Below are 230,686 nucleotides of genomic sequence, written 5' to 3'. Positions count from 1 at the left end.
GTGCGGAGCGTCCGTGCCGGCCGCCGTGTCGTTCGTCCATCTCGGAGAACATGCTCACCATGTCCCTCACCGCACGCACCTCGGCCATGCCGACCATGTGGCCGGTGCGGGCGGCATCAGCCCTGTCGGCCATTTCTTGCACGTAGTTGAGGGGCAGGGCAGCGGCGGCCACCGAGTAGGCGGAGGACGTGAGGAAGGTACGCCGGTCCAATTCAGCCCTCCACATCGGCAACAGGGCATCGATCGGGTCCGCCCCGAGGGACAAGCCCATGGTGTCGTCCTCTGCCACGTTCGGGCTCGGCAGGCCGAGGTCGGCAAGTGTGAGCAGACGGCCGGTGTGCCGAGACAAGGCGACAGCAAGGAAACGGGCGGTCGTCTCCTGCGGTACGACGCCGTTGAGCCAGTGTCGGATCATGCCCTTGTTCGTGCCTAACTCGACACCGCACTCGGCAGCGACCTGCCGAACGGCCTTGGCGAGTGCTTCGTAGGTGAGACCCGACTCAGTGATGAGATCCCGGAGCCGCTGGTTCGGTGTGCTCATGGTCATTCCCGCCCGTGATACCCGTGATACCGCTTGACCTCCTCCTCACCGTACCGCCAGACCCCTACCGCGGGTTGACTGTTCATCACGCCAAGCGACCGTCCCGAAAGGGAGTTCCAGGGTCGCGTCGTCTGGCTGTGTGTAGCCGACGCTCAGTCCCGAGCATGCGGAAATCCAGTGACCAGGAGGTCATCACCATGGAGCAGAACACCACCCCCGAGTACAGCGAGCCCGTCGTCCTGGACGCCGGTCAGGTCGCCGCCGTGACCCTCGGCACGAACAACTTCGACACGGCCGACGACACCCAGTACAAGAACGCCTGATCGCGTTCCGCCGGACGTGACAGCGTCCCAGGGCTGACTGGGCGTCGGGCCGCGAAGGGCCGTGCTGCGTGCACGGCCCCGAGCGGCCCGGCGCCCGTTCTTGTAACGGCGATCGACACACCCACAAGGAGAAGGGGACAGGGCGGATGCGGTGGAGTGCAGGATGGTTCGGCCAGAGTAAAAGAGGCCAAGCGCCGCGCGACGGGGAGCCGGTGCCGGTGCTGGAGTCGGCGTGGACCGTCGGCTGGCCGAGTGGCGGCGTGCGCGCGGTGGGCGACGGCCGGGCAGAGTTGGCGGTCATCGGGGAGTGCGGGGCGGACGACGACCAGCTTCGGCGGGCCCTGGCCACCGTACGTTCTCGGGACTGGAGGACGCTGACCACGTGGCCCGGGTCCTATCTGGTCGTCGCACGGTGCCGCGAAACCCTGGTGGTGATCGGTGACCTCTCCGAACAGCACCCGGTGTACTGGCGGCCCGACCGCTCCGGCGTATGGTGGTCGACCTCCGCGACCGCACTCGCGGCACTGGACGGCGCACCAGTCGACACCGTTTCCCTCGCCGCCCGGATGGCGTTCGGGCAGCCCGATGTCCTCGGGACGAGAAGCCTGTTCCAGACGGTAAACCGCGTGCCCACCGGTTACCTGCTGCTGATCACCCCAGCGCGCACCTCGACGGTGCGCTACGAGCCCGCCGAAGCTGAACCGGTGGACCTGTGTCATGCAGCGCCGACCGTACGGGCGGCACTGACGGCCGCGGTGACTACACGTCTCGGAGACCTCCCGGTGAGCGGGGACCTCGCGGGCCTGGACTCCACGACCTTGGTCTGCCTCGCCGCGCAACGCACACCAGTGACCGCGGTGACCTTCGCAGACGAGCGGCTGCGCGACGACGACGTGGCGTACGCGACCCGGACAGCAGCCACGGTTCCCGGAGTCTCGTACCGCGCGGTGCCCGGCAGCCCGGACACCGTGTACTACAACGGACTTGACGATCTCGGATCGCTGCCGGTCACCGACGCCCCGAGTGCCTTCGTCGTGACGGCCTCCATCAAACGGGCCGTACTGGACGCGGTGACCGAGCAGCAGACTGCCGGGGTCCACTTCACCGGTGCCGGCGGGGACGCCGTTCTCTCCGCGCCCTCCTCCTACCTGTCGGATCTGCTGCGCTCGGGCCAGCGGTTCCGGGCCTGGCAGCACGCGCAGGCTCATGCCCGGCTCCGGCACACCACCGCCTTCACGGTGATTCGCCGGGCCCGGCCCGCCTCCCGCTCCACCTTGACCGAGGCGTGGTCGCCACTCGCGGCCGAACTCCGTCGCCCGCCGCCCCCCTGGACTCCCCAGGCTCAGCAGCCGGTCGCCTGGACACCCTTGTTGGCCACAGCCGCCTGGATGGCGCCCGACATGCGCCACCAACTCGCCGCCGTTCTCGACACCGCGGCGGCCGACCACCTGGACGCACCGTCCAACCTCGCCGCCTGGTCGGACCGCCAGGACCTGGCCCGGGTCGGTGTGGACACTGCCGGGTGGCGCGAGATCGCCCGTGCCGGCCACGGGGTGGAACTGGCCGCCCCGTTCCTCGACAACGAGGTCATCCGGGCCTGTCTCGCCGTCCCCGCCGAGCAGCGCGCCGTCCCCGGCCGGTACAAGCCCCTGCTCGCAGAGGCGTTCGCCCGGACTGACGTCGTTCCTGACTTCGTCATGAAACGGGTCACCAAGGGCGGCTTCAACGCACTGTCCTACGCGGGGCTCCGCGAGAACGCCGCCGTCCTGCGCGACCTCATCGGCCCCGCCTCCCGGCTGGCCGCCGCCGGGCTGATCACCGACGCACCCGTGTCCGACATGCTCGCGCGGGCGGCGGCCGGACAGCCCACCGCCCAGGGTGCCCTGCACCTGGCCGTCAGCGCGGAAGTGTGGCTGCGACAAGTGGACACCACGATGGCGAGCTGGTGGGAGGTGAACACCCGTGCTGTTGCTGCATGAATTCACTCATCCCGTGCTCACCGACGAAGGCGGCGCGATCCTGGACGAGCGCACGGGCCGCTGGAGCTGCCTCACGCCGACCGCCGCGTCCGCTGTACTGCTCCTCCTCTCCAGCACCACCGAGAGCCAGGCCGCCGAGCAGTACGCCGAGCGGTACGGGATCTCCCGCGACCAAGCCGCCAACGACATCCGCACGGTCTCGACCGCGCTCACCGAGCAAGGTGTCACCGCCCGGTCAGCAGTGCGCCACCCGTGGTGGAGGCGTGGCCGATGACGACCAACGAAGCCTGGTCCACCGTCCGCACCGGGACCTTCGGCGAGCGCGTCGTCGCCCTCGCCGGTCTCCTCCTTGCCCTGCTGCTCCTTCGGCTGCCTTTCCGGTACACCGTGCGGGCGGTCCGCTGGGCCCGCATCGTGGGGCGCCGCCCTGTGAGCCGGGCACAGGGCGAGGTGCTGGTCTTGGCCGTACGGCACGCCGGCCGCTGGTGGCCGGGTCGTGTCGCCTGCATGGAGACCTCCCTCGGCGCGGTCCTCGCCGCCGCGCTGCTCGGGCAGCGGCTCGCCTGGTGCCTGGGCGTGCGCTTCGCTCCGCCGCCGGTCGAGTACCACGCCTGGGCGGCCCTTCCCGATGTCGGCCCGATCGGGGAGTACACCGCCGCCGGCTGGCACCACCACACCGCCCTGACCATCTGAACCGCGTCTTCACCCTGGCGTGTCCTTCACCCGCCTGGAGCAGTTGACGCATACGCGTACCCCACCCCTCGAAGGAATGACACCGTGACCACCGTCGCCGAAGCAGCCGAGACCGTACCTGAGCGCCACTACACCCACCACGAGGAACGAGGCGTCACACCCCACCGCTCCAATCCCCTCGTGATCCATCGCGAGCTGAACACGCTCGACGTGCACGAGGGCATGAATGTGGTGGAGTTCGGTACCGGCTCCGGCTACTCGGGCGCGCTGCTCTCGCACCTTGTCGGCACTTCGGGGCAAGTCACCAGCCTCGACATCGACGCCTACCTGGCGCGCTGGGCCGCAGTCATCCACCAGGAGCGCGGCGTCCGCAACGTCGAATGCCACGACTCGGACGGTACCGCCGGCTTCGCCTCCCGTGTCCCATACGACCGGATGGTGGCCTGGTGCACGCCTGCGCTCCTGCCCAAGGCATGGGTGGATCAGATGGTGGACGGCGGGATCATCGTGGCCCCACTCCCGATCGCGGCCGTGCCCAACATGACCGTCGTGGCGAAGATCGTGGTGCGCGAAGGCCGGCCCGAGGTCGAGTCGGTGGCGAACGGCGGCTACATCGAGGCCACGACTTCGCCTAAGGGCGATCTCGACCTGCCAGGCCGGTGGGTGGACTGGGAGAACCGCGTCCCGTCCCCGTCGTGGATCTCCCTGGCCTGGCGCGACGAGGACGATCAGATGCGTACCGGCGCCCGCACCGCCCTGGACCGGCTCCTGAAGGACGCGTACACCGATCCGTACGGCCGGGAGATCGACTGGCCGTCCTGGCGGACCTTCGCTGCCTCGCTCGCAGACCACCGCCTCACGATGGCCGGGCTCACCCCGGACCTGTGGGCCATCGGGCACACCACGACGACCTCCGCGGCCGTCATCCAGCAGGACGGCACGATCCTGGCGGACCGCTCTGACAGCCCCTCTCTGGAGATTCTGCGCGGCTGGCTCGCTGCGTGGGAGGAGGCGGGCCGCCCCGCGCCCGAGACCTACACGCCCCGTCTGGTCCAACAGGGTCTCGCCGACGGCCAAGACGGCTGGGCGCTCCGGCTCATCCGATAGACCGAACCACCCCCTGCCACCCCGCGAAGCCCGACTCGGCCGCACGGACTGTCGCTATGTGCGAAACCTCCGGCCCGTCAGACCAGTTCCTGAAGCATGCAAGGGAGTTGGCGGGGCGGTCGACCGCGCGCTGCGTGTACTTCCTGTGCGAGTACCTCGCCGGGGATACAACGAACAGCGATGCCGTGGAGAACGCGGACGTGCCGTGAGTAGCCGAGAGCGCAGTGGCCTGCTTCATATCCGCCGACAAAGCGCGCCTTGGCCGGGGATGGCAACCCGTCCGCCTGTGTGGCGGTCGGCATTGGTCTCCCGGCCAGGGCGCTACCCGCCCGTGGGATTCGTGACGTCCCGAGCGGGGTCGCGCCCCTGCACCTGCGCAAGGCCGCAGTCTGGGAAGGGAGTTAGGCGATCGCGTCTACTTCAGGGCGGGCAAGCCACTCGTCGGTCATGTCCGGTTGAACCTGCGGTCGAACTTGTCGCGGTACCGGGGCCTGGAGCGGCCCCGAAATCTTAAAGCCACACACGGGCCCCCGGATCTCCCGATCGAACGAAGGACCGGAATCAACCCGCCTAACAAGGTGGAAGCGCTCATTCGCCGGTTCTCGCGCCCCGCCGCCCGCTAGCGTCGGGCGCATGATCGTATGGCTGAACGGCACCCACGGCGCGGGCAAGACGACAACCAGCCCGCTCGTGCAGCAACTGATCCTGGAATCAAGGGTGTTCGACGCCGAGAAGGTCGGCGAAACCCTCATGGACATCAAGCCCAGGCTGCCCTGGACGGGCAACTTCCAGCACTGGCCACCGTGGCGGCCCCTCGTGGTCGAGACCGCCCGTCACGTACTCGACTACACCGGCGGCACGCTGGTGATGCCCATGACCGTCCTGGTCGAGCGGTACTGGCGCGAGATCAGTACGGGCCTCGCCCAACACAACATCCCCGTAAGGCACTTCGTCCTCCACGCCGACCAGGACACGCTGCGGGCCCGCATCGACGGCGACACCGATCTCGGCCCGTCCACGTTCCGCCACGCATATCTTGAGCCATACGCCGAGGCGGCCCGCACCTGGCTGCACGCCGAGGCCGAGGTCATCGACACCACACACCTGACGCCGGCCGAGGCGGCTGAGCGGATCGCGAAGGCGGTCGGAAGCTGACGGCCGCGCTTCTCTGTCTGGCCGAACTCCGCGGGGGGCAGCCGACACCTGCTTTGTAAGAGCAGCGCTCGTAGAGTCCATCCCCGCGTGCGCGGGGAGCAGGAGTCACCCGTCGTCCGGCACCACCCGACGACGGGACCATCCCCGCGTGCGCGGGGAGCAGGCTTCCTGACCTGGGAGTTTACGAGGGACCCTCGCCCGTTTCGACAACTTTCACCAGATCGGACATACAGCGCAAAATTGCACCATCTTCCGCCTCGCGACGCTCCCCTACCCGCACTCCAAACTCAATCATCAGTATCAGGCACGCGCAGCATCCCGGACTCCGACTGCCCGCACCGCCGGGGAAGCTCACCAACCAACGCCCGCCCCTCCCCTTCAAGACCACACCACCCACTGACGCGAGGCCAACCACCGCCGACCCGCCTCCCCGCGGATCGCGAAGGCGGTCGAGAGCTGATCGCCCTGCTGCGCCTGGTCGAACTCCGCGTGCGCGGGGACCAGATCGGCCGTGTCGGCACCACCTTGCGAACCCGCCCGCGCAGCGCTGCTCCACTGCTTCGGATTGGCCGCCCTGAGCCCAGCAAAGAGCCCCGCCGCTCGGGGAGGGCGAGGCTCTACTGCGGCTCGGCGCATAGGACAGGCCGCATCAAATGGCGCCGAACACGCCTGCCTTGACGCCTGCCACGAAGGAGGCGAACGAACCAGCGGGGACGTTCAGGACGGGGCCGCTCACGTTCTTTGAGTCACGGACGGGGACGATGCCGCGCGAGGGAACAAGGTTGGCGGCGACCTCGACGCAGGCGCCGCCATTGTTGCTGTAGGAAGACGTGAACCAACGGGGGGTTTCGGTCGTCACGGGGTGCCCTTTCGTAACTGCTGGATCATGGCCACTGATGCGTCCTGCGAGAGCGCAGCGGCCTGTAGTTGATGGTAGGCCGTCAGCAAGGGCAGGACGAACTTGTTGTCACGTTCCAGATGGCCACGATGAGCAGACTCTGCGTACGACATGAGCGAGCGATCGGCCATGGTCAGGATGTAGAGAGGCAGGTCGAACGTACGGCGTGTGCCCATGGCGTACGGAGCAACCTGAAGCAGCGTGTTCGGCAGGGCGGCGAACTCCACCAGATGCGCCAACTGCTCTTCCATCAAGACGGGTTCGCCGATGGGCCGTCGGATGCAGCTCTCATCCAGCACCACCGAGACCAGCGGCAGCGAAGGGCGGACAAGGGCCGCTTGCCGCTCCGCGACGAGCGCAACACGCTCTTGGGCCTGTTCGGCGCTGATCGCTCCCCGGGCAACAGCACTGTCTGCCAGTGCAGACGCGTAACCAGACGTCTGGAGAAGCCCGGGAATGACCCCAGTCTCGAACAGCCTTATTTCGGCTGCCCGCCCCTCATACCCGATGTAGTCGGGGAATCCCTCCAACAGACTGCCTTGCCGGATCTCGCGCCATTGGCGTTCGAACGTGTCCAGTTGCCCGCCGGTACCAAATACGGCGTCAGCACTTCGCGCGAGACGCAAGGTTGGAACCTTACGACCAGTTTCAACTGACGAAATATGCGTACTGGAATACTCCAACCGCACGCCCAACTCTTCCTGCGTCCAGTTGCGTTCCTCTCGCGACCTGCGCAGACGCGCACCGAACGCCGCTTGCGGTGAACTTTCGGGATCCAACTCCTTGACGTTCACGGCTGCACACCGACCTTTCGTCCCCAACTTCCACATTGACCGAGTTCTCAGCCTAGGCCACGCTGATGCCCCTTGGTAGCGAAACAGCTACGGAGAGGAGCAGTACATGTCTCCACCTCGGCTTGAATCCGTGCCGGTCGACGGCTGCCGCGTCTGCCTGGTTCATGCACAGGGACGTGAACACGCACGTAGGCAGGGCTGGGAAGAGATGGTGCGGGAGTGCGGCCTCACCATCGCCCAGCACCCGCACCGCCGGTCAACGGACAGGACGGCGAGGTCATGACCGACAACCCGTTGAAGTTCCCGCCGTGCACCTGCGGAGACCCGAACTGTCCCGACGCCGAGCCGAAGCCACAGCCACAGCCGGCGGACGACAGGTCGCACAGTCCAACCATGGAGCGCGTGCGGGCGGCCATACAGGCCGCGAGGCGTCAGAAACGTGTGGGAGGTAGTCAGTGATAGACACCAGACTCTGCGTGCGTGATCCCGAGTGTGCCGACACCGCCGAGTGTCTGCGCGAACCGGCGTGCGCGGCCCGGAAGCAGGCGCCGGCCAACCTGCCGATACCCAAAGAGTGGGTGTCCTATCTCGCGGCCCCGGACACCAAATGGTGCTGGGTGTGCGGTGTCCCTGCCGTGCTGTTCCTGTTCGACGACAACACACAGTGGTTCACCTGCATCACCCACCACGGCACGATTGCGGTCCGTCTGCTGCGCGGTGACCTTCTCGGTGCACCGACGTAGCTATTCAGCCCCGACCCTGCTGGGCATCCTGGCGGCTCCCTCCCCAGCTTGTCGCCCGGAATGTTCAGCAGGGTCGGTACGACCCCCGCGCGCCGACCCCGTACCGGGCGCGCGGTTCGGGGACGGCGGGAGCGTGCGGCTCCCAACGTCCCGCCCGTACACCTGTCAAACACCGGACAGGAGTGCGGACGGGGTGGCGCTGCTGGTGAGCGGCGGCGCCACCCCTCAGGCTTCCCGGCGGTGGTCTCGCGCCGGGAAAGGGGGACGGCAGATGCTCAGGCTGCCGTCCCCTACCCGTTCCACCACCACACCATCAAACGGAACGTGAGGATCAAAATGTCTGTACTGATTGAAGTGCCTACTCGTGAGCCCGCCGCCGGGATAGCGAGCCTGGAACTGGAGATCACCGGAAAGTGCCAACTGTCGTGCACACACTGCCTGTCGGAGTCCAGCCCGCAGGCGACGCACGGCGAAATGGCCCCCGCCGACTGGCGCACGGTCATCACCGACGCTGCCGCACTCGGCATCCGTACCGTCCAGCTCATCGGTGGCGAGCCCACCGTTCACCCGCACTGGCGAGAGTTCGCCGAACTGGCCCTGTCCCTCGGGCTGCACGTCGAGGTGTACAGCAACCTGTACAAGGTGCACGACGACTGGTGGGACCTGTTCACCCGGGACGGCGTGACCCTCGGAACGAGCTACTACAGCGACGACCCCGCCGAGCACGACAGGATCACTCAGCGGAAGGGGAGTTACACGCGGACGCGCTGCAACATCCGCGAAGCGGTCAACCGCGGAATCACCGTCCGCGCCGGAATCGTGGACATCCTGCCGGGGCAGCGCGTCGCCGAAGCACGCGCCGAGCTGGAATCCATGGGCGTACGGCACATCAACACCGACCGATGCGCGCCGTAGGCAGGGCAGCGCTGCCCGGCACGAAATCCACGCTGGACGAGATGTGCGGTCGGTGCACACGGGGACGGGCGGCCGTACTCCCGAACGGGGACCTCGCCGGCTGCGTGCTCTCGCGCGACTTCCCGGCGGGCAACGTACGGGAAACCCGGCTCGCCGATCTCCTCGGCGGCGCGGCCTGGTCCTCGCTCTCGGCCAGCATCCCGGAGCCGCGCAACGCGTGCACCCCTAACGATTCGAGCGATTGCGACCCCGCGAGCAAGACGGCCTGTGACCCCGCGTACTAGGAATGGCAGGCTCCCGGCATGGACTGGACTACTGCTGCAAACCGGCTCGCAGGCCGGGTAACCGACCCTGATTCACGATGGCGCGCCCCCGTGGCGAGCGTGGCACGGCATCAACTCGTCCCGCGCTGGTGGGACGTGGATGACGCGGGCGCATGGGTACTCCGTGACGGCGCAAGCAACCCCGAAGCGTGGGCGGAAGCCGCTTACGCGGACCGGTCGTTGGTCACCCGTGTGGGCGGTCTCCACGCCGACCAGGCGGGCCCGGACGACCGGCCTGAAGGGCTGCCCACGTCTTCCGCGACGCTGCCAAGTCTGGTGGTCCGGATGCTGCGACACGCACGGCTCGGACCGGGGCTGTCGGTCCTGGGCTTGGGCACCGGAGCCGGCGGGCTCACCGCGTACGCGTGCTACCGCGTTGGCGACGTGCGCGTGACAAGCCTGGACGTGGACCCGTACTTGGTCAGTGCCGCCGGGGAACGTCTCGCCGGTATGAACTACCGCCCCAAGATGGTCACGGCGGACGCGACAGAACACGTCCCCGGCACTTACGACCGGATCGTCACCACGGTCGGAATGCCACCGGGCCCGGGTCTGCGGCCTGTGCTCGGCGCACTCCGCGAGGGCGGAAGGCTCGCCACAACGCTCGGCCGTACCTCTCTAATCGTCACCGGATGGAAGAGCCCGGCGGGAGACCTGATCGGACAAATTGAACGCGACACCGCCGGGTTCATGCTCACCCGGTCCGGAGACGACTACCCGCCCGTCCTTACCAAGCTGTTCACCGTGGCGCGTAACGCGGAAGGAGATGAGATCAGTACGGGCCGGTATCCCGTAGTTGACGTGGCGAACGCATGGGAACTGCGCTCCATGTTGGAAGTCACGACACCAGGCGTGGACCTCGCCTACGAACAGCGCGGCCGGACAAGGGCCGCCTACATGGTCCACCCGGACGGATCATGGGCACGCGCGTCCGCCGAGTGGACCGATCGGCCGACCGTCCACCAGCACGGCCCTCAACGGCTGTGGGACGCGTTGGAACGCATTCGGAACCGACTCAACGCGGAAGGCTCGCTGCCACTGCTCGGCGCCCACGTGCGCATCGCATCGGACGGAGTCGTTCACCTGTCCCGTGGACAATGGCGCGCGTCCATGGGCGCGCCGTAACCGGCACGGCGGACGGGATAACCGTCTGGCCTCGCCCCGTCCGTCTGTTACTCCCGTGACAGACGGACGGGGCTTTTCGCGAAGAAATGCACGCCGAGGACCACCCATGTTGCAGTGCACTGCTGTTCGGCGCCTGCCCGCCCTCGAAACGCTGGCGCAAATACTCCGCTCCGACGACCCGCCCGACCACCCCGTGCCGAGATCCCAGGACCATCCCCGCGTGCGCGGGGAGCAGGTACTGCGTGATGTGCTGGTCAAGGCCCAGCCGGGGCCATCCCCGCGTGCGCGGGGAGCAGGTGCAGTCCACATTGCAGGGCCTGACTTCGAAGGGGCCATCCCCGCGTGCGCGGGGAGCAGACTCTCTGACCTGGGAGTCTACGAGGGATACCCACCGGTTTCGATAACTTTCACCGAATCGGACATGCAACCCAAAACGGAACCATCCCCTGCCTCGCCATCCTCCACGGTCAGTATCAGGTATGCACAGCCCCCAGAGTCCGGTGGCCCACTCCCGCCGAGGGGGATCGCCCGCCTTGCCAGCCGACAGCCACCCGCCTTCAAGAGCGCACCACCAGCCGACGCGGTGCCAACCGCCACAGGTCCGCCGCCCAGTGGGTCGCGAAGGCCGTCAGGAGCTGTGGTTCGTGCCGTGGTGAACTCAGCCGGTTGCGGCCAGTTCCATCGGCCGGTGGGCAGGCTCGTGTTCGGGCGGGCAGTCGCGGCAGCGGCCTGGTTCCGGGGCTCGGAAGGCGCGTTCGCAGCCGCCTTCGCACGTCTGCCACGGGAAGAGTTCCGGCGCGGGGGCCGGGACCGGGACGAAGGCGGGCGGCAGGGCTACGGGAGGTTCGGCCAAGCGGTAGCCGAGGATGCGCGCCGGTCGGGACCGGAAACGGTCCGGGAGGCGGGCGGTCAGGGACTCGGTGATCTGCTCCGGGCTCATGCCCTGGGTCAGCCAGGAGGTGACCCCCGGGGCCAGTTGGTCGACCTCGCGCCGGGACAGCACCAGCCGGGGGTCGGCGATCCGCAGCGATGCGAGGATCACGACGGCCTGCGGGTCAGGGAGTTGGTGATCGGCGGGTTGGTGGTCGGGAGCCTGCTGTTCGGGGGCCTCGTGAGCCTCAGGCACTGCGGCCGGTTCGTCCGGCTCCGGCTCCGGAGGTCGCGCGCGAGCAACCTCCTGCGCCGGAGCGGGCGTTGACTGCGGTCGTGACGGTCGCGGCCGTCCCGGCGTGCGTAACTCGCCTTGTCCCGGCACGTCGTAGGCGAACGTACGCGTGTGCACCCGGCCGCCCGGTCCTCGTTCGCGGCGGCGCTCCAGGTATCCGGCGGACTCCAGCTCGCGCAGTGCGCGGGAGATCAGGATCTCGCCCTCGGTGAAGTGCTCGCACAGCGCGGCGATCGACACCGGAGCGCCGTCCGGCAGCGAGAGGATGTACGTCGCGACGCCGACCGTGACCGCGCTTCCGCGCCGTTGCGCCAGCGCGTTGGCGAGCACGGTGAAGTGCGCGGTGAGACGGGTGCGGACGTGGAGCACACCAGCGGTCGGAGTACCGGCGGGCGGGCATGCGGGCGCGATAGAATTCGGCTCAGCCATGGGGAAGGTTTGGTCTTCCTGATTGGTCAGGCCTTCGGTCGGGATGCCAGTCCCGGCCGGGGGCCGTCTGTTTGTGTGGAGTTGTTTCGACGCGAACGTAACCGCCCACAACCGCCCGCCGCAACCGCTTCACCCGTGCGGGTGATGCCTGGTCCGGGGAGGGGCGGGAGGGCAGGATCAGTTCTCTCCCCGTGTGTCTTCAGGGAGTTCGTGGGCCACCGGATCCCGGCCGGCCAGGTACCGGTGAAGCCGTAAGGACGCACACCTGTTCCCGTGCGACACCGACACCCGGCCCGGCAACAGCCCAGCCCTCAGGCCGCGTCGTGATCCTCGCGTACGACCACCGCGCCCGCCGCCGGGGCCGACGCCATCCGCGCCGTACGGCAGGTGCCTGACGCCAGGAGGGCTTCCGCCACGCGGTCAGCCGTCTCCGGGTCCTTCGTCAGGAACGCCGTCGTCGGGCCCGAGCCCGAGACCAGCGCCGCCAGCGCGCCCGCCTCGACGCCCGCGTCGAGGGTGGCCGCCAGCGTCGGGCGCAGCGAAAGGGCCGCCGGCTGGAGGTCGTTGGTCAACGCGCCCGCCAGCGCGACCGCGTCGCCCGCGCTGAGCGCGTGCAGCAGCGCGGGGTCCGCGACCGGTGCGGGGATGAACGATCCTTCGGTCAGGCGGTCGAACTCGCGGAACACCGCCGGGGTGGAGAGACCGCCGTCGGCGACCGCGAACACCCAGTGGAACGCGCCGTCCACGTCCAGCGGCGTCAGTTGCTCGCCGCGGCCGATACCGAGCGCCGCGCCGCCCAGCAGGCTGAACGGCACGTCGCTGCCCAACTCCGCGCAGATGGTGAGGAGTTCTTCCTGCGAAGAGTTCAACTCCCAGAGCGTGTCGCAGGCCAGCAGAGCACCCGCGCCGTCCGCGCTGCCGCCCGCCATACCGCCCGCGACCGGGATGTCCTTGTCGATGTGGATGTGGACGTGCGGGTCGATGCCGTGGCGCTCCGCCAGGGCGAGGGCCGCGCGGGCCGCGAGGTTGGTGTGGTCGAGCGGGACCTGCTCCGCGTCCCGGCCCGCGCAGGTGACGCGCAGGGCGTCGGCGGGGGTCACGGTGATCTCGTCGTAGAGGCCGACGGCCAGGAAGACGTTGGCCAGGTCGTGGAAGCCGTCGGGACGGGCCGCGCCCACCGACAGCTGCACATTGACCTTGGCCGGTACGCGCACCCGCACCACGGCCTGAGCCCCGTTCCGAACCTCGGCCTCCACCGCTGCCCGTACCGTCTCGCTCACGCGCCCGCTCCCTTCGACTCCGCGATCCGCGCGAACTCTTCGACTGTCAGTGATTCGCCCCGCGCCTGCGGCGAGACCCCGGCCGCGACGAGCGCCGCCTCGGCGGCGGGCGCGGAGCCCGCCCAGCCCGCGAGGGCCGCGCGCAGGGTCTTGCGGCGCTGCGCGAAGGCCGCGTCCACGACCGCGAAGACCTCAAGCCGGGTGGCCGTCGTCTTCAGCGGCTCGCTGCGGCGCGTCAGGGAGACGAGGCCCGAGTCGACGTTGGGCGCGGGCCAGAAGACCGTACGGCCGATCGAACCGGCACGCTTGACGTCCGCGTACCAGTTGGCCTTCACGGACGGCACTCCGTACACCTTGTTGCCGGGAGTCGCCGCCAGCCGGTCCGCGACCTCGGCCTGCACCATGATCAGCGTGCGCTCGATGGTCGGGAAGTGTTCGAGCATGTGCAGCAGGACGGGCACGGCCACGTTGTACGGGAGGTTCGCGACCAGCGCGGTGGGCGCCGGACCCGGCAGCTCCTCGACGCGCATGGCGTCCGAGTGCACCAGCGAGAAGCGACCGGCGCGCGAGGGCATGCGCGCCTCGATCGTCGCGGGCAGCGCGGCGGCCAGGGTGTCGTCGATCTCGACGGCCGTCACATGCGCGGCCACCTCCAGCAGCGCCAGCGTCAGTGAACCGAGCCCGGGGCCGATCTCCACGACGACGTCGTCCGGGCGCACCTGCGCGGTGCGGACGATCCTGCGGACGGTGTTGGCGTCGATCACGAAGTTCTGCCCGCGCTGTTTGGTCGGGCGTACGCCCAGCGCTGCGGCCAGTTCGCGGATGTCGGCGGGGCCCAGCAGGGCGTCGGGCTCAGTGGTGCTCACCCGGTAAGCCTACGGCCGCAGTGCGGCCACGGACTCGCCCCCCGTCGCACGTAGAGCATCTTCGCGCGGAAGGTCTGCTCGGACGGTGAGGCGTCCTGCGGGCGGCCGGTGCCGCCGAGTGCGTGCCAGGTCCGGGTGTCGAACTGGTACAGACCGCCGAAATTCCCCGACGCGTCGACGGCTCCGGCCCTGCCGCCGGACTCGCAGGCGGCCAGCGCGCTCCAGTTCAGCCCGTCGGCACCGGCGACGGAGGTCGGCCGCGCTTTCGTACCGACCCTGATCCGCTCGGTGACCGGCAGGCGCACCGTCTCCTGGCGGAGTCTGCGCGGCTTCTGCTTGACGCCGTTGACGGTGCGCAGCGCGTACGTGACACGTCTGGTGCCGTGCGCGCCCTGCTGGGCGACGATCTCGGTGCCCTTGAATAGGGAGGCGTCGGACGTCTTGACCGTGTCGTACGGGATGACCTCCTCGCGCACCTCCTGGCTGCCGGTGATGCGCATGACGGTGACGGTCTGGCCGTCGCGCGGGAAGCTGCCCGCCGGTACGGAAGTGGTGTCCTGCCCGCGCAGCTCGATCCCGGCCTCGGTGAGCGCCTGGCCGACGGTCGCGGCGTTCGTACGGATGGTGTGTTCGCGTCCGTCGGCCATGAACGTCACGGACCGTTCCGTACGTACGTGCAGGGCGAGGCCGGTACGGCCGATCGCGGAGGAGCGCGAGACGGACAGGAACGCGCCCTCCGCGCGCACTCCGAGCTGCCGGAGTGCGCCGTCGACGGTGTCGGCCGTCGTCCACAGCCGGCGCTGCTGACCGTCGAGGGTGAGGAGGACGGGCCGGCCGTGGCGGACGATGACCTCGTCGCCGCTGGCGAGTCCGGCGCCGGGCGCGGGGGCGACGATGTCGTGCGCGCCGACCGCGAGCCCTTGCTCCTCCAGCAGGTCGTCCACGCCGTCGGCGAAGGTGTGCATGGTGCGCGGGACGCCGTCGACGCTCAGCTTGATGGCCTTGTCGCTGGCGACGAACGCGGAGGTGCCACCGGCGAGGAACGCGACGACGAGCGCCTGCGGGAGGAGCTTGCGCAGCACGTCCGGGGACGGGGCCGGTCTGGAGGATCTGCGACGGCGGGGAATGCGCCGGGGGCTCGCACGGCGCTCACCCTGGCCGCCGCGCGCGCTGCGGGCGCCATGCTGGCGGGGCAGAAGCGGCGGTTGGGGCTGGGGGGACTGTTGAGACGGTTGAGAGAAGGGCGGGGCGTACGGGGTAATGAGGGTGGCGGGGTCGTACGAGGGCTCCGAGGACGCGTAGGCGGGCCGGGGGAAGGGCTCGGGCGGTCCGTATGCGCCGTGGGGCGACGAGGGCGGGTCGTAGGGAGGACCGTACTGTCCGTACGGCGAGGGCGGCTCGTACGGCTGGGGCGGCTGCTGCTCGTAGGGCTCGTACGGCTGCGGCGGCCCGAACGACTGTGACGACTGCGGCTCGTACGACTCCGGCGACTGCGGCTCGTAGGGCTCGTACGGCTGCGGCGGCCCGAACGGCTCGTACGGCTGCGCCGCGTACGCCGGTGGTACGTACGGGGGCGGTACGTGCGCGGGCGCGACGTACGCCTCGTGCGGCGCGTACGTCTCCGTGGCCGCGTACGCCTCTCGGGCCGCGTACATCTCCTGCGGCGCGAAGGCCTCCTGCGCCGCGTAAGGCCCATGGCCCCCGTACGGCTGATCCGGCTGATCCGGCTGGTGCGGCTGATCCGGCTGGTGCGGCTGGTGCGGCTGGTGCGGCTGGTACGGCTCGTGCGCTTCGTACTGCTCCTGCGGCTCGTACAGCGGGGGTCTGTACGGCGGAGGCTCGTACACAGGAGGCTCGTACGGCGGGGGCGCGTACGCCTCCCGGGCGGCGTACGGATCGTACGCGGAAGACGCGTACGGGGGTGGTACAGGCGGTGGTACGTACGGCGCCGGTGGCGGTTCGTACGGTGACGGTTCGTACGGCGGAGGCTCGGCGGTCCTGGCGCTGTGGCGCCCGCCACGTGCCGCTCGGTGACTGCCCTGCGAATGGCTCACGACGCTCCACAAGATCCGGTCCGGCTCGCTGCGACGGCGCCGCGAAAGCGCTGCGAGCCGGGACAGTAGCGGAGCTTGTGTAACTCTCCAAAGCCGACCGACCACGCAGTGTCGCGACGCTACCCTGCGCCACCGCAGCGAAAACGCCGTTTCCGCGATCTCTCAGTAACCGAACGCCTGTGCCGTATTGCTCGAAATCGCCTCGGCCATGGCGTCCTCCCCGATCCCCCGCACGTCCGCCATGGCACGCAGCGTGACCGGAATCAGATAGGGCGCATTGGGCCGTCCGCGGTAAGGCGCCGGAGTGAGAAAGGGCGCGTCCGTTTCCACGAGAACGAGCCCCAATGGCGCTACTGTGAGCGCGTCACGCAACGGCTGAGCGTTTTTGAATGTGACATTGCCTGCAAAAGACATGAAATAGCCCGCCGCAGCACACATCTCAGCCATTTCCGCGTCACCGGAATAACAGTGGAACACCGTCTGTTCAGGTGCGCCTTCCTCGGCGAGGATACGCAGCACATCCGCGTGCGCTTCGCGATCGTGGATGACGAGCGTCTTATTGTGCCTTTTGGCGATCTCGATATGCGCGCGGAACGAACGCTCCTGCGCCGCCATCCCCTCGGGACCTGTCCTGAAGTAGTCGAGCCCGGTCTCGCCCACGGCCCGTACCTGCGGGAGGGCGGCCAGCCGGTCGATCTCGGCCAGCGCGTCGTCCAGCGCCTTGTCGCCGCCCGCCTCGCGCGCGTCCTGCCGCGACCAGCCGTCCGGATCACCGAGGACGATGCGCGGGGCCTCGTTGGGGTGCAGGGCGACCGCCGCGTGCACGTTCTCGTACGCGGCGGCGGTGTCGGCCGCCCAGCGGGATCCCGCGAGGTCACATCCCACCTGCACCACAGTCGTCACACCGACGGAGGCGGCCTTGGCGAGACCGTCCTCGACCGCGTCGGACTGCATGTCGAGGTGGGTGTGCGAATCGGCGACCGGCACCCGCAGGGGCTCGGGCAGCGGCGGGGCGGCTTGTTTCGTACTCGAACTCTTCGTACTCGAACTCATGGGCGCGATCCTACGAGGGCGCGGTGTACGCGGGCTCATACCCGCGTGGACCGTACCTTTGAGGACCGCGCCCATGAGTCGGGACCGTTACCGGCGCCGATTACGCCGGCCACCGGCGGTGGCCGCGCCGGCCCGCGGCAGCGATCGCGCCGGCCTACCGGCGGTGGTGGAAGGGGTGCAGGAGATCGGCGAGGTGCCAGTGGTGGACCGGCTCGCCGGGCGCCCCCGCGGCCGGCGTATCCGCCACGGTCCCGTCAGGCAGCGTCCCCGTGTCACCCTCGGCGCCCTTCGTGCCCCCGGCGCCCTTGGTATTGGCCGGGTGGTTCTGCTCCAGCATCAGCGCCCGGACCGACGACACCTGCCCGGACTGCATGATGCGCACCACATGCCCGCCGCAGTTGGCGCAGGACGGGCTGGAGAGCGGGGAAGGGACCCGCGCCCCCTCAGACTTGTACACAACGAAATTATGGCCTGTGCCGTCGACGTGGTGCTCTATGTCGTAGGCCTGCTCCCAGCCGTGCCCGCAGCGCATACACGCAAAGGCATATGCCTCGTGGGCGACGGCGGTGCCCGTTATCTCACTCATGCCAACTCCTCTCCACCGCTCCAGTGGACGCCTTTTCCGGCGGGAGTGCATCAGCTCCTGTCGATTAATGGTTCGCTCTTGGCCTTCTCATATCCAAAGGCCGTGGCAGCCGGTTCAACGCCGGTCTGTCCTTTGCATTTTACTCGGACGCTTTACCGTTCGGGGGCTGTGCGCGCGCCGCGTTTTTTGCCGCTACGACCGCATCGAACACCGCGCGTTTGGGCAGACCCGATTCCGTGGCCACGGCCGCGATCGCCTCCTTCCTGCGCTCCCCCGCCTCCTCCCGCACCTGCACCCTGCGCACCAGCTCCGCCGGGTCGAGGTCCTCGCCGCTCTTCTCGGGCGCGCCCTCGACGACGATCGTGATCTCGCCGCGTACGCCCTCGGCCGCCCAGACGGCCAGTTCGCCGAGGCCGCCGCGCTTGATCTCCTCGTACGTCTTGGTCAGCTCGCGGCAGACGGCGGCCCTGCGGTCCGCGCCGAAGACCTCGGCCATCGCGGCGAGCGTGTCGTCCAGGCGGTGCGGTGCCTCGAAGAAGACGAGCGTGCGCCGCTCCCCCTCCGACTCCCGCAGCCGGGTCAGCCGCTCGCCCGCCTTGCGCGGCAGGAAGCCCTCGAAGCAGAAGCGGTCGACAGGCAGCCCGGACAGCGCCAGCGCGGTCAGCACGGCGGAAGGGCCCGGCACGGCCGTGACCTTGATCTCCCGCTCGACCGCCGCCGCGACCAGCCGGTAGCCGGGGTCGGAGACGGACGGCATCCCGGCGTCCGTGACCAGCAGCACGCGCGCGCCCCCGAGCAGCGCTTCGACCAGCTCGGGCGTTCTCGCGGTCTCGTTGCCCTCGAAGTACGACACGACACGGCCACGCGTCTGCACACCCAGCGCCTGGGTGAGCCTGCGCAGCCGCCGGGTGTCCTCCGCGGCCACCACGTCGGCGTTCTCCAGCTCGGCGGCGAGCCGCGGTGGCGCGTCCGTGAGGTCGCCGATGGGGGTTCCGGCGAGGACGAGCGTTCCTGCGGGTGTTCCGTGGTCTACCGGCGTTCCGTTCACATCCGCCATCCTCGCAGGGCCGCACGCACCTCCCACACAGCGGCGTTCCTTACGATGGCGCGGTGACGAGTACTGCGCCCAAGGCCCTCCAGGGGCACGACGCCGGCGAAACGCCGCCCACGTGGCCCGAGCGGCTGCGCCGATTCGGCCACGCGCCCCGGCAGGTGATCGGGCTGCGCGAACGGCTGGTGCCTCCGTACACCCGGCCCTCCGAGCGGGTGTGGGCGCTGCTCGGCGTGCCGCCCGTGCTGCGCGACGGGCTGGCCCGCCGGGCGGCCTGGGCCGGGCCGCTGCTCGTCACGCTGTTCGCGGGCGTGCTGCGGTTCTGGCACCTGGGCAGCCCGAAGGCGGTGATATTCGACGAGACGTACTACGCCAAGGACGCCTGGGCGCTGATCCACCAGGGCTACGAGGGTGACTGGCCGAAGGACGTCGACGCGCGGATCCTGCTCGACCCGTCGTCCGTGCCCGTGCCGCACGATCCCGGCTATGTGGTGCATCCGCCCGTCGGCAAGTGGGTCATCGGGCTCGGCGAGTGGATGTTCGGGTTCGACCCCTTCGGCTGGCGTTTCATGGTGGCGGTGCTCGGCACGCTGTCGGTGCTGATCCTGTGCCGGGTCGGCCGGCGGCTGTTCCGCTCCACGTTCCTCGGCTGCCTGGCGGGCACGCTGCTGGCCGTCGACGGCCTGCACTTCGTGATGAGCCGCACCGCGCTCCTCGACACGGTGCTGATGTTCTTCGTCCTGGCGGCCTTCGCCTGCCTGCTGGCGGACCGCGACTGGGCACGCCGCAAAATGGCCGCCGCGCTGCCGGAGGACGAGGACGGCGTCCTGCGCCCGGACGTGAGCATCGCGGAGACCCTGCGCCTGGGGTGGCGGCCGTGGCGGATCGGCGCCGGACTGATGCTCGGCCTGGCCTTCGGCACGAAGTGGAACGGGCTCTACATCCTGGCCGCGTTCGCGATCATGGCCGTGCTGTGGGACGTCGGCATGCGCCGCACGGCGGGCGCGGTACGCCCGTACGCCGCGATGTTCCGGCGCGACATCGTGCCGGCCTTCGTCTCGACGGTGCCGGTCGCGATCGGCACGTACCTGGTGTCGTGGAGCGGCTGGTTCTTCACCTCGGGCGGCTACTTCAGGACGTGGGCGTCGGAGGGGCCGGGCAAGGGCGGCGACTGGACGTGGATCCCGTCCGGGCTGCGCAGCCTGTGGCACTACGAGTACGAGGTCTACCAGTTCCACCTCAACCTGACCTCGGGCCACACCTACCAGTCGAACCCGTGGAGCTGGATCGTCCTCGGCCGCCCGGTCTCCTACTTCTACAAGGACCCGGCGTCCGGCACGGACGGCTGCCACGCGGCGGCGGGCGCCAAGTGCGCCCGCGAGGTCCTGGCGCTCGGCACCCCGCTGCTGTGGTGGGCGGCCTGCTTCGCGCTGCTGTACGTCCTGTGGCGCTGGTTCTTCCGCCGCGACTGGCGCGCGGGCGCGATCGCGTGCGGTGTGGCGGCGGGCTGGGCGCCGTGGTTCCTCTACCAGGAGCGGACGATCTTCCTCTTCTACGCGGTCGTCTTCGTCCCGTTCCTGTGCCTGGCGGTGACGATGATGATCGGCGCGATCATCGGCCCGGCCGGCTCCGACGAACGCCGCCGCATGGTGGGCGCGGTCGCGGCGGGTGTGCTGACGCTGCTGATCATCTGGAACTTCATCTATTTCTGGCCGCTGTACACGGGGACGCCGATCCCGATGGACTCGTGGCAGAACAGGATGTGGCTGGATACGTGGGTGTAGCGGGGTGACGGGTTGAGCCGGGACGGCGGGCGACCCCTGGACGGCGCGCGGCGCGCCCGGGATGTGACGGTCGTCGCAGTCCGGTAACGGTCGCCCGCGGTATTGGACCCCTCGCGTAGAGTGCGGCCAATACTTCCTTTGAACACGTTCAAAGGAGGCTCCTGGGGAGGGGTACTGCACTGATGCGCAGTGGAGTGAAGGTCGGCTTGGTCGGCGGAGTGTTCGCTGTGGTGGCCTGTGGGGTGGGGTACGGCGGCTACAACGTCTACAACGGGCTCACCAGCGGGAGTTCGGTCGGCTACGCCGGGCCGGAGGAGAGTGTGCCCGAGATCAAGACCGGGCCGCTCAGCGCCGAGGAGATCAGCACGGCGGCGAAGAGCTTCCTCGCGGCATGGGCGGCGGGCGATCACGCGTCCGAGGCGGCGCAGTTGACCAACAACGCGGTCGACGCCGAGCCGGTCATCCGCGGTTACCACGACACGGCCCACATCACCGACGCGGTGATCACGCCGGGCACCCCGGTCGGCGCGACGGTTCCGTACACCGTCAAGGCGACCGTGACCTTCGACGACAGGACCAAGTCCTTCACGTACGATTCCAAGTTGACCGTGGTGCGCGGGCTCACCACCGGACGGCCGCTGGTGGACTGGGCGCCGTCCGTGATTCATCCGAAGCTGACCGCCGGCACCGAGCTGGTCACGGCGGAATCAAAGGCCCCCGCCATCAAGGCCGTTGACCGTAATGGGCAAGAGCTGACCGGCGAGAAGTATCCGTCGCTCGCACCCGTTCTGGACGAACTGCGCAAGCGGTACGGGGCAGCGGCGGGCGGTACGTCCGGTGTCGAGCTGATGATCCAGGGCGGCTCGGAAAACAACGCGGACGGCACGTCCGGCAGTTCGGGCGCGGCGGACGGATCGGGCGCCGCCGCGACGACGTTGCTCACCCTCGCCGAGGGCAAGGCCGGCGAGCTGCGCACCACGCTCGACGCGAACGTACAGGCCGCCGCCGAGAAGGCCGTGCAGAAGTTCAGCGAGGCGTCCGTCGCCGCCGTCAAGCCCAGCTCCGGCGACATCCTCGCGATCGCCAACCACCGTACGGACGGCTGGAACGCGGCGGTGCTCGGCAAGCAGGCGCCGGGCTCCACGATGAAGATCGTGACGGCCGCGATGCTGATGGAGAAGGGCCTCGCGGCACCGAACCGCACTGCGGAGTGTCCGGCCAATGTCATGTACCAGGGCCGTACGTTTGTGAACCTGGACGGCTTCTCGCTCAACAACCAACCCTTCTCGCAGAGTTTCGCCCGCTCCTGCAACACCGCCTTCATCAAGCTGATCGACGACACGCACGACGACACCGCGCTGCCCAAGGAGGCCAAGGAGGTCTTCGGGATCGGCCTCGACTGGCAGATCGGCATCCCGTCGTCGGACGGCAGTGTGCCCGAGGCCAGTGGCGGCGAGGCCGCGGCCCAGTACATCGGGCAGGGCACGGTGCAGATGAGCGTCCTCAACATGGCGTCGATCACGGCGACGGCCAGGAACGGCACGTTCCGGCAGCCGGTACTCGTCCCGCGCTCGCTGGACGACCGTACGGTGGCCACCGCACAGCGGTCGCTGCCGGATTCCGTACGGCGCGGGGTCAGCGACATGATGCGGATCACGGCGACGAGCGGTACGGCCGCGCAGGCGATGGCCGGGCTCGGCGGCGACAAGGGCGCGAAGACGGGGTCGGCGGAGGTCGACAACCAGTCGGTGTCCAACAGCTGGTTCGCCGGTTTCGACAACGACCTCGCGGCGGCGGCCGTGGTCCAGGCGGGCGGCCACGGCGGCGACGCGGCGGGGCCTGTGGTCGCGGCGGTACTGGCCGCGGGGTGACGGCGGGGGCGCGACGGCGGCGGGACCGGCGGGGTGACGGCGGGCGGGACGGGGTGACGGCCGGGGCGCGACGGCGGCGGGGGGCGTGAGGGGCCGCGCTGGGGCGGACGGGGTGACGGCCCGGGGCAGGATGACAGCCCCCCTCGGCAGCGCGAGCACGGCATACCGCGCCCCACCCGCCGGCGGCCGTCCGCGTCCGTTTCGTAAGCGTCAGCTCGCGACCGTCACATGGGGGCGTCGCGCAGCCTGCGTTTCCGCTGGATCCGCTGGATTCGCTCATTGTGCGGCTTCCCGGTCCTGTCGGTTCCGCAGTCAGGACACTTCAGTCGCACCACCTCGACCAGGGCTCCGTTGAAGCCGTAGATGAATTTGTCCGCGACGCGGCCTCCGCAGCGCGGAGTGCCGCACACGCTGGTGGCGTGTTGAGCGCTGAGCGCGGTCCCCACTCCCGTCCGGCCGTCGCAGAATCGGCATGGGAAAGAGCTCACCCCGGTCTCGTTCTCGATGTAGGACACTGCCTCCGGCGAATTGCAGTGAAAGCAAATCCAGGCCATCTCAACCCGTTCCCTTGCCGACGTATATCGACGGAGTGTGGGTGATTCGCCACCAGGGATTGCGCGTTACGGCCCACCCCTCACTCGTAAGGGGTACAGGCGCTCCGTCGTCTCCCACTTCATGCCGGGCGGATGAATTCTTACCGGTCACACCGGCCTGACGAGCCGGACCTCGTCCACGCCGAGCAGCCCCAGCAGCGGCACCTCAGGCCAGGGGCCGGTCAGGTCCACGTCCTCGGGCAGCGGGCGCGCGAGGGCGCCACGTACGTCGGCGCCGATCGTACGCATCACGCTCTCGCCCTCCATCCGGGAGATGGAACGCCCGTGCAGCGGTTTGAAGGTGGGCCGTGCGGTCTCCGTGGCACGCCGGGAGGCCGGAATGCGGTCGGTGACGTCCGGTCCGGCGATGCCGACGGTGTCCGGTTCGAGCCGGAAGACGTCCTGTCCCACGTGGTCCCGGAGCAGAGCGGTGAGGCGCGGGGAGAACACGGTGGTGCGGGACTGTGTGGTCCTGCCGACAGCGGTGTTCGCGCCAGACCTCTCCCGCGCCTCGGCGATCGGCCCGGGGCACCACGTAGCGTGCCGGGTATGCCTACTTCAGACGCCCTGGACGCCGCAGGCGCCACCGGCCGCGCAGAGACGGCCACCCCCGAACACGCTCCCGGAAACACCCTCGCAGGCGCCACCGAAGACGCCACCGAGCGCACCGCATGACCCCGCTCATCGCCCTCGCCGTCCTCGCCGCCGCCCTCACCCACGCCGCGTGGAACGCGATCGCGCACACCATCAAGGACCAGCTCGTCGCCTTCACGCTGATCGCAGGCGGCTCGGTGGTGATCAGCGCGGTCCTCGCCTGCTTCGCCGCGCTGCCGGACCGCGCGGCCTGGCCGTATCTGCTCGTGTCCGGGGTGCTGCACATCGGCTACCAGGCCCTGCTGATGCGGTCGTTCGGCCTGGGCGACTTCGGCCAGATGTATCCGATCGCGCGCGGCACGGCGCCACTGGTGGTGACCGTACTGGCCGCCGTCTTCGTCGGTGAGTCGCTGGACGGCTGGCAGGTGGCGGGAGTCGCCGTCGCCTCGGCGGGACTGGTCGGTGTCGCGCTCTGGGGCATCAGGGGCGGGCGGTCCAGGCCGCAGTGGCCCGCGCTGGTGGCGGCGCTCGCGACGGGCCTCGCGATCGCCGCGTACACGGTGGTCGACGGGGTCGGCGTGCGGAACTCGGGCTCGCCGATCGGCTACATCGCGTGGCTGATGATCGTGCAGGGCGTGCTGATCCCCGCGTACGCCTTTTACGCGCGCGGCGGCCAACTCCTCGCCCAGCTGCGGCCGCACGCACCGCTCGGCCTGCTGGGCGCGGTGCTCTCGATGTTCGCGTACGGCCTGGTCCTCTGGGCCCAGACCCGCGCGGAACTCGCACCGGTGGCCGCGCTCCGCGAGTCGTCGATCATCGTCGGCGCGGCGATAGCGACGCTCGTGTTCAAGGAACGCTTCGGAGCGCCGAGGATCGCGGCGGCGGGCTTGATGGTGGTCGGCATCAGCCTGATGCTGCACACGAGTTGAAGCGGCGCGGCGCGCGGAGCCGAGACGGCTCGGCCGGTCCACAGGTTGGTGCCGACGCGTCGGGGAGACGCCCGCCCGTGCCCTGCGCGTACCCCAACTCCCAAGCTCTGCGCGCACACCACCTCTCCCGAGGCAGTGGCAGTCGCCCTGCTGATGGCCGCCGTTTCACACACTATGTCGCTATTCGATAACGAGATCCACATCACCCACCAGCGCCCGTATTCTGTGCGTCTGCCGGGCGACCAATGGGGGGTGCCCGGCCTGAACATGGGGACGTACATGCGCTCTTCCCGCAAGCCTGCCGCTGCTGCCGTCATAGCGGCACTCGCTGGCTCGATCCTGCTGCCCGCCCAGGCGCAGGCCGCCGCCGGCTCGGTCCACCTGCACAAGATCTATTACAACTCGCCGGGCTCAGACAACCGTTCCAACACGAGCCTCAACGCGGAGTACGTGCAGATAAGGAACACCACGTCGAAGGCCGTCAGCCTCAAGGGCTGGACTCTCGTCGACGCCTCGAAGCACAAGTACGTCTTCGGCACCTACAGCCTCGGCAAGGGCGCGACGGTGACCATACGGACGGGCAAGGGCACCAACACCCAGGCCAACCGCTACCAGGGCCGCGCCGCCTACGTATGGAACAACGACAAGGACACCGCGACGCTGAAGAACTCGGCGGGCGCCAAGGTCGACACGTGCTCGTACAACTCGAAGAAGGTCGCCTACAAGATGTGCTGACCCGCAGGCCTGGCGGATGCCCGCCCTCGCGCAGGGCGGGCATCCGCGCGCCGGTGACCGGACGCCTGGTCGAACTCGGCGTTTTCACGGAAGCCGAGACCGGCAGCTTCGCCAGGAGGCACTGACCTGCGAACCTCCACCAGCAGTCCTGCCCCAGACTCACCCGGAAACGCACGCCGGACATGAAGGGCGGGAGCTCGTCTGGACTACGTCGGCGTACCCACGAGGTCGCCGCGCAGCAGGCGGAGGGCTATGGCCCCGTGGTGAGTGACGCAGGTGAACCACTGCGTCCTGTCGTCGCAGAGGAACAGCACCGCGGGAACACCGCACACCCAGCACATCTCGGCGTCGGGCGCCGCGAGGTAGGACTCCCACACCCTGGGCTCCGGCAACTCCGGTGGCTCTGACCGTGTTCGAGCCGCGCATGCCGGGCTTCGCAGGCACTCGGCGGCGTCGGCGCACTCAGGAAGGCGTACGCAGGACCTGGTGTCTATCACGCCGTAGCTCCCCTCGGTTCGGCCGTCATGCCCGCCCCCTGCGCTTCATCTGGTTCTCGTCGCGCATTCTTCCCCGCACGCGCCGCATGGTCGGACTGCACGACCGGTCGTAGTCCGTCTCGGCCTCCGCTCGGTCTTCCGTGCGGCTGTCCGCGAGCTGTTTGTCGTCAGCGCCGGGGGCGGTGTCGGTGTCGGTGTCGGTGTCGGGACAGCCTGGGTTGCCGCAGACGCACGGCGGGAACGTCAGCGCCGACCGGAGCGGGGGCTCTCCGTTGTCGGGGTAATCGACGTCGCTCACCGCGCCACTCCCTGCTGGTGACCTACGAGAACGGGCTCCAGCGGGGGCGGGGACGGGGTGGGAATGGGCGTGGATGGCTCGGGTTCGGTGATCTTCCGGGGCACGTTTCGATCCTCTCCGTAGTTATTCGACTACCAAGGGGCATCAGCGTGGCCTACAGTCAGAGATCCTTCAACGTGGCAGCCAAGAAGGAAGGGACGGTCATCGCGCCATGAACATCAAGGAGTTACGCCCCGAGAGCAGCCCGGAGGCAGCCTTCGGCGCGCGTCTACGCAGATCACGAGAGGAGCGCGGCTGGACGCAGGAGGAGCTGGCCAGTCAAACGGGATATTCAAGCCAGCATATTTCGGCGGTTGAAACTGGTCGCAAGCCTCCAACCCGTCGGTTTTCGCGTGGCCTGGATGCCGTTTTCGGGCTTGAAGGCACAAGCGACGGGTTCGAGAGCGCAGAGCGCGAACTCAAGAACGGCAGCTTGTTGGAGGGGTTCCCGGAATACGTAGGGCACGAGGGCAGAGCGGCCGAGATCCGGCTGTTCGAGGTGGGCGTGATCCCTGGTCCGCTTCAGACGCGCGAGTACGCGGCAGCCGTCGAGGCGAGTCACGTCAAGCGAGGCACGATCACGCCCGAACAGGCGGCGGAGCGTGTCGAGTTCCTGATAGAGCGGCAAGCCGCGCTGGTACGCCCCCTCCCGCCCTTGGTGATCGCGGTGCTGGACGAAAGCTGCATCCGCCGATCGGTCGGCGGACCTCGCGTCATGGACGAACAGTTGGGGCGCTTGATCGATTTCGCCGAGCAGCCGAACACGTCGCTGCAAATCGCCCCGTTCGCCATGGGGGAACGGCGGCCCTTCAACCGTTTGGTGAATCTGTTGACGCTGACAGATCGGTCCGTGGTCGCATACGTCGAGTCCCAGACCCAGGGATACCTGGACCGCGAGACCCCTTCCGTACTGCCGCTGGTAAGGGCCTACCATCAGCTACAGACAGAAGCGCCCTCTCAAGCGGAGTCTGTGGCCATGATCAATCAGGTACGAAAGGGCACCTCGTGACGTCCGAATCACCCTCCCGCCGTTGGGTCAAGTCCAGTTACAGCGGCAGCGGCGGTTCCTGCGTCGAGTGGGCCCCCGCACACGTGTCCACCACCGGCATCGTCCCCGTCCGTGACTCAAAGAACGTGAGCGGCCCGATCCTGAACGTCCCCGCCAGCTCGTTCGCCTCCTTCGTCGCAGGCGTCAAGGCAGGCGCGTTCACCACCGTCTGATGTGACGCCCCACGCACCGAGTCCCAAGCAGAACCCCGTCATCGCTCCCCCGAGCGGCGGGGTTCTGTCGCGTCAGGCCCCGCGCCGGGCGGAGCTCGTTCTGGGCCTGGGGGCGAGGGTCCGGGCGCCCGTGTACCGGACGCCGGAAAGCCGTAGGCCGGTGGCGAGTTCGACGGCGGGGCGGCGCATATACCTACAGAGGACTGAAAAGAGAAAGAACAACCCACCCAACCCAACCCACCATCGTTGACCTCAGGTTCTCCGTCACTCGCACGGGTGATCTCGCCCAACTCGGCTGGCGCGGAGGGCCATCGGCGAGGCAAGCTCAGCCCAAACAACCGCAAACAGAAATGGCCCCCGGCCGGGAGTGCAATCCCGATCGGAGGCCTGACCACCAAGGAAGAAGCGCTTCCCGATGGCTGATCAGAACTTTAGCGCGCCCTCGCGCGCCCGTCGCGTGGTTCCACGATCCCCCCGTGGAGTCACCAAGATGAACGAAACGCACCGCCAGCGGTTCACGATCATCGGCAACCACCTCGCCCAGCACCGCGAGCTCTCCCTGACCGCGATCGGACTGGCCACACACATCCAGTCCCTGCCCGACGGCGCGTCCGTCGACATCATCACCCTGGCCAGGAAATTCACCGAGGGACGCGACCGAATCTCCTCCGCCCTGCGGGAGTTGGAAGCCCACGGCTACCTCGAACGAACCCTCGACCACACACCCGACGGCCGGATCATCACCCGCACCATCTCGTACAACCACCCAGAAGCCACCCGCGCCCGCCTCGCCCGAGAAGCCGCCGCGCACAGCCCCAGCCAGGCACGGGCGAAGCCCACGTCGGCACCCACGCCCACTCGCCGCTCGCCCGCTCGCGCCGCGTCCACGCGCCCTTCGTCCGCACCCGCCGCGTCTGTGCCATCCTCGCCCGCGCACCCCTCCCCCGCGCCCGCCGCGTCCACGAACCCGGCGTCCACGCACCCCACGCCCGACGCGCCTATCCGGTGCCAGCAGCGCTCGCGCACCGTACGCGTCAGCCGGACGACACTGCCGACGCCCCGGCCCGCCAAGCGACCGGCCCTCTCCCACCCGCCGCGACCGAACGACCACGGCCCCACCGCAACGGCCCGTCCGACAGACCCGGTATCGGCACCGCCGCCCTGGACCGAGGCAGCGACGCCGGAACCGGCCCCCAGCTCCCCGACAGCTCCGACGCCAACACCGCCGCGTACACCGTCACCGACTCCGCAGCCGACGCCAGCACCGTCACCCACGCCGCCGCCGGCGACGCCCGCGCAGGCTCGCCCCACACCGCCCCCGCTGCCCGCACCACAGGCCCACCACCCCGAACGCCACACCACCGCCATCACCCTCCTGGCAGGCCTCCACCGCGACGCACCCCAACTCCTGCTCCCCGAACGCGACGTACACCGCCTCGCCCCAGCCGTAGCCGCCTGGCTCGAACGCGGCGCCACCCCCGACGCCGTACACCACACCCTCACCAACGGCCTCCCCACCGAACCACGCCACCCCGCCGCACTCCTCGCCCACCGCCTCACCGACCAACTCCCACCACCCCTCCCCACAGCCCGCATCACCGCCCGCCCCGACCCCCTCCAGAACTGCGAAAACTGCGACCGCGCCTACCGCGCCCCCACACCAGGAAAATGCCGCGACTGCCTCACCCAGGCACCACCACCCCCGGCATAGCAGGACAGCGAGAGTCCCCCGCAGCCTGTCGCACGGAGTCGCCGGGAGTGGAACCGGCTCCCGATGCCCGAGGGACTGGAGAGGGACTGGAGAAGGTTCCGGAGCTACGCTCGTACCGTGACCGCAGCCTGGGACCCCACGACAGCCGGTGTCCTGCGGCTGCCCTCGGGTCGGCTCGTACGCGGCCGGGGGCTGCGCCGCCCGCTCCCTGCGGGCCCGACCCCGACCTTCGCGCTGTACCTGCTCGGTCACCAACCGCCGCCCGTGGCATGGGAATCGCGCTGGCTGCGCTGGCCCGACTTCCGGCTGCCGTCCGACCGCACCGCAACCGCCGCCGCACTGCGCGAGGCATGGACCCGCGCCGAGAGCGAGCGCGTGGAAGTCGCCTGCGCCGGCGGCCACGGCCGAACGGGCACGGCCCTGGCCTGCCTGGCGGTACTCGACGGCGTTCCGAACAGAGAAGCCGTCGCCTACGTCCGCGAGCACTACGCCCCACGCGCCGTCGAGACCCCCTGGCAACGCCGTTACGTGTCTCAATTCCCTTAAGAAGCCCACCAGTCGGGTACGCCGAGTACCGGCCGGTCACATCTGCTCAGGCGTGGGCTCTGCGTGATGCCCAGGCGCAGGCCGACGCCTATTCGGGGCGGTGGCGGTCCGGGGTGAGCAGGTAGGCCATCGCCATCTCGCTGAGTTCGTCCCCGTACGCGCTCCTGGCGTCGCCGGTGCAGCCGTCGGGGCGTACGGAGTTGTGGAAGCAGGCGCCGAGGATGGCGCGGGCCGCGGTGTCCAGCGCCGCCTTCGGGTCGGAGCGCCGGATCTGGTCGGCGTACGGGGCTGCCGCGTCGAGCAGGAGGCGGTGGATCGCGGTGATGGTGCGGCCGCCGCGGTCCAGCGCGCTGCTTCCCCGCGTGCGCAGCAGCTCCGGGAAGAGGTTGCTGCTGTCGGCGAAGGACTGGAGCAGGGCGTGCGCGTAGGCGCCCAGGACGCCGGGCAGCGACGGCTCGGCCAGGTGCAGCCGCTCGGCCACGTACTCCTCGCGCTGTTCCAGCATCCGTTCCGTGAGGGCGGTGATCAGCTGTTCCTTGCCGTCGAAGCGCCGGTAGATCGAACCGACCGAGACCCCGGCGCGCTCCGAGACGCCGGTGATCGTCATCTCCTCCAGGCCGTCCGAGATGGCCAGCTCCTCGGCCGCCTGCAGTACGCGGGCGAGTGTGGCGGCGCTGCGAGCCTGCCGAGGTTCCCGGTAGTGCGCTCGGCGGTTCGGCTCATCAGTCATATTGCGCATGATATCGACCGGGTCTCCGGCGGACGTGCTTGACAAGTGGCGCCCCCTCGTCCCTAAGATTGCGAATGCGAGTTCACATTCACATATTACCGTGCCGAGGAGTCGCTGATGCCGCCACAGCCGGACAGCGCCGGGGAAACCCGCGCCCTGATCACCGCCATACGCGAGAACCGGAGAACGCTGGCCGAGGGCGGCCTCGCCGCAGACCGTGACAACGCGGATCCCACGGCCAACCTGACCCTGCTGGCCGAGCTGGGTACGGCGCGGCTGGCCGTTCCCACCGAGTACGGGGGCCTGTGGGACGGCACGGAACGCGGCGGATGGGGCACGGTCGTCCGGGCACTGCGGGAGATCAGCGCGGGCGACGGCCCCACGGGACAGAACTGGCTGACCACTGTCCTGGTGGCCCGCGAACTCTTCGAGCCCGGCGACGGCCTCGCAGAGTCGACCCGTGCCGAACTGGCACGCCGGATACTCGACGACGGCCTCAGGCTCGTCTCCTCCGTCGCGGAGACGGGTGTGACGGACGCGACGGGCAAGACGGTCAGGACGACCGCGCGGCCCGCCGAGGGCGGGGTGGTGCTCAGCGGCACGAAGTCTTTCAACTCCAACAGCGGCGGCCTGGGCATGGCGCTGGTCCGCTGCTTGCTGGAAGGCGAGCAGCCCGCTCCCCACCAGGTCCTGGTGGACCTGAACCACGCCCAGGTCGTGCTGCACGACGACTGGGACAACATGGGCCAGCGCGGCACCCGCAGCCAGACGGTCACGTACCAGGACGTCTTCGTGCCGGACGGCTGGCATCAGCCGACAGGCGGGCAGTTCTCCCCGGTCTTCCTGGGCGCGGCGATGCTGCTGCACGCCGGCTTGATGCAGGGCATCGGCGAAGGCGCTCTGGACGCGCTCGTCCAGCACACACGCACCATGAAGCGCGGCTCGCTGCCCCAGTTCGCCACCCCGGCCGAGGACCCGCTGATCCTGCGGCGCATCGGCGCACTCTCCAGCAGGCTGGCCGCCTCGCGCGCCCTGCTGCACAGCGCGGCGGATCAGCTGGAGGGGACGCGGCAGGAGGAGGTCCGACGGGATGCGGCGCGGACGAAAGAGGCTCGGGACGGTGAGGACATGGACGCCGTCACCGTCGACTGCTTCCGGGCCAAGGTCGCCGCCGTCGAAGCCTCCCTTGAGGCCGCCGCCGAAATCCACGAGATCACCGGCGCGCGCAGCACTTCCAACGCGTATGGCTACGACCGTTATTGGCGCAACGCCCGGACGTTCGCCTCACACGACCCCATCGACGCCAAGAACGTCTACATCGGCGGCTACGAGCTGGGCAACCGTCTCCCACCGCTGTCCAGCATCATCCGCTTCTGAGCGCCGGGCACGGCCTGGCGCGCGTGGCCGGTCCCCATCCGCACGGCCGTGCCCATTTCTTCCGCCGCCACCTCGAAAGCGACCGACATGCATCCAACGGACGCGCACCACAGCGACGTACGCCCCGCTGACGTACGTTCCACCGACGTACGCCCCGCTGACGTACGCCCCGCTGACGTACGCCCCGCTGACGTACGTTCCACCGACGCGCACGACACCCGGGCAGATCCGACCGACGTACGTCCCACCGCCGCGCATCACACCGACGCGCCCCCGCCGGACGCACACCGGTCAAACAGCGCGCCCCTCCGCAGCACCGGTCCGAGTCTCATCTCCGGAGCGCTCTTCCGGCAGGCCATGGCCTCTGTGGCCACGCCCGTCTCCGTCGTCACCACCACCGAGGGGAACACGCCGTACGGGACGACGGTGAGCGCCTTCGCCTCTCTGTCCATGGACCCGCCGATGGCGCTGATCGCCCTCGACCGGAGTTCCAGCCTGCTGAAGGTCCTGCGCCGGACACACCGCTTCGGCCTCAACGTTCTCAGCGCCGGACAGGACAGTCTCGCGGGCGCCTTCGCCCGTAAGGGGGCCGACAAGTTCGCCGGTATCAACTGGCAACAGGAGGCCGGTCTTCCGCGGCTGGCCGGGGTGAGCGTATGGCTCGCCTGCACCGTGGACCACTTCCTGCCCGGCGGGGACCACCTCATCGCGGCGGGCCGTGTCAACCACGCACACGTCAACGCGGAGGCCGCACCACTCACCTACCACCGCAACCAATTCGGCACGCACATAACGCAGTAGAGCGTGCCGCGAATGTCCCGTCCGTGGACGGGCTGTCCCATCAGTGTGTGGGGCGATCCCTCCACGGACAGGCGAAACACAGAGAGAGCCACTATGTCGGAACAGTCCGTACCACCTGATACGGGACGCAAGTTGACCCTTGCCGTCCTCGGTCTGGCGGCCCTGATCACCACGATGCTGTGCGCGTTCGCGCTTCCCTCGATACACGGCGGACCGCACCGCGTTCCCATCGGCGTCACCGGGTCCCAGCAGAGGGCCGAGACGCTTCAGAAGAACGTCGACGGGGACGCGTGGGACGTCCGCCTCTACGAAACGCCCGCCACGGTCAAGGCCGCTATCACCGACCGCGAGATCGCGGGCGGCCTCGCGGTCACGGCTCACAGCGTCGACGTCTACCTCGCCACCGCAGGCGGTCCCTCCGCCGCCGGGGCCCTCACCGCGCTGGCCGACAACATCGCCGGACAGCACAACACCCACGCGGTCGTTCATGACGTGGTGCCCTTCACCAAGGACGACCCCCGTGGCGGAGGGCTCACCGCCGCGCTCCTGCCCATGATCTTCGGCGGTATCTTCCCGGCCCTGATTCTCGGCAACCTCTTTCGCGGACACCGCGGACTGCGGACGCGCCTGGCGGGAGTGCTCCTGTTCTCCGTCGTGGGCGGCGCGGCCGTCGCCGCGTTCCTCCAGTTCGTCACGCACTCGACGGACGGCGAATACTGGCGCGTAGCCCTCGGACTCGCCCTCGGTCTGGCGGCCCTTTCCACAACGGTCCTCGGCCTGAAATCCGTCCTGGGCATGGGCGGACTCGCCCTCGGCGGCGGACTGTTGATGCTTCTGGGCAACCCACTCGCCTGCCTGGCCACCGGCCCCCACTGGCTCCCCGCCGGCTGGGCCACCCTCGGCCAACTCCTCCCCCCGGGCGCCACGGGCAGCCTCCTGCGCGCCAACGCCTTCTTCGACGGCACGGGATCCGCATACCCCGCCCTGATCCTCGCGGCCTGGGTAGCCCTCGGTCTTGCCCTCACCCTCTTGGCCGACCGCCGCGGCAACCGCGCGACTGCTCCCCAACCCGAAGGGACGCCCGTTATGGAGCGGATCACAGCCTGACCGTGCGGCTGAGCGGGTCACGGAGCCGAGCGCTCTGCGGAAGTACCGCAGGAGGGCGCTTCGTTGGGCCAACAACGTCTGCGGTCTTCGACATTCATCCAACGCGCAGGTCAAGCAGCCAACGCTACGGGCGGCTTCAGCCGCGCAGTTCGCCTTCCAGCAGCCCCATCGTGAACATGTCGTACCACTGGCCGTCGCGCCGGAAAACCTGGCGGAGCCGGCCTTCGTCCACGAAGCCGACCTTCTGGTAGATGTGGTGGGCGGCATGGTTCTCGGTGACGACGGTCAGAGAGATCTTGTGCAGGCGCATCTTCTCGAAGCCGTAACGGCAGATCGTCCGCATCGCGTCGGTGCCGTAGCCGCGACCCCAGTAGTCCTTCTCGCCTATATAGATGTCGAGTTCGGCGCGCCCGATCTCCGGCTCGGTATCACGCAGGCGAACCAGCCCGATCAACTTCGCGTCGGACAGCACCTCGACCCCGTAGAGCACGTCACCGTACGCGTTGCGCGGCCGCTCCTCCATCCACTTCTTCACCCGGGCCAGCGGCTGGGCGTATCCGTCGTTCATCCAGCGCATGACGTCAGGATCGTGGTTCCACCGCCACATCGCCTCGGCATCCGCCGGCTCCATCGGCCGCAACCTCACCAGGTCCCCGCGCACCATGCCGGCCAGCCCTTCGTATGCTTCGCGATCCCTCTTCGGTATCCGTCTCACCGAAGCCACGAGTTCTAGCACGGGCGGAACTTCACGCTCAACCGATAATCAAGGCCCGGGTGCGTTGGTCCGCGACCAGACCTCTTGCAGAGTGCGGTAGTCGATCACGTGGATGTCTTCGTGTCGGAGGATTTCACGGGCCTCCTCCGACATCAGGAAGTCGTAATCGCTCCGGCGCACCCGCCAGCCGCCGGGATCGATCACCCGCGACTCCTTGTCACCCAGGCTTGGATGCACGGCCCACTCGCTGAGCCCGGCGGGCAGGTCGCGCAGCAACTGGGCGTACTGAGCCGCCTTGCCGTCCACAGCGAGCGCGAAGCTGTCGAGGAAGTCGTGATCGACCACCGGCAGCCCCCGCCGCCGCGCCGCGCGCCGCCCGGGCTCAAGCCAGACCCGTACGGCAAGCCCGCACTCCGCGGCGAGGGCAACGGTCAACTCCAGGATGTCGTCGCGCCCGCCGTCGGCCAGGCAGTGCCAGTCGAGATGGGTCGGCGTGAGCCCGGCATCCGCCACGGCTCCGATCTGCGCGCGGAACTCGCGCTCCACGTCGTCAAGGCGCGCACGGCCGAGGAGTTCGACCCGCCGCTCGGGCGCGAACAGTCCGCCCGCCTCATCAAGCAGCGACACCACCCGCCCCTTCGCGGCCACCGGCCCCCACCGGTGTCGGGGCAGGTCACAGACCAGCGTGAGATGAATCCCGAACGCAATCCCCGGCCGCCGACGAAGCAACTCCATGGCACCGGCCGCAGCCGGAGCGGGCACCATCAGGCTGCACGAGGCGGCGATGCCTTCCTCGATGGAGCGGACGACGGCGGTGTTGATCGCGGGATACATCCCGAAGTCGTCATTGTTGACGATGAGCACCCGCGCCCCGGCCGGATACCCCACCAACTCGCTTGCCAGGCAAGGGAACACGGTGCCATTGGGCTCTGAAGCATCCATGCCCTGGAGCATGAACGCGGTTCTGCCGTTCCCTCAAGTCATTTTGACTCTGAGCCACAACGCTGAGCGGGCCACGCCATTTGCCACTTCTTCCGCAGCACGGCGATTGCCGCAGTTGTAGTCATTCACATGCGGCGCCTGAACAAGCCGACGCTCAAAAGCGTTACCCGCTAGGGGAGTTGGGCGCGCGAGACGAGCAATGGATTACGGATACCCGAAGGAGGATGGTGGCTGAACTGTCGACTGGCGCTTCGGGTATTTCTTCCTTCTCGCCTGAGTTCATGGCTGGTACCGCACTGCGGCCGGTCCGAGGACGCGGCAGCAGTGCGGATTCCCCGTTCGTAGGAACGCAACCATGGGGCAGCGAGAACGAGATGCGCCGGAGGCTGTCCTCCCCGTAGCGTTGGATCCCCTGACGCTGGACGAGGGCATCGAGTACGCCGAAGCTCTCGACCGCGTATGCCACCGCCGCCCTCGGCCGACAGGCGGCGGGCCGTGGCCGCTCCGATGCCTCGGCCCGCGCCGGTGGTGGGTGCGCCGTAGGCCTCGAAACGCCTCCGCAGCACGTCCGGTCGGCGGCTACGTCGCCGAACGCACCGCCCGCACCAGAGCCTGTGCGCGCGGGTCCGCCGTAACTCCCTTGCGCATACCGTTGGTCACGTAGCCGAACGCGATCCCCGACTCCGGGTCGGCGAAGCCCAGGGAGCCGCCGCGGCCCGGGTGGCCGAAGGAGCCGGGGGCCAGCAGTGGCGCTGCCGGGCCGTGCAGCATGTAGCCGAGTCCGAAGCGGGTCGAGACGACCAACACCCTGTCCGGGCCCGCCGATTCCTCTGTGCGGGCCAGGGTCAGCGTGGCCGGCGCGAAGAGGCGGTGGCCGTCGACCGGGCCGATCATCGCCGCGTAGCAGCGGGCCAGGGCGCGCGCCGTCGAGATGCCGGCCGCCGCGGGCAATTCGGCCGCGCGGTACGCCGGGTCGTTCTCGTCGGGCAGTGGTTCGATCACGGCGAACGCGCGCCGGGTCAGTGACGTCGGGTCCTGGTACGCCGCCGCGACCGACCGCTTGGGCCGCACCCGCAACTCGCCGCTGCCCGAACCGGCGCCCGCGCCTCCCGTCGGAGACGGCTCCTCGACCGCGCCGATCCTCCCCACCCGGTGCGCCTCTTCGACCGGCAGCCCGACCCAGAAGTCCAGACCGAGCGGCCTGGCGATCTCGTCGGCGATCCACCGGCCGACGCTGCGTCCCGTCACGCGTCTGACCAGTTCGGCGATCAACCAGCTGTAGGTGTGCGGGTGGTAGCCGTGGTCGGTGCCGGGCTCCCAGAAGGGGCGCTGCGCGGCCAGCGCCCGCGCGCCCGACTCGCCGTCGATGGCCTGCGCCGGGGTCAGCGGCTGGTCGATCACCGGCACGCCCGCGCGGTGCGAGAGCAGATGCCGTACGAGGACACGCTCCTTGCCCGCGGCCTTGAACTCCGGCCAGTACGTGCCGACCGGGGCGTCCAGGTCGATGTGCCCGCGCTGGTGCAGCAGCAGGGGTACGGCCGCGGCGACGCCCTTCGTCGCGGACCGTACGACCTGGGCGGTGTCCAGCGCCCACGGCTCGGTGCCGTCGACGTCACGCGTGCCCGCCCACAGGTCCACGACCTTGTGGCCGTCGCGGTAGACGGTGACCGCGGCGCCGCGTTCACCGAGCCGTTCGAAATTCCGTACGAAGGCATCCCTGACCGGCTCGAAGCCCGCCGCCACCGTGCCCTGGACGTCCACGCCCGCACTCCCGCTCGTTCATCCCGCTTGTCGCACCCTTTCCGAGCCACCGGCCCGGGACGTCGCCCGTACCACCGGCCCGGACACCGCCCGCGCGGCCGCGCCCCGGCCGGGTGCGGCCCCTCTATGGTGCAACGCGCCTACGGTGCGACGTGCCGCGCGGCCACCGTTCGCGGGTCGAAGCCGAACGGCAACTCCAGCCGGTGCGCGCCCATCAACTCCTCGTCACCGAGCAGCCGCGCGGTGGGACCGTCCGCCGCGATGACGCCCTCGCTGAGGATCACCGCGCGCGGGCAGAGTTCGAGCGCGTACGGCAGGTCGTGCGTGACCATCAGCACGGTGATGTCCAATGCCCGCAGGATGTCGGCGAGTTCGCGCCGGGACGCCGGATCCAGGTTGGACGAGGGCTCGTCCAGAACAAGGATCTCCGGCTCCATCGCGAGTACCGTCGCGACGGCCACGCGGCGGCGCTGCCCGAAGGAGAGATGGTGCGGCGGCCGGTCGGCGTACTCCGCCATCCCGACCTGGCCGAGCGCGGCGGTGACCCGCGCCTCCAACTCCGCCCCGCGCAGGCCGGACGCGGCGGGACCGAACGCGACGTCCTCGCGCACCGTCGGCATGAAGAGCTGGTCGTCCGGGTCCTGGAAGACGATGCCGACACGGCGGCGGATCTCGGCGAGATTCCGTTTCTCGACGGGCAGCCCGGCGACCGCGACCGTACCGGCGCCCGCGGTCAGGATGCCGTTCAGATGCAGGACGAGGGTGGTCTTCCCGGCGCCATTGGGACCGAGCAGCGCGACCCGCTCGCCGCGTCCGACCGTGAGATCGACGCCGAAGAGCGCCTGGTGGCCGTCCGGGTAGGCGTACGCGAGCCCCCGCACGTCGAGGGATGCCGGAGCGAGCGGCGCGGGATCGGTCGTCGGATGCGCATTGCCGGTCGTCGGATGCGTATTGCCGGTCGTCGGTGGGACGGGATCGGTCTTCGACGTCACGGAATCAGTCATGGAGTCCAGCCAAGTCGTTCATAGGGTTCAGCAGGGGTCCAGCCAGGTCGTTCGCAGGATCCGGCACGGGATCCAGCCAGGTCACAGCGCCCAGCCAAGCAGACACACCACGAGCGCCGAGACGGGCAGCGCGGCAGCGTACGTCCACTGCGCGCGCGTCGCGGTCACCTCGTCGATGACCGGCATGGTGCCCGCGTACCCCCGGCTCACCATCGCCAGGTGGACGCGCTCCCCGCGTTCGTAGGAGCGGATGAACAGCGCCCCGGCGGACTTGCCGAGGACACCCCACTGCCGTACGCCCCTCGCCTCGAAGCCGCGCGAGCGGCGGGCGATGGACATCCGGCGCATCTCGTCCGTGATGACATCGCCGTAGCGGATCATGAAGGACGCGATCTGCACCAGCATGGGCGGCAGCTTGAGCCGTTGGAGGCCGAGCAGCAGAGAGCGCAGCTCGGTGGTCGAGGCGAGGATCACGGAGGCGGCGACGCCGAGGGTGCCCTTGGCGAGGACGTTCCACGCGTCCCAGAGGCCCGGCACGCTGAGCGACACCCCGAGGACCTGGACCTGGTCGCCCGGGACGACGAACGGCATGAGGAACGCGAAGGCCACGAACGGGATTTCGATCAGCAGCCTGCGCAGCAGGAACCCGGCAGGTACGCGGGCCACCACCGCGACCGCCGCGAGCAGCACCGCGTACAGCGCGAAGGCCCAGACCGCCTCGCGCGGTGTGGAGACCACGACCACGACGAAGCAGAAAACGGCCGCCAGCTTGCAGTGCGGGGGCAGTTCATGGACGGGCGAGTGGCCGTGCCGGTAGAGCTTGTGGGCGTGACCGGCGCCCATATCAGGCGTTCCCGCCGGCCGCTACGGAACCGGCGCGCTGCGCGGGCGTACGGCGACGGCGCACCGCCCAGAAGATCCCGCTGCCCACAACTACCGTGCCACCGACGCCGATCACGCCCGCGAGCCCGCCGGAGATCCGGGCGTCGGAGATGTCCTTGACGCCGTAACCGGCAAGCGGGGAATCGGCGTTGGCGTGTTGCTGCGCCTTCTGGTCGATGCCCTGGTCCGCGGCGACCTTCTCCAGTCCGTCGGGGCTGGAGGAGGCGTAGAAGGAGACGAAACCGGCCAGGACGAGCGCCGTGACCAGGCCGCCCGCCCAGATCTTCCGGGTGGAACGGGGCGGGCGCGCGGCGACCGGCACCCCGGCCCCGGCAACCCCGGCGGCGGGCGTGGCATCGACCAGTTCGCCGCCCACGCGCAGCTTCAGCGGCGCGGCCAGCCCGCGCGCCCCGTACACCAGGTCGGGCCGTACGGCGATCACGGCGCCCACGGTCAGCGCGGTGATCGCGGCCTCGCCGATGCCGATGAGCACATGCACGCCGACCATCGCGGTCAGCACCTTGCCGATCGGGATCTCCGTGGTGCCGCCCAGCTCGTAGATGAGGGTGAAGGCGAGCGCGGCGGCCGGTACGGAGACCAGCGCGGCCACGAAGGACGACACGGTCACCGAACGGCGGCGGCGCGGCAGGATCTTCACCAGACTCCGGAAAATCACGTACGCGACGACGGTCGTCACCACGCCCATGTCGGTGATGTTCACGCCGAGCGCGGTGAGGCCGCCGTCCGCGAAGAGGATGCCCTGCATCAGCAGGACGACGGAGATACAGAGGACGCCGGTGTACGGGCCGACGAGTACGGCGGCCAGCGCACCGCCCAGCAGATGGCCGCTCGTCCCGGCGGCGACAGGGAAGTTGAGCATCTGGACGGCGAAGATGAAGGCGGCGACGAGGCCGGCGAGCGGTGCGGTGCGCTCGTCCAGTTCACGGCGCGCGCCGCGCAGACTGACCGCCACGGCTCCCGCGGCGACAACTCCTGTGGCGACTGAGACGGGTACGTCGATGAAGCCGTCGGGGACATGCATGCGGGGTCTCCGCTTCTTGCTCGGGCCGTGCCGGGGGTCTTTGAACCGTTTGATAATAGTGCTCTCTTGCGAATGATTCGCAAGAGCGTACAGCGCGCAACCTGAATGCTCCGGTGCGCCCCTTTCGTGCCCCCGTGCCATCGCACCGCCCCGCACGCGCCAACCCGCGCGCCATCACACCGCCGCGCACGCGCGCGGCACCCCCGAGTCGGCCCGCGACGCCCCGGAAAACGAACATGCCCGATTTGAGATATTTTGTATCATTGGGAGTCGGCGAACCGCAGAGGAGCCACCGCGATGTCCCCCGTCGTCGAGCAACCCGCCAAGGCCAGACTCATCACGGACGCGCCGCACCACAGAGCCGTGGCCGTCCTTCTCCGCTACGACGTCGGCGATCCGCTGGCCCTGCGCATCGTGTTCCCCGCCGAGGTGTCCTACGACCACAAGGAGGTCGTGTGGGCCTTCGCCCGCGATCTCCTCGACGCGGGCCTGCGGACGCCGTCCGGGAGCGGCGCGGTGCGCGTGTGGCCCTGCGGGAGAGCGCAGACCGTGCTGGAGTTCCACTCACCCGACGGAGTGGCGGTGGTGCAGTTCGACACCGCGCCGCTCCGGCGCTTTCTCGCGCGTACGTACGCGCTGGTCCCGGCCGGCGCCGAACCGCAGGACATCGAGGCCGAGCGGCAGGGCATCGTGATGGAGCGCGGGCTCGGGGACGTGCTCAACAAGACCTGACCCGGCAAGGACATACGTCATACACGTACGGCCCGGCCGCGGCACCCCGTCAACCAGGGTGCGCGACCGGGCCGTACCCGTACATCAGGCGCCGGACCGGGCCTCACACGTACGCCAGGCTCCGGACGTACGCCGGACCAAGCCGTACACGTACGTCAAGCGCCGGACCGGCCCGGTCTCAGACCCCGACCAGATCCCGTTCCGGGTCCTCCGGCGACTCGGCCGCCAGGCTCTTGCGCAGTTGCTCGCCCTCCACGTCCACGTTCGGCAGCAGGCGGTCCAGCCAGCGCGGCAGCGACCACGCCCGCTTGCCCAGCAGCGCGAGCACCGCCGGCACGATGGCCATGCGCACCACGAACGCGTCGAAGAAGACGGCGATGGCGAGCCCGAAGCCGATCATCTTGATCATCGCCTCCGTCGAGCCGATGAAGCCCGAGAAGACCGCGATCATGATCACCGCCGCGGCCGTCACCACCCGGGCGCCGTGCCGGAAGCCGGTGACGATCGCCTCGCCCGGCTTCTCGCCGTGCACGTAGGCCTCGCGCATCCGCGTGACCAGGAAGACCTCGTAGTCCATCGCGAGACCGAAGACCACGCCCACCATGAAGATCGGCATCATCGACATCACGGGACCGGTCTGCTCCACCCCGAGCAGCCCGCCGAGCCAGCCCCACTGGAAGACCGCGACGACCGCGCCGAGCGCCGCCACCACCGAGAGCAGGAAGCCGAGCGCGGCCTTGAGCGGTACGAGGACGGACCGGAAGACCACCATCAGCAGCAGGAACGCCAGGCCGACGACGAGCGCCAGGTAGGGCAGCAGCGCGTCGTTCATCTTCTTCGAGAAGTCGGCGTTCATCGCGGTGGCGCCGGTGACCAGGACCTCTGCCCCGTCCCGCGCCTTGATGTCACTGCCTTCCGCCCGGATGGACTCGACCAGCTTCTCGGTCTCGACCGAGGACGGGCGGTGCTTGGGGATCACCGTGATCGTCGCGGTGTCGCCCGCCTTGTTGACGACCGGGTCCGTGACGGCCGCGACGCCCGGCATGTCCCGCACGGTGTCACGCACCTGGGTGGACACGGCCTTGGCGTTGTTGTTCGCCTTGCCGTCCGTGACGACCATCAGCGGACCGTTGAAGCCCGGGCCGAAGCCGTCGGACAGCAGGTCGTAAGCCTGGCGCTGTGTGGTGCTCGTCGGCTGCGAGCCGTCGTCGGGCAGGCCCAGCTCCAGCGAGGCGGCGGGGACGGCGATGATGCCGAGGCCCACGACGCCCGCGACCAGTACGGCGACCGGCCTGCGCAGGACGAACCGCGCCCAGCGCACGCCCATGTTGGGCTTCGTCTCGGCAAGCTCACCGGCGGACAGGTTCTCGCGCGACTTCTCCAGCGCCACCCGCGCCTTCTTGCCGTGGACGCGCTTGCCCACGAAGCCCAGCATCGCCGGGATGAGGGTGAGCGCGATCAGTACGGCGATCACGACGGTCCCGGCGGCGGCGAGGCCCATCTTGGTGAGCATCGGGATGTTGACGACCGAGAGTCCGGCGAGCGCGATGACGACGGTGAGCCCGGCGAAGACGACGGCGGATCCCGCCGTGCCGACGGCCCGGCCCGCCGCTTCCTCCCGTTCCCTGCCCTCGGCCAGCTCGGCCCGGTAGCGGGAGACGATGAACAGCGCGTAGTCGATCCCGACCGCCAGGCCGATCATCATCGCGAGGATGGACGTGGTGGAGCCCAGGTCCAGGAAGGTCGCGAGCGCCGTGATCGTGGAGACTCCGACCCCCACCCCGATGAGCGCGGTGAGCAGCGGCAGTCCGGCGGCGATCAGCGAGCCGAAGGTGATGAGGAGCACGACGGCCGCGAGCACGACGCCGATGATCTCGGTGGGCCCGGTCTCCGGCGCCACCTGGAGGGCGTCGCCGCCGATCTCCACCGTCAGCCCGGCGTCCCGCGCCGCGTTCCCGCTGTCCTTGAGCGCTTCACGGGTCTCTTCGGTCAGCTCCATCGAGTTGACCTTGTACGTGACGGACGCGTACGCCGTCGTGCCGTCCTTGGAGACGGCCCGGGAGGTGTACGGGTCGGTCACCGAGGCGACCTGGTCGGAGCCGTCGCCGGACGACAGCGTCTCGACGACCTTGTGCACCTCGGCCTTCTGGCTCGCGCCGTTCATGGTCGTGTGCGCGGGCGCCTTGAAGACGATCCTGGCGGTGGCCCCGTCGCTGCTCGCGCCCGGGAACCGCTGGTCGAGGAGGTCGAAGGCCTTCTGGGCCTCCGTCCCCGGTATGGAGAAGGAGCTGGAGGTGGCGGTGGGCGCGGTGGCGGCGCCGAAGCCGGCGAGTGCCAGCAGCGCCACCCACACCAGGGCGACATAGCGGCGGCGCCGGAAGGCGAACCGTCCGAGCTTGTAGAGGAACGTGGCCACGAGGGCGTACTCCCGGGTCGGTGGGATGGACAGGAGGCGTGGAAAGCCGGCCCGACGACGAGAGCGGCGCGCGTCAGGTGTTGTGAGGTATCGGTCTGCGGGTGGTCATGACACGGGTTGTGGGCGTGCCGAAGGTGGTCGTGACACGGGGTGCGGGCGTGCCACAGGCGGTCGTGACACGGGTTGCGGCGTGCCACAGGCGGTTGTGCTGCGAAACGCTCGTACTGCGAGGTGCCCGTGCCGCGCGGTTCCGCTGTGACGCGGTCCCGCCGTTACGGGTACGGGTCAGACGCCCAGGGTGGGGAGGACCACGGCGTCGAGATAATCGGTGAGGAAACCCCGGTCGACCGACCGGCCCTCGATCAGCTGCCGGGCGACGACAGCGCCGACCAGCATGTGCGGGACGTAGGACAGCGCGGGGTTGTCCGCGTCGACCTCGCCCCTCGCCACGGCACGCTCCAGCAGCATTTCGAGTCCGGTGATCTCCGGTTCGACCAGCAGCTCGCGCAGTGCCTGGTTGAGTTCAGGATTGTCGTGTACGGCATGGAACAGGCCCCGCATCAGCGCGGAGTCCTTCTCCATCTGGCAGTCGTCCGTGCGGGCGATCATCGCGTGGAAGTCGCCGCGCAGTGAGCCGGTGTCGATCTCCAGGAACTGCACCGGTTTGTCGTGCCGCAGCGCACGGGCGACCAGCTCCGGCTTGCTCCCCCACTGGCGGTAGAGGGTGGCCTTGCTGGAATGGGTGCGGGTGGCGACGGCGTCCATGGTCAGCGCGTCGTAGCCCACTTCACGCAGCAGGTCGAGGACGGCCGCGTACAGCTCGGCTTCGCGCTCCGGCGTGAGCCTGGTGCGTGCCATGTCGACCTCCTCGATCCCACCGCTCGTTCCCACCGTGCGAACGAAACGGTTTCGTACAGTACGAAGATAACTCCACCGCCTAAAGAAACGACACCGTTTCGCTTGTGCACTCGGCCACATCTGTTCGCTTCGGATAAAAATCCGGCCGAACATGACCCGCCGGACAAAAGTCCGGCCCAGAAGTTGCCGGGCCCCCGCCACGCGGAAAGCATTGGGGGGTGAGTGACGACGTCGCGTATCTCCGCTTCCCGCACCTCCACGACGACTTGTTGTGCTTCGCCGCCGAGGACGACCTCTGGGTGGCTCCGCTCGTGCCGGCCGGGCAGCGGCCGGAGCGTGCCTGGCGGGTGACCGTCGACCGCACCAGGATCGGCCATCCGCGCTTCTCGCCCGACGGCCGGCACATCGCCTACACGACCTGGCGCAGCCTCGACCCGGAGATCCACCTCGCGCCGGTGGACGGCGGCCCGGCCAGGCGGCTCAGCTACTGGGGCTCCACCGACACGCGCGTCTGCGGCTGGACCCCGCCCGACGAGGACGGCGCGTCGCAGATCCTCGCCGTCTCCTCGCACGGCCAGCCCTTCTCGTACTTCTCCTGGGCCTACAGCGTCCCCACCGACGGCTCGCCCGGCGGCGCGCTGCCCTGGGGACCGGTGGCCGACCTCGCCGTCGCGGAGCTCGCGGGGGAGCACCGCACGCTCCTGCTCACCGGAAAGCCGCCGCACGAACCCGCCGCCTGGAAGCGCTACCGGGGCGGCGCCATGGGACGGCTGTGGCTGCACGGCGAACGGCTGCTGCCCGATCTCGGCGGCCATCTGGACTGCCCGATGTTCGTGGACGGCCGGATCGCCTTCCTCTCCGACCACGAGGGCGTCGGCAACCTCTACTCCTGCCTGCCCGACGGCTCCAATCTGCGCCGGCACACCGACCACGACGCCTTCTACGCGCGGCACGCCTCCTCCGACGGCCGCCGGGTGGTCTACCAGTGCGCGGGCGACCTCTGGCTGATCGACGCGCTGGCCCCGGATTCCGTGCCGCGCAAGCTGGACGTACGGCTCGGCGGGCAGCGCGCGGGGCGGCGCGGCTATCAGGTGCCCGCCTCCAGCCACGTCGCCTCGATCTCCGTGGACACGACGGGCCGCGCGAGCGCCGTCTCCGTACGCGGCAGCCTCTACTGGCTCACGCACCGCGACGGCCCCGCCCGCACCATCGCGGGCACGCCCGGCGTACGCGTCCGCCACCCCGAGATGCTGGGCAGTGGCGGTCAGGTCGCGTACGTGACGGACGCGGACGGCGAGGACGCGGTCGAGATCGCGTACCTGCCGCGCGCGAGCGGCGACCGGCCGCCGCGCAGGCTGGCCTCAGGGCAGCTGGGCCGCGTCCACGAGATGGTGTCGGCGCCGGACGGCGAACGGCTCGCGATCGCCTCGAACGACGGCCGGCTGCTGCTCCTCGACACGAGTGAGGAGTCCGCGGGCGAGGTGACGGAGGGCTCCGGCGAGGTGACGGAGCTGATCCGGTCCATCAACGGCCCGGTGGCCGACCTCGCGTTCTCGCCCGACGGCGACTGGCTGACCTGGTCCCATCCCGGCATCGGCCGCACGCTGCGCCAGATCAAACTGGCCCGGATCGCGGGCAGTCCGGACCGAACGATCGTCGACGTCACCAACGGCCGCTTCGAGGACGAGAATCCGGTCTTCACCAGCGACGGCCGCTACCTCGCGTTCCTGTCGTGGCGCGGCTTCGACCCGGTGTACGACGTCCACACCGGTGACCTCTCTTTCCCGCTGGGCTGCCGCCCGTACCTCGTACCGCTGTCCTCCGCGACGCCGTCGCCGTTCGCGTTCACGCCGGACGGCCGGCCGGCGGCGGGCGGCCTCGACCCGGCCGTCACCGAGACGGGTGAGGGAACGGTGATGGTCGAGGTCGAGGGGCTTGCGGACCGGGTCACGCCGTTCCCCGTCACCGCGTCGAAGTACTCGGCGCTGCGCGCGGTCAGCGGCGGCGGGCTCGTCTGGCTGCGCTGGCCGATCTCGGGCGCGCTCGGCGAGACCTTCGCCAACCCCTCCGACATGTCGGGCCGCCCCACCCTCGAACACTTCGACATCACCAAGGCGCGCAAGACCCAACTCGTGGCTCACCTGGACTGGTTCGCGCTGAGCGGCGACGGCACGCGGCTGGTCGTCGTGGACGACGGCGAACTGCGCGCGGTGCCCGCCACCGAGATCGGCGACAGCGACTCCACCGTCTATCTGGACCTGCGCAGGATCCTGCACGAGGTCGACCCGGAGGCGGAGTGGCGCCAGGCGTACGACGAGGCGGGCCGCATCATCCGCGCGTACTTCTGGGAGCCGGAGATGTGCGGCGTCGACTGGGACGCGGTGCTCGCACAGTACCGGCCGCTGGTCGAACGGGTCGCGTCCCCCGACGAGTTCGCGGACCTGCTGCGCGAAGTCCTCGGCGAGCTGGGCACCTCGCACGCGTACGTCACTCCCGCCCGCCGCAACGAGGGACCACCGCACTACCAGCGGGCGATGGGCCTGCTCGGCGCCAACCTCGTCTGCCGGGACGGCGCTTGGCTGATCAAACGGATCCTGCCGGGTGACTCCTCGGACTCCAAGGCCCGTTCACCGCTGGCCGGTACGGGCATCCGCGAGGGCGCGGTCCTCACCCACATCGACGGACGGCCCGTCGACCCGGTGGCGGGACCGTATCCGCTGCTGTCCGCCGCCGGGGGCACCACGGTCGAGCTGACCTTCCAGCCCGCGGAGAGCCAGGGCCCGCGCCGGGTCGCGATCGTCCCGCTCATCGACGAACGGCCGCTGCGCTACCAGGACTGGGTGGCCAAACGCCGTGAGGTCGTACGGGAGATCAGCGGCGGCAAGTGCGGCTACCTGCACATCCCCGACATGGGCGGCTCCGGCTGGGCGCAGTTCAACCGGGACCTGCGCCTTGAGGTCTCGCGCCCGGCGCTGATCGTGGACGTACGGGGCAACGCGGGAGGCCACATCAGCGAGTTGGTCGTGGAGAAGCTCACCCGCCGGATCCTCGGCTGGGACCTGACCCGCAACGCCCAGCCGGTCTCGTACGCCTCGAACGCGCCGCGCGGCCCGGTCGTCGCGCTCGCCGACGAGGCGACCTCGTCCGACGGGGACATGATCACGGCGGCCTTCCGGCTGCTGAACCTGGGCCCGGTGGTCGGTCAGCGGACGTGGGGCGGTGTGGTCGGCATGACGGGCAGGCACCGGCTCGGCGACGGCACGGTGATCACGGTCCCGATGAACGCCGCGTGGTTCGACGCGTACGGCTGGTCCGTCGAGAACCACGGCGTGGAACCGGACATCGAGGCGCTGCGCACGCCGCTCGACTGGGCGGAGGGCCGGCACGCGCAGCTGGACGACGCGGTGTGGGTGGCGCTTGACCTGCTGGCCGCGCACCCGGCGGCGACCCCGCCGGGGTACGGCGCGGTGCCGGACCTGCGGCGGCCGGAGCTGCCGCCGAGGAGGAGCGGGCTGCGGAAGGCGGAGTAGGCGGGGCGTTTCAGGTGCGGCAGGCGGGGCGGGCGGCTTTCCGGGCCGTCCTCCGGGCGGCCTTCCGGGAGCGGCATGCGGAGGAGGCGCGGTGGTCCGGAAGCGGCATGCGAAGGAGGCGCGCCCGGTGGTCCGGGTGCGCCTCCCGCACGTGCGCGTCAGGGCTTCTGGCGAGGTCAGACGTCGTTGCTTTTGTCGTCCGTCTCGTCCCGCACGCGGTCAGCGGCGCCGCCCCGCCCCTGGCCCTTGTCCCGGCCCTGCTGACCGCCGCGGTCCGAGGAGTCGTCGGAGGAACGGTCGGATGTGTCGCCCGTGTTGCTCATGCGCTTGCGCGCCTCGTTCTTGAGCTGCTCGGACTTGTCCTTGAACTGGTCTGCGAGGCCCATGGAAATTCACTCCTGATGGGGTGGCGTGGGGTGGGTGGGGCTCGACCAGACTTACACGTTCGGACATCCCGCGCATTTTGATCAGTGACGCTGCGTACGCGCCCGCTCGTCGGCCTGACCGCCCGCACCGACAAGTCCCGTGCGGATCCCGGCGAGTCGTGGTTCGAACCGGCGCATCTCGCGCTGCCCGACCGAGGCGAGGAGACCCGGCAGGTGTCCCCGTACGGACTGCATCCCGCGCAGCCACCACTGCGCGTACACATGCGGGGAACGCCGCTCGATCCCCGCGACGAGCCGGTCGACGGCCGGGCCGAGCGGATACGTACGGTTCGAGGGCCAGGGCAGCCGCTCCCGCAATTCCCGCATGACGTCGTCCTCGTTGGCGCCGCGCACCATGTCCGTGTCGGTCCAGGAGAGGTAACCGACGCCGACCTTCACGCCCTTGTGACCGACCTCCGCGCGCAGGCTGTGCGCGAACGCCTCGACGCCGGACTTGGACGCGCAGTACGCGGTCATCATCGGCGCGGGGGCGAGGGCGGCCAGCGACGCGATCTGGAGGAAGTAACCACCGCGGCTCTCCATCAGGACCGGCAGGAAGGCGCGCGCCGTCACCGCGCCGCCGATCAGATTGACCTCGATGACCCGCCGCCACGCCTCCGGGTCGGAGTCCAGGAAGGGACCGCCGGACGCCACACCCGCGTTGGCGACGACGATGTCCACCTTGCCGAAGCGCTGCTTGACCTCCTGGGCGACCCGGGACATCGCGTCGTGGTCGGTGACATCGGCGTACCAGTGGTCGCAGTCGCCGTGCAGCCGGGCCGCGACCCGCTTCAACTCCTCTTCCTCCAGGCCGACAAGCGCGATCGTGGCGCCACGCGCGGAGAGCTTGCGCGCCAGCAGCTCACCCACACCGCGCGCGGCTCCCGTGACGACGGCGACCCGCCCCTCGAGGACATTGCGCCTCACGGCGTCCGGGCTGCCCATACGGCTCATACGGCGTCCTCCTGGGTGCTCTTGGTGCTCTTGGTGCTCACATACGTGGCGACCAGCTCGCGAATCGCCCCGGTGACGGCTTCCGGCGCCTCCACCGGCGTCATGTGTCCCACCCCGGTGAGTTCGGTGATCCCGAGGCAGTCGGGCAGCGCGGCGGCCAGGGCCCGTGCGTGGACGGGCGGGGTCAGCCGGTCCGCCGTACCCGCGATCACGGCGGTGGGGACGCGCAACTCCCCTCTGCCCACGTCGAGATCGATCCCGTCGAGGACTTCCGCCCAGGCCACCCGGGACACTCTAGGACAGTCATGAATGATCCGGACGCACTTCATCACACGTTCGGGTGCCGCGCCGGGGCCAGTCGTCCCGTAACCCAGCATGCGCGTCGAGAGCGGAGTGACCGGACCGAGGGGCGCACGGGCCAGCAGTATCCGGCGCGTGAGCCGGGTCCGTATTCGTCCGGCGCGCAGCGGGACCACCAACGCCTCGGCGACCAGCTGCGAACTGCCGGTGCTGCACAGCAGCGTGGCGGCCGCGTGCTCCCGGAAACGCGGCCTGCGCGCGGCCGCCATGACGGCCATGCCACCCATGGAGTGCCCGACGACCACGGCCTGCCGACCGGGCTCCAGCGTCGCAGCGAGGACGGCTTCCAGGTCGTCGGCGAGGATGTCGGAGGAACAGCCGGTGCGGCCGGTGTGATCGGCGAGCGGTGTACGGCCGTGTCCGCGCTGGTCGTAGACGATCACGCGGTGACCGGCGGCGAGTTCGGCGATCTGCGCGTCCCAGAAGGCGATCGAGCAGGTCCAGCCGTGCGCGAGGACCACGGCGGGCGCATCGGCGGGTCCGTACAACTCGACGTGTATACGCGCGCCGTCGGCGGAGACCGCGGTGAGTTCGCGGGGCACGGGCGGCACCGGGAATGCAGGAACCGGGCTCATCGGACCGTCTCCTTCTCGCTGCCGGCGCGGCTCGTGTGTCCGCCGGCCGCGCGGATCACGTCGTACTCCGACAGATCGACCTGCCGGGTGGCCCTGCGGAACTCGGTGGTCGTGCCGGGCCAGATGGTGGAGTTGCGGCCGTTCTCGTCCTGGTACCAGCTGGTGCAGCCGCCGGTGCTCCAGACGGTCCGCTTCATGCGCTCCTGCACCCGGTGGTTCCAGGCACGTACGGCGGAGGCCCTGGCACCCAGCGCCACTCCCCCGGTCCGGCCGCCGAGGCCGTCCAACTTCCGGAGATAGTCGGCCAGATAGTTCAGCTGGGACTCGATCATGAGGATCATCGAGGAGTTCCCGAGACCGGTGTTGGGTCCGATGATCGTCATCCAGTTCGGGAAGCCGGCCGCGGTCGCGCCGCGCAGCGACTCCATCCCGTCCTTCCACGCGTCGGCGAGTGTGTTTCCGTCCGCGCCCACCACACGCTCGGTGATCGGCATGTCCGTGACGTGGAACCCGGTCCCGAAGACGATCGCGTCGGCCTCCGTCTCCGTACCGTCGGCCGCGACCAGCGTCGACCCGCGCACCTCGGCGAGGCCGGAGGCGATGACCTCGACATTGGGCCGCGCGAGCGCGGGATAGTAGTCGCTGGAGAGCAGGATGCGTTTGCAGCCGATGCGGTACGACGGAGTCAACTTGGCCCGCAGCGCTGGGTCTTTGACGGACCTGGCCATATTGGCCTTGGCCAGCGACTCCACGAGTCCGAGCAGGTCGGGCCGCTTGGTGAAGGCCTGCACCTGCGCCTCCCTGACCCCCCAGAGGAACCGCCGCCGCACGGCCGCGGTGAACGGCAGCGCGCGGTGCAGCCGCCGTTCGGTTCTCGTGATGGCCCGGTCGGTGCGCGGCATCACCCACGGCGGAGTCCGCTGGAAGAGCGCGAGCTTCGCCACGTCGGGCTGGATCGCGGGCACGATCTGTATCGCGGACGCGCCCGTACCGATCACGGCGACTCGCTTGCCGCGCAGGTCGAAGTCGTGGTCCCAGCGCGCGGAGTGGAAGACCTTCCCCGGGAACTCCGCCAGGCCGGGGATGTCCGGTGTCCGCGGGTCCGACAGCGGCCCGCCCGCGCAGACCACCACATCCGCGGTGAGCGTCCCCCGCGAGGTCTCGACCACCCAGTGGAGCGCTTCGCCGTCCCATGTCATCAGCGTCACCTCGTGGTTGAGCCGCAGATGCGGCCGCAGCCCGAAGGTGTCGGCGACGTGCTCCAGATACGCCTTGATGTACGACTGCCCCGAAAAGGTGCGCGGCCACTCGGGGTTGGGCGCGAAGGAGAAGGAGTAGAGGTGCGAGGGGATGTCGCAGGCGCACCCCGGATAGGTGTTGTCCCGCCAGGCACCGCCGATGGAGTCGCCCCGTTCGAGTACGACGAAGTCCGTCACGCCTTCTCGGCGCAGCCGTACGGCCGCCCCGAGTCCGCTGAATCCGGACCCGATCACCGCCACCCGTACATGCTCTCGCTCGTACCGGCTCATGCCACCGCCTCCTGCCGCACCGTCAACCGTGCCAGTAACTACTGGCACGGTGAGGAGAGTAGGGCAGCGGCGTACCGACGGGTAGGGGGCGAGCCGGACAAGTTACCGGCGGTACGACATAGGCTGACCGGCGTGGATGACGTGGACGCCGTGGACCCCGTACGCGAGTACCGCGTGGAGGAACTGGCCGAGGCCGCCGGTATCACCGCGCGCACCGTGCGCTTCTACCGCGAACGCGGCCTGATCCCGCCACCGCGCCGCGAGGGCCGTATCGCCTGGTACGACGAGCACCACCTCGCCCGGCTCCGTACGATCGCCGGCCTGTTGGAACGCGGCCACACCCTCACCGGCATCGCGGACCTCGCCGCCGCCTTCGACAGCGGCCATGACGTGCGCGAGGCCCTGGGCCTGGTGGAACCGACCGAGGAGACACCGGTCCGGCTCTCCCCGGAGGAACTGGCGGACTACTTCGAGGGCGAAGTCACCGCGGAGAACCTGGCGACGGCCCTCGACCTCGGCTACCTGGCGGTCGAGGGCGACGAGATAGTGCACATCAGCCGCCGCCTGCTGGACGCCTCCTCAGCGGTGGTCCGCGAGGGCGTCCCGCTGGCGACGGTCCTGGCAGCGAGCCGCCTCGTACGCGAACACGCGGACGCGCTGGCCGCGTTGTTCACGTCGACCTTCCAGGACCACACCGGAGAAACGGACATGGCGAAGCTCCGCCCCCTCGCGAAGAGCGTGGTGGAGGCGGAGCTGTCGATGGCCCTGGACCGCCACCTGCCCGCACGGCGAGACGCCTGACCCGGCGAACGGCCTGCGCGCCGCCTAGAGCTCGAAGACCGCAGTCACCGGTGCGTGGTCGCTCCAGCGTTCCGCGTGGCTGGCCGCGCGTTCCACCCAGGCCTTGACCGCGCGCTCCGCGAGGCCGGACGTGGCCACCTGGTAGTCGATGCGCCAGCCGGAGTCGTTGTCGAAGGCGCGGCCGCGGTACGACCACCACGAGTACGGCCCCTCCTGCCCGGGGTGCAGCGCGCGTACGACGTCGACATAACCGGACTCGCCGAAGACGCCACTGAGCCAGGCGCGCTCCTCCGGCAGGAACCCGGACGCCTTCTGGTTGCCGCGCCAGTTCTTGAGGTCGGCCTGCTGGTGCGCGATGTTCCAGTCACCGCAGACCAGCACCTCACGCCCGTCGGCGGCGGCGCGTACCTTCAGCTGCTCCAGGTACGTCAGGAACTCGCCCATGAACCGCACCTTCTCGTCCTGCCGCTCCGTACCCACCTCACCGGACGGCAGGTAGAGGCTGGCGACCGTGACCCCGGGCAGGTCCATCTCGACGTACCGCCCGGACGCGTCGAACTCCGCGCTCCCGAAACCGATTCGCACGCGCTCGGGCTCCCGCCGCGAGAGCAGAGCCACCCCGGCGCGCCCCTTCGCGGCAGCGGGCGCCCACACCACGTGCCACCCCTCGGGCTCCCGCACCCCGGCCGGCAGCTGCTCGGGCTCGGCCCGTACCTCCTGAAGGCAGACGACATCGGCGGCGGTCTCCGCCAGCCACTCCACGAACCCCTTCTTGGCGGCGGCGCGGAGCCCATTCACATTTACGGACGTCACAGTAAGCACCCAGGCACACTACCGGCCGCGCGAGAACGACCCGATCCCGGCGAAGCGTGCGCCACCGGACCAGCTACGAACTTGCTCGTGACGAACATGTTCGTTACCGTGATCGCATGACAGGCCACACCGATACGCCACGCAGCCGCCGCGAGCGGCCCGCCAAGCCGGCTCTGACGCGGGCCGGGATCGTTGCCGCCGCCGTGGAGATCATGCGGGTCGAGGGGATGCGGCGGGTGACCATGCGGCGGCTCGCGCAGGAACTGGACACCGGGCCCGCCTCGCTCTACGTGTACGTCCGCGACACCGCCGAGCTGCACGCCGCGGTGCTGGACGAGCTTCTGGGCGCGGTCGATCTGGAGCCCGTGCGGGCCAAGGGCGACTGGGCCGGGCGGCTGGAGGCGGTGCTCACCTCCTATACAGCCGTGCTCTTCGAACACCCCGGCCTGGCCCAGTCGGCGCTGGTGGCCCGGCCGAGCGGCGCGCATTACCTGACGCTGATCGAGGCGCTGCTCGCGTTGCTGGACGAGGGGGGTGTTCCCGCGGGGCAGGCGTCCTGGGGCGTGGACCTGCTGTTGCAGTACGCCACCGCCACCGCGGCCGAGCACGCCGGCCGGGACGTCGCCACCGACAGCCGGGACGAGTGGGACGCCCTGACCCGCGCCCTGCGGGGTGTGTCCAGCCATACGCACCCACACATCGCCGCGCTCGGCACCGACCTGATCTCCGGCGCGCCGGAAGCCCGGTTGTCGTGGGGCTTCCGCCTGCTGATCAACGGCATCTTCCACACCGCCCGGCCGTCTCCCGAAGCCGCCCCGTCGCCGGAGCCCGCCGTATCCCCGGAAGCCGCCGTGTCCCCGGACGCGCCCGTATCCGCGGACACCGACGCATCCCCGGACACGCCCGTATCCGCGGTCACCGACGCATCCCCGGACACCTCCAGCTGAGCGTTGCCACGCCCGTATCCCCCAGGAGTCACACCTTGAACACCCAGCACACCCACCACCCCATCGCCATCATCGGCGCCGGTCTCGGCGGCCTCACCCTCGCCCGCGTCCTGCACGTCCACGGCATCGAGGCCGCCGTCTACGACCTGGACGCCTCGCCGACCGCCCGCGCGCAGGGCGGCATGCTCGACATCCACGAGGACTCCGGGCAGGCCGCCCTGCACGCCGCCCGTCTCCACGACGAGTTCCGCACGCTCATCCACCCCGGCGGCGAGGCCCTGCGCGTCCTCGACCGGCACGGCGTGGTCCGCATGGCGAAGGACGACGAGGGCGACGGCACCCGCCCCGAGGTCGAGCGCGGCCAGTTGCGCGGTCTTCTGCTCGGCGGGCTGCCCGAGGGCACCGTCCGCTGGGGCGCGAAGGTCACCGGCGCGCGCCCGCTCGCGGAGGGCCGCCACGAGGTCACCCTCGCGGACGGCTCCACCTTCACCACCGGCCTGCTGATCGGCGCGGACGGCGCCTGGTCCCGGATCCGCCCGCTGGTCTCCGACGCCACCCCCGCCTACGCCGGCCTGTCGTTCGTCGAGGGTGATCTGCTGGACGCCGATGTCCGCCACCCCGGCAGCGCCGCAGTCGTCGGCGGCGGCATGCTCTTCGCGCTCGGCGAGGGCAAGGGCTTCCTCGCTCACCGCGAGCCCGACGACAGCCTGCACATCTACACCGCACTCCGGGTCCCCGAGGACTGGCTCGCGGGTATCGACTTCACCGACGCCGAAGCGTCCAAGGCGGGCGTGCTCGCGCACTTCGGTGACTGGGACGAGAGCCTGCGGGCGCTGGTCGCCGACGCCGACAGCCCGCTGATCCCGCGGGCGATCCACATGCTGCCGGTCGGACACCGCTGGGATCGCGTCCCCGGCGTGACCCTGCTCGGCGACGCCGCCCATCTGATGTCGCCGTTCGCAGGCGAGGGCGCCAACCTCGCCATGCTCGACGGAGCCGAGCTGGGCCTCGCGCTCGCCGCCCACTCCGGCGACACCGAGGCCGCGCTCACCGCGTACGAGCAGGCACTGTTCCCGCGCAGCGAGGCCTCGGCCGCCGAATCCTCCCGCAACCTCGACCTCTGCTTCCGGGAGGACGCGCCTCAGGGCCTGCTCGACCAGTTCGCCGCCTACCAGCAGGCCGGCTGACGCGGTACATACGGCCGCTCGGCCCCACAGGGGTGGGCGCGTTGAGGTGATCCGGACGCAGCAGAGGCCCGGTCCGGCGCGTCTGCGCCGGACCGGGCCTCTGGGGCAAATCAGCGGTTGCCGACGCCGTTTCCGGAGAGGACCGGGATGTTGTCCAGGATGTGCGACAGCGGCTCGTCGCCCTTGGCCTGCGTCGAGTTCTCGACACACTGCTGGTTCTGCGGGTTCGACAGGACGTTGAGGTCCTGAACCGTGATCGGCACGAGGCCGATGAGCGAACCGACGTTGGCCTTGAGGGGCAGGCCGACGCAGGGCTTGTTCAGCGAGCCCTGGACCAGGCCCAGCTGGGGGCTCAGGTCCCCGCTCGTCGACGCGTTACCGAAGGCCTGCTCGGCGCCGTTGCCGCTGAACGACGTCGTACCCGACTGGTCGCCGACCGCCATCGCGGGCGCCGCGACGGCGGCCGACATGCCGACGACGGAGGCGGCTACAGCAGCGGTTGCCCACAGCTTCTTCATTTTGATGCCTTTCCAGAAAGGTCAGAACTCCACCGGTGGAGTACCAACTTATAAACTTGAACTGCGACAAATAGTTGCGGCCATTCCCTCGAACGGCCTAGAGGCACTATCCGGCCGGCTCACTGCGCGAAAAGGGCCGGACCGCCGCGGAATTCCCCGATTCCGGCGGCGGTCCGGCCCTTCGCACGATTACCCGGCCGGCGGATCAGCCGTTGGCCGCGCCGTTCCCGGACAGGATCGGGATGTTGTCCAGGATGTGCGACAGGGCCTCGTCGCCCTTGGCCTGCGTCGAGTTCTCGACACACTGCTGGTTCTGCGGCGACGACAGGACGTTGAGGTCCTGAACCGAGATCGGCACGAGCCCGATCAGCGAACCCAGGTTCGCCTTGGCCGGCAGACCGATGCAGGGCTTGTTCAGCGAGCCCTGGATGAGCGCGATCTGCGGGCTCATGTTGCCGTACGTCGCCGAGTTGCCGTACGCCTGGCTCGCGAAGTTACCGCTGGCGGACGTGGTGCCGCCTTCATTGCCGACAGCCAGCGCCTGCGGCGCGGCCGCAGCCGACATGCCGACGACGGAGGCGGCTACGGCGGTGCCTGCCAGAACCTTCTTGATCACGATAAGTCCCCTTACTGAAGGATGCCCCAAGTCCCCGGGGCGCACTGAGCAACTTCCTCCTGCTCGTTTAGTTCTTTCACTTCACTCCAATGGCCTATTACCGCAGTTCAGCAAGCCGATCGAGTGAAGTAGCGGAACTAAATAACGCCCTCACGGTTGGTACAGGTCGCACGACTTGCATTCTGAGAAAAGGAAAACGCACCGTGATGATCAAGAAGATTCTGGCCGGCGCTGCCGTCGCCGCCTCTGTCGTCGGAGCGTCCGCCATGGCGGCGCCGCAGGCGCTCGCTGTCGGCAATGACTCCGGCACCACCTCCGCGAGCGGCAACGGGGCCCAGTCGGCTTACGGCAACGCGTCGACCGGCGGCAACCTGAGCCCGAACGCGCAGCTCATCCAGGGCTCGCTGAACGACCTCTGCGTCGGCCTGCCCGCCAAGGTCAACGCCGGCTCGCTCATCGGCGTCGTGCCGGTCACCGTTCAGGACGTCAACGTCCTGGCGAACCCGCAGAACCAGCAGTGCGCCGACAACTCGACCCAGGCCAAGGGCGACGAGCCGCTGTCGCACATCCTGAACGCGATCCCCGTCCTCTCGGGCAACGGTGTGGGCAACGGCTGATAAGCGCGCGCAATAAGCACCACGCACCATGCGCGACGGGCCGGCAGGGGCAATGACGACCCTGCCGGCCCCGTGCGTTTCCGTTTACGTGTAAACCATTCGGTCCCATGGATTTCCATGGCATTCGGGTGAACGCGCGCGAGCCCGCAATCGCCAGCAGTTTCCTCGCATCTGCGGAGTCGTTGGAGTTCCAGCAGCGGACGTACGGGCTGAGAATGCGACGCTCACGGACCACGACAGTCGTGTGGACGTTATCGCCGCTGCGGAAAGGGTTCCAGATGAAGCACCAGAAGGCCGCAGTCGTCGTCACCGGACTGATCATGGCCATGGGCGCAGCTGCCCCGGCCGTCGCCGACGCCGGCGCCTCGGGCACGGCCGTCAACTCCCCCGGTGTCCTGTCGGGCAACGTCATCCAGATCCCGGTGCACGTCCCGGTCAACCTGTGCGGCAACAGCATCGACGTCATCGGCCTGCTGAACCCGGCCTTCGGCAACGTCTGCGTGAACAGCTGACACCGCACTGACGCCCCGCCCCCGGGGTGTTGTCGAGCCGGTCCCAGGGAGCGTCCGCCATGCGCTTCGGGACCGGCATCAGTTGCCACCGATATCACCACCACAGCTGCCAGGGCCTCAATTCAACGGCTCCGGCACGAGGAGAACCCAAGATGCGAGACCTCATCAGCAAAGGACTGCTCACGGCCGCCGCGGCGACCAGCGTCCTGTCCATGAGCGGTTATGCCCATGCGTCCGACGCCTCAGGAGCGGCCGTCGGATCACCGGGAGTGTTGTCGGGCAACAACATTCAGGTCCCCGTGGACGTACCGGTCAATGTCTGCGGCAACAGCGTGGATGTCGTGGGCCTGGTCAATCCCACATTCGGCAACACCTGCGTCAACGCGTCCGGCACGCACCACCAGGCGCCGCACGCCACGCAGTCGACGCACTCGACGCAGTCCACGCGCCCGGTGCAGACGCCCCAGCACGGTCCCGCGGTGCACACCGCGCCGGCGCCGCGTCCGGCCGCCGAGAACTCCCCGGCGTACGGAGACGCGCCGTCCCACCACGCCCCGTCCCACCAGGCGCCCTCGCACCACGCGCCGTCCCACGAACTGACCCCGGGCAGCCACAGCGGCGGTGCCGTCGCTGAAGGATCCGCCGTGGGATCGCCCGGCGTCGGGTCGGGCAACCTCATCGACGTCCCGCTCGACATCCCGCTGAACGTCTGCGGCGACAGCATCGACGTCGTCGGCCTGCTCAACCCGGCCTTCGGCAACAAGTGCGAGGTGGACGCTCCTGTGGTGACGCCGCCGGTGGCGCCTCCCGCGCACCACCTGCCGCCGGCCCCGCACCACCCCGCCGAGCACCAGGCGGTCCCGCCGCCCCCGCACCTCGTCCCGAACGCCCCGGAGCCGGCGCCGCCCGTCGTCCACCCCCACGTCGACAGCCCGGCGGAACCGGCCCAGCTCGCGGCGACCGGCGCCGACGACGGCCTCCTCGTCGGCGGTGCGATGAGCGCCGCGCTGCTGATCGGCGGCGGAATCCTGTACCGGCGGTCCACCGCCTCGGCGCGCGTCTGAGCTGGGCGCGAGCCACCTGGCTGAGCGGTAGCCACACCCGCCGGCCGTATCCCGACGGCCGGGAGAATCGCGGTTCTTTCCGGCGGATTCTCCCGGCTGACGCATGACGAACCAGAAGTCGTACGGCCCGGCGGCGCAGATCTCCACCGGCGCCGCTTTGCCGGCTCCCCGTTCCGGACGCCCTGACGGAAAATCAGGCGATCGGAAACGTCCTGTCAGCCCGCTCGACCGGACGGCCTGCCCCGATCGCGCTCAGCTCGTCCGTCGCGACGAGCACCGCCGGGATGGCGAAACCGTCGGCGACAGGCGGCAGCAGCCGCTGAACCTCCGCCAGATCCGCGCTCCGGTACGGCCGTAGACGCGCAGGGCACACAGAACGGAAGCACCCGACCGGGTTCCTCGCCGCCTCCGGCAACGGGGGCGTGCGTGCCTTTCGACGCTCGACGCGTAGTGCCTCTCTTTTCGATGGCCCAGGCGAGGGATGGATTTCACGGACAGCCCAATGGGACGTCAGACCAGGTTCCCGATCAGCGTATGAGAAATACTTTTCAGTCAGCTGACCCGGCCCCGGACCGTGAAAAGGGGATCCATTCCCGAAGGAGCAGACATGTCCACTCGGTATAGAAAAATGGCGGCCGCCTGTGCGGGTGTCGTCACAGCAGGTCTCCTTGCCACGGGCGCGGTGCTGCCTTCTCCGGACCCGCCGCCTCCCCCGGACCCGCTGCTTTCCCCGAGTCCGGGACCTCCTCCCGGCCCGGCGTCTTCCCCGGTCCCTGCGGCCGGTGTCTCCGAGAAGCCGGGACCTCCGAAGGCGCCTGAAGTCACCGAGCCCGCGTTCGGCGCGTACCTCGATTACGGCCCCGAGGGCGTCCAGCGCATGACCGGAATGCGGAAATGGCTGGGCGGCGCGGACATTCGGGTGGGGCACACCTATCTCCCCGGTGACGTGTGGTCCAACATCGAAGGCGCGCCCGGCTTCCTGGCGGACTGGGCCGAGTGGCGCAAGGCGCGGGCCGACAGACTCTTCGTCCTCAACGTGCCCATGCTGGAGGACAACGAGGCCCATCTCTCCGACGCCGCCGTCCGCCGCCGGCTGGCCGGCGGCGCGAGGGGCGCGTACGACAGCCACTTCGAGGCCCTGGGGCGGCGGCTCGTCGGTCTGGGCGCGGCCGACACGGTCATCGTGCTCGGCTGGGAAATGAACGGGACCACGTACACGCACCGCTGCGGGCCCGCTCCGGCCGCGTGGAAGACGTACTGGAACCGCATCGTCACCACCATGCGTGCGGTGCCGGGGCAGAGGTTCCGTTTCGACTTCGCGCCCAATCGCGGACGGGACGCCATCCCCTGGACCGAGTGCTATCCCGGTGACGACGTCGTGGACATCATCGGCATGGACTCGTACGACCAGCCGCCGGGAGACAGTTTCGACGAGCAGGTGAACGAGCCCTACGGGCTGCGACAGCAGGTGGATTTCGCGGCTGCGCACGGAAAGGTCATCTCCTATCCGGAGTGGGGCCTCTTCCGCAACGGGGACAATCCCGGATACATGCGCGGCATGCTCCAGTGGATGGACCAGCACAAGCCTCTCTACAACACTCTGACGGATTACTGTCCGCACGGCGTATGGCAGTGCGAACAGAATCCCGAATCGTCGCTGGTATTCCGCTCCATGATGTACGGACGCGGTACGGGCATCGAGCCCGGCACACCGCCGGCCAACCCGCCCGCGCCCCAACCGCCTTCGCCCGGACACCCGCGGGGATGTGACCTGCTGGACCTCGGTTCGTGGATCAACTCCTGGCTGGGCGGCAAGGTGTGCGTGCGGACCGACTGGTCGGGGCGGCTGCGCTGATACCGGTCGTCCCGCGGTGGTCGTGTGAGTGCGGCGACGGAGTCATCCCTTGCCGCCACCTCGCACCTCCCGGCCCTCCCGGCCTTGACGGCCGCCCTGGCGCATCCGTCTGACCAGGGCGGCGGCCCGGTCCCGGCTCGCGGCGCGTGCGAGGTGCAGTCGCAGGAGCGGCGCCAGATGGGCGCGGGCCAGCAGCAGCCGCTGGTTGCGCACTGCCCCGGGGCGCCAGTGGTGTTTGTACGGTTCGTTGCCGCGCAGCATGCTCAGTGTGGTCCTGCCACTGCCGCTGATCTGTTGTGCGCCGTGCCGCAGCAGCATCGTCGCCACGTCGACCTTGCGGGCCCGCAGTGCCGGGTCGGCCCCGTACAGATAGCCGCCTTCCAACTGCCCCGACATCAGGCTGAGATCGGCGGCCACCACCGCTCCGGCGAGCCGGAATTCGGTCAGTCGCGCGTCGCCGTTCTCCACCATCGCCCGGACGGCGCGGCTCAGATGCTCCGCGAACCGGGGGCTCAGGTGCTCGGGTGTGACGCCTCTGCCCTGCCACTGCCGCCGGTGCAGCTCCAGCAGACGGGCGATCGCCGCCGGGATCTCCCGCGCGGGCACCGGACGTTCCTCGATGCCGAGGGCGTCGAGCTTGCGCAGCTTCGCTCGGACGCGCTGGGCGCGGGCGGTGGTGAGCCTGGCGAGCAGTTCGTCCATGGAGACGGCGGGCAGCTCCAGGCAGGTGGAGTCGGCCAGTTGGCCGCGCGGCCCGTTCCAGCAGGCGTAGACCTGCTCGGCGGCGGCTCCGGGGCGTACCTCGCGCAGGTCGATCACAGCGGTACGCGCGGTGTCGGCGAGGGCCTTGGCGAGCGCGGCGGCGGCTTCAGGGCAGTTGTCGTCGAGCAACACGTCGGTGAAGTCGGAGATCGTGCCGCCGAGTTGAACCAGCATCGGGTACGGGCGGCGCACCAGCATCAGCGGCGCGGCGGCGACCAGTGCACCGTCCCGGCGTACGAGGACGACGCGGAGCCGCCCGTCCACGCCGTACGTCTGCCACCAGGAGCGCAGCCACGCGTGGCTCTGGAAGGGCGTGGCGGTACGGCAGCGGCGGTGGAGCGCGGTCCACGCGGTGGCGAGCGCGCCGAAGTGGTCGGCGTCCCGGCACACGTCGGTGGTGAACTCGGCGTCCAGGTCGGGGCCGAGGCCCGGCATGACTCCGGGTGTGAGGTACGTGCGCAGTTCGGTGGTCATCGCACCGCTTCCGGCTGACGCTGGGCCTGGGGCTGCGTGTGGGACTTCGACCTTGACCTGGACCGCCGCTGCGGCTGAGGCTGCGGCTTGGGCTGGGGTTGGGGTGCGGCCTGTGCCTGAGCCTGGACCTGGTCGGGCGCCGACGGATTGGGCACGGACGCGTGCACGTCATCGCCGTACCGCCGCTTGGGCCGGACCAGCAGGCCGAGTCCGCCGAGCAGCCCGCCCGCGCAGCCGCCGACCAGCGCGGCCAGAGGCGTTGAGGGCGAGACGGGGCTTGTCGGCCGCACCGCGCGGGAGAGCTGGAGCACCTGGACGTTCGTACTGCCTTGCAGGTGCGCCGCGTTGGAGACCAGGGCCCGGCTCACGCCGTCCGCCATGTCGACGGCGGCCGAGGCGCGGTGCGCGGTGGCAGTCACGGAGATCATCGGCGCGTCCGGCGAAGTCGCCGTCCGGACATGGTCTTTGAGGGTGTTCGCCGACACGCCCGCCCACACCTGCGCGTCGCCGAGGATCGCGACCTGCGAGGCGACCCGCCCGTACGCCGTCGCGAACCCCAGCGCGTCGGCGGCGGTCGATCTCTCCGTCGGTACGACGATGACGTAGCTGGTGGCGGCGTACTGAGGCGTGCGCACCTGCCCGTACGTTCCGCCGGCTGCGGCTCCGACGAGCGCCGCCGCCGGGACGACCAGCCACAGGGGCAGCTTCTTCAGTGACCGCCTCGGCGCGGACATTTTCGGCTTTCCGGATCCCTGAGGTTCTTGCGGTGCCTGAGATCCTTGAGACTTCGTTTCCTGGGTCATGACCAACTCGCTTCTCGGGTGGGCGCCGGGCCGCGTACGGCGTTCTCGTAGACGGCCATCAGCTGTCCGGCGCTGTGGGAGATGTCGTAGTGGAGTGCGGCGGCGGGCACGGGCTGCCGGTGCGGGCCCACCCCGTCCGGCCGTTCCGCCGACCGGTCCGTGAACCGCTGCATGAAAAGCCGCAGTTCGGCGATCAGTTCGGGCACGGACCCGCTGATCCGGCGCGCGCCGGGCGCCGCCTCCGGAGGCAGGTCGTGCAGCGCGGGGCAGGCCACGTGGAGCACCGGCAGTCCGGCCGCGAGCGCCTCGATGATCGCGAGCCCGAACGCCTCGTCGTGGGAGGTCGACACGAAGACGTCCATGGCTGCGAGCAGCGACGGCAGGTCGGATCCGGCGGGTGCGCCGGGGCGCGGGGGTGGTGGCGGGTCCTCGCAGGCGCCGTGGAACAGGATCCGGTCGGCCGCTCCGCGGCTGCGCGCCAGCCGCGCCAGAGCGTCGCGCTCCGCCCCGTCGCCCACCAGGAGGAGCCGGGCGCCCGGCAGGTCGGCGACGGCCCGTACGAGGGTGTCGAAGCGTTTGCCGAGGGTGAGGCGGCCGACTCCACCGACCACGAACGCGTCCTGCGGCAGGCCCAGTTGGTCGCGGGCCGCGCGCCGGGCCCGTTCGTCGTACGCAAAGCGGGTCACCTCGATGCCGTTGGGCACCACATGGATGCGGTCCCTGCGCACCCCCCAGCGTTCCAGCCGCCGCGCCACGGTGGCGGAGACCGCGACCGTCGCCGTTCCCATCCGTTCCCCGGCGAGATAGGCGGCGCGGGCGCCGGTGGACAGCGGTCTGCCCTCGATCTGCACGGCTCCCAGGGAGTGTTCCGTGGCGACGATGGGCCGTACGCCCGCCAGGCGGGCCGCGAACCGCCCGTACAGGCAGGCCCGGAACAGGTGTGTGTGCACCAGGTCGTACTTGCCGTGCCTGATGAGTCCGGTCAGCCGGGGCAGCGCGCCGAGGTCACGGTTTCCCGCCATTCCGAGGTCCCTGACGGACACACCGTCGGCGACGATGCCTTCGGCGACGACGCCCGGGTTGGTGAGGGTGACGACTTCACTGTGGGTCGGCAACTGCCGCAGCATCAGACGTAGTTGCTGTTCGGCGCCGCCGATACCGAGGCCGGTGATGACATGCAGTACCTTCATGGGCCCGTCCTTCCCGCGAGAGTGCCGGCGACCGCGGGGTACGGGGCGTACGGGACCGGCACGCGGCGCCAGGGGTACAGCAGCAGCTTGAGGTGGAGCCGCGCGGCGGTGTCGCGTTCGCCGGCGTGGACGCGCGGCAACGCGAACAGGCCGGTGAGCGGTCCCGGGCTGACGCCGACGCCGTACGCGTAACCCGCGTCGCGTACCGCCTCGACGGCGCGCACGTCGACCGCTCCGTACGGGTAGCAGAAGCCGTTCACCTCTGCGCCCGGAATCCCGTGCAGCAGGTCGCGCAGCAGGTCACGGCTGTGTACGGTCTCGGCGGCGAGCCGGACGTCGTCCACCTCGGTGAGGTCGGTGTGGCGCAGCCCGTGGGAGCCGATCTCCATGCCGGCGGCCGCCGCCTGCCGGACGCCGTCCTCGGTGAGGAGCGGCTTGCGCGGTCCGGGGGTGTCCCATGCGTTCGTACCGCCGAGGCGGCCAGGCAGCACGTAGACGGTGGCGGTGCACCCGTACGCGCGCAGCAGCGGGAGCGCCGCGGTGAGGAAGTCGGCGTACCCGTCGTCGAAGGTCAGGCCGACGAGTCCGGCGTCGCGCCCTTCGGCGCGTGCGCGCAGCAGCCGGTCCATGGAGACGCCGGTCAGGCCGCGCCCGCGCAGCCGGCGCAGGTGCTGTTCGAGCCGCCTGGGCGAGACGGTCACCTGGTAGGGGTCGTCGGCGGGGTCGGCGACCGAGTGGTACATGAGGGAGCGGAGCGGGCTGGGCACCGGGTCAGCGGGCATGCGCGGGCTTTCGTGTGAGGGGACGGAGGACGGTGTCGGTCTCGGGCGCGCCGAGGGCATGGGCGAGGACGAGGAACACGGCGGCGACCGCGGGACAGGCGGCGGCGACGGCCAGGAGCGGCGAGGGGATCAGGGCTCCGCAGAGCCGGCCCGCGCAGGTCGCACCCGCGGCGGCCACGGCGAGTCTGGCGAGGCCCGCCGTTGTACGGCCGACCCGTACGGGCACGCTGTGTCGGCCCACGGCGCCCAGCAGCAGGGCGGCGGTCAGGGTGATGCCGAGCGCGTTGGCGGCGGCGATGCCCTGAACTCCCCAGCCGCGTACCAGGAGTGCGCCTCCGGCGGTGTTGACGGCGAGGCCCGCGAGCATGGCGAGTGCGGGGAACCAGAGCGGGCGCGCGGCGGAGAAGTAGCAGCGCACCAGCGCGCCGACGAGGGTCTGGCCGAGCAGGCCGAGCGCGTACACCCGCATCACCGAGGCGGTGGCCGCTGTGTCGGCCGGGGTGAAGGCGCCGCGCTGGAACAGGACATGGACGATCTGCGGGGCGCAGGCGACCACGGTGGCGGCGCCTAAGAGGACGATGATGGCGGCGAGCGCGAGATCGCGTTCGACCCGCCGGCGTGCCACCTCGGTCTCGCCCGCCGCCATCGCGCGGGCGACCACCGGGAAGGTGACGGTGCACAGCATCAGGGAGAGCACCATCGGCATCTGCGCCACCTTCTGGGCGTAGTTGAGGTGCGAGATGGCGCCGGCCGGGAGCGGCGCGGCGAGGAACCGTTCGATGAGGACCTGCGACTGCCGGCTGAGGGCGAAGACGATGACGGGCGCGAGCAGCGCGAGGGCGACGGGCGGCGGGCGGGTGGCGCCCTTCGCCCTGCCCGTCTCTCCGTCCCCTGCCGCTCCCCGCGCCGGGTCTCCGGTCTCGCGTGCGACCGCAGGCTCGCGTGCGGCGGCGGGCCCGCGCTCCTTCAGCCTCCGTGCCAGAGCCGGCAGTTGGGCCAGCACCATCAGTACGCCGCCGACCGCGACCCCGGCGGCGGCGGCCCGTACGCCCCACCGTTCGCCGAAGGACAGCATCGTCGCGATGATGCCGATGTTGTACGCGCCGTAGATCGCGGCGGGGGCCACGAAGCTGCCGTGCGCCCGCAGCGCCGCGCTGATGTATCCGGCAAGGCCGAAACTGAAGGCGCAGGTGGCGGTCAAGCGCGTACAGCTCACGGCCAGTTGCCTGGCGGGCAGACCGGGTGCGAGCACGGTCACCACCCAGGGCGCGGTGGCCGCCAGCAGAGCCGCGCCCGCGCTCAGCGCGAGGAACAGCGCGGGCAGCGTCGTGCGCATCAACGCCCGCACCGGGTCCGGCAGTTCCGGTGACTCTGCGGCCGCCCTGCGGGCCAGCGCCAGGCTGAACGCCGGTACGAGGACCAGCGCCATGGCGTCCTCGATGAGCAGCGTGGACGAGACCTCCGGCACGGTCCACGCGACGAGGAACGCGTCGGTGTCGGGCCCCGCTCCGTACAGGTGCGCGATGATCTGGTCGCGGACCAGCCCCAGCAGCGCGCTCGCGGCGGTGAGGGCGGCGGTGAGGAAGGCCGCGCGGGCGAGGAACCGCCCGGAGGAGGACGGCGGACGGGAGCGCCCGCTCCCGACCGGCCGTACCTCCGAAGAGGCGACGGGCGGGGGCACGGCCGGAAGGGACTGCCTCGTATCGCTCACGTGGTGGCGGCCCCCTCGGTCGCGCGCCGGTCCAGCGCCCACCAGGCGGCGAGCCCGAGCACCACGGCGGTCAGTACGGTCGAGGGGCCGCCGATGTCCGCGTATCCGAAGTCCGTCAACTGCCAGACCAGCAGGCCCGCGACGACGAACGCGCAGTCGGATCCGGTACGGGTACGGCGCGCGCGCGGAAGTCCGCGCAGCGCGCACACGAGCAGCGCGGCCCAGCTGCCCGCCAGCGCGAGCACCCCGAACAGCCCCTGCTCACTGAGGATCAGCAGATACATGTTGTGCGGGGACAGCAGCGGCTGACGCTGGAAGCCCGCGCCCGCGCCGTCCGTGTCGCTGGCGGCGGACAGCGCCAGCGAGGAGTGGCTGTCGCGGAACGCGGGGAAGCCCTTGAGCCCGACGCCGTCGATCGGTTCCGTACGCCACATGTCGGCCGCCGCCGCCCACATCGTGTACCGGTCGGTGACCGACTGGTCGGGCGCGGCGGTGACCTGCGTGATGCTGTCGAGGCGTTCGGTGATCAGCTGGGAGCCGGCGCCGAGACCGCCGACGAGCACGACCCCGAGCGCTCCCGCGACAAGGGCGGCCCGGCCCGCCCTGCGCAGCCCCGACACGGCGAGCTGGACGGCGACCGCCAGGGCGGTGGCGATCCAGGTCCCGCGGCTGAAGGACAGTGCCAGCGGTACGGACAGCAGCCCGGCGCAGACCAGCGCCGCGGCGCGCTGTGCGCGGGAGATCTCCCGGTCCTCACCGAGCGCGAATCCGACGGCGCTGACCAGGCCGTACGCGACGACCGTGGCCATGGCCATCACGTCGGTCGGCCCGAAGGTACCGACCGCGCGGATGTCCTCGCCCATGTACGAGGCGCCGGTGCCGGTCAGGAACTGCGCGACGCCGATCCCGCCCTGCACCAGCGCGAGCGCCACCAGGGAGCCTGCGACAAGCCGGAAGTCCGCACGGTCGCGGATCAGCAGCAGCAGGGCGGCCGGTACGAGTACGAAGATCTGGAGATAGCGTGCCACGCCCGGCAGCGCGGCCGCCGGATCGTGGGCGGTGATCGCGGCGACGCTCACACCGAGAACGGGAAGTCCGAGGATCACCGCGGCCGTTCGGGTCAGCGGGCGGGCCCGGTCGCGTACCGCGCGGATCAGGCAGTGCAGCACGAGCAGCGCGGAGGCCGCGTCGGCCGCGTTCCCCGTTCCCGCCGTACCGTCACCGGCCGAATGTGCGGGCAGCGCGAGCAGCGCGACGACGGCGACGGCGGGCAACAGCGGCAGGAAGCGCCGGAGTTCGACCCCCCATCGGCCAGTGGGCTGCGACGGTCCCGCGGCCGGAAGCAGGACGCCGGCGGTCATCAGCTGCCCGCCGGACGGATCAGGGAGACGGCGGTACGCAGCAGAATGCACACGTCCTGCCAGAGCGACCAGTGGTCGATGTAGTGGTTGTCGAAGCGGGAGCGGTCCTCGATGGAGGTGTCCCCGCGCAGCCCGTGGACCTGCGCGAGACCGGTGATGCCGACGGGCATCCGGTGTCTGGCCGCGTAACCGGGCAGTGTCTTGCTGAAGTTGGCGACGAAGTGCGGGCGTTCCGGGCGCGGTCCGACGAGGCTCATGTCGCCGCGCAGTACGTTCCACAGCTGGGGCAGCTCGTCCATCGACGTACGGCGCAGGATGCTGCCGACCGTGCTCATCCGGTGGTCGTTGGCGATGCTCCAGCGGGTCGCGGCCTCCTGCTCGTCGGCGGGCCGCAGGGTGCGGAACTTCAGCAGGGTGAAGGCGCGGCCGTTCTGGCCGACTCGCTCCTGCCGGAAGAGCACACCGGGCCCGTCGCAGACCCGGACCGCGAGCGCGCAGGCCAGCAGCACGGGCGAGACGGCGAGCAGGACGGGCGCGGTGACGAGGACGTCGAGCAGCCGTTTGGCGAACGTGCCGCGCCGCCGCGCCGGGGGCGGATACGCGCGGCGGCACGTATAGCCCCAGACGTGCTCCGCCATGGAACCGGATCCGCGGGCCGCGGGGAGGCCGGCCGCCGTCACCGTGTGCCAGGAGCCGCCGCCGATGAACCAGGTGGCGCAGCCGTACGCGTGGAACAGCGCGACGAGCGCCGTGTGGTCCGCACCGTCGCCGGAGTCGATGAACACCGCGTCCCGCACACCGTTCCGGACGACCGCGCGCCGGACGTCCTCGGCGGCGGCGAGGACGGGCAGCGCGCTGCGGTCGGTGCCGTCGGGCCCCTCGGGCTGCGCGGGGACCGCGATGCCGACGGGCTTCAGGCCGTATTCGGGGTGCTGCGCGAGCAGGGTGCTCAGCCGCCGCGCGGCCGCGCCCGTGCCGACGACGAGCGCGGGGCGCGGGTGGTTTCGGGTGACCATTCTCCGCCGTACATACACGATCCGGCGGCAACAGCCCGCGACTGCCAGCTGGACGGCGGCGCCGAGTGCCAGTGCACCCATACCAAGCGCGTGTTGGGGATAGAGCGCGGCGAGGACGGCGGCGGCCGCACACCAGGCCACAGCGATCCGGGCGGCGAGCGCGGGCAGTTGGGAGAGCACGGAGGCGGCGACGCCCGTCCGGTACAGACCGGCGTGCGCGTTCAGCACCGTGACGGAGACGACGAGCTGGACGACGAGGACGGCGCCGCGCTGTTCCTCGGTGAGCAGCGCGGTCGACAGCAGGGCTGCCGCGCAGTCCGCCACGACCAGCGGCAGCCCCACGAGCGGCGGAGCGCCCGGGGGACGGCGCGGCGGTGGCGCGGCCGGGCCCGCGAGGTCGCGGGGAGGGGCGAGCGAGACACGTCCCGGGCCCGGCCCGCCGGTGTGCGGGGGCCCGGACGGCGAGGGAACGCTGGTGCTTTCCGTGGTCACTGGGAAATCGGCTCCCTGCGTTCAGGTCGCGGAGCCGCGGCGACATCGCGGTACACGTCCGCGACGGCGTCCGCGGTCTGCCGCACGTCATGACGGCTCAGTACGTGCTGACGGCCCCGGCTGCCGAGCGCTTCGCGCAGCGGCGCGTCGGGGAGCAGCGCGCTCACGGCGGCCGCGAGGGACCGCGGGTCCCGCGGTGGCACCAGGCAGTGGGGCGCGCAGCCGGGCGGCAGGCTCTCGCGCGCACCGTCCACATCGCTGAGGACGACGGCGCGGCCACTGGCCATCGCCTCGAGCGGCGCCACCGCCATGCCCTCCCAGCGGGAGGGCAGGACGACGAGGTCGGCCGCCCGGTACCAGGGCGCGGTGTCCGCCACGGATCCGGCGAAGAGCACCGACGGCGGGGCGGCGCCGCGCAGCATGCCCGCGTCCGGGCCCGTACCGACCAGGACGAGACGTGCCTGAGGCAACTGTCGGGTAATCGGTTCCCAGGCGCGCAGCAGAATGTCCTGCCCCTTCTGCCGGCAGAGCCGGCCGACGCAGACCACGAGGGGCGCGGCCGGGGACAGACCGGCGAGCAGTGGCAGTGAGGCGCGCGCGGCCCCGGCGTCGGCGGGCGCGAAGCGTTCGGCGTCGACGCCGTTGCGGACGACGGACCAGGGGGCCCGGATCCCGGCGCGCTCGCCGGTACGGCGTTCGGCCTCACTGACGCAGACGACGCGGTCGGTCCAGCGGGCCGCCCACCGCTCCCACCGCAGGGCAAGCGCCGCCGTCGTTCCCCCGACCGCCTCGAAGGACCAGGCGTGCGGCTGGAAGACGGTCGGGACCGCGCCCCGTACGGCCAGCCGGCCCGCGAGTCCGGCCTTGGCGCTGTGGGCGTGCAGCAGGTCGGGCCGTACGTCCTCGACCAGCCGGGAGACCTGGCGGATCTCGTCGGGCAGGTTCGGTCCCGGGGCGCGGGTCGCCCGCCATGACCTGACCTCCGCGCCGCGGCCGGCCGCCGCTCGCGCGAGTGGTCCGTCCTCGGGGCAGGCGACGACCACGCGGATTCCGGCATCCACCTGTGCCCCGGCCAGATCGGTGACCACCGCGGCCACTCCGCCGTCGACCGGCTGTACGAGGTGGAGCGCCGTGAAGCCGGTCCCGGGCCTGTGCCGTCGTGGCTGCACGCGCAACTCTTTCCACTCGTCGATACCAGGAAAGCGATCTCTCGGGCGGACTTGAGGCCCATGGAGTTCAGAGCCGCGCGAGTGTCTGTACGAAAAGCGCACCGGTCCAGCTGGAGTAACGTCCTATTCGGCATCCAGCCGAACAGCGGCTCGATCGCCAGGAGGCTTCTCTCCGTCAATCCGGCCGAACGAAGGCGCCGTACGGCCCCCGATTCTTCATATCAGAGGCTTGTAGTCCGATGGCATTCCTCATACAGACCCTCCGCCTCACCGACTAAAACAGAAGGGACCTTTACAGACACCGGACTGAAAATCACGCCAGACGCGCAGAAACGAGCTGAGCGTACAAAATGATTCATGTGATCTGGCCGTGGCCTGGACGAACCGTCACCGGTAACCCGAACTGGCGTCACTCATTCGGGGGCGCAACCGATCAACCGCCTGCGCCGTTGTTCGGGGTACGTCGGGCATGTGCGTCCGATGTCTCGTTTTCATTCAGCGCCAAGGAGTCATCCCCCATGTCACGTATCGCCAAGGCTGTCCTTCTGTCCACCGCGGCCGCCGCCGCTGTCGCCGGCGCCTCCGGCGTTGCCATGGCCGACGCGGGCGCCCAGGGTGCGGCCGTCGGTTCCCCGGGCGTCGTCTCGGGCAACGTCATCCAGGTCCCGGTGCACGTGCCCGTGAACCTCTGCGGCAACACGATCAACGTCATCGGTCTGCTCAACCCGAGCTTCGGCAACACCTGCGTCAACGCCTGACCACGCTTCACCGCCTTCCCCCGAGCCACGGAAGGGCCGCTCTCCCCCCTGGGGCAGGGCGGCCCTTCCGCGTCAACGCCCGCGACAGGAGACCGGAGAAGGCATCCCTTCATTCGGGTGACCCGCTCAGAATTCCTTCTCGACGGAGTTTCCGGCCCGCCCGGGAATCGTTACAGAGGAAGAGGCCACGCAAAGGAAACCTCCCAAAGGGTCTGTGCGAAGCGAGAGTTGCCTCGCAACAGACACGTCGAAAGAAGGATTCACGGAATGAAGCCCCTGAAGATCGCCGCCGTTGTCGCAGGTTCCATGATGGCTCTGGGTGCGGCTGCCGCCACCCCGGCCTTCGCCGCGGAACCGGTCCTGTCCCCCATGAGTCTCAACGGCGCCCTCGACACCGTGGCCAGCCAGGGCCTGCGCGACGGCAAGCCCGTCGACACCAACCTGCTGGACGGCAAGAACAAGGGATCCCTCACCAACGCGCTCAAGGACGTCACCGGCGGACTCAGCAAGTCGCAGAACGGCAAGAGCAGCAACGCTCCCCTGCTCGGCGGCCTCGGGCTCGGCAAGTAATTCCACGCACGTCCTCTTCGCATGACCGCGGGGTTCGGCGCGTGGCCTGAACCTCCGCCACGGATCGGACCCGATACCGCCGAATGAGGGAATTCTCTTCTTCACTGGGAGTTTCCCGAATATCCGGCGACCGCCGATCCATACACTCACGACAAACCCACTGAGAAAGGCTATTCATATGAAGACTTCCAAGAAGGTCGCCCTCGTCATCGCCGCCGCCGGTATCGCCGCGGGTGCCGCCTCCGGCAGCGCCTTCGCCGACGCGGGCGCCGAGGGTGCCGCTGTGGGCTCGCCGGGCGTCATCTCCGGCAACGCCATCCAGGTGCCGGTCCACATCCCGGTCAACCTCTGCGGCAACACGATCGACATCGTCGGTCTGCTCAACCCGGCATTCGGCAACACCTGCGCCAACGGCTGACGGCGCTGACTGACGTTCTTCACTGACGTCGCTTGATCACGACAGAGCGGCTGCGCGGAGTTGGGGCTTCGCGCAGCCGCTCTGTCGTATGTGGTGGCGGGGTTCAGGACTCTGGCCGGACAGGGCCTGGCGGCTCAGCCGGTCAGGCTGCGTACCGGGAGCAGCGCGTGCGCCGCCGTGGCGAGCGTCGCCTCGTCGCCCACGAAGGCCCGCAGCCGGTCCTCGCTGACCGGCAGGCCGGGCGTTCCGTCGGCCCACGGCTTGGTCGCGACCAGCAGGTAGACCTGACCGGTCTCTCGCGCGTCCTGCTCCCACTCCGGCGGGACCGGGCACTGCGCGTTCAGGTACGGCATCGTCAGGACCGCCCTGCCGGCCTCCACCAGCATCGTGATCCCCACGCCCGGCGTGTTCGCGACGTCGACGACATCGCCGCCCGGCGAAAGACCGATCTCGCTGAGGACCGTACGCATGGCCTCTTCTCCGGCCTCCGGTCCGTTACGGCCGTCGCCGAGGGAATAGGCCAGCAGGAAAGGCGCGCCACGCTCGCCGTTGGAAGCGCCGGTGGTCCAGGGAATCACCGACAGTGTGCCCAGCAGAGGGGTGTACAGCGCGGTGTTGGTAGAAGTCATGCTTCGGCACAGTAGTGGCCCGCCGGGAATATCCGTGAGTCCGTGTCACCCGTGTGGGCGAGTACCGGTATTGCTCCGCGCTCTTCGATCCATGGGAAGCTCCATCGCGCTCATCTCCCCGGAAGGAATCACATGACGACGTTTGTCCCGCGGACCACGGCACCGGACGCAGATCCACCGCGGCCGAATCTCGCGGACCCGTCGTTCTGGCAACTGCCGCATTCCGAAAGGCTCGACGCATTCGCCGTACTCCGACAGCTCGACGCACCCGCGTACTTCACGGAACGGGAACGAAGCCGATGGAGACCGGAGAAGGGATTCCACGCGCTGGTCCGACACGCCGACGTGGTGGAGGCGAGCCGCAATACCCGCGTGTTCGCAAGTGCCCCCGGCGCGACGACGCCCGAGCCCGCGCGCTGGGTGCGCGCCCTCTTCGGGGACTCCCTGGTCAATCTGGACGGCCCCGACCACGCGCGGCTGCGCCGGATCGTCTCGCGCTCCTTCACCCCGCGCATCCTCGGCCGCGCGGAGGCCGACATCCACGCGGTCGCGGCCCGGGTCGTGGACGACGTACTCGCGCGGCGTCCTGACGATCTCGTGGCCTCCGTCGCCTCGCGCATGCCGTTCGAGGTCATCTGCAACCTGATGGGCATCCCGGAGAGGGAGCGGCCGGCCATTCTCGCCCAAGTCGACCGCGCGTCCGGCGAGATCGGCGTGCCGCGTTCGGCCCGCGGCCGGCTGCGCGTACCCGGCAAGGGGCTGCGCGCCCTGGCCGGCATGCAGGGCATGGTCGCGGACCTCGGCCGGGCCCGCCGCAGACACCCCGCCGATGACCTGATCTCGGCGCTGGTCGGCGCGGACATCGAGGGGCGCGGGCTGTCCGGTCGCCAACTGGGCTCCTTCTTCTCCCTGTTGATGGTGGCGGGGGTGGAGACGACCCGGAACGCGATCGCTCACGGACTCCACCTGCTGACCGCTCACCCCGAGCAACGCGCGCTGCTGGAAGCCGACTTCGACCATTACGCGGAAGGCGCGGTGGAGGAGATCGTGCGGTACTCGACCCCGATCATCCAGTTCCGCCGCACGCTCACCCAGGACCACCGGATGAACGGCCACCACTTCCGCGAGGGCGGCAAAGTCGTGCTCTTCTACTCCTCCGCCAACCGCGACGAGTCGGTCTTCCCCGATCCCGACCGCTTCGACATCACCCGCTCTCCCAACCCCCATGTCGGCTACGGCGGTGGCGGCGCACATCACTGCCTGGGTACGCACCTGGCCAAGCTGGAGATGAAGGCGCTGCTGCGTGAGCTGCTGACCCGCGTGCCCGGTCTGCGCGCGGGGGCGCCCCTTCTCGTCCCTTCGAGCTTCGACAACCGGGTACGTTCCCTGCCGTGCGCATACAACGGAACGTGACAGCCCCGGTCATCCTGGCCAACCCGCCCGGTTCTTTCGCCTGGGGCGTGCTCGCCAGGCGGCACCCGGCGCTCATCGAACAGGTGCGGGAGGCCTTCCCGTACGGACCCGAGCAGCACCGCGCCCTCGACGCGCTGCTCAGGGAGAGCACCGAGGGCGTGATCGAACCGCTCGCGCCCGACGACAGGCACGAGCGGGAGCTGTGGGACGTGTGGGGGCGGGAGTACGCCGGACGCGGCTGGTTCGAGGTGCCGTTCCTGTGGGCGGAGAGCTACTTCTACCGCCGGCTGCTTTCGGCCGTCGGATACTTCGAGCCCGGGCCGTGGCAGGGCGTCGATCCCTTCGCACCGTTCAAGCGGGCCGAACTGGACGGCGCTGAGGTCGGGGCGGAGCTGGCCGCCCTCGACGCGCTCGCCGGGCTGTCCGAGGAGGAACGGGCGGCGGCGCTGCTGCGCGGGTCGCTCTGGGGGAACCGCGCGGACCTCGGATTCCGTATCGCGTCGGACACGTCCGGAGCATCGGACACGTCCGGAGCCTCGGACGGTACCGGAGACCCCGACGCGCGGCTGGTGGCGGACGACAGCGGGCCGCTGTGGTCGCTGCTGCCTCCGGACCCGGACACGCCCGGCGTCGTCCACCTGATCGCGGACAACGCGGGCCGTGAGCTGATCCCCGACCTCGTCCTCCTCGACCACCTGCTCACCAGCGGACGCGCCGAGCGGGCCGTCCTGCACGTCAAGCCGTATCCGTACTACGTCTCCGACGCCATGACGGCGGACGTCGTGGACTGCGTACGCCGGATCAGGCGGGCCCCGGGGCGGGCCGCGGAGGCCGGGGAGCGGCTCTGGGCGGCGATGGGCACCGGCAGGCTCGCCGTGCGGGCGCACCCCTTCTTCTGCGCGCCGTTCCCGTACAGCGAGATGCCCGGCGACCTGTGGCGGGAGCTGTCCGGCGCCACGGTCACGCTGGTGAAGGGCGACCTCAACTACCGCCGCCTGGTGGGCGATCAGCTGTGGCCGCCGACGACCCCGTTCGCCGGCCTCACCGCGTACTTCCCGAGCCCCGTGACGGCCCTGCGCACCCTGAAGTCGGACGTGATCACCGGTCTCGGCCCGACGGTCCTTTCGGCGCTCGAAGGCAGCGGACAGGCCTGGCGTACGAGCGGCACGCACGCGCTGATCCAGACGAGGACATGACGTCCCGGGCGCCCCGCCGACCGCGTGACGGGCGCGCCCGTTCGGGCGGGACCCCGGGCCGGAACCAGCACGGCGCGCAGGGTTCGCGGGCGTCAGGACCGTAACGTTCCGACCCGCGGCCCGCGCGCGGCGGGACAGAGAAGCGAGAACCATGGAACACGAAGCCGGAACGGCAAGCGGGACCGAGAGGGGAAGCGCACATGGCTGAGAATCGTCTGCTCACCGGACCTCGCATCGGCTTCGGAGCGATGCAGTTGCCCGGCCCCGGGGTCTGGGGGCCGCCGAAGGACAGGACCGCCGCCCTCGCCGTCCTGCGCCGGGCGGTCGACATCGGCGTCACCCACATCGACACCGCGGACTTCTACGGTCCGCACGTGGCGAACGACCTGATCCGCGAGGCGCTGCACCCGTACCCGGCGGGGCTGACCATCGCCACCAAGGTCGGCGCGCAACGCGACGACCAGCGCCGCTGGCTCCCCGCCGCGAGCCCCGCGGAGCTGCGCGCGCAGGTCGAGTCGAATCTGACCCGGCTGGGTGTGGACCGCCTCGACCTGGTCTATCTGCGGACGGGCGGGGAGGGGGCCGTGATGCCGCCCTCCGATACTCCGTTCCTCGATTCCTTCCGCGCGCTCGCCGACCTGCGCGCGGAAGGACTCATCGCTGAACTCGGTCTCAGCGGCGTCGGAAAGGACCAGCTGGCGCAGGCGAACGAGGTGGCGCCCGTGGTCGCCGTACAGAACCTCTTCCACCTGCTGGACCGCACGGACGCCGATGTGCTGGCCGTCTGCGAGGAGCGGGGGATCGCGTTCGTCCCGTACTTCCCGCTCGCGGCCGGTCTGCTGAAGCCGGTGCCCGACACGACCCGGCTCCCGGCGGACGCGGCGCCCACCGCCGAACAGCAACGGGTTCTTGACGAGGTGGCGGACCGGCACGGCGCGAGCCGCAGCCAGACCGCCCTGGCCTGGCTCCTGGCTCGCTCCCCGGTGATCATCGCGATCCCCGGCACGACCTCGGTCGCGCACCTGGAGGAGAACGTCGCCGCGACGCGCGTCGAACTGACCGGGGAGGACGTGGCGCGGCTGACCGCGCTGGCCTGAGCGGCCGGGGCCGTCTGAGCGGCCTCAGCGGCCGGGCGGCGGTTCACCGTTGGGTCCGCCGGCTCACCAACTGCCCCTGGTCTGGATCCGCGACGCCGAGAACTCCGCCGGAAGCGCGACCGGGATCCTCGTCCACGGGGAGTAGCGCCAGGCCACCTCCTCCGCGGGGATGCTGAGCTTCATGTCCGGCAGCAGATGCAGCGCGGTGTTCACCGCGGTACGGGTGATCAGCCGCGCCGGTACCTGCGCCGGGCATACGTGCGGCCCGGCCGAGAAGGCCAGATGCGCGCGGTTGCCCCACTCCTCGTCGCCCTCCTCGCGCCGGATCGCCGGGTCGTCGTTGGCGGCGGCGTGTCCGAGGATCAGGCAGTCGCCGCGCTGGATGAGCCGGCCGTCCAGCTCGGTGTCGTGCAGCGCGTACCGGGCCGGCATGTTGTTCATCGGCGGGTCGCGCCACAGCGCCTCGTCGAGCGCGTCGTCCACGCCGAGCCGGCCGCCGTGCAGCCTGGCGGCGAACCGGCGGTCGGTGAGCATCAGCCTGAGGGTGTGCGAGATCCAGGCGGTGACCGTCTCGTTCCCCGCCGAGATCATCACCACGATGGACTGAAGGCGCTCCGCCTCGTTGCGCAGATTCGGGTGGTTGATGAACACCGTCGTCATGTCGTCGGTCGGAGCTTTCCGCCGCTCACGGACGGTTTCGAGCAGGATCTGCTCGAAGTGGCGGCCGCCGATCTGCGAGTCGGGGGCGCTGCCGAACAGCGCGATGAGCGCGTCGAGCAGTTCCTGGCTCTCGATGCTGTCGAGCCCGAAGAGGGACGCGAGGGAGAGCATCGGCACGATGGTGGCGTACTCCGTCACCAGGTCCGCGCTGCCGCGCTCGGAGAACTCGGCGATCAGTCCCGTACAGAGATGCTCGACGTGCCTGCGTACTCTGCGCTGGTCGATCCGCGCGATGCCGTCGTCCAACGGCTTGCGCAGCCGCCGGTGTTCGGCGCCGTCGGTGCCGATGACGCTGGGCTGCCAGCCCATCATCGGCAGCAGACCGGAGTCGGGCGTCACGACACCGTCGTACAGATGACGCCACACGCGGCTGTCCCGGGAGTAGATCTGCTCCTGGCGGGTGATGGTCAGCAGCTCGCGGTAGCCCATGACGAGCCAGGCGGGCACGCCCGGCTCCAGCTCGACCTTGGCGACATTGCCCCAGTCCTCGCGCAACGCGCGGTAGGCGGCCTGCGGATCGACCGAGCCGACGATGCCGGGGAGTGAGACGAGCCCGGTGCCGTCGCCCTCCGGGGACGGCGGAGGACCGGGCGCGTGCGGGGCGTGGGCCGGGCACGCCGGCGGCGGGGACACCGTACTCATGAGGCGGTCTCCGGGGTGCGCGTCGCGCGGCTGCCCGACGAGGCGGTCTCCGGGGTGCGCGTCGCGCGGCTGCCCGACGAGGCGGTCTCCGGAGTGCGCCTCGCGCAGATGCCCGACACGTGCTCGACCAGGCTGATCAGCGAGTCCACCGACGAGGTGGTGTCGCGCGCGTCGCACGTCACCAGCGGGGTCTCGTTCAACAGGTCGAGCGCGTGCCGCAGTTCCTCCGTGCTGTGCTGCTCGCTGTCCGGGAACCGGTTGATGGCGACCGCGAACGGCAGTCCGCGCAGTTCCAGTTGCTCCAGGACGTCGAAACTGTCCTCCAGCCTGCGGGTGTCCACGAGAACGAGTACCCCGAGCGCTCCCTCGGCCAGCCCCTCCCACAGATCCCAGAACCGCCGTTGCCCCGGCGTGCCGAACAGGTACAGGACCAGGCGGGAGTTGAGAGTGACCCGGCCGAAGTCCATGGCGACGGTGGTGGTCGTCTTCGTCTCCATCCCGGCCAGGTCGTCCACGCCGACACTGGCCTTGGTCATCACCTCCTCCGTGCGCAGCGGTTCGATCTCGCTGACGGAACCGACCAGCGTCGTCTTGCCGACACCGAACGCGCCCACGATGAGGATCTTGACGGCCTGCTGGACCGTATCGGGCAAATAGCGGTCAGCGGAGCCGACGGAGACCATCCAGTACCTCCTGAAGCAGTTGTGAGTCGGGCAGAACGGCCTGCGGAACGCCGGAGCGCGCCGCCAGATATCCGCTGTCGACCAGATCGGATGCCAGCACCTTCGCCAGGCTCACCGGCAGTTGGAGATGGGCGGCCGCCTCCACCAGGGACAGCAGCCGCTCGCACATCCGCACGAGAGCAAGCTCCTCCCTGGTCGCGGAGATCGGCAGGGAGCCCGGGGGGACGGCGGCCACGAGGAGCGTCTCGACGCCGATGGTGTTACGGCTGGGCCGGGAGCGCCCCTTGGTGATCACATACGGACGTACCGCGCCGTCCGCATACTCATCCCCCGGCCCGTCTCCCGGCCCACTCATACGGTTCCCTGCCGCGGCGGACTACTGAGGTTCCTCGCGCCGATCCTCATGACCTGCGCCTGCATCTGCCGGGCGACCAGTTTGGGATCGACGACGGGACCCGTCACCACGGCGAGATGGGCGCCGCCCGCGCTGCGCATGAACAGGAAGCCGCCGTTGAACTCGACCATCTGCTGGTGCACGGCGCCGCCGTCCTCGCCGAACTCCCGGCCGAGGCTGCGGCCGAGCGACTGAAGGCCCGAGCAGTTCGCCGACAGCCGGTCGGCGGAGTCCCGGTCCATGCCCTCGGAGCTGGCGAGCAGCAGCCCGTCCGCACTGAAGACGATCACCTGCCGCACCCCCGGTACGGCGGCGACCTCGGCGATCATCCAGCCGCGCTGCTCCGGCTTCTCCACGTAACTCATGCTCACGTCTGTCCCTCTAACGGATCGGTGGTGATGGAGGAAGGTCTGCTGTGGGTCTCGTACGAGACGGAGCCGACGGGCGGCAAGGACCGGCCGCCTTCGAAGAACTGCTCCATCCAGATGCCGGCCTCCTCGGGGGAGCCCGGGGGCATGACGGCTGTCGGCGCGGCCTCGACCGCGGGGGCGAACGCGCCCCGCCGCGAACGGCGCTGGGGCAGCCGGCCGCTGATACCGGACGGACGGCTGTCCGCGGCGGGAGCGGGGGCGGGGGCCGGGTCGGCTGCGGGGACTGATTCCAGGGGCACTGGGGCGGAGATCACCGGTTCAGAGGTCGTCTGCGCGGGGATCGCCCAGTCGGAGACGGCCGGTTCGGGGGCGGGGGGCTGGGGAACGGCGGGCCGGAGGGGCGACGGCCTGCGGGCCGGCAGCCTCCCGGCGGCGGGCGGGGCGGACACGGGAACGAGCGCGGCGGGAGCGGGGGCGGGCGTGAGTGCGGCGGGCACGGGGGCGGCCGCGAGCGCTGCGGGAGCGGGGGCGGTAGGCGGTGCTGCGGGTGGCAGGGCTGCTGACTCCGCCGGGGCCGTTGTCTGCGCCGGGGCGGCCGGCGCGGCTGCCGGTTCCGGGGCGGTCGCGGACGTCGCGCCGGGCGCCGTCCGCGGGGGGCCGGCGGCTGCCGGCCCGGCCGCCGCCGGAACCGGCTCGGCGGCCTGGGCCACCGAGTCCGCCTGCGCCACCGGGACTGCCTGCGCCGGCTGCGCTGTCCGGTCCGCCTCGGCCGTCTGGTGGGCCGGGGGCACGGGCTGGGCCGTGGGCACGACACGACCGCCCGATGTACCGGCGGGGGCGAGGGTTTCCAGTACGTCCAGCGGCACCAGGACGACGGCGCGCACGCCACCGTACGGTGAGGGCCCCAGGTCGACGCTGAACCCGTGCCGGTCGGCGAACCGGCCCACGACCGCGAAACCGGTCTGCGGGATCTCGCCGATCTCGCCGATACCGAGGAGCCGTTGGCCGGAAACGATCTCGCGCGCCTCGGACAGCCGGTACTCGTCAAGACCGAGGCCGCCGTCGTCCACCTCGATGACCGCGCCGCGCTGCACCGTACGGACGGTCACCGGCACGCCCGTCTTGGGCGGCGAGTACTCCGTCGCGTTGGCGAGCAGCTCCGCCATGAGGTGGATCAGCGGCTCGACGAGGGACGGAGTGATGCCCACGTCCGGATCGCCGCTGACCTCGACGCGGTTGAACGCGACGATCCGCCCCGAGGCGGCGCGCACGACATCGACCAGCGCCAGCGGCTTCTGCCACTGCTGGCCGGGCCATTCACCGCACAGGACCTTGAGGCTCTGCGCGTGCCTGGCCTGCTGGGTCGCCGCGTGGTCCACCTTCATGGTGGACTCCAGCAGATCGGCGTCGCTGGGGTAGCGGTCGGCGAGGCCCGTCACCGTCGCCTGGATCCGGTGTGCCGAGGTCTGGACCCGGCTCGCCAGCTCCACCACGGCGAGCCGCTGCGACTCCTCGCGGTGGCCGACCGTATCGGTGACCTCGGTCAGCAGCCGGTCGAGCCATTCGGCGAGGCCGTCGCCCAGCTGGTCGCCGCTGTGCAGCGACGGCGGGACCTCCCGCCTGGTGAGTGCGGCGGGCAGCCGCTCCTTGACGACGAACTCGACCTCCTCGCGGACGAGTTCGGCCTGGCCGTTGACGTACGTATGCCAGTGCGCGTCACGGCGCGCGGCCCGGACCTCCCGCTCGCGGACCTCGCCGCGCTGCCGCTCGACCTCGGACGCGGCGTCGCGGTGCTGCCTGCGCAGCGTCTCCATGGCGGCCAGCACCAGCAGCGCGCCGACGCCGAACACCACGGCCGCACTGCCGCTGACACGCGCCACCGGCATCAGCGCGGCGGCGAAGCTGAACAGGGTGAGTATCAGCGCCGTCGGCCAAAGACGCTGCCCCTTGCGGGACATGGAGGTGGGCACGGAGGAACGAGCCATGTGGAACCTTCAAGTTGGCTGAAAGTCGTTGTCTGATGGAGGACCCCGGCCAGGAGTCACGGGGAGCGCTGGAAGCGTCAGGAAACCGGTATGCGGACATGGCGCGCGCGTATCGATCGGGGGGTCTCACCCGTATCGCCGCAGTCGAGCACCGTGCCCATGGGAAGAACTACCTCTACACCAGACATTGTTGGCAGAGCGTATATCCGACGAGGGTAACCAGAGGTCGCATATAGGCCACGTTCAGTCACATGAGAGGGTACGCGGCTCTGCGACCGGCGTGGGCACTTTTGGCATCGAAAGTGAACGTGACCACGCGCGGCCCCGTTCAACTCCGGGCAACCGTCCGGTGCCTCGCTGTACCACCGGGGGGTTCTTGCGAATCTGACATGCCCCGGACATGCTTTCCCCGAGCGATCCTCAACTCGCTTGCGCGTCCGCGTATCTACCCGCATAGATCCGGACGCATTCCTGAACTCCCCCCATCCGCTGCCCCGCCGGAAGGCGGACGCAGCACGCATCCAGGAGACCTCCTTGAGCATGCCTCGCAAGCGCCACAGCGCTCTCGCTCTCGCACTCAGCGCCGTCACCGTCGCCGCGCTCATGGGCATCGCCTCCCCGGCGGCCGTCGCCTCGCAGCCCGCGCCCGCCCCCCAGGCCGCGCCCACCACGGCCCCGGCGTCCGCCGTCAGCCGTATCGAGGAAGAGACCGCCCGCGCCGTCGCCGTCTCGCTCGCCGACCGGAGATGGAGAGCGCAGGTACGCACGGCGGCGCTCGCCTCCGACCAGGTCGACCTGCCCGCCCTGACGAACAGCGCCACGAACCCGGCCGGCAAGGCGCTCCGCTCGGAGGTCGCCACGGCCGACCGGCGCATCACCGCCGCCAAGGGCCTCGACGCCGCCACCGGCTCGCTGCTGCGCCTGCGGCTCGCCGCCCCGTCCATGCGGCCGGAACTGACCGGGGGAACGACCCCGCTGGTCGCCGCCGCGACGACCGACGACGACACCAAGACCGTCACCGCGTACGACAGCCAGGGCCGCACCCACACCCTGGACGCGCGCCAGGCCCCGTCCCGGCCGGTCTACGTCATCGACATCGACGCGGCCCGCTCCATGACGGCCGGTCTGGACATCATCAACAAGGAGTTCGCGAAGCGCGGCCTCCACCCCGTAGCGCCCGCCCGCGACAAGGCGGCCGAAGCCGGCATCTGGACCACCCGCATCGACTCCGTCCACGTCACGGACGTCCAGGAGCCGTGGCCCCTGGGTGACGCCGAGATCTTCTCGATCGTCAGCGGCTTCGGCCCCGACGGCAAGGTCCGCGTCGACACCGTCGACATGCCGTACCTGGACAACGGTGGCACGGACTATTACCCGAACCAGGTCCTCGTCAACTGGTCCTCGTACAAGTACAACCTCGCCGACGTCGTGATGATGGAGGACGACGGCGACACCAACTACCAGGCCCTGGCCAAGGCCATAGCCGACATCCTGCTCACCGTCACGGACCAGGGCGTCTACATCCCGCTGGTGGACGCGATCCTGGACGCACTCCCGGCCTCCTGGTACACGAACGACGCCGACTACGTCGACTCCTGGTACGCCCTCGGCAAGGACTCCACGGGCCGCGTGAACGGCGCGCGCGGCAATGGCTGGATGACGGTCTCCCCGTACTTCGTCGACCAGCTCTGACCCGGCCCTGCCCCACCACGTGAACAACGAGCTCCCGGCCGGTCTCCAGGACCGGCCGGGACCTCGCCCGTCGCTCCGTCCGAGGCAGAATGAAGCGGTGAGCGAACTGCGGGCGCGCGCCCTGACGTGGGCGGACGTCGATCCGGATCAGCATCCGTTCGAGCTGTACGGGAACACGGCGAACGAACTGGCCACTCTCGTCGCACCTTTGCTGCCCACCTCCGAAGTGGCGGCCCATCTCGCGCTGCTGCTCGGGGCCCTGCTCAGGACGCCTGACCGGCGTCATCGCCACGTTCACGCGCGCTGAAGCGCAGACACCAGGACGAGGCAGGGGGACGTGCACGCAGGTTCTCAACCCGAATAGTCCGCATCACAATCCGGATGCGGCCAACAGGACGCGTCCCCCCTTGCGCGTACATCCCTTAAAAATTCCCCTCCCCTTCAGCCGTGGCCGGCCCGCCACTGAGCCACAGGAGCTGTATATCTCCGTCGCCTTCATCGGACGTGACGCTCCGACCGGGCGGGAGCAGGTCCTCGCAGCTCAATCGGGTTTCGGGGTGCATGCGGCGGACGCTGGCGCTGCGACTAAGCGGTATCACCGAAAGAGGTCCATCAGCTCGGACGGCTCGGCCATGACGCGGTCGAGGGCCTGGATGGCTAGAACACGCAGGCCAACGAGATCAGGAAGAGGCTCTTCCGGTCCGTAGACGGCATCGGCAGGCTCACCCCCAGGACACTGCGCGGCGACTAGAGCGGCCGCCGCTATGGCCTCCTCGGACTCGAGTGCTCCGAGGTAGCCCGTGGTGTCGATCGCACGTGTGAGAGCGGCGCGAACGATGCCCTCGCGTTCGCCCGCGGCCTCCTCATCAAGGGCGTCGCAGAAGTCCGCCGCAGTGTCGTTACCAAGGGACCGACATCCCAACTTCCCATGAGCTCTCCCAACGATGGTGTCGACCGGGGCATCCTCACAGAGGCCACTGACAACAGCCGTGCAGTCGGGAAGTTGTCTACAAGCTCCTCTGACGAACTGACGTCTGGAAGCCCATGACCACGGACTGAGCCTCGGCACGTATTGCGGGAGAGCGGCAAGGTCGCTGTCAGTGGTGCCGTGGATGATCGGGCGCATGACCCATGGTTCCCTCTCCGCCCTCCGTTCTCTCGCCCATCAGCATCTGTCGCCCGACGTTGCCGAGACGTGGCTCGGCCTGCTTCGCCCTGGTGTGCGCCTTGAGGTCGCGGCCGGTCCGGACGACGTGACCGGCCGGCTCGGCGGCCTCCCGGCTTTGCCTGCCACCGCCGAGTGGCCGGTGTGGGAGGGGAACGGCCCGCTCTCGTTCGTCGCCTCGATCGACTGCGCGGGCCTGCCGACCGCCTCACTGGACATCGACCTGCCCAAAGCAGGAACGCTGCTGTTCTTCTACTTCGACGGCCAGTTGGACGACGGCGAAGCTCTCGTACTGGCCGAGGATCGGACGAGCTGGGCGGGCGCCCGCGTGCTCTACGTACCCGCTGACGAGACGGCCGAGGAACGCGAACTGCCCGCCGGTCTCCGGCCGTACCCGGTGGTACCGCTGACCGCGCGGACGGAGATGACTGCCGCCGAGCCCTGGCATCCGCAGATTCGGGAGACCTTCGCTCCGGGTGCCCCGCTCGGGCAGCGGTACGGCCACCCTGTCTGCTCAGAGGATTTCCTCGACGCACTGTGGCAGTTCGACGACGAGGTGGGACACCAGATAGGCGGCCACGCCCACTCCGTGCAGGACCCTGTGGAGATCGAGGTCGCGGAGGCAGTCCTGGACGGAAAAATGCCCTGGTCAGACCCGCGCCTGTCCGATGAGGCGGGCCGCTGGCTGCTCCTGGCGCAGTTCGCCAGCGAGGACGCCGCGGACATGATGTGGGGCGATGTCGGAGCGCTGTACTGGCTGATCCGTCCGCAGGATCTGGCCGAACGGCGCTTCGAACGGGCGATGTTCACCTGGCAGTGCGGCTGATGGCCGCCGCGCCTCCCGCCTGGGGTGTCCAGTACACGCTGTGCCTGCCGAGCGAAGGTGCCGCGCGTGCTGCCGCTTCCGAACTGGCCGGGATGGGGCACCGTCTGACGGCAGTGCGGATTCACGACCACTTCCGGTTCGTTCCGTCGAGCTTCTGGTACGGCAGACCGCCGACGGATGCCGAGTTGGAGGGGTGGTGGCAGGTCTTCTCGCTGGCCGTCCACAGCGGGTGCGTCCGAACGGCTCTTGAGCCCTTCTTACGGGGAGAGCGGATACGAATGGCACGTATCGCCCGTTCACACGGTGGTTTTCAGCAGGGGTACAGCGAGGGGCATACGGTGACCCTTGAAAAGGTCTTCACGAGGAACGGTCTGGTTCATGACCAGGCCGGCGCCGAGGTCACCCTGCCGGATCCCCTGCCCACCGACCCTGTCCTGCCTCCGGCCGCCCCGCCGTGGACCCGCGCCGAAATCGGTGAGCCGGAGGCCGTGGTCACGGCGGTGGTGGCGGCGGCCGAGCGGATGTACGGCGGCACAGAAGACGTCCCGGCTGCCGTGGAGTGGCTGCTCGAGGAGGACTCCGCCTTCGGTGAACCGTACGAGACGACAGGTGAGTTCCTGAGCGATCTGGCGGATTCAGTGGCCCATCAAGGCACCTGCACGGACGATACGGCCGCCGCTATCCCGTTCATGGCCGAACTCATCTGTGACGAGGGCATCCCGACCGGCACTCGCGTGATCCTGCTCGGAGAGCTGCTGAGCCTCGCCGTCGCCAGCCCCTCGTCAGCCGTCCATCTTGCCGACCGGATCGCGGCCCTCGGCGGTGAATGGGCGGAACCATCCGCCAACGGCCTGACCCGCCGGGCCATCGCCCGCGAGCTTCCACGCCTCCTGTCCCGCTGGGACGAGGAGAGCGATGCCGCGCGATTCGTCCTCGCCGCCCTCACCGCCGCCTGCGGAAGCGGCACGGCTCAGTCACGGCCGGAACTGAACACACTCCCCGCGCCGACGGCCACCGGACGGGCGGACGCAATAGCCCTGGTGAGAGCGCTCCTGAACGAGGCACCCACCAAGACCGCGCTGAACCGCCTGTCCTCTTCCCATCCCGGCATCACAGAGCACCTCGACAGCCCCCACATGAGCGCTCGCGACCTGGCCCGAGCTGTCCTCCCGGACCTGGTCATGCGAGACATCGGCCCAGCAATCACGCCCGGAGGTTCGGATCATGCCGGGCTCGCGCGCCCCGGCGCCGCGCCTCGCGGCGTTGCCGTCGGTCGGTTTCCCACTTGAACAACCCGCGGAAACGCCAAGATCCCGCCCGGTCGAGAAGACCGGACGGGATCTTGGGAACGGTTCCTGAGCGGACTCAAGAACAGTCATTGCGGTGGGGTGTTCACGAGTGGGTCTGATCAGGCACAACTCGCCAATTTGAAGAGCTTTTCCCGTGAGACGGGTGATCGTTCCCCGTCAGGTTGCGGTCAGCCACCGTGGGGCCCCAGTCGTCGAGGTCACGGAGATGTGCGCGGAGCCGCGCAAGAAGGCCGGGAACCGACGTGCCCGCCATTGCCCACGCCCGCTTGGCCTCGCCCGGCACCGACCTCCGGTGACCAGATTGATCGCGTTGCCTGGTCGGACGTACGGTGGCGAGCCGTTCAAAGCGATGGCTTCTCAGGCATGTCGAGCCCAGAAGGCGACGAACGCGATGTAGGCGATGGCGGCGGTGGCCACGAACCAGAAGTACGGATCGCCGCTTCGTCCGGATGCCAGGTCACCGATGAAGGCGTAGAGATTCCCCACGGTAAGCACCACGCCCGTGCCGGCCCAGGCGCGCCCTGAGATCCGGGCGAAGCGCTCGTCGGGAGCCTTCTCGGTGAGGCCCTGATAGGTCTCGCTCCGGCGTCCCAGCAGCACTAAGGCGAGACTGCAGACCGCCAGGATCCCGAACGTCACCAGGCCGATAGCGAGGCGGCCGCCGAACGCCGCGGCCACGAGGCAGGCGCCTCCGACGGCGAGGAAGAAGCCGGGGACGGACCGCCTGGCTGTGTTACTGGTCATCTGCTGGGCTCTCTTCGGCATGAAACATCTCCTCAACGCTGACTTCAAAGAACTTGGCCATGGACATGGCGAGCGGCAGGGAGGGCGTGTACCGCTCGGTCTCGATGGCGTTGATCGTCTGCCGTGAGACCCCCAGGGCTGTGCCTAGCTGGCCCTGGGAGAGCCCTCGTGACGACCGCAGTTTCCTGACGCTGTTTCGCACATGTAAAGCTTACTTGTCACCCTTCAGTGGTTGTCAAGCTCGCTTTACAGACAGGGCAGGGCTCGCACGGCGTCTCGGGCACAGTGTTCACCGTGCTGGCGGCCGGCCCGGCATGGAAGGGCGAGTACATCCCCAACGGCCCCCTGGGGGCCACACCCCGCCCGCGAGTACGGCTTCGGCTCCGAGGCGGTGCCAGGTCTCGCCTACAAAGCCACGCCGAAGAACAGAAGGAGTTCAGGATCCACAGGCGGATGCTGGTTGCGGGGCCCCTCATCAGTCGGGGGATCGGAGTCACCGTGTCGGCAAGGCTGGCATGCCGGGGGCGGAGGCCAGGACGACAGGACTGCGCGTGCAAGGGCGGTTCGCCCTCAACTGCCAGACAGGGTTGCCCATTTGGCTGTCTGGCACGGCTGGCGTTCCCTACGATGTCTGGCGTTGCACCGACATGCTGGCGGTTCAGGGAGGGCTGATGGTGTCCGGTGAGGCGGCTGCGGTCGAGGGGCTGCGCACGGCTGTGGACTTCTATGCCGACAAGGCCGCACGTCTGCGGCAGCAGCGGGTGGATCTTGAGAAGGAACTGGCCCAGGTGGATGCCGACTTAGCCAGCGCCTCTGCCTCTCATGACCATCTGGCAGCCGCCTTGGAGGAGATCACCGCGGGAGCGGAATCCGGCCCTGATGCCCCTGGCGACCGGTCCGATGGCGAGGGCGCCGAAGCACAGGGACCTGCCTCAGATGAGAACGGTGCGGCTAGGCCTGCAGATCCCCCACAGCAGGCCGCCACAGCACCGCGGAACCTGCAACTGGGTCAGCAGGTGCTGCAGGTGCTGGCCACTGCGGGGCGGCCGTTGCGGGTGAAGGAGATCACGGAAGCCATCGGAAGACCCGTTTCCGGAAAGCAGGGGGCGGCCGCGATCGAGACGACCCGAAAGACCTGCAAGCGGCATGTCACACAGGGCCGGGCCGTCGAACCCGAGCCCGGGGTCCTCGCGATCGCTTCCGCCGACAGCGGGCACGTGAAGGGGGCCGCCTAGCGACTGCCCTCTCATGAGCGTCCCCTCCTCCCATTGCGGGGAGAAGGGGACGGGCTCCGTTGAGCTTGGACCCTCTTCGGAACCTTTGACGTGGACCCCTGATAGTGGCTCACGCTGTTCCCGAGGCTAGAGCAACTGTGCTCGCCTCGGGGGCGCGTGGCCTATTTTGTCGTCCCCTGCGCCGGTGAGGCCCGGGGATGGAAGGGCCTTTTCCCATGCGTATGCGGCATTCCTCCACTGGAGGGGTACAGCGGCACGGCAAGGAAGTTCTCCAGACGGGCGACGGTGGCGACGTCCGGCCAGCAGCGGCCGGCCAGCAGGTCGGCGATGGCCTGCCGGTTGACCCCCGAGCCGGCAGCGGCCTGCCGCAGGCTCCGCCGCTGCGTCTTCAGCACAGCTTCGAGGGCGCGGGCGATGCCCTGAACGACGTCGGCGGCGGCATCGTCAATCCCCGCATGGGGCCAGGATTCCGGGTCGTCGGCAAGCTCGCGCGGCGGCCGTTTTCGGGCCAAACCTCCCACCACGTCGATGCACTCCTTTCCGTGAAGATCGGCTTCGACCCCTTCACCGGCTGCTTGTCAGCCAGTTTTGTTGGTCTGTGACGTTGAGTCCGGAGGTCTCCCGCCGCATCCGTGAGTACTGCCCGCGCCTCTCGCAAGCACGGTGGGCACGGGTTGCCGACCAGGTGCGAGCAACCGTGGCGGCTGCCGCCCCGGCCACTTGCTACGAGGCGGGGCATCTGCTGCATGTGGTCGGGCGGCTGGCCGTCTGGGCTGACAGTGGCGGGCTGCCGCGGGATCCGGGGGTGTGGCTGCGCACGGAGACGATTGACGCGTTCGTGCTGTCGGGGTGTGCGGGCATGGACGGCTCTACGGTGCAGACCTATCGGTCCTGGCTGCGCCGGGTGCGTGAGGCCCTGGTGTGGGTTGAGCGCGGGGAGGCCCCGCCCGCACGGCTGCCCTCGCCCCGGGAGCCGCAACCGCCTTATAAACGCGGCGAGTTGTCGAGGCTGCGGGCCTGGACGGGGCATCTGCCGGGTCGGGCCCGGCTGGACGGGCTCGCGTTGATGGCGTTGGGAGCCGGATGCGGCCTGGCCCCCGGTGAGGTCGTGCCCGTCCGGGGGGATCACGTCAGGGTCACCTCCAGCGGTGTCGCGGTTCTGGACGAGAACATGCTGGGGCGTCTGGTGGCCTGTCGCACAAGGTGGGGCAGTGTGCTGGCCGAGTTGGCCGTGGAGGCGGATACGGGTTTCTTGTTCCGGCCGGGCCGGAAGGTGGCCGCGGCCAAGAACCTCGTCTCGTCCTGGCCCCGGCGCCACCGGCCGTCGGCTGGTCTGCCGCCGCTGTCGGCCCGGCGCCTGCGCTCGACGTGGATCGTCGGCCTGCTGGCTGAGGGCATCAGCCCGGCCGTGGTCGCCCAGGCCGCGGGCATGACGTCGCCGGCCGGGCTGGCTCCCTACCACCGTTGGGTCCCGCCCCTGCCCAGGGAGGAGGTCATCCGGCTGCTGCACGGGCGCCGCCGGTGATGCCGCGGCCGGCCCGGGACGAGGAGGCCGCGCGGGCCCTGCGACCCCGCGTCCGTCCCGGGAAGCTGACAACGATCAAGGACTCCAAGGTCGGCCAACTGCTGGCGTTGCTGGACCGCTCCGGAGTCCCGGAGCAGCTGGAGGAGCTCCTTGCCGGGCGGCCGGGACCGCCGGGAGTGCGGCCGCGCACAGTCCTGGCCGGGCTGTTGCTGGCCTCCTACTTCAGTGGCCGGGCCACCATCGCCGAAGCCTGGCGGATCCTGCACCTCCGTCTGGAGGCCCGGGCCCGCACCTGGCTGGGCATCCCGCAGGACCCGCCCGCCACCGCCCGGGAGTCCATCGCGGCCAGCCGCCGCCTCTACCGGGGCTTCAACCGCATCACCACCGTGCTGGACCCGGCCCGCTGCGACCGACGCTCCCGCCTTGCCCAGTCTGTCGCCGACGCCTACGCGGATGCCTGGGACGTCCCGTCCGGACGGCGGGCCGCCGAGCGGCTCCAGCACCTGGCCAACCAGCTGGTCCTCGCCCCGGTTCGCCTTGCTCAGGCCCGCGGGTACTTGCGCGGCTGGCGCGGTGACGTGGGCGTGGATGCGACCCCGATCCCGGTCCTGGCCCGCCCCGACAGCGAACGCACCCAGACCGCCTCGGTGGAGATCACTGCGGGCTGGCACTACAGCGCAGGCTCCGACGAGCCCATCTTCGGCTACAGCTCCAGCTTTGTCGTTGCAGCCCATCGTCGGCGTCCCGGCGAGAGTGCGGGCAGACCGCTGGCCTACCCGCAGATGTGCGTCGGCCTGGTGCTGGACACCCCCTCGGTCCACACCGGCCCTAACGCCGTCACCGCCCTGACGCAGCTGACCGGACTCGGCCTGCCGCCCGGGACCTGCGCGGCCGACCGCGCTTACACCGGATGCGCACCGGAGAGCTTCCAGATCCCCGTACGCCGCCTCGGCTACCGCCTCGCCCTGGACTACAAGGTCGAAAACCGCGGACAACAAGGCAGCTGGCAAGGCGCCTTGCTCATCGACGGCTCCATGGCCTGCCCCCACATGCCTGTCGCACTGGCCCGCGCCACTCAGGGCGCGGCGATGCCACGGTACGTCTGCCGTCCGAGGACCTGCGGGAGGCGGTCGCGGAGCGGGTGCCGTACTTCCTCAAGACCAAGCAAGGACCAGACGCCCGTGGCACCGTCCGGCTCCACTGCCCGGCAGCCGGGCCGTCGCCGTCGGTGAACTGCGCTCGCCGTGACCGGCTCTTCCCGAACAAGCCGCGCCGTTTGGGACCACCGCCGACCGTCATCAACCTCGCCGACAGTCGCGCAAGAGCGGCCCACCCTGCCGCACGGCCCACCGTCCAACTCCCCGAGGGCGAATGGTCCGCCCCTCCGTCCGCCACGGAGCTGCCGGCTGTCTGCGGGAAGTCCGACATCACCGTCCCCGCCGATGCCCGCGGCGACCGGCTGGTGGCGAAGTTCCGGCAGGACGACCACTACCTGACCAGCGCCTGGACCGCGTCCTACAAACCCATCCGCAGCCACAACGAAGGGATCCATGGCCGCCTCAAGGGCGAAAAGACCGACATCGGGAACTCGAAACACCGCCCCGCTCCGGGTCAGGTCGCCCAGACCCTCCTGGTCGCCTTCATGGTCACCGCCGCGAACCTCGACATCCTCGAAACCTGGCTCTACCAGCGCACCGGCACCCACCTCACGGCCAGCGACTACACAGCGGCCCCACCACCGGCCGGACCGGACGCCGATCCACCCGCAGTGACAGGACGTCCACCCCCGCCCAGCCGATGACCGGCCCGCGAAACAACCGCACACGCTCATGACGGCTGGCCCCGGAGCCCCGGGGCCAGCCGTCATGCTCACACAACCGCACGACAGCGAGTCAGCACGCTCACACTCGTGTTCTCCCGCCATCCACCACCCCGAACAACCTCGAACAGGCACCGGAAACGACAAAGATCCCGCTGATCATGATGATCAGCGGGATCTCGTCAACCGAACCTGAGCGGACTCAAGAACAGTCATTGCGGTGGACCTGAGGGGATTTGAACCCCTGACCCCCTCGATGCGAACGAGGTGCGCTACCAGTCTGCGCCACAGGCCCTTGCAACGAGTGAAACTTTAGCACCCCTGGTGGGGTGCTCGGAAATCCGTTGGCCGCAGTGCCGGGGGTGGGGGCCGGGGCTGGGGCCGGTTACTCGTTGGCCGCCCGGGGGCGGCCCTCGTCGTCGTACTGGTCGAAGAGGGGGGTTCTGCCGTGGTCGCGGGTGCGGCGCTGCGGTGGGGTGCGGGGGTGGGCCGGGGACGGCGCCGGGGGCGGGGTGGGTTCGGCGGTGGAGGAGCGGGCCGCGCTCCAGGTCTCCGGGTCGCTGACGTCGACCCCGCTGGTGGCGCGCGGGGCGACCGGGGCGGTGACGTACGTCGGGAGCGGTACCGGGACCGGCTCCCAGCTGTCGCCGCGCGCCGGGCCGTGCTCGCGCTGCTGGTCCACCCACTCCGCGTGGTCCGTCTGCTCGACCAGCGCGCGGCGGCCCGCCTCCTGGGGAGAGAGCGTGGCGGAAGGTGCCGGCTCGGGGCCGGGTTCGGATGCGTCGTCCGGGTCGCCGGAGGCGGACGCGGACTGCTGGTGGCGGCGGGGGCGGGTCTCGCGGAGGCGCTGGGCCGCCGCCTCCGCTCTGCGCCGGTCCATGGTGAAGGCGAAGCGGTGCCGCTCCTTGGCGCGCAGATGCACGATGTACGCGCTGAGGAGGAGCGCCGGGGCCGCCGGGGCCCAGAGGAAGCCGAGGCCGCCGACCGCCGCGACGACCGCGCCCAGGGTGAAGGCGAGGAAGAGGACCACGGTGGTACGCCGGCGGCGCGCGAGGACCTGCGAGCGCTGTGCGCGCCGGGCGCGTTCCGCCGCGCCGACCGGGTCGGTACCGCCGCCGTGCCCCGTGCCGCCGCTGGGTCCCGTACCGGATCCGCCGCCCGGGCCGCTTCCCGTGCCCGCGGGGCGCGCGCGCCGCTCGGGTTCCGGGCGGGCGGGAGCGGAACGGGGCGGGCGCGACGGCGCGTGCCTGGCCGGTGCGGGGATCTCCGCGCGGAGATCCGCGCTGATCTCCATCCGCGCCTCGGTCAGCGCCGGCGACGCGGCGAAGCCCCGGACGTCCACGGAGCTCATCGACTCCGTGTGCACGTCCGTTCCCGCGTCGGATCCCGCCTCCTGCGAGGCACGTTCCTGTAGCTCCTTGGCGTAACGGCGCTCCATGGCCGCCCTTCCGGACAGCAGCCGGATGGCGGTGCTGAAGCGTTCCGTCGGGCGTGCCTCGTTGAGCTCGTCCTGCCTGCGGAGCCACATGGGTACCAAGTAGGCGGCCCAGGCCCCGACAATGACTGCGTAGATGAGGCCGCTGCTGCTCACGGTTCACACCGTAGAGGGGTTGGCACGGGCGCATCCGCCAATTGGGCCGGTGTGTCGCACGATCCGGCTGATATCACGGACTTTTTTTGTGATTGGTCGGATCAGATGACGGTCACATGGCGATCAAATTAGAACACCTATTTCATTTCCTTGGTGTTCCCGGTCTCGCCTGGTGCCAGCGGCGTACCAGCCCCTCGGGTACTTCCTCCGCGGTGAGCGCGTAGATGAGGTGGTCCCGCCACGCGCCGTCGATGTGCAGATAGCGCGGCCTGAGCCCCTCCTCGCGGAATCCGAGCTTGTCCACGACCCGGCGGCTCGGCCCGTTCTCGGGGCGGATGCAGATCTCCACGCGGTGCAGCCCGACCCGGCGGAAACAGTGATCGACGGCGAGGGCCACCGCCGTCGGCATCACACCGCGCCCCGCGACCTCGCGGTCGACCCAGTAGCCGACGTGTCCCGCGCACATCGAGCCCCAGGTGATCCCCGCGACAGTCAACTGCCCGACCAGCCGCCCCTGGTACTCAATGACGAAGGGCAGCATCCGGCCCGCGTTGGCCTCCGAGCGCAGATGACGGACCATCTGCCGGTACGTCGGGCGCCGGGCGGGCGGTACCCCGGGTGCGGGCGGCGGAATGGTCGCCTCCCACGGACGCAGCCAGTCACGGTTGCGGCGGTTCACCTCACGCCACGCGCGCTGGTCGCGCGGCCTTATCGGACGGAGGACGACATCACCGTCCACCAGCGCCACGGGCCAGGCGTTGTTCGTCCGGAGTACGGCGGTCATCCGGCGCTACGGGGGTGGTCGCCGCCGTGGATCTGGTCCAGGGCGTGGACGAGCAGCCGGCCGAGCACGGCGAGACCGTCCCGTACGCCCCCGGAGGAGCCCGGCAGATTCACGATCAGGGTCCGGTCCGCCACTCCGGCGAGGCCCCGGGAGAGCGCGGCGGTGGGCACCTTCGCGGCGCCCTCCGCGCGGATCGCCTCCGGGATGCCGGGGATCTCGTAGTCCAGGACGCGCCGGGTCACCTCGGGGGTGAGATCAGTGGGCGAGATGCCCGTGCCGCCGGTCGTCAGGATGACGTCGTACGCGGCGGCCACGCCCGCGCGCAGCGCCCGTTCGACCGGGTCGCCGTCCTGGACGACCTCGGGTCCGTCCGCCGCGAGGCCGAGCGCGGTGAGCCCGTCCAGCAGGATCGGACCGCTCGTGTCGGAGTAGACACCTGCGGCGGCCCGGTTGGACGCGGTGACGACCAGGGCGCGGTAACGGCCCGCGCTCCGGTCCGCGTCCGCCGGTACGGCGCTCATACGGCGCCCCCGGCCGCGGAATCCCCGACCGCCGGGCCCTCACCCGCGGAGTCCCCGCCCGCACGCGTCCACGTACCCGACGCGCCGCCGGTCTTCTCCTCGACCCGTACGTCCGTGATGACCGCGCCCTTGTCGACCGCCTTCACCATGTCCACGACCGTGAGCGCCGCCACCGAGACCGCGGTCAGGGCTTCCATCTCGACGCCCGTGCGGTCGGTCGTCCTCACCGTCGCCAGGATCTCCACGGCGTCGTCCGCGACCGCGAGGTCGAGCGTGACGCCCGAGACAGCCAGCGGATGGCAGAGCGGAATGAGGTCCGGGGTCCGCTTCGCGCCCATGATGCCCGCGATCCGCGCGGTGGCGAGGGCGTCCCCCTTCGGCACTCCCCCGCCCCTGAGCAGTGCGACCACCCGCGACGAGACGAGCACCCGGCCGCTCGCGCGCGCGGTACGCGCGGTGACGTCCTTCGCCGAGACGTCGACCATGCGGGCCGCGCCCGACTCGTCGATGTGCGTCAAGCCGGCTGGCTGGGGATGGGACTCGGGGTGCGAGTCAGGGTGTCCGGGGGTTTCCCCCCGGGAAAACACAGTCATTGCTGTGGAGCTCCCGGTCCGGGCCCGACCGGGCCTGTGTGGGCAGATACGGTACCGCCACCCTCCGGTGATCAGCCGATCAGGATCACGTCGAGTTCCGCGCCGGGCTCGACCGCGGTGTCCTCCTCGGGGACGACGATCAGCGAGTCGGCATGGGCGAGCGCGGCGACGAGGTGGGATCCGGCGCCGCCTACCGGGGTGACCGTGCCCGCGTCGGCGTCGTAGGAACCACGCAGGAACTGGCGCCTGCCCGCCGGGGACGACAGCGGCTCACCGGTCACCAACACCGCCCGGACCGTTGGGCGGTGGACCTCCTCCAGGCCCATCAGCGCGCGGATCGCGGGCCGTACGAACAACTCGAACGAGACGTACGACGACACCGGATTGCCGGGGAGCGCGAGCAGAGGGGTGTGTTCCGGGCCGATCGAGCCGAAGCCCTGCGGCTTGCCGGGCTGCATCGCGAGCTTGCGGAAGTCGACGCCGCCGCCTTCCTCGTCCGCGTCCCCGACGGAGGACAGCGCCTCCTTGACGACGTCGTACGCCCCGACGCTGACACCGCCCGTGGTGACGACGAGATCGGCGCGGATCAACTGGTCCTCGATGGTGGCCCGCAGCTCCTGCGCGTCGTCGGTCACGGCCCCGACCCGGTACGCGATCGCACCCGCGTCCCGCGCGGCGGCGGTGAGCGCGAAGCTGTTGGAGTCGTAGATCTGACCCTCGCCCAGCTCCTCGCCGGGCTGGACCAGTTCACTCCCGGTGGACAGGACGACCACGCGCGGCCGCGGCCGCACCCGGACCCTGCCCCGGCCGATGGCGGCCAGCAGACCGATCTGCGGCGGGCCCAGCACCGTACCGGCCTCCAGGACGAGGTCGCCCGCCTGTACGTCGCTGCCGCGGGCGCGGACATGGGCGCGGTCCCCGGCCGGGCGGTAGACCCGCACCTCGCCGCTCGAACCGTCGGGGCCCTCGCCCGCCGGGCGCATCGTCGTGGCCACGCCCGATCCCGTACCGCCGTCGGTCCACTCGACGGGGATCACAGCCTGCGCGCCGGGCGGCAGCGCGGCGCCGGTCATGATGCGGGCGGTGCACCCGGGACCGACCTCGGGCAGCGGGCCCGCACCCGCCGCCACGTCGCCGACGACGCTCAGCACGGCCGGGAACTCGTCGGTGGCGCCCGCGACATCGGCCGTACGGACCGCGTAACCGTCCATGGAACTGTTGTCGAACGGCGGCAGGGAGACCGGGGCCGTGACGTCCTCGACGAGGACGCAGCCCTGGGCGTCCGGCAGTTGCAGTGCGATGGGTTCCAGCGGGTGGACCGCGGCGAGGATGTCCGCGAGATGGTCCTCCACCGACCACGCCCGCTCCCCGGCGGAATCCCGGGCGGAATCCAGGCCGGTGTCCCGCGCGAGGTTCCCGCCGGCGGACGGCCCGGACTCCCGCCCCGGCTCCCGACCGGAGTCCGGCGCCGGTTCTGCCGTGCTGCTCAAGTCGCTACATCTCCTCGTTGACGTAACCGCGAAGCCAGGTCCGGAAGTCCGGGCCCAGGTCTTCACGTTCGCACGCGAGTCTGACAATGGCACGCAGGAAGTCGCCGCGGTCGCCGGTGTCATAGCGGCGGCCCTTGAAGACGACGCCGTGAACGGGCCCTCCGGCCTTCTCGTCGGCCGACAACTGCTGGAGCGCGTCGGTGAGCTGGATCTCACCGCCCCGGCCCGGCTCGGTCGTGCGCAGTATGTCGAAGACGGCCGGGTCGAGAACGTAACGTCCGATGATCGCGTAATTGCTGGGGGCGTCGGCGGCATCGGGCTTCTCCACCAGGTCGTGCACCTTGACCACGTCGGGGTCGCCCGTGGGCTCGACGGCGGCGCAGCCGTAGAGGTGGATCTGCGCGGGATCGACCTCCATCAGGGCGATGACGCTGCCGCCCTCGCGCTCCTGGATCTCGACCATCCGTGCCAGCAGAGGGTCGCGCGGATCGATCAGGTCGTCACCGAGCAGGACGGCGAACGGCTGGTCACCGACGTGCGGCGCCGCACAGAGGACGGCGTGACCGAGGCCCCTGGGGTCCCCCTGGCGCACGTAGTGCATGGTGGCGAGGTCGCTGGACTCCTGGACCTTCGCGAGGCGCTCGGTGTCGCCCTTGCGGGTCAGCGCCTCCTCCAGCTCGTAGTTGCGGTCGAAGTGGTCCTCGAGAGGCCGCTTGTTGCGTCCGGTGATCATGAGCACGTCGGACAGCCCGGCGGCCACCGCCTCCTCGACCACGTACTGGATCGCCGGCTTGTCGACGACCGGCAGCATCTCCTTGGGAGTGGCCTTGGTGGCGGGCAGGAAGCGGGTGCCGAGGCCTGCGGCAGGAATGACAGCCTTGGTGATCCTGGGGGACGACTGAGTCATGCGGCGTACCCTATCCGGCCCGTATGGGCGGAAGGTGATCATCCGGTTAACTTTGGCGCCGTATGCGTACATACGAGAGGTTTGGGATGCCAGATGTGTACCAATGCGCCCGAAAAGGCCGCCCTCAGAAGTGAACTCCTCGCCGCGAGAGGTCTGCTGTCCAGTGAAAACGTGCGAAAGGCCGAGGTGGTTCTCGCCCGGCGGGCGCTGGAGCTACCGGAGCTGAGTGGTGCCCGTACCGTCGCCGCGTACGTCTCCGTGGGGCGCGAACCCGGTACACGCGCGCTGCTCGACGCGCTGCGCGCCGGGGGCGTACGCGTCCTGCTGCCGGTGCTGATGACGGACAACGACCTCGACTGGGCCGGGTACGAAGGCGCGGAGCGGCTGGTACGCGCGGGACGCGGCCTGCTGGAGCCGGAAGGCGAGCGCCTCGGTACGGAGGCCGTCCTGAACGCGGACGCCGTACTGCTGCCCGGACTCGCCGTGGACGGCCGCGGGGTGCGGCTGGGACGGGGCGGCGGCTCGTACGACCGGGTCCTGGCACGGCTGGCGCGGGCGGGCGCCGCGCCGGCGCTGACGGTCCTGCTGTACGACCACGAGGTGGTCGCGCGGGTCCCGGAGGAACCGCACGACCACCCCGTACAGGCCGTGGTGACACCCTCTGGCGTCCGGCGCTTCGGCACGCGGCCGGGGAGCCCGGGGCCCGGCCGCGAGGCGCCTCCGGGACCGTGAGGCGCTTCCGGCGCCGAAGCGCCGTGCGCCCTACGGCGTCAGCCTCAGCATGTCCTTCGTACCGCGCTCCACCGCGCTGACATCGAACGGCCACTTGAGCAGATCGCCCTTGGCCCACTTGTCGGTCTGGTCGGTGTAGTGCGCGCTGTACGCGTGCCCGGAGGCGCCCGTCAGGTTGATCCAGCGCGACTTGTCCCAGTCACCGACGTTGACGACCATGCGCATCGACGGGACCCAGATGACGTCGTAGCCGCCCGCCGCGTTCCAGCCGGTCGCGTCGACGGCCGCCTCGCCGCCGCCCAGGTTCCACGGGCCGCGGTTGAGGATCGGCTTGAGGATGTCGGGGCCGCTGGTGCCGAGGGTCTGGTTCTTCAGCTCGAGCTGGTGCATCCGGCCCCAGCTCCAGCTGGAGACGTCCTTGCCCAGCTCGGCCGTCAGCTCCCAGCGCGCGTCCTTCAGGGCGCGGGCGAGCAGGTCGTCGCGGGTCTTGCCGGCGGCGTCCCCGCGGGCGGCCGGCATGGTCCACCAGGGGCTGTCCTCGTCCTTGATGATGCCGCGGACCACCTCGTACCAGCGGTCACCGCCGTCCGGCTGCGCCGCGTCGGGGGAACGCCGGCCGCACTCACGCACCAGCTGAGTGGCGTCCGGCGGCCCGGTGTTGTCGGCCGGAAGCACGGCGAGGCATTCGCCCTTGACGCGCAATTCCTTCGGCAGCTTGTTGCCGAAGGCGAGCTTGAGGACGTTGCGCCAGACCGCGTTGAAGTAACCGGCGGCAGCCGAGTCCGGTTCCTGCGTGTAGTCCCAGCCCTCAAGGAGCTTCTGGGCCTCACGTACGGACGGGTCCGAGACGTCGATCTTCAGCAGATACGGCATCAGCACCTTGGCGATCTCGCTGCTGTTGTCCATCTGCATGGTCTGCATGTCGTCGGTCGAGATCAGGCCCTTGTCCTTGGTCTTCGACTCGATGAGGTCGCTGATCCGCTGGCTGCGGGTGCCGTAGCCCCAGTCCTTGGTGAGGAGGTAGGGGTACGTCTTCTCGTTCACGACCGCCTGGTTGGCGGTGACGATGTAGCCACGCTTCGGATCGAGTTCGTACGGCATCTGCTCGGCGGGGATGTACCCCGTCCACTTGTACTTCGGGTCCCAGCCGGGGGCCGGCATCGAGCCGTCGCCCTCGGCGCGGACCGGGATCCGGCCCGGAGCCTGGTAGCCGATGTGGTTCTCGTTGTCAGCGTAGATCAGGTTCTGCGACGGGACCTCGAAGTCACGCGCCGCCGCGCGGAACTGCGTGAAGTTCTCCGCCTTGTTGAGGCTGAAGACCGCGTCCATGGTCTTGCCCGGCTGGAGAGCCGTCCACTGCAGCGAGACGGCGTAACCGTCACGGCGGTCGGGTGCGGCGTTGCCGACGGGGGCCTTCTTGCCGACCTGGGCCAGCTCGGTGTCACGGTCGGAGACGACGGGCCCGTGGTCAGTGGAACGTATGACGATCTTCTTGCTGGCGCCCCCGGCGACCTTGATGGTCTCCTCGCGGGTCTTGAAACGCTTCTGGCCGTTCCCGTACACGTACGAGTCGCCGTCGACCTTCTCCAGGTAGAGGTCGGTCACGTCGGCGCCGAGGTTGGTGAAGCCCCAGGCGATGTTCTGGTTGTGTCCGATGACCACACCGGGCATGCCCGAGAAGGTGTAGCCGGCCACGTCGTACTGGCAGTCCTTCGAGACGCTGCGGCAGTGCAGGCCCATCTGGTACCAGAGCGAGGGCAGCTGGGGTGCGAGGTGCGGGTCGTTGGCGAGCAGCGGCTTGCCGGTGGTGGTGAGCTTGCCGGAGACGACCCAGGAGTTGGAGCCGATACCGCTGCCGGCGGGGCCGAGCAGCTGCGGGATCTCGTCGAGGGTGCCGGAGAGGGAGTTGAGCTGGGACTCCAGGCCGTTGGTGGCGCCGGAGGGGGTACCCACGCCCATTCCTGTGCCCGTTCCTGTGCCCGTTCCTGTGCCCGTTCCCGTTCCCGCTTCGCCGCCGAGGCCGGTGCCTTCGCCCGCTCCGGCGCCTTCGCCGGCGCCCGTACCCGTGCCCGTGCCCGACTCGTCGCTGGGCTCGGCTTCGGGGTCGTACTTCTCCGTCACCGGGTTGATCGCGCCCTCGTCGACAATCGGCTTGTTCCGGTCGTACGGATAGGCCGGATACAGCTCGTCGATCTGCTTGTCGCTCAGCCGGCTGGTCATCAGCGAACGGTCGATCTCGTCCTGCATGTTGCCGCGCAGGTCCCACGCCATCGCCTTGAGCCAGGCGATCGAGTCGACCGGCGTCCACTGCTCGGGCTTGTAGTCGTTCGTGAAGCTCAGTGCCGCGTACTCGACCGAGATGTCCTTGCCGTCGCGGCCCTTGAGATAGGCGTTGACGCCGTCGGAGTACGCCTGGAGGTTCTTCTTGGTCTCCGCGGAGAGCTTCGTGTCGTACTCCTGCTGCGCCACGCGGTGCCAGCCGAGGGTGCGCAGGAAGGAGTCGGTCTTGACCTGCCCCTTGCCGAACATCTCGGAGAGGCGGCCCGACGTCATGTGGCGCCGTACGTCCATCTCGTAGAAACGGTCCTGCGCCTGGACGAAGCCCTGGGCGCGGAACAGGTCCTGGTCGCTGTTCGCATAGATCTGCGGCACGCCGTAGCTGTCGCGTCTGACGTCGACGGGGCCCGCCAGGCCCTTGAGCTGGAGCGTCCCGGTCGTCTGCGGGAAGGAGGCACGGACCGTACTGACACTCCAGTACGCGCCGTAGCCGACACCCCCGACCAGCGCCAGCACCAGAACGATCACGATCAGACGGGCGCGTCGCCCCTTCTTCTTGACGGAAGGGGTGGGTGTATTGGCCGGCATCGCTGTCCTTCGAGGGGCAGGTGGTCCTGGAAATGCTGGAGCAACCATAGGCGCAGCGCTTCCCCCGTACGGACGCGGTGTCATGTTGTGCGGCCCTGTACGCGACAACAGAGACGATCATCACATCTCATGCATATATCGATCACCCAGATCGCACTGGCGATCGAACGCGTCAAGGAAACGTTAAAGATTAGGTAAGGTAACGAAGTACCGGCCGCTGGAGGAACGATCCGGCGTGCGCGAGGGAGAGGATCGGCCGCTGACTGTCCACCAGCTCAATGAACTCCTGCTCATCAGCTCGCTCGTGCTGCTCATCGCCGTCGCGGCGGTACGGATCTCCTCCCGGAGCGGGCTCCCAAGCCTGTTGCTCTACCTCGGGATCGGGGTCGCGATAGGCCAGGACGGCATCTTCAACGTCAAGTTCGACAACGTCGAGCTGACCCAGGTCATCGGCTATGCCGCGCTTGTGGTGATCCTCGCCGAGGGCGGCCTCGGCGCGAAGTGGAAGGAGGCCAGACCGGCACTGCCCTCCGCGATCGCGCTCTCGACCGTCGGGGTCGGCGTGAGCGTGGGGGTCACGGCGGCCGCCGCGCACTATCTGGTCGACCTCGACTGGCGCCAGGCGCTGATCGTCGGCGCCGTCGTCTCGTCGACGGACGCGGCCGCGGTCTTCTCCGTGCTGCGCAAGGTCCCGCTGCCGTCCCGGGTGACCGGTGCGCTGGAGGCGGAGTCCGGGTTCAACGACGCCCCTGTGGTGATCATGGTCGTCGCGCTCTCCGTCCCGGGACCGGTGGAGCACTGGTACGTCCTGGTCGGCGAGATCGCGCTGGAACTGGCGATCGGCGCCTGCGTCGGCCTGATCGTGGGGTGGCTCGGCGCCTTCGGCCTGCGGCGTGTGGCGCTGCCCGCCTCCGGCCTGTACCCGATCGCCGTGATGGCCATCGCGGTGGCGGCGTACGCGATCGGCTCCACGGCGCACGGCAGCGGCTTCCTGGCCGTCTACCTCGCCGCGATGATCCTCGGGAACTCGAAACTGCCCCACGCCCCCGCCAACCGCGGCTTCGCCGAAGGGCTCGGGTGGATCGCGCAGATCGGCATGTTCGTCCTGCTCGGACTGCTGGTGACGCCACACGAACTCGGCGACGACTTCTGGCCGGCGGTGATCGTGGGCCTCGTCCTGACGGTGCTGGCGAGACCGCTCGCGGTGGCGGTCAGCCTCCTGCCGTTCCGCATCCCCTGGCAGGAACAGGCGCTGATGTCCTGGGCCGGGCTGCGCGGCGCGGTGCCCGTCATCCTGGCGACCATTCCAATGGTGTCGGACGTCGAGGGCAGCCGCCGGATCTTCAACATCGTCTTCGTCCTGGTCGTCGTCTACACGCTGGTGCAGGGGCCGACGCTGCCCTGGCTGGCGAAGGCACTGCGACTCGGCGCCTCCTCGGACACTGCGGATCTGGGTATCGAGTCCGCGCCGCTCGAACGACTGCGCGGTCATCTGCTGTCCGTCGCGATCCCCGCGAAATCGCGGATGCACGGGGTCGAGGTCGGGGAGCTGCGACTGCCACCGGGGTCGGCGGTGACGCTGGTGGTGCGGGACGACAAGAGCTTCGTGCCGCTGCCCTCGACCGTGCTGCGGCGGGGCGACGAACTGCTGGTGGTGGCGACGGACCCGGTACGGGACGCCGCCGAACGACGGCTGCGCGCGGTCGGCCAGGGCGGAAAGCTGGCGGACTGGCTGGATCCGGGCGGCGCGGGCGGTACGAACGCGGGGACCCGCGTCTCATAACCGCGGCCGTGCGGGGCGTGGCACCTTGACTTGCTCAGGTGCCACGCCCCGCACGGCTGTACGATGAAGGCGCGCCCGGGTCACTGAGGCGCGTCTGAAGTTGCTGCGGATCGCTTGCTCCCGGATCGTTTTCCTGATGGCCGAAAGCATTCGACCGCGTTGCTTGACCACGTCGCTCGACCACACCGTCCGACCGACATCGTTCGATCAATATCGTTTGACCAACTCTGCCTGACGCAGAGCTGGCGCGACCGTATGGCGGCCGCGGTGTCCCTCGCAGTGGACCCCGGTAACTACCGCAGTTCCGCGCACGAGGACAGCTCTCGGCAGCCCCGGCACCTCAGGGGCGCGCTACCAGGCGGCAGAAAGGCAAGGACCGTGTCCCACCACACGGTCGACACCGCCGTAGCCACCGACGCGTCCGGGACCGCCCGCGCGGGGTACGGCCGGCTGCTGCGCACACCCCGGGCCTGGACGTTCCTGCTGCCCGGCTTCGCCGCACGGCAGCCCTTCGCGATGCTGACGATCAGCATCGTCCTGCTCGTCCAGCACACCTCAGGCTCGTACGGCACCGCCGGGGCCGTCGCCGCCGTCACCGGCGTCTCGATGGCGCTCTTCGCCCCTCAGGGCGGCAAACTCGCCGACCGGCTCGGGCAGCGCGCGGTCCTGGTTCCCGGCGTGCTGGCGCACAGCGTGTCCGTGGCGGCGCTGCTCGCGCTCGCGCTGAGCGACGCCCCGCTGTGGGCGCTGTTCGCGGCCGCCGTGCCGACGGGCGCCTCCGTCCCGCAGGTCGGCCCGATGGTGCGGGCACGCTGGGCCGCGATGCTCGGCGACGAGCGCCGGGGCCCCGGCGGTACGTCGCCTCTGCTGCAGACGGCTGCCGCGTTCGAGTCCGTGACCGACGAGTTCACCTTCGTCATCGGCCCCGTGCTCGCGACCGCGCTGTGCACGGGCCTGCACCCAGCGGCCGGACTGATCGCCGAGGGCACGCTGACGCTGGCCGGCGGCCTGTTCTTCGCCGCCCAGCGCGCGACACAGCCGCGGCCGCACCCCAGGCACGCGGCGGGCTCCCCGGTCTCCGCCGCCCCTCGCGTCTCCGCGCTGTCCGTGCCCGGCGTACGGGTGCTCGCCGTGGCCTTCCTGGGGATCGGCTCCGTCTTCGGCGGTATGCAGGTCTCGCTGACCGCGTTCTCCGAAGAGATCGGCAACCCCGGCGCGAACGGTCTGCTGTACGGGATCTTCGCGGCGGGCAACATGCTCGCGGGGATCGTCTTCGGCGCCGTCGCCTGGAAGATCGGCCCGCGTCGCAGGCTGCTGGCCGGATACGCGGGACTGACACTGGCCGCCTCCTCTCTGTGGGCCGTGCACTCGGTGCCGCTGCTCGCGGGACTCGGGCTGCTGGTCGGGCTGTGCATCGCACCCGCGCTGATCACCGCCTACACCCTGGTCGAAACGCTGGTGCCCGCCTCCGCGCGCACCGAGGCCTTCACCTGGCTGACCGGCGCGGTCGCCCTCGGGCAGGCGGCGGCGGTCACCGCCGCCGGACAGCTGGCGGACGCACACGGTTCGAGCGCCGGATTCCTGGTGCCCCTGGCGGGCACGGCGCTGGCGCTGGCGACCCTCCTGACACTGCGGTCACGGCTGGCTCCGGGGGACCCGGGACGCATAGCCGCGCGTGGGATGAGTCACCGCACGCCGGTGACAGTGGACTGACGGCGCGGAATAGGTCACTATGGAGCGTCGTTAGCACTCATTGAGTGAGAGTGCCAGGAGGAGCAAGTGCCGACCTACCAGTACCAGTGCACCCAATGTGGCGAGGGCCTCGAGGCGGTGCAGAAGTTCACCGATGACGCCCTTACCGTGTGCCCCAATTGCGAGGGACGCCTGAAGAAGGTGTTTTCCGCGGTCGGCATTGTCTTCAAGGGCTCCGGCTTCTACCGCAATGACAGCCGCGGCTCCTCGTCGAGCAGCACGCCTGCCACGGCGGGAACGTCCGGCTCGGGCACCGCGAAGGCGTCTTCGTCGTCCGAGTCCAAGACCCCGGCGCAGGCCTCGTCATCCGCTTCCTCCTCCGGTTCGTCGGGCTCCGGTTCGGCATCCGGTTCGGGGTCGGGGTCGGGTTCTTCGAGCGGTTCCAGCGGCTCTTCGGCCGCCTGACATCCCTTTCCTCTCCGGGACCCCGCCGTTTCGCACGGCCGGGGTCCTTGGCGTAGGCGGGCGCGGTCCTGACTCGCTCGTCTAATGTGATCGTCATGGCGAACGCAGAGATCGGTGTGATCGGTGGCTCGGGCTTCTACTCCTTTCTGGAGGATGTGACGGAGGTCCGGGTCGAGACTCCGTACGGGCCGCCGAGTGACTCTCTTTTCCTCGGCGAGATCGCGGGCCGGAAGGTCGCGTTCCTGCCCCGGCACGGGCGCTCGCACAATCTTCCGCCGCACCGCATCAACTACCGCGCCAATCTGTGGGCACTGCGTTCCGTCGGGGTGCGCCAGGTGCTCGGCCCGTGCGCGGTGGGCGGGCTGCGCACGGAATACGGACCCGGCACGCTGCTCGTGCCCGATCAGCTGGTGGACCGCACGAAGACGCGGGTGCAGACCTATTACGACGGGGTGCCGCTGGCGGACGGCAGCGCGTCCAACGTCGTGCACATCTCGCTCGCCGATCCTTACTGCCCCGAGGGGCGCAAGTCCGCGCTCGCGGCGGCACGCGGGCGCGACTGGGAACCGGTGGACGGCGGAACGCTCGTGGTGATCGAGGGACCGCGCTTCTCGACCCGGGCCGAGTCGCAGTGGCACGCGGCCGCCGGCTGGTCCGTGGTCGGGATGACCGGGCACCCCGAAGCCGTACTCGCTCGTGAACTGGGTCTCTGCTACACCTCCATGACGCTCGTGACGGACCTGGACGCGGGAGCCGAGACGGGTGAGGGTGTCTCCCACGAAGAGGTGCTCAGGGTCTTCGCCGACAATGTCGGCCGCCTGCGCACCGTGCTGTTCGACGCGGTGGGCGGACTTCAGGCGAGCGAGACACGGGACTGTCTCTGCGCGCATGCGCTGGACGGGATCGACACTGGGCTGAAGCTGCCCTGACCGCCGGCGAACCATGCGTGACCGACACCCATCGGCCGGTGAACCACTCGCGCGGGTGAGGGAGTTGTCCACAACCGCGCACTGATCCACAGGCCCCGGCGAGATCGTGGCGGAGCGTGGATCGTGAGGAGCGAACCGCAGAACTCCTCACGACAGGCCGGTGATCGCCATGTCCCATTCCTTCACCCCCGACCCGTCTTCCTTCACCCACACTCCGCCCCGCCCGCTTTCCCCGCCCGCGCGGCTCAGCCCCTTCCCCGCGCCCTCTCCCGGCTCATCGGCGCCGGAGCCGTGCGGTGTCCCGCCGTTCGGTCCGCTGCGGGTACGCGGCTCGGGCGACCGCCTGCGCAGGGCGCTCGTCCGGCGGCGGCGGGCGGTGGCCGCCTGCCTGGCCGTGTCCGCCGCCACCCTGGCCGTCACCGGCGCGGGCGGCGCGTCGGCGGACACCGACCCCCGGGCGGTGGCCCCCGCCACAGCGGTGGCGGGCGCGCCACCGCCCGCGCGTAAACGTACCGAGACGGTGTCGGCGCCCGTGCGTATCGCCGACGCGGCCACCGTCCGCCTGCTGCGGCGGGGAGACCGGGTAGATGTCATCGCCTCACCCGCGACGGAGCGCGAAGGAGACGCGCGGGTGGTCGCGGCCGGCGTGCGGGTGGCATCGATTCCCCAGGAGGACACGACCACTCCGGGCGGCGGAGCACTCGTCGTGCTGTCTGTGCCGCGCCCTGTCGCGGCGGTGCTCGCCGGTGCGGGAGCGACCTCGCAACTGGCCGTGAGCCTGTGGTGATTCGCAGGAGAAAGCCCTTAAATCACCTGTGCGTGTGCGTGAATTGGACAGCGAGGGTACGCGCTGGCTTAGGTTGCGAAGCAGTTTGCCACCCCTACCGCACATGCGAAGAAAGGCTCACCTGTGAGCGAGGAAAAGGAAAGCGTGCTGGCGGGCTTCAAAGCCTTCCTGATGCGCGGCAATGTGATCGACTTGGCGGTCGCGGTCGTCATCGGCGCCGCGTTCACCAATATCGTGAACGCGATCGTCAAGGGCATCATCAACCCGGTGGTCGGCGCGTTCGGCACTCAGGACCTGGACAAGTACAGCTCCTGCCTCCAGGCCCCCTGCACGCCGAACGCGGCGGGCGAGGTCGAGGGCATCCCGATCATGTGGGGCACCGTGCTCAGCGCGACCCTGACTTTCCTGATCACGGCGGCCGTCGTCTATTTCCTGATGGTGCTGCCCATGTCCAAGTACCTCGCCAGGCGGGCCAGGCTCCAGGCCACCAAGGACGACATGCAGGAAGTCATAGAGGTCAGCGAGCTGGAGGTGCTGAAGGAGATCAGGGACGCGCTCGTGGCACAGCGCGGCGCGGGGCACAACGCCCCGTAGGACCTGTCACCGGCGCTTCCGCAAAGGCTCCCCCGGGGTCGCCTCGGATACCTCAGATGTGGTGGGGCGGCTTCTCGTCGAGGAAGCGCGCCAAGTCGGCGGCACTGTCGGCGCTCCCGCCCGGGCGTTCGCCCCAGCCGCGGTCCGTGTCGTCCGAGGACGGCTGGTCCAGCGGATCGTCGAAGATCAGCGCCGGATTCGGACGGGGCGGCTGGGCGGTCCGGGGCGGTTCGGGGGTGGGGCCAGTGCTCATGCGTCCAGGGTACGGCGGTGCGCCCGGCGCCACGGGAGAGACGCTGGGCGCGGCGGAAGAGGCGCGCCGGACGCCGTGGAAGAGACGCCGGGCAGCGTGGACGATGCCCTGGGCCGCCCAGCGCCTCGGGAGAGATGCCCGGGCGCCGCGGAAGAGGCGCCGGGCGCCGTGGTCCGGCCCGGGGCTCGGCCACGAGGTCTTGGACCCCGCGAGGAGGGCGCCGAGCGAGAAAGGCCCGGGCGCGTGTCCTCCTCACGCCGTCGCCGCTCCTTCTGCTGTGGTGGGCGCATGACGTCGACCGACGGGGCAGGGCCCGTGCGCCGGATGACCGCCCGCAGCCGTGACGAGGCACACCGCACCGCGACGCCGCTGGAGCTCTTCTTCGACCTGTGCTTCGTCGTCGCGGTCGCCCAGGCCGGGCTCCAGCTGACGCACGCACTCGCCGCGGGGCGTCCCGCCAGTGCTGTCATCGGCTATCTCTTCGTCTTCTGGGGAGTGTGGTGGGCCTGGGTGAATTTCACCTGGTTCGCGTCGGCCTACGACTGTGACGATGTGCCGTACCGGATCGCGACCCTCGTGCAGATCTGCGGTGTGCTGATCTACGCGGCCGGTGTGGGGCGCGCGTTCGTCGGCAACGACTGGGCGGTCGCGGTCATCGGCTATCTGGTGATGCGGGTGGCACTGACCACGCAGTGGCTGCGGGCCGCCGTGTCCGAAGCCGCCGGGCCGGCCCGGCGGACCGCTCTGCGCTATGTCTGGGGGCTCGTGATCTGCCAGTGCGCCTGGGTGGCGCTGCTGGCCGCGCCGGGCTCCATGAAGCGGTGGCTTTTCCTGGTCGTCGGGGCGGCCGAGATATTGGTCCCGGTGATCGCCGAGCGGAATCACGAGACGCCGTGGCATCCGCATCACATCGAGGAGCGCTATGGCTTGTTCACACTGATCGTGCTGGGAGAGACGATGTCGGCCGCGACCGTCGCCGTGCACTCCGCGATCGGTGAGCACCACGCCCTCGGGCAGCTGCTGCCCCTCGCGGGTGGCGGGATTCTCCTGGTCTTCGCGGCCTGGTGGATCTATTTCGCGGTCCCGGCGCACCAGCGGCTGATCAGCAACCGGCAGGGCATGCCCTGGGGTTACGGCCATTACGTCATCTTCGCCTCGGCCGCCGCGATCGGCGCGGGGATAGAGGTCGCGGTGGAGCACGCGGTGGGTGAGTCGCACATCTCGACGGTCGCCGCTTCCGCCGCTGTCACCGTCCCGGCCGCGCTCTTCCTGTTCACCGTCTGGCTGTTGCACGCACGGCACTTCAAAACCAGTACGGTGCAGCAGCTCGTCCTGCCGGTCTCCGCGGTGGCGATCGTCGCCTGTACGTTCGTGGGGTCCCGGGCCGTACTCGTCGCCGGGCTTGTCGCCGCGATGACGGTGGCCGCAGGGGTCGTACTCGCCGAGCGCCCACCGGCCGGAAGCCGGGGCAGAGGGGGAAGACATGGCGTTCAATGACGCACTGACCGATGTGACCGGCCTGCGCGTGGGGCATGCGCGGGTGCCCGGTGACCGAGCCCTCACCGGCACCACCGTCGTCCTGGCCCCGGAGGGCGGAGTGGTCGCGGCGGTGGACGTGCGGGGCGGTGGCCCGGCCACCAGGGAGACCGACGCCCTCGATCCGCGCAACATAGTCCAGCGGATCGACGCCGTCGTGCTGACGGGGGGCAGCGCCTTCGGGCTCGACGCGGCGTCCGGTGTCATGGCGTGGCTGGAGGAGCGGGAGCGGGGAGTACGGGTCGGGCCCGATCCCTTCCAGGTCGTGCCGGTCGTCCCGGCCGCCGGCATCTTCGACCTGGGCCGGGGCGGCGACTGGCGCAGCCGGCCCGACGCGGCGACGGGCCGCGCGGCGGTAGAGGCGGCAGCAGCCACGGCGCCCGGGGAGCCGGTCGCCGAGGGCGGTGTCGGTGCGGGCACGGGCGCTGTCGTCGGCGTGCTCAAGGGCGGGGTGGGCACGGCGAGCACGGTCCTGGAGTCCGGTGTCACCGTCGGCGCCCTGGTCGTGGCCAACGCGGCGGGTTCCGCGGTCGATCCGCTGACCGGTGTGTTGTACGGGCGGTACTTCGAAGGGCGGGCCGCCTACCCGGATCCCGAGATCCACGAGGCGGCGCTCCGGCGTCTCGCGGAACTGCGCGAGCTCAACGGGCCGCCGCCGCTGAACACCACCCTCGCCGTCGTCGCCACCGACGCCGAACTCACCCGCGCCCAGGCGCAGAAGCTCGCGGGTACGGCGCACGACGGTATAGCGCGTGCCGTCCGTCCCGTACATCTGCTCAATGACGGTGACACCGTTTTCGCCCTGTCCACCGGTCGGCGCGCCATGGAGGAAGACGTTCCGCTCGCGTTCAATGACGTGTTGGCGGCCGGTGCGGACGTCGTGACCAGGGCAATTGTCCGGGCCATATGCAGCGCGGAAAGCGTCGAGGGGCCGGGCGGAATCTTTCCCGCCTACCGCGAGTTGTACCGTCGCGACTGACGGTGCGAGCGCCCGAGTTGGCAGGGGGGCACAAGAAATTCACGTACGCCCTCTTCCTTTTTCTGAACTCCGGACGCAATGTCACCCCTAGGGGCTACGTTATGCAATCACCAAGTGACATGTGGCGACGGCCTGGAGACCCATCTTGAACGATCCGTACGAGACAACAGAGGCGCACATCACGCGGCTCCTGGGTCGGGCGCTCAACTCCTTCGATCTGCCCGACCTGTTGGTCGAGCGGCTCGATGCCGCGCTGGCGCACGCCAGCTCGCTCTCGTCCGCGCATCACAGCGCGGGACTGCACCGTGAGACGTTTCGCCATACGTACCTCCTCACGGACGGCAGCACGCTCACCCTCTGGGAGCTGGTGCACAACACCGGCCGCGACGGTGCGCAGCTGCACGAGCTGTACGCGGAGGAGGCCGAGGTGCGGCTCGCGGCGTCCCGGCTGTATCGCCCGGGCAGTCCGCAGGCGCCGCGTCTGGCTCCTGGGCCGGACACGCCCCGGTTATCGCCGGGGATCTTCCCGGGCTCTTCTCCCGACCCGGGCGCGGGCCCGGCCGGCGGGCCGTGCTTCGACGAGCTGACGGCCGATCTCACGGCTGAGCTGATGGCCGACCTCGAATCGGGCGGCGCGGCCGACACCGAGACCGACTTCGCCCTCCTCGGCAGCCTCCTGGCCGCTCCACCGGCCCCGCTGCCCAGGACCCGGATGTACGTCCCGGACAACTCCGCCGATCACGCGCGCCGCGTCCTGCGCCGCGCGGAGAACGCCGACCGGCCCGGCGAGCGGACGGCGCGACTGCTGCGTACCGCTTTCGCCCACCACATCACCCAGGTCTTCGGCCGCCAGTGCCAGGTCGAGGGCAAGGACGCCGGCTTCATGCTCTACGAGCACGCGTTCCTGCTCATCGACGGCACGGAGACGAGCGTCTGGGAGGTCGAGCACACCGCCACCCCGGACGGCCGCCACATGTGCGAGGTGTACGAGTCCGAGCGCGCCGCACGCGCCGCCATGGAGCTACGAGCACAAGTGCGCTGACCTGCCGAAACGACGGAGACGACAAAGACGACGGGCGGAGACGACGAGCGGGAGCGGCGCACCCGGCAGGGGAGGGCCACCCGAAGCCGGCGGGCGGGTGCCGGGGCACAGGGGAGCCCCGGCACCTGGGGGGGGTTGGTGCCGGGGCTCGTCTGAAGGGGCCGACGAATCGGCCGCTGCGCACAAGCACTCTGTGCGGGTACTGCTGACACTACGTCTATGGGGCGCCCGCGTCACGCCGCCGCGTCGAAACCAGTGTCGCGAGCCATTTTCTTCAGCTCCGTGAGCGCGTGCTTCTCTATCTGCCGGATCCGCTCACGGGTCAGACCGTGCTCCTTACCAACCTCGGTCAGCGTACGTTCGCGGCCGTCCTCGATGCCGTACCGCATCTTGATGATGGAGGCGGTGCGCTGGTCGAGCTTGCTGATCAGCTCCTCCAGCTCCTCGCTGCGCAGCAGCGTCATCACGGACTGTTCGGGCGAGACGGCGGAGGTGTCCTCGAGGAGGTCACCGAACTGCGTGTCTCCCTCGTCGTCCACGGACATGTTCAGGCTGACCGGGTCACGGGCCCAGTCGAGGACGTCGGTGACACGCGCCGCGGTCGAGCCCAGCTCCTTCGCGACCTCGGCGTGCTCGGGATCGCGGCCGTTCTCGCGGTTGAATTCGCGCTGCACACGGCGAATCCTGCCCAGCTCCTCCACCAGGTGGACGGGCAGCCGGATGGTACGGGACTGGTCGGCTATGGAACGGGTGATGGCCTGGCGGATCCACCACGTCGCGTACGTCGAGAACTTGAAGCCCTTGGCGTAGTCGAACTTCTCCACCGCGCGCACCAAGCCCGCGTTGCCTTCCTGGATGAGGTCGAGCAGCGGCAGTCCGCTGCGCGGATAGCGGCGCGCCACGGCTACCACAAGGCGGAGATTCGAGCGGATGAAGACGTCCTTGGCGCGCTCACCCGCGGCGTACAGCGCCTCCAGCTCCTCCGGCGAGGCGCCGCCGGCTTCGCTGGTCACCCCTCCGTCGAGGATCTGCCTGGCGTACACACCTGCTTCGATGGTCTGGGACAGCTCGACTTCCTTGGCGGCGTCGAGCAGCGGCGTACGCGCGATCTCGTCGAGGTACATGCCGACCAGGTCGCGGTCGGCGATCTCCCCGCCTACGGCGCGAACACTGCTTGCCGCTTTCGTCCCGCCAGTGGCGGTACGACGCGCGACGGCACGGGTTGCCATGCGAGCTCCCTTACTGGAATGAGTAGGTCGCGACACCCTCCCGGGTGCCCTGCATCCGTTGGTAAGAACGACTGGAATCCGGACAGAATTCCCCTGCCGTGCATTGATTTCCCGAGCATGGAGTACCCTGTCCGGCCACTTCGGGAGGACCCATGGCGTACAGAGAGACAGAAGCGCAGGTCAGGGCGGGAACGGAAGCCGATCTCAGCGCGCTCACCGACATCTACAACCACTACGTCCAGCAGACGGTCAGCACGTTCGACACCACCCCGTTCACCCCCATGGCCCGACGGCCCTGGTTCCTCTCCCACCCTGAAGACGGCCCGTACCGGCTCTTGGTTGCCCAGGACGTCCCGTCTGCCCGGATTCTGGGCTACGCGACGAGCAGCCCGTTCCGGACGAGGGCCGCGTACTCCACGTCCGTGGAGGTGAGCGTCTACTGCGCACCGGACGCGGTCGGGCGCGGCGTTGGGACCCTCCTCTACGCGGCGCTTTTCAAGATCCTGGAGGACGAGGACATCCACCGGGCGTACGCCGGGGTCACCCAGCCGAACGAAGCCTCGACGCGACTGCACGAACGCTTCGGGTTCCGGTACGTGGGGACGTACGGCGAGGTCGGGCGGAAGTTCGGGCGGTACTGGGACGTCGCCTGGTACGAGAAGCGGCTCGGCACGGTCCCGGAAGCCTGATGCCAACGGTCCCGGAAGCCTGAGCCAACGGTCCCGGAAGCCTGAGCCAACGGTCCCGGAAGCCTGATGCCGGCGGCCCTGGAAACCTGATGCCAGGTGGCCGGTCGTGGCCGGAAATCGCCGCTACCGGGACCCGGAGCAGCTACCCGGGCACCGCCGGCACGGCTGCCGGGACCGCCGACACCCCGCCGGGTGAGGAAGGGCCGACACCCCGCCGGGCGAGGAAGGACGGAATCCGCTCGCGTCCGGGACGTCACAGTCATCCGGGGCCGTGGGGGCGGGTCGGAGGCCCCAACCTCCGAGTGGGAGCCCCTACTCCCAATCCCGCCCCCGCACCGATCGGCGCCGCTCGGCACCGATCAGCCGTACACGTCAGCTTTACCTGATCAGCCCCGCCAAATCAGCCGAACTGCACCGACCGTTTCGCCAGGCCCATCCAGAAGCCGTCGATGACGCTCCGCCCGCTGTCCAGCTCGCCTTCCGAGGCACCGAGCGTCACGAACAGCGGCGCGAAGTGTTCGGTGCGCGGATGCGCGAGGCGGCCGGCGGGGGATTTGTTCTCGAAGTCGAGCAGGGCGTCGACGTCCTGCGCCAGCAGCGCCCGTGTCCCCCACTCGTCGAACTCCGCCGACCACCCGGGCACCCCGCCCGGCGACTGCCGCAGCGCGGCCAGATTGTGCGTGAAGAATCCGCTGCCCATGATCAGTACGCCCTCATCCCGCAGCGGCGCCAGCCTGCGCCCGGTCTCCAGCAGCTCGCGCGGGTCGAGCGTCGGCATGGAGATCTGGAGAACGGGAATGTCGGCCGCCGGAAACATCTCCACCAGCGGTACGTACGCCCCGTGATCGAGCCCCCGGTCGGGGACGTCATGGACCGGCGTACCGGCCCTGCGCAGCAACTTCCGCACGGAATGAGCCAGTTCGGGCGCGCCGGGAGCGGCGTACCGTACGGCGTAATAGCGCTCGGGAAAACCCCAGAAGTCGTGGACCAGCGGCACGGTCTCGGTCGCCGCCAGGGCCAGAGGAGCCTCTTCCCAGTGGGCGGAGACGACCAGGATCGCGCTCGGTCGGGGCAGCGCCGCCGACCAGGCGGCCAGTTCACGGGTCCAGACCGGGTCGTCGGCGAGGGGCGGGGCTCCGTGGGACAGGTAGAGGGCCGGCATGCGCTCCACGGCGGCATCCATGGCGACTTCCTGCCTGCTTGAAAGATAAATCGTCTTCGCAGCGGGTAGCTTAGCGAGAGCTAGTTCAACTTTCAAGAATACGGAGTGAAGATGATGGACGGCGGTACAGCCGATGGGGCCGACGGCGGCGGTGCGGGCGAAGAATCCCGGACCGCGGGCGAAGAACCCCAGGCCGCAGGCAGGGAACCCGGGACCGCGGGCGAGGAGCCGCAGTGGCTCAATGACTGCGAGCAGAGTGCCTGGCAGGCGTATGTGCAGGCCACGACGCTGCTGGAGGACCACCTCGACCGCCAGCTCCAGCGTGATGCCGGAATGCCGCACATCTACTACGCGCTGATGGTGCACCTTTCCCGCGCGCCCCGCCGCCGCATGCGCATGACCCAGTTGGCCAAGGACGCCAAGATCACCCGCTCGCGGCTCTCCCACGCCGTGGCCAGGCTGGAGAGACACGGATGGGTCGACCGCGAGGAGTGTCCGTCCGACAAGCGCGGTCAGAACGCGTACCTGACGGACGAGGGCAACGACGTACTGACCCGGTCCGCGCCCGGCCATGTCGCCGCCGTACGCCGGGCGATCTTCGACCGGCTCTCCCCCGAGCAGGTGGCACAGCTCGGCGAGATCATGCGGGTGATCGCGGAAGGGCTTCAGCCGGAGGGCACGGACGCGGATCTGCCCTGGCGCCGCTGAGGAGCGGCGGCACCGGAGCAGATCGTTCGCTTACGTACGTACGCGTCTTTCCGCGTCCGGCCGCGACCGGGCTGGTCGCGGCCGTTCACGGCCGTCAGCACACGAGCGGTCAGCACACCGGCCGGCAGTAAAGCGGCCGTCGGCGCACCATCCGCCGGCGCACCGGCCGTCAGTGCATCGCGACCGGGATCACGATCTCGTTCTCGGGGTCCTCGGACCCGTCCGCGCCCGGGCCGCCCGCGGCGACCTTCGAGGAGCCGGGACGGCCGGCGTTGATGAACGTCACCGCGATCACGGCAGCGACCAGCAGGATGCCGACCGCCCACCAGATGGCGTGCGTGTAGCCGCTCACCAGCGCCTGCGCCTGGAACAGGTTCTTGTCGCCGCCCGCCGCGTGACCCGCGACGTACGCGGTGGTCGCGGAGGCCGCGATCGTGTTCAGCAGCGCCGTACCGATCGCGCCGCCCACCTGCTGCGAGGTGTTGACCATCGCCGAGGCGACGCCCGCGTCCCGCGGCTGGATGCCGTGCGTGGCAAGGGACATGGCGGGCATGAACGCCGTACCCATCCCGAGGCCGAGCAGCACCATGCCGGGCAGGATGACGCCGGCGTAGGACGAACCGACCTCCAGCCGCGTCAGCAGCAGCATGCCGACGGCGGCCACGGCGAAGCCCGGTCCCATCAGCAGGCGGGCCGGCACCCGGGTCATCAGCCTGGCGCCGATCTGGGTGGAGCCGGTGATCATGGCCACGACCATCGGGAGGAACGCGAAGCCGGTCTTGACCGCGGAGTACTGCTGCACGACCTGGAGGTAGTAGGTCAGGAACAGGAAGAGACCGAACATCCCGATGATGGCGAGACCCAGCGAGAGGTAGATGCCACCGCGGTTGCGGTCCATCAGTACGCGCAGGGGCAGCAGCGGGTTCTTGACCTTCGACTCGACGAAGGCGAACGCGGCCAGCAGCGCCGCGGAGGCGACGAACAGGCCGATCGTCGTCGGGTCGGACCAGCCGCTGGACTCGACGCGGGTGAAGCCGTAGACCAGCGAGACCAGGCCCAGCGTGGAGAGCACGACACCCGGGATGTCCAGCGAGGAGCGGTTGCGGCCGCCCGCGGGCTCCCGGATGACGAAGTACGCGCCGAGCGCGGCGATGACCGCGAAGGGGATGTTGACGAAGAACGTCCAGCGCCAGTTCAGGTACTCGGTGAGGAACCCGCCGAGGAGCAGGCCCACCGCGCCACCGCCACCGGCGATCGCGCCGAAGATACCGAAGGCCTTCGCGCGCTCCTTGGCGTCGGTGAAGGTCACGGCGAGCAGCGAGAGGGCGGCGGGGGCGAGCATCGCGCCGAAGACACCCTGGAACGCGCGGGAGCCGAGCAGCATGGCCTCGCTGTTGGCCGCGCCACCGATCGCCGAGGCGAGGGCGAAACCGATCAGGCCGATGACGAAGGTGCGCTTACGGCCCCACAGGTCGGCGATACGGCCGCCGAAGAGGAGCAGACCGCCGAAGGCGAGCGCGTAGGCCGTGATGACCCACTGCTTGTTCGCGTCGGATATGTCGAGGTCGACCTGCGCGTGCGGCAGTGCGATGTTCACGATGGTCGCGTCGAGTACGACCATCAGCTGGGCGAGGGCGATGAACACCAGCGCTTTCCAGCGTTTGGGATCGGGGAGCCCGAGACCGGCTCGGACTTCGGCAGTTTTTGACATGGCGGTATCCACCTAAAGGTACGGAAAGGCGAAAAGTACGTAAGCGCGGGCGACGCTGCCGGCCTTACAGAGGGCATTCGGGTCACCGGATCGCTCGGCGCCCGGTTGGAGCAGAGAAGTACGTGGGGCCCAGCGGAAGTACGCGGGGTTCAGGGGCTTACGGAAGTGCGGGGGTCGCTGGGTACGGGGTCGCTGGGTACGGGTTCGCGGGATACGAGTTCGCGGTACGGGGACGGGGTGGGCTCAGGGCGCTCACGAAGTGGCGCGGCGCAGATCCTCCAGAGTCGCGGCGGAGCCGGGGAGAACGGACCGGGCAGGCAGTTCGAGGCCGTCGAGGAACAGCTGAAGGTGTCGATGGACGAACTGGTCCATGTTCAGACAACCGGTGCCGGGCAGCGGCCGGGTGAGCTGGGACAGCGCGACCATCAGGTCGCCCACGGCGACGTCGGTACGCAGCCGTCCCGCCTGCCGCGCCCGCTCCATCAGCCCTTCGATGTCGCCTTCGAGGCGTGCGCGCGCGGCCCGGAGGTCGGCACGGTCGAACGAGAACGAGCCGGAGAGCATGGGACAGAGGGCACCGATCCGTTCGTCGGCGGCAGCGTGCACGAAGGCGCGCAGCGCGGCGAACGGATCTCCTTCCTGAGCGGCGGCGGCCTCCGCACGGTCCGCGGTGCTGCTCAGGACGGAAAGGACGACGTCGAGAACAAGGGCGTTCCGGTCGGCGAAGTGCCGGTACAGCGTGGCGTTGCCGATCCCGGCGCGCCGGGCGATCTCGTCGAGCGGGGCCTCGGGCCCTTCTTCCACGAAGATCTCACGTGCCGCGGCCACGATCCGCTCGCGGTTACGCAGAGCGTCCGCGCGCGGCCGCGGGGAGCGGCGCGCTTCGGGTTCGGCGGCGGTGGTCACGTTGGACCTTCCCTCGATGAGTGAGTGGGGCGAGCGGATTCCGCCGCCCGGCAAACGGTTTACAAGCCGGTCATAACCGGTTCACTTGCCGGACATAAGCGGGGACCGCGTCCCCGTTTTCCGGAGACACAGATTCAAACGGGGAAAGCATCCCCGGTTATTTCACGCGCGCGAGTGACCTGCGTCACAGAGTTGACGACGTCACGCCACAGCGCACAGTGATGCCGGCCCGCGCCCGCCGGAAAGTGACGCCGACGCGCGACCGTCAGAACGTGACGCCGGCCCGCGCCCGTCACCAAGAACCCGCGGCCACGGCTGCCACCGCGCCGAAACGACCCACGATCGGGCGCACCCAGCGAGCGCCGACACGCCGAACGACGGAGGGTGAGCAAACAGGCGCAGTCCGCACTGGCGGCTGCCGCGCACCCGGAAGGCGACCGCATGCAGCAGCGTCGGATACGCAGATCCGGCAGTGACGGAACACCCCAAAAGCCTCGCACACCGCGCAAGCCCCGTAAACCACGTAAGCACCGGCGGCACCGCAGGGGCGGTGCGCTCGCCGGTCTGGCGGCGCTCACCCTCGCCACCCTCACCACTGCGAGCGCCACTCTCCAGGCCCCTTCCCGCGCCTCCGCGGGCCCGGTGTCCGTCACCGGCGATTCGGCCATAGGACCTTGCCGCATAGCCACCGCCACGGCCGTACAGATGTCGGAAGGCGTGCCCACCTCGCCCGGCTACTCCCCCTCCACCGGCACGGTCCACGCCCTCAACCTCATGATCGACTTCCCGGACGCGCCGGGCTCCGGGAAAGCCGTCGCGCGGCTCGCGGAGTTCTTCCCGAAGACCTCGGAGTGGTTCAGGACCAGCTCGTACGGGCGGCTCGACTACCGCCCCGAGGCCCCGCTGAAGAACTGGCTGCGGATGCCCCAGCGGTTCTCCGACTACGGAATAGAGCGCGGCTCGCCGTACGAGCCCGGTTATCGCGAACTCGTCGACGACATCGTGGCCGCGGCGGACCGGAAGGTCGACTTCAGCGCGTACGACCTGATCAACATCCTGGTGACACCCAATGCCGGGCCCTCCGCGCTGGACACCGTCCTGTCCGTCACGTTCTCCGGCAATCACGACGCGCCGCACGCGGACGGCGTCCCGCTCGCCAACACGTCGTTCGTCTACAGCCGCCAGGACGACGGCTCAGGCTCGTACCCGCAGACCGGTTACCGGGTGCTGCCCCACGAGAACGGCCATGTGTTCGGCCTCCCCGATCTCTACACGCTGGGCGGCGGTGGCGCGGTCGGGCACTGGGACATCATGTCCGAGGACTGGGGCGCCAACAACGATCTGCTGGGCTGGCACAAGTGGAAGCTCGGCTGGCTGGACGACGATCAGATCAGCTGCGCGTCCAGGGCGGGGACGACCGAACACGTCCTGGGACCGCTGGCCACGACCGGCGGACCCAAGATGACCTTCGTACCGCTCTCGGCTCAGTCCGGGTACGCGGTGGAGGTGCGGACCCGGGCGGGCAACGACGAGGCGGTCTGCCGGCCCGGTGTCCTGATCTACCGGGTGGACTCGTCCGTCGACACCGGGCGCGGCCCGGTCACGGTCTCGGACAGCGCCGAGAACAGCGGCGGCTGCACGAGACGGCCCAATGTGCACGCGGAACTGTCGGACGCGCCGTACCGCCCCGGTCAGTCCTTCGAGGACCGCGAGAACGGGATCACGATCTCGGTGGTCGGCGAGGAGCCCGACGGGAACTACCGGGTGCGGGTGACACGTTCGTGAAAAGCCGCGGGGCTTCGGCTCCGGATTCGGCTGCGGTCTCGGCTCCGGTCTTGGCTGCGGTCTCGGCTCCGGATTCGGCTCCGGTCTTGGCTGCGGCTGTCAGTCCGCCTGCGCACCGGCCGTGATGTTGAGCGCTGTGCCCGTCATGGACCTCGCGTGCTCGGAGGCCGCGAAGACCGCCACCCGGCCCACGTCCTCCAGCGAGGCCGCCCGCTTCAGCATCGTCCGGCCCTCGGTGGCCTTGACGATCCTGTCCCGCCACTCGGCGTCGACGCCATCCGGAATCGTGTCCGGCACCCCCGCGGTCTGGAGGGTCAGCGCGCGGATGCCGTACGGCCCCAGCTCGCCCGCCAGTTGCCTGCGCAGGGTGTCGAGCGCCTGGAAGGCGACCTGAAGACCGCCGAGGTGGTAGCCGGGCATGGGGTCCCCGTACCCGCCGAAGAAGAGGAGCACGCCGGAGCGCCGCGCGATCATGTGGCGCGCGGCGGCGCGCGTGGTGAGGAAATTCGTGCGCAGGGCGTTCACGACCGGCTGCTCGAAGTCCGCGAGCGCCATCTCGGCGAGTGCGGTCCCCTGCACGTCGCCGTGCGTGATCAGGTTGAACGACACGTCGATGGAACCGGTCCGCGAGGCCACGTCGTCGGCGTGCGCGTCCACGGCCCGTTCGTCCAGCGCGTCGACCACGGCGGTCTCGGCGCGCCCGCCCGCGGATTCGATGTCGGAGGCGACCTTCTCCAGCTTCGCGGGCGTACGTCCGGCGAGGAAGACGTGCGCCCCTTCCGCGGCGAAGGCGCGCGCGACGGCGCCACCGATCGCGCCGCCCCCTCCGTAGATCACCGCGGTCTTGTTCGTGAGCAGCATCCGACTGTCCTTCCGGCCTTACGGTGCGGGTCCCGTGACCGGTCCCGCCGTTCGTCCCTTGTCCTGGCTCATGGCTGGGTGTGTCCCGTAGCCGGACACAACCAGGTGAAGCCCGGATCCGGAAGTACGACTCCGGCGGGGCGGAAAACTGAGCGGCGGAAGTGCTCCGAGTGGGACAGCCCTCGCCCTGAACTCAGCTGCCCAGGGACGCGACCCACTTGTCGACGGTGACGACCTCCGCCTGCCGCGGGAACACCTTCTCGGTGAGTACGCGGTGCACCTCGGGATCGGCGTCGAGGCAGCCGTCCTCCAGCACGGTGAGCCCGAAGTCCAGATCGGCGGCCTGGCGCAGGGTGGACAGGACGACGCCGCTGGTCGCGATTCCGGTGAGGACGAGCGAGTCGATGTCACCGGCGCGGAGCACCATGTCGAGGTCGCTGCCCGCGAAGGCGCTGACCCGCTTCTTCGTCACCACGACATCGCCGGGGCGCGGTGCGACATCGGGGTGGATCTCGGCGTGGGGATCGCCGTCCGCGAACCCGCCGGCGGCCGCGCCACCGGACTGCCCGGCGCTCGACTGCTCCGCTCCCGACCGGACGGCGCTCGCGATCGCGCCGAAGGTCTTGTTACGGGCGCTGATCTCGGGGTGCCCGGCCCGGAAGCCGACCACGACGTACAGCACGGGAAGCCCGGCGGCGCGCGCGCCGTCGATCGCCCGGCCGACGCGTGACAGGTAGCCGGTGTCCTCCCCGGTGAAGCGGCCGACGATGCCTTGCTGGACATCCATGACGAGGAGGGCGCTCTTGCTCATGGGTACGGTCCTTTTCTTTCGTTCACGGGTCTTGGTTCTGAGGTCTTGGTTCTGGGGTCTTGTGACGAGCAGACCCCTGCGACGACCGCCGCGCCCCACGCGCGGTGGCCCGTGCGGCTGTCGCGCTTTTCTACGCCGCCGGCCCGGCTCTGTGGTGGCGGCCACGCAGGACCGACGCGACCGCGGCGACCAGGGACATCGCCGTCGCGACGCCGAAGACGATGACGAGACCGTGGTGGAACGGCCCCGAGACCAGTTCGGAGAAGAACCGCGTCCCCGTCAGCGTCTTCGCCTGGTCCGCGGAGACCATGTGCAGCACGCCGCTCGGCTCCAGCAGGTTGCTGATCGGGTTGTCGCCGAGGAAGGTGGCGAACAGCGTGCTCACCGGCGGCAGCCCCGCCACCTGCTCCGCCGTCCCGGCAGGCACCCCCTGGCCCTGCAACCCGCTGCTCAGCGCGTGCGGGAGCGAACCGGCGAGCCCGGAGATCATCAGCGAGAAGAACACACCGATCGACAGGGCCGTGCCCGAGTTCTGGAACGTCGAGCGCATGCCGGACGCCACACCGCGCTGCTCGGGCGGCACACTGCCCATGATCGCCGAGGTGTTGGGCGCGGAGAACATGCCCTGCCCGATGCCGCTGACCAGCAGCAACCCCGCGAACAGGGGGTACGAGAAGTTCACCGGCAGCGCGAGCAGCCCGACGAACGAGAGGGCGACGAGGACGAGCCCGCCCGTCGCGAACAGCCGCGCCCCGAACCGGTCGGAGAGGTGACCGGACAGCGGCCCCGCGATGAGGAAGCCGACGGTGAGCGGCAGCATGAAGATGCCGGCCCACAGCGGCGTGCGCTCGAAGTCGTACCCGTGCAGGGGCAGCCAGATGCCCTGGAGCCAGATGATCAGCATGAACTGGAGCCCGCCGCGCGCGATCGCGGTGAGCAGCGCGGCCAGATTGCCCGCGGCGAACGCCCTGATACGGAACAGGCCGAGGCGGAACATGGGTTCGGCGATCCTGGTCTCCGCGATACAGAACACGACGAGCAGCAGCACACCGCCGCCGAGCCCGCCGAGCACCCAGGGGTTGGACCAGCCGGTCGGGCTGTCTCCGTAGGGCTGGATTCCGTACGTGATGGCGGCGAGGATCGCGCCGGTGCCGAGGGTGAAGGTGATGTTGCCGACCCAGTCGATACGGCCGGGGCGCCGCGAGCCGGTCTCGCGCAGGCTGCGGTACGACCACACCGTGCCGATCACACCGATCGGAACGCTGACCCAGAACACCGCGCGCCAGTCGACGGCGGCCAGCAGCCCGCCCGCGAGCAGTCCGAGGAACTGCCCTGCCAGCGCGGTAATTTGATTGACGCCGAGGGCCATCCCGCGCTGCCTGGCGGGGAACGCGTCGGTGAGAATGGCGGCCGAGTTCGCGGTCAGCATCGCGCCGCCGAAGGCTTGTACGATGCGCCAGCCGATGAGCCAGAGCGCGCCGGACCCGCCCTTGAACGGGTCGAGCGACAGGGCGAGCGACGCGAAGGCGAAGATCGCGAAGCCCATGTTGTACATACGGACGCGGCCGAACATGTCGCCGAGCCGGCCGAGCGCGACCACGAGCACGGCGGAGACCAGCAGATAGCCCAGGATCATCCAGAGCAGATAGCCGATGTTGCCCGGGGCGAGCGGGTCGAGGCCGATACCGCGGAAGATCGCGGGCAGCGAGATGATCACGATCGAGCCGTCGACGGACGCGATCAGCACGCCGAGTGTGGTGTTGGAGAGGGCGACCCACTTGTAACGGTCGTCGCCGGCGGGCCTTTCGGCGCCCTTTCCGCTGCTCCCGGCATCCGTCTTGCTGCGGTTCACAGCCGCTCCGCCAGTCGGTCGAGCAGGGGCAGTACAGCGATCAACTCACCCCGTTCGGCGGGGCTGAACTCCTCGTCCAGGACGGTCGTGAGCCGCTTGATGGACTCCGACCGCCGGTCGACCAGCACCTTGCGGCCGGCGTCGGTGACGGTCATCACCGCCCGGCGCCCGTCCTGGCTGTCCTGCTCCCTGCGAACCAGGCCGCGCTCTTCGAGAGCCGCCAGGGTGGTCGCCATGGCCTGCGGCCGTACGCGCTCCAAGTCAGCGAGCACGCCAGGCGATTCGGCACCGTCGCGACTGAGACGCGCGAGGACGGACACCTCCGAGAGGGTCACGTCACCGACGGCGTGGGTCTGCCGCAGCCGTCGGGCGATACGAGCAACTGCCAGCCGGATGGCGGCTCCTGCGTGCGCGGCGTCGTCGGACGCCGCCGCTATGTCATCCATGACTAGTAACAGTAGGCTTATTAAGTTGAGTTGAGCACCCTCGACGCGAAAGACGGCCGGAAGACGCGCCTGAGACACGCCGAGGGCATGGACGGACCTACCGGTGGCTGCCTAACAGCGGCTGCCTAACAGCGGCTAAGGCTGCTGAAGAAGCTGAAAGGACTGCGCGGCGGAGCCGTTGCAGGAACTCTGGACCAGCCGCGTCCCGTCCGCCGAACCGGCAGGTGCGCTGAGGCACTTCCCGCTGTGCCGGGCCGTGAAGTGGTAGCGGCCACCGGTCTCCGGGACCGCTTTCCACTGCTGGTTCGCACCGCCGCTGTAACTCCACAGCTGGAGAGGGGCGTTGTCGGCGACCGACACATCGGTCACGTCGATGACCTGCTGGGTGTTGCCGCGGATGCCGATGCGCGAGTAGCCGGCGTCGGTGGCACGGATCTGGTACTGCTGAGCGGTGGTGCCGTTGCAGGTGTACTGCTGTATCGCTGTCCCGTTGGCGGTGGCCGCGGACTTGGCGTCCACGCACTTGCCGTTGCCGCTGTTGACGAGTGAGTACCACGCGGTCTCGGAGATGGGCCCGGAAGGCGGCGTCGTACCACCACCGTCACCCACCTCGCCCGTGCCGAGCCACTTCAGGCTGTCGATCAGGAAGCGGTTCTGGGTCTCGCTGGCGAAGGTCGAGGACAGCCGCTGATTGGTGTTGTAGTTCATGTCGTTGTGGCCGAAGTTGGCGTACACCATCTTGTAGCCGGTGTTCGTCCACAGGATTGGGTAATAGCCGCTGGTCCAGGACTGGTTGGGGTCCGTGCCGAGCGGGAAGCTGACCGGGTCGACCGACGCCAGGATCTTGATGCTCGGGTTCTTCCTGAGGTCGTTGCTCCAGCTGTACCACTCGCTCACCGCGGAGGTGAACGTGTCGGGCAGGTTCGCGGTGTTGGGCAGGGACTTGTCCTCGACCTTCAGCGTGGCGGCCTCGGGACCCCAGGTGTTGGTCTGAAAGTTCCCGGAGCCGAGGAACTGGTTGTAGTACCAGGGCCATTCACCGGAGTTGGTGGTGAACGCCGATACGTGGAAGCCCAGCCAGCCGCCGCCGTTACGCATGTACTGCTCGAACCCGGCGCGTTGGGCGGCCTCGTGCGGCGCGTCGTCCAGGAACAGGACCACCTGGTACTGCTGGAGGTCGGCGGGGTTGGCGAGCCGACCCCAGTCGGTCGTCGCGGTGTAGGAGAAGTTGTTGGCGGCCGCGGTCTGCGGGAACCACACGTTCGCCTCTTTGACGAAGTCGATGTGGGCGGCGTCGTATGTCCCGTTGTAGAAGGCCAGCACCTTGAACGCCGGTGCGGCCGGCGCCGCGACGGCACCGGAGGCCGGCGCGGCGGCTAACCCCAACACCACGCCCAGCACCGCGAGCAACCCGAGCCAGACCTGCTTCGCACGGGCCTTGTACCTGGTCATCGTCATCCGAGGACGATCCTTTCCTCTGCCTGTCCGACACACACCAGTCGATGTCGTGAATATGACAAACAAGCGCGCGGGAGACGCGGCTCCTCCGTGATTGAAGAAGCGAACCGACCCTTCGTCAAGGGTTTGGTATGGACCAATCGAGCGTCTGCCCGCACACGCACGGCAGCCGTGCCCGCACAGTGGGTGCGGACACGGCTGCCGTGAGAACGAGCGTGCTTTCTAGGGGAGTTCGGCATCCCGACGACTCAGGGACGCCTGAGCCGTCGAACGCACACGCTCAGGCATCCTGGAGTTCGACAGTGGGCACGGGCAGGGTCGACAGCCTGCGCGCGTCGAGCGGGGAGGACCGGCGGTCGAGCCGCTTTTCGAGCAGCTGCCGGGCATCCTCGGAGTGCCCCGCCCCCACCATCGCGTACAGCAGCGTCTCCTCGATCACCTCGCGCTGGGCCGCGCTCCCACCGATCTTGCCCAGTGACGGCAGGACCCGCCGCAGGCCGCGTACCGCCGCGTCCCAGCGCTCCTCCACCACGGCCTCCAGCGCGTCGCACAGCGGCACGACCACCTCGCGCTGTATCTCGTCGGCCTGTTGGGCGTGCGTACGCAGCCGCCGCAGGGCGGGCAGATCCCCGCCCGCCGCACACGCGACCGCGCTGTGCAGCGCCGCGAACGCGCTGCTCGGGCTCTCGATCACCTCGCGCGGCACCGCGTCGAGCACGTCGTCCACCGGCAGCCGCCCCGACCAGTGGTGGCACATCCGCGCGCGCCAGAGCATGGAACCGGAGTCGACCAGGACCCGCACGCCGCTCACCCGGCCGGGGGCCAACTGGCTGTACCAGCGCCTGCGTACGGTGGACGAGTCGTCCAGCGCGAGTTCGTGCAGCGCCGCGTGCCAGGAGAAGTGCGCCCGGTGCACGGCCCCGCAACCCCGGCCGGCGATCCACTGATCGAGCCACTCACGGCCCTTGTCGTGCGCGCCGGACTCGTAGTTGACGTGGGCGAGGGCATGGGCCGCGTTGCCGGAGCCCGGTTCTTCGGCGAGCGCCCGCAGCGCCAGCTCACCGGCCTCCTCGTGATGCCCCTGCTCCTGGCGGACGAAGGCGTACAGCGAGGTGTGGAACCAGTGGCCGTCGTACGTCGGCGCCGTCTCCTTCAGGAGCCGGAACGCCACGTCGTCCTCAAGGCAACTAACCCCGGAGAAGGCGATGGTGGGCACCGCGACGCTGAGCGCCAGCGCGTCGCCGGGGTATTGCCCGAGATGGTCGATGACGGCCTTGTCGTCAGCGCCCTTTATCCGCCGCGTGACCGCGCGTACGAACGACCGCTCGCGTTCGTCGCCGCGCTCGGTGACACTGCGCTGCGCGTCCGCGAGAGCACGCGGCACATCCACCTCCTCGCCGCACTCGTGGCCGAGCAGGGCGAGAGCCGCGTGGCCCATGGCGAAGCCGCGGTCGAGTTCCGTGGCGCGCTCGAACGCCTCCGCCGATCCGCCCCGTACGGTGATGACTTGATTGAGCCCCTTGCGGAAAGCGGCCGCGGCGGCTCCGTGCGTGGACAGCGGAAGCCCGAACTGGTCGACGGGACGGCGGGCCCGCTGCGGAGCGGGCCGTGTGTGTGGCGTCAGCAGGCTCAAGGCGATGTCCTGCGCCTGGACGCGGATCTCGGGGATCGCCGTGGTCTCCCACAACTCCCCGCGCCTGGCGGCCCCCAGGGTGTACAGCGGCCGTTCGGCCCGCACCGAGGCGTCCCGCAACCGGCCGTCCTCGGTGGCAACTCCCATGCCCAGCGGGCCCGGAACCACCAGGCCCTCGGCAACCAGCCCCTGCCACAGGGGGACTTGTCACTGGTCTGCTCCGGTCCCGTGCAGTCCACCACGCGGTCGACACGCAGCGTACGGCCGTCCGCGAACGTGACGGCGAGGCCGTCCTCGCCCAAGTCGCTCACGGACGCGATCTCCCCGGCGCGCACCCGGAGCCGGCGGGCCGCCAGCGCGCGGTCGACGGCTTCGGCGCTGGCCGGGGACATCCGGTGCCTGAACGTGTTCCACAGGGAGGCGTCCGTGCGGAGGAAGTCGTCGCGTTCCTTGTCCGTCAGGTTCTGCCAGAGGCTTGAGACGACCGGGCGCATCCCGTCCAGAGCGGGCCGCCAGTCGCCGCAGTCACGGAGCGCCGAGGCGATGTGCTGCCGGACCGCCCGGCGCAGCCGGTCGAACGGCAGCCCCGTGGCGCCCTGCGGAAGCGGCTGCGCGGGCAGCGGGACCATGGCGTGCCGCTGCGGCAGCAGCCCGTGCCGCGACACGGCGTGGACGACGCGGCCCGGACGGTCCAGCATGACCGCGAGGTCCACGGCCGTCAGCCCCGTACCGACCAGCAGGACGTCCTCGTCATCGCGTACGGCGTCGAGAACACCGGGCGTCCAGGGCCGGTTGATGAACCGGTCGGACGCGCGCAGCTCCGCCGGAGCCCACCGGCTGTCGCCGTGGACGGGCCCGGTGGCGAGCACCACACCGTCCGCCTGCACACTCTCGCCGTCCGCGAGGCGCACGCTGGCACGCCCACCGGCGGGCCACTTCACGCCGGTCACGGTCGTACGGAGACGGCGCCAACTGTGCCGTGAGACTGCATGATTGCCTGGCCGAGCGTGTCGGCGAGGTAGGCGCCGTAGCGGTACCGGCTGACGAAGTCGGCCGCGGTGACGGTCGGTTCGCCGTGGCGGCAGAGCCAGCGGACGAAGTGCCCGGGGTCGTCCGGGTAGCAACTCATGCCACCCGCAGGCACGTTGAGCCGGAGCTTCGGGTCGTCGATGGCGTACGCCGTACCGCGCCCGGCCTCACCGGTCGGATCGATGAGCATGAGGTCCAGAGGGATCCGGCGTCTTCTGGCCGTTGCGCACAGCTGGATGGCCACCAAGGCACCCGCTGCTCCCGCACCGATAACAGCCAGACTAGGACGACACGGACCTGAAGACACTGGTACCTCCAGCACAAAGCTGACCAGGGAAGACGCGTATGACGTAGTTCACTATTCCGATGAACAACATGGCTGGCAACCCCTACCTTCCTCGTGCGCCGCGAACGCCATGTCAAAACAAGGCTGTAGTAACTGACCGGCCACCTGGGGCCCGCGCCATGAGAGATTGAACTGTGAGGATTTCAGCTAGAACGGACTACGCGGTCAGAGCCATGGCGGAGCTTGCCAGCCATCCGGACGACCCGCTCAAGGCGGAGGACGTCGCGAGCCGCCAGGACATCCCGGTCCGCTTCCTGTTCGTCGTACTGCGCGAACTGCGCCAGGCCCGCCTGGTGCACAGCCGCCGGGGCCCGGAGGGCGGCTACGTACTCGCCCGCCCGGCCCAGGACATCACCCTGGCCGACATCATCCGCACGATGGACGGCCCCCTGGTCAGCGTCCGCGACCTCAGGCTGACGGACCTGACGTACCCGGGCTCGGCGGCCCTCCTCCCCGACGTATGGCGCGCGGTACGCACCAGCCTGCGCGAAGTCCTGGAAAGCACCACCCTGGCCGACCTGGTGGCGGGCACACTCCCGCCCCCGGTACGCGCCAGGGCCCAGGCGTACAACGACGACGTGCGGACGTACCCGCTGGACCTGGACTGACGGCGGGAGGCGGGTGCGCGGGGCCAAGTGTGCGGGGCCGGGTGTGTGGAGCCGGGGCTCCGATCCGCCGGTTCCGCCGGGCAGCCGCACCGCCGTCGCGCCGCCGATCCGCCGGACCGCCGATCCGCCGGACCGCGGAGCCACTGCCCCACCAGTCCTCAAGGCGATCGACGGAAAGCTGGTCCAGGTCTACGACAGGCAGGCCATCGAGGAGTTGCTGGACGATGTCTTCGACGGCATCGTGATCGCCAGGGGCGACGGCAGGCAGCATGAGGGATCCGCGACGACGTGGCCCTGCGATGGGTCCGGCACTGCATGGCGAGACACCCACGGAGCGCACAGCCGTGACCTCACTCAACCCGAGCCAACGCCCGCACCACTGCGATCCCCTGCCCTGACGTGCGCCGAGCGGGGGCTCAGCCGTTGCCGGAGTGGCGGGTGAAGATCTCCTCGGAGGAGGCCTGACAGCAAGTGCGCAGGACACCGGGGCAGCAAGGCGCGGCGCAGTCGGCTGAAGCCGCTCACAGGCACGCGCCGTGCTGTTGTGGGGATGCCGGCCTACTGGCGTCCCACGACCGTGCATCCCTCACAGCGAGGGGTGCCAGGCGTATCGCGCCAGGTCCTCCGAGCATGCCTGGACAACTGCCCAGACACGGCTGACCGAGGCGCCCGCGCCTGCGGAGAGGGAGAGTTCCGTCATCGCCGGGGCCTTCGCCGAGTGCCCCGTGCGCACGGCGCAGCTGACGGATGACAGCGGGGCGGTGGTGTCCTGCGGGGCGCGTACGGTCACCTTGAGTTCGGCGCCCTTCGTCGTGGCGCCCTCGGCCTCGATCAGTGCCTTCATCTTGGCCGCGAGCGGCGCCGCGCCCTCCCCCAGTGAGCCACCCGGCAGAGGAACGGTGCGGTCCAGAGCCTCCACGCCGATGCCACGCAGGGTCGTGACGGTCAGCCGCAGGTCGCGGGCGCTGAACACCTGACGGTGGTGCAGGACGTACACGGCCACCAGTGCGGTACGTACGGCGTTGGCGAGCGACTTCCCGTCCTCCGTCGGCGGTGCGCTCCAGGCCCACCGCCGAGCGGCGATCCTGTGCGGGGCACGTCCTTCCGTCAGCGTGGCGAAGCCTTCGCGCACGGTGTCGCCGAGTTGCCAGCGCCCCCCGTGATCGATGGAGAAGAGGCGCCCTTCCTCGTCGACCGCGAGCAGCGCGTCTGTGTCCGTGCGGCCGAAAGGGAACAGCCGGGAGCCCGTGGACTCACCGAGAAGCGTCAACGGGCGCAGCGCGTGCCGGGCTTCCGTAGGATCGACCACACATCCCGTGGCTGCCACGTCGTGACCGGGTCCGGCCGGGCGTAGGTGCAGTCCGTGGAATTCGCGCAATGCCCGCTCGGCAGCCGGGAACAGCACCCACGTCGCTCCATCGGCCACCGGCTCGACGAGTGCGACAGTCCTGAGCACAGCTGACAGGGCGTCGTCCCTGACGTCACGACCGTCGTACCAGCCGGCGGCCGCCAGCGCGTCCTCGCCCCGTGTCATGAGCCGATCACGTCAATGCCGAGCCGGTCGAGCAGCGCCGAGCAGGAGCGGCACACCTGTGCCGGGGTGCCGTGCTCGGGGTCGCCGTGGCCGCGGATCTTCTGTGCGACGAGGGCGGCACCGGTGAAATGCGTGGCGGCATCGTCGAGAGTCGTCGTTCCCCCGTCGCTGCGCCGACGGCCCAGCCCCCACATCTGGTCCGAGACCAGAGCGGACTCGGCGCAGTATCCGATGAAGGGCTCGCGCTGCTCCACGGGCAGTGCGTCGAAGAACTCCCGCACGGCGGGGTGAAGATCGGGCTGGTCGTCGCCACCGAGATTGGTGTGGCTGAAGATCTGGCCGTGGACGAGCAGTGACGCGGCCACGCCGGGAACGAGGTCAGACAAAGTAGTCCTCCGCATCTTCCATCTCACTGCTCATCAGGCTCATCAATGCCTCATACTTTTCGCGCCCGAGATAATATGCCCCGGTGTGGTGCGAAAAGAAAAACCGACCGCTTTCGTCCATTAGTATGGTGGAGCCGTCGTACGTGTCGTATCCGACAGGGAAGAGCTTCGTGCCGAGATCTCCGGCCAGCTCAGAGATCTCCTCAGCGTCTCCCTTGAAGACGAGATGCGGGGTGAATATCGCGAAGTTCTCCGGAGCGGTGTCGATGACGGCTCGAAGGAACGCGTGCTCCCGGACGAAAGAGAGGGCAGGCGCGGAAGGCTCGATGTCCACACCGTAAGAACGGTATCGCGCGACCACGGCCGCGATCGCTTCGGACGCCTCCTCCCCGACATCGCGTCCCGGGTACCATCCGGCTTCTGTCAGCCACGCATCTACTTCTTCGGCTGTGGAAAGTATCGGCATCGTCGCCCTCATCCTAACTGTGTGCCGTGACACCGATCAACGGGAGAATTCTTGAGCACGAGCGACACGGCTCTTTGTAATCGCCATGGTTCTTGAACCCGGTGGGCGAGTCCTGTTCTCCGATTTGAAGAGAGTAGACGAGTGCTCCGCTCATCACTCTGCGAATGTCTTCCGGTGTACGGATCGCTACGTTATCCCTTTCTTCTATACCATGGAGTCGGTCGGATACAAGCGCGATCTCGGCGCACTTGCCATGCCCTGCGCCCGGGTTCTCGTTGTCCGCTCGAATCTCCTTCTCCACTTGATCCACGACGCTCTTGAGCGCGGGGTGGGTGTCGAGCAGCGACTGACCATGCCGTTTTGTGGAGCTCGAGTGGCTCGTCAGCGTTCCCTCGTGCAGCAGACCACCCGCGCACGACTTCACCAGACGGTCCTTGCCTGGCGGATTGTGCCCTGCCTCCTGATCGCGGGCGTCGTCGGCCAGGCCGCGCGTTTCCCGGACGAGGGCATCCCGCTGCTGCTCCTCGCTGAGATGGTTTACGTCAAGTGCGTCGCGTCGATGGTGTTTCATTTTGCCGGCACTCTTCCCGTGCCAACCCGGCTGCGGGCTCATCGGCTTCCCGTTGGGGCCTCCGCCGGACTTGCCGCTTCCTCTTCCCCCTCCGCCGCCGTTTCCGCCGACCCCGCCTCCGTCCATGCCGCCGAGGTCGCCCTCGTCCTTGCCGGCCCGGGACTGGATCTTCTTTATGCCGTCGCGGATATCCTGGTCGGTGTCTTTGTGGGTCTTCGAGCTTTCGGTGATGGAGTTGGGCAAGGTCTTGCCGACGTGGTCGCCAAGGTCCCCCAGTGCTTTGCCGAGCTTCTCCGTGACGCCTTCGATGGTCGTGTCGAGGACAGCGGTGAGGGATTCCTTGCCCTTGGCGCGGCCGTGGTGGTTCTTGACCTTGGTGAGTTTGCCGCCAGTCTTGTCGCGCATGGAGACCTGTACGCCGGCCAGGTGCAGGCCCGTGTTGCCGTGCGCGTCGTGGTCGATAACCGGGCCTCCGCCAGGGCCCGGACCGCCCGGCCCTGGCCCGGAGTTGAGCTGGAGTTTGTCCTTGCCGGCCTGCACCGTCTGGTCGGTGTTGATGCCGTTCTGCACGCCGACGACGTTCAGCGCGGTCTGGATGGCCAGGTCCGCCACGACGTTCTCGATCGCGGCGACCGCGGGTTCCGTGAGAGTGGCGACGATCTCCTCGACGGCCGCCTCCGCCATCTCCTTGAGGATTCTCTTGAACGCGATACGGGTGGCCGCGATCTTCGCCCCCGCCAGGAGCGTCGACAGACCGGCCGTCACCGGAGCGAACGCGAGCGTTACCCCCACCGTGGCGCACAGGTCAGCCAGTTCACCGACCGCTGCTATCTTCCGGGCCACGATGAGGTCCGCGACGCGGTCGAGTGCGCCCGCGATGATCCGAGCCGCCTTCGCCAGGTCTTTGTGTTTGCCCTGCACCTTGGACCAGTGCGCGTCCAGGGCGGTCAGTGATTCGCTCTGTCCGCTGGAGAGCAGCCGCTGGATGTGCTGATGCGCGGCGTGTCCGTCGTCGTCCGCGTCATCCGCGAACTCCCGTAACGCGTCCGCCATGTCGCGGTACACGTCCTCGTCAACGTTGGGCCAGCCGACCCCGACCAGGTCGAGCATCGTGTCGACGCCCTCAGGAATGGTGTAACCCACGCCGCAACGGTCTCCCTTCCCCACGGCCGGATCAATCACAGCAAGAGCAGCTCAATCGTGCCATGAGACGCACTCGTCATCCCAAGTGGTTCCAGGGGGGTGTCCGTTGGGTGCCGCAAGGGGCGGCCGACTGTCGGCCGGGCCTGCCGAAGACGCCTGGCCCGTCGCCCGCCCCGACGGCGCTGGCTTCGTCACTCGCTTCCAGGTCGACTCCGCCGTTCTCGCCCGTTGCCCCGGACAGCCAGGCCTGGTGCCAGACCGTCCTAGAGCCGCGGATGCGCCGCGAGGCGGTATCCGTGACGGCCGCCGCCCAGGCCGAGGTACCAAGTGGCTTGATCACTCTCGCCCGTTACGGTGCGGCGGCGCCTCCGCGCCATTTCTCCCAGCACTAGCCAGAAGTCACGGGGCCACGGCATGGTCAGCGGGTCGAAGGAATAGTCCTTGACCGTAGCCTTCTTCCACAGGGTCACGGCGCGCTCGGCCTCGCCCGAAAGAAGGCGCGCAGTCGCCAGGTGGCCTCGGGCAGCGGAATAGTCTCTCTCCTCTGCGGCATTCACGAGGGCAGGCCAGAGATCTCACACCAGGTGCTGCTGGAGTTCCCGGAGGTGATTGCCGGTCTTCTCGCAGATCGAGGCGCCCACGTTCCGGTTCACTTCATCCAACTGACGGTCGAGTTCATCGAACCGGTCGTCGTCCCAACCATGCTTATCGACGAGTTGCCTCCAGAGCCCCCAGGACCGCTCAGCCTCTGTCCGCGCATTCCCCTCCAGTTCTTCCTGCGTCAGCTGGGGGAAATCCTGATCACTTGGCGCGTCGAGGTCCAAGGTGTTGGGTCGTGAGCTCGTATCGCCGCCAAACCTGATCCGAGTGAGGACCTTCAGCAGACGAAGCGAGGTGTCGATGCCATCATCACAAACCAGGTTGCAGATGTCCGCGATGTCCTGGGCGAAATCATCCCAGTCAGTCTCGGCAATGTGGTCATCGAGCTGATCGGCCAGCCAATCCGCCGAGCCTCGGAATCGTGGGTCTTCCAGGAGCTCCTCGATCTTGGCATCGAGCCGGTCCACGACCGCCTCGGGAGTCTCCAGCTCCCGCTGGGCTGCTACTTCGCGCTGCTTGCGCTCGGCGGCCTCTCGGTGTTGGTCACGACCGACCCGGGCGGCCGGAAGGCGAGTCTGAAAGGCTCGCATCTTCTCGGCCATCACCGGGTCAATCTCATCCAGCAGCCCGATGGCCTGCATCTGATGCCCGAACTGCACGATCGAGTCCGATGCGAGACAGCACAGCAGACTCGTCGCGTCTGTAGGAGCACGCTGGGCCACGGCCGTCGCCATCGCGAGCCGGTCCGCGCTCGCCGCACCCTGGTGCGCCACAAGTTGCTCCACAGCCCCGGGAACATAGCTGGGCGAGTGCTGGTATCCGGCGAGAGCCAGGCCAACCCTCTTGCGCGTCGTCAACGGGGCTGTCTCGTCCTGGGCGAAGAGGTTCGCGGTCCACACGGCCCACCCGTCACGCACCGCGTCCGCCAACCAGCCCCAGCCGTTCTTTGGTAGCAGGTTTCGAGCCTCCGCGTAGCCCGCGTCCTTCGCGCGATGCACCAGAGCGTCAGCTGCCCGGTGACTATTCCTGCCGGATGGTCTTTGCCTCCCGCGACGTAGCAGAGGCCGACGGTGTACTCGGCATAGGAATATCGCGGCCGGTCAACGTTGACCCCGGACATGCGCAGGGCGAAGCTGGCCTGGGTGGACAGCAGTTCTCGCCGAACAGAGACACTCCGGATCCACATCTGCATCAAGTGGAGGGAACAAGAATCGCTCATCTCCATCGGAAACCCCCGGCATCCCATGGTGAACCCGTGATTAATCCGCGCCGAGAGGAACGGAAAGCTCCCGGACCCGCATTGCCGTCACGAGAAACCCGCGGCACCGCAGATCGACACCGTCACAGTGGCCGGGCGCACCGCTACGGACATGTTCCGCGGCTCATCACGGAGTGGACCGGACACCGTACGGCCGCTTCTGCTCCCCGGGAGCATGGGAATGAGCCCCCGCGTCAGGTCCCCGCAAGTCCACCAAATGTCCGTCCGCACCACCCGCAGCGGACTCACCGCCCACTGCGCAACCGGGCTGATCACCGGCCCATGCACGCCCTCAGCCAACCAGCACCCTGAACCGCAGAAGGGGCAACGTCAGCCCCGTTCGCGCTGAGACGGCGACAAGCACACCCGCAAACCGACGCAGGGAACAGAACGGTCCAACCACCCGCCTGTCCGTTCCCCTCCGCATTCGCCGCCCGTTCTTCGCCAACTACAGAACCAGCAGGTCAGGAGCAGTTGCCTACTTCACTGCCCCTTTCAGAGGCGGATCCCCGCAACCGTCGCTCGCCCACATCCGCTACCCTGTTCCTTGGCTAGTGACTGGTACGCCATGTTGTCTGCTCGACCAGCAACGCAGGGGATGTGGCGCCACCGCTGACCAGTGGGTTTGTACTCTTGCCGAGGATCTGCACTCTGGACTTCTCGACAAGGTTTTCCACAAGCCCCCGCCTTCGTGGGATGTGTCGAAAATTCCGTCGTCGCAGCTCAGGCCTGATGCCATGCGACGCCTCCAAACGCTGCAGCGCTGAATCCCAAACGCCTCTGCTGTGTTTTGCGGCTCACGACACAGGGCAACCCCGGTTGGCCGCACACGGCTGGCGCTCTGGGGGTGAGGGGCTCACCCCGAGGAAGGCTCAAATATTGCTACTTGAATAGTCGGCTGTGCAGTCTTGCAGGGTGCCCACTTCCTCCACCACACAGCGGCTCATCGACCGCCGCGTCTACCTGCTCCTCCTCGATGACCAGGACCGCCCCGCGAAGTCTCGTCGGAGGGTGCCGTCCTCCTCGGCTCGGCCTACGCAGAAGGATGACTTCCCGATGGCCGCGTCTTTCTTCGCTAGGGACTGTAAATCGTTCGGCTCTGTCCCGTAATCGGTGGTAGCGCTGTGTAGCGGTCATTGAAGGAGGATGCGGTGGCGGAGCAGGGGGAACCCGGCTCGGCCGTGCATCTGCCTCATGATTCGTTTGGTTCTGGTGTTGACGCCTTCGGTGCGGCCGTTGTGGTACGGGAGGTGAGTCCGGCGTTGACGGCGGCGCGGTCGAGTTCGAGGCCGTTCGCGAAGGAGTGCAGATGAGGCAGATCGACTGCGCGGACCTGGACGATCCAGCGTGAGAGCCCGTCGGCGTTTCCTTCGCGAGGCGTCAGGAGCTGGGCGAAGTCCGCAATGCGGGCGGCCAGTTGGGTCATCTCGGGGCAGGCGGCGGTGAGCCGGGCCAGAAGGTCGTGATGTTCGGTCTTGAGGTTGTCGGGCCTGGTGAGGAGCATCCGGGCGAGCCGGCGTGGGGAGATGTGGCTGCGGTCGGCGTCCGCGCGGCCTTGGTTGATGTACTTGTGCAGGAGGTTGAGGCAGCCTTCGTAGCCGAGGGACTTGATCTCTTCGAAGAGGTGCTTGACGGGGACGGCAGGGTCCTCAGCCCGGCGTTTGCGCAGGTGCTCGCGGTAGGGGTCGACGAGGCTGGTGCGGTATTTGGGGACGCGGAGCATCCGCTCGGGCCGGTCGGCTCGTGCGTAGCGTTTGACGGTGTTCAGGGCCAGTTGCAGACGGCGGGCGCATTCGAGCAGGCCCACGCCCTGATTGAGCAGGTCATGGACCTGGTGCCAGCGTTCCAGGGTGGTTCGGGCGCGTGGCCCGTCGTAGATGGGTGCGTCCAGTACGGTGGCCCAGCAGCTGCTGTGCGCCTTCACCTCGCTGAGGGCGGCTTCGCACAGGTTGTGCCACAGATGCCACCTGTCCGCGACCTGGACCGCGTCGGGCAGGGCGCGGCGGATGGCCTCGGCGTAGGTGGCTGAGCCGTCGCGGCACACGACCTCGACGCCCGAATGCTCGCGCAGCCACGCCTCCAGCGTGTCGGCCGTGCGGTCAGGCAGCACGTCGATCCGCTCATGTGTCTCGGCGTCGATCACCACGGTGGCATAGCGGTGCCGCCGGCGCAGGGCGAAATCGTCGACACCGATCACGCGGGGCACCCTCCCGGTCGGCAACGGGATGCGCAGCAGGGTGCGCAGGGCCGTGTGACGCGACAGGCCCACCGCGAGTATCGCCAACAAACGTGATCCCGCCCGGCCCGCTAACTCTTTGACCACGGCCTTGACCTGCGTGGTCAGACGAGCGGTGCGTCGCTGGTATCGCTCCAGCACCCCGGGCACCTGTTCGCGGAAGGTGTGGCGGCAGCCTCGCGTGGGGCACACCAGACGCCGCACCCGCACACGGACCACCACCCGTCGCCCGTCGACCGGAACGTCGGCCACCGTCCGCCAGTGATAGCCGTGCACCCGTCCCGACGAGGCCCCGCACACCGGGCAGACCGCGGTGTCCAGCGGCGTCCGGGCCCGCGCCACGATCTGCTCACCCTCGTCGGCCACATCCTCCATGACCAGCGGGGACAGACCTGAAAACACCGTCTGCACAAGCTCGTTGACATCCATCACATGAAGGTCAACGACCCTCACAACTCTCCGTCACCACCGAATGTGAGACAGGGCCGTTCGATTGACAGACCCCGTGGCCGGAGATATCCGTACGCCGGCGCGCTGCTGGCTGGGCGTGGGGACAGCCAGCCAGCGGGTGCCCCCTCCCGACGCTGCCCGCCTTCCACCGTCAGCGAAGGCGTCCACACGCAACTGCCGTTCCTTACGCATGCGGGGCCGTTGTCAGTGGGATGCGGTAGACGTTGTGTCGTCAACGGGTCGAGGGGGGAAGCCGGTGGCGGCACCGTACAGTCCGGTCAGCACCCTGCGCCGCGGAGAGCACATCCCTCCTGCGTCAAAGTCTTTCATTAGGGTTAAAAACCTGAACTTCGGGGATGAAATGCCTCTGGCGCACGGTGAGAGCAGTCGGGGGTGGCCGCGTGGAGTATGGGTGAACTACCCCACCCGGCCGGCGCATGGGGTAGCGCCCTCTTCGGCGTCCGACCTGCGGAGACGATGACCAGGTGACTTGTCTGCCCTATCATCCGTTGCGCGCTGCACATGTGGGGTGTCACTACATCCGGCCGCCGCAAACGGCACATCCTCAAGGGTCCGACAAACTACGGAACTTGTGATCAAATGGTGAAGGATATGCAGCTATGGCGCCGGGGGGCGCTGCGCCCTGGGGAGGGGCGACCTGCACAACAAGCGGGGGCGAGATCGTGAAGCAGGGTCACGTGAGCGGCGTAAGACGACTCGGTACCTTTGTGCGGATATCGGGGGGTCCGGGGATCGGCAAAGTCGGGGAGGTAGATGGAGAGCGCGTGCGCGTTGACTACTTCGAGTCGCCGACCGCGACGATCGCACAATCGCAGTGGGTGGCGGACCACCTGGTGCACCGGGTCCTCCTGGAGCGCGAGGAGCGCATCTGGTGGAGGAGTCCGGACGGGCTATGGAACGCGGGTCGCGTCATACAGGCAGAGCCCGCCCGGCGTTCCTACATCGTCAGGTTCCCCAATGTGGACTACGACCTGCCTGTTCGTGAGGAGCATCTCCACGTTCGGTGGGATCGCCCGGTGCTGGATCCCGCTGCGGATCTGACCGTCCGTGGTGGAAGCACGACGCCGTACCGAGACGCGAGACTCCCCGTCCTTAAAAACCTCGTCCGGCAGCGTGGTGCCTGTGCCGACATGAGTACGTTCCTCTCGTCGACGGTGGAGATCTTTCCGCATCAGGTGAACGCCGCGCTCACGGTCCTCTCCGACCCGGTACAGCGGTATCTGCTGGCCGATGAGGTCGGCCTGGGGAAGACGATCGAGGCCGGGTACGTCGTTCGTCAGATCCTCATCGATAATCCGGCTGCGTGCGTGGTGGTCGTCTCGCCAGTCGCTCTTCGCCGACAGTGGCTGTCTGAGCTCAAGGACAAGTTCCACATCGGGGACTTCCCTGATGCGACGATCGTCGTCACCAGCCACGAGACGCCCGAGAAGTGGGCTGGATACAAGCATGCCGACCTCGTCGTTGTGGACGAGGCCCATGCGCTCGTGCAGGCAGGTCCGGATGAGACGCCTTACAAGGAGTTGTGCGCACTAGCGCACTCGGCCGAGCGACTGCTGCTGCTGTCCGCCACCCCCGTGACGTCGGGCTACCTGACGAACCTTGGCCTGCTGCACCTGCTCGACCCAGAGCTCTACTCGTGGGAGAGGCGTCAGGACTTCGAGGACCGTTATCGCATGCGCGAGCAGTTGGCCAACTCGGTCTACTCCCTGAACCCGCAGTACACGTATGTCATCCGGGACAGCATCGACGAGATTCGAGCACAGGTACCCTCGAGTGACGTGCGTCTGGCCCAGCTCGCAGACGAGGTCCTCGACATGCTCGACGAGGATGACGAGGTGAGCGACCCCGATCAGCAGGATGAGTTCGCCCGTCGGGTTACCGAACTGCGCGCTCACATCAGTGAGACGTACCGGATCCACCGCCGAATGATTCGAAACCGGCGCGAGGCGGTGCTACAAGAGGCCAGCGGCCCGGACGCCGAGGCACTTCCCTATGAGGTGCGCGGCCGCCAGCGTCCCGAAGCCCTCTACTCCCCCTCCCCCGTCGTAGAGGCAGGGAGTGAATTCGTGATGCTCTGGTGGAACTCGGTGCGCGAGCACCTGGAGAACGAGGGGCTGAGCGATCAGCTCTCGAAGTACGCCATGCCCTTGGCGGTTCTCACGTCGCGGGCGCCCGCGCTTCCGTACGACGCCATCGATGCGCTGCGGTGGCGGGTGAGGGCCGACGCCGATGCTGGCGAACGTGCGGGGCTCTCACTACGGGAGCGGGAACTGCTGCGCGGTGTGCCGGTAGTTGCCTGCGAACAGACCCTGCTGGCCGAGGCTGAGGAAGACTGGCCTGCGGGGGGCGAGCCGAGCACGGAGAATCTGAAGGACATCATCCGGGCGTTCCTTCCTGTCATGCGGAAGGCACAGCGCACCGTGGTTTTCTGTGGACCCGGCCGACTAGCTGGCGCGCTCACAGGTCGGTTGCGCTCCGACTTCCCGAAAGTAGTGATCACCGAGCACACGCGTAGCATCGGCGCGGCTCAGGCTGCAACCGACGTCGCTCGTTGGGCAGACCCAACGCCTGGGCAGGCGGTTCTCCTCGTCGATGACACGGCCGAAGACGGCTTGAACCTGCAGGCAGCCGACTGTGTTGTCCATCTGAGGCTTCCCTGGTCCCCCAACCAACTCGAACAGCGTCTTGGCCGCGTTGATCGCTATCCCGGTCCGGCTCTGCCTGGAGCGGTTGGTCCCGCGCTTCAGTTCCGACTGGCTGAGGAGAACGGCCCGGACGGCTCTTTCACGGAGGCATGGGCCGCCCTTCTCGGGGATGGTTACAGGGTCTTCGACCGTTCTGTTTCCACTCTGCAGGACGCCATAGCCCAGTCGGTCACCAGCGTATGGACTGGTGCAGTCGAGGTTGGGCCGGAAGGGCTTGTGACGCAACAGGAGGCCGTGGATGCACGGCTCGGCAAGGAACGCAACGAGATCCGCAAGATGGACCTTTTGGAGTCCATCCACGTGTCGACGCAGCGCCTGCGCAGCGTTCCGGCTGCGCTGGCGAAAGTCGAGCTTGATTGGTCCGAGACGCAAAAGGCGCTCCTCGCGTACACGGACGCCACCGGAGGGGGTATCAAGCTCCGTTACCTCGATCGTTCCATCCAGGGATCCCCGGCTTGGCGCTTTCTGATCAACGACGGCTCGACCCGTCCGCTTCTTTCTCCTCGTCACTGGAAGCGGGTCAAGGATCGCCTCCCTGACGATGAGATCGCTCACGCGATGTTCAACCGGTCACGCGCGCTGCGCAGTCGCGACGCACGACTGTTCCGCGTCGGCAATCCCTTGGTGGACATGCTGTCCGATGCCGTCCTCAACGACAGTCTTGGGCAGAGTGCCGCCTTCAGGCGGATCGACCGCGGGATGCCGCCGGGGCAGGGCCCGCAACCGTACTTCGGTTTCGATTTCCTCATCGAGGCGGACACCTCTGCCGCACTGAAGCACGTCAATGGCAGTGCGGACGCCGGAAGGGCTCTGCGTCGCCAGGCGGATCGGGTCTTCCCTCCTGTCATCAGGCGCGTTTGGATCGAGTCGGGCACGAACCGGCCCGTGACCACGGACGCCCAGTTGGCCTTCCTGAATCGTCCGTACGACAAGAGCAAGGGTGACCGCAACTACAACAGCCAGCGTGCTGCGGAGTTGTTCGAGGTCTTCGGAGGCCAGGAGCACGCGGCCAAGTACGTGCGTGACGCCCAGCAAGCAGCGCTGGGGTTTCTGCACCAGCACACGGATCTCACGGCAGTCTGTCAGGACGCTCAGCACAGGGCACTGGAGGTCTCCGCGGTTTTGCACTCGCAGGCCCAAGCGCGGCAAGCGGCTGGCCGGCTTCTTCGTGACACCGAAAGCCTGGTCACCGACGCGGAGGTGCTGACTTCTCTTGCCGAAGGGCTGTCGCGACCCGTTGTCCGGGTCGTGGCCGCTGCCTGCCTGGTGCGCCGCGGATTGGAATTGGCCTACTGATGTCTGAAGACACATGGGTGAGAGCTCAGCACCTGCTCAACGAGTGGCCCGAGGTGAAGCCGGACATCCTGGACAAGGGCGTTCTTCGCCGTTTGGGGGACGCCCTGGCTGGGCTGCAGAGCGGCGCTAGCGGCTGGCTGGACATTGCCTCGTTGACGCGACAACTCCTGTTGGTCCACCAGGCGCTGGGGCGCACGGGCCATTTGTCCGTGCCGTTGCGAGCGGGCCTGCCCACCGCTGATCAGTGGCGGCAGGGCGGTTGCAACGTGCTGGTCGACGGAAGTCGCGTCCTTCTACGAGGTCAGGAATGGGCCCCGGTTGAGGGTGACGGACCGGCGCACGAAGCAGGGCTTGCACAGGTGCGTGAAGCAGTCCTCGGCAAGGACTCCACCTTGCGCCGTGTCCTGGAAGCCGCGCCGGCCGACCCGTTTTGGAAGGACGTCCTCGGATACGACCACTACCTTTCCAAGGGGCAGCGCCAAGCGGCCCGCTCGGTCGTCCTGATGCCGCCGGGTGAGACCCTTCTGATCTGCCTACCTACCGGCCACGGCAAGACGCCGGTGGCACTGGCCGGTGCCATGCTAGCTGGCCGGAACAGTGGCGTGTCATTGATGGTCGTGCCCACCGTGGTCCTGGCCATCGACATGGAACGACGTGTCCGTGAGCTGCTGAGCAGGCGTGATCCCGGCGCTCTGCACAATCGGTACGCATATTTCGGGGAGTTGGACCAGGCCGACAAAGAGCAGATGCGCGCGGACATTTCAGCCGGGCGACAGGCACTAGTAATCGCCTCTCCCGAAGCTGTGGTCGCCGGACTCAGCACAGCCCTTCGCGATGCCGCCCAAGACGGTCACCTGAACTACGTCATACTGGACGAAGCACATCTCGTCGAACAGTGGGGCAACGAGTTCCGCTCGGAGTTTCAGAGCCTGGCTGCCCCACACCGGGCTTGGCGAGAGATCGCTCCCAAGGGTCGTGCGCCCAGGACAGTTGCAATGAGTGCCACGCTCACCGAACAACAGGTGACGACGCTACGGGATCTGTTCGGTTCCGGTGAGCGCACCAAAGTGGTCTGGGCTTCCGAACTGCGCAGCGAGCCTACCTACTTCTTGGACGACTTCGGCTCGGAAGAGGAGCGGTCCGCAGCAGTTCTGAGGGCTGTGGTACGCCTACCGAAACCGATGGTGCTGTACACGACCCAGAAGAAGCACGCCACCGAATGGGCCGAGGCTCTGCGGACGGCAGGGATGCACCGGGTCGCCGTCGTACACGGGAACGTCAACGACGCCAGGCGTCGTCGCGCGCTCGAGGGCTGGTCAGGCCGCACGAGTCATGGTGCTGTCGCGACCGAGTACGACGTCGTCGTCGGCACCTCCGCCTTCGGGCTGGGAGTCGACCTCGACGATGTACGCAGTGTCGTGCACGCGTGCGTACCTGAGACCGTGGACCGCTACTACCAGGAGGTCGGACGTGGCGGCCGCGACGGCAGTCCCTCGATTTCCTACCTGGCATCAGCGCCTGGCGACCATGGCACAGCCCAGTCACTGAACGAGCAGAAGATCCTCATGGCAGACACCGCTTGGGGACGGTGGCGGGCGATGTTCACCAAAGGACAGCACCTTCACGCGAACAGGTACTTGCTCGACTTGACGCTGCGGCCACCGCGGTTGCCCGTTGGGTACGCCACGCACAAGGACTGGAACGTTCGTCTGCTCAATCTGATGGATCGCATGGGGATGATCAAGGTCTTCCCTCCCACGCCTCCGGTTCGTGAGTCCGAGGAGGATCCCTCGGTCCGGCAGGAGCAGATGACGGCGTTCTACGAAACTGCCCGAGACCGGATCGAGATCGAACTGGTGGATGGGCAGACCAACGATGAGACATACTTCCACGACGCCTACAACCGCATCCGCTCGGATATCAAGGATGCCCAGCGGAGCTCTCTGCAGAGGATGTTGAGCGTCTTGCGCCACGAGCGGTGCATTGCGGACACCTTGGCCGAGTACTACTCGATCACGGGAGCCAATGGGGGGCGTCACTACACCATGGCAGCCTGCCGCGGATGTCCTCACTGCCGACGTCAAGGGCTTCCGCCGGGAGGGGTCGCATCCCTGTACCGCAAGCCGCTCTCGCCGGATCCGGCCACTGTTGAGTGGTCCCCGCCGGCCAGTCCTTTGGCCCACTTGCACCCGCAGACCTCGCACTTCAGCATGTACTGGCAAAGCCCTGCGGAACACAAGGACAACGTGTTGCCCGTGCTGGTGAAACTGGCGCGGTCGGGTATCTCTCACTTCGCCGGCCCTGGTGTTCGCGAAGAGGTGGCCCAGCAGATACAGCAACAGGCACCAGGTCATCCGGTGCTCGTCGATCACGACGGCGGCCTTGTGGGCAGTGGCACCACCGCCACGATCGTCTGGGTTGCTGATGCCGCGACGCCGCGCCTCGATGAGGAACTCCGGTACCGGCTTGAGGACGGGGAGCCTGTGTACCTCCTCCTTCCTCGGCAAATCGAGGACCCGACCAGGCCCGGGGTGCCCTTCGTGACTACACACCCGTCGTTGAACATCCAGCAAGTGAGAAGCGAGTTCAGATAATGGCATTGCTCAACACGCCCGTGCCGTATCCCGGCGAGATCTGGGCTGTCGTACGCTTCCTGGCCTCGCAGTCCGGGCCCGTGGCGTCTGAGACGCTGCGCACCTTCCTCGAGCCGCACAATCTCGACGCGAAGAAGACCACCACGGTCCATTACGCGCTCAACACGCTGCGGTCACTGGGGCTCGCTGAGGAAAGCGGCGACGGCGAGGCCTGGATCTTGTCGGGTGCCCTTGCAGACCTGCGTTCGGACGACTATGCCGCCTTCCAGCGCGCACTGCGCGCCGCTGTGCTGGGCCTTCATGGGCACCAACCGGCCGAGATCGCCGATGACCTGCGGCGGGCTCTGGTGTGGAGCCTGAGCCGGGATCCGTTCTCGGAGTCCTTCAGTTGGGCCCTCGTGGACAGCCGGCACCAAAAGAATGCACCCGATGGAGAGTTGGTCTTCGTGAACGGTTCACGATGGTCACCGTTCGTGGCGTGGGCGGGAACTCTTGGGTTGGGCGCCTCGGCTCCCCACATCGCCCAACGCTATGTTCCGGACTGTACTTGCGCCGTGCGGCAGGTGCTGGAAGAGCACCTGCCGGCAGACACTCCTGCGGATGCTCTAGAAGTCTTGCGCCTGCTGCGTGAACACCTTCCTGTCCTTCCTGGTGGAAGCATCTCAGAGAATTCGGGCTATGGACTGCCCGACGACCGGACGGTCGACACGGCACTCTCCTTCGCCCTGATGCGAGGCGAACACGAGAAGTGGCTCGTCATGAGCAGCGATTCGGACGCCAAGCAGCCGATCAAGTTGCAGGACCCCGAGCGTCTGTCCATGCGTCTTTGTTCCTCCATCACCCGGCAGGAGGCCACCAATGTCTGACTTCAAGGGATACGTCTGCTGGGACGTGGAAAACGTCATCTCCACGATTCAGACGGAGGCGGTCGTCGCCTCGCCTGCCGTCTTTCTCTCCACGCACACCCCGTTGAGCATCCAGCGTTCCCGGATTACTGGCCGGTCGTTCAACAGCACAGGCGAGAGCGTCACGGAGGAGAACGTCCTCGACGAGTTCCTGAACCGACGGACGAACACCAGGACGCTGCTCCTGCCGGTGGTCGGTGAGTCAGGCTCTGGCAAGTCCCATCTGGTCCGCTGGGTCAGGGAGAACATCGAGCCCGCCGAAGACCGAAAGATCATCTACCTCGAAAAGTCTAAGACGAGTTTGCGACATGTGATCGACTCCCTCCTCGACGGTGTCGAGGACGAAGAGATCGAGCAGATCCGCAAGGACATCCGGCACGTCACCGGGAACTTCACCGCTGCCTCGCTGGCGCGCCGCCTCATCACCCAGTTGAGCGTCGCTCTGGCGGACCTCGGTAAGGAATCGGTCTCCGGGAAGAAGCGTCAACTCGTCGGACCCCAAGGCATCTCGCTGCTTCTGCAAGATCCGCTCCTGCAGGCGCAGATGCTTGAGTCCGGCAAGTTCATTCCCCAATTCGCCCAGCACTTCTTGAGCGATCGAGAGTCCGGCGAGGAGCGTCGTCCTCGCTTCTCTCTGGAAGACCTCCCCTTGAGCCCGGATGCCATCGCCGGCGACATGGCAGCCCCTACTCGGCAGATCTTCGGCGTCCTCATGTCCAGGGATGAGTTGCAGGTGCTGGCCGTGGAGTTGCTCAATGAGCAATGGGACAAGGCCGTTCAAGAACTGTCGGCGCTGGGAGGCGGTCGTCTTCTTGGTGCGATGCAGAAGGTGCGCAAGATCTACGCCCGCCAGGGCAAGGAGATCATCCTCCTGGTGGAGGACTTCGCTCTGATCCAAGGTGTCCAGGGTGACCTGCTCGACGCGATCACCGAGACGTCGGAGCGGGAAGGGCATGCGGTGCTCGCGCCCATGCGAACCCTCATGGCGATCACCAGTGGTTACTTCCACGACCTTCCGGAAACGGCAGCCTCCAGGATCGCTACCTCCACCGGAGGATTCGTCTACAACCTGGACATCGTCCTGGGAGAAGGCCAGACAGGGACAGAGGACATCGCCACGTTCGTCGCGAGGTACCTCAACGCCGCTCGAGTTGGGCGTGGTGCGCTGGAAAGTGCGGGTAGCGGTTCGATTCCGAACAAATGTGACGATTGCATTGCAAAGAGCCTTTGTCATGATTCTTTCGGTGTTTCCGCGGACGGGTTCGGCCTCTACCCGTTCAATCGTCCGTCTCTGACGCGTGTCGTTCACAGCCTGGCTCCGCAGGAGAACCCGTACGCCTTCGTACCGCGCAACGTTTTGGGCAGCGGAGTCATCCCGATCTTGGCCGACGCGTACAGCGCCATCAGCAAGGGCGAGTTCCCGAGCGCCTTCTTCCAGGAGAACTACAAGTCCGTCAGAGGCGTCGACCAGGCATTGCCCAACAGCGTCAGCGAAGATATCGATACGCACGACCCCTTGAACGCCAAGCGCCGGCGGGCGGCGCTGGAGTTTTGGGCCGATGCACCGCCCCAGTTGGTGAATCTGCGGCAGGGCATCAGCGAAGCGTTTTCCCTACCTGCCCTGGCTGTTGACGGCCTGCACGAAAAGCAACAGGTTTCCCCACAGAAAGAGCAGAGCACTCCCCTGCCACCACCTCAAAAGGAGGTGCCCGCTCTGCAGAGAAAGCTTCAAGTGGTGGAAGACTGGGCCGCAACAGGTTCTCGCCTCACCACGGACGAGGCAAAAATCATTCGCACCATCATTTCGAAATCGGTCCCTTACCGGGAGGATTGGCTAACGCCTCCGGTCAAGCCGGTCAACCTCACCGACACCGAAAAGGCCGGATGGTATACGAAGAACGTCAAATCCAACCAGGTCTCAATCGAAGATGCGAGTTCAGAGGCGATGAGTGCGGGCGCACCCATCGTTCTCAAGCGCAACCCTGCGACTGGCGAGTTCTTTAAGAGCCTCCTGCGCCTGTCCGCGGACGCGGTAGATGGGGTGCGCGGGAAGGACATCGTTCGTCTCGCTAGCATCGCTGACGCGGCCAGGCCCGCTATGCGAGAGCGCGTTGCGCAGAGCCTGGAACGCACCGAAAAGGACTTGATCGCTGGGTTGCGTGTTTCTTTGCTCGGCGCTGCGCTGGCCGGACGTGTCGTTCCCGGTATGCCGATCGAGACGCTGTACGCAGCAGCATTCGATGTAGGGAACGAGTGGGTACGGCCGGACGTGTCGTCGCGCACTGAGGCATGGCTGGAGAGACTCAATGTGCACATGCAGCATCGCAGCAGTCTCGTGGAGTCGTTGCTGAGTTCGCTGGGAATCGGACAGGGTTCCACCGGAGCGGTCCACGTCGTTGACGCTACCCGTGCCCTTCCTCTCGTAAAGGAGGCAGCGGCGCATTGGGACTTGTCGGCCGTGGAACTTCCGCAATGGGTCAAGAGCGCTGGCCAGCCCCTGCGTGCAGGGTGGCAATCCGTAGTGCGCGGTCAACTCCAGGAACTACGTACGCTCTTCGGCGAGATCCGAGAGCGCTTCCCCAGGGCGAGCGGCCCCGGTGACCGCCTCGTCCAGCAAGTGTCCACGGCCCTGCAGATGGCAAAGGCAGAGGGCATCACGGGACCCCTGGAGCGTGAGTTGGACAGTCGGGCTGTAGCAGTCGCGGAAGCCGACTGGACCACGCTGTCCGTACTGGAGAAGGACCTGTCTCGCGTCACCAACAGCCTCCAGGACTCGTCGGCCGAAAGCCTCCTGGCTGTGGTGGCCCCGATTCGGTCCCCACATCTGCGGGAGATGCGCGACTACCTCACGGTTGCCGACTCCTTGCTGGACACGGCCCTGGCTGCGGCGCGGATGCAGAACCAGAACGCGGTCAGCGACGCTGCGGAGCAGTTGGCAGGTCTGTTGGGGGAATGGAAGCAGGCCGTAGATGACGCTAGTACGCACGCGGAGGCAGGCAAGTGAGCAGCGTTACGGTTCTGGAGAAGGCTCAGGAACTGCAGAACATCGCCCGCAGCATCTCCGAAGGCCAAAAGGAGCGGGCCGAACAGGAGCGGGTGCTCCAGCGTATCGATGAGGTGCGTGCAGCCTTGCAGGCCGCGATGGTCCAGCAGCAGATCGCGGTTTTGCTGCGTGAGCGCACCGGTCAGGCTCTGGACGTGTCTGGGTTCGAGGCTGCACGGGCCAAGCTCGAGTCGAAGTCGCGAGGTGGCCTGCCCGGCGACCGGGCTTTCCTCGATGCCAAGCGCGCCTTGGACGCATTCACCAGCGAGCTGAGTACTTCGCTCAGACAGCTCTGGAAGGCATGGGCCACCGCACAGATCCAAGAGGTCTCTCCGGCTCGGTTCGTCACTCTTGGCACCGATGAGCGACTGGAAGCGGCCGCGCTCTACGAGTCGATGAAGACCAAGGCGAATCGCTCCAAGGTCGACAGTGCCAGCATCCTCACATTCTGTACCGATCGCGACGCGCTGCTGAGGCTCCTCGAGCACGCACCGGACGATGCTCCGGAAGAACTCCTCGAGCTCATCAACCGGCTCGACGCAGGCGGGGTCACTCTTCGAGAGCTCAGCGACGCGGACATCACGCTGCTGCGAGACTACGACCAGGACTGCTGGTTTACCGTCACTCGGAAGGCGGACTGACGACCTGTGGCACCCACGACACTGCGCCGCGCCGTTTTGGGCAAGGCGCTTACTGCCCTGGAGGACCGGGAGTTGCCCCTCCTGTCCTGGGGCGTCACAGACGGCATGCTCAGCGAAGAAGAGGTGATGGACGCTCTCTGGTCGGTCATCGACAAAGACGAAGACGCGGCATCGCTGTTCTCTGACGCCGACCAGTTGAGGCAGGCGCTCCTTAGCCAGCAACTTCTTTTCCAGGTCCCCTTCGGCGGAGTCGATCAGTACCGGACAAGGTTCGCAGAGGGGGTTCGGCTGACTGCCTCCCTGCGGCAGATCTTCGGCCCTTGGCCCGGTGCTCCACTGCAGCCGGACTGGTGGGAAAGAGGTAGGCCGCTGGTCGCCGACTACCGCCTGCACGTCTCTGAGCGTCGCTATCCGACGCGTGACATCTCGGCTGCCCAGGCGATCGCCGAGATGGAGGTGACATCGGGGTGGACTGAGAATCACTCAAAAGTCGCCGGGGTGCTGATCGGTTCGTACTCGCTCTCGCGCTTCCAGGTCGACGCCACCAAGGCAGTCACCAACTCCCTGGTCCACGGGGGTTCGCGTGGCGTCGTTGTCGGTGCCGGCACCGGCAGCGGAAAGACCCTCGCGTTTTACCTTCCGGCATTCGCCGCGATGGCCAATGACCGGCGCGCGGGTGTGCATACGCTCGCGCTCTATCCGCGCATCGAACTACTGCGTGACCAGTTGCGCGATGCGATCAAGAACGCACTCGAACTCCGGGAGCGGGGCATGCCCAGTCCGCGGATCGGTGTGCTCTACGGGCGTACGCCGCCGGGTCTCGGCGACGTCACCCAGGGGATGTACGAGTGGCCAGTGCAGGGTGGGGCCCGTGTCTGTCCCTATCTGACGTGCCCCGCCGGGGATGGCGGCACCATGCTCTGGTCGGAACAGGACAGGGCGCTCGGCTCGGAGGCCTTGCGGTGTTCCGTGTGCCATCAGGAGATCCCTGACGGTGTTATGGCTCTTACCCGAGAGTCGATCAACGGGGCTCCGCCCAAGCTGCTCTTCACCACGACGGAGATGCTCAACCGCAACAGCACGGGGTCGAAGTTGAGCAGGACCCTCGGCTGGAACTGGAATGGTCCCCGCGTCGTCCTGCTCGACGAGGTGCATACGTACTCCGATGCCACGGGCGCGCAAACAGCCTTGCTGCTCCGGCGTTGGCGTCACGCACGTCGTGGCCCCGTGACCTTCGTCGGGCTCAGCGCCACCCTGCGTCAGGCCGACCGCTTCATGGCGGAACTTGTCGGGCTCCCTGCGGAAAGCGTCGCCCTCATCGAACCGCGCGGCGCGGACATGGAGGCGGAGGGCCGCGAGTACCACCTCGCGCTGCGCGGCGACCCCTTGTCGGGTACGAGCCTGCTGTCCACCACTATCCAAACGGCGATGCTCCACGGACGCTTGCTCGACAGGACTCGGCCTGCCGGGACGACGCTTCATGGGACCAAGGGGTTCCTCTTTACAGACGATCTCGACGTCACCAACCGCCTGTATGACGACCTGCGAGACGCAGAGGGAGGGCAGTACGGGAAGAACCGCAGAAAGCGGGGTGCTGCGGTTCTGGCGTCTCTCCGTTCCATGGACCTTCCTGCGGAAGAAGATCGTTACCTCGTGGGCCAGTCCTGGAACCTTCCGGAGCTGATTGGGCACAACCTCAGTTCCGACCTGAGCGAGCGACCTTTGAGGATCGGCCGGACATCCTCCCAGGATGCGGGCGTCGACGCGGACGCCGATCTTGTCGTTGCGACGGCCTCTCTCGAGGTCGGCTTCAACGATCCCGACGTCGGACTGGTCGTCCAGCACAAGGCGCCTCGAGACCCGGCTTCCTTCCTGCAGCGCCGGGGCCGGGCCGGACGTGAGAGGGGCACGCGCCCGCTCACAATCGTTGCTCTCTCTGACTTTGGGCGAGACCGACTGGCCTATCAAGGGTATGAATCCCTCTTCGCTCCTGAGGTGACGCCTCGCACCTTGCCTGTGCACAACCGCCACATCATCAAGATCCAAGGCGCTCGAGCGTTCGTCGATTGGCTCGGCACCCGACTTCGTGAGCAGGGCCTGTGGGTCAGCGCCCGCATCTTGTTGTCGGGAAATACCCGACCAGACTATAGAGATGAGCAGTTGCCCAAGGCCCGACAAGCGGTCATCAAGGATCTGGAGAGCCTGCTCGACGGGGATGACATCCTGCTGCGCTCCCTGGCGGGCCATCTGCGAGGCGCGCTGGGCCTGAGCGCCGACGAAGTGCAGGTCCTCCTGTGGGAGCAGCCGCGGTCTTTGTTGTTGGCAGTGGCTCCCACGCTGTTGCGGCGTCTTTACGCTGGCGCGTCGCCGATCCACAAGGATCCCGGCACGGACCAGCGTGCCTTTTTGCCTGAGTTCGTCACGACGTCGCTGTTCGCTCCGCTGAATCTTCCGGAGGTCAGCTTTGCGGTGCCCTTTGCCACTTCCGACGACGAGGAAAAGCTGCCGGTCGGGCGCGCACTGCGTGAAGCTGTGCCTGGCCGGGTCAGTCGCCGGTTCGGATACCGCGATGATCGTCACCGCACGTGGCTGGAGGTTCCCACCGGGGTCCGTGACGCCGTGATCGATCTGAGTCACATCCTCGACGCCGAGGAGCGGCAGGGTTGTTGGGGCACCGGCCGCGCGGATGTGCAGGCGGTCGAGGTCACGCGCCCGCGACGGATCAAGCTGGCTCAGCCGGACAAAGAGATCGCGACCTCGTCCCAGGGTGTCCCCTTGTGGGCAACCCAGTTCGTGGACAACCCTGCGGGTCCTCCGGTTGCGGCGGACGTGCCCAAGGTTCCCGAGTGGCGGGAGCGGGTGATCTCTGTCGGGTTCGCCGCTCACGCTTCAGGTAACCCGACCGAGGTGCGCCGGATGACGTATGGGGCTGTGGCCGACGTCATCAAGGGCACGCCGGGGAAGCGGCACAAGGTGGCGGTCAGCTACATCCACGAGGGAAAGAGGGCAGCCATGGGCTTCTCCTCGTCCGTCGACGCTGTCCAAATTCAGGTCAAGCCGCTGGATCTGTCGCTGCCTGGCGTAGTGGAGCATTTGAACTCTCCCGAGTGGCGTTCGAAGGCGTTCACGAACACCGTCATGGAGGACAGGCGGATCGCTGAAGCGGCCAACTCGTTCCAGCGTGGGTGGTTGTCCTTGGTGTACCTCTCCGCGTTCGCGCTTGAGGGACTTGAAGGCAAGAAGCCCGAGGCGATTCACGCGGAGTTGTCACAGGGCGCCTGGCGGGACAGCATCCTTAAGGTCATTCCGCTGCTGTACAGGCAGGATCCGTCCGCCTCCCCTACGGGCGCCGGCAGCCCTGCCGACCGCGTTATCAACGATCTGCAGGCACTCAGCCAACACCCCGATGTCATCGCCGTGCTCGACGACGCTGGTTCACTGCTGTTCGGCGAGAAGCTCCATGACCGCACGGTTGGCCTCGCCCGGCGCGCCTATCTGGACACCTTGGCCGCTGCGATCCTGGAGGCAGTAACACGAGCCTGTCCCGACGCCCGAGACCAGGACCTGACGCTCGACGTGGTGCCGGGTGCCGGCTCGGCAACGGACCAGATCTGGATCAGCGAGACGTCCGAGGGTGGGCTCGGCGTCGTGGAGAAGTTGGCGGAGACGTACGGCCGTGATCCTGCCCGATTCTGGAGTCTGGTTGGTGCGGCTTTGCGTCCCAACAGCTTCGAGCAGACTGATGCACGGCTGACGAGTCTGCTCGGTCATGTGGTGGAGGCCGAGCCAGGTGGTGAGCTCGCTGAGGCGATGAGCGAGATGCGTGATGCGGCTTCGGCTCAGAACAGCCAGGATGCACTGAACCGCATCAGGTCGGCCTGGACCGACCTGGACGGTGCGCCTCGGCACGGTGATGTTGCATCCCTTGCGATGCGTCTGCTTCGACGCGGATCCGACAGTCTGACCGACGCGACTGCCCTTGCTCTGGTGAAGGCGTGGGATCAGTTGGAAGAAGCAACTGGGATTGAGGTCGACTCAAGGGTCATCGCGTACGCCGTTGGCGCGGGCAAGGTGCAGCTGCCTCGTACGATCAGCCCGGACCAGGCTTTCAGCATGCTCTGGCCCCGAGGTGACCAGGCACGGAACTACCATTTCGACTCTTACCAGCCATATCGCGCGGTGGACAACCCGCAGATCTTGGATCGGCTTCTGGCGGCCGCCGTGCACACGCAAGCGTGGCCACGCCTCGATGCCACATCGTCGGATTGGCACACCAGCTACGCCGAGTTGCTCTCCTCGCATCCTGCAGTTGAAGTGGTCGTTCCTCTAGTTCAGCCCGAACTGCTGCGCCATGTGATGCTGACCATCCCTGTTCTTCGTGTGGACCGTGGAGACCTGAAGTTGTTCGGCGAGGTGACACAGGTACTCAGGGACAGCCGCGAGGTCGTCATCAAGGCCGTCATCAAGGAGTCTGAGCAGTGACTGTCCTTCGTCGTACACTCCGCACGAATGCGCGTAGCGCCCTGCGTGCGGACTCGCTGATTCGGACGGCGCTGCTGGCTCAACTCTCGTCGCCGGGCGGCGAGGTCTGGTTGGTGTCTGCATGGGTCAGCGATGTGGATCTGGTCGACAACGCTGACGGTTCCTTCGACTACCTCTTGGGCGACAACCCTCCGCTGCAGTGCCGCTTGTCCGACCTGCTGCTGATGCTGGCACAGAGTGGCACCGCCGTTCGTGTTGTGACCCAGGATGCTCCTGCAAACGCGATGTTCTTGGAGCGCCTCGCTCTGGGCCGTGGACCGGGTACGGATCTCGAGGTGTTTTTGGACCAGGACATTCACGAGAAGAGCCTGATCGGCCCGGGCTGGATGTTCGACGGCTCCATGAACTTCACGCGCAACGGCCTGGCCCGGAACAAGGAGCAGATCAGCTATACGTTGGACGAATCGGCTGCGGCACAGGCAGTAGTGGACTACCAGCATGAATGGACGGCACGTGGCGTCTAAGGCAGAAGTTGCGGAACAGAGAGCCGGTACGCAGGAGTTCGTGGACCACTTCCTCCATCCAGACCGCAACGCCGCTGGTAAGTACCCTAAAGGCATCACGCTGCTGAGGAATGCAGCCGTCAGTCACCGTAGAGCGCCCATGGTGCTGCCCTGGCTGAATGAGCAGACCCAGCGCATGGCGTACTACGTGATTCCTCGCCGGCGTGAGCAACTCACTTCTGTTCGTGATCTTCTGGTGGCCTTTGTCGGGCCCTCTCTTGCGAAGTACGGCTACGACGTGCCTGTTGCGCTCGACAGGCCCCATGAGGCCTCGATCCACGAACGCTATGGAGCGGGAAGCACGTTCGTCGTCCAGACGACCGCCGACATAGAGGAGAGGAAGCGCCTGAGGTCTGCGCTCGAACGGATGGTGACGGTGGTGGAGCGGAGCCCCGAGCGGGCCTGGTCTGCACCCAAGCCCTTGGGGCGTCTTCTCGCAGACTTCGAAGCGGCCCTCGTAAGCGGTGCACCACAGACCGCCAAGACGCTCCTTCAGCAGATCGATCGCCAAGGCGGCCTCTCGCCGACCAACGTCAAACATTTGGAGATCAGGCTTCTGACGGCGCAGGGAAGGGCGAACGGCGTCCTTTCCCTGCCAGGGCTTCGAGAAGTGCTGCTGCAGGACCCGCCTGTTCCGGTGAAGGACATGGTGCTGTCAGCTCTCTTCACAGCGCACATCGAACCTGCGCTTGCTGCAGGGGAACTGGCTGGTGCCGTGGACGCGTTGAAGGCGCCCAACAGCCATTTCTCGTTGCTGGCAGACGGAGACCTACTGTCGTTCAGTGAGCAGGCTGTCACTGTCCTGCTCGTCGGTATGTACGGGCGAGGTGACGGGGAGGAACTTTCCCGCAGCATCGCTCTGCTCGATACCGAAGGCCGTGGGGACCTCATACCCGACGCACTGGTGTCCTATCGCCGCCAGGCCGTTCCAGCGGGCGCGGTGGAAGCGGAACCTGCTGAGCCAGACATTGCAACTACAGCGGAGCCCGAGCCCGATGGCGTGTCTACCAAGACATCACTCAACTCATGGGCAGAAATAGTCAAGGCTGTCGCCCAGGGAGACAAGACCGCCTTCGAGCTTTGCCGCAGGATGGACGTCCGCCGAGGCGATACCCCGGTACAACTGGATGCGGTGTCCGACGGGGAAATTGCAGACGTATTTGCCGGCCTTACAGACACCGAGTACGAGGTCGTATGGCAGTACGCGCTCGGGCCGTTCCTGCAGGAACTCACCCGCTCAGACCTCACCCTCCGACAGACACTGACCACGATCATGCGGAGCATTGTCAACCAGCGCTGCGACCCAGCGAACCTCGCAGTTCTGGACCTTCTCCTGGAACTGTTCCTTCGCTCCGCCCCAAAGGCTGCGGAGTACGAAGAGTTCCTGGAACAGTTGAGTGTGCGATTCGACGAATGGGTCGCGCCCGAAACCGCCGGGCAGGCCCTCGACTTCGTCGACCGCCTGGTGGCATGGGCCGCACCAGCACCCGCAGCCCGCGTACAGACAGCCCAGCTCCTATTCGGTCCGTTGCATGTCCATATGCGACGCCTCGAAGAGGCATACCTGTCAACGGCTCGGTCTCTTAGCAATGAGCTCGGGCTCGGGATGGAATGGCCTGAGCAGGCTCCCTCGGAGAACGATGAAACCAAGCCGGTTGTCGGAGCCGCGCAGATCTTGGTCTACGGTCTGGACGAGGGCGTGCTGCAGCGTGTCCAAGACCGAATCACCCGGAAGTTCCCCCTTGTGAAGGTGGTGCTCTCAACAGAAAAGGTCGCGTCGAAGCATCTGAAGGAGACAGCCCGAAACTCGGATTTCAGCGTGGTAATCACGCAGTGCGCTGCTCACGCGGCCACCAACTGCATCGGTCAGTACGCCAAGGAGATCGTCTACCCCCGAGGAGCCGGCTCGGTCTCCGTGACTCACGCGGCCATCACCACCTTGTATGAGCATGCTGCCAAGCAGCAGGAACTACCTCCCCAACTGCGGTGATACACCTTGTGCCGCGACCGATGGTCCCGGCACAAGCCTGCGCTGCAGCATCGCTCCGCCCAGCTGACAGCGGCCGAAGGCGGCCACAAACGCGGGAAGTGGACCTGCTGTTCACCGTGCCCGAGACGGCACGGTGAACACGGCCAGCCGGTCAGCCCCGCACACTGCGCACCAGCAGGTCGGTGAGCAGGCGGATGTCGTTGGGGGTGTTTTGCAGGCCGTTCCAGCGGCGCTGTTCGCCGTCGGGGAAGCGCCACATGCCGGAGGTCCAGGCGGTGACCGGCATCAGGCTCAGGATGGCGTTGCGGACTCGGTCGCAGTCAACGTCTTCGGCGGCCATGCCGTCGGTGAGGCTATCCATGACGAAGCCCATGGCTTGGATGCCTGCTCCGTGGCTGAGGCGGGACTGGCGGGGCGGGAGCTTCCAGGCGTCGCTGAAGGTTTCCTGCACGATGGTCCAGAAGGAGCGCAGGTGCAGCAGCATGCGTTCGACGTCGCCGGAGCCGTCTTCGGGGTTGCGGTACTGGTAGAGGGCCCCTTCGAAGAGGCTGTGCTCCAGCATGCGCAGCAGGCTGGTGTCTTTGATGTTGCCGTGGGGGGAGGTGGGGCTGGCGACGCGGCCGTAGAAGGGGCCCTTGCCGTCGGTGTTGAGGCGGGTCATCAACTGCGCTGGCAGGCGCTTGCGGGCGTAAGAGGGAGGGAGGTGTCCACTGGTTTCGGGCAGCAGTTCGTGGATGAGGCCCTTGGGTAGCGGCTTGGTGGAGTTGACCAGGATGAACTGGGAGCGCTGGTCTTGTTGATCGTCCGCGATGAATCCGACGGCGGCTACGGGGAATTCGGCCAGGTCCGCGTCGCGGATGGCGGCGCTGCGCTGTTGTCCGTCCACGATCAGGGCGGGCTTTCCCTCATCGGGAAGGGATTCGTCGACGGGGATGACCAATTCTCCCGGGACGGAGTAGTCGACGCCAGCAGCTCGGCGTGCTCCGGTCTCGAACCTGACGGACTCGTCGAACGCCAGGACCAGGGCGTTGGGCAGCATGGCGTTGTCGGACTCGAGGTAGCGGCGGATGCCCCGGATGTGGCTGAGGACTTCGGGCCGCTGGTAGCCCTGCAGGCTGCTGCTGTCATCCCGCCGGACGCGGGAGACGGCGGCGAAGCTGTGGATCTTCTTTCCGTCGACAGCGAAGCAGTAGATCTTTCGGTCTCCCTGACGCACTTCAAGTGCGGGGAGCCTGAGTTCGTAGCGGTCGGCCATCGCATCTCCTGACATGGATAAAAAGTAGAGGGCGGATCTTACCCGAAGGTGAGTGATCGCATTTTCGCTTCGAGCACGGTCAAATTATGGAATCCGCGACGCTTGTTTCGCTCACTCCCCCGGAATATCACGATCTCAATTCCGTGCTTCTCGCACAGGGCGCAGGGGCAGCCGCGCCAGGGCGCATCGCTCAAGGTGCGCTCGTACGCTTCGAGGTAGCTCTTCTTTTTCGGTCCGAGTACAAGGGATTCATAGGTTCCGAGGGCAGCCAGGACCTCCTCCATGGAGGTTTCCTCGCGATCGAATTCGCGCAGGGCGCGCAGGCTGGCTCGCTCGGCGGTGATTGCTTCTGCCTGCGACACATTCCCGGACAGGATGAGCCGCTTGAGTGCGGGGTTTCCGTCGACCTGAGGAACTCTGATGGCCGTGTAGGAGTCAGTGGCCGAGTGGTAGTTGTTGCGGTCATCCATGAACGCCTGACGGAAGGCGGAGGTACTGTCGAAACTGGTCACGCCGTGGCGGGCGAACTGTTCCATGCTGTCCACCCGGTTGATGCCGAGGAGATGCAGTTCTGTTTCCGGGGAGCGGATGTCGTCGATGGCGCGCAGACAGGAGAGGATTTCGTGCGATTTGAGGGGGACCATGCCACCCAGTGCGATCCGCCGGTAACCCATCTTCTGCAACTGCTTCACACTGTGCGCGTAGCTTTGCGGGCCCCAACCCTGTGCTGCACCGACCGGTTCGAAGCGCGCGCCTGATTTTTGTGTTGCGGTAATGAATTCTTCGGCAAGTTCCAGGGAGATTTGCTGCCGGGTGATCCAGGCGTCTTCGGGCCGCTTATCAGACTCTTCGGAAATGTATCCGAAGATAATGTGGTCGATACTAATTCCCGCATCGAATCCACAACGGCCGTAGAAGTCCATGACTTCATCCACCTCGTAAGGCGGGCGCTCTTCGTCTATATAGTTGAAGGCACCACAGTCACCGATGGTGGCACAGGCTTCGGGGAGACGGAAGAAATTGCTCACGCCCAGGCGGTAGAAACGCTCGCGCTGCGGGGAGGAGTATTTCCCCGAGCCTTTCACGGATCCGTCGACGACCGCCTTGCTGACGAGGATCCCGTCGTAGGGGATCGGCGTCACAACCTGGTGAGCGTAGACGTCGTCCCGTTGGCGCACTCGGTAGGGCGAGTACTCGTCGTTGACGAAGTCATAGGTGGGGCTCACCAGGTCCTGACTGTCAGGAAAATAGAATTTCACGCGGCCTTTGCCTTTTCCTGCACATAGATACGGAGGAGGTAGTTCGACAGGGTACTGATGTGGCGCGGGTTGTTCTGGAGTTCGTTCCAAGGGATGTTCAGGTCCGGCCAGCGCCCGTCGGTCCAACGGCAGTGCGGTGCGACTAGTGCGAGTTCGGCCCGTGCCTGCTCGAGCGCATGGGGGGATGCAGGAGGGATGGCCATCATTACGCGATCCATGAGACGCCCCATGGAGCGGATGCCCACTCCGTGCATCAGCCGACTCCGGGTCGCCGGCAGGCCCCACGCTTCCGGGAAGGTGTCGCGGACGGCATTCCAATAGATGACAAGGATCTGCCGGATGGTGGCGGTGTCGACGGTGCCGTTGGACAGATTTTTATAGGGGAAGAAAACACCCGAAGGAGAGTTGAGGGATTCCTGTATGGCCGTGGTAAGGCTGTTGTCGGTGACGACAGCCTCCGCTTTCTGCTCGGCAGTAGTGGAAGGGCGGCGCACCAACCCGTGGAAGGGCGAATCCTTGTCCTGATTGAGGGCTTCGACCAGGACCGAGGGGAGTTTCCTGGCGGACAGTTTGGTCGGCAGCACCGTGCCGACTTCGGGAAGCAGTTCGGTGACGAGGTTGGTCGGCAGCGGAGAGACCGTGTTCACGCGCAGGAACTGGTCTCGCTGGGTTTCCAGGTCTTCGGCGACAAACCCGGCGATGGTCACGGCCAGGCGGGTGTTGCGGGTACGTGCCAGAGCGAGACTGCGCTGCTGGCCGTCGACGATCCAGGCCGGCCGGGGGGCATCGGGGGAATCGGGCAGAGGGATCTCCAGCGTCCCGGAGGTACACAGGCCGTCGCTGCTGCTGGGGCCGGGGCTGGACTTGAACCGCACACTGGAGGGCAAAGCGAGGATCAGTCCGTTGGGAAAGAGGACCTCGTCACTGTCGAGATACTCCAGGATCTGCTTGACGTGCTGCTTTTTCTCGGGGCGCTGGTAGCCGATGAGCCTGCCGGCCTCGTCCCGGGAGATCCGCGCGACGTCGGCGACCTGGTGCACCTCTTCTGCCGCCAACGTGAACACATACAGCGGGATCGTGGGGTGCTGCTCGATCCGCAGGGCCCGACGCTTAAGCACAGTGAAAGTCATCAGCGGCCAATCGTTGATGTGTACAGGTCTGCGAAGCGCTTCTGTTCACAGGCCATCCCCTTATCTCTGAAGAGACGCAGTAGACGAGTGCGGGAGGAGTCGGGGTGGAGGGCCTTCATCTCTTTGATGAAGGCGATCACCAACTCGTCCGACATAGGTGTGCGGGCGTAACGTTCGGGCCGGGCCGCCTGAGAGGCCCAGGCATCCCAACGCGCCTGTGCCTCAGGGCTGATGAGGCGGCCCGGCGTGCAGTGCTCGAGCCAGGAGGCTGCCATGCGGGTGTTCAAGCTGGTGAGGGTTCCGCCGAGGGCCTGCCGCAGGGCGGCATTGGCCGGCACACGCAGCACCCCGTCCAGATCGCAGGCGCCCCCGATCAGCACCACCTCGGCGTCGGCGGCCGCGAGCCCGCGCAAGTCCCGCTGCATGGCCTGGGCGTAGGTCTCTGACAGCACCACCAGTGCCCGTCCGGCGGCCGCGGCGATCTTAGACAGATCGCTGGTGCCGTCCAGGTGTTGCAGGTGATCCCACCACCGGGATGCCTCAGGACTGGAGAAAGCCACGGAATCTGCGTGGCGTGGTACGAAAGTCGCTGCATACGACGGCGCCAGGCTGGAGACTTGCCGTAGGCCCAGGCCGGCCGAGGCTACATAGAGGCGAGGGACAAACCCTGCTCGAGCTGCGGCGTCGGTGAGAGCGAGCGCACGCCGCCACTGATCCCCCTGGTAGAGGTCTTGCAGTTTCGCCCGCCGGCCCTGGACTGCCTGCAGGCGACGTGCCCATTCCGCGGCTCGCTGCGGCAGGTCGCCGGTGGGCAGGGTGCGGGCTTGCAGGTCCGCGGGGGGCGGTGAGGCCTTCCGGTCCGTGCACGTGACCACGATGGGCAACTCGTTCACTGCGACTCGACCCCTGGCTTCCGTAACTCGATTTTTGTTGTGGTTACTGTAGCCGGTAGTTAGGGGGGTAGGCTGCACCTGCCTCAACTGAGGAAACTGGACTGCAGATAGGGGAGTGACAGCATGGACCGTCCCGCGATCGTGTTGCTGAGCGGCGGCCTGGACTCGACCACGGTGCTGGCCATCGCCAAAGACCAGGGATTCACTCCCTACGCGCTCAGCTTCCGCTACGGCCAGCGGCACAGCATCGAGTTGGAGGCGGCTCAGCGCGTGGCGCAGACCCAGGGCGTGGCCCGGCACGTCATTGCCGACATCGATCTGCGGGTCTTCGGCGGCTCTGCCCTGACCTCCGACATCGAGGTGCCCAAGCACGAGACGCTGGAGGACGTCGAGGAGGGTGGGGTGCCGATCACGTATGTGCCGGCCCGCAACACGATCTTCCTCTCATTCGCGCTGGCATTCGCCGAGACGGTCGGTGCCAGCGACATCTTCACCGGGGTCACAGCCGTGGACTACAGCGGCTACCCCGACTGCCGCCCCGAGTACATGGAGGCCTTCGCCACCATGGCCAACCTGGCCACCCGAGCCGGGGTGGAAGGAACCTCCCAGATCACCCTGCATTCCCCCCTGATCGCGCTGTCCAAGGCCGACATCGTGCGCGAGGGCCTGCGACTGGGCGTGGACTACTCCCTTACTTCCTCCTGCTACGACCCCGACGAGCAGGGGCGGGCCTGCGGTAAGTGCGACACCTGCCTGCTGCGCCTGAAGGGCTTCGCTGAAGCCGGCGTGAAGGACCCCGTCCGGTATCAGAGCGCCTGAACATGACCTATCTGATCAAGGAAATCTTCTACACCCTGCAGGGAGAAGGCAGCCACGCAGGGCGTCCGGCGGTCTTCTGCCGCTTCTCCCGCTGCAACCTGTGGACGGGCCGGGAACAGGACAGGGCCCGCGCCATCTGCCAGTTCTGCGACACCGACTTTGTCGGCACCGACGGTGAAGGCGGCGGCCGCTTTCACACCCCGCAGGACCTGGCCGATGCCGTCGAGGCCGCCTGGCCCACGACCGATCGAGCCCACCGGTTCGTGGTGTGCACCGGCGGAGAGCCCCTGCTGCAACTGGACGAGGAAGCCATCGAGGCTCTGCACGAGCGCGGCTTCGAAGTCGCAGTGGAAACCAACGGCACCCGCCCGGCCCCCCGAGGAATCGACTGGCTGTGCGTCAGCCCCAAGATCGGTTCCACTCTGGTCCTCACCCAGGGTGACGAACTGAAACTGGTCTACCCGCAGGCTGGCGGTGACCCTGCCCAGTTCGAAGAACTGGACTTCCGGCACTTCAGGCTGCAACCGCTGGATGACGCTCACCGCGAAGCCCACACCCGTGCCACCGTCGAATACTGCATGAAGAACCCGCGCTGGACTCTCTCCCTCCAGACGCACAAGTATCTGGGAATTCAGTAATGGAAATCTTTCGCGAGTTCACCTTCGAAGCAGCGCACCGCCTGCCGCGCGTGCCTGAGGGCCACAAGTGTGCCCGCCTCCACGGCCACTCCTACAAGGTGATCGTGCACGTCGAAGCCCCCGTCGATGCAGAACTGGGCTGGGTAATGGACTTCGGCGACATCAAGCGGGCCTTCAAGCCCATCGATGCTCAACTCGACCACTACTACTTGAACGACATCGAAGGCCTGGACAACCCGACCAGCGAGAACCTGGCCCGCTGGATCTGGGAACGCCTGATCGGCGAACTTCCCGCACTGTCCGAGATCACCGTGCGCGAAACCTGCACCTCCGGTTGCACCTACCGAGGCGCGTAAGGCATGCACGACATCCAAAACGAACCCGACCGCCGCGGCATTGCCATCGACGAGGTGGGCATCAGCGGCCTGCGATACCCCCTCACCTTCGACGATGGCTACACACGACAGCAGGGCATTGCTGACATCAGCGCCACCGTCGGCCTGCAAGCCGACCGGCGCGGCACCCACATGAGCCGCCTGATCGCGCTCGTGCACGAGGAAGTCGCCACGCTGACCCCGCAGGAGTTTCCCATCGCCCTCAAGCGTGGCCTCGCCCTGCTCGACGCACCAGCCCTCACCCTCACTCTGTCCCTGCCCATCGCCACTGCTGTCACCGCCCCCGCTAGCCAGCGGGAATCCTGGCAGACCCACGACGTCACCGTCACCGGCCGCATCACAGCTTCCGGATGCACTGTCACCACCTCGGTGACCACGCACGTCACCAGCCTGTGCCCCTGCTCCAAAGCCATCTCCGACTACGGCGCCCACAACCAGCGCAGCGAGATCACCCTGGAGATCACCGGCACCGACGACACCCCTTATCCCCTGCTCGTCCACGAGATCATCCAGCTGCTGCGCGCCACTGGCTCCGCTCCCGTCATCCCGCTTATCAAGCGGCCTGATGAACGCGTCGTCACCATGCAGGCCTACGACCACCCCGTCTTTGTCGAAGACATCATCCGGGATATAAGCCTCACCTGCCGGGACAAAGGACTCACCCACACCGTCACGGCGAAGAACCTGGAAAGCATCCACAGCCACGACGCCATCGCCACCCTCACCTACAACCACCACTGACCCGCCACAGGCGGCCCCGACCGCCACCACGAAACGATCAATGTGGCGACTGCCCGCCCGGGTCGCACCAACCAACGGTCCGGTCACCGCCAAGGCGAGAAGCCAACCCCCGTGCACGAATCCAGCCCGAGCAGCACCCCTCGCGCGCCCGAGCATGCCCGGCCCGCGCCAACCTCTCACGTCCCGCCGCGTGCCGTGTGCGTGCCCGCACACGGCACGCGGCGGGGCCGCCGACAGACGCCAGGCGCTTGCGCTACATGAATCGCTCCGGCTCAGATGAAGGTTCAATCGGGGGCCTGCCCGGCGATCACATGTTGACCACATTGGTGGTCGACCTTGGCCGCCCTTCCATCAGGTCGCTCAGGGTGACGCACCTCAGCCCGGCCCTCCCTGCATGACAGTTCACCCATCCGACGCCCAGATATTGCTACTCAAGTAGCGGCGCCTCAAGATTGGGGCATGCCGTCCTCCACTGCCCCTTGGGTCCCATGGCCCCGCTTGGACCGTCGCACCTACCTCCTCCTGCTGGATGACCAGCGTCGGCTCCTTCTGTGCGGCGGATGCTGCGGCGGCTGGACCGTCCCCCAGGTGCGCATGACATCCAGCGCCAGTTTCCTGGAGTCAGCCACCCGGTTCCTGCAGGAGCGATTCGAAGTGGCGGCTCCACGCTATGGATCGGTGTATGGCATCCGGCAGTCACGCATCGGTGACGATTGGGAGTTCGACCGAGCCACGGCTACGCGGGTCTTCATCGTCCGCATCAGCGACGGCGAAGGGTCGGCAATTGAGAAGCAGTCGGTCACACACGCCCGATGGAGCATCGAGGAACTGCAACGGCGAAGAAGGGAAATCTCCCCAGAGGGGATCGTCTTACTGGTCACCGGTTACGTCGAAGGATGGATTCCCGATGGCCCCATCACTCTCCGGTGAGAGTGGCGCCGCAGCGCCGGCCGACACGCCCTGGTCAGCGATCTGCTTACCTACGGGCCATCACGAGGATCCCATCTGTGTGACCGGCGAGATCGGGCCCTGGGCAGATAGCGGCGGCGCACCCTGCATCGAGTTCGATGACCACGGGCATCCTAGCTCCGGAGCATTCAGTGCATTGGGTGTCTTCCTCCTCTGAGGCAGGCGGCCTGAAGCAGGGCGTTTATTGACTCTTCGCAGTTGAGGGTGTAGCCGCAGGGCGTGCGGTGCGCGCGTCGGTGGCTGGCTAGGGGTCGACGTCTTCCGATGTTGGAGGCTCTTGCGCTGCTCACCCCAACTACCCTCAACTGCAAGGAGTCACTACAGGAGCGGGCGATGGATAACGAGATTCAGCTGATCAGTGACGGCGATGGACTTGCGGTCGTCGGGAACCCGACGGATGTCGAGCGCTTCCTCGCCTCAGAGGGACTGTTGTCACTGTCGAAGGACCTCGGATTGCAAAGGCTCGGACCTCTCCTCCGTGCCGGGGCTGGAGTCGCACAGGCAGGTTCTGAAATTGCCGCGAACTCAGGTCGCTGGGTGAAGCTGACCGAGGAGTCCGCGCAGCTTGTCAAGAAGTTCGGGCTGATGGAAAGCAAGACGCCAGGCGTCAGCTATGCGATGGTGGGGAAACCGGGCTCAATCAAGTCATGGCTCCAGATCGCGAAGGGGCCCGGCTCGCTCCTGACCAACCCGGCGATTCTTGCTGGTGCCGCGGGGATTATGGCGCAGTTCGCGAGGCAGCATGAGATGAGCGAGATCAAGAGCTATCTCGCGACGATCGACAAGAAGGTCGACGACGTGCTCCGCGCTCAGAAGGATGCTGAGTTGGCGAAGGTGTTCGGAGCGGGCCTCGACATCGAGTCCGCCGTGAGCGTTCTGGAACGAACGGGTCGGGTCGACGACGATACGTGGTCGACCGTGCAGGCCAGGACCCATACGATCACGGACGCCCTGGGGTGGGCGCTGGGTCGACTCGACGCACTCGCGGAGAGGGTGGAGAGCACGACCAAGATCGGTGATCTCGCCAAGATGGCCAAGGAAGCAGAGTCCGAGGTTCAGGAGTTGCTCGCCGTTGTGGCTCGTTGCTTCGAACTGCAAGACGCGCTCGACGTGCTGCGACTGGAGCGGGTGCTGGACGAGTCTCCGGACGAACTGGACGGACGTCGGCTCGTGCTGAAGGATGACCGGCAGAAGCGGCGGGAACTCATTTCACAGAAGATTGAGCACCTGATGGCACGCATGGATGCGGCTGCCGACACGGCCAACTCGAATGTGCTGCTGCACTTGCCCGCGCACCGGGCTGTGGTGGGCTCGATCAACCATGTCGGCATCGCCGTCGATAACTTCCACAGGCCGCTCGGAATCGAGTCTGGTCGACATTCATTGGAGGCGACACGATGGTGGGACGCGGCCCGAGACTCGACGCAATTGAAGAACGCCGCCGCAGAGGCGGGACTCAAGGCGGCCATAGGAGCGGGTGTGGCGGTCGTGGGGGCTGCGGGGGTCTGGGCGAGCCGCGCCGCCCTTGCCTGCGAAGAACGCGGCGAAGAGGAGTGAGCGAGCGCCGGCCGTCAACCGTGTGGGCTCTCGGTTGAACTGGACAAATAAGTCTCTCCCGCTGGGTATGCCTCGACGGGCTCGACCCAGCTCGGCGATCGCCGCACGCCCCACGGCTACACCCTCAACTGCGAAGAGCCCGTTCATTGGCGTGGAGGCGGCCTTGACCAAGTCCCTCCATAGCTGATGCGCTTGGTGAGTTGGGGTGTCGAACTCGGGGGGCTTCGTGGTCAGGGCTGTTCTAGGTTCGATGTTTCGTGCCCGTGGTAGCAAGACGGATTCGATCTTTCCGCTCGGTGGACGGGCGGCCCGCGCATGAGACTCCGGCGGGGGATCACGATCGGTGTCGTGGCAGCCGGGGGTGCCGTGACAACGATGCTCGTGGGACTCGTCACGAACGCGGTGTCCGAGTCGGAGTGGCCAGGCTGGTTGGGGTGGTTACAGCGGCATGCCTGGTTCTCGTTCGCTGTGCTGGGCGGGGCTACGGTCGGGCTGACCATGCTGCTCGCCGCGCTGTCGGAGACCCGCACCCCCCTACGGTCCGCTGAGCCGCATCAGCCGGGGAACGGGGCGGAGCCTCCGGGGGCCGCCTTGGTACTGCGGTCGCTACCGCGCGACACCGCGGCATTCACCGACCGGAGCGCCGAGCTCGAGGCGCTGGTCCGGTCCGTGAGGGTCTCGCAGGAGAGCGGCTCGGCGCTGCCCGTGCATGTGATCGACGGAATGCCGGGGGTCGGCAAAACGACGTTCGCCGTGCACGCCGGGCATGTGCTGTCGGAACGATTCCCGGACGGGCAGCTGTTCGTGAACCTCAACGGGCATACGACGGGGCGCGCGCCGGTGCAAGCCACCGAGGCACTGGCTTCGTTGCTGGCCGCGACCGGCGTGCCTGTGCAGCGGATTCCCGTCGGCGACGACGTGGGCGCGGTCGCCGAGGCGCGGGCGGCCATGTGGCGGAGTCGGCTCGCGGACAAGAAGGCGCTGCTCATCCTCGACAACGCGGCCAGCTACCGCCAGTTTGAGCCTCTGATCCCGGGCGGGAGCGGCTGTCTCGTGCTGGTGACCAGCCGGAAGCGGCTGGCGGCGTACGAGGAGGTGGTCCTGCCGGTGGCGGCGTTGCCGCCGGAGCACTCGGTCGACCTCTTCGTACGCCTCAGCCGGCGGCCGGCGGACTCGCTCGACCATGCCGTGCTCGCGGAGCTGGTGGGGCTGTGCGGGTATTTGCCGCTGGGGGTTTCGTTGCTTGCAGCGCGGCTGCGCCATCATCCTTCGTGGAGCGCCGAGGACCTGCGGGCGCGGCTGGTGGCGGCACGGGACCGGCTGGGAGAACTCCGGGCCGGGGAGCGCGCAGTCGCCGCGACGTTCGACCTGTCCTACCGGGACCTCGCGCCGGAGCGGCAGCGCTTCTTCCAGCGTCTCGGCTTCTACCCTGGTACCGACCTCGACGCCTATGCCGGTGCCGCGCTCGGCTCAGTCTCGGTGGCTGCGGCACGCGAGCAACTCGACGCGCTCTACGACGCCCATCTGATCGACGAACACCCTGGAAGCCGTTATCGGCTTCATGACCTCTTACGCGACTACGCCCGCGGTCTCGCCGACGAGGGAGGCACCATGGAACAAGTTCAGGCCGTTCAGCGCGTGTGCACCTACTACTTGGCCGCCCTCTCTGTCGCGAACGGACACATCCTTCGCGGTGGCGCTGCCACACCGGCGCCACCACGCGTCGCCGCGCAGGTGGAGACGCCGCCCATGGAGTCGCGTACGGCGGCCCTGGGCTGGCTGGAGAACGAGCGGGCGAACGTCCTTGCCTGCATCCGGCGAGCGAACAGTCTCGCGCTGCATGAACTGGTCATCCGCATGGCCGCGGCCATGGCCCCCTTCCTGCGGCAGGCCGGCCCGTGGGACCAGGCCGTCAGCCTTCACCGCACGGCCGCCGAGGCCGCCCGGCACACCGGCGACCGGCGCGCGCTGGCTGGCGCGCTCGCCGAGGTCGGAGTCGTACGGCGCTTCATGGCCGCCTACCCTGAGGCGATCGAGGCCCTGAACGAGGCGGCGACGGAGTACGAGGCAGTCGGCGAGCGACGCGGCAAGGCGGACGCTCTGAACCAGGCGGGCATCGTCTCGTACATGATCGCGGACAACGACGCCGCGGCCCGCGCCCAGACCGAGGCCCTCGCCCTCTACCGCGACATCGGCGACCGGCTCGGCCAGGCGAACGCGCTCGCAGACCTCGGCATGGTGCGCCGGCAGACAAGCCAGTTCGACGTGGCGGTGGAGGAGCAGACCGAGGCCCTGTCGATCTATCGCGAGCTGGGTGACCGCTACGGAGAGGCCAACTCGCTGCGGGACCTGGGCATCGTGCACTGCCTCATGGGTGAGTATGAGCTGGCCACGCGGCGGCACCGTCAGGCGTTCGACATCTATCAGGAGCTCGACGACCGGGTCCACCAGGCGTACGCCCTCAACGAACTCGGCGTCGTACGGCGGCTGACCGGCGACCTGCCCGGGGCACGAGAGGCCCATGCCCAGGCGCTGGAGCACTACACGGAGCTCGGCGAGCGGTTCGGGCGCGCGAACAGCGTCCGCCACCTCGGGGTGCTGGACCGCATGGAAGGGAACGTCACCGAGGCGATCCGTGTGTTGGAGGATGCCCTGGGTTCGTACCGCGATCTCGGTAGCCGTGGCGGCGAGGCTGCCTCGCTGGGCGAGTTGGGTGTGGCGCACGGAATCGTCGCGGAGCAAGACCACGCTGTCGAAGCGTTCCAGCAGAGCCTGGAGATTCTGCGGGAGCTCGGCGACCGGTGCGGGGAGGCTGAGGTCCTGAACCACTGGGGGATGCTGCTGCACACTTCCGGTGACTGGGCCGCCTCGCGGGGATACTTCGAGCAGGCGCTGGGGTTGGCTCGAGACATCCGCTGTCCGTTGGAGCAGGCGCGGGCGCTGGAGGGAATCGGACGCTGCGACTGGATGGCAGACGGACCCGCGCAGGCCGAGGGCTCGCTGAGCGAAGCACTCGCCGTGTACCGGCGGTTAGGCGCGAATGGGGCCGCCGACACTCTCGAGCGGCTGCTTGCGTCGCAGGCGGGGTGAGCCGAGCTTGTGGCCGGATTGGGTATGCCATCGTAGGTAGTGGGACTGCTACGTTGCGGGCCGATCTGCCGACTCAACCGCCGTCGCACTGTTACGAGGAGCGTTGAATGCTGTCACGCACGTCCGTTCCCACGCCGCACGCCCCGGTGACGCCCGTGGCCCCGGAACCCACGCAGAACTCGGTTGTCCTGGACCGCGTCGCCGCCCGTGTACGGCAGCGACTGGCAGCCGAGCGGACCGCGGCGAACAGTACAGGCGAAGGTGGTCACCAGGCTTCACTGATCTGGACCTGGCCCCTGTGAGCTCTCCCGCTCGATGACGCCGCGCGAGAACATCGCTCCCTTTCGGTCCTTCATTCTCAAGGTCGCCAATCGCTGCAACATCGACTGCGACTACTGCTACGTCTTCAACTCCGCGGACCAGGCGTGGCAGCGTCTACCCGCCCGGATGAGTGTGGATATTGCACGGGCGGCCGGGCGGAGGATCGGTGAGCACGCCGTGGCGCACGGCCTGCCGGGCGCGCATGTCGTTCTGCACGGTGGAGAGCCCCTACTCGCTGGCCCCCGACACATGGCTGACCTGCTCGGCGTCGTACGGGAAAGTGTTCCGGCCGGTGTGGAGGTACGTTTCGAGCTCCAGACCAACGGGACGCTTCTCACCGAGCCGTGGCTGGACCTCTTCGAGCGGTACGAGGTTGTCGTGGGCGTCAGCCTCGACGGGCCACCGTCCGCGAACGATCGGCATCGGCTGACCCATGCCTCCCGGTCGAGCGCCGCCTCGGCCGTACGCGGCATCGACCTCCTGCGGTCCCGACCCCACCTGTTCGCAGGAGTGCTCGCCGTTGTGGACCTGGCCAACGACCCGGTCGAGGTCCACGACTACCTGGCGTCGTTCGAGCCTCCGGTGATCGACTTCGGTCTGCCGCACGGGACGCACGACGAGCCACCGCACCGCGGCGATCCGAGCGTGCCCGAGTACGGGGTGTGGATGAGCCGCGTCTACGACGCCTGGCTTGCCCGGCCCGAAGACGGGCACGGCATACGGATGCTGGAGGACATCGTGGCGCTCAGCTCCGGCGTGCGCGGCTCGGTGGAATCCCTGGGTCTGGCCCCGCCGACGAGTGTCGTGATCGAGTCCGACGGCACGATCGAGGGCGTGGACACCCTGCGGTCCGTCGAGGAAGGCGCCTCCTGGCTGGGGCTCGACGTCTTCAGGCAGTCCTTCGACGAGGTCCTTCACCATCCAAAGCTCCTGCACCGGCAGTACGGGAAGGCCACGCTCGCTGAGGAATGCCAGGACTGCCCTCTGGTGGAGGTGTGCGGCGGAGGCTACCTCCCGCATCGCTTCAGCACCGCCCGCGGCTACCAGAATCCGTCCGTTTACTGCGCGGACCTGGAGTACCTCATCCGGCATGTCCAGGGCTCCCTACGTCGGCACGGCTGGGATCCGGCGGCCCCGCCCCTGTAGCCATGAGCCGTGCCGCCACGGCAGGATCACGCGTTGGAATGAACGAGTGAAGCGATGGAAGAGCGACAGGAGATGTCGATGACCGTGACGATCCGCCCCGCTGACAGGCGGGACATCGTGGCCGTAGCCGAACTGATCGAGGAGATCGAGCGGTTCTACGGATCGACCGAGATCCAGCCGCTCGAGGAACGCCGGTCCCAGGTAGAGGAGGCGCTCTTCGGCTCGCCGCCGCTGGCGTCCGCGCTCCTGGTCGAGGACGGGGCTGGCAACCTCGTCGGGCTCGCCGCCTACTCGTTCCTCTGGCCGGCGGCCGGCTCCTCCCACTCCTTGTTTCTGAAGGAGCTCTACGTCCGCGACACCCTCCGCCGCCAGGGCGTCGGCGCCCACCTCATGGACGAGCTCCGTGCCCTGGCCGCCGCACGCCCCGGGTGCAGCCGTGTCGAGTGGATGACGGACCACGACAACCCGAATGCGCGTTCCTTCTACAAGTCGCTGGGATTCGCGGAGTTCGATGGGAAGATCGTCTACCGGGTGGACACCAATACGGGCTGAGGGCGGGGTGCGGCTGTGCAGGAAGAGCGGTGCGACCGGTGTGAATGCATCCTCGGGCTGGGATGCGCCTGCTTGCCAAACGGGGTCGTATCGGAAAGACGTGCTGTACCGCAGCACAGGCAGGAGTGGCGGCGCTTCCCCGCGGAGACGATCCTGATCTCACCGACGCGGTACGCGCACCTGCCCGGGACCTGCGCCCACCTGACCGAGGAGTTGGTGACGGCCCCGCGCTGGGGCTGGATCCCCGAACCGCCGCACGGGCTCTGGGACCGGTTGAGCAGCAGCCACCCAGCGACCGCGACAGAGGGGAGCACCACACGGCAGGCGGTACGACGGTGCGAGGAGTGCCAGTCGGCATTGTCGTGATGTAAGCCGCCGTAGGCACGGTCGCACGTGACCGACCTGGGCTCGCCAGGTGACCGTGCGCAGGGCTACAGCCGGACGCTGCAGCCCTGCGGGTTTGAGTGTGGACAGGCCTTTGCTTTCGGGTCGGTGGTCCATGTCGCGCAGCCGCCTTTGCTTACGGCGGCCCCGCTCCCCCATCGTGGCCAGGACAGCGGCTTGGTCGGCCGCCTGCGCCCAGGTCAAACTCCAGGAGTGGGGACGGCCGCGCGGCTGCAAGTGCTGGTCGAGCTGTGCATGACCTTCACGGCTTTCAGGTGCAGGACTCGGGTCTCACCCAAGGCTCACAGAGAGGGTGATCTGCGCATCGAGATGGAGATACGCGCGGTTGCACCCCAGCCCTCCGAGCTGGCGGCCTCGCCAAGCGCACAGCCGCGCTTGGCGTGCTGAAGATGACGCGGCACACCGCCGCCGGCTCACGCCGCTGGTCGGACGTTCCTTGCCCTCGTCCTTCAGGACGGCGACAAGGTCACCGGCCGCCGGGCGTTCTTCCGGGCGTGCGGACTCGTGCTGCTCGAACCCGACACACCTGGTGCCGCATGGGGCTGCCCCGTCGTCTACATCCTCACGGCAGAGGAATCGGCAGCCTGGGGACCAGCACCCGGGACCTGAACTCGTTGCTTCGATTGGGACCAATGCGTCCTCGACCAGATGGAGTTCGCCTTCATGGTTCAGTCAGGTGGCGCGGTGATCAGCTGCGGGTGGGCCCACTCCCATGCCTGGTATCGGCCTTGCCGTTGGCGGCGGTAGCGGCCCTGGTGGCAAGCACCGGTTCAGGCCAGCTATCGGGCTTGCGAAGCGGAGTTCCAGGCCGTGTCTCGGCTGGCGGCTATCACACCCTTCAGCAGGCGCATCACACGGAAAGTCCTGCACGTGGCGAGGAACGCGCTCGGAGTATCAACCCGGCAAACCAGGGCACCTCGCGCCCTTGTCCTTGCCCAGGTTCACGCCGGGCGGGACATAGACACTGGAGCTCAGGGGCCCGTAGAGAGCGCGGGATGACTGACCGGAAGTCATGTAGGGCTTGCGCCCCTCACGATGCAACACGAATTCTGTCTGTCACCTACGTACCCCTCTTGCCCCTCTATAGGGTGAAGGGAAGAATCAGGGCACTGAGGGGTCGGAAGATGAAGTGGGAATGAGCCTCTCAGGACCCACGCGTGGTTGCTCACGGTTGTTGAGCCCAGGTGGTGTTCAACCCTTCAGGATGTGAGCACCTGTCACCGCTGCCCTGCGGCAGGAGCCAGCTAGCCGAGCGAGCTCTCCGGTGGCTGTCTCCTATCCCGCCTAGGGAATCCGGGCTGGGCCGTTCTCCTGAGTGCCTCTCACAGACTGAGCTGTGGTCGGGTTCTCAAGTACTCGCGCACAGGAGTCGCGTCAAGTTTTAAGGGCCGTCACACGAGGTCAGAGCTACCGTTCTCCGACGGTTTCCGGGGCCTGAGGCATCACGCTCCCGGCCTCTCTGACGCGCCCTGGGCTGCCGGCGGATCCCCCGATGACTATCAAAGCGGGCGAGCCGGTGCTGTCGAGGCCCTATGGTGATCGCCATGCAGCCCACCGACAGTGGCGCCGCGTCCGCCAATCCCAGCTGGGTCGCGGTGGATATGGGTGCCCTGATTCACCAGTGCGATGCCGAGTTGGCACAGCACGACGCCATGCTCGACCGACTGACGTCGGGAGTCGCCGCGCTGGAAGCTGAGAAGCAAGCGGTGCGCTCCGCGCGCCAGCAGGTGGTGCTCACTCGCGAGGAGGCGCTGCGCGTTCAGGAGATGCTCCACGCGGCGGCCCGGGCTGGAGCCGCTCTTCGTAGCGGGCAGCGCGAGGGCGGGTCCAGTTTCAAGGACGTGCCGGATCCTGACGAATGCAAGGGGACCGACGCCTGCGCCGATGAGGCTGCGAACAGTTCGGATGCGGCGGCCACGTCGGCTGAAGAAGGCAGCCACACCGGCAAGGCTTCGACAGCGTTTGACGCATCGAAGCTCGGCCCTCGCGGCATGCAGGCCATGCAGATCATCAACAGTGAGCCCACGCTGCAGTGGACCGGGAAGCTGCTCGCGGTACGGCTGGAAGGCCAGGAGGTCGAGGCCGACGGGAAGGCGCACAATCGCGCGCGGACGCTCATGGACGACCTGGCAAAGAAGCAGCTCGTGGCGAAGATGTACTCGGATGATGGTCGTCGCTGCTACTTCGTCGCGGCCGCGGCAACGGAGGCCGCCTAGAGGCACCCCAAGGCGACCGCCTCCCGCGCTGGCATGGTTCCTAGGCCGACGCATCAACGCGGGAGGCGGTCTGACGACTCTGGGCCGTACCCCCCACGCTACCGGGCAATTCCCGGGCGAGGGGCCAATTCGGCCTGCGTTCCCTCGATCGAGAGGCCGACCTTCGCATGACAGGCGCACCATCGGACTTTTCCCGGCTATCCGACCCGGCCGGCTACTACTCCTCGCCGCTTCGCCGATGCGAGGGAATGGGCTGGTGACGGGCACCGTCATCGCCTGCGGGCCAATCGGTGTGACGCGGCCAGAGCATTTCGTCGAGCGTCTCCTCGATGCTTGCGAGCGTAAACATGTCGGGCCAAACGGTTCCGGCAAGGATGTTGGAAATGACTTGCCGGTTGACGCCGGACGCAGTCGCCAGCGCGTTGGCCGACAAGCCGCGCCGCTCCATCGCCTCCGCCAGGGCCCGGGCTACGGCCTGCCCGACCTGTGCCTGCCGGGCACTGTCCATCACTGCGTACGGCCAGTGGCCGGACACGGCATAGTCGCGCGGCTTCTTTCCACGTCTCGTTCCTCCGGGCATGCGACCAGTGTGACGGACGGGATGCCGACTTGCTCACCCCGCACAATCATGGGTTGCTATAACAATAGCAACCCATGATTGGTCGCGCTTCCATCCCGGCCGGTTTGAAAGGATTGGTATCTACAGTGTCGACTCGCCAGGCGGGAACACCGCCGACCAACGGCCGCGCCAGGCTGAGGCCTGAAGAGCGGCTGATGCCGTCGCCCAAGCTGCGGGCGGAGCAGTACCTCCTAGTCACCGTGGCCGCCTGCTCGGCGGTCAACCCGGTAGGGGCCGAGGAACTGGCAGCGGCGACTGGGGTCTATGCCAAGAACTGCGGACTGGTGCCGGTGTTCATCATGAACACCGGACTGCTCACCAAGGGGCACCGGCGAGCGACGTATCTACCCAGCGAGAAGGGTCGGTACATCGCACGTGCCTTCGCGCGCGGTGAAGCCGAAGGGCTTGGAGCGCTGAGGACGAAGTGGAGGGGGCAATGGTTCGCGCGAACAGTCAGAGACCGTTGCCGACACGGCCCCGTCTCCCGTGAGGGCCTGGTGGCCGCCCTCATGGTGGCGGCCAAAGCCGGGCCTGAGCGCATCAAGCAGGCCCACGTTCTACTCGATCTGATGGTCGCGGTCGGTCTCGTCACGGTGGAGAAGTCCGGCGAGCTGAACTATTTCGAGGGCCCCAGTCACACAGACACCCCGCCCACAGGCACCCAGAGCACCGACACGCCTCACGAGGCACCGCAGACTGCCAACGAGGACGACGAGCCGAGCGCAGCCGAGGAACCGTTGCCTCAGGACGAGCGTCAGTCCGGCAGCACCCAACAGCCTGACTCCGAGGGCGTGCAAGACGGTGACGAGCAGCCGCAGACGGAGGTACCTCGCCCGCGCACTGAGGCCCCCGGCAGCCAGCCGCCTGGGGGAACGGGCCCCGATCAGGATCTCTTGTCACTTCTTCTGCCACCGGTTCTGCTGGCGGACTTGACTCGTCTGACTTCGGCGGAGGTCCTCGAACTCCACAGTCATCTGACGGCCGTCACGGCCCTCACCGCCAAACTCCGGGGCCATCGCGTCACCTAGGCCCCGGGACACAAAAAACAGTCCGGCAGCGCCAGCTTCCTTGGCCGGTGCGGCGCTGCCGGACTCCCACCTCCACCCGACGACCCGCCCGGCAGCGCCGTGCAGGAAAGGGCTTCGGCATGTCCTCACACAAGGCGAGGAACAACCACCGTAGCGCGATCGATCGCGGGCCCGCCCACGTTCGCGCGAGTTCCGGCCCTCTTCAGGGGGTGGTCCGGCATGGCTAGGCCCACCATCCGCCGGGTGCTACTCGAAGTCAGCCGTCAGTGGCTGCAGCAGGCAGCCGACGGCGACATGGCCATCGAGACAGTCGACCGCTACATCCAGATCAGTGAACGGTTCGACGTCTTCGCCGACGCCCAGGGTATCCACCGAATGGATGATGTCACCGGACAACTGACCGACTCGTTCATGGACGCGCCCGGCCGCGACCGCCACGACAACATCACCCTCGTTCCGAAAGACGGCACACGGCGGCAGCGCCGCTCCGCCCTCGCCTCCCTCTTCGTGCACGCCCGGGCCCTCGGCATGACCCAGGCCGTGCCCCTGCTCGACTCCCCTCCCATCCCGCGGCCGCCTCGCAGCACAGGCGCCGAACTGACCGACGCGGAAATCGAGGAACTCCAGTTCCACTCCGAACGCGGCATGCCTGCGACCCGGCATGCTGCCCTGCTGGCCCTGCTGCTGTCAGGCCTCGGCAGCGCCGAGACCGCTCAGGCGACCCCCGGCGACCTGGACCTCGCACTAGCCACCGTGACCACCGAAGGCAGCACACGCACCACCCCCAGAACCTGCCCGCTCAGCCCCTGGGCCGTCCGCGCCCTCCGTCTGCGCACCGACTACCTGGCCGAGCACCGGCCGGGCCGGCGCCGCCTCGTCACCAGCGACTCCTCCACCCCGTACGCGGCGCAGGCCAGCGTCGGCGCTGGCTTCAACGACATCGCACGGCTCTCGGGCCTCGCCACCACCGCCCGCAGGGTCGAACCCCGCGACATCACCCGCTACGTCGCCCGCCAGGTGCTGCTGCAGACCGGTCAGATCTCCGAAGTCGCCCGAAGGCTCGGTCTCTCGTCCCTAGACAACGCCGCCGACCTCGCCGGACTGGCCTGGAAGATCGGCGGAGATCCGCGATGACACCCCACAGGGCCTCGCGCCCCAAGCGCACGTCCAAGACCACCCGCAAGCCCAAGAACACCCCGCCGCCGTACATCTACGGAACGATCCCCGACGACACCTTCGGAGCGAAGAGCGACCCACCAGAACTGCACGGGCCGCAAGCCCCGCACCTGATCACCGACCGCCGTTTCGCCTACCTGATCAATAACCCGGACCTCTACGCCGCGGCCGATACCCTGCCCGGGCCCCGACCAGTCGGCCGACCTCCGCACCATCCCCCCGTCATCTACCTGATCTTCCTGTGCTCAATCTCCGTCTTCGGCTCCGCACGCGCGACCGCTGCCCACTTCCAGGATGAAGACTGGTGGAAGCGCATCCGCTCAGCGATCCGCACACACCTGGGCGACGAGGCTGCAGACGCACTGCGGCCGACCGGCCCCACCCGCAGCAACTGGAATCACTACTTCCGGCGGCACCTCAAGCCCGCTCACGACAAGATCCGTGACATCAGCAGCGACCTGTGGGTTGAGCAGGCCCTGGCGCACGGCATGCTCTGCGAAACCAGCAAAAGAACCAGCCGCGTCCGCCCCGAACGCCAGCAGGTCCTCCACGGCGACGCCACCGTCGCAAGACCTCCCTCCGGGCACTCCGAACACGAGACGGTCGACAAGAGGACCGGCGAGATCCGCCAGCACCGCGTGGACGAAGACGCCGGCATCTGCATCGAAGGCGGCGGCAAGCAGGTCTACGGCAACAAGTTCCTCTCCACCGCCGTACGCCTGGCCGCCACCCCTCACAGCCGCGTGATCCTCGCCCTGGAATCCATCCGCCACAAATCTGTGAAGGAAGACCCCGAACGCGAATCGGAAGGCGTCGCCCTGGTCGCCATGGTCAAGCGCATCCTCAAGCGCGCCCACGGCACCAAGGCCGTCACCTACGACGCCGCCCTGCGCGGCAAGCACCGCGCACCCCTCATCGCCGAAGGCCTCGTCGTGTTCACCCCACAGCACGACGGGCTCACGCCCCAGTCGCTCCTGCGCCACAAGGACGGCCCCTGCTCCCACGACCTCTACGTCGCCGAGGGCAGAGTGTGCGAGCGCCGCTTCATCGACGGCAACGAGACGCTCTACACGCCTCTGCCCGTCGAAGAACTCGAGTGCCGTGACGGAAAGAACAGCACCCGCTTCTACCACCGCATCACCATCCCCTGCCCCACCACCAAGACACACCAGCTCCGGATCCGCGTCGACGAGACCGACGAGGACAGGCAGGTCGACCCGAAGACGAAGAAGCAGCGCTTCAACCGCACCGAGCATCTCCGCCAGGTACCTCCCAGCACCCCCGCCGGCCGCCGCCTGAAAGGCTTCCGCCAGGACAGCGAGTCCATCCACTCCCGCTTCGACCAGGCCTACCCCCATGAGCGAGTCCCGGCATATGGCGCCCGGGGAGCCCTGTTGATCTACCTCGGCTACGCCTGGCTGAACAACTCGATCACCCGAGCACTCAACGCACTCCACTCCTGACACCCTCCGCAAGCCACCCCACCCCAGCACCCGGCCCCAGGACAAGATCCCCAGCCCGCCACACACCCCGTACATCGAGCACGCCACCCGCTACACTGGCGGCGGCGAGCAGACCCTCACAGGTCGATCACCAACCTGTCCAAAACATGTCAAGAATCGGCTCCGTGCATTGTGCCGTTTTAGACACATTTTTGTACAGATCCCCGCCTTCGTAGCTCAGGGGATAGAGCACCGCTCTCCTAAAGCGGGTGTCGCAGGTTCGAATCCTGCCGAGGGCACAGCGCGTTAAGCCGCCGACCTGGGGTTTCTCCCCCGGGAAGGCACGTTACCCGGCCTCGGACTCCTCGTCCGGGGCCGTTTGCGTGGGCGGTGCGTGGGCGGACCGCGCGGTGACGGAATGGCTCAACCCATCTCGCGGTGTCGCCGTGCGCGGTAGCGTCGTTCGACGCGTCCGACGGAGAGGGAGCACGCAGCCATGCTCAAGCCCACCGGTACCGCCGATCACCAGGCCCCCCGCGCGCTGATTCTGAACTTCGCCGGGGTCCTGACCGCCGACCCGCTTCCCGCGCAGCGCACGTGGGCCGCGTCCGAAGGGCTTCACGCGGAAGCGTGGCGTACCGCTCTCAGCGACGTCGCCGTCGGGCGGCCTCTCTATTCGGAACTGGAGATCGGGCGGCTCAGCCAGGCCGAGTGGAACGTGAAGACGGCTCCGCTGCTCGGTGCGGGCGTCGATCCGACGAACCTGATGGGACGTGTCTGGTCCCAGGTGCCCGCCGCGCGTCGCATGGCGGCGCTCGCGCGTGCCGCCAAGGAAGCGGGCTACCGGCTTGCCCTCCTGTCGAACAGCTTCGGGCTCGATCCGTTCAACCCGTACGAACACGTCGGCATCTGGGACCTGTTCGACGTGCACGTCATTTCGGAAGCGGTCGGCATGGCGAAGCCGGATCCGGCGATCTACCGACTGACGCTGGACCGCCTCGGCCTTCCCGGGGAGGCCTGCGTGTTCGTCGACGACCATCCGGCGAACCTTCCGCCCGCCGCGGCTCTCGGCATCACCACCGTCCTCGCGACGGACGAGGACGACACGGTCGCCGAACTGGAAAGCCTCCTCGGCGTGACCGCGGCCCTGCCCGTGCAGGGCTGATTCCGGTTCCGCAGCGTCAACTCGCAGCTCTCCTCACCTGCTTCCGCAGGCTCGGCCGACACCTGTCACGGTAATTCGATGGCGTGCCCGCACCCATGCGTTCACCCTGGTCACCGTGGCAGAACCCGAGTTTCAGATCCGCGCCCGGCACACGACCGCCACGGTCACCGTCTACCAGGCGTACGCGCCGGAGATCGGCCTGCCCGCCGTTCGTCAGGGACGCTTTCCGGCAGCGTGGCAGCGGGACCGGATGACGTGGATCAAGCCGTCGTTCCTCTGGATGATGTATCGCTGCGGGTGGGGTACCAAGGAAGGCCAGGAGACCGTCCTCGCCGTCGAAATCACTCGCGAAGGCTTCGAGTGGGCCCTCGAACACAGCTGCCTGTCCCACTATCAGCGCGGGGTCCACGCCGACCAAGCCGCCTGGAAGCGGCAGTTGAGGCGAGCCCCGGCCCGGGTGCAGTGGGATCCGGAACGTGACCTGCGCCTCGAACCGCTGCCCCACCGAGCGCTCCAGCTCGGCCTCGCCGGAGAGGCCGCACACCGCTACGCCGACGAGTGGGCGGTCTCCATCACCGACGTCACCCCGCTCGCCCGCACCGTCCACGCCCACGTACGGGACGGTGACCTGGAAGCCGCTCGGCAACTGCTTCCCCCAGAGCCGCCGTACCCCGTGCCCGACGGGCTCCTCGCCCATCTGCACCGCTGAGCCGCACCACGCCGCCGCGTCCGCTCGGCGTCGAGGCGGTCCTCCCCGCTTCCCGCGGCGGTCTCTTCCCCGCTGCCCGCGGCGGTCTCTTCCCCGCTGCCCGCGGCGGTCTCTTCCCCGCTGCCCGCGGCGGTCTCTTCCCCGCTGCCGGCAGCCGTCGGGGCCGTGGCCGTCCGGGCCGCAGCCGTCCGGGCCGTGGCCTGTCCTGGCGTACGTCATGACCGGCGCCTCGGGGCGCGCTCAAGCAACTTCACTGGCCGGAAGGGACGTTGTGGCGGCCGGGTGAGATTCCGGAGGCCGGGACGGAGACCCCCGGCCGTGGTGGCAGCCGCAGTCGCAGCGCAGCGTTTCGATCGGGGGCACGCACGGCGCCGCGTTCGGGAGGCGGATTTCGCCCGGGCCTCGGCATTCCTCGCACTGGCCTGTGCGGCAGGCCGGGGCCTTGTACGGGATGGGCCTGCTCATGGGGTCGCGTCGTCGAGGCGTTGTCGGCCCAGGCGCAGTAACTCGGCCACGGCGTCCGGGCAGCAGACTCGGCCCGCCGTTTCCGGGGGCACCGACCAGTGGATGCCCGGAGGTGCGGTCCGGTCCGGGCGGGGGACGCCGAGCCAGGAGCCTCGGCCGCGGACCGTTGCCAGGAGTGAGCGCCAGTTCTCGGTCGTCTTCGGGGGTACCAGCGCGTAGTACCAGACGCCCGGGTCGCGGATCACCGGCCCGCGGAGAGTGGCGGCCAGTGCGGCGGCGACCGTGGCGTCCGCCGTTCCGCGCACCGCCGCGTGGACCAGTTCCTGTGGCATCCGTACGGCGTCGAAGACGATGCCCGTACGGAGGATCGCCGGACGGCCGTCGCGCCAGTCCTGGCCCGCCACGGCCGGCTGGGTCAGGGATGACGCCAGCCAGCGGGCGGCCGGTGTCGCTTGCTGTGCCTGCGGCTGGAGCTGTGGCTTCGCGTACGTCATGGCCTGCTGCCGACTCCTCGGATTGCGGTGGGAGTGGCATCCGGCAGCCGGGAAAGCGGGCGGCCGCGCCACGCCGTCCCGTTACGTTACGGAGCCGCGCGATCACGTACCAGGGGCGTGCCGTCCCGCTTTCCGGATCACGTAGGACGCCGCGTCCTACCCGGCCAGCCCGAGCCGGTCGGCCGGGCCCAGGACGGCGTCCCGGCGTGAGGCGCGGCCGCGCAGCTCTTCGACCAGCCGTCGGGTCGTCGAGTGGTACCGCATCCACTCCGGTGCGTCCGCCTCGGCCAGCAGCAGCGCGCTTTCGGACGCGCGGTCCCTGCCGAGGTCGTTGTAGGCCAGGGCGCGGTCGACGTGGAAGCGGGCGCGCCAGGTGGGCGGCAGCGAATCGAGGTCCGGGACGGTGCGGGCAGAGCGGATCGCTTCCTCGGGGCGCTCCGTCTCCACAAGGAAGTTGACCTTGGCGATACCCGCGTTCGTGGGCCCGAACGGCGTGGCGTAGACGAGCAGATCCTCGCCCATGCTCTCGGCCGCGCCCTTCGCCATTCTCAGCAGGTCCGCCACCGTGTCGTGTTTTTCCTGCCGTACGGCCGCCGTGGCCGCCCGCAGCAGCAGCACTCCCCACAGCGCCAGGTCCTGGGGGTCGGAGCGGAAACCCGGCTCGATTCGCTGCGCCCCGGCGAGCGCCACCCGCTCGGCGTCGGCCAGCCGCCCCTGTTCGGTGAGCGCCCACGACAGCGTCGACGCGGCCAGCGTCTTCAGATGAGGGCCGTCGCACTCCCGGATCGCGGCAAGGGAACGCTCCATCGCCGTGAATGCGGCGTCTTCCTTACCGAGTGCGGTCAGGGTGGTCGCCGCGACCTGGTAGGCGACGGCGAGTACGGAGTTCGCCGCCGCTCGGTCCCGGCCGATGCAGGCGTGAGCCGCCGTACGGGCGCCCCGGATGAGCTGAGGGAGCAGCGCCCCGGTCTCGCCCATGCAGCCGTCACGGCGCATACTCTCGGTCGACGCCATGGCCGCGCGCAGCTCCGCGAGGGTCGGCGGCTCCTCCGGGTCGGTGTCGTCGCCCAGCAAGTCGGCTACGGGGGATACGGCTTGGCGGAGTGCCAGGACGGACGGCAGGCCGTCCTCCGCCTCGTTGCCTCGAACGTGACGGGCTGTCCCACGAGATAGCCGGGCTCGGTGTCCAGCGCACGGGCCAGCGCGTTGATGCCGGCGGGCCGGGCCGTCTTGCGCCTGCCCTGTTCCGGCTTGCGTACGGCATCGACGGGCAGGACAGCCGCTTCGGCGAGTTGTTCCTGCGTCAGGTCCCGCCGCGGTCTCAGGTCCGCGAGCCGGTCTCCCAGGCTCGATTCGAATGAGTTCACTGATCCCCCCGCCAGAGGGTGGTGTCTCCCACGCTACTGCGGGCAGCCGCACCCGCGAGCCGCCGCCGGTGTGCGCGGAACGGCAGGTGGGCGTTTGCCGGGAGGGTGTCCATCCGAACGAGTGGAATCAGGCGTGTGGTACTCGCGAGCCGGGGTGTACAGGGCATTAATGAATTGTCTGCATCAACCGACGTAGGAGTTCTTTATGCGTATTCGTACCGCGCTCGCCGCCGGCGTCCTCGCCACCGCCGCCCTGCTGGGCGGCGCCGGTTCCGCTCTTGCCGCCGGTGGCCATGACCACCACGAGGGAGGCGCTGCCGCAATTGAGGGCGGCTTCGTCCATGAGGAAGGCCAGGGCTCTTACTCGAACCTCGGCGGCCCCGCCGGCATCACGCACATCAGCGGCTCGGGATCCAAGACCGCCGGAGCCTTCAAGGCGGGCGGCGTGTGGGGGCGGTAGGACCTGCTGGGCTCTGAGGTAAAGCGCACCCGCCCCTGACAACAGCCGCCTCCGCGCGCGGTGTCCTGGGCGGTCGGCTGACGGGACAGGCGGGCCGTGGCACTCCGCCTGGACGTCTGCAGCACGAGGCGGGGCTCCACCGAGATCTGGTGGAGCCCCGTTCTTGCTGTTCTTGTCCGGGTCGATGCGGCCTCCGGGGCCGCGCTGACCTTCCGGCCTACGGGAACAGCGCGATCCCCGCTATCAGCAGCACCGCGATGGCCAGGACGACGATGGCCGTTCCGGCCAGACGGTGGTGCCCACCGGGCGCTCTGTGACCGCCACCGCCGCGAGGTCGATCCTCGGGGAGTACGGGGTTTTCCGGCCGGTCGCGCGTGTAGTCCTCGAAGTCGGAGTCGGGGTAGGTACTCATGGGACCCCCTTACGAGTCTCGGAATACGAGTCTTCGGGTCTCCGGGAAAGAGCCTCCAGAGGAAGAGTCTCCGCAAAAAGACTTATAAGTAGTATATGCCCGCAAACCGGGCGGCGAAGCCTCGCGGGGGCTCCTCCGCGCCACCCCCTCCCTCACCTGCGACGCGAGCGCCGCAGGTGCCGTACGACCAGGGCCACGATCAGTACGCCCGCCGCGATCAGGAAGTACAGCTCGTACCGCTGGATGGCCGGATAGATGGTGTTCACATGCTGTCCCGCGAAGTAACCGAGAGCTGACCAGACACCGACCCACAGGGCCGCGCCCAGGACGTTGAATCCGAGGAACCGCCGCCAGCCCATCCCGCTCATACCGGCGATGATTCCGTTGGCCTGGCGCAGGCCGTCGACGAAGCGGGCGATGGTGACGATCTTGCCGCCGTGCCGGCCGAAGAACGCCTCGGCTTTCGCCACGCGCGGCGGTGTCAGCAGGACGTACCGCCCGTAGCGGGCGACCAGGCGGTGGCCGCCGAAGCGTCCGATGGCGTAGCCGACGTTGTCCCCGGCCACGGCGGCGAGCAGCGCGATCAGCACGACCACCGCGATGTTCAGCTGCCCGGTCCCGGCGTAGACGGCCGCCGCGATCAGGACCGTCTCGCCCGGGACCGGTACGCCGAAATCCTCGACGAACAGCAGACCGCCGACGGCCAGATAACCCCAGTGATCGAGGATCGGCTCCAGGTCGCCCAGCACACCGGGCAGTGGGGGCGCGGACATCGTTGCCTCCCGGAGTTCGGTGCACGGCGCGCGTACGGCCCGGCGACCTGAATCCGACGCGAATCAACACTTTACGTACCGTCGCCGTCACAACCGGCCAGACGCGGCCCGTCCGGCGTGATGGCCAGGACCCGTTCGCAGGTCCTGGCCCCGCCGTTCACCAGTCGTGGACCGTTCCGTCGGTGAGGCGGTTGACCGGCAGGTACGCCTGCTCGTACGGGAAGCGCGCGGCGGCCTCGTCGTCGAGTTCGATGCCGAGGCCCGGCGTGTCCGAGGGGTGGAGCAGGCCGTCGGTGAAGCGGTAGCTGGTCAGGAAGACCTCCAGCGTCCTGGGCGAGTGCTTCATGTACTCCTGGATGCCGAAGTTGTGCACGGCGAGGTCGATATGGAGGGCGGCGGCCATGCCGACCGGGGAGATGTCGGTGGGGCCGTGCATGCCGGACTTGACGCCGTACACCGCCGCGAGGTCGAGCAGTTTGCGCATCGCCGTGACGCCGCCGATGTGGGTGACTGCGGAGCGCACGTAGTCGATCAGCCGCTCACTGAGCAACGGGCCGTAGTCATGAAGGGAGTTGAAGATCTCGCCGATGGCCAGCGGGGTCGTGGTGTGCTGCCGGATGAGCCGCAGCGCGGTGGGGTCCTCGGCGGGGGTGGCGTCCTCCAGCCAGAACAGGTCGTACGGTTCGAGGTCCTTGCCGAGCTTCGCGGCCTGGATCGGGGTCATGCGGTGGTGGCCGTCGTGGAGCAGCGGCAGTTCGGGGCCGAACTCCGCGCGCACCGCCTCGAACACCCGTGGCATGTGGCGCAGATACGCCCGCGTGTCCCACGTCTCCTCCACCGGGCGGGACGGGCCGCCGAGGGAACGGCGCGCCGGTTCGTAGTCGTAGCGCTCGCCGCCCGCCGCGGACGACGCGGCCACCCCGTACACCGAGTCGAGGCCGGGAATGCCGGACTGGATGCGGATCGCGCGGTAGCCCTGCTCCAGGTGGGACCGTACGGAGTCGAGAACCTCCGGGATGTCGCGGCCCGAGGCGTGTCCGTACGCGAGGGCGCCGGTGCGCGAGGCGCCGCCGAGCAGCTGGTAGAGCGGCATCCCCGCGGCCTTGGCCTTGATGTCCCACAGCGCCATGTCGACCGCCGCGATGGCTGCCATCGTCACGGGGCCCCGACGCCAGTACGCGCCGCGGTAGAGGTACTGCCAGGTGTCCTCGATGCGCCCGGCGTCGCCGCCTATGAGCAACGGCGCGACGTGGCTGCGCAGATAGGCCTCGACGGCCAGCTCCCGGCCGTTGAGGGTGGCGTCGCCCAGGCCGGTGAGACCGTCCTCGGTGGTGATGCGCAAGGTGACGAAGTTACGGCCGGGACTGGTGACGATGACATCGGCTGCGGTGATCTTCATGACGTGCGTCGCTCCTGTTGCGGCAGTTGATGCGGACCGGTGCGGGCTGGTGTCGGCTCATGCGGGCCGGAGCGTACGGGTCGGTGGATGCGTACGCGATCGGTGACGGCGGACGCACGGCGGGAAGCGCCGAATCCCCGCTGCCGCAGCCATGCTGTCCTGCCTATTGAAGCCATTAATTATTAGTTTTACGTTGCTCCTGCTCGTCTGCCTTCCCTCCCCCCATATTCCCGGACCAGGAGAATGAAGTGACCAGTCGTCGGAACTTCCTCACGCTGGCGGGAGCCGGGTCCCTGGCCGCGTTCGCCGGGCTGCCCGCCTTCACCGCGTCCGCCGCGCAGCCACTCCGGCCCGCCGCCGCTCCCCTCGCGGCCGAGGACTCGTCCCTGCTGCTCCGGTATCCCGCTCCCGCCGCGCCGGACCGCATGATCCAGCAGGGGCTGCCCGTCGGGAACGGGCGCCTCGGGGGTCTCGTCGGCGGGGATCCCGGCAAGGAACTGCTGCACGTCACCGACGGCACACTGTGGACCGGCGGACTCAACGACGTACTCGACGACGACGGCCAATTCCCCTACGAGCGCGTCGGGTTCGGCTCCTTCACGCAGTTGGCACAGCTGACCGTCGAACTGCCCGAGCACTCCCTCGACGCCGTCACCGACTACCGCAGGACGCTCGACCTGGCCAACGGCCTGGTGACGGCGTCGTACGTACGCGACGGTGTGACCTACCGGCGCGAGGTGTACGCCAGCCACCCCGACGATGCCGTGATAGTCCATCTCTCCCAGAGCGGCGGCGGCTCGTACACCGGCCGGATCGATCTGGCGGGCACCCACGGCGAGTCCACCTCGGCGGACGCCTCCGACACCACCGCCTCCTTCGGCGCCTCGTTCGACAACGGGCTGCGGTACGGCGCGGCCGTGACCGCCGTCGGCCCGGACGGGACCGTGTCCCTCTCCGGGCAGGGGCTCGCCTTCAGCGACTGTACGGAGCTGACCGTCGCACTCAGCGGCGGTACGAACTACGCACCGGACCCGGCGAACGGCTACCGCGACCCGGCGACCGAGCCGCGCACGCTGGCCCGGGAGAAGGTACGCGCGGCTGCGGGCCACGCGCCCGCGGTGCTGCGGAACACGCATGTCGCCGACTACCAGGGCCTCTTCGGCACGCTGTCACTCTCGCTCGGCGCCTCCAGCGAACAGCAGCGTGGGCTCGACACCTGGTCCAGGCTCCAGACCCGGGCCGCCGAAGACGCCGCCCCCGATCCCGAACTGGAAGCCTCCTACCTCCAGTTCGGCCGCTACCTGATGATCTGCGGCTCGCGTGACAGCGTGCCGCTCAACCTCCAGGGTCTGTGGCTGGACGGCAACGACCCTGACTGGATGGGCGATTACCACACCGACATCAATGTCCAGATGAACTACTGGATGGCCGACCGGGCCGGGCTCTCCGACTGCTTCGACGCCCTCACCGATTACTGCCTGGCCCAACTGCCCTCGTGGTCGGACGTCACCGGCCGGCTGTTCAACGATCCGCGCAACCGGTTCCGTAACTCCTCCGGGAGGATCGCCGGCTGGGCCGTCGCGTTCTCCACCAACATCTACGGCGGCTCGGGCTGGTGGTGGCATCCGGCGGCGAACGCCTGGCTGTGCAACACCCTCTTCGAGCACTACGAGTACACCCAGGACCGGCAGTTGCTCGCCCGGATCCATCCGCTGCTGAAGGGCGCCTGCGAGTTCTGGGAGGCGCGGCTGATCACCACGGACGTCACCGACCCGGCCACCGGCGAGAGCCGTACGGTGCTGGTCGACGACAAGGACTGGTCGCCCGAGCACGGGCCGCAGGACGGCCTCGGAAACACCTACTCCCAGGAGCTGGTCTGGGCCCTGTTCGGCAACTACCAAGCGGCATGCGCCGAGTTGGGCACGGATGCGGACCACAGCGCGGTGATCGGCGGCCTGCGCGAGCGGCTGTATCTGCCGGTGGTCAGCCCCACGACGGGCTGGCTGGAGGAGTGGATGTCCCCGGACAACCTGGGCGAGGAGACACACCGGCATCTGTCCCCGCTCATCGGACTGTTCCCCGGGGACCGGATCGGCCTCGACGTCTCCTCCGGAGAACTCCTCTCCGGTGTACGCGCGTTGCTGACCGCGCGCGGGATGGACAGCTTCGGCTGGTCCAACGCGTGGCGGGCCCTGTGCTGGGCCCGCCTGAAGGAGGCGGAGACGGCCTACCGGCTGATCGCGACCAATCTGCGCCCCTCGGTGGACGGTTCCAACGGCACCGCCGAGAACTTCTTCGACATCTACCAGGCGGAACCGGGCCGGGGCATCTTCCAGATCGACGCCAACTTCGGTACCCCGTCGGCGATGGTGGAGATGCTGGTGCAGTCACGGCCCGGCCACATCGAGCTGCTGCCCGCACTGCCGGCGGCCTGGGCGGAGTCCGGCAGCGTCACGGGGATCGGCGCGCGCGGCGGCTTCGTCGTGGACCTCTCCTGGCACGACGGCAAGGTGGACGACCTCACGCTGCGGAGCGTCGGCGGCGGGTCCGTGACCGTGACGGCGGGCAGTGTGTCGCGCGCGGTCACGGTGCAGCGGGGCGGCTCTGTGACCCTGCGGAACTTCGCGGACCATTAGAAAACGCGGTGGAGGCCGCCGCATGCGCGGCGGCCTCCACCAGCCTCACACCTGGGCGGTCGGCCGGACGAGCATCTCGTTGACCGCCATCCGGCGCGGCCTTGTCACGATGTAGTGGATCGCGTCCGCGATGTCCTCGGAGAGCAGATTCTCCACCCCTGCGTACCACGCCTGAATGTTCTCGCGGACGCCCGGCTGAACGTGGTCGGTCAGCTCGGTCGCCACCGCGCCCGGCTCGACCGCGCTCACCCGCACGTACTTGCTCGCGAACTCCTGGCGCAATGCCTCGCTCAGCGCCGTGACACCGAACTTCGTCAGGTTGTACACGGCCGCCCCCGTGGTGGCGATCCGTCCCGCGACCGAGCTGATGTTGACCAGGTCGCTGACCCCGCGCGGCCCGTCGTCCGCCGCGTCCACCAGATGCGGCAGCGCGGCGTGGGTGACCTGGAGCAGGGCGGACACGTTCAGGTCGACCGACCGCTGCCACTCCTCCACCGGGGTGCCGATCGCGGGGCCGAGCAGCATGACACCCGCGTTGTTCACCACCGTGTCGAGCCGCCCGAAGGACTCCACCGCGCGGGCGACGACCGCGGCCGCCTCCCCGGGCGCGGTGATGTCCACGCCGAAGGCCTGCGCGGTGCCGCCCTCCGCGCGGATCCGGGCCACGAGATCATCGAGCCGGTCCTTGCGCCGCGCGACCACCGCCACCGACGCCCCCTCGGCGGCGAGCGACCGCGCCGTCGCCTCCCCGATGCCGCTGCTCGCGCCGGTCACGAGCGCGACGGTTCCGTCCAGCCGTCCAGTCATGTGCGTCTCCTTGGCTACGGTGATCCACGCCCTCAGCCAACCACCGCACCAAAGACCCCGCACCCGAGCCGGTGCGCTTCGCATCCTCCGGATCCCGGACCGTGGCCACGTTGACCTTGCCCCAGGGTCAGGGCGCACGGTCCCGTCACCGGGCCGGAAGCGGCCCGGTGACGGAGGATGGGACCTCGTGGAACTGCTCACGATCGGCGAGTTCGCGGCCCGCTCACGGCTCTCGCCCAAGGCGCTGCGCCTGTACGACCGGCTCGGCCTGCTCACCCCCGACCGCGTCGACGCGGCCACCGGCTACCGCTGGTACCGCAAGGACCAGGTCGACCGGGCCAGGCTGGTCGCGCTGCTGCGGCAGCTCGACATGCCACTGGCGCGGATCGCCGATGTCGTCGCGCTGCCGGGACCGCAGGCAGCGGCCTCGGTGACCGCGTACTGGACCGACGTCGAGGAACGCCACGCCGTGCAGAGCGCGGTGGCCGCCCATCTCCGTGACCGACTTTCCGGCAGGAGAACGCACATGTACGAGATCAAGACCGTCGACGCCCCCGAGCAGGCCGTACTGACCGAGCGCAAACACCTGCTCTCCGACGAGCTGCCCCGCTGGATCCCGGCTTCCCTGGGCCGCCTGACGACGGCGGCGTCCCAGTGCGGTGGCGTCGCGGGCATCCCGTTCGTCGCCTACTACGCCGGAGTCTCGCCCGACAGCGACGGCCCCGCCGAGTGCTGCGTCCCGGTCGCGGACGTACGGGCTGCCGAGGCCTACGCGGCGGCCAACAGCCGCACCACGACGCTCCGTGTCGAGCCGGCCCAGCGTCTGGCCTACGTACGTGTCACCAAGGCGCAGGTGGCCCATCCGCAGATCTTGTCCGCCTTCGAGGCGGTGGAGGAGTGGATCGAGCAGCAGGGGCTGACAATCGGGGGACCGTGCCGCGAGATCTACTTCGAGCCCGACTGGGACGGCGCGTCCGGGACGGACGAGGTGTGCGACGTGGCGTTCCCGGTGCTCTGAGCCGGCAGGCCTGAGCGATTACCCGCCCGCAGAGCGAAGGGGGCCGCGGAGGGGTGGTGTCCAGAACGTAAAGCGTGACTTTGCGGCGTGGACACCACCGGCCCGGTGTCCACTGCGCCCGTACACGCCGTAAATCATGCAGCGCCGGACACTTCCCCTGCACGGAACCCGGCACCAACCGCAAGCACAACGCCCCGGCCCACGACGGCGCGGAACCCGGCGCGAACCGCAACGCACAACGCCCCCGGCGAACGCCGACCCGCGCGGAACCCGACCGACCGCACCCTGCCGGACCCGCGCCGGACGACGACCCCGCACCGGACGGCGGCACGTCACGAAGACAACCCGACCCGCCCGCCGCACGGCGAAACCGCGGCTCAGCGCAGCTCCTTCGGGCAGCCCGTCCCCCTGGGCAGCTGGTACGGCGCAGCCAGGCGGTATACGCCCGGACGCGGTGCCAGCAGCTGCGTCCATTCGTCGCCGTCGTCGTTCTTCTCCGCCTTCATCAGGCAGCCGTTCGGGTTGTTGTAGATCTTGACGTGGTCCGTCTCGTCCGCCTTGGACTCCGGCGTCTCCTGCGGCGGGACGACGCTCTTGCCGTCCTTGTCGACCAGCCCCAGCCACGGCGAGTACGGGATCCGGATCAGCACCCGGCCCGCCGACTTCACGTGGATGGTCAGTTCGCCCGCGCCCGCACGGTCCACCGTGGCCGGCGGGTCGGCCATCGGCATCGGGTCCTGGACCGCGAACAGCTGCCAGTTGGCGTCGTTCCAGACGTGCGTGAGGTACGGCAGGCCCCGCTGGACCAGCTCCGCCTCCAGGCCCGCGCCCTGGTCCGGCATGCCCTTCGGCAGCACCACGTAATGCACGGCCCAGCGGTCCAGCCAGCCGCGGTAGTTTTCAGGGGTCAGGGTGTCGTCGTAGAAGAGCGGGTTGCGCTCTATGTCCGCCTGCCGGTTCCAGCCCCGGGCGAGGTTGACGTACGGCGCCAGCGCGGACGCCTCGCGGTGGCTGCGCGCCGGGACGACCTCGACGCGGCCCTTCTCCGCGCCCACGCCCTGCAACTGGTGAACCAGCGGCGCCAGCTCGCGCGTCCAGGAGGCCGCGGGAGCGGTACGGACCATGTCGTCGACGCTCTTGTAGCCGATCCAGAAGTTGAGCCCGGCGAAGGCGAGCAGCAGCGCGTACCAGCGGCGGGTGCGCGGCGCGGTGTACGGGAGGGCCGCGAGCAGCACCACGCCCCCGATGATCATCGCGAGCCGCGAGACGTTGGACCCGATCTGCGAGTCGATCACCCAGGTGAGCAGCACGCCCAGGCCGTAGACCGCCGCGCCCGTACGGACCGTACGCCAGCCCGCGGGGACGAGCAGGAACGCGGCGACCGCGAAGAGGAACGGCAGCGAGGCCGAACCGAACGACAGCGGCTGCGTTCCGGAGAAGGGGAACAGCCAGGACGAGAGCGCCACGACCGCCGCCGGGGCGAGGCCGATGGCGTAGGCGCCGGGGCGCCGTTTGTTGAGGAAGAGCGCCGCCGCGACGACGCCGAGGAACAGCCCGGCCACCGGACTCGCGGCCGTCGCGAGCCCGGCCAGCGGCGCGGCGGCGACGGCCTTGGCCCACCGCTTCGTACGCCAGCGGTGCGGCCAGCAGAACACCGCGGCGACCGCGCCCAGCGCGAACATCGTGCCGAGGCCGAACGTCACGCGCCCGGACAGCGCGTTGCAGAGGAACGCGAACACCCCGGCCATCGCGCACGCCACGGGATTACGGACCGCGGGCACCCTGACCAGGATCAGCGCGGTCAGACCGGCGGAAACGGTCCCCGCGATCATCATCGTCGTACGGACGCCGAGCACCGACATCAGGTACGGCGAGACCACGCTGTACGAGACGGGGTGCATGCCGCCGTACCAGGCGAGGTTGTACGCCGAGTCGGGGTGGCGGCCGACGAATTCGGCCCAGGCGTCCTGGGCCGCGATGTCTCCGCCGCTGTTGGCGAGGAAGAAGAACCAGATCACATGCACCACGGCGGCGAGCGCGGTGGTGAACAGGACCGGGTGGTTCTCCAGGAACGCGCGGGCGCCGGTACTGGGGGTGGGCTCGGGCAGCTCTATTCGCGCTGCGGCGCTGCCCCCGGTGCGTGCCGGATCAGTGGTGGTCACTGCGCGTCTCCACGTCTGCTGGGACGCTGTCCCGGCGTCCAACAGTTGCCTGGTTTTCTCCCGGGCGCCTGTTGCTGCCCGCTTCCGGACGCTAGCACGCGGCTACGACAAAGGGAGGGCGCCGTCGCGCGGCGCCCTCCCCGGACCGGCAGCCGGTCGTGGATACGGATCAGAAATGCGGGTCAGGAATACGGGTCAGAAATGCGTCAGCTTCGCGCCGAAACCGGGCTCGGCCAGATCGTTCTGGAGCGCGACCGGCGAGGTGACCCTGCCCGGTCCCGCGCCGACCGTCAGCCGGCCGACCACCGTGCCCGCCTTCGCCGCATTCGGGATCTTCTCGGCGCCGTCGGTCATCTCGACCGAGACCTTCAGGCTCGGCCAGCCCGCCGCCTTGAGGTCCTTGGTGGCGACCACCGGGGTCCTGCCGCCCAGGCCGTCGTCGACGTATCCGACGACCTCGCCCTTCTTCACGACGGTCTGCGCCTCAAGCACGTCCTTGACCGCGAGAAGTGCCGTCTTGCTCACCTCGTTGACGGTGTCGATGATCGGTGTTTTGTACTGGCCGAGAATCGCCCCGACGATGTACTGATCCGTGCCACCGACTTCCTGCCGTGCGGCGAAGAGCAGGTTGCCCCCGGCCTTGGTGGTGGAACCGGTCTTGATGCCGAGGGTGTCGTTGAAGGGCACCAGCGTGTTGTAGTTGCGCCAGGACTTGCCGGAAGGGTCGGTCCAGGACGGCATCTTGGTGATCTCCATCAGCGCCGGGATCTTGACCAGTTCCTGGCCCAGCTTCACCTGGTCCGCGGCGGTGGAGACGGTGGTGGCGTTCAGCCCCGAGGGGTCGGTGTAGGTGGTCTCGGTCATCCCGAGCCGTTTCGCGGCGGCATTCATCTTCTTGACGAACGCCTCTTCGGAGCCCGCGTCCCAGCGCGCGAGCAACCGCGCGACGTTGTTCGCCGACGGGATCATGATGGCGCTCAGGGCGTCCCTCTGTGTGAGGTTCTCGCCTGCCTTGATCGTGTTGAGCGTCGACTCGCCGCCCGACTCGTCGTAGCCGCCCTCCTTCTCGGCCGTCGCGTCGACCTTGATGGTGGCGCCCTTCCCGCCTGCCTTCATCGGGTGGTCCTGGAGGACGACGTACGCCGTCATCGACTTGGTCACACTGGCGATCGGAACGGGCTTCTGCTCGCCGAAGTCACCGACAGAACCCAGTCCGGCCACAGCGATCTTTCCCTGCCCCTCACCGGGCCACGGCAGCGACGGCTTCGCGCCGTCGAAGGTGAACGTGGAAGCGGCGGAGAGCGCGAGGGTGGGCGTGGGCAGCGGCCGTGTGATCTGTACGACCACGAAGATGATCAGCAGGAGCAGGACCAGCGGGGTCCAGATCTTGACCCGGCGGATGGTGGTGCGGACCGGGGTCTCGCGCGGCGGCGGTGTGTTGGTCAGCTCGGCAAGCAGGTCGAGCGGCGGCCTGGGCGGCAGGGGCTGCTGCCGGGTGCGCTCCACGCCGGTGAGGGAGGAGTCGCCGGTGGGAAGCGGTACGAAGGGGGAGCGGGAGGTGGACGCGGGCTTGGTGCCGGTGCCCGCGCTCGTGCCGGTGCCGGCGCTCGTGCCGGTGCCCGCGTCAGTGCCACTGCCGGTGCTCGTGCCCGTGCCTTCGTCGTCGCGCCGCAGCGGTATGAACGTGCTGTCGCGGCTCGGAGGCTTCGGCATCTTGAGCGCGGTGGTGGGCTGGTCAACAGTGGGCCGCTGGACAGCCTTGAGCGTGGTCGTGGGGTGATCGACAGCGGGTCCCTGGGCGCCCTTGAGCGTGGTGGTGGGCCGGTCGCCGCCTTCCTGCCGGTCCGCCGCGCCGCGCTCACCCTTGCCGGAGCCCTTGGAGCCCTCGGAGGGGCCGTCGGCGGCTTCCGGCTTCGCGTCGCCGGCCCAGGAAGGCGCCTTGCGTCCGCTGTCGTCGGTCGGCTTCGCCTCGGGAGCGTCGCCGGACTTCGCGTCGGGAGCGTCGTCCTCCGGCTTCGGCGCCTTCTCCGGCTTCCCCGGCTTCGGCGCATTCTCCTGCTTCTTCTCCTTCTCCGGGGCTGATTCCGCGGGTCCCTCGGGCCCGTCGTCCTCGCGGGCTCCGGACTCGGCGTCCGCGTCGGTCACGGCGGCTGCGTCGGTCGCCTTGTCCGGTGCTTCGTCCTGCGCCGGCTCGGGGAAACCGGTCCCGGCTGCGGATCCGTCCGAGGCGGCCGGCTTCTCCGCGTCCGCGCCGTCGTCGTCCGCGCCTTCGCCGTCCACGCTTTCGCCGTCCACGCCTTCGCTGTCCGCACCGGCCTCGCTCGCGCCGTCGTCGCTCGCGCCCGCGCCGTCAGCAGCTTCGTCGTCCGTGTCAACTCCCGGACGCCCAGAGCCCGTAACGGCGGCCGCTGACTCTTCGTCAGCCGCCTTTCCGCCCGCCGGAATCTCCTCCGGCTTTGCGGTCGCGACCGATGCAGCAGCCCCATTGCGCGGGCGTGCGCCCTCTTCGGCGGACTCCGCCGACGACACGCCCCCGGACGCCGTCCGGAGGGCCCCCGCCGGTTCCGGCTCACGGAGGATCCCGAGCCGCGGGTCGACCTCCCCCCGGGTCGTCTCCCCCGACGACTTCTGCTGCTCCGACTTACCGGGGGACTCGCCCGCCACCGTGTCTCCTTCGTGTCGCATGCGCCGTACCGCGCTGTCCGAACTATTTCTCAGTGTCCTGTCTGAGACCGCGCCTCAGACGCTAGACGAGAACGACATACATAACGGTTCCCCTACAAACCACCCAGGCGCCCTCGACAGACCAATGTGAGAGGGGTCACCCTGTCATTCATCCACGCGGGGAGGCATGGATGGGCAAGAGCCGCAGAAGTATTCCGGAGGAGCTCCTGTTGCTCGCTCTGGACCCGGCCACGGGTACCACAGCGCAGCCGCAGTCCCTCGACCTCGGCCTCGCCGGGGCACAGCTTGTAGAGCTGGCCCTGGCAGGACGGATAGCCCCTGACGGGGATCGTATCGCCGTGGTGATGCCACGGCCGACAGGAGATCCGACTCTGGACTCCGCGCTGGAACTGCTGCGCAGACGCGGCAGCCCGGTTCGGGCGGTCCACTGGATTGGCGGACCCCGACTGGGGCTGCGCCAAACCTATCTCTCGCATCTGGAGCGGTGCGGCATGGTCCATGCCGTGGCGGGTCAGATGTGCGGGGTGCTGCCGACGACGCGCTACCAGGCGACGGAGACGGCGATCAGCAGGGAGATCAGGTCCAGGCTGGACAACGCGATCCGCACCGGCGTGCCGCCGGACCCGCGGACCGCGGCGCTTGCCGCGCTGGCCCACGCGGTCGGACTCGGCAAGCATTTGTACCCCGGGAACGAGGGGCGTTCATCGCGCTCCCGGCTCCGGGACCTGATCAGGCACGACCCGATGGGCGGCCTCGTGGCACACGCCGTGATGGACGTTCAGAACGGTGTGGCGGCACAGCCGCGCCGCAACCCCGCCCAGGGCGCGCAGAGCGCTCAGGGCGCCTCTGCCGGGCGGCAGGGGGGCGTGCCGGCGCAGCCGCAGCACGCGGGGAGCATGGCCCGCGTCGCGGCGCACTGAACCACCCGCACCACAGCGACACCAGCACCACAGCGACACAGCGACACCAGCGCCAACCGCAGCACCGGCAACACAGCGACACAGCGTCAACCGCAGCACCAGCGACACCGCAGCACCCAGCAGTCCGCCGCACCGTCCCCAAAAGCCGGTCCGGGAGCCGCACAGAGACGCGCGGGGCAGCCATTACCCGGCTGCCCCGCGCGTCGCGTTTCGGGTCCGTCATCGCCCTCTGTGGTCATTTCCCAGCGCAGTTGGTCCCATTGGTGGCAGTCTGCTGAGCGTTAGATACGTACAGCTACGCAGCCGGAGGTGCAGTTTCCCGTGGCGCCCAACGTCAATCCCACTGTCAGGCGACGCCGATTGGGCCAGGAGTTGCGCCGGCTCCGCGAACTCAAAGGCATGACGGCAGAGGAGGTGGCGGACCGTCTGCTGGTCTCCCAGTCGAAGATCAGCCGCCTGGAGAACGGCCGCCGTTCGATCAGCCAGCGCGACGTCCGCGACCTGTGCGGGGTGTACGAAGTAGAGGATCACCGCATCGTGGACTCGCTGATGCAAATGGCCAAAGACTCCCGCCAGCAAGGCTGGTGGCACGCCTTCGGCGACATCCCGTACAGCGTCTACATCGGTCTGGAGACGGACGCGGCCTCACTCCGGGTCTACGAGCCCCAGGTCGTCCCCGGGCTGCTTCAGACCCGCGCGTACGCGGACGCGCTCATCAACGGCGCACTGCCCGAGTCCGCCCCGGCCGACGTCGAGAAGCGCGTCGGCGTACGGCTGCGCCGACAGGACCGCGTCACCACCTCCGAGGACCCGCTGCGGCTGTGGGCCGTGGTGGACGAGTCGGCGCTGCGCCGGGTCGTCGGCAACAAGCGCATGATGCGCGAGCAGTTGGAGTACCTGGTCGAGCAGTCGCAGCTGCCGCACGTCACCGTGCAGGTGCTTCCTTTCGAGATGGGCGCGCATCCCGGAATCACCGGGCATTACGCGATTCTCGAATTCCCGGACGCCGCGGATTCCAGCGTCGTCTATATCGAGGGCGTCACCAGTGACCTTTACCTGGAGAAAGCCAATGACGTTCAGCGGTACAGCGTGATGTACGAACACCTCCGCGCGCAGGCGTTGAATGCCGATCAGACGCGGGAGTTCATCGCGGATATCGCCAAGGAGTACACGCAGCGCTGAGGCGGACCCGCGCATTCGCCCCGTATGCCGGGTACCTCCTGGAGCCGTCGGCGGGTGGGGGCATGGTACGGCCCAACTACCCCCACCCGTAAGGCCCTTGCGCCATAGCTCATCCGGACGAGTGAACGCACGCCCATGCCTCCTGGCCGGGCTAGTAGCGTCGATAACGCCAGCAAGAAGTTGGCGGGATATCACACCACTTGCTGAACCGGAGTGAACATGGCAATTCTTCAGGGAGCTACGAACACATGGACCAAGTCTTCGCATTCCGGGGGTAATGGCGCATGCGTTGAGGTCAAGTCTCCCGTTGCCCGTTTCATCGCGGTCAGGGATTCAAAGGCCCCCGAAGGACCCTCGATCTCCTTCGTCCCCGCGTCATGGAACGCGTTTGTGCGCGACCTGGGCGCGAGCGCGTAGCCCGCACAGCTCACGACGAAACAGGGCCCTCTCGACCGGTTCGCCGTCCTGGCCGAGGGGGCTCAGCCATGCCAGGACATGTCGCGTGAGCGGCGAGTACCGCAGCGAGCACCCCTTTCCCGCACCCGGGACCCGCATCCCGGGCGGCCTTCCGTTCCAAGCGGACGGAGCTGACGAAGCGTCCGCCCATCGTGTGGCCGTCGTCACGTTCACGACAACTCTCCAGTAGGTCAAGAAACCGTAAAACCGTTCGGCTTTGTGACCTGCGTTCACACTCATGACCGCCGAACCCCTTGACCCATCGCCGCGCCAGGCGGTTCAATCCCCCAAGTCCCCACTCCCGCAGGGGTCACCGCTGATACGGGCGTACTGACGAAGCGCCGACGACGTTCACAAGGCGGACCCCTGGAGGGGGCACATGAACAGCCTCGACTGGATCGTGCTCATCGCGTACTTCGGAGTGATGATCGCGATCGGCATCTGGTCGCACAAGCGCGTGGACAATGTCAGCGACTTCTTCACCGCCGGCGGCAAGATGCCCTGGTGGCTGTCGGGCATCTCGCACCACATGTCCGGCTACAGCGCCGTGATGTTCACCGGGTACGCGGGCATCGCCTACCTCTACGGTGTCACCTCGTTCGTGACCTGGTCGCTGCCGATCGCCATCGGCATCGGGATCGGCGCGAAACTCTTCGCTCCCCGGCTCAACCGGCTGCGCTCCCGGCTGCACGTCGCCTCACCGCTCGAATACCTCAAGAACCGCTACGACGTGAAGACACAGCAGGCCCTCGCCTGGTCCGGTCTGCTGCTGAAGATCGTGGACGTCGGCGCCAAATGGGCCGCCGTCGCCACTCTGCTCTCCGTCTTCACCGGCATCTCGCTCAACCAGGGCATCCTGATCACCGGCGTCATCACGGCCGTCTACTGCACGGTCGGCGGTCTGTGGGCCGACGCGCTCACGGAGCTGGGGCAGTTCGTCATCCAGCTCTTCGCCGGCGTCGCCATGCTCATCGCCGTCATGGGCAAGCTCGGTGGCTTCAGCGCGCTGTGGACGGTGTGGGACAAGCTGCCCTCCGGCCACGCCCACCCGACCGCGGGACCGTACACGGTGACGTTCCTGGTGGCGTTCCTCTTCATCAAGACCTTTGAGTACAACGGCGGTATGTGGAACCAGGCGCAGCGCTACATGGCGACGGCGAACGCCCGCGAGGCCACCCGCTCGGCCCGGCTCTCCGCGATTCTCTGGCTGGTCTGGCCGCTGGTGCTGTTCTTCCCGATGTGGTGTGCGCCGCTGCTGGTCAAGGCGCAGGCACCGGACGCGTCGGACTCGTACGCGCTGATGACCGAACAGCTTTTGCCGCACGGCCTGTTGGGCCTGGTCATCGTCGGCTTCTTCTCGCACACGATGGCGATGTGCTCCTCCGACGCCAACGCCATCTCGGCCGTCTTCACCCGGGACATCGCGCCCGTCCTGTCCTCGGCGGCGCGCGGCTGGGGAGCGCGGGCCGGACTGCTGGCGGCCCGGATCTCGACCATCTCGTTCCTCGCGCTGTCGATGGCGATCGCCACCCAGGTCAACTCGCCGACATTCAAGGACATCATCACCGTTGTCATCAAGTGGGTGGCGGGTCTGATGGGACCGATCGCGATCCCGTTCATGCTCGGCCTGCTCAAGTCGTTCCGGAAGTCCGGTCCTACGGCCGCGATCATCAGCTGGGCGGCGGGGCTGCTGGCCTTCTGGCTGGTCAACTACCCGATCAACTGGCACGTCGACGGCGGGGTTCCGCTCGAGTACCAGGTCTCCGTACCGCTGGCCGTCTCGCTGGTCCTGTACATCGTGATCGGCTTCCTGAAGCCGGAGGACACCCCGGAGCGCGACGTGCTCCTCGCCCGCATCAACGGGCAGGGCGACGGCGACGGTTCAGGCCTCACCGAGGCCTCTCTGCACCTGCCGGGACAGGCGGGACCGCTGCCGGAACAGGCGGGAGAGCGCGACGCGAAGGTGCGCGGAGACGAAGGCCGCGCGGCCGACGACAGCTGAGCGCCGACGCCTTCGTCCCAGGCGTCCGGTACGGGATCCGGCTCCGGAGGGGGGAGCCGGATCACGTACGCCGGTTCAGCCGCCGCGCCGGCAAGCGCTCGTTCAGCCACCGCGCGGGCCGGCGCCCGTTCAACCGCCGCGCGGGTAACGGGCCAGCCAGGCAGAGGAGTTGATCGCCGGGCTGTGCAGGGCGGCTCCCTGCGTCATCTCCATCGCGAAATCGTCGGCCAGCTCCAGCAGCGTCGCGCGGCCCTCCAGCTCCGCCAGCCAGGCGGGCGGCAGCGCCGTCTCCCCGTGCAGCACGCCGAGCAGCGCCCCGCAGAGCGCGCCGGTGGCGCCGGACGGCCCGTCGTGGTTGACCGCGAGCCGTAAGCCGTGGCGGACGTCCTCGCCCACGAGCGTGCAGTACACGGCCACGGCGAGCGCGTCCCGCGCCGTACGCCCCGCGCCGAGCGCCACGATCCTGGCAGGCCCCGGAATCCCCTGCCGTACGGCGCCCAGCGCGTCCCGCAGGGCCTCCGTGACCGGCTGGTGTCCGGGACGCTGCGCCAGCAGCGCGAGCGCCCGCTGCGCGCCGGTCTCCAGGCTCTCGCCGCGCGCGAGGCCGTGCACGATCACGGCGAAGGCGCCGGCGGAGAGATACGCGGACGGGTGCCCGTGCGTCAGGGCCGCGCACTCCATGGCCAGCTGGAACACCAACTGCGGTTCCCAGCCCACGAGCAGACCGAACGGCGCGGACCGTACGAGGGCGCCCGCGTCCTGCGCGCCGGGGTTCTTGGGCCGGTCGAGCGTGCCCATGGTCTCGTCGCCCAGCCCGTTCAGACAGGCGCGCGCCGGATCCCTGCGTACGTACAGCCACTCCTCCAGCGCGAGCCAGCCGTTGTCCTTGCGGCGCACGTCGGGCCCCCAGTCGTGCTGCGTGGCGGCCCACCGCAGATACGCGCGGTGCACATCGCTGGGGGGATGCCAGGCGCCGGTGTCCCGGCGCACCTGGGCCCGGATCAGGCCGTCGACGGTGAAGAGCGTCAGCTGCGTGGCCGCGGTGACGGCGCCCCGGCGGCCGTAGGCGGGGACGAAGTCCACGACGGCGTCCATGCCGTACGCGGCCCTCATCTCCTCCAGCGTGAGCGCGGTGACCCCCGCGCCCAGCGCGTCGCCCACGGCACCGCCCAGCAGGCAGCCCCGTACCCGGCTGCGGAAGTCCTGCTGCTCGGCCCGGCCCCAGATGGCCCCCGACGGTGTGCTCACGCCGCTCCCTCCCCTCAGCCCGGCCGACGACCGCCCAGCGACTGCGCAGCACTGTAATCGAACGGGAACAGGCCGTTGAGTGGATCACCGCGGTTCAGACACCCCCTGGGGCATGTCTTCACTCGCCGGCGGCTTCGGCCTGCGAGCTCTCGCCCGGGGGACGGTCGGGTCGGGTCTCCGCTCGATGTTGCCCGGGACGCTGAAGCGTTCCGGGCAACGTGTGTGAGCGGCAGCGACGAAGCCGCCGGGAAAGCCGGTATCAGGCCACGGCCGGTGGATTCGCCGATTCGGCGGCACGGCGGTATTCGGCGTTGATGCGCTGGGCTTCTTCGAGCTGGTCTTCGAGGATGACGATGCGGCAGGCGGCCTCAATGGGCGTGCCACGGTCGACGAGTTCGCGGGCGCGGGCGGCGATGCGCAGCTGGTAGCGGGAGTAGCGGCGATGACCGCCCCCGGAACGGAGCGGGGTGATGAGGCGGGCTTCGCCGATGGCGCGGAGGAAACCCTGGGTGGTGCCGAGCATTTCCGCGGCCCGGCCCATGGTGTAGGCGGGGTAGTCGTCGTCGTCGAGACGTCCGTACGAATCTCCTGCTGTCATCTCACCTCTCTGTGGAACACGCTGGAGGGGCCTTGGTGCCGTATGGCACCAAGGCCCCGAAGGAACTGCTACACCACCTGCCGGCTCTCATGCCGAGCCGGCCTTCTGTGTCCGCACGCCCACCCGAGAAGGGGCGGGGATTGCGGGGATCGCGGATGCGTGACCGGAGACCACCTCACTATCGATGTCCTGCGGTACCCGGGCTCTGTGATTCCGCCCGGGCGATCCTGATGGCGCTCAACTCCTCCGTTCTTCCCTCTTGATCAACTACTTACCGAACGGGAACTGCGTACTGCTTGTACTGCTGGTGATGCGCACTGCTGGTGGCCTGAGTGAGCGCCACTCTTCGGCAGCCAGCCCCGTCGCCCGTCCTGCGTCTGCTCTGGCTTGGAACCCCACCGCCGAACCTCCCGGCACGCGCGCCCGCAGCCGACGCCTTTACCGAGGAACCACTGACATCACACTGCTGGTACTGCGAACCGCACCTACTGAACTGCCACCGCGTTGACCGCGGTACTGCTCACGGCGGCCCCTGACCACTGCGGGCCACCCGGTGCGGTCGTCAGTCCCGTCGCCGTCCTGCGACAACCCTGGCTTCGGAACTCCACCACCGCACCGTCCTGCGTACTGCGTGTACCGCTGCCCGCCAGTTCGTCTCTGCCGGGCCTTGCTGATCTCGGCTACGAGAGAAACCATAACCACACCACCACCCAATGTCTACTCCAGCCGACATAGATTTTCGCGTGTGTGACGGTGAGGTAATCGGGCCCCGCCGGGCTGAGAAGTCCCAGGGGCGGGGCCCAACGGGCGCGGTGCCCGCCGTCCTATTCCGCCGCGGGCCGCAGCCGGTAGGCGTACGTGTACGTGCGGCCCGCGTGCAGCAGGTACTTCTCCAGCGGCGAGGCGCCCCAGGAGTCGTTGCCGCCGACGCCGGTCTGACGGTGGTTGATGCCGAGCACCGTCTCGGCGCGCCGCTTCAGTTCGTACGGGTGGTCCAGGCCCTCCAGGTCGAACGGGGAGTAGTGCAGGGCGCTGGTCTCCAACAGGGGCTCGTCGTCCGCCGGATCGGCCAGGACGGTGAGGGCCGCGCCCGATCCGTCGGTCAGGGTCAGACGCCGTACGTCGGTCATGTTGCCGGTCTGCTGGGGCCTCGAGTAGGCCGCGAACTGCGCGTCGACCGTGGACCTGTAGCGGCCGGCGAGCGCGCCCGTCTTGCGGTCCCAGTAGTTCTCGTGCGGGCCGCGCCCGTACCAGTCGAGCCGTTCGAAGCCCTTCGGTACGGTCACCAGCACGCCGACCAGCGGCAGATCGGGCAGCCCTTCGGGGGCGGTCAGGGTGTGCCGTACCCGGATCTCACCGTCGCCGCGCACCGTGAACACGGTGTGCCAGGTGGACGCGGAGGGCTCCGTCGGCAGTGTCGCCGTCACCTCGACGGTCACCTCGCCCGGCGCCGGCTGCCCGGCCTCGACGGACGTGACCGTACGGTTCGTGCCCGCCTCCCTCCAGGTCCGCAGCTTGATGTCGGCGTCCCGCCCGCTGTCGTTGTCGGTCACCGCGCGCCAGAAGTTCGGTACGGGACCGCCCGCGAGCAGCGCCTGCCCCTGGTAGCGGTACGAGGTGAGGGTGCCCGTCGCCTTGTCCAGGACGACGTCCAGGTCACGCCCGGAGATCCGCACGCTCGCGTCGCCGTCATCGAGGGTGAGCGCGGGCAGGGTGGCCGCATCGGGGTCGGCGGGGGCCGGGGCCTGCCAGTCGTCCAGGGCGATCTGGCCCACGGCGACGGTGTGTCCCGCGTCGGCCCACAGGCTCGCCTCGCGCAGCGCGAACTCCACGTTCAGCAGGTACTCCGCCCCCGGTTCCGGCGCGTCGGGCCTGCGGCAGGGGATGGTGACGGTGGAGTCGCCGCCGGGGGCCGTGTCGGGCGCGGCCAGTGTGCCGTGCTGCGCTTCCACACCGTCCTGGAGCACGGACCACCGCAGCTCGTACGCGTCGAGGCTGCTGAACAGGTGCTTGTTGTGGACCGTCACACTCCCCGCCGACGCGTCGGCGGCGGTCACCGTCACCGGCTGGTAGACCTTCTTCACCTCGAGGAGGCCGGGGTGCGGTGTGCGGTCGGCGGCCACCAGACCGTTGCAGGCGAAGTTCCCGTCGGTCGGGTAGTCCTTGACCCAGTCGCCGCCGTACGAGAGGTACGTGCGGGTCGGGTCGCCGGGCACGGGCAGCCGGATCGCCTGGTCGACCCAGTCCCACACGAACGCGCCGTGCAGGTTGGGGTAGCGCTCCATGATGTCCCAGTACTCCTGGAGGTTCCCGGTGCTGTTGCCCATCGAGTGCGCGTACTCGCAGAGCATGTGCGGCTTGGTGTTGCCCGACTTCCCGTACGCCTCGACATCGGCCGGCGAGCTGTACATGTGGCTCTCCAGGTCGGCCACCGCGCTCATGCCCTCGTAGTGGACGGGCCGCGAGGCGTCGCGGTCGTGCACCCAGTCGGCCATGACCTGGAAGTTGTCGCCCTGGCCCGCCTCGTTGCCGAGCGACCAGATGACGATGGACGGGTGGTTCTTGTCGCGCTCGACCATCGAGCGGAGCCGGTCCACGCAGGCGTCCGTCCACTCCGGGAGCGAGCCAGGAAGGCGGTCGTTCACCCCGTGCGTCTCGAGGTTCGTCTCGCCCACGACGTACAGGCCGTACTCGTCGCACAACTCGAGCCAGCGTGGGTGGTTGGGGTAGTGCGAGGTGCGGACGGCGTTGATGTTGTGCTGCTTCATCAGACGGATGTCCTCGATCATCCGCTCTTCCGTGACGGCCTGACCGTGGTCGGGGTCCGACTCGTGGCGGTTGGTGCCGCGCAGCAGGATCGGCTTGCCGTTGAGGGTGAACGTGCCTGGACCGTAGTCGACTTGGCGGAATCCGAGCCGGGTCTGCTGGATGTCGACCGCCGTGCCCGCGTCGTCGGTGAGGGTGACGACCAGGGTGTAGAGGTGCGGCTGCTCGGCGGACCACAGGGCGGGCGCCTTCACGTCGGACTTGTGGGTGACGGTCGCGTCGCCGCCGCTTCCGCCGAAGTCCACGTCACCGGTGAGCGGTCCGAGGACACTCTTGCCCTGCGCGTCGTACAGCTCGGCCGCGACGCGGTACCCGCCGGGCGTGCCGCCGCTCCGGTCGCGTACGGCGGTGGTGACGGTGAGCACGGCATCGCGGTACGCGGAGTCCAGATCCGTCTGTACGGACAGGTCCCGCACATGCACCGGCGGGACGGCGTACAGATACACATCGCGGAAGATCCCGGACAGGTCGATCATGTCCTGGTCTTCCAGCCAGCTGCCGTCGGACCACCGGTACACCTCCACGGCAAGGGAGTTGGTGCCCGCGCGCAGCTGTCCGGTGATGTCGAACTCGGCGGGCGTATAGCTGTCCTCGCTGTAGCCGACGCGCTCGCCGTTGACCCAGACGAAGAAGGCGGACTTCACGCCCTGGAACGAGAGCAGCGTCCGCCGCCCGTCCCAGTCGTCCGGCACGGTGAACGAACGCCGGTACGAGCCGACGGGGTTGAAGGTGTGCGGGACCTTCGGAAACTCCGGGTTCTCGTAACCTTCCCAGGGATAACGGATGTTGAGATAGATCGGCTCCCGGTAGCCCTGGATCTCCCAGTTCGACGGCACGGCGATGTCGTCCCAGCCGCCGTCGTCGTAGTCCGGTTCCTGGAAGCCGGTGGGCCGGGCGTCCGGGTTCTCGGCCCAGTTGAAGCGCCAGGTCCCGTTCAGCGACTGGTGGTACGGCGACTTCGCGAAGTCCCCGCGCAGCGCGTCCTCGGCGCTCGCGTACGGGACGAGTCTGGCCCGCGCGGCCTCGCGGTTGACCTGGAAGACCTGGGGGTTGGAGTCCCACTCCGGTGTGTCCGCGGCAGCGGTGGGGGCGCGGCCGGCGGCGAACGCCTGCTTCTGGGAGGCGAACGCCGCCCATCCCGCGAGGGCGGCGGATGCGGTGAGAATCGATCGTCGGGTCGGTCGTGCGGGGGTCATACGACAACTCCGAACGGAAGGCGACAAGAATCACCAGCGTCCGACGGAATCCCCCACCTCACAAGGGGGCGCGCACCAATTCCGTCCGGGCGGCGGCCGACCGGAAGCCGCGTCGTCAGTCGTCGCCGGGACTCTCCCCCGCCTGCCGGCCCCTCCTCTTCGTGTCGTGGCGCACCAGCTCGCCCGCCGCGAGCGTCACGGCCGAGACGGCGCGCACCCAGCGGGGCCCGCCGCGCGCCGCCCACACCACACACACGCACCCGCCGGCGACCACCACCACGATGCCGAGCAACCACAGAGTGATCATGTCCCCCGCCTCCGCGTTCGTTCGTACGGTCCAGTTCGTACGGTCCTGGTGATGGTCCAGGACAGGTGTCTCTCCCGTGTCCCCGGTGCGCGTCAGTCCCGCAACAGCGGCAGCAGTTCCGGCAGGTGGCCGTCCGAGGCCGCCGCCGTCCGTACGCGTTCCTCCGGGACCTCGCCGTACAGCGTCGTGCGCGGCTTCGCCGGGCGGCCGGCCAGGTCGGCGATGGCGATCAGGTCCTTGACCGACCGGTACGAGCCATAACTCGACCCCGCCATACGGGAGATGGTCTCCTCCATCAGGGTGCCGCCCAGGTCGTTCGCGCCGGAGCGCAGCATCTCGGCCGCGCCTTCCGTGCCCAGCTTCACCCAGCTGGTCTGGATGTTGGGGATGTGCGGGTGCAGGAGCAGCCGGGCCATCGCCATCACCGCGCGGTTGTCGCGGTCCGTCGGGCCCGGCCTGGCGATGCCCGCCAGGTAGACCGGGGCGTTGGTGTGGATGAAGGGCAGGGTCACGAACTCCGTGAAGCCGCCCGTCTCCTGCTGGATCCGGGCGAGCGTCCTGAAGTGGCCGAGCCAGTGCCTCGGTTGGTCGACGTGCCCGTACATCATCGTGGAACTGGACCGGATACCCAGCTCGTGCGCGGTCTTGACGACCTCGATCCATGTCGCCGTCGGCAGCTTGCCCTTGGTGAGGATCCAGCGGACCTCGTCGTCCAGGATCTCGGCCGCCGTTCCGGGGATCGAGTCGAGTCCGGCCTCCTTCGCCGCCGTCAGCCACTCGCGGATCGAAAGGCCCGTGCGCGAGGCGCCGTTGACGACCTCCATCGGGGAGAAGGCGTGCACGTGCATGCCGGGGACGCGTTCCTTCACGGCCCGCGCGATGTCGAAGTACGCCGTGCCCGGCAGGTCCGGGTGGATGCCGCCCTGCATGCAGACCTCGGTGGCGCCCACCTCCCACGCCTGTTCCGCGCGGTCGGCGACCTGGCTGAGCGAGAGGGTGTACGCGTCGGCGTCCGTACGGCGCTGTGCGAAGGCGCAGAAACGGCAGCCGGTGTAACAGACGTTGGTGAAGTTGATGTTGCGCGTGACGATGTACGTGACGTCGTCGCCGACCACATCGCGCCGCAGCTCGTCGGCGATCCGCGTCAGCGCGTCCAGGGCCGGACCGTCCGCGTGCAGCAGCGCCAGCGCCTCGTCGTCCGTCAGCTTCGCCGGGTCGTCGGCGGCCTGCGCCAGCGCCTGCCTGACGTCGCCGTCGAGGCGCGAGGGCGCCATGCCGGGCGCCGCGGCCTCGCGCAGTGCCTCCCAGTCGCCGTAGACGTGGTCGAAGTCCTCGCGCCGGTCGGACGTACGGCCTTCGGTGTCGATGGTGAGGTGCAGGTCCGTGCGCCCGGTGGCGGTGAACCCCTCGTCCGGCTCCTGCCACGGCAGCCCGGTGGGGTGCACGCCCTCCAGGGCGAGACCGGTGTCGGGATCGGCCAGCGCCCGTACGTGCGGCATCAGCCGCGGGTCGAGCCAGGGCTCGCCGCGCTGGATGAACTCCGGGTAGATCGTGAGCCGTTCACGCAGTTCGAAGCCGGACTCCGCTGTCTTCGCGGCCAGTTCGTCGATGTGCGGCCAGGGACGCTCGGGGTTGACGTGGTCGGGCGTGAGCGGCGAGACACCGCCCCAGTCGTCGATGCCCGCGCCGATCAGCAGCGCGTACTCCGCGTCCACCAGATTCGGCGGCGCCTGGATGCGCGCGGAGGGGCCGAGGATGTGCCGCGCCACGGCGATCGTGGCGGCCAGCTCCTCCAGTTCGGCGTCCGGCATCCCGCGCATCGCCGTATCGGGCTTGGCACGGAAGTTCTGCACGATGACTTCCTGGATGCCGTGGTAGGCGCGGGCCGTCCTGCGCAACTCGAAGAGGGCGTCAGCACGTTCCTCGTACGACTCGCCGATCCCGATCAACACCCCCGTTGTGAAGGGGACGTTGGAGCGACCGGCGTCCTCGAGCACGCGCAGCCGTACGGCTGGTTCCTTGTCCGGGGAGCCGTAGTGCGGGCCGCCGGGCTCGGACCACAGGCGGGTGGCCGTCGTCTCCAGCATCATCCCCATCGACGGCGCGACGGGCTTGAGCCGCTGGAGGTCGGTCCAGGAGAGCACCCCGGGGTTGAGATGCGGCAGCAGCCCGGTCTCCTCAAGGACCCTGATCGCCATGGCCCTTACGTACGCGAGAGTGTCGTCGTACCCCTCGGCCTCAAGCCACTCCTTCGCCTCGGGCCACCGGTCCTCCGGCCGGTCGCCGAGCGTGAACAGCGCTTCCTTGCAGCCGAGCGCCGCGCCCTGCCGGGCGATCTCCAGGACCTCGTCGGGCGACAGGAACATGCCGTGCCCGGCGCGCCGCAGCTTGCCGGGCACCGTGACGAACGTGCAGTAGTGGCACTTGTCGCGGCACAGCCGCGTCAGCGGGATGAAGACCTTGCGGGAGTACGTGATGACCCCGGGCCTTCCCACCGCCGCCAGCCCCGCGTCGCGCACCCGCGCGGCGGAACCGGCCAGATCCCGGAGGTCGTCCCCGCGCGCCTGGAGCAGGACCGCGGCCTCCGCCGCGTCCAGCGCGACGCCGTCCCGCGCCCGCTTCAGCGCGCGGCGCATGGCGTTGGCGGTGGGCCGTTCGCCCTGTCCGGCTGTCGGTGCTCCGGCGTGCCCACCGGCCGCTGTCACGGCCGGGTCTCCGGTCGCTGCTCCGGTCCGGTCTCCGGTCGGCCGGTCGGCCCGTTCTCCGTTCAGTCCTCCGGCCGGCCGGTCGATCGGTCCTGTCCCGGATTCCTCAGGCTCGCGCGTCGTCATACTTTGAGCATACGTAGGCGGGCGCGTACGTATTCCGAAACTGCCCAGGTCATGCGGGTGCGCGACGCCGGATGGGCGGAAGCGCCTCCGGCCACGCGTTCAGCCATTCGTTCAACCACGCGCCCGCCCGAGGAGCCCCCGTACCCCTCGCCCGTCCTCCCGGCCCGCCACCGCCCGTCCGCCGGGCCCGCCACCGTCCGTCTGCCCGCCACGCGCGAACCTCCTTCCCTTGCCCGCCCATTCACGGCCGACGAGCAGAATGGGAGTGCGCGACCCAGCGACCGCAGGGGAAGGGGCAGTCCATGTGCAACGACCACGTCGACGCCGGAGCCGAACAGCCCGATGGCGCCGGAGCCGAACCCGCCGAGAACACACCGCTCGGCAGACGCGGCCTCCTCGCGACGGGAGCCGCGGCCGCCCTTACGTTGGGAACCGTGACCTTCGCGAATGCGGCGACACCGCCGCCCGCCCACGGCAACGGCAACGGCACCGGCACCGGCCCCGACGCGCCCAGGACGGAGACCAGGACCGTCCGCGGCACACTGCCGCCCGGCGCCCCCGACTTCGTCTACCTCCCGGTACGCGTTCCGGCAGGCGTCAGCGAGATCCGCGTCGCCTACACGTACGAGCGCCCCACCGTCCCGGCCGGCACCCAGGGCAACGCGCTGGACATCGGCATCTTCGACGAGCGCGGCACGGCCCTCGGCGGCCACGGCTTCCGCGGCTGGTCGGGCGGCGCGCGTACGGAGTTCTTCCTGCGGGCGGACGACGCCACCCCCGGCTACATCGCGGGACCGGTGCGCGCGGGCACCTGGAACATCGCGCTGGGCCCGTACACCGTGGCGCCCGGCGGCCTGCCGTACGAGGTCACCATCACACTGACGTACGGCGCCCCCGGCAGCACCCCGAAGCCCGCGTACCCGCCGGAGCGCGCCAAGGGGCGCGGCAGGGCCTGGTATCGCGGCGACTGCCACCTCCACTCGCTGCACTCCGACGGCAAGCGCACCCCGGCCGAGATCGCGGACCTCGCTCGCGCCGCCGGTCTTGACTTCATCCACAGCAGCGATCACAACACGCACTCGGCGCACGGCGCTTGGGACGGTCTGTGGAGCGACGACCTGCTGATCCTCGTCGGCGAGGAGATCACCACCCGCAACGGCCACGTGCTGGCGCTCTCCACCGACCCGGGCACGCTCATCGACTGGCGTTACCGCGCCCGTGACAACCGCTTCGGCCATTTCGCGCGCGAGGTACGGAAGGCCGGCGGCCTGGTCGTACCCGCCCACCCGCACGCCACCTGCATCGGCTGCAACTGGAAGTTCGGCTTCGGCGAGGCGGACGCGGTGGAGGTGTGGAACGGCCCGTACACCCCGGACGACGAGGTCTCCCTCGCCGACTGGGACAACACCCTGGTGGCTGCGGCCCGTTCAGGCAAACCGTGGACCCCGGCGATGGGCAACAGCGACGCCCACAAGGCCCCGGACGCGATCGGCGGTCCGCAAACAGTGGTCCTGGCCGACGACTTGAGCCGTACATCGATCCTGGCGGGCATCCGCGCGGGTCACAGTTACGTGGCCGAGTCGGCGAAGGTCTCGCTGTCCTTCACCGCGTCGGGCGGCCGGGGCAAGCAGGCCGGCATCGGCGACCGGCTGCGGGTGGCGGCGGCCGACCCCGTGACGGTACGGCTGGACGTCACCGGCGCCCCGTCCTGTACGGCCCACTTCGTCACCGACCAGGGCACGCTGCACACCGCGCCGCTCCCGGCGTCGGGCACGGGCACGGTCGAGTGGACCACAACTCCCCAGTACGCGGCCTACGTACGTGCGGAAGTCCGGCACGCTCCGACGCTGCCGGACCTCCCGGGCCCGCTGGCGGCCTTCACGAACCCGGTGTTCCTCTGCGAGTGAGCCTTCCCGGCGCCCGCGCCACCGCGTGACTACCGCGAAGCGGTGGCCGTGCGCGCGGGCGTCGTCAACCGCCGGTCGGCGACCGTCATCACCAGCACCACGGCCCCGACTCCGATGAGGATCAGCGCGATGAGGTGCAGGCCGTGGTCGGTGACGCGGTCCCTGAAGACGATGCCGGTGAGCGTGGACGAAGCGATGGAGCCGATGTAGCTGAACGTACGGAAGAGCCCTGACGCCGTGCCGAGTTGGTCGGCCGGGGCCTGCGTGTACAGGGCGGTCTGATTGCCCGGAGTCGTGGTGCCGATGGTGATCCCGAACACCGCCGTCACACCGAGGATCAGCACGACCGGACTGTGCGTCGTGAGGAACAGGATCCCGACCGAGGCCACGAGCATGGAGAGCGCGGCGGCGATCAGCGGGCCCCTGATCAGGTTCCGCCGCGAGATCGGCCACGTCACGAAGGCCGCCACCGCGCCCATCGGCACGATCAGCAGTCCCGCCGTCTCCGCCGAGACGCCCCGCGCGGCCTGTATCCACTGGGTGACGCCGTACAGGACGGTGTACACACCGAGCAGTGTCAGTGCGGTCCTGAGGTACGTACGGGTCAGCGCCGGGTTGGAGGTGAGCCGCCGGACGTCGAAGAAGGGTGTGGCGACGCGGAGTTCCCAGCGGACCAGGGCCGCGCCCGCCACGACCGCGATGCCCAGGGCGAGCCAGTCCGGGTGGGGCAGCCCCAGGAGGAACACCAACAGCGCGGTCATGGCGCCGCCGAAGCCGACGATGCCGATGACGTCGATACGGGCGGCCACCTCGCGGGCCCGCCGGGGAACTGTGACGGCGGCGTCGCGGGGAATCCAACTCAGCGCCAGGACAAGGGTGATGACCGCGAGCGGGAGATTGATCAGGAAGGCCGCGCGCCAGCTGAACACACCGACCAGCAGGCCGCCGAGGGGCGGCCCCACCGTGGCCGTGACGTTCCCCGCGATCGCCAGCCCGCCCAGCACACCACCGGGCGGCGCGTCCAGGCCCGCCCCCATGGCGCGCCGCCGGATCATCAGCATCGCGGACGGGTATCCGGCCGACGTCCCGATGCCGATGAGTACGCGGGCGACGACCAGGGTGGTGAGGTTCTGCCCGAGCCCGCCGAGCACACCACCGAGGAAGACGATGCTGATCCCGGCGAGGAACACCCGTCGCGGACCGAACTCCTCGGACAGCTTCCCTGCGGTCGGCTGCGCGACCGCGCAGGCCAGATACAGGGCGGCGACGAGCACCGACGTACGGCCGACGGAGACGTGCAGGGACACGGCGATCGGGACGAGGGCGGTCGCGATGACCGAGCTGTTGACGGGGTTGAGCGCGGATCCCATGAGGAGGGGGGTGACGTAACGCCAGGAGAACGGATTGCCGGAGCCTTTGTCCGGAGCTCCGTCAGGTGCGTCGTCGTTTCCGTCCTCGCCCGGTGACGTCATCGGAGGCCGGTCCCGGTCCGCTGCTCCGGATCCGCCGCCGCCAGCCGTTCCAGCAGCTCGATCGTGACGTCGAGATCGCGGCGCTCGTCCGGCCCGACCATCGCGTCGATCGCCCGGACCAGCCACGCCTCGCGCGAGGCGAGCAGCGACGCGAACAGCTCACGGCCCTCGTCGGTGGCGCTTATCAGCACCTTGCGCCGGTCCGCCGTGTCCCGCTCCGTCCCGACCAGCGCGCCGGCCTTCAGGGCGGCCACGCTCTGCGCGACGGCCTGCTGGCTCACATGCTCGGCCGCGGCCAGCGCCGCGGCGGTCGCCGGGCCGCCCTCGATGATCCGCTGGAGAATCGCGAGCTGCGAGATCGTAAAACCGGACGAGGTCATCCCCGCCTCTTCCCGCAGCCGCGACCGCAGCCGGGTGACCGCCACGGACAGGCGCACAGCGACCTCGGCGGGGTTTCGTCGCCCTTCCACTTCGATCACTTCGATCATGCCGATGACCGTAAAATACCCAAGCTACTTGAACAAGCTTCTTGTGTTTTCTGCCCTACGGCATGGCGTGGACGATCGCGAAGAGCCGTCGGCCCGCGATTCCCCGGGTTGATGTCGAGGGGGACGGCGCCGAGGGCGGCACCGGTGCTCGGCACGATGCGCGGCAGCAGGCCGATGGTGACGGCCGCGCGCAGCCACTCGCGGGCGTCGGTATGCCATGCGTGCTTCTCGTCCCAGGAGAGTTCCTGCCACGGCCGGTCGTCCTCGCGGGACGCGGCGTGCGCGGTAGTCGACAGGGCGATGATGCGTGGGTCGGTGAAATGCAGCCAGGGTCGGGTGGGGGGGGCAGGATCATCACGACGCGTGGGCGGCCGCCGGCGAACTTCGACCTCGTCCTCGGTGCGGACGGTCAGGCGCGGATCATCGAGGCCAACCCACGTCTCAGCGGCGACAGCATCCCGCGATTGCACACCGCCGCCTATGGCGTGAACGTCGTGGGTGCGCTCGTCGCACTCGCGCTCGGCGAGCCGTACGACGAACATCTGGTGCCGACGCGCAACGAGCATGCGGCGGTGGAGCTGGTCGGATCACCGCTCGTCACGGACGGCGAGTTGGTCGCGTGGGACGGCGTCGCCGCAGCCCGCAACATCCCCGGGATCACCGACGTCGTGCTTTATGCCGAGCCGGGCGACCTTGTACGGCCGCATGACCAGTCCGGCCACAAGATCGGCATGTTCGTCGCTGCCGGGCAGTCGGTTGCGGACGTGTCCTTGGCTCTGGAGGCGGCCGGCGCGCTGCTTCGACCGATCATCCGACCGACCACGGTAGGGAAGGGTGAGTCATGATCAACTTGTCAAGACCGGATGCCCGGCGCAACGCCAGCCCGTACCTCTACGGCCAGGAGGTCGCTGCCGTCGCCCAGGCCCTGGAGTCCGGCCAGTACGGACACACCAGCGTCACCGAGGAGTTCGAGCAGAGGATTGCCGAATTCCTCGGCGTCCACGATGCCGTGGCCGTCACCTCCGGCACCGCGGCCCTGCACACCGCGCTGCTCGCCACCGGGGTCGGTCCCGGCGACGAGGTGATCGTCCCCTCGATGACGTTCTGCGCGACGGTCCAGGCGATCCTGGCCGTCGGCGCCACCCCGCGGTTCATCGAGATCAACCCCATCACCCTGTGCGTGGACCACCAGCTCGTCCTGGATGCGGTCACCGCGGCCACAGCCGCCGTCGTCCCGGTCCTGTTCGGCGGCCGCGCCGTAGACCTCGGCCCGATCCTGTGCGAACTGGACGAGCGCGGGATCGCCGTTATCGAGGACGCCGCCCACGCCTTCGGGTCCCACAACGGCACCCGCCATGTCGGCGCCACCGGAGCCCTGACCTGCTTCTCGTTCGGGCCCATCAAGAACCTCACCTGCGGCCAGGGCGGCATGGTCATCCCGCGCACACCGGAGGAAGCCGACACGGTCCGCCGGCTCCGGCTCCTCGGCGTCACCCAGTCCCAGACCGAACGCGCGAACACTACCGATTACCAGGTCGAGGGTTTCGGCCTGCGCTACCAGCTCTCCGGGATCAACGCGGCCATCGGCTTGACCCAGCTCGACCACTTCGACACGACCGTGGAGACCCGGCGACGCCTATGGTGCACCTACCGGGACGCCCTAAGCGCGCTGGGGGGCATGACGCTCGTCGACGTCGGCCCGCAGACAGCCGTACCGCACCTGTGCCAGGTCCGCGTCCCTCAACGTGACCAGGTGTTCCAGGAGATGCGATCCCGAGAGATCGGCGTCGGCGTCCACTACCCGCCCAACCACCTGCAGGGCGCGTTCGCGCCCTGGCGGCGGGCACTGCCCGTCACCGAGAAGGCCGGGCAGGAAATCCTGAGCCTGCCCTTCCACCAGCACCTGACCGAGGACGACATCGCCCACGTGGTGTCATCCCTCGGCCGGGCCGTCGAGACAGCGAGAACCGGGCGGTCAACATCCTGACGGTCTTCGGCCGCCTCCGGTAACCCCCCGAGCCGCTCAGCCGGATGCGGCGGACAGGATCACGTCCACGAGCCTGTCCGCCGCGTCCGGCCTTCCGTGTACCCGGGCCTGTTCCGCCATCGCGTCCCGCCGGACGGGATCGGTCAGGAGCGGGCCCACCGCGTCGCGCAGGCTCGTTCCGGTGACTTCGCCGAGCAGCGCCACGGCGGCGCCCGCGTCTTCCAGGTGACGGGCGTTGTGCGCTTGCTCGTTCCCGGCGGCGGAGGCGAGCGGGATGAAGACGGCGGGCTTGCCGAGGGCGGTGAGTTCGGCGAGCGTCCCGGCGCCGCTCCGGGAGATCACGACATCGGCCAGGGCCAGGACATCGGGAAGCTCCGGGCCGACGAACCCAGTGAGGTAGTACCGGCTGGCCAACTCCGTTGACAGAGAAGCCGCGTGCTGCCGCAAGGTGTCGAGGTTGGCCGGGCCGCATTGGTGGATCACGTTCGCGTGGCTCAGCAGCCACGCCAGCGAATCCCGGACGATACCGTTGATCTGCTGAGAGCCCTGGGCGCCGCCGGTGACGTACACGGTCGGAAGTTGCGGGTCGAAGCCGCGCAGCTCCAGCGCCTCGACGGCTTTGTCCGCGTGTCCGGCCAGCACCTCGGGACGGATCGGATTGCCGGTGACGACCGCAACACCCCGCACCGAATCCGGCAGCAGCGGAATCGAAGACTCCGACGACACCGCGATCCTCGTCGCCGAACTTGCCAACTTCCGGTTCGCCAGGCCCAGACGCACGGTCTGCTCGTGCAGGACCAGCGGGCGGCGGCACATGCGGGCGGCCAGCCCGGCGGGGACGGCGACGTAACCACCGGTCGCGAGAACGACGTCCGGCCGGAAGTCGGCGACGATCTTCCGAGCCTGCGCCACACCGAGCGGCACACGTGCCATATCCCGCACATTGGCCGGCGACACCATCTTGAGCGGATTGCTGGAGCGGCGGATCTTGCCCGTGGCGACCGTGGCGAACGCGATGCCCTCGGCCGGCGCGACCCGCGCCTCCAAGCCGTCCGCCGTGCCGATCCACAGCACATCGAGTGCTCTTCCCTCGGCCGCCAGGCGGGACTGCAACGTGCGAATCGCGGTCAGGGCGGGATAGGTGTGGCCCCCGGTACCTCCCCCCGTGACGATCAGACGGAAGGCGCGAGGAAGAGGATCAGCACTGTTCACCCGGCGCACCCTACTGGCTGCACTCACCGATGAAGGCAAGTTTCGGATGGCTCGTCTCGCCTTCGCGTCGGTTTCGCTCGACTCGTCTTCTCCGGCAGCTCGACGAAGCCGGGGCGTTCGAGCGCCCGCCGCGAATGTGACCCGCATCACTCCCGTAGTGCGCAATGGGCCTCGTTGCGCCCACGGCCACGCCGCAATTCTGGAGGCTCACCCGACGAAGAGCCGGCCACCGTAGGTTCTCCGTCACGACGAAGGAGTCCAACCGTGAACTGCGCCACCGCTGGTATCCGTTTCGCCGCCGTCGACGCCACCCTCCTCGGCGCGACGAGTCGCCCGCCTCGGGGTCGTGCGACGACCCGTCGCGGAGCGGCTGGCCTAGCTAACGCTCCGCCAAGAAAGGCCAGCACCATATGCCCGTCGGCCAGAAGTCTCGGGAAGCTGCGGTACGCCACCTGTACGTGGACGCGTGCGCGTACGACACCACGGGACCGCGCCGCCACGAGGACTGGTCCCTCGATGTCCTGGCGTTGATGGCCCGCGCCGTACCGGACCCCCGGGGCTGGACCGGGGTCGACGACGAGGCACAGAACCCGAGGCGCGTCGCGTCCCCCACGTACCCCTTCGCTGTCCATCCCCCCGAGTACGTCGCGGAGCGACTCCAGGAGATCGACCGGGACAGCGCCGAGAACCTGCTCCTTGCCCTCACGGACGACGGGTGCACCTTGTCCAACCTCAGACACTTCACTGAATCCCCGGACGAACTGCGGGCGATGGCGCGCACGATCCTCGCGCGCTACGGGGATGAGACCACCTATCACACCAACGTCAGGAAGCACGGCAGCGCGCCCGGCACACTCGACTTCACTCTGGAGAGCCTGGGGTACAACCCGCTGAGCGTCTACGACGAGGACTGCGGCCTGATCGTCGTCACGAACACCGAGGTGGGCATGTTCTGGAACTTCTTCGACTGCTGATCCGGCTGGTGACCCGTACGAGCGCACTTCTGACCAGGTGATTGGAGAGGATGCCCCCGTGCTGACCCGTTCGGGTCCAGTTGAAGCCGATCCGCCGGCCGGGCACGGGCCCGCCGAAGTCCGCCCGGCCACGTCGATGGACCGCGGCAAAGCCGGCGAGTTGACCGCGTCAAAGCCGCGCGCGGGAGGTCCGTCCTTCAGTGTCTGCCAGTCCGGGTGGCGGGCCTTCGGAGCGAGAGCGTCTTCCAGCGACTCGACCAGAACAGTCTCGTCCGCACCCTGGCCGAATGCGCGGGCGGCCACGGTGAAGGCGCGCTTGACGTCGATGCCGACGGCCACGTGCGGAGTCCGGCCCGACTCGGCGACGCTGACGAATCGGGCGTCCGTCTCCGCATGGTCCACGCATATCCGCGTGCCGACGAGAGCCCACGTACGTATGCTCCTGGGCGTGGTGAGGCTCGAACGGCTCCGGAGCGGACATGCCGCCGCCCTGCTTGCGTTCGAGCGGGAGAACCGGGAGTACTTCGCGCGGTCCATCCCGGATCGCGGGGACGCGTACTTCGCCGAGTTCGCCGACCGTCTGGGTGCTCTGCTCGCCGAGCAGGACGCCGGGCTGTGCCACTTCCACGTCGTCATGGACGAACTCGGAGAGCTGATCGGCCGCGTCAATCTGGTGGACGTCTCGGCAGGCACCGCCGAACTCGGCTACCGCATCGGCGAACGGGCCGCAGGCCGGGGCGTCGCGACGGCCGCCGTCGGGGAAGTGTGCCGTCTGGCAGCCGGGTCGTACCGGCTCACGGCGCTCACGGCGCGGGCCACGCTCGACAACCCGGCGTCCGCGGCCGTGCTCCGCCGCAACGGGTTCGCCGCCGTCGAGGACATCACGATCAATGGGCGACCCGGCGTCCGGTACCGGCGCCGCGTCGCGGAGAGGACGTACGACGTGCCATCCGTACCCGCGGATCCGACCGCGCTGCACCCCATGCCAGAGCAGCCGCGTGTGGTGCTGCTGAAGCCGCTGGTCACCTCGCCGCTCATCGAGGTCGGAGAGTTCTCCTACTACGACGACCCGGACGACCCGACCGCGTTCGAGACCCGCAACGTGCTGTACCACTACGGTCCGGAGAGGCTGGTCATCGGCAAGTTCTGCGCGCTCGGCGAGGGCGTGCGGTTCATCATGAACGGCGCCAACCACCGTATGGACGGCCCCTCGACGTTCCCGTTCCCGATCATGGGCGGCTCGTGGGCCGAGCACTTCGACCTGATCACCGGCCTGCCGGGGCGCGGGGACACCGTGGTCGGGAACGACGTGTGGTTCGGCTACCGGGCCACCGTCATGCCAGGCGTTCGCATCGGCCACGGCGCGATCATCGCGTCGGGCGCGGTGGTCGTGGACGATGTCCCCGATTACGGCATCGTCGGCGGCAACCCGGCCCGGCTCATCCGCCTCCGCCACAGCCCGGAGGACATCGCGAGGCTGCTCGCCGTCGCGTGGTGGGACTGGCCGACGGAACACATCACCGAACACGTCAGGACGATCATGTCCGGCAGCGTCAACTCCCTGGAGGCGGCGGCTCCGTAGCGCCTGGATCAGCCTGCCCGGCCGGCGGCGAAGGCGACGAAGCCGGACCAGGCGGCGGGAGCGAACGTGAGCGCCGGGCCGTGGGGATCCTTGCTGTCACGGACCGGCACGACGCCAGGGAGGCCGGTCCCGACCTCGACGCAGTTACCGCCGTTGTCGGTGCTGTAGCTGGACTTGTGCCACACGACGCCGGGCAGACTGCTAGCGCTCATCATGGTCTCAGTTCCTTCAAAGCGTCGGCAATCAGGTCGATTGATCGCTCGGGCGAAAGGGCAACGGCTGTAAGCAAATCATAGGCGCGCGCAGCCTCCTTCACATGCTCCGGTTCAGCCAGGATCTGCCCTTGCAGGAAGCCCTCGACGTAGACGACGTCAGGTCCCTCGTCCAACGCCAAAGTGGAGAACGGTCCGCCCACACCCGCGTGACAACCGGCATCGTACGGAACAATCTGCAGCACCGTGCTCGGCGTTTCCGCCGCCGTGATCAGCTCTTCGAGTTGACCAGCCATGGTGTCAACGCGGCCCACACGACGACGGATCACGTGTTCGTCCAGCACGATCCATAGTTCCGGCGGGGCGTCCCGCTTGAGAATTCGCTGCCGTTCGAGCCGGGCGGTGACCTGTTCCTCAACAATGTCGCGGTTCGGCCGCCTCGCGGAGAACACCGCGCGCGCGTACGCCTCCGTCTGCAACAGGCCCGGCACCACCTGCGCTTCGAACGAGCGGATCTTCGTCGCGGCCTCCTCCAGCTCAACGTACGGCCGGAACCAGGTGGGATACGCGTACTTGATCACCAGGGGCCACAGCCGCCCGAAGTGATCGACCGTGCCGAACATGTCGTCGACAAGCTCGGACAGCTCACGCGTAGGCAGTCGCTTCGCCGCCTCAATCTTGTTGAGCAGCGAAGGCGCCATCAACGCCGCCTTGGCCAGGGCCCGTTGGGACATTCCCGCAGCCTCGCGCTTACGCCGTAAATCCGATGCATAGAACGCCAGTACGGAATCCGTCGGATCCAGCTCTTTCGCGTACGTCACTTCGGCAACTCCGATTTCGTGAAAGCCCCTGATGTCAACGCCGCCCCCCTTTCAAGCGTACTCAAAAAAGCCGACCGTAGAGCACAGACAGTGATTTCGCGATGACGGAAGGCTTCGAACCCCATGCACGACCGAGTCCCCACCACAGCGGAGCGTGACCCGCTGGCCCGACACGACGCCACCGTCCACGGCTGGGGCGTCTGGCGGCGGCCGGTTGGCCGACGCCAGGCGCCCGGGCGGTACGCGCCGGTGACAAAAGAGTTGCTGGCGCTGGTACTTCACGGGTTGAAGGGGCTGGCGTAATGGCTCGCAGTGAGGCGCGACGGTTTCTGACGCGGTTGTCGGAGGCGTTCGGCGTGGACGGAGTCCTGACGGTCGAGAAACCGGAAACCGGCCCGCAGGGCGCGGACCTGACGCCCAACTCCGGCCTGAGGTGGCCGCCTTGCGAGTGCGGGCATTCGTTGTGCCCCGACTACGTGACTCCCGGCTGCGACGTGTGCGCGGCGCTGGCAAAGCAGCGCGAGGAAGCACGTTCAGCGGGTCACGACAAAGCCGTCCGTGAGTACAGCGAGGAATTGGCGAACCACAAGCACGGCCCGGAACTCCTGGAGGGCTCGAAATGAAGCCCCAGCGCCACCAGCATCCCCGCCCGCAGACCCAACAGCCCCAATCCCCGGCGCTCACCGTCGGCATGGTCGTCTACGACAGGGCGTACGACATGATCGGCGTCGTGGACGCCATCACCGGCCCGGTGGTCAGCCTCAGCCGCCCCACGGGGCTCACCTGGCAGAGCCGTTGGTTCTCCGTACGCCGGGGCACCGAGTACGAGCAGCGCCAACTCCGCGCCATCGCCAACCTCCACATACTCCGCCAGAAAGGCCTGTGAGGCTGTGCGGCACGGGCGTCGGTCGCCTCATCGCGCGTACTCTCACAAGAACCCCGCAGGCAGCGCGTGCCCACTCATGGGACGAGCGGCGCAGGGACGTCACGTCGGGATCGGGGTCCAGACGGACTCCGTGGTTTCGCCGTTCGCCGTGGAATCCAGGGCCTGTCTGACAAATCCCGCATGGCTGTCCGGCCGGACGGAAGCTACGCGCGCAGGGCCCGGACGACGAGTTCGAGCCCGAAGACGATGACGACCGCACCAACCGCGGCGCGCGCGGCGCCCCGGTCAACTCCCTTCGTGGTCTTCATCCTCCGGATCCGGCACCGCTCGTCCAGGCACGTCGCCGGTGGCCGGGGCGAACATCTTCCGTCTCATGCGTCCCTGGCGTCACCGGTGGTCGCGCACGGTCGGCCGTGGCGGAGCGGGTGGATCAACCTGTCCGCCGTCATCCGGCTTTCCGTGCATAAATGGTGTCGAGGCCTTGTGCAGACCGTGATCTGCTGCTGACGCGCGGCGTCCGCACAGGGCAGACTGTCGACGGCGATACCGGCAGTGCGGGGGCAGGGGCAGGGGGAGCTATGGAACGTGACCATCGTGGCGACCGTGATCACGGAAACGCCGGCACGAGCGGCAACACCGGCAGCACGAGCGGCATCACTGGCGGCACGATCGGCGTCACCGGCGGCACGAGCGGCAACACCGGCGGTCACGTCGATCCATCACACGGCGGGACACACGACTCCGACCCACGCCATGCCGGCTTACGCCCCGAGTCGCACCACGGCGAGCTGCGTTTCAGTGTGCTGGGGCCCGTGCGGGCCTGGCGCGACGGGGAGGCGCTGGCGTCCGGGTCGCCCCAGCAGCGGGCCCTGCTCGCCGCGCTGCTGCTCCGTGAGGGCCGTACCGCCACCGCGAGTGAACTCATCGACGCCCTCTGGGGCGACTCGCCGCCGTCGCAGGCGCTCGCCGCGCTCCGTACGTACGCCTCCAGGCTGCGGAAGCTGCTCACGCCCGGTGTCACCCCCGGCGTCCTGCTGACCGAGTCCGGTGGTTACGCGCTGCGCACCGAGGCCGAGGCGCTTGATCTCTGCGTCGCACAGGAGTTGGCCGCGGAGGCCGACAAGACGCGCGCGGCCGGCAACCGCGCCCAGGCCCGAGCGCTGATCGACAAGTCGCTCGGTCTGTGGGACGGCGAGCCGCTGGCGTCCGTGCCGGGGCCGTACGCCGAGACGCAGCGCGCGCGGCTGGAGGAGTGGCGGCTGCATCTGACCGAGACCCGCCTCGACCTCGATCTGGAGCTGGGCCGCCACGCCGAGGCCATCTCCGAACTCACCGCGCTGACCGCCGCGCACCCGCTCCGCGAGCGGCTGCGCGAGCTGCTGATGGTCGCGCTCTACCGCGGCGGACGGCAGGCGGAGGCGCTCGCCGTGTACGCGGACACGCGGCGGATGCTCGCGGAGGAGCTGGGGGTGGATCCGCGTCCCGAGCTCGGTCAGCTCCAACAGCGCATCCTCCAGGCCGACTCGGAGCTGGCGCTTCCGGTGGAGGAGGCACCTCCGGTCCACACCGTCATGCAGCCCGCACAACTGCCCGCCACCGTGCCGGACTTCACCGGGCGCGCCGCGTTCGTACGGGAGCTGAGCCACCAACTCGCCACCGCCGACGGCTCCGTCATGGCGGTCTCCGCGCTCGCGGGCATCGGCGGCGTCGGCAAGACCACGCTCGCCGTGCATGTGGCGCATGAAGCGCGACAGTACTTCCCCGACGGGCAGTTGTACGTCGACCTCCAGGGCGCGGGAGCACGGGCCGCGGAGCCGGAGACCGTACTCGGCGCGTTCCTGCGGGCGCTCGGTACGCCGGACACCGCGATGCCCGATTCTCTCGCCGAACGTTCCGCGCTGTTCCGCTCGACGCTCGACGGCCGCCGTGTCCTCGTGCTCCTCGACAACGCGCACGACGCGGCCCAGATCCGCCCGTTGCTGCCCGGCACGGCCGGCTGCGCGACGCTGGTCACCAGCCGGGTGCGCATGGTCGACCTGGCGGGCGCGCATCTCGTGGACCTCGACGTGATGTCACCCGAGGAAGCCCTCGAACTGTTCACCCGCATCGTCGGCCCGGAGCGTGTCGCTTCGGAGCGGGACGCGGCGCTGGACGTCGTCGCCGCCTGTGGTTTCCTGCCCCTCGCCATCCGGATCGCCGCCTCCCGGCTGGCCGCGCGCCGCACCTGGACCGTCTCCGTCCTGGCCGTGAAGCTCGCCGACGAGCGGCGCAGACTGGACGAACTCCAGGCGGGCGATCTCGCCGTGAAGGCGACGTTCGAACTGGGCTACGGCCAGCTGGAACCGGCGCAGGCGCGCGCGTTCCGGCTGCTGGGGCTCGCGGACGGCCCCGACATCTCGCTCGCCGCGGCGGCCGCCGTACTCGACCTGTCGCTCCAGGACGCCGAAGACGTACTGGAGACGCTGGTCGACACCTCGCTCGTGGAATCGGCCGCCCCGGGCCGTTACCGCTACCACGATCTCGTACGGCTCTACGCGCGCTCCTGCGCGGAACGCGACGAAGACACCTCGTCCCTGCGGGAGTCGGCGCTCTCCCGCCTGCTGGACTTCTACCTCGCCTCCGCGGCCCGGGTCTACGCGATCGAGCGTCCGGGCGACCGGCTGGCGGACCACCTGGAGCCGACGTCGTACGACGGGCTGTCGTTCTCCGACCGGCACACCGCGCAGGACTGGCTCTACACAGAGGCCAGTTGTCTGCTCGCCTGCGTACGGCAGTCCTCGGGGCCCCAGCAACTGCGGCGCGCGGTCGACCTGTTGTGGGCGGCGCTCGACCTGGGCGAGTCGGGCGCCAACGCGAAGGAGTACGAGGACACCGCCGTGTCCACGCTCAAGGCCGCACGCACTCTCGGCGACCGCTGGGCAGAGGGCCGGGCGCTGATCGTCCTCAGCAACTCGCACATCTTCACGGGCCGGTTCGACGAGGCCGACCAGGAGGCGCAGCAGGCCACGGACCTCGCGCTGGGACACCGCGAACGTGACGCGCTCGCCATCTGCTGGGCGTTCAACCACCGCGGTGTCATTGCCATTTACCGAAATCGCGTCGTTGAGGGCGAGGCCTACCTCAACCGCGCGATCGAGGACTTCCGCGCCGGCGCCAACCCGCCCGGTGAGGCGTCCGCCCTGTGCAATCTCTCGCGCATCCATCTCGCCATGGGGCGCACCGCCAGCGCGGTGTCCCTCGCGCAGGAGGGCATCGGTATATACGACCGCATGGGCCACGCCCTGCGGGGCGCCAACGCGCGCTACGCGCTGGGCCTGGCCCTCACCCGCAGCGGCCGGCTCTCGGAAGCGGGTCTCCGGCTGTCGGAGGCGCTGGACACCTTCCGCGACAGCCGGCAGCGGCTGTGGGAGGGGATGACGCTCTTCCGTCTCGCCGAGGTCGATCTCGCCGCCCACCGGTCGCCGCAGGCCGCGTCCAACGCCGAGATGGCGCTGACCGTGCTGCGGGGCATCGGCGGGGAGTGGCGGCGCGGGCAGGTCCTGACGGCTCTCGGGAAGGCGCTCACCGGCATCGGGCAGACCGGCCGTGCCGAGGTGTGCTGGCGCGACGCGCTCGCCGTCTTCGAGGAGTTGGGGTCGGCGGAAGCGGCAGACGTACGGGCGCTGCTGGCGCCGGCGGCGGCTTGACGTCTCGCGTACGACGTCTCGCGCGTGACCTCTCGCGTACGACCTCTCCCGTACGACGTCTCGCGTGCGACGTCTCATCTGCGACACAGGGCGTGCGACACCCGCCGTCTGACCCGCGCCGCCCGATTCAGGGACGGCAGCGACCCGTTTGGCTTCCCGCGCGGCCCGTTTCCCCTCGTGTCCGGCGCGCGCTTCAGGCCCCTCTCGCCCTCTCTAGCTGCACGTTCATCGTTCGTTTAACGCTCCCGTGCATTGTCATCTCATCGGGTCCGTCGTAACGGGGGGCAGGCGGACCGGATGTGAGGCCGGCCCCAGTGGTGAGCGGCCTTGAGGGGCCCGTCCGGCCGTCCACGGGGGAACAGCCGGACGGGCCTCACTGAACCATCGCCCGGAAATATCAAGGGAGTTCACAAGCATGACGGAGAAGCAGAAGGACCCGATCGTCAAGCCGACCGACACGCACGCCACGAGCGAGCCCGAGGTCAAGCCGCTGAGCGACACCCACGCCACCACCGAGCCCGCCACGCAGGACGCGCACGCTGTCGCCGAACCCGCCTGACCCAGAACTTCATTGACGGGGGAAGGGCCGCGGCTGCGCGGATGGGGGGGCCGTCGCGGTCACGGGGGCGACAAGGGGCCGAGCGATTTCGCTCGGCCCCTTGTCGCATGCGCTCGCCCAAGCGGGCGGCCTTCTACAACGTCGTTGTCACCGACAGCACTTCGCAGTCCCGCACCAGCGCCACCTCGGCCGGGTCGTCCATCCCCACCTTGACGGTCTTGGTCCTGCCCGCGTCCAGGACGACCCGGGCATCACCGAAGTCGACCAGGCCGCCCACGTCGTCCGTGAACTTCAAGTCGACGCTGTAGGCCTGCTTGTCGCCGGCCGAGGCCGCCGCCTTCACCTTGACCACCGCGTACGTGACCGCCGCGCGCGTCCCCTCCGCCGGGCTCACGCACGAGACGATGGTCGCGTCGGCCCTCGGGGACGTACCGCCCGTGGACGTGTCGCCGGTGGACGGCTTCTGAGTGGACGGCCTGGTCCCGTACCTGCGCCGGGACGACGAGCCGCCGGAGTCGTAGTCGTGGTAATCCGAGTCCGAGTGGACGCCGTGCCGTGTGCGCGAGCTCGAACAGCCGCCGCCCCCGCCACTCGCTCCGTGGTGGGTGCTCCCGTGCCCGCTTCCCCCGTGGCTCCGGGCCGGCGAGAACCCCGTCAGGGCCAGTGTCACCCCGGCCAGCACGGCCGCCAGTCTTACGCGTCGACGCAACAAATCCGCGTCCCTCCCCCGTTGTGCCCATGGGCGCGGATGCCCCGGACCTCTCAATGGACCTGACAAACAGCCCCATCGCGCCGTCACCCTAACAGCGGCCGAACAGGGCCTGCCGGGCTCTCACTCTCCACATGGCGTGGAACGGCTACCCGGCGTAGCGTCGTGAGTTGGAGCGGCCCCGGACAGTTGTCGGAGCAGCCCCGGACAGGACCCGGAGAACTGCCACGTCCCTCAAGGAGGCAGACGATGGTCCGTTACATCCTCGGCTCGATCCTCGCGCTCCTCGGCGCGGCGTCAGCCCTGATCAGCCCCTTCCGGCCCTGGTACAACGGGCGGGACGGCAGCGATTTCCGCATCGCGGACTTCTTCAGCGGCATCTCGGGGTCAGGAACCGGGCCCTTCGGCTCGATTCTCTGGGCCTTCATCTTCGCCGCGGTGCTCACCCTGGTCGGACTGGCCCTGCGGTGGCGCTGGCCGGTGGTGCTCGCCGGGCTCGTCGTCCTCGCCTTCACCGTGCTCTGGATGGTCCGGATGGGCCAGGCCGCGCACGGCCTGAGCATCAACACCACCGGCACGGGCCTCGGCGACGGCGTCATCTACGCCCTCGCGGGCGGAGTGGCGCTGCTGCTGGCCGCGGTGGTGCTGCGCGGCCGTCACCGTGTCACCCGCGAGGCCGACCGGGCGCTGCCCAGGACCTGGGAGCCGAACAGGACGGAGGAGCCGCCGGGCGCGGAACCGTCGTACGGCCGGCAGTCCCCGTACGGCGAGCAGTCCGACGCGCAGGCTCCGTACGGCGGGCAGCCCGGCTACGGACAGCAGCCGTACGGCGAGCAGCAGCCCGGGTACGGGGACCAGCCGGGGTACGGGCGCCAGCGGCCCGGGTACGACGAGCAGCAGCCGGGGTACGGGCAGCAGCCGTACGGGCAGTCGTGGGACGAGCAGCCGCAGGCCGGACAGCCGCGCGCAGGCGCCGGAGCCGGAGCCGAGCGCGGTGCCGAGCCCGGCGGGGAGACGCGGAAGTCGACGCAGGAGCCCGAGCAGCCGCACGACGGCGAGACCCGGTCCTGGGACCGGGACGACGGCCCCGGCGGCAGCACCCGGCAGTGAGCGGCGCCGCACAGACCGGGCGCCCCGGCGGCAGCACCCGTCGGTGACGACCGCCCGGGACACCGGCCACAGGCCGGTGTCCCGGGCGGTGACCGCCGCCGGCACAGGCACCGTCCTCCGCACAGGCCCCGCGCCGCGCGGTGCTACCTGCGCCCCGTAGCCGTCCCCTTCGCCGCGTCGAGCGCGTACACGCACCGGTCCTTGCTGCACGCGTAGACGACACCGCGCTGCGCCACCGGCGAGCCCGTGATCTCGCCGCCCGTCGCGAGCTTCCAGCGCAGCTGGCCGCCGCTCGCGTCCAGGGTGTAGAGCACGTGGTCGGCCGAGCCGAAGTGCAGCCGGCCGTCCGCGACGACCGGTGCGCCGATGACCTCGCCGCCCGCCGCGAAACGCCACTTGGGGGTGCCGGTCACCGCGTCCAGCGTGTAGAGCGCGCTGCCGCTGCCGACATGGACGTTGCCCCCGGAGACGAGCACCGGCTCGATGGACTGGCGGGGCTCCGTGGCGATGCGCCAGCGGTCCTTGCCGGTGGTCGCGTCGAGCGCGTACACCGTGCCGAGGTAGTCCGTGAGGTAGACGCCGCCGCCCGTCACGGCCGGTCCCGGCACGAAGGCCGGCGGGGACAGGAAGACCGCGGGCGCCTCGAAGTGCCAGCGCACATGGCCGCTCGCGATCTCGACGGCCATCACACGGCTGCCTGCGGAGACGTAGAGATGGCCGTCGGACCCGGGCATCACCCGTACGGGAACGCCGCCGCACGAGGCGCCGTCACCGATGGGGTACGACCAGCGCTCGGCCCCCGAACGGGCGTCGAGCGCGAGCAGCCGCGCGTCCTTCCACACGTAGACCGTGCCGTCGAAGATCGCGGGCCCGGCCTCGGGCGTCTCGAAGTCGGTCTGGGCGCCCGCCGTCTCCCACAGCTTCTCGCCGCTCGCCGCCTCCCACGCCTGGACGCCGCCGCCGCGCGTGGCGGTGATGACCGTGGAGTGGTCGACCTTGAGGGAGTACACCCACGCGTCGGTCTGGAAGCGCCAGTACTCGGAGCCGTCGGTGGCGTCGAGCGCGTACAGCGTCGGGCCGTCCGAGGCGTGGATACGGCCGTCGGAGACGGCCATCGCCCAGGCCACGTCCCTGGTCTTGAATTGGCGCCTGCCGCTGCCCACGTCCAGGGCGTGCACCTCGAAGGACGTGACGTACAGCAGGTCGCCGTCCACGACCGGTGTGCCCCAGACGTCGTTGGACATCCGGAACCGCCAGGGCCGCCAGTGTCCCGGCGCCACGGCTTCCGGCGGGTACGCGGGCGGCGGCACCGGCGCGGCGAGGGCCGCGGCGACGGGCGAGGTGACGGCGCTGGTGGGGGCCTCGGCGCCCACCAGCCCTGCCGGTGGCCTGATCCAGCCGGTGGCGGGCCCCACTTCGACGGAGAGGCCCGCGTTCGCCTCGGCGGCGCGCGGACCGGGACCGATCGGAAGCGGGGCGTTCGACAGCCGGACGGGACCGCCGGGCTGGATCGACAGCGGCCCGGGCCCGTCGGGCATCTCGGCGCGGCCGACGTGCCGGCCTCCCGCACTGCGCGCCGGCGGACCCCCGCCGTCGGGGCTCCACGCCCCGTCCGCCCACGAGGGGGAACGCGCGGGCATCGGCGGCTGGTGTGCGGGCTGCGGCGGGGACACCGGCGGCCCGGCGGGCGGCCTGGGCGGCTGGGCGGGACGCGAGGGCGCGGGGCCCCTGCCGCCCGCACGGCGCCGTTCGATCATCGCGGTGGCGTGGTCGGGCAGCCAGGCCGACGCCGTACCGCTGTCGTCGCTGCCGAAACCGAAGAGGTGCGGGGACAACTGGCTCTGAAGGTCCGCGGGCGACGGGCGCAGAGCCGGGTCCACCTGCATGCAGGACTCGATGAGCGGCCTCAGCTCGTCGGGCAGCCCTTCCGTGTCTGGGCTGTCCCGCAGCAGCGCGAAGACCGTCTCGACGGGGTTCGCCCCGTGGTACGGGGCATGGCCCGTGGCGGCGAAAATCATGGTCGAGCCGAGCGAGAAGACATCGCTCGCGCCCGTCACACTGCGCGAGTCACGCGCCTGCTCCGGCGACATGTACGCGGGCGTACCCACCGCGACATTCGTCATGGTCAGGCGGGAGTTGGAAGCGCCGGACGCGATCCCGAAGTCGATGACGCGCGGACCGTCCTCCACCACCAGCACGTTCGACGGTTTCAGGTCGCGGTGGACGAGGCCGGCGCCGTGGATGGACTCCAGCGCCTCCGCGATCCCGGCCGCCAGCCAGCGCACGGCCTGGGCGGGCATCGGGCCGCACTCGTTCACCATCTCCTCGAGGGAGGGCGCGGGCACGTAGGCGGTGGCCAGCCAGGGCACGGCGGCTCGCGGATCCGCGTCCACCACGGCGGCCGTGTAGAAGCCGCTGACAGCCCGCGCGGCCTCCACCTCGCGTGTGAAGCGAACCCGGAAGAGCTGATCCTCGGCAAGTTCGGTACGTACTGTCTTGATCGCCACCCTGCGGCCTGACGCCGAGCGCGCGAGATAGACCAGCCCCATGCCGCCGGCTCCGAGCCGTCCCAGAACCTCGAATGGGCCGATACGCCTCGGGTCGTGCTGCGTCAGCTGCTCCACTTGCCTGCCACCTCCCCGTACGGGCCATAAAGGTACGGCCCCATGTGCCCCCTGATTCTTCCTGTCCACGGCGGCGGTTGCGAACCCGGGGGCGGATCAGGGTGTCCCGTGCCGATTCGGACGGGGATCACAGCGCGTTCGTACGCCACCCGGCTCCGCGCCCGCGGCTCCCGCCTCCCGCCCGTGTCACGCTCGCACCTTGCCCGGATAGTGACCGTATCGCGCGCGCATCCGGCCCGTTTTACACCCGTGTTCCGCTCGTGTTCCCTCAGATCGGCGGTTCAGCGCGGCGGTTCGGCCTGCCTGTTCGGCCGGGACGCTCAACCCGGCCGGGTGGCCTTTCCGTTAGGTCTCACCGTTCGGTCTCACTGTTGGGTCTCACCGTTCGGCCAGAAGGGCGAAGACCGCGCCCTGGTTGTCGGCTGCCACCGCCATCCTTCCTGACTCGATGTCGAAGGGTTCGGCGGTGACGCGCCCGTCAAGACGCGTGACGGTCTCTGCCGCTCTGTCGCAGTCGGCGACGGAGAAGTAGTTGAGGAAATGCCCGGGCATCTCGATGGGGAAGGCGTCCGTGATCACACTGCGGCCGCCGATCGCGCTCGCCTCGCCCGGTGGGGTGCCGGCGGGCGTCCACAGCCGGAAATCAACGGCGTTGACCTCCGCGTTCTCGCCGCGCTCGGCCCTGAGGTCCATGCCCTGGAAGCCGAAGACCGATTCGTAGAACGGGTCGACGCTCGCCTTGTCCCGCGTATAGACCTCTGTCCAGCAGAAAGATCCCGGCAGGCCCGACTTCTCGAAGCCGTCGTAATCACTCGGCTGCCAGAGCCCGAATACGGCGCCGGCCGGATCGGCGGCCAGCGCCACCACGCCGAAGCGGCCCAGCGGCATCGGTTCACGCACCAACTGGCCGCCCGCCGCCCAGATCTTGCCGCTGAGGGCGGTGGCATCCGGCGTGGCGAAATAGACGCCCCAGGCGGTGGGCATCCTGCCGTCGCGTTTGGCCGCGAGGCCCGCGACGCGCTTTCCGTCACTGAACGCCTCGGTGTAGTGCAGATAGCTCGGCCCACTGTCGTCCGGGCCGCTGTCTTCGCCGAAGGTCCAGCCGAACAGTTCTCCGTAGAAGCGCTTGCCCGCCTGGAGATCGGGAAGCGACACATCCACCCAGCACGGCGTGCCTTCCGCGAATGCGGCCATGAGACCGGGTCCTTCCTTCGTGCCCCCGCTGTGCCGTCGCGCTGCCGTTGCCCACCCGCTGCCCACATGCTGTGCTGTCGCGCCGCCGTGCCGTCGCACTGTCGTAAGGCCAAGTTAATGGGCCCCGGGCCTGAGCGCAGGAGATAAAATAGAACAAACGGACGATTATACGGATACGAGCCCTGCGCTCGTATGACTTATCCACGGAAGTTGTCCACAGGCTGTTGATGACGCCATTGGCGGCGGCCGACCCCGGGGCGATTGTCCGCGAACCCGTGTGCGCAGTGGCCGGTTCCCCATTTGCAGTCGGCCAAATCGCGCTCAGATCACCCGTCGGTAAGCTGACGGCATGACAGGACAAGTACGCACGGTCGACGGCCGCGTGGCTGGTCGGCGAGGACAGGCTACGCGGCAGAAGCTGCTCGACTGCCTCAGCGAAATGCTCAGCTCGTCGCCCTACCGGGACGTCAAAGTCATCGACGTGGCCCGGAAGGCGGGGACCTCACCCGCGACTTTCTATCAGTATTTCCCCGACGTCGAGGGCGCCGTCCTCGAAATCGCCGAGGAAATGGCCAAGGAAGGCTCCTCGTTGACCGAACTGGTCTCCGGACGTTCCTGGGCGGGCAAGGCCGGATGGCAGTCGGCCGAGGCGCTCGTCGAGGGGTTCCTCGACTTCTGGCGCAAGCACGACGCGATCCTCAGAGTCATCGATCTCGGTGCGGCGGAAGGGGATAAACGGTTCTACAAGATCCGTATGAAGATCCTCAACTCCGTCACCAACTCCCTTACGGAGTCGGTCAAGGATCTCCAGTCCAAGGGCAGGGTCGACAAGGACGTCAGCCCGGCCGCCGTCGCGGGATCGCTCGTGGTGATGCTCGCCGGGGTGGCCTCACATCAGAAGGGCTTCCAGACCTGGGGCGTGAAACAGGCCGAACTGAAGCCGAATCTGGCGCTGTTGGTGCACCTGGGTATCACCGGCAAGAAGCCCACGAGGTAACGGCCGGAAGCCGCTGCCGCAATCGGCTGCGGAAACCAGCTACGGAATCGGCCGCGGAAAATACCGCGGAAGCAGCTGCGGAAACGGCTGCGGCAATGGCTGCCGGAACGGAATCGGCCGCCGGATCACCCAGAACCATCACTCTGAACCCTCTCCCGGCGCGGATCTCCCGGCGCAGCCCCCCGAAGCAGGCGGCCCGAAGCGGGCCGATGCACCGCCCGGCGGGCACCGTACGGGCGCGCCCCTCTCCCCCTCACCGTCATGGACGTTGAATGACGGCATGAACACAGACCACGCTCAGGACGCCTTCCGCGCACTCCTGCACACCCAGCCCGTCTGGGACACCGAACTGCCCGCGTTCGATCCGGACACCGCGCCCGACGATCCCCTGACGCTGTTCCACGAGTGGTTCGGCGAGGCTGTCGCGGCCGGGCAGCCGGAGCCGCACACGATGACGCTCGCGACCGCCGACGGCGAGGGCCGGCCGGACGTACGGACCCTGATCCTGCACGACGCCGACCGGCGCGGCTGGCACTTCGCGTCGCACTCCACCAGCCGCAAGGGCCGGCAGCTGGCCGTACGTCCCGAGGCCGCGCTCGGCTTCTACTGGCCGGTACAGGGCCGCGCTGTGCGGCTCAGGGGCCGGGTCGTCGCGGCGAGCCCCGAGGAGAGCCTCGCGGATCTGCACGCGCACTCGACGGGTGCGCTGGCCTCGGCGCTGGTCGGGCGGCAGAGCGAGGCGCTGGGCTCGGCCGGGGAACTGGCGCGGGCGAGCGAGGCCGCGTGGGAACGGGCCGGGCGCGAGCCGTTCGCGGAGGTCGCGTCGTGGACGGTGTACGTCCTGGTGCCGGGCGAGGTCGAGTTCTTCCAGGGCGACGCGCGTCGGCGGCATGTCCGGTTGCGGTATTCGCGGGGCGGTGACGGTGGCGCTGGCGGTGACGGTGACGGTGACGCGGGGGTCTCGTGGGGGCGGGAGTTGCTGTGGCCGTAGCCGGTTGTGCCGGGCCGGTGCTCGCCGGGGTCCGTGCGGTCGCGGGTGACGCGCGGCGCCGTCCAGCGTGGGGGCGCCGTCCAGCGCGGGCCCGGCAGGGTTGCGGTTGCCGCAGGGCCCGTTGTGCTGCCGTGGCTGGGGTGTTGTGGCTGGTGTCGGTGCCGGGTTCCGCGCAGGGGAAGTGTCCGCCACTGCATGATTTACGGCGTGTACAGGCGCAGTGGACACCGGGCCAGTGGTGTCCACGCCGCAAAGTCACGCTTTACGTTCTGGACACCACCCCTCCACGGCCCCCTTCCCACTGCGGACGAGCGATCGCTCCGGT

General features: G+C 69.0%; 200 protein-coding genes, 2 tRNA genes and 4 pseudogenes (1 of these 206 cut by a window edge). 104 read left to right on the top strand and 102 right to left on the bottom strand.

All coding sequences use genetic code 11. The features are described from left to right. Positions 1–541: the beginning of a hypothetical protein gene (locus ACIP6N_RS15640; protein ID WP_401815938.1), read on the bottom strand. 821 nt of this gene lie to the left of the window's left edge; only the first 541 of its 1,362 coding nucleotides appear in the window; the start codon lies at positions 539–541; its stop codon lies beyond the left edge, outside the window. 164 nt (positions 542–705) lie between these two features. Between ACIP6N_RS15640 and ACIP6N_RS15635 the strand changes: the two genes are divergently transcribed. From ACIP6N_RS15635 to ACIP6N_RS15610, 6 genes are all read left to right on the top strand, one after another. Then, positions 706–864, top strand: coding sequence for a hypothetical protein (locus ACIP6N_RS15635; RefSeq protein WP_401815936.1), 159 nt, complete (start codon positions 706–708; stop codon positions 862–864). Positions 865–1,010: 146 nt separating this feature from the next. Further along, positions 1,011–2,843 carry an albusnodin/ikarugamycin family macrolactam cyclase gene (locus tag ACIP6N_RS15630; RefSeq protein WP_401815934.1) on the top strand — a complete coding sequence of 611 codons (1,833 nt, stop codon included), beginning with the start codon at positions 1,011–1,013 and terminating at the stop codon, positions 2,841–2,843. Next, on the top strand, positions 2,827–3,117 hold the full coding sequence (locus tag ACIP6N_RS15625; RefSeq protein ID WP_401815932.1) for a PqqD family peptide modification chaperone: 291 nt from the start codon (positions 2,827–2,829) through the stop codon (positions 3,115–3,117). Before ACIP6N_RS15630 ends, ACIP6N_RS15625 begins: the two co-directional genes overlap by 17 nt. Next, the gene (locus ACIP6N_RS15620) at positions 3,114–3,536 is read left to right on the top strand and encodes a lasso peptide biosynthesis B2 protein (protein WP_401815930.1); all 423 of its coding nucleotides are present in this window, start codon (positions 3,114–3,116) and stop codon (positions 3,534–3,536) included. Before ACIP6N_RS15625 ends, ACIP6N_RS15620 begins: the two co-directional genes overlap by 4 nt. 84 nt (positions 3,537–3,620) lie before the next feature. Then, entirely contained in the window at positions 3,621–4,643 is a 1,023-nt protein-coding gene (locus ACIP6N_RS15615) for a protein-L-isoaspartate O-methyltransferase (protein ID WP_401815928.1), read from the top strand. A 633-nt stretch (positions 4,644–5,276) separates the two neighbouring features. Next, entirely contained in the window at positions 5,277–5,798 is a 522-nt protein-coding gene (locus tag ACIP6N_RS15610; protein ID WP_401815926.1) for an ATP-binding protein, read from the top strand. A 649-nt stretch (positions 5,799–6,447) separates the two neighbouring features. On the opposite strand, the gene ACIP6N_RS15605 is transcribed toward ACIP6N_RS15610, so the two are convergent. Continuing rightward, on the bottom strand, positions 6,448–6,657 hold the full coding sequence (locus tag ACIP6N_RS15605) for a DUF397 domain-containing protein (protein ID WP_401815924.1): 210 nt from the start codon (positions 6,655–6,657) through the stop codon (positions 6,448–6,450). Further along, entirely contained in the window at positions 6,654–7,526 is an 873-nt protein-coding gene (locus tag ACIP6N_RS15600; RefSeq protein WP_401815922.1) for a Scr1 family TA system antitoxin-like transcriptional regulator, read from the bottom strand. The genes ACIP6N_RS15605 and ACIP6N_RS15600 overlap by 4 nt, the downstream gene beginning before the upstream one ends. Positions 7,527–7,966: 440 nt before the next feature. Here ACIP6N_RS15600 and ACIP6N_RS15595 point away from each other — a divergent pair, with 440 nt between their 5' ends. The 4 genes from ACIP6N_RS15595 (at position 7,967) to ACIP6N_RS15580 (ending at position 10,596) form a co-directional block, all read left to right on the top strand. Continuing rightward, on the top strand, positions 7,967–8,233 hold the full coding sequence (locus ACIP6N_RS15595; RefSeq protein ID WP_401815920.1) for a hypothetical protein: 267 nt from the start codon (positions 7,967–7,969) through the stop codon (positions 8,231–8,233). Between the two features lie 336 nt (positions 8,234–8,569). Beyond that, on the top strand, positions 8,570–9,148 hold the full coding sequence (locus tag ACIP6N_RS15590; protein ID WP_401815918.1) for a radical SAM protein: 579 nt from the start codon (positions 8,570–8,572) through the stop codon (positions 9,146–9,148). Then, the gene (locus tag ACIP6N_RS15585; protein WP_401815916.1) at positions 9,136–9,432 is read left to right on the top strand and encodes an SPASM domain-containing protein; all 297 of its coding nucleotides are present in this window, start codon (positions 9,136–9,138) and stop codon (positions 9,430–9,432) included. The genes ACIP6N_RS15590 and ACIP6N_RS15585 overlap by 13 nt, the downstream gene beginning before the upstream one ends. 18 nt (positions 9,433–9,450) lie before the next feature. Next, on the top strand, positions 9,451–10,596 hold the full coding sequence (locus ACIP6N_RS15580) for a methyltransferase type 11 (protein ID WP_401815914.1): 1,146 nt from the start codon (positions 9,451–9,453) through the stop codon (positions 10,594–10,596). 658 nt (positions 10,597–11,254) lie between these two features. Here ACIP6N_RS15580 and ACIP6N_RS15575 read toward each other — a convergent pair. From ACIP6N_RS15575 to rsmI, 7 genes are all read right to left on the bottom strand, one after another. Then, positions 11,255–12,190: a hypothetical protein gene (locus tag ACIP6N_RS15575; RefSeq protein WP_401815912.1), complete on the bottom strand. Its 936-nt coding sequence runs from the start codon at positions 12,188–12,190 to the stop codon at positions 11,255–11,257. Positions 12,191–12,501: 311 nt separating this feature from the next. Next, complete coding sequence (locus ACIP6N_RS15570; RefSeq protein WP_401815910.1) at positions 12,502–13,470, bottom strand: 4-(cytidine 5'-diphospho)-2-C-methyl-D-erythritol kinase; 969 nt, start codon at positions 13,468–13,470, stop codon at positions 12,502–12,504. Then, positions 13,467–14,336, bottom strand: coding sequence for a 16S rRNA (adenine(1518)-N(6)/adenine(1519)-N(6))-dimethyltransferase RsmA (rsmA, locus tag ACIP6N_RS15565; RefSeq protein ID WP_401815908.1), 870 nt, complete (start codon positions 14,334–14,336; stop codon positions 13,467–13,469). Before rsmA ends, ACIP6N_RS15570 begins: the two co-directional genes overlap by 4 nt. Further along, positions 14,333–15,991: a ubiquitin-like domain-containing protein gene (locus ACIP6N_RS15560; protein WP_401816224.1), complete on the bottom strand. Its 1,659-nt coding sequence runs from the start codon at positions 15,989–15,991 to the stop codon at positions 14,333–14,335. The genes rsmA and ACIP6N_RS15560 overlap by 4 nt, the downstream gene beginning before the upstream one ends. A 561-nt stretch (positions 15,992–16,552) precedes the next feature. Further along, positions 16,553–17,443 carry a TatD family hydrolase gene (locus ACIP6N_RS15555; RefSeq protein ID WP_401815906.1) on the bottom strand — a complete coding sequence of 297 codons (891 nt, stop codon included), beginning with the start codon at positions 17,441–17,443 and terminating at the stop codon, positions 16,553–16,555. 154 nt (positions 17,444–17,597) lie between these two features. Beyond that, positions 17,598–18,029, bottom strand: a complete 432-nt coding sequence (locus ACIP6N_RS15550; protein WP_401815904.1) for a hypothetical protein — start codon at positions 18,027–18,029, stop codon at positions 17,598–17,600. A 139-nt stretch (positions 18,030–18,168) separates the two neighbouring features. Continuing rightward, positions 18,169–19,086: a 16S rRNA (cytidine(1402)-2'-O)-methyltransferase gene (gene rsmI / locus ACIP6N_RS15545; protein WP_401815902.1), complete on the bottom strand. Its 918-nt coding sequence runs from the start codon at positions 19,084–19,086 to the stop codon at positions 18,169–18,171. Between the two features lie 53 nt (positions 19,087–19,139). On the opposite strand from rsmI, the gene ACIP6N_RS15540 reads away from it, so the two are divergent. Together ACIP6N_RS15540 and ACIP6N_RS15535 are read left to right on the top strand one after the other, a co-directional pair. Then, positions 19,140–20,864, top strand: coding sequence for a dolichyl-phosphate-mannose--protein mannosyltransferase (locus ACIP6N_RS15540; protein ID WP_401815900.1), 1,725 nt, complete (start codon positions 19,140–19,142; stop codon positions 20,862–20,864). 182 nt (positions 20,865–21,046) lie between these two features. Next, entirely contained in the window at positions 21,047–22,735 is a 1,689-nt protein-coding gene (locus ACIP6N_RS15535) for a penicillin-binding transpeptidase domain-containing protein (protein WP_401815898.1), read from the top strand. 701 nt (positions 22,736–23,436) lie between these two features. On the opposite strand, the gene ACIP6N_RS15530 is transcribed toward ACIP6N_RS15535, so the two are convergent. Beyond that, on the bottom strand, positions 23,437–23,778 hold the full coding sequence (locus ACIP6N_RS15530) for a hypothetical protein (RefSeq protein WP_401815896.1): 342 nt from the start codon (positions 23,776–23,778) through the stop codon (positions 23,437–23,439). Positions 23,779–23,877: 99 nt separating this feature from the next. Between ACIP6N_RS15530 and ACIP6N_RS15525 the strand changes: the two genes are divergently transcribed. The 3 genes from ACIP6N_RS15525 (at position 23,878) to ACIP6N_RS15515 (ending at position 25,586) form a co-directional block, all read left to right on the top strand. Continuing rightward, positions 23,878–24,003 carry a hypothetical protein gene (locus ACIP6N_RS15525; protein WP_401815894.1) on the top strand — a complete coding sequence of 42 codons (126 nt, stop codon included), beginning with the start codon at positions 23,878–23,880 and terminating at the stop codon, positions 24,001–24,003. Further along, positions 24,000–24,851: an EamA family transporter gene (locus ACIP6N_RS15520; RefSeq protein ID WP_401815892.1), complete on the top strand. Its 852-nt coding sequence runs from the start codon at positions 24,000–24,002 to the stop codon at positions 24,849–24,851. Before ACIP6N_RS15525 ends, ACIP6N_RS15520 begins: the two co-directional genes overlap by 4 nt. Positions 24,852–25,130: 279 nt before the next feature. Further along, positions 25,131–25,586: a lamin tail domain-containing protein gene (locus tag ACIP6N_RS15515; RefSeq protein ID WP_401815890.1), complete on the top strand. Its 456-nt coding sequence runs from the start codon at positions 25,131–25,133 to the stop codon at positions 25,584–25,586. Positions 25,587–25,792: 206 nt separating this feature from the next. Here the strand turns inward: ACIP6N_RS15515 and ACIP6N_RS15510 are convergent, their stop codons facing one another. Together ACIP6N_RS15510 and ACIP6N_RS15505 are read right to left on the bottom strand one after the other, a co-directional pair. After that, positions 25,793–25,978: a hypothetical protein gene (locus ACIP6N_RS15510; RefSeq protein ID WP_401815888.1), complete on the bottom strand. Its 186-nt coding sequence runs from the start codon at positions 25,976–25,978 to the stop codon at positions 25,793–25,795. 130 nt (positions 25,979–26,108) lie between these two features. Next, a complete protein-coding gene (locus ACIP6N_RS15505; protein WP_401815886.1) occupies positions 26,109–26,381 on the bottom strand; it encodes a hypothetical protein in 273 nt (90 codons plus the stop codon). A gap of 211 nt (positions 26,382–26,592) precedes the next feature. Between ACIP6N_RS15505 and ACIP6N_RS15500 the strand changes: the two genes are divergently transcribed. The 4 genes from ACIP6N_RS15500 to ACIP6N_RS15485 all read left to right on the top strand — a co-directional run bounded on the left by ACIP6N_RS15500 (position 26,593) and on the right by ACIP6N_RS15485 (position 29,898). Next, on the top strand, positions 26,593–27,429 hold the full coding sequence (locus ACIP6N_RS15500; RefSeq protein WP_401815884.1) for a helix-turn-helix domain-containing protein: 837 nt from the start codon (positions 26,593–26,595) through the stop codon (positions 27,427–27,429). Further along, on the top strand, positions 27,426–27,641 hold the full coding sequence (locus ACIP6N_RS15495; RefSeq protein WP_401815882.1) for a DUF397 domain-containing protein: 216 nt from the start codon (positions 27,426–27,428) through the stop codon (positions 27,639–27,641). The genes ACIP6N_RS15500 and ACIP6N_RS15495 overlap by 4 nt, the downstream gene beginning before the upstream one ends. Positions 27,642–28,131: 490 nt before the next feature. Next, positions 28,132–29,352: a hypothetical protein gene (locus ACIP6N_RS15490; RefSeq protein ID WP_401815880.1), complete on the top strand. Its 1,221-nt coding sequence runs from the start codon at positions 28,132–28,134 to the stop codon at positions 29,350–29,352. Positions 29,353–29,469: 117 nt separating this feature from the next. Continuing rightward, entirely contained in the window at positions 29,470–29,898 is a 429-nt protein-coding gene (locus ACIP6N_RS15485) for a protein-tyrosine phosphatase family protein (RefSeq protein WP_401815878.1), read from the top strand. Positions 29,899–29,986: 88 nt separating this feature from the next. On the opposite strand, the gene ACIP6N_RS15480 is transcribed toward ACIP6N_RS15485, so the two are convergent. Continuing rightward, the gene (locus ACIP6N_RS15480; RefSeq protein WP_401815877.1) at positions 29,987–30,628 is read right to left on the bottom strand and encodes a TetR/AcrR family transcriptional regulator; all 642 of its coding nucleotides are present in this window, start codon (positions 30,626–30,628) and stop codon (positions 29,987–29,989) included. Between the two features lie 117 nt (positions 30,629–30,745). Here ACIP6N_RS15480 and ACIP6N_RS15475 point away from each other — a divergent pair, with 117 nt between their 5' ends. The 3 genes from ACIP6N_RS15475 (at position 30,746) to ACIP6N_RS15465 (ending at position 33,913) form a co-directional block, all read left to right on the top strand. Further along, positions 30,746–32,005: an acyl-CoA dehydrogenase family protein gene (locus ACIP6N_RS15475; protein ID WP_401815875.1), complete on the top strand. Its 1,260-nt coding sequence runs from the start codon at positions 30,746–30,748 to the stop codon at positions 32,003–32,005. 87 nt (positions 32,006–32,092) lie between these two features. After that, on the top strand, positions 32,093–32,806 hold the full coding sequence (locus ACIP6N_RS15470) for a flavin reductase (RefSeq protein ID WP_401815873.1): 714 nt from the start codon (positions 32,093–32,095) through the stop codon (positions 32,804–32,806). A 132-nt stretch (positions 32,807–32,938) separates the two neighbouring features. Then, positions 32,939–33,913: a hypothetical protein gene (locus ACIP6N_RS15465; protein WP_401815872.1), complete on the top strand. Its 975-nt coding sequence runs from the start codon at positions 32,939–32,941 to the stop codon at positions 33,911–33,913. Between the two features lie 136 nt (positions 33,914–34,049). On the opposite strand, the gene ACIP6N_RS15460 is transcribed toward ACIP6N_RS15465, so the two are convergent. The 6 genes from ACIP6N_RS15460 to ACIP6N_RS15435 form a co-directional block, all read right to left on the bottom strand. Then, positions 34,050–34,544, bottom strand: coding sequence for a GNAT family N-acetyltransferase (locus ACIP6N_RS15460; RefSeq protein ID WP_401815871.1), 495 nt, complete (start codon positions 34,542–34,544; stop codon positions 34,050–34,052). Between the two features lie 132 nt (positions 34,545–34,676). Further along, positions 34,677–35,570, bottom strand: a complete 894-nt coding sequence (locus tag ACIP6N_RS15455; RefSeq protein ID WP_401815869.1) for a polysaccharide deacetylase family protein — start codon at positions 35,568–35,570, stop codon at positions 34,677–34,679. 579 nt (positions 35,571–36,149) lie between these two features. Beyond that, entirely contained in the window at positions 36,150–37,331 is a 1,182-nt protein-coding gene (locus ACIP6N_RS15450; protein WP_401815868.1) for a serine hydrolase domain-containing protein, read from the bottom strand. Positions 37,332–37,471: 140 nt separating this feature from the next. Continuing rightward, positions 37,472–38,335 (bottom strand): energy-coupling factor ABC transporter ATP-binding protein, encoded by an 864-nt coding sequence (locus tag ACIP6N_RS15445; RefSeq protein ID WP_401815867.1) that lies wholly within the window; start codon positions 38,333–38,335, stop codon positions 37,472–37,474. A gap of 81 nt (positions 38,336–38,416) precedes the next feature. After that, positions 38,417–39,178, bottom strand: a complete 762-nt coding sequence (gene cbiQ / locus ACIP6N_RS15440) for a cobalt ECF transporter T component CbiQ (RefSeq protein ID WP_401815866.1) — start codon at positions 39,176–39,178, stop codon at positions 38,417–38,419. A 1-nt stretch (position 39,179) separates the two neighbouring features. Then, entirely contained in the window at positions 39,180–40,259 is a 1,080-nt protein-coding gene (locus tag ACIP6N_RS15435; RefSeq protein ID WP_401815864.1) for an energy-coupling factor ABC transporter permease, read from the bottom strand. Positions 40,260–40,556: 297 nt separating this feature from the next. On the opposite strand from ACIP6N_RS15435, the gene ACIP6N_RS15430 reads away from it, so the two are divergent. Next, on the top strand, positions 40,557–40,991 hold the full coding sequence (locus ACIP6N_RS15430; protein ID WP_401815863.1) for an SsgA family sporulation/cell division regulator: 435 nt from the start codon (positions 40,557–40,559) through the stop codon (positions 40,989–40,991). Positions 40,992–41,169: 178 nt separating this feature from the next. On the opposite strand, the gene ACIP6N_RS15425 is transcribed toward ACIP6N_RS15430, so the two are convergent. Together ACIP6N_RS15425 and ACIP6N_RS15420 are read right to left on the bottom strand one after the other, a co-directional pair. Next, entirely contained in the window at positions 41,170–43,407 is a 2,238-nt protein-coding gene (locus ACIP6N_RS15425; RefSeq protein ID WP_401815861.1) for an MMPL family transporter, read from the bottom strand. Between the two features lie 285 nt (positions 43,408–43,692). Then, the gene (locus ACIP6N_RS15420; protein ID WP_401815859.1) at positions 43,693–44,265 is read right to left on the bottom strand and encodes a TetR/AcrR family transcriptional regulator; all 573 of its coding nucleotides are present in this window, start codon (positions 44,263–44,265) and stop codon (positions 43,693–43,695) included. A 218-nt stretch (positions 44,266–44,483) separates the two neighbouring features. Between ACIP6N_RS15420 and ACIP6N_RS15415 the strand changes: the two genes are divergently transcribed. Further along, positions 44,484–47,795 carry a S41 family peptidase gene (locus tag ACIP6N_RS15415; RefSeq protein ID WP_401815857.1) on the top strand — a complete coding sequence of 1,104 codons (3,312 nt, stop codon included), beginning with the start codon at positions 44,484–44,486 and terminating at the stop codon, positions 47,793–47,795. A gap of 176 nt (positions 47,796–47,971) precedes the next feature. On the opposite strand, the gene ACIP6N_RS15410 is transcribed toward ACIP6N_RS15415, so the two are convergent. The 4 genes from ACIP6N_RS15410 to ACIP6N_RS15395 form a co-directional block, all read right to left on the bottom strand. Further along, positions 47,972–48,181, bottom strand: a complete 210-nt coding sequence (locus ACIP6N_RS15410; protein ID WP_401815855.1) for a hypothetical protein — start codon at positions 48,179–48,181, stop codon at positions 47,972–47,974. Between the two features lie 81 nt (positions 48,182–48,262). After that, a complete protein-coding gene (locus ACIP6N_RS15405; RefSeq protein ID WP_401815853.1) occupies positions 48,263–49,174 on the bottom strand; it encodes an SDR family oxidoreductase in 912 nt (303 codons plus the stop codon). After that, positions 49,171–50,109: an alpha/beta fold hydrolase gene (locus tag ACIP6N_RS15400; protein WP_401815851.1), complete on the bottom strand. Its 939-nt coding sequence runs from the start codon at positions 50,107–50,109 to the stop codon at positions 49,171–49,173. The genes ACIP6N_RS15405 and ACIP6N_RS15400 overlap by 4 nt, the downstream gene beginning before the upstream one ends. Continuing rightward, a complete protein-coding gene (locus ACIP6N_RS15395; RefSeq protein WP_401815850.1) occupies positions 50,106–51,638 on the bottom strand; it encodes a flavin-containing monooxygenase in 1,533 nt (510 codons plus the stop codon). The genes ACIP6N_RS15400 and ACIP6N_RS15395 overlap by 4 nt, the downstream gene beginning before the upstream one ends. A gap of 174 nt (positions 51,639–51,812) precedes the next feature. Between ACIP6N_RS15395 and ACIP6N_RS15390 the strand changes: the two genes are divergently transcribed. After that, entirely contained in the window at positions 51,813–52,439 is a 627-nt protein-coding gene (locus ACIP6N_RS15390; protein ID WP_401816221.1) for a MerR family transcriptional regulator, read from the top strand. A 24-nt stretch (positions 52,440–52,463) separates the two neighbouring features. On the opposite strand, the gene ACIP6N_RS15385 is transcribed toward ACIP6N_RS15390, so the two are convergent. Beyond that, a complete protein-coding gene (locus ACIP6N_RS15385; RefSeq protein ID WP_401815848.1) occupies positions 52,464–53,261 on the bottom strand; it encodes an exodeoxyribonuclease III in 798 nt (265 codons plus the stop codon). A 107-nt stretch (positions 53,262–53,368) separates the two neighbouring features. On the opposite strand from ACIP6N_RS15385, the pseudogene ACIP6N_RS15380 reads away from it, so the two are divergent. Both ACIP6N_RS15380 and ACIP6N_RS15375 read left to right on the top strand, forming a co-directional pair. Beyond that, positions 53,369–54,058 (top strand): annotated as a pseudogene (locus ACIP6N_RS15380) (TetR/AcrR family transcriptional regulator); the annotation flags it as partial. A gap of 176 nt (positions 54,059–54,234) precedes the next feature. Beyond that, the gene (locus ACIP6N_RS15375; protein ID WP_401815847.1) at positions 54,235–55,386 is read left to right on the top strand and encodes an FAD-dependent oxidoreductase; all 1,152 of its coding nucleotides are present in this window, start codon (positions 54,235–54,237) and stop codon (positions 55,384–55,386) included. A gap of 110 nt (positions 55,387–55,496) precedes the next feature. On the opposite strand, the gene ACIP6N_RS15370 is transcribed toward ACIP6N_RS15375, so the two are convergent. Then, complete coding sequence (locus tag ACIP6N_RS15370) at positions 55,497–55,904, bottom strand: rodlin (protein WP_401815846.1); 408 nt, start codon at positions 55,902–55,904, stop codon at positions 55,497–55,499. Between the two features lie 205 nt (positions 55,905–56,109). Then, complete coding sequence (locus ACIP6N_RS15365; protein WP_401815844.1) at positions 56,110–56,520, bottom strand: rodlin; 411 nt, start codon at positions 56,518–56,520, stop codon at positions 56,110–56,112. Between the two features lie 209 nt (positions 56,521–56,729). Between ACIP6N_RS15365 and ACIP6N_RS15360 the strand changes: the two genes are divergently transcribed. The 4 genes from ACIP6N_RS15360 to ACIP6N_RS15345 all read left to right on the top strand — a co-directional run bounded on the left by ACIP6N_RS15360 (position 56,730) and on the right by ACIP6N_RS15345 (position 60,568). Further along, a complete protein-coding gene (locus ACIP6N_RS15360) occupies positions 56,730–57,137 on the top strand; it encodes a rodlin (RefSeq protein WP_401816219.1) in 408 nt (135 codons plus the stop codon). 278 nt (positions 57,138–57,415) lie between these two features. Beyond that, positions 57,416–57,649, top strand: coding sequence for a chaplin (locus ACIP6N_RS15355; RefSeq protein ID WP_401815843.1), 234 nt, complete (start codon positions 57,416–57,418; stop codon positions 57,647–57,649). Between the two features lie 152 nt (positions 57,650–57,801). Beyond that, positions 57,802–58,713, top strand: a complete 912-nt coding sequence (locus ACIP6N_RS15350) for a chaplin family protein (RefSeq protein WP_401815841.1) — start codon at positions 57,802–57,804, stop codon at positions 58,711–58,713. 607 nt (positions 58,714–59,320) lie between these two features. After that, a complete protein-coding gene (locus ACIP6N_RS15345) occupies positions 59,321–60,568 on the top strand; it encodes a glycoside hydrolase family 26 protein (protein ID WP_401815839.1) in 1,248 nt (415 codons plus the stop codon). 42 nt (positions 60,569–60,610) lie between these two features. Here the strand turns inward: ACIP6N_RS15345 and ACIP6N_RS15340 are convergent, their stop codons facing one another. From ACIP6N_RS15340 to ACIP6N_RS15305, 8 genes are all read right to left on the bottom strand, one after another. Continuing rightward, on the bottom strand, positions 60,611–61,765 hold the full coding sequence (locus ACIP6N_RS15340; protein WP_401816217.1) for a GNAT family N-acetyltransferase: 1,155 nt from the start codon (positions 61,763–61,765) through the stop codon (positions 60,611–60,613). Positions 61,766–61,800: 35 nt separating this feature from the next. Further along, a complete protein-coding gene (locus ACIP6N_RS15335; protein ID WP_401815838.1) occupies positions 61,801–62,538 on the bottom strand; it encodes a lipopolysaccharide biosynthesis protein in 738 nt (245 codons plus the stop codon). A 65-nt stretch (positions 62,539–62,603) separates the two neighbouring features. Further along, a complete protein-coding gene (locus tag ACIP6N_RS15330; protein ID WP_401815837.1) occupies positions 62,604–63,797 on the bottom strand; it encodes a glycosyltransferase in 1,194 nt (397 codons plus the stop codon). Continuing rightward, positions 63,794–64,579, bottom strand: coding sequence for a polysaccharide deacetylase family protein (locus ACIP6N_RS15325; RefSeq protein WP_401815836.1), 786 nt, complete (start codon positions 64,577–64,579; stop codon positions 63,794–63,796). Before ACIP6N_RS15325 ends, ACIP6N_RS15330 begins: the two co-directional genes overlap by 4 nt. Further along, a complete protein-coding gene (locus tag ACIP6N_RS15320; protein WP_401815834.1) occupies positions 64,569–66,290 on the bottom strand; it encodes a lipid II flippase MurJ in 1,722 nt (573 codons plus the stop codon). Before ACIP6N_RS15320 ends, ACIP6N_RS15325 begins: the two co-directional genes overlap by 11 nt. Then, on the bottom strand, positions 66,287–67,651 hold the full coding sequence (locus tag ACIP6N_RS15315; RefSeq protein ID WP_401815832.1) for an O-antigen ligase family protein: 1,365 nt from the start codon (positions 67,649–67,651) through the stop codon (positions 66,287–66,289). Before ACIP6N_RS15315 ends, ACIP6N_RS15320 begins: the two co-directional genes overlap by 4 nt. Beyond that, positions 67,651–69,159 (bottom strand): sugar transferase, encoded by a 1,509-nt coding sequence (locus tag ACIP6N_RS15310; RefSeq protein WP_401815831.1) that lies wholly within the window; start codon positions 69,157–69,159, stop codon positions 67,651–67,653. The genes ACIP6N_RS15315 and ACIP6N_RS15310 overlap by 1 nt, the downstream gene beginning before the upstream one ends. Continuing rightward, on the bottom strand, positions 69,156–70,328 hold the full coding sequence (locus ACIP6N_RS15305; RefSeq protein ID WP_401815829.1) for a glycosyltransferase: 1,173 nt from the start codon (positions 70,326–70,328) through the stop codon (positions 69,156–69,158). The genes ACIP6N_RS15310 and ACIP6N_RS15305 overlap by 4 nt, the downstream gene beginning before the upstream one ends. A 518-nt stretch (positions 70,329–70,846) precedes the next feature. Here ACIP6N_RS15305 and ACIP6N_RS15300 point away from each other — a divergent pair. The 3 genes from ACIP6N_RS15300 (at position 70,847) to ACIP6N_RS15290 (ending at position 72,074) form a co-directional block, all read left to right on the top strand. Beyond that, positions 70,847–71,086: a chaplin gene (locus tag ACIP6N_RS15300; RefSeq protein WP_401815827.1), complete on the top strand. Its 240-nt coding sequence runs from the start codon at positions 70,847–70,849 to the stop codon at positions 71,084–71,086. 267 nt (positions 71,087–71,353) lie between these two features. Further along, positions 71,354–71,656, top strand: coding sequence for a hypothetical protein (locus tag ACIP6N_RS15295; protein ID WP_401815825.1), 303 nt, complete (start codon positions 71,354–71,356; stop codon positions 71,654–71,656). A gap of 178 nt (positions 71,657–71,834) precedes the next feature. Then, positions 71,835–72,074, top strand: coding sequence for a chaplin (locus ACIP6N_RS15290; RefSeq protein WP_401815824.1), 240 nt, complete (start codon positions 71,835–71,837; stop codon positions 72,072–72,074). 134 nt (positions 72,075–72,208) lie between these two features. Here ACIP6N_RS15290 and ACIP6N_RS15285 read toward each other — a convergent pair whose 3' ends face one another. Then, a complete protein-coding gene (locus tag ACIP6N_RS15285) occupies positions 72,209–72,703 on the bottom strand; it encodes a DUF5949 family protein (protein WP_401815823.1) in 495 nt (164 codons plus the stop codon). A gap of 132 nt (positions 72,704–72,835) precedes the next feature. Here ACIP6N_RS15285 and ACIP6N_RS15280 point away from each other — a divergent pair, with 132 nt between their 5' ends. From ACIP6N_RS15280 to ACIP6N_RS15270, 3 genes are all read left to right on the top strand, one after another. Beyond that, entirely contained in the window at positions 72,836–74,116 is a 1,281-nt protein-coding gene (locus ACIP6N_RS15280) for a cytochrome P450 (protein WP_401815821.1), read from the top strand. After that, complete coding sequence (locus tag ACIP6N_RS15275; protein WP_401815820.1) at positions 74,113–75,312, top strand: damage-control phosphatase ARMT1 family protein; 1,200 nt, start codon at positions 74,113–74,115, stop codon at positions 75,310–75,312. The genes ACIP6N_RS15280 and ACIP6N_RS15275 overlap by 4 nt, the downstream gene beginning before the upstream one ends. Positions 75,313–75,512: 200 nt before the next feature. Continuing rightward, complete coding sequence (locus ACIP6N_RS15270) at positions 75,513–76,409, top strand: aldo/keto reductase (RefSeq protein ID WP_401815819.1); 897 nt, start codon at positions 75,513–75,515, stop codon at positions 76,407–76,409. Between the two features lie 63 nt (positions 76,410–76,472). On the opposite strand, the gene ACIP6N_RS15265 is transcribed toward ACIP6N_RS15270, so the two are convergent. From ACIP6N_RS15265 to ACIP6N_RS15245, 5 genes are read right to left on the bottom strand one after another with little or no spacing between them, the layout of a single operon-like run. Further along, positions 76,473–77,771 carry a cytochrome P450 gene (locus tag ACIP6N_RS15265; protein WP_401815818.1) on the bottom strand — a complete coding sequence of 433 codons (1,299 nt, stop codon included), beginning with the start codon at positions 77,769–77,771 and terminating at the stop codon, positions 76,473–76,475. Further along, complete coding sequence (locus tag ACIP6N_RS15260; protein ID WP_401815817.1) at positions 77,768–78,454, bottom strand: GTP-binding protein; 687 nt, start codon at positions 78,452–78,454, stop codon at positions 77,768–77,770. The genes ACIP6N_RS15265 and ACIP6N_RS15260 overlap by 4 nt, the downstream gene beginning before the upstream one ends. After that, positions 78,432–78,809, bottom strand: coding sequence for a DUF742 domain-containing protein (locus tag ACIP6N_RS15255; RefSeq protein WP_401815815.1), 378 nt, complete (start codon positions 78,807–78,809; stop codon positions 78,432–78,434). Before ACIP6N_RS15255 ends, ACIP6N_RS15260 begins: the two co-directional genes overlap by 23 nt. Continuing rightward, the gene (locus ACIP6N_RS15250) at positions 78,806–79,213 is read right to left on the bottom strand and encodes a roadblock/LC7 domain-containing protein (RefSeq protein ID WP_401815813.1); all 408 of its coding nucleotides are present in this window, start codon (positions 79,211–79,213) and stop codon (positions 78,806–78,808) included. Before ACIP6N_RS15250 ends, ACIP6N_RS15255 begins: the two co-directional genes overlap by 4 nt. A 2-nt stretch (positions 79,214–79,215) precedes the next feature. Next, a complete protein-coding gene (locus ACIP6N_RS15245) occupies positions 79,216–81,204 on the bottom strand; it encodes an ATP-binding protein (protein WP_401815811.1) in 1,989 nt (662 codons plus the stop codon). 540 nt (positions 81,205–81,744) lie between these two features. Between ACIP6N_RS15245 and ACIP6N_RS15240 the strand changes: the two genes are divergently transcribed. Together ACIP6N_RS15240 and ACIP6N_RS15235 are read left to right on the top strand one after the other, a co-directional pair. Continuing rightward, positions 81,745–82,896 (top strand): DUF3103 family protein, encoded by a 1,152-nt coding sequence (locus ACIP6N_RS15240; protein WP_401815809.1) that lies wholly within the window; start codon positions 81,745–81,747, stop codon positions 82,894–82,896. Positions 82,897–82,993: 97 nt separating this feature from the next. Next, entirely contained in the window at positions 82,994–83,203 is a 210-nt protein-coding gene (locus tag ACIP6N_RS15235) for a hypothetical protein (protein ID WP_401815807.1), read from the top strand. 288 nt (positions 83,204–83,491) lie between these two features. Here the strand turns inward: ACIP6N_RS15235 and ACIP6N_RS15230 are convergent, their stop codons facing one another. Continuing rightward, complete coding sequence (locus tag ACIP6N_RS15230) at positions 83,492–84,022, bottom strand: DUF4259 domain-containing protein (protein WP_401815805.1); 531 nt, start codon at positions 84,020–84,022, stop codon at positions 83,492–83,494. Here ACIP6N_RS15230 and ACIP6N_RS15225 point away from each other — a divergent pair. Then, positions 84,021–84,887, top strand: coding sequence for a YwqG family protein (locus ACIP6N_RS15225; RefSeq protein WP_401815803.1), 867 nt, complete (start codon positions 84,021–84,023; stop codon positions 84,885–84,887). The genes ACIP6N_RS15230 and ACIP6N_RS15225 overlap by 2 nt on opposite strands. A gap of 338 nt (positions 84,888–85,225) precedes the next feature. Next, entirely contained in the window at positions 85,226–86,176 is a 951-nt protein-coding gene (locus tag ACIP6N_RS15220) for a hypothetical protein (protein ID WP_401815802.1), read from the top strand. Between the two features lie 378 nt (positions 86,177–86,554). Here the strand turns inward: ACIP6N_RS15220 and ACIP6N_RS15215 are convergent, their stop codons facing one another. Both ACIP6N_RS15215 and ACIP6N_RS15210 read right to left on the bottom strand, forming a co-directional pair. Next, entirely contained in the window at positions 86,555–86,962 is a 408-nt protein-coding gene (locus ACIP6N_RS15215; RefSeq protein ID WP_401815800.1) for a hypothetical protein, read from the bottom strand. After that, entirely contained in the window at positions 86,931–87,143 is a 213-nt protein-coding gene (locus ACIP6N_RS15210; RefSeq protein WP_325746997.1) for a helix-turn-helix transcriptional regulator, read from the bottom strand. The genes ACIP6N_RS15215 and ACIP6N_RS15210 overlap by 32 nt, the downstream gene beginning before the upstream one ends. A 469-nt stretch (positions 87,144–87,612) precedes the next feature. Between ACIP6N_RS15210 and ACIP6N_RS15205 the strand changes: the two genes are divergently transcribed. Continuing rightward, a complete protein-coding gene (locus ACIP6N_RS15205; protein WP_401815798.1) occupies positions 87,613–88,176 on the top strand; it encodes a hypothetical protein in 564 nt (187 codons plus the stop codon). 161 nt (positions 88,177–88,337) lie between these two features. Here ACIP6N_RS15205 and ACIP6N_RS15200 read toward each other — a convergent pair whose 3' ends face one another. Then, a complete protein-coding gene (locus ACIP6N_RS15200) occupies positions 88,338–88,571 on the bottom strand; it encodes a helix-turn-helix domain-containing protein (RefSeq protein WP_401816216.1) in 234 nt (77 codons plus the stop codon). Between the two features lie 302 nt (positions 88,572–88,873). On the opposite strand from ACIP6N_RS15200, the gene ACIP6N_RS15195 reads away from it, so the two are divergent. From ACIP6N_RS15195 to ACIP6N_RS15185, 3 genes are read left to right on the top strand one after another with little or no spacing between them, the layout of a single operon-like run. Further along, positions 88,874–89,701 carry a hypothetical protein gene (locus ACIP6N_RS15195; RefSeq protein ID WP_401815796.1) on the top strand — a complete coding sequence of 276 codons (828 nt, stop codon included), beginning with the start codon at positions 88,874–88,876 and terminating at the stop codon, positions 89,699–89,701. Then, the gene (locus ACIP6N_RS15190) at positions 89,701–90,933 is read left to right on the top strand and encodes a hypothetical protein (RefSeq protein ID WP_401815794.1); all 1,233 of its coding nucleotides are present in this window, start codon (positions 89,701–89,703) and stop codon (positions 90,931–90,933) included. The genes ACIP6N_RS15195 and ACIP6N_RS15190 overlap by 1 nt, the downstream gene beginning before the upstream one ends. A 44-nt stretch (positions 90,934–90,977) precedes the next feature. Further along, the gene (locus ACIP6N_RS15185; protein ID WP_401815793.1) at positions 90,978–91,502 is read left to right on the top strand and encodes a hypothetical protein; all 525 of its coding nucleotides are present in this window, start codon (positions 90,978–90,980) and stop codon (positions 91,500–91,502) included. 239 nt (positions 91,503–91,741) lie between these two features. Here ACIP6N_RS15185 and ACIP6N_RS15180 read toward each other — a convergent pair. The 7 genes from ACIP6N_RS15180 to galU form a co-directional block, all read right to left on the bottom strand. Next, positions 91,742–91,815: transfer RNA gene (locus ACIP6N_RS15180), tRNA-Ala, on the bottom strand. 90 nt (positions 91,816–91,905) lie between these two features. Then, positions 91,906–93,111 carry a gephyrin-like molybdotransferase receptor GlpR gene (gene glpR / locus ACIP6N_RS15175; RefSeq protein ID WP_401815792.1) on the bottom strand — a complete coding sequence of 402 codons (1,206 nt, stop codon included), beginning with the start codon at positions 93,109–93,111 and terminating at the stop codon, positions 91,906–91,908. Between the two features lie 142 nt (positions 93,112–93,253). Further along, positions 93,254–93,895, bottom strand: coding sequence for a GNAT family N-acetyltransferase (locus ACIP6N_RS15170; protein ID WP_401815790.1), 642 nt, complete (start codon positions 93,893–93,895; stop codon positions 93,254–93,256). Beyond that, positions 93,892–94,416 (bottom strand): molybdenum cofactor biosynthesis protein B, encoded by a 525-nt coding sequence (locus tag ACIP6N_RS15165; protein WP_401815789.1) that lies wholly within the window; start codon positions 94,414–94,416, stop codon positions 93,892–93,894. The genes ACIP6N_RS15170 and ACIP6N_RS15165 overlap by 4 nt, the downstream gene beginning before the upstream one ends. Next, on the bottom strand, positions 94,413–95,009 hold the full coding sequence (gene moaC, locus ACIP6N_RS15160; protein ID WP_401815788.1) for a cyclic pyranopterin monophosphate synthase MoaC: 597 nt from the start codon (positions 95,007–95,009) through the stop codon (positions 94,413–94,415). The genes ACIP6N_RS15165 and moaC overlap by 4 nt, the downstream gene beginning before the upstream one ends. A 71-nt stretch (positions 95,010–95,080) precedes the next feature. Next, positions 95,081–96,403, bottom strand: a complete 1,323-nt coding sequence (gene glp / locus ACIP6N_RS15155) for a gephyrin-like molybdotransferase Glp (RefSeq protein ID WP_401816213.1) — start codon at positions 96,401–96,403, stop codon at positions 95,081–95,083. Positions 96,404–96,503: 100 nt separating this feature from the next. Beyond that, positions 96,504–97,406 carry a UTP--glucose-1-phosphate uridylyltransferase GalU gene (gene galU, locus ACIP6N_RS15150; protein ID WP_401815786.1) on the bottom strand — a complete coding sequence of 301 codons (903 nt, stop codon included), beginning with the start codon at positions 97,404–97,406 and terminating at the stop codon, positions 96,504–96,506. Positions 97,407–97,499: 93 nt separating this feature from the next. Between galU and ACIP6N_RS15145 the strand changes: the two genes are divergently transcribed. Continuing rightward, the gene (locus tag ACIP6N_RS15145; RefSeq protein ID WP_401815784.1) at positions 97,500–98,138 is read left to right on the top strand and encodes a 5-formyltetrahydrofolate cyclo-ligase; all 639 of its coding nucleotides are present in this window, start codon (positions 97,500–97,502) and stop codon (positions 98,136–98,138) included. Positions 98,139–98,168: 30 nt separating this feature from the next. On the opposite strand, the gene ACIP6N_RS15140 is transcribed toward ACIP6N_RS15145, so the two are convergent. Beyond that, complete coding sequence (locus ACIP6N_RS15140) at positions 98,169–101,003, bottom strand: penicillin acylase family protein (protein WP_401815782.1); 2,835 nt, start codon at positions 101,001–101,003, stop codon at positions 98,169–98,171. Between the two features lie 235 nt (positions 101,004–101,238). Between ACIP6N_RS15140 and ACIP6N_RS15135 the strand changes: the two genes are divergently transcribed. From ACIP6N_RS15135 to mscL, 6 genes are all read left to right on the top strand, one after another. Beyond that, positions 101,239–102,786, top strand: a complete 1,548-nt coding sequence (locus ACIP6N_RS15135; protein WP_401815780.1) for a potassium/proton antiporter — start codon at positions 101,239–101,241, stop codon at positions 102,784–102,786. Between the two features lie 378 nt (positions 102,787–103,164). After that, positions 103,165–104,499, top strand: a complete 1,335-nt coding sequence (locus ACIP6N_RS15130) for an MFS transporter (protein WP_401815778.1) — start codon at positions 103,165–103,167, stop codon at positions 104,497–104,499. A 66-nt stretch (positions 104,500–104,565) separates the two neighbouring features. After that, positions 104,566–104,943 (top strand): FmdB family zinc ribbon protein, encoded by a 378-nt coding sequence (locus tag ACIP6N_RS15125; protein WP_401815776.1) that lies wholly within the window; start codon positions 104,566–104,568, stop codon positions 104,941–104,943. A gap of 95 nt (positions 104,944–105,038) precedes the next feature. Further along, positions 105,039–105,872, top strand: a complete 834-nt coding sequence (locus ACIP6N_RS15120; protein WP_401815774.1) for an S-methyl-5'-thioadenosine phosphorylase — start codon at positions 105,039–105,041, stop codon at positions 105,870–105,872. 169 nt (positions 105,873–106,041) lie between these two features. After that, positions 106,042–106,659 carry a hypothetical protein gene (locus ACIP6N_RS15115; protein ID WP_401815772.1) on the top strand — a complete coding sequence of 206 codons (618 nt, stop codon included), beginning with the start codon at positions 106,042–106,044 and terminating at the stop codon, positions 106,657–106,659. A gap of 123 nt (positions 106,660–106,782) precedes the next feature. Beyond that, the gene (mscL, locus tag ACIP6N_RS15110; protein WP_401815770.1) at positions 106,783–107,253 is read left to right on the top strand and encodes a large conductance mechanosensitive channel protein MscL; all 471 of its coding nucleotides are present in this window, start codon (positions 106,783–106,785) and stop codon (positions 107,251–107,253) included. A gap of 52 nt (positions 107,254–107,305) precedes the next feature. Here the strand turns inward: mscL and ACIP6N_RS15105 are convergent, their stop codons facing one another. Further along, entirely contained in the window at positions 107,306–107,506 is a 201-nt protein-coding gene (locus tag ACIP6N_RS15105) for a hypothetical protein (protein ID WP_401815768.1), read from the bottom strand. Positions 107,507–107,794: 288 nt separating this feature from the next. On the opposite strand from ACIP6N_RS15105, the gene ACIP6N_RS15100 reads away from it, so the two are divergent. From ACIP6N_RS15100 to ACIP6N_RS15090, 3 genes are all read left to right on the top strand, one after another. Beyond that, positions 107,795–109,003 carry a low temperature requirement protein A gene (locus ACIP6N_RS15100; RefSeq protein ID WP_401815767.1) on the top strand — a complete coding sequence of 403 codons (1,209 nt, stop codon included), beginning with the start codon at positions 107,795–107,797 and terminating at the stop codon, positions 109,001–109,003. Continuing rightward, the gene (locus ACIP6N_RS15095; protein ID WP_401815765.1) at positions 108,990–110,021 is read left to right on the top strand and encodes a P1 family peptidase; all 1,032 of its coding nucleotides are present in this window, start codon (positions 108,990–108,992) and stop codon (positions 110,019–110,021) included. The genes ACIP6N_RS15100 and ACIP6N_RS15095 overlap by 14 nt, the downstream gene beginning before the upstream one ends. A gap of 145 nt (positions 110,022–110,166) precedes the next feature. Next, on the top strand, positions 110,167–111,063 hold the full coding sequence (locus tag ACIP6N_RS15090) for a DUF6227 family protein (protein ID WP_401815763.1): 897 nt from the start codon (positions 110,167–110,169) through the stop codon (positions 111,061–111,063). Positions 111,064–111,296: 233 nt separating this feature from the next. Here ACIP6N_RS15090 and ACIP6N_RS15085 read toward each other — a convergent pair whose 3' ends face one another. Then, positions 111,297–112,292, bottom strand: a complete 996-nt coding sequence (locus ACIP6N_RS15085; RefSeq protein ID WP_401815762.1) for an RNA polymerase sigma factor RpoD/SigA — start codon at positions 112,290–112,292, stop codon at positions 111,297–111,299. 152 nt (positions 112,293–112,444) lie between these two features. On the opposite strand from ACIP6N_RS15085, the gene ACIP6N_RS15080 reads away from it, so the two are divergent. Beyond that, complete coding sequence (locus tag ACIP6N_RS15080; protein WP_401815760.1) at positions 112,445–112,981, top strand: GNAT family N-acetyltransferase; 537 nt, start codon at positions 112,445–112,447, stop codon at positions 112,979–112,981. Between the two features lie 400 nt (positions 112,982–113,381). Here ACIP6N_RS15080 and ACIP6N_RS15075 read toward each other — a convergent pair whose 3' ends face one another. After that, positions 113,382–114,164: a dioxygenase gene (locus ACIP6N_RS15075; protein WP_401815759.1), complete on the bottom strand. Its 783-nt coding sequence runs from the start codon at positions 114,162–114,164 to the stop codon at positions 113,382–113,384. A gap of 90 nt (positions 114,165–114,254) precedes the next feature. Here ACIP6N_RS15075 and ACIP6N_RS15070 point away from each other — a divergent pair, with 90 nt between their 5' ends. Beyond that, entirely contained in the window at positions 114,255–114,851 is a 597-nt protein-coding gene (locus ACIP6N_RS15070; protein ID WP_401815758.1) for a MarR family winged helix-turn-helix transcriptional regulator, read from the top strand. A gap of 169 nt (positions 114,852–115,020) precedes the next feature. Here ACIP6N_RS15070 and ACIP6N_RS15065 read toward each other — a convergent pair whose 3' ends face one another. Continuing rightward, a complete protein-coding gene (locus tag ACIP6N_RS15065; RefSeq protein WP_401815756.1) occupies positions 115,021–116,562 on the bottom strand; it encodes an MFS transporter in 1,542 nt (513 codons plus the stop codon). Between the two features lie 252 nt (positions 116,563–116,814). Then, the gene (locus tag ACIP6N_RS15060) at positions 116,815–117,468 is read right to left on the bottom strand and encodes a TetR/AcrR family transcriptional regulator (RefSeq protein ID WP_401815754.1); all 654 of its coding nucleotides are present in this window, start codon (positions 117,466–117,468) and stop codon (positions 116,815–116,817) included. Positions 117,469–117,909: 441 nt separating this feature from the next. Here ACIP6N_RS15060 and ACIP6N_RS15055 point away from each other — a divergent pair, with 441 nt between their 5' ends. Continuing rightward, a complete protein-coding gene (locus tag ACIP6N_RS15055) occupies positions 117,910–119,253 on the top strand; it encodes a M6 family metalloprotease domain-containing protein (RefSeq protein ID WP_401816212.1) in 1,344 nt (447 codons plus the stop codon). A 99-nt stretch (positions 119,254–119,352) separates the two neighbouring features. Here ACIP6N_RS15055 and ACIP6N_RS15050 read toward each other — a convergent pair whose 3' ends face one another. The 7 genes from ACIP6N_RS15050 to ACIP6N_RS15020 form a co-directional block, all read right to left on the bottom strand. Then, a complete protein-coding gene (locus tag ACIP6N_RS15050) occupies positions 119,353–120,114 on the bottom strand; it encodes an SDR family NAD(P)-dependent oxidoreductase (RefSeq protein ID WP_401815752.1) in 762 nt (253 codons plus the stop codon). A gap of 193 nt (positions 120,115–120,307) precedes the next feature. Further along, complete coding sequence (locus ACIP6N_RS15045; RefSeq protein WP_401815750.1) at positions 120,308–120,925, bottom strand: cysteine hydrolase family protein; 618 nt, start codon at positions 120,923–120,925, stop codon at positions 120,308–120,310. 130 nt (positions 120,926–121,055) lie between these two features. Continuing rightward, entirely contained in the window at positions 121,056–122,777 is a 1,722-nt protein-coding gene (locus ACIP6N_RS15040) for an MFS transporter (protein ID WP_401815749.1), read from the bottom strand. Continuing rightward, a complete protein-coding gene (locus tag ACIP6N_RS15035) occupies positions 122,774–123,223 on the bottom strand; it encodes a MarR family winged helix-turn-helix transcriptional regulator (protein WP_401815747.1) in 450 nt (149 codons plus the stop codon). The genes ACIP6N_RS15040 and ACIP6N_RS15035 overlap by 4 nt, the downstream gene beginning before the upstream one ends. A gap of 135 nt (positions 123,224–123,358) precedes the next feature. After that, positions 123,359–124,675, bottom strand: coding sequence for a ThuA domain-containing protein (locus ACIP6N_RS15030; RefSeq protein WP_401816211.1), 1,317 nt, complete (start codon positions 124,673–124,675; stop codon positions 123,359–123,361). 286 nt (positions 124,676–124,961) lie between these two features. Next, positions 124,962–126,461, bottom strand: a complete 1,500-nt coding sequence (locus ACIP6N_RS15025) for a hypothetical protein (RefSeq protein WP_401815745.1) — start codon at positions 126,459–126,461, stop codon at positions 124,962–124,964. Between the two features lie 799 nt (positions 126,462–127,260). After that, complete coding sequence (locus ACIP6N_RS15020) at positions 127,261–127,587, bottom strand: FAD/NAD(P)-binding protein (protein ID WP_401815744.1); 327 nt, start codon at positions 127,585–127,587, stop codon at positions 127,261–127,263. 236 nt (positions 127,588–127,823) lie between these two features. On the opposite strand from ACIP6N_RS15020, the gene ACIP6N_RS15015 reads away from it, so the two are divergent. After that, positions 127,824–128,297 (top strand): RrF2 family transcriptional regulator, encoded by a 474-nt coding sequence (locus ACIP6N_RS15015; RefSeq protein ID WP_401815743.1) that lies wholly within the window; start codon positions 127,824–127,826, stop codon positions 128,295–128,297. Positions 128,298–128,883: 586 nt separating this feature from the next. Here ACIP6N_RS15015 and ACIP6N_RS15010 read toward each other — a convergent pair. From ACIP6N_RS15010 to ACIP6N_RS14980, 7 genes and pseudogenes are all read right to left on the bottom strand, one after another. Beyond that, positions 128,884–129,831: an SUKH-3 domain-containing protein gene (locus ACIP6N_RS15010; protein WP_401815741.1), complete on the bottom strand. Its 948-nt coding sequence runs from the start codon at positions 129,829–129,831 to the stop codon at positions 128,884–128,886. Next, positions 129,828–130,217 carry a YwqJ-related putative deaminase gene (locus ACIP6N_RS15005; RefSeq protein WP_401815740.1) on the bottom strand — a complete coding sequence of 130 codons (390 nt, stop codon included), beginning with the start codon at positions 130,215–130,217 and terminating at the stop codon, positions 129,828–129,830. The genes ACIP6N_RS15010 and ACIP6N_RS15005 overlap by 4 nt, the downstream gene beginning before the upstream one ends. Beyond that, positions 130,210–130,683, bottom strand: coding sequence for an SUKH-3 domain-containing protein (locus tag ACIP6N_RS15000; protein WP_401815738.1), 474 nt, complete (start codon positions 130,681–130,683; stop codon positions 130,210–130,212). Before ACIP6N_RS15000 ends, ACIP6N_RS15005 begins: the two co-directional genes overlap by 8 nt. Positions 130,684–130,696: 13 nt before the next feature. Further along, complete coding sequence (locus ACIP6N_RS14995; RefSeq protein WP_401815736.1) at positions 130,697–132,397, bottom strand: YwqJ-related putative deaminase; 1,701 nt, start codon at positions 132,395–132,397, stop codon at positions 130,697–130,699. A gap of 263 nt (positions 132,398–132,660) precedes the next feature. Beyond that, a complete protein-coding gene (locus tag ACIP6N_RS14990) occupies positions 132,661–132,954 on the bottom strand; it encodes a hypothetical protein (RefSeq protein WP_401815734.1) in 294 nt (97 codons plus the stop codon). 18 nt (positions 132,955–132,972) lie between these two features. Continuing rightward, positions 132,973–133,995 carry a hypothetical protein gene (locus tag ACIP6N_RS14985; RefSeq protein ID WP_401815733.1) on the bottom strand — a complete coding sequence of 341 codons (1,023 nt, stop codon included), beginning with the start codon at positions 133,993–133,995 and terminating at the stop codon, positions 132,973–132,975. Positions 133,996–135,388: 1,393 nt separating this feature from the next. Then, positions 135,389–136,920: pseudogene (locus ACIP6N_RS14980) on the bottom strand (ISL3 family transposase). A gap of 641 nt (positions 136,921–137,561) precedes the next feature. Here ACIP6N_RS14980 and dpdE point away from each other — a divergent pair. The 8 genes from dpdE to dpdD are packed head-to-tail and all read left to right on the top strand — an operon-like array spanning position 137,562 to position 155,181. Beyond that, a complete protein-coding gene (gene dpdE / locus ACIP6N_RS14975) occupies positions 137,562–140,963 on the top strand; it encodes a protein DpdE (protein ID WP_401815731.1) in 3,402 nt (1,133 codons plus the stop codon). Next, complete coding sequence (dpdF, locus tag ACIP6N_RS14970) at positions 140,963–143,557, top strand: protein DpdF (RefSeq protein WP_124722795.1); 2,595 nt, start codon at positions 140,963–140,965, stop codon at positions 143,555–143,557. Before dpdE ends, dpdF begins: the two co-directional genes overlap by 1 nt. Continuing rightward, complete coding sequence (dpdG, locus tag ACIP6N_RS14965; RefSeq protein ID WP_071339517.1) at positions 143,557–144,423, top strand: protein DpdG; 867 nt, start codon at positions 143,557–143,559, stop codon at positions 144,421–144,423. Before dpdF ends, dpdG begins: the two co-directional genes overlap by 1 nt. After that, a complete protein-coding gene (gene dpdH / locus ACIP6N_RS14960; protein WP_401815729.1) occupies positions 144,416–147,466 on the top strand; it encodes a protein DpdH in 3,051 nt (1,016 codons plus the stop codon). Before dpdG ends, dpdH begins: the two co-directional genes overlap by 8 nt. Then, positions 147,463–148,146: a hypothetical protein gene (locus tag ACIP6N_RS14955; protein ID WP_193463172.1), complete on the top strand. Its 684-nt coding sequence runs from the start codon at positions 147,463–147,465 to the stop codon at positions 148,144–148,146. Before dpdH ends, ACIP6N_RS14955 begins: the two co-directional genes overlap by 4 nt. Before the next feature lie 6 nt (positions 148,147–148,152). Beyond that, a complete protein-coding gene (gene dpdJ, locus ACIP6N_RS14950) occupies positions 148,153–152,628 on the top strand; it encodes a protein DpdJ (RefSeq protein ID WP_401815726.1) in 4,476 nt (1,491 codons plus the stop codon). Then, positions 152,625–153,152, top strand: coding sequence for a phospholipase D-like domain-containing protein DpdK (gene dpdK / locus ACIP6N_RS14945; protein ID WP_079177548.1), 528 nt, complete (start codon positions 152,625–152,627; stop codon positions 153,150–153,152). The genes dpdJ and dpdK overlap by 4 nt, the downstream gene beginning before the upstream one ends. Positions 153,153–153,192: 40 nt before the next feature. Continuing rightward, the gene (gene dpdD, locus ACIP6N_RS14940; protein WP_401815724.1) at positions 153,193–155,181 is read left to right on the top strand and encodes a protein DpdD; all 1,989 of its coding nucleotides are present in this window, start codon (positions 153,193–153,195) and stop codon (positions 155,179–155,181) included. Positions 155,182–155,332: 151 nt separating this feature from the next. Here the strand turns inward: dpdD and dbpB (ACIP6N_RS14935) are convergent, their stop codons facing one another. From dbpB (ACIP6N_RS14935) to ACIP6N_RS14920, 4 genes are read right to left on the bottom strand one after another with little or no spacing between them, the layout of a single operon-like run. Beyond that, positions 155,333–156,436 (bottom strand): DGQHR domain-containing protein DpdB, encoded by a 1,104-nt coding sequence (dbpB, locus tag ACIP6N_RS14935; RefSeq protein ID WP_193463174.1) that lies wholly within the window; start codon positions 156,434–156,436, stop codon positions 155,333–155,335. Positions 156,437–156,474: 38 nt separating this feature from the next. Further along, positions 156,475–157,695, bottom strand: a complete 1,221-nt coding sequence (gene dpdA, locus ACIP6N_RS14930) for a tRNA-guanine transglycosylase DpdA (RefSeq protein WP_193463175.1) — start codon at positions 157,693–157,695, stop codon at positions 156,475–156,477. Continuing rightward, positions 157,692–158,825: a DGQHR domain-containing protein DpdB gene (gene dbpB / locus ACIP6N_RS14925; protein ID WP_018551862.1), complete on the bottom strand. Its 1,134-nt coding sequence runs from the start codon at positions 158,823–158,825 to the stop codon at positions 157,692–157,694. The genes dpdA and dbpB (ACIP6N_RS14925) overlap by 4 nt, the downstream gene beginning before the upstream one ends. After that, positions 158,825–159,385, bottom strand: coding sequence for a hypothetical protein (locus ACIP6N_RS14920; protein ID WP_229845971.1), 561 nt, complete (start codon positions 159,383–159,385; stop codon positions 158,825–158,827). The genes dbpB (ACIP6N_RS14925) and ACIP6N_RS14920 overlap by 1 nt, the downstream gene beginning before the upstream one ends. Before the next feature lie 456 nt (positions 159,386–159,841). Here ACIP6N_RS14920 and queC point away from each other — a divergent pair, with 456 nt between their 5' ends. From queC to ACIP6N_RS14865, 11 genes are all read left to right on the top strand, one after another. After that, a complete protein-coding gene (queC, locus tag ACIP6N_RS14915) occupies positions 159,842–160,537 on the top strand; it encodes a 7-cyano-7-deazaguanine synthase QueC (protein ID WP_193463177.1) in 696 nt (231 codons plus the stop codon). A gap of 2 nt (positions 160,538–160,539) precedes the next feature. Continuing rightward, positions 160,540–161,175, top strand: coding sequence for a 7-carboxy-7-deazaguanine synthase (queE, locus tag ACIP6N_RS14910; RefSeq protein ID WP_193463178.1), 636 nt, complete (start codon positions 160,540–160,542; stop codon positions 161,173–161,175). Beyond that, positions 161,175–161,531 carry a 6-carboxytetrahydropterin synthase QueD gene (gene queD, locus ACIP6N_RS14905; RefSeq protein WP_193463179.1) on the top strand — a complete coding sequence of 119 codons (357 nt, stop codon included), beginning with the start codon at positions 161,175–161,177 and terminating at the stop codon, positions 161,529–161,531. Before queE ends, queD begins: the two co-directional genes overlap by 1 nt. A gap of 3 nt (positions 161,532–161,534) precedes the next feature. Continuing rightward, positions 161,535–162,311: a GTP cyclohydrolase I FolE2 gene (locus ACIP6N_RS14900; RefSeq protein WP_193463180.1), complete on the top strand. Its 777-nt coding sequence runs from the start codon at positions 161,535–161,537 to the stop codon at positions 162,309–162,311. 498 nt (positions 162,312–162,809) lie between these two features. After that, positions 162,810–163,241 (top strand): hypothetical protein, encoded by a 432-nt coding sequence (locus ACIP6N_RS14895; protein WP_193463181.1) that lies wholly within the window; start codon positions 162,810–162,812, stop codon positions 163,239–163,241. 372 nt (positions 163,242–163,613) lie between these two features. Then, positions 163,614–164,837 carry a hypothetical protein gene (locus ACIP6N_RS14890; protein WP_401815719.1) on the top strand — a complete coding sequence of 408 codons (1,224 nt, stop codon included), beginning with the start codon at positions 163,614–163,616 and terminating at the stop codon, positions 164,835–164,837. Positions 164,838–165,152: 315 nt separating this feature from the next. Then, a complete protein-coding gene (gene haaT, locus ACIP6N_RS14885) occupies positions 165,153–167,927 on the top strand; it encodes a cyclophane-containing RiPP biosynthesis TPR protein HaaT (protein WP_401815717.1) in 2,775 nt (924 codons plus the stop codon). A 107-nt stretch (positions 167,928–168,034) separates the two neighbouring features. Then, positions 168,035–168,229, top strand: coding sequence for a HaaA family cyclophane-containing RiPP peptide (haaA, locus tag ACIP6N_RS14880; RefSeq protein ID WP_308438671.1), 195 nt, complete (start codon positions 168,035–168,037; stop codon positions 168,227–168,229). A 13-nt stretch (positions 168,230–168,242) separates the two neighbouring features. Continuing rightward, positions 168,243–169,394: an FxsB family cyclophane-forming radical SAM/SPASM peptide maturase gene (locus ACIP6N_RS14875; protein WP_193463184.1), complete on the top strand. Its 1,152-nt coding sequence runs from the start codon at positions 168,243–168,245 to the stop codon at positions 169,392–169,394. Positions 169,395–169,448: 54 nt separating this feature from the next. Further along, positions 169,449–169,946, top strand: a complete 498-nt coding sequence (gene haaN / locus ACIP6N_RS14870; protein WP_308438672.1) for a cyclophane-containing RiPP N-acetyltransferase HaaN — start codon at positions 169,449–169,451, stop codon at positions 169,944–169,946. A 1,949-nt stretch (positions 169,947–171,895) separates the two neighbouring features. Then, entirely contained in the window at positions 171,896–172,567 is a 672-nt protein-coding gene (locus ACIP6N_RS14865) for a hypothetical protein (RefSeq protein ID WP_230543607.1), read from the top strand. Positions 172,568–172,784: 217 nt separating this feature from the next. Here ACIP6N_RS14865 and ACIP6N_RS14860 read toward each other — a convergent pair whose 3' ends face one another. Then, a complete protein-coding gene (locus tag ACIP6N_RS14860) occupies positions 172,785–173,147 on the bottom strand; it encodes a helix-turn-helix transcriptional regulator (protein WP_230543608.1) in 363 nt (120 codons plus the stop codon). 125 nt (positions 173,148–173,272) lie between these two features. On the opposite strand from ACIP6N_RS14860, the gene ACIP6N_RS14855 reads away from it, so the two are divergent. The 6 genes from ACIP6N_RS14855 to ACIP6N_RS14830 all read left to right on the top strand — a co-directional run bounded on the left by ACIP6N_RS14855 (position 173,273) and on the right by ACIP6N_RS14830 (position 178,706). Next, positions 173,273–174,214 carry a hypothetical protein gene (locus tag ACIP6N_RS14855; RefSeq protein WP_230543609.1) on the top strand — a complete coding sequence of 314 codons (942 nt, stop codon included), beginning with the start codon at positions 173,273–173,275 and terminating at the stop codon, positions 174,212–174,214. A gap of 219 nt (positions 174,215–174,433) precedes the next feature. Next, on the top strand, positions 174,434–175,348 hold the full coding sequence (locus tag ACIP6N_RS14850) for a hypothetical protein (protein WP_401815714.1): 915 nt from the start codon (positions 174,434–174,436) through the stop codon (positions 175,346–175,348). Then, the gene (locus ACIP6N_RS14845; protein ID WP_401815712.1) at positions 175,345–176,853 is read left to right on the top strand and encodes a hypothetical protein; all 1,509 of its coding nucleotides are present in this window, start codon (positions 175,345–175,347) and stop codon (positions 176,851–176,853) included. Before ACIP6N_RS14850 ends, ACIP6N_RS14845 begins: the two co-directional genes overlap by 4 nt. A gap of 205 nt (positions 176,854–177,058) precedes the next feature. After that, a tRNA-Arg gene (locus ACIP6N_RS14840) sits at positions 177,059–177,131 on the top strand. A 197-nt stretch (positions 177,132–177,328) separates the two neighbouring features. Beyond that, on the top strand, positions 177,329–177,997 hold the full coding sequence (locus ACIP6N_RS14835) for an HAD-IA family hydrolase (protein ID WP_401815710.1): 669 nt from the start codon (positions 177,329–177,331) through the stop codon (positions 177,995–177,997). A gap of 115 nt (positions 177,998–178,112) precedes the next feature. After that, positions 178,113–178,706 (top strand): DUF4291 domain-containing protein, encoded by a 594-nt coding sequence (locus ACIP6N_RS14830; protein ID WP_401815708.1) that lies wholly within the window; start codon positions 178,113–178,115, stop codon positions 178,704–178,706. Between the two features lie 461 nt (positions 178,707–179,167). Here the strand turns inward: ACIP6N_RS14830 and ACIP6N_RS14825 are convergent, their stop codons facing one another. The 3 genes from ACIP6N_RS14825 to ACIP6N_RS14815 form a co-directional block, all read right to left on the bottom strand. Further along, a complete protein-coding gene (locus ACIP6N_RS14825; RefSeq protein ID WP_401815706.1) occupies positions 179,168–179,665 on the bottom strand; it encodes a hypothetical protein in 498 nt (165 codons plus the stop codon). A 156-nt stretch (positions 179,666–179,821) separates the two neighbouring features. Then, positions 179,822–180,739, bottom strand: coding sequence for an XRE family transcriptional regulator (locus ACIP6N_RS14820; protein ID WP_401815704.1), 918 nt, complete (start codon positions 180,737–180,739; stop codon positions 179,822–179,824). A gap of 5 nt (positions 180,740–180,744) precedes the next feature. Continuing rightward, positions 180,745–181,032, bottom strand: coding sequence for a helix-turn-helix domain-containing protein (locus ACIP6N_RS14815; protein ID WP_401815702.1), 288 nt, complete (start codon positions 181,030–181,032; stop codon positions 180,745–180,747). A gap of 205 nt (positions 181,033–181,237) precedes the next feature. Between ACIP6N_RS14815 and ACIP6N_RS14810 the strand changes: the two genes are divergently transcribed. Then, on the top strand, positions 181,238–181,492 hold the full coding sequence (locus ACIP6N_RS14810; protein WP_401815700.1) for a hypothetical protein: 255 nt from the start codon (positions 181,238–181,240) through the stop codon (positions 181,490–181,492). A gap of 217 nt (positions 181,493–181,709) precedes the next feature. Here the strand turns inward: ACIP6N_RS14810 and ACIP6N_RS14805 are convergent, their stop codons facing one another. The 3 genes from ACIP6N_RS14805 to manD form a co-directional block, all read right to left on the bottom strand. Then, entirely contained in the window at positions 181,710–181,904 is a 195-nt protein-coding gene (locus ACIP6N_RS14805) for a hypothetical protein (RefSeq protein ID WP_401815698.1), read from the bottom strand. A 152-nt stretch (positions 181,905–182,056) separates the two neighbouring features. Next, positions 182,057–182,677: a DedA family protein gene (locus ACIP6N_RS14800; protein ID WP_401815696.1), complete on the bottom strand. Its 621-nt coding sequence runs from the start codon at positions 182,675–182,677 to the stop codon at positions 182,057–182,059. 157 nt (positions 182,678–182,834) lie between these two features. Next, complete coding sequence (gene manD, locus ACIP6N_RS14795) at positions 182,835–184,076, bottom strand: D-mannonate dehydratase ManD (RefSeq protein WP_401815694.1); 1,242 nt, start codon at positions 184,074–184,076, stop codon at positions 182,835–182,837. Positions 184,077–184,324: 248 nt separating this feature from the next. On the opposite strand from manD, the gene ACIP6N_RS14790 reads away from it, so the two are divergent. Next, positions 184,325–186,712, top strand: a complete 2,388-nt coding sequence (locus ACIP6N_RS14790; RefSeq protein WP_401815692.1) for a glycosyl hydrolase family 95 catalytic domain-containing protein — start codon at positions 184,325–184,327, stop codon at positions 186,710–186,712. A 45-nt stretch (positions 186,713–186,757) separates the two neighbouring features. Here ACIP6N_RS14790 and ACIP6N_RS14785 read toward each other — a convergent pair whose 3' ends face one another. Beyond that, positions 186,758–187,519, bottom strand: a complete 762-nt coding sequence (locus ACIP6N_RS14785; RefSeq protein WP_401815690.1) for an SDR family NAD(P)-dependent oxidoreductase — start codon at positions 187,517–187,519, stop codon at positions 186,758–186,760. A gap of 187 nt (positions 187,520–187,706) precedes the next feature. Between ACIP6N_RS14785 and ACIP6N_RS14780 the strand changes: the two genes are divergently transcribed. After that, a complete protein-coding gene (locus ACIP6N_RS14780) occupies positions 187,707–188,537 on the top strand; it encodes a MerR family transcriptional regulator (protein ID WP_401815688.1) in 831 nt (276 codons plus the stop codon). A 377-nt stretch (positions 188,538–188,914) separates the two neighbouring features. Here ACIP6N_RS14780 and ACIP6N_RS14775 read toward each other — a convergent pair whose 3' ends face one another. Continuing rightward, complete coding sequence (locus ACIP6N_RS14775; RefSeq protein WP_401815686.1) at positions 188,915–190,699, bottom strand: MFS transporter; 1,785 nt, start codon at positions 190,697–190,699, stop codon at positions 188,915–188,917. Between the two features lie 195 nt (positions 190,700–190,894). Then, positions 190,895–193,384: a serine hydrolase gene (locus tag ACIP6N_RS14770; protein ID WP_401815684.1), complete on the bottom strand. Its 2,490-nt coding sequence runs from the start codon at positions 193,382–193,384 to the stop codon at positions 190,895–190,897. A 170-nt stretch (positions 193,385–193,554) separates the two neighbouring features. On the opposite strand from ACIP6N_RS14770, the gene ACIP6N_RS14765 reads away from it, so the two are divergent. The 4 genes from ACIP6N_RS14765 (at position 193,555) to ACIP6N_RS14750 (ending at position 197,944) form a co-directional block, all read left to right on the top strand. Then, positions 193,555–194,304, top strand: coding sequence for a GPP34 family phosphoprotein (locus tag ACIP6N_RS14765; RefSeq protein ID WP_401815682.1), 750 nt, complete (start codon positions 193,555–193,557; stop codon positions 194,302–194,304). A 321-nt stretch (positions 194,305–194,625) separates the two neighbouring features. Further along, positions 194,626–195,486, top strand: coding sequence for a helix-turn-helix domain-containing protein (locus ACIP6N_RS14760; RefSeq protein WP_401816210.1), 861 nt, complete (start codon positions 194,626–194,628; stop codon positions 195,484–195,486). A 219-nt stretch (positions 195,487–195,705) separates the two neighbouring features. Next, positions 195,706–195,903 (top strand): DUF397 domain-containing protein, encoded by a 198-nt coding sequence (locus ACIP6N_RS14755; RefSeq protein ID WP_401815680.1) that lies wholly within the window; start codon positions 195,706–195,708, stop codon positions 195,901–195,903. A gap of 418 nt (positions 195,904–196,321) precedes the next feature. Continuing rightward, complete coding sequence (locus ACIP6N_RS14750) at positions 196,322–197,944, top strand: sodium:solute symporter family protein (protein ID WP_401815678.1); 1,623 nt, start codon at positions 196,322–196,324, stop codon at positions 197,942–197,944. Positions 197,945–198,073: 129 nt separating this feature from the next. On the opposite strand, the gene ACIP6N_RS14745 is transcribed toward ACIP6N_RS14750, so the two are convergent. The 5 genes from ACIP6N_RS14745 to ACIP6N_RS14725 all read right to left on the bottom strand — a co-directional run bounded on the left by ACIP6N_RS14745 (position 198,074) and on the right by ACIP6N_RS14725 (position 206,950). Further along, positions 198,074–199,192, bottom strand: a complete 1,119-nt coding sequence (locus tag ACIP6N_RS14745) for an ADP-ribosylglycohydrolase family protein (protein ID WP_401815676.1) — start codon at positions 199,190–199,192, stop codon at positions 198,074–198,076. 259 nt (positions 199,193–199,451) lie between these two features. Continuing rightward, the gene (locus ACIP6N_RS14740; RefSeq protein WP_401815674.1) at positions 199,452–199,790 is read right to left on the bottom strand and encodes a MerR family transcriptional regulator; all 339 of its coding nucleotides are present in this window, start codon (positions 199,788–199,790) and stop codon (positions 199,452–199,454) included. An 824-nt stretch (positions 199,791–200,614) separates the two neighbouring features. After that, positions 200,615–203,812: a glycoside hydrolase family 2 TIM barrel-domain containing protein gene (locus ACIP6N_RS14735; protein WP_401815672.1), complete on the bottom strand. Its 3,198-nt coding sequence runs from the start codon at positions 203,810–203,812 to the stop codon at positions 200,615–200,617. Between the two features lie 115 nt (positions 203,813–203,927). Beyond that, positions 203,928–204,119 carry a hypothetical protein gene (locus ACIP6N_RS14730; RefSeq protein ID WP_401815671.1) on the bottom strand — a complete coding sequence of 64 codons (192 nt, stop codon included), beginning with the start codon at positions 204,117–204,119 and terminating at the stop codon, positions 203,928–203,930. A gap of 92 nt (positions 204,120–204,211) precedes the next feature. Further along, positions 204,212–206,950, bottom strand: a complete 2,739-nt coding sequence (locus ACIP6N_RS14725) for a bifunctional FO biosynthesis protein CofGH (RefSeq protein WP_401815669.1) — start codon at positions 206,948–206,950, stop codon at positions 204,212–204,214. Between the two features lie 302 nt (positions 206,951–207,252). Here ACIP6N_RS14725 and ACIP6N_RS14720 point away from each other — a divergent pair, with 302 nt between their 5' ends. Further along, positions 207,253–208,857 carry a CehA/McbA family metallohydrolase gene (locus ACIP6N_RS14720; protein ID WP_401815667.1) on the top strand — a complete coding sequence of 535 codons (1,605 nt, stop codon included), beginning with the start codon at positions 207,253–207,255 and terminating at the stop codon, positions 208,855–208,857. A gap of 29 nt (positions 208,858–208,886) precedes the next feature. Here the strand turns inward: ACIP6N_RS14720 and ACIP6N_RS14715 are convergent, their stop codons facing one another. Together ACIP6N_RS14715 and ACIP6N_RS14710 are read right to left on the bottom strand one after the other, a co-directional pair. Beyond that, a complete protein-coding gene (locus tag ACIP6N_RS14715) occupies positions 208,887–210,329 on the bottom strand; it encodes an MFS transporter (protein WP_401815665.1) in 1,443 nt (480 codons plus the stop codon). Beyond that, complete coding sequence (locus ACIP6N_RS14710; protein ID WP_401815663.1) at positions 210,326–210,817, bottom strand: MarR family winged helix-turn-helix transcriptional regulator; 492 nt, start codon at positions 210,815–210,817, stop codon at positions 210,326–210,328. The genes ACIP6N_RS14715 and ACIP6N_RS14710 overlap by 4 nt, the downstream gene beginning before the upstream one ends. A gap of 62 nt (positions 210,818–210,879) precedes the next feature. Between ACIP6N_RS14710 and ACIP6N_RS14705 the strand changes: the two genes are divergently transcribed. Continuing rightward, complete coding sequence (locus ACIP6N_RS14705; RefSeq protein ID WP_401815662.1) at positions 210,880–211,662, top strand: hypothetical protein; 783 nt, start codon at positions 210,880–210,882, stop codon at positions 211,660–211,662. Continuing rightward, the gene (locus tag ACIP6N_RS14700; protein ID WP_401815660.1) at positions 211,659–212,804 is read left to right on the top strand and encodes a DegT/DnrJ/EryC1/StrS family aminotransferase; all 1,146 of its coding nucleotides are present in this window, start codon (positions 211,659–211,661) and stop codon (positions 212,802–212,804) included. Before ACIP6N_RS14705 ends, ACIP6N_RS14700 begins: the two co-directional genes overlap by 4 nt. 36 nt (positions 212,805–212,840) lie before the next feature. Here ACIP6N_RS14700 and ACIP6N_RS14695 read toward each other — a convergent pair whose 3' ends face one another. After that, the gene (locus ACIP6N_RS14695; protein ID WP_401815658.1) at positions 212,841–214,163 is read right to left on the bottom strand and encodes a UDP-N-acetylglucosamine--N-acetylmuramyl-(pentapeptide) pyrophosphoryl-undecaprenol N-acetylglucosamine transferase; all 1,323 of its coding nucleotides are present in this window, start codon (positions 214,161–214,163) and stop codon (positions 212,841–212,843) included. Between the two features lie 263 nt (positions 214,164–214,426). Between ACIP6N_RS14695 and ACIP6N_RS14690 the strand changes: the two genes are divergently transcribed. Further along, positions 214,427–214,990, top strand: coding sequence for a hypothetical protein (locus tag ACIP6N_RS14690; protein WP_401815657.1), 564 nt, complete (start codon positions 214,427–214,429; stop codon positions 214,988–214,990). Between the two features lie 129 nt (positions 214,991–215,119). Here the strand turns inward: ACIP6N_RS14690 and ACIP6N_RS14685 are convergent. Next, positions 215,120–215,527: pseudogene (locus tag ACIP6N_RS14685) on the bottom strand (2-phosphosulfolactate phosphatase); the annotation flags it as partial. Between ACIP6N_RS14685 and ACIP6N_RS14680 the strand changes: the two are divergent. Both ACIP6N_RS14680 and ACIP6N_RS14675 read left to right on the top strand, forming a co-directional pair. Further along, positions 215,427–215,843: pseudogene (locus tag ACIP6N_RS14680) on the top strand (GNAT family N-acetyltransferase); the annotation flags it as partial. The pseudogenes ACIP6N_RS14685 and ACIP6N_RS14680 overlap by 101 nt on opposite strands. Before the next feature lie 129 nt (positions 215,844–215,972). Continuing rightward, entirely contained in the window at positions 215,973–216,572 is a 600-nt protein-coding gene (locus ACIP6N_RS14675) for a CatB-related O-acetyltransferase (RefSeq protein ID WP_401816208.1), read from the top strand. Positions 216,573–216,580: 8 nt separating this feature from the next. Here ACIP6N_RS14675 and ACIP6N_RS14670 read toward each other — a convergent pair whose 3' ends face one another. Together ACIP6N_RS14670 and ACIP6N_RS14665 are read right to left on the bottom strand one after the other, a co-directional pair. After that, a complete protein-coding gene (locus ACIP6N_RS14670; RefSeq protein ID WP_401815655.1) occupies positions 216,581–216,787 on the bottom strand; it encodes a DUF397 domain-containing protein in 207 nt (68 codons plus the stop codon). Continuing rightward, positions 216,784–217,605 (bottom strand): Scr1 family TA system antitoxin-like transcriptional regulator, encoded by an 822-nt coding sequence (locus ACIP6N_RS14665; RefSeq protein ID WP_401815653.1) that lies wholly within the window; start codon positions 217,603–217,605, stop codon positions 216,784–216,786. The genes ACIP6N_RS14670 and ACIP6N_RS14665 overlap by 4 nt, the downstream gene beginning before the upstream one ends. A gap of 302 nt (positions 217,606–217,907) precedes the next feature. On the opposite strand from ACIP6N_RS14665, the gene ACIP6N_RS14660 reads away from it, so the two are divergent. The 4 genes from ACIP6N_RS14660 to ACIP6N_RS14645 all read left to right on the top strand — a co-directional run bounded on the left by ACIP6N_RS14660 (position 217,908) and on the right by ACIP6N_RS14645 (position 222,736). Then, positions 217,908–218,228 carry a hypothetical protein gene (locus tag ACIP6N_RS14660; protein WP_401815652.1) on the top strand — a complete coding sequence of 107 codons (321 nt, stop codon included), beginning with the start codon at positions 217,908–217,910 and terminating at the stop codon, positions 218,226–218,228. Then, positions 218,225–218,491: a hypothetical protein gene (locus tag ACIP6N_RS14655; RefSeq protein WP_401815650.1), complete on the top strand. Its 267-nt coding sequence runs from the start codon at positions 218,225–218,227 to the stop codon at positions 218,489–218,491. Before ACIP6N_RS14660 ends, ACIP6N_RS14655 begins: the two co-directional genes overlap by 4 nt. 578 nt (positions 218,492–219,069) lie before the next feature. Then, entirely contained in the window at positions 219,070–222,177 is a 3,108-nt protein-coding gene (locus ACIP6N_RS14650) for a BTAD domain-containing putative transcriptional regulator (RefSeq protein ID WP_401815648.1), read from the top strand. 415 nt (positions 222,178–222,592) lie between these two features. After that, positions 222,593–222,736 carry a hypothetical protein gene (locus ACIP6N_RS14645; RefSeq protein ID WP_401815647.1) on the top strand — a complete coding sequence of 48 codons (144 nt, stop codon included), beginning with the start codon at positions 222,593–222,595 and terminating at the stop codon, positions 222,734–222,736. 133 nt (positions 222,737–222,869) lie between these two features. Here ACIP6N_RS14645 and ACIP6N_RS14640 read toward each other — a convergent pair whose 3' ends face one another. Next, entirely contained in the window at positions 222,870–223,130 is a 261-nt protein-coding gene (locus tag ACIP6N_RS14640) for a hypothetical protein (protein WP_401815645.1), read from the bottom strand. Between the two features lie 564 nt (positions 223,131–223,694). Between ACIP6N_RS14640 and ACIP6N_RS14635 the strand changes: the two genes are divergently transcribed. Further along, on the top strand, positions 223,695–224,555 hold the full coding sequence (locus tag ACIP6N_RS14635) for a hypothetical protein (protein WP_401815644.1): 861 nt from the start codon (positions 223,695–223,697) through the stop codon (positions 224,553–224,555). A 143-nt stretch (positions 224,556–224,698) separates the two neighbouring features. Here the strand turns inward: ACIP6N_RS14635 and ACIP6N_RS14630 are convergent, their stop codons facing one another. Beyond that, the gene (locus ACIP6N_RS14630) at positions 224,699–227,179 is read right to left on the bottom strand and encodes a PQQ-binding-like beta-propeller repeat protein (RefSeq protein ID WP_401815643.1); all 2,481 of its coding nucleotides are present in this window, start codon (positions 227,177–227,179) and stop codon (positions 224,699–224,701) included. Between the two features lie 378 nt (positions 227,180–227,557). Next, the gene (locus tag ACIP6N_RS14625) at positions 227,558–228,373 is read right to left on the bottom strand and encodes a VOC family protein (protein ID WP_401815641.1); all 816 of its coding nucleotides are present in this window, start codon (positions 228,371–228,373) and stop codon (positions 227,558–227,560) included. A 349-nt stretch (positions 228,374–228,722) separates the two neighbouring features. Between ACIP6N_RS14625 and ACIP6N_RS14620 the strand changes: the two genes are divergently transcribed. Continuing rightward, positions 228,723–229,370: a TetR family transcriptional regulator gene (locus tag ACIP6N_RS14620; protein ID WP_401815639.1), complete on the top strand. Its 648-nt coding sequence runs from the start codon at positions 228,723–228,725 to the stop codon at positions 229,368–229,370. Positions 229,371–229,650: 280 nt separating this feature from the next. After that, positions 229,651–230,361, top strand: a complete 711-nt coding sequence (locus tag ACIP6N_RS14615; protein ID WP_401815638.1) for a pyridoxal 5'-phosphate synthase — start codon at positions 229,651–229,653, stop codon at positions 230,359–230,361. Positions 230,362–230,686 lie beyond the last annotated feature (325 nt).

Source organism: Streptomyces sp. NPDC088725 (assembly GCF_044751305.1).
Taxonomy (GTDB): Bacteria; Actinomycetota; Actinomycetes; order Streptomycetales; family Streptomycetaceae; genus Streptomyces.
The sequence above is the reverse complement of the archived record's forward strand: the minus strand, read 5'-3'. Positions and strand labels throughout refer to the sequence as shown.

Bases quoted from the DNA above. Each gene is read 5' to 3' on its own strand.
- ACIP6N_RS15635 (WP_401815936.1), top strand. From the start codon at position 706: ATGCGGAAATCCAGTGACCAGGAGGTCATCACCATGGAGCAGAACACC.
- ACIP6N_RS15630 (WP_401815934.1), top strand. From the start codon at position 1,011: ATGCGGTGGAGTGCAGGATGGTTCGGCCAGAGTAAAAGAGGCCAAGCG.
- ACIP6N_RS15620 (WP_401815930.1), top strand. From the start codon at position 3,114: ATGACGACCAACGAAGCCTGGTCCACCGTCCGCACCGGGACCTTCGGC.
- ACIP6N_RS15610 (WP_401815926.1), top strand. From the start codon at position 5,277: ATGATCGTATGGCTGAACGGCACCCACGGCGCGGGCAAGACGACAACC.
- ACIP6N_RS15600 (WP_401815922.1), bottom strand. From the start codon at position 7,526: ATGTGGAAGTTGGGGACGAAAGGTCGGTGTGCAGCCGTGAACGTCAAG.
- ACIP6N_RS15590 (WP_401815918.1), top strand. From the start codon at position 8,570: ATGTCTGTACTGATTGAAGTGCCTACTCGTGAGCCCGCCGCCGGGATA.
- ACIP6N_RS15585 (WP_401815916.1), top strand. From the start codon at position 9,136: ATGCGCGCCGTAGGCAGGGCAGCGCTGCCCGGCACGAAATCCACGCTG.
- ACIP6N_RS15580 (WP_401815914.1), top strand. From the start codon at position 9,451: ATGGACTGGACTACTGCTGCAAACCGGCTCGCAGGCCGGGTAACCGAC.
- ACIP6N_RS15575 (WP_401815912.1), bottom strand. From the start codon at position 12,190: ATGGCTGAGCCGAATTCTATCGCGCCCGCATGCCCGCCCGCCGGTACT.
- ACIP6N_RS15560 (WP_401816224.1), bottom strand. From the start codon at position 15,991: ATGTACGCGGCCCGAGAGGCGTACGCGGCCACGGAGACGTACGCGCCG.
- ACIP6N_RS15555 (WP_401815906.1), bottom strand. From the start codon at position 17,443: ATGAGTTCGAGTACGAAGAGTTCGAGTACGAAACAAGCCGCCCCGCCG.
- ACIP6N_RS15550 (WP_401815904.1), bottom strand. From the start codon at position 18,029: ATGAGTGAGATAACGGGCACCGCCGTCGCCCACGAGGCATATGCCTTT.
- rsmI (WP_401815902.1), bottom strand. From the start codon at position 19,086: ATGGCGGATGTGAACGGAACGCCGGTAGACCACGGAACACCCGCAGGA.
- ACIP6N_RS15535 (WP_401815898.1), top strand. From the start codon at position 21,047: ATGCGCAGTGGAGTGAAGGTCGGCTTGGTCGGCGGAGTGTTCGCTGTG.
- ACIP6N_RS15525 (WP_401815894.1), top strand. From the start codon at position 23,878: ATGCCTACTTCAGACGCCCTGGACGCCGCAGGCGCCACCGGCCGCGCA.
- ACIP6N_RS15520 (WP_401815892.1), top strand. From the start codon at position 24,000: ATGACCCCGCTCATCGCCCTCGCCGTCCTCGCCGCCGCCCTCACCCAC.
- ACIP6N_RS15515 (WP_401815890.1), top strand. From the start codon at position 25,131: ATGCGCTCTTCCCGCAAGCCTGCCGCTGCTGCCGTCATAGCGGCACTC.
- ACIP6N_RS15500 (WP_401815884.1), top strand. From the start codon at position 26,593: ATGAACATCAAGGAGTTACGCCCCGAGAGCAGCCCGGAGGCAGCCTTC.
- ACIP6N_RS15490 (WP_401815880.1), top strand. From the start codon at position 28,132: ATGAACGAAACGCACCGCCAGCGGTTCACGATCATCGGCAACCACCTC.
- ACIP6N_RS15480 (WP_401815877.1), bottom strand. From the start codon at position 30,628: ATGACTGATGAGCCGAACCGCCGAGCGCACTACCGGGAACCTCGGCAG.
- ACIP6N_RS15475 (WP_401815875.1), top strand. From the start codon at position 30,746: ATGCCGCCACAGCCGGACAGCGCCGGGGAAACCCGCGCCCTGATCACC.
- ACIP6N_RS15470 (WP_401815873.1), top strand. From the start codon at position 32,093: ATGCATCCAACGGACGCGCACCACAGCGACGTACGCCCCGCTGACGTA.
- ACIP6N_RS15460 (WP_401815871.1), bottom strand. From the start codon at position 34,544: ATGGAGCCGGCGGATGCCGAGGCGATGTGGCGGTGGAACCACGATCCT.
- ACIP6N_RS15455 (WP_401815869.1), bottom strand. From the start codon at position 35,570: ATGGATGCTTCAGAGCCCAATGGCACCGTGTTCCCTTGCCTGGCAAGC.
- ACIP6N_RS15445 (WP_401815867.1), bottom strand. From the start codon at position 38,335: ATGACTGATTCCGTGACGTCGAAGACCGATCCCGTCCCACCGACGACC.
- cbiQ (WP_401815866.1), bottom strand. From the start codon at position 39,178: ATGGGCGCCGGTCACGCCCACAAGCTCTACCGGCACGGCCACTCGCCC.
- ACIP6N_RS15435 (WP_401815864.1), bottom strand. From the start codon at position 40,259: ATGCATGTCCCCGACGGCTTCATCGACGTACCCGTCTCAGTCGCCACA.
- ACIP6N_RS15430 (WP_401815863.1), top strand. From the start codon at position 40,557: ATGTCCCCCGTCGTCGAGCAACCCGCCAAGGCCAGACTCATCACGGAC.
- ACIP6N_RS15420 (WP_401815859.1), bottom strand. From the start codon at position 44,265: ATGGCACGCACCAGGCTCACGCCGGAGCGCGAAGCCGAGCTGTACGCG.
- ACIP6N_RS15410 (WP_401815855.1), bottom strand. From the start codon at position 48,181: ATGGGCCTCGCAGACCAGTTCAAGGACAAGTCCGAGCAGCTCAAGAAC.
- ACIP6N_RS15405 (WP_401815853.1), bottom strand. From the start codon at position 49,174: ATGAGCCGTATGGGCAGCCCGGACGCCGTGAGGCGCAATGTCCTCGAG.
- ACIP6N_RS15400 (WP_401815851.1), bottom strand. From the start codon at position 50,109: ATGAGCCCGGTTCCTGCATTCCCGGTGCCGCCCGTGCCCCGCGAACTC.
- ACIP6N_RS15395 (WP_401815850.1), bottom strand. From the start codon at position 51,638: ATGAGCCGGTACGAGCGAGAGCATGTACGGGTGGCGGTGATCGGGTCC.
- ACIP6N_RS15370 (WP_401815846.1), bottom strand. From the start codon at position 55,904: ATGAAGAAGCTGTGGGCAACCGCTGCTGTAGCCGCCTCCGTCGTCGGC.
- ACIP6N_RS15355 (WP_401815843.1), top strand. From the start codon at position 57,416: ATGAAGCACCAGAAGGCCGCAGTCGTCGTCACCGGACTGATCATGGCC.
- ACIP6N_RS15350 (WP_401815841.1), top strand. From the start codon at position 57,802: ATGCGAGACCTCATCAGCAAAGGACTGCTCACGGCCGCCGCGGCGACC.
- ACIP6N_RS15345 (WP_401815839.1), top strand. From the start codon at position 59,321: ATGTCCACTCGGTATAGAAAAATGGCGGCCGCCTGTGCGGGTGTCGTC.
- ACIP6N_RS15340 (WP_401816217.1), bottom strand. From the start codon at position 61,765: ATGCCGGGCCTCGGCCCCGACCTGGACGCCGAGTTCACCACCGACGTG.
- ACIP6N_RS15335 (WP_401815838.1), bottom strand. From the start codon at position 62,538: ATGTCCGCGCCGAGGCGGTCACTGAAGAAGCTGCCCCTGTGGCTGGTC.
- ACIP6N_RS15330 (WP_401815837.1), bottom strand. From the start codon at position 63,797: ATGAAGGTACTGCATGTCATCACCGGCCTCGGTATCGGCGGCGCCGAA.
- ACIP6N_RS15325 (WP_401815836.1), bottom strand. From the start codon at position 64,579: ATGCCCGCTGACCCGGTGCCCAGCCCGCTCCGCTCCCTCATGTACCAC.
- ACIP6N_RS15315 (WP_401815832.1), bottom strand. From the start codon at position 67,651: ATGACCGCCGGCGTCCTGCTTCCGGCCGCGGGACCGTCGCAGCCCACT.
- ACIP6N_RS15300 (WP_401815827.1), top strand. From the start codon at position 70,847: ATGTCACGTATCGCCAAGGCTGTCCTTCTGTCCACCGCGGCCGCCGCC.
- ACIP6N_RS15295 (WP_401815825.1), top strand. From the start codon at position 71,354: ATGAAGCCCCTGAAGATCGCCGCCGTTGTCGCAGGTTCCATGATGGCT.
- ACIP6N_RS15290 (WP_401815824.1), top strand. From the start codon at position 71,835: ATGAAGACTTCCAAGAAGGTCGCCCTCGTCATCGCCGCCGCCGGTATC.
- ACIP6N_RS15285 (WP_401815823.1), bottom strand. From the start codon at position 72,703: ATGACTTCTACCAACACCGCGCTGTACACCCCTCTGCTGGGCACACTG.
- ACIP6N_RS15280 (WP_401815821.1), top strand. From the start codon at position 72,836: ATGACGACGTTTGTCCCGCGGACCACGGCACCGGACGCAGATCCACCG.
- ACIP6N_RS15270 (WP_401815819.1), top strand. From the start codon at position 75,513: ATGGCTGAGAATCGTCTGCTCACCGGACCTCGCATCGGCTTCGGAGCG.
- ACIP6N_RS15265 (WP_401815818.1), bottom strand. From the start codon at position 77,771: ATGAGTACGGTGTCCCCGCCGCCGGCGTGCCCGGCCCACGCCCCGCAC.
- ACIP6N_RS15260 (WP_401815817.1), bottom strand. From the start codon at position 78,454: ATGGTCTCCGTCGGCTCCGCTGACCGCTATTTGCCCGATACGGTCCAG.
- ACIP6N_RS15255 (WP_401815815.1), bottom strand. From the start codon at position 78,809: ATGAGTGGGCCGGGAGACGGGCCGGGGGATGAGTATGCGGACGGCGCG.
- ACIP6N_RS15250 (WP_401815813.1), bottom strand. From the start codon at position 79,213: ATGAGTTACGTGGAGAAGCCGGAGCAGCGCGGCTGGATGATCGCCGAG.
- ACIP6N_RS15245 (WP_401815811.1), bottom strand. From the start codon at position 81,204: ATGGCTCGTTCCTCCGTGCCCACCTCCATGTCCCGCAAGGGGCAGCGT.
- ACIP6N_RS15240 (WP_401815809.1), top strand. From the start codon at position 81,745: ATGCCTCGCAAGCGCCACAGCGCTCTCGCTCTCGCACTCAGCGCCGTC.
- ACIP6N_RS15225 (WP_401815803.1), top strand. From the start codon at position 84,021: ATGACCCATGGTTCCCTCTCCGCCCTCCGTTCTCTCGCCCATCAGCAT.
- ACIP6N_RS15230 (WP_401815805.1), bottom strand. From the start codon at position 84,022: ATGCGCCCGATCATCCACGGCACCACTGACAGCGACCTTGCCGCTCTC.
- ACIP6N_RS15215 (WP_401815800.1), bottom strand. From the start codon at position 86,962: ATGCCGAAGAGAGCCCAGCAGATGACCAGTAACACAGCCAGGCGGTCC.
- ACIP6N_RS15205 (WP_401815798.1), top strand. From the start codon at position 87,613: ATGGTGTCCGGTGAGGCGGCTGCGGTCGAGGGGCTGCGCACGGCTGTG.
- ACIP6N_RS15190 (WP_401815794.1), top strand. From the start codon at position 89,701: ATGCCGCGGCCGGCCCGGGACGAGGAGGCCGCGCGGGCCCTGCGACCC.
- ACIP6N_RS15170 (WP_401815790.1), bottom strand. From the start codon at position 93,895: ATGACCGCCGTACTCCGGACGAACAACGCCTGGCCCGTGGCGCTGGTG.
- ACIP6N_RS15165 (WP_401815789.1), bottom strand. From the start codon at position 94,416: ATGAGCGCCGTACCGGCGGACGCGGACCGGAGCGCGGGCCGTTACCGC.
- moaC (WP_401815788.1), bottom strand. From the start codon at position 95,009: ATGACTGTGTTTTCCCGGGGGGAAACCCCCGGACACCCTGACTCGCAC.
- galU (WP_401815786.1), bottom strand. From the start codon at position 97,406: ATGACTCAGTCGTCCCCCAGGATCACCAAGGCTGTCATTCCTGCCGCA.
- ACIP6N_RS15145 (WP_401815784.1), top strand. From the start codon at position 97,500: ATGTGTACCAATGCGCCCGAAAAGGCCGCCCTCAGAAGTGAACTCCTC.
- ACIP6N_RS15140 (WP_401815782.1), bottom strand. From the start codon at position 101,003: ATGCCGGCCAATACACCCACCCCTTCCGTCAAGAAGAAGGGGCGACGC.
- ACIP6N_RS15120 (WP_401815774.1), top strand. From the start codon at position 105,039: ATGGCGAACGCAGAGATCGGTGTGATCGGTGGCTCGGGCTTCTACTCC.
- ACIP6N_RS15115 (WP_401815772.1), top strand. From the start codon at position 106,042: ATGTCCCATTCCTTCACCCCCGACCCGTCTTCCTTCACCCACACTCCG.
- ACIP6N_RS15105 (WP_401815768.1), bottom strand. From the start codon at position 107,506: ATGAGCACTGGCCCCACCCCCGAACCGCCCCGGACCGCCCAGCCGCCC.
- ACIP6N_RS15100 (WP_401815767.1), top strand. From the start codon at position 107,795: ATGACGTCGACCGACGGGGCAGGGCCCGTGCGCCGGATGACCGCCCGC.
- ACIP6N_RS15095 (WP_401815765.1), top strand. From the start codon at position 108,990: ATGGCGTTCAATGACGCACTGACCGATGTGACCGGCCTGCGCGTGGGG.
- ACIP6N_RS15085 (WP_401815762.1), bottom strand. From the start codon at position 112,292: ATGGCAACCCGTGCCGTCGCGCGTCGTACCGCCACTGGCGGGACGAAA.
- ACIP6N_RS15080 (WP_401815760.1), top strand. From the start codon at position 112,445: ATGGCGTACAGAGAGACAGAAGCGCAGGTCAGGGCGGGAACGGAAGCC.
- ACIP6N_RS15075 (WP_401815759.1), bottom strand. From the start codon at position 114,164: ATGGATGCCGCCGTGGAGCGCATGCCGGCCCTCTACCTGTCCCACGGA.
- ACIP6N_RS15070 (WP_401815758.1), top strand. From the start codon at position 114,255: ATGATGGACGGCGGTACAGCCGATGGGGCCGACGGCGGCGGTGCGGGC.
- ACIP6N_RS15065 (WP_401815756.1), bottom strand. From the start codon at position 116,562: ATGTCAAAAACTGCCGAAGTCCGAGCCGGTCTCGGGCTCCCCGATCCC.
- ACIP6N_RS15055 (WP_401816212.1), top strand. From the start codon at position 117,910: ATGCAGCAGCGTCGGATACGCAGATCCGGCAGTGACGGAACACCCCAA.
- ACIP6N_RS15050 (WP_401815752.1), bottom strand. From the start codon at position 120,114: ATGCTGCTCACGAACAAGACCGCGGTGATCTACGGAGGGGGCGGCGCG.
- ACIP6N_RS15045 (WP_401815750.1), bottom strand. From the start codon at position 120,925: ATGAGCAAGAGCGCCCTCCTCGTCATGGATGTCCAGCAAGGCATCGTC.
- ACIP6N_RS15035 (WP_401815747.1), bottom strand. From the start codon at position 123,223: ATGGATGACATAGCGGCGGCGTCCGACGACGCCGCGCACGCAGGAGCC.
- ACIP6N_RS15030 (WP_401816211.1), bottom strand. From the start codon at position 124,675: ATGACCAGGTACAAGGCCCGTGCGAAGCAGGTCTGGCTCGGGTTGCTC.
- ACIP6N_RS15025 (WP_401815745.1), bottom strand. From the start codon at position 126,461: ATGGGAGTTGCCACCGAGGACGGCCGGTTGCGGGACGCCTCGGTGCGG.
- ACIP6N_RS15010 (WP_401815741.1), bottom strand. From the start codon at position 129,831: ATGACACGGGGCGAGGACGCGCTGGCGGCCGCCGGCTGGTACGACGGT.
- ACIP6N_RS15000 (WP_401815738.1), bottom strand. From the start codon at position 130,683: ATGCCGATACTTTCCACAGCCGAAGAAGTAGATGCGTGGCTGACAGAA.
- dpdE (WP_401815731.1), top strand. From the start codon at position 137,562: ATGGCGCCGGGGGGCGCTGCGCCCTGGGGAGGGGCGACCTGCACAACA.
- dpdF (WP_124722795.1), top strand. From the start codon at position 140,963: ATGTCTGAAGACACATGGGTGAGAGCTCAGCACCTGCTCAACGAGTGG.
- dpdG (WP_071339517.1), top strand. From the start codon at position 143,557: ATGGCATTGCTCAACACGCCCGTGCCGTATCCCGGCGAGATCTGGGCT.
- dpdH (WP_401815729.1), top strand. From the start codon at position 144,416: ATGTCTGACTTCAAGGGATACGTCTGCTGGGACGTGGAAAACGTCATC.
- dbpB (WP_193463174.1), bottom strand. From the start codon at position 156,436: ATGGCCGACCGCTACGAACTCAGGCTCCCCGCACTTGAAGTGCGTCAG.
- dbpB (WP_018551862.1), bottom strand. From the start codon at position 158,825: ATGACTTTCACTGTGCTTAAGCGTCGGGCCCTGCGGATCGAGCAGCAC.
- queC (WP_193463177.1), top strand. From the start codon at position 159,842: ATGGACCGTCCCGCGATCGTGTTGCTGAGCGGCGGCCTGGACTCGACC.
- queE (WP_193463178.1), top strand. From the start codon at position 160,540: ATGACCTATCTGATCAAGGAAATCTTCTACACCCTGCAGGGAGAAGGC.
- queD (WP_193463179.1), top strand. From the start codon at position 161,175: ATGGAAATCTTTCGCGAGTTCACCTTCGAAGCAGCGCACCGCCTGCCG.
- ACIP6N_RS14900 (WP_193463180.1), top strand. From the start codon at position 161,535: ATGCACGACATCCAAAACGAACCCGACCGCCGCGGCATTGCCATCGAC.
- ACIP6N_RS14890 (WP_401815719.1), top strand. From the start codon at position 163,614: ATGGATAACGAGATTCAGCTGATCAGTGACGGCGATGGACTTGCGGTC.
- haaT (WP_401815717.1), top strand. From the start codon at position 165,153: ATGAGACTCCGGCGGGGGATCACGATCGGTGTCGTGGCAGCCGGGGGT.
- haaA (WP_308438671.1), top strand. From the start codon at position 168,035: ATGCTGTCACGCACGTCCGTTCCCACGCCGCACGCCCCGGTGACGCCC.
- ACIP6N_RS14875 (WP_193463184.1), top strand. From the start codon at position 168,243: ATGACGCCGCGCGAGAACATCGCTCCCTTTCGGTCCTTCATTCTCAAG.
- haaN (WP_308438672.1), top strand. From the start codon at position 169,449: ATGGAAGAGCGACAGGAGATGTCGATGACCGTGACGATCCGCCCCGCT.
- ACIP6N_RS14865 (WP_230543607.1), top strand. From the start codon at position 171,896: ATGCAGCCCACCGACAGTGGCGCCGCGTCCGCCAATCCCAGCTGGGTC.
- ACIP6N_RS14860 (WP_230543608.1), bottom strand. From the start codon at position 173,147: ATGCCCGGAGGAACGAGACGTGGAAAGAAGCCGCGCGACTATGCCGTG.
- ACIP6N_RS14850 (WP_401815714.1), top strand. From the start codon at position 174,434: ATGGCTAGGCCCACCATCCGCCGGGTGCTACTCGAAGTCAGCCGTCAG.
- ACIP6N_RS14845 (WP_401815712.1), top strand. From the start codon at position 175,345: ATGACACCCCACAGGGCCTCGCGCCCCAAGCGCACGTCCAAGACCACC.
- ACIP6N_RS14835 (WP_401815710.1), top strand. From the start codon at position 177,329: ATGCTCAAGCCCACCGGTACCGCCGATCACCAGGCCCCCCGCGCGCTG.
- ACIP6N_RS14825 (WP_401815706.1), bottom strand. From the start codon at position 179,665: ATGACGTACGCGAAGCCACAGCTCCAGCCGCAGGCACAGCAAGCGACA.
- ACIP6N_RS14810 (WP_401815700.1), top strand. From the start codon at position 181,238: ATGCGTATTCGTACCGCGCTCGCCGCCGGCGTCCTCGCCACCGCCGCC.
- ACIP6N_RS14805 (WP_401815698.1), bottom strand. From the start codon at position 181,904: ATGAGTACCTACCCCGACTCCGACTTCGAGGACTACACGCGCGACCGG.
- ACIP6N_RS14800 (WP_401815696.1), bottom strand. From the start codon at position 182,677: ATGTCCGCGCCCCCACTGCCCGGTGTGCTGGGCGACCTGGAGCCGATC.
- manD (WP_401815694.1), bottom strand. From the start codon at position 184,076: ATGAAGATCACCGCAGCCGATGTCATCGTCACCAGTCCCGGCCGTAAC.
- ACIP6N_RS14785 (WP_401815690.1), bottom strand. From the start codon at position 187,519: ATGACTGGACGGCTGGACGGAACCGTCGCGCTCGTGACCGGCGCGAGC.
- ACIP6N_RS14770 (WP_401815684.1), bottom strand. From the start codon at position 193,384: ATGCGACACGAAGGAGACACGGTGGCGGGCGAGTCCCCCGGTAAGTCG.
- ACIP6N_RS14765 (WP_401815682.1), top strand. From the start codon at position 193,555: ATGGGCAAGAGCCGCAGAAGTATTCCGGAGGAGCTCCTGTTGCTCGCT.
- ACIP6N_RS14755 (WP_401815680.1), top strand. From the start codon at position 195,706: ATGGCAATTCTTCAGGGAGCTACGAACACATGGACCAAGTCTTCGCAT.
- ACIP6N_RS14750 (WP_401815678.1), top strand. From the start codon at position 196,322: ATGAACAGCCTCGACTGGATCGTGCTCATCGCGTACTTCGGAGTGATG.
- ACIP6N_RS14740 (WP_401815674.1), bottom strand. From the start codon at position 199,790: ATGACAGCAGGAGATTCGTACGGACGTCTCGACGACGACGACTACCCC.
- ACIP6N_RS14735 (WP_401815672.1), bottom strand. From the start codon at position 203,812: ATGACCCCCGCACGACCGACCCGACGATCGATTCTCACCGCATCCGCC.
- ACIP6N_RS14730 (WP_401815671.1), bottom strand. From the start codon at position 204,119: ATGATCACTCTGTGGTTGCTCGGCATCGTGGTGGTGGTCGCCGGCGGG.
- ACIP6N_RS14725 (WP_401815669.1), bottom strand. From the start codon at position 206,950: ATGACGACGCGCGAGCCTGAGGAATCCGGGACAGGACCGATCGACCGG.
- ACIP6N_RS14720 (WP_401815667.1), top strand. From the start codon at position 207,253: ATGTGCAACGACCACGTCGACGCCGGAGCCGAACAGCCCGATGGCGCC.
- ACIP6N_RS14715 (WP_401815665.1), bottom strand. From the start codon at position 210,329: ATGACGTCACCGGGCGAGGACGGAAACGACGACGCACCTGACGGAGCT.
- ACIP6N_RS14710 (WP_401815663.1), bottom strand. From the start codon at position 210,817: ATGATCGAAGTGATCGAAGTGGAAGGGCGACGAAACCCCGCCGAGGTC.
- ACIP6N_RS14705 (WP_401815662.1), top strand. From the start codon at position 210,880: ATGGCGTGGACGATCGCGAAGAGCCGTCGGCCCGCGATTCCCCGGGTT.
- ACIP6N_RS14700 (WP_401815660.1), top strand. From the start codon at position 211,659: ATGATCAACTTGTCAAGACCGGATGCCCGGCGCAACGCCAGCCCGTAC.
- ACIP6N_RS14695 (WP_401815658.1), bottom strand. From the start codon at position 214,163: ATGCGGGTCACATTCGCGGCGGGCGCTCGAACGCCCCGGCTTCGTCGA.
- ACIP6N_RS14690 (WP_401815657.1), top strand. From the start codon at position 214,427: ATGCCCGTCGGCCAGAAGTCTCGGGAAGCTGCGGTACGCCACCTGTAC.
- ACIP6N_RS14675 (WP_401816208.1), top strand. From the start codon at position 215,973: ATGCCAGAGCAGCCGCGTGTGGTGCTGCTGAAGCCGCTGGTCACCTCG.
- ACIP6N_RS14670 (WP_401815655.1), bottom strand. From the start codon at position 216,787: ATGATGAGCGCTAGCAGTCTGCCCGGCGTCGTGTGGCACAAGTCCAGC.
- ACIP6N_RS14660 (WP_401815652.1), top strand. From the start codon at position 217,908: ATGGCTCGCAGTGAGGCGCGACGGTTTCTGACGCGGTTGTCGGAGGCG.
- ACIP6N_RS14655 (WP_401815650.1), top strand. From the start codon at position 218,225: ATGAAGCCCCAGCGCCACCAGCATCCCCGCCCGCAGACCCAACAGCCC.
- ACIP6N_RS14650 (WP_401815648.1), top strand. From the start codon at position 219,070: ATGGAACGTGACCATCGTGGCGACCGTGATCACGGAAACGCCGGCACG.
- ACIP6N_RS14645 (WP_401815647.1), top strand. From the start codon at position 222,593: ATGACGGAGAAGCAGAAGGACCCGATCGTCAAGCCGACCGACACGCAC.
- ACIP6N_RS14635 (WP_401815644.1), top strand. From the start codon at position 223,695: ATGGTCCGTTACATCCTCGGCTCGATCCTCGCGCTCCTCGGCGCGGCG.
- ACIP6N_RS14625 (WP_401815641.1), bottom strand. From the start codon at position 228,373: ATGGCCGCATTCGCGGAAGGCACGCCGTGCTGGGTGGATGTGTCGCTT.
- ACIP6N_RS14620 (WP_401815639.1), top strand. From the start codon at position 228,723: ATGACAGGACAAGTACGCACGGTCGACGGCCGCGTGGCTGGTCGGCGA.
- ACIP6N_RS14615 (WP_401815638.1), top strand. From the start codon at position 229,651: ATGAACACAGACCACGCTCAGGACGCCTTCCGCGCACTCCTGCACACC.